We start from the raw sequence: 230171 nt of genomic DNA, 5'->3' as shown, positions 1-230171 counted from the left end.
TCCAGATTGACCATCGCCCAGGAGAGCGAAACGGACAGGATCGTGCCGAGGAGGATCTGTCCCGGCGACACCGACTGATTGACGAGCAGCCAGAATCCCAAAAGCAGGAGCGAGAGAACCGGGTAGGGAAACCAGTAGCGCATCACGATCCTCCGTGCGACACGACCGGCACTGCATCGCGCACGCTGCCGATATAGATCTGCGGCTGCGACAGGGCGGTTGCCGTATCCTGGAGATAGCGGAGCGCCGGACCGGACTGGAGCGTCAGGAAACCGCAGGCGGCGAGAAGCGCGAGCACCGGCGTGATCTCGATCAGCCGGACGCGGGGAACGGTGCCTTCGATCGAATTCCAGAAGGTGCGGATGCCGACCCGGTTGAGCGCGATCAGCGCCGCAAGGCCGGACACGATCAGCAGCGCCACGAAGATCCACTGCGCGCCGGTGACGGCTGAATTTTCGGCAAGGCCTGAAAAGAGCCCGTGAAGGATCGCGAACTTGGCGACGAAGCCCGACAAGGGCGGCAGGCCGGCCATCAGCATGGTGCAGGCGACGAAGCATGCGCCGAGCACGGCCATGGTGCCGGGTACGGCCGCGCCGACCTCCTTGGCGACCTCCTCGTCATCGCCGTCGCCATAGGCTTCCATGGTGACCGCGAGAACGTCGGCGCCCGCATCCCGCGCGCGCTCCACGAGTTCGATGAGCAGGAAGAAGGCACAGATGCCGAGCGTGGACGAGATCAGGTAGAACAGGGTGCCGGGGATGACGCCCGTGATGCCGAGACCGATGGCGGCCATCAGCGATCCCGACGAGATCAGCACATAATAGCTCGCAAGCCGGCCCATGGCCTGCGATGCCATGACGCCGATCGTGCCGAAGAGGACGGTGAGGAGGCCGCCATAGAGCAGAATGCCCTGTCCGAAGCCCGTCGATGGTCCGGCACCGCTGCCGAACAGAAGGAGCGAGAGCCGGAGCAGGATATAGACGCCGACCTTGGTCAGGATGGCAAACATCGCCGCCACGGGCGGCGTCGCTGCGGAATAGGCCTGGGGCAGCCAGAAGCCGAGCGGCCACATGCCCGCCTTGACGAGGAAGGCGATGCCGAGCACGGCCGCGCCGGCCTCCAGCAGCATGCGGTTTTCGGCACTCAGATCCGGGATGCGCAGCGCGAGATCGGCCATGTTGAGCGTCCCGGTCGAGCCATAGATCAGGCTGACGCCGATCAGAAACAGCGATGACGCGGCAAGGTTGATGGCGATGTAGTGCAGACCCGCCTTGACCCGCACCGGCCCCGAACCGTGCAGCATGAGGCCATAGGATGCGGCCAGCATGATCTCGAAGAAAACGAACAGGTTGAACAGGTCGCCGGTCAGGAAGGCGCCGTTGATTCCGACCAGCATGAACTGGAACAGCGTGTGGAAATGCGGGCCGGCCTTGTGCCACCGCGCCATGGAGAACATCTGGGCACAAAGCGCCATCAGCGTCGAGAGCGTGATCATCATCGCCGACAGGCGATCGACCACCAGAACGATGCCGTAGGGGGCAGCCCAGTTGCCGAGCTGGTAGACGAGCGAGGCGTTATCCTGCGCATGCGCGGAGGCGATCATCAGGGCGCCGCCCGTCAGGAGCAGAAGGAGCGTCGCACCGAAGCTCAGGGCGCCCTTGAGCGATCTGCGCCGCTCGTCGAGCGGGATCAGCGCCGCCGCCGTCACGAACGGCAGGAGGATCGGCAGGATGATCAGGTGACCGACCCAGTTCATCGTCCCTCTCTCCCGTCCACATGGTCATTGCCGGTAAAGCCGCGCGAGGCGAGCAGCACCACGAGAAACAGCGCCGTCATGGCGAAACCGATGACGATGGCGGTGAGGACGAGGGCTTGCGGCAACGGATCGGTGTGGGTGAGGAAGCCGCCGGCGACGCCTTTTTCCAGCACCGGCGGCGCATTGAGGCGCAGGCGGCCCATGCCGAAGATGAACAGGTTGACCGCATAGGACAACAGCGCCAGCCCGACGACGACCTGATAGGTGCGCGGCCGGAAAAGGAGCCAGATGCCCGACCCTGCGAACACGCCGATGCCGACGGACAGAACGAGTTCCATCAGTTCTTCTCCTTTGTCGACAGGCGGACGCTGCGCATATGGGCGCGCGGCGAGCGGACGGACTGGTGGGCGAGCGCAATGAGGATCAGCACCGTGGCGCCGGTCACCAGCGAGAAGACGCCGAGATCGAACAGGATGGCGCTTGCAAGCGGTATCTCGCCGATCAGCGGCAGATCGGCATAGCGCGAATGGGTGGTCAGGAAAGGATAACCGAAGATCCAGGAGCCCAATCCGGTGGCGGTGGCGACGAGGATGCCGATGCTCATCCAGCGCAGCGGATGGATGCGCAGGCGCTCCTCGACCCAACGCGTGCCGCTGCTCATATATTGGAGGATGAATGCGATGGAGAGCGCGATGCCCGCTGCAAAGCCGCCGCCCGGCAGGTCATGGCCGCGGAAGAACAGGAAGGCCGCGAACATGCCGATGACGGGGAAAAGCCAGCGCATGATGACCGAGGGAATATGGAGATATTCCGCCACGCTCTCGCCGGACTCGCGCTCGGGATGGCGCGCGTCAAACGCGTTCTGGACGCGCTGCTGCTCCGGTCGCTCCAGGCTCTCGGCCGCCGGACGGAAGCGCAGGAGCAGGGAGAAAACGGTGAGCGCGACGATGGCGAGAACGGCGATTTCGCCGAACGTATCGAAGCCGCGGAAATCGACGAGGATCACGTTGACGACATTGGTGCCGCCGCCTTCGGAATAGGCGCGCTCCAGGAAATAGCTGGAGATCGTCTCCGGCATCGGCCGGGTCATCACCGTGTAGGAGATCAGCATCAGGCCGACGCCGGCGGTGACCGCAATAACAAGGTCGCGGAGACGGCGGATGCGCACGCCGATGGACATGGCTTCGGCATCGGGCTTCTCGAAACGCTTGGGAAGCCAGCGCAGCCCGAGCAGAATGAGAACCGTGGTGACGATCTCGACGAGAAGCTGGGTCAAGGCAAGATCCGGTGCCGACAGCCAGACGAAGGTGATGCAGGTGACGAGGCCGGCACCGCCGAGAAGGACGAGCGCGGCAAGACGGTGGAACTTCGCCTGATAGGCGGCGCCGATCGCGCAGGCCATGCCGATCAGCCACAGGATGGCAAAGACCGGATCGATGCCGCGGAAGACGACGTCGGCCGGCTGGAAGCGACCCCAGAGAAGCGGCGTCGCCGCAGCGGCGATGGCCGCAAAGACGAGCAGGCGCATCTGGGGCTGAAGCCGCCGCGTGCCGGCCTTCATCTCCACCATGCGGGCCCATTTCCAGGAAAGGGTGACGAGAATGCGCTCGAAGATGCGCTGGCCCTGCAGCCGGCGGAAATAGGGCGGCCCCTCGACGCTGGTGGCGAGGTAGGGACGCATGACGACGTAAAGCAGAATGCCGGCGACAAGCGCGAAAAGGCTCATGAAGAAGGGCAGGTTCCACCCATGCCAGACGGCAAGGCTGTAGACCGGCGTCGCATCGCGCAGAACGGAGACCACGGCCGTGTGCAGCAGCGGCCCGATGGTGAGGCTCGGCACGATGCCGATCACCAGGCAGGCCAGCACGAGGAAACCGATCGGCGCGATCATCCAGTGCGGCGGCTCGTGCGGTTCGCTCGGCAGATCGTGCGGCTTCGGGCCGAAGAAGACGGCGTAGATGAAGCGCAAGGAATAGGTGACCGCAAAGAGGCTCGCCAGCGTGGCGACATAGGGCGTCAGCGTGTCGAGCAGGTTGATGCGATGGGTTTCGATGGCCTCCGCAAAGAACATTTCCTTGGAGAGAAAGCCGTTGAGCAAGGGCACGCCCGCCATGGACGCGCTCGCGACCATGGCAAGCGTGGCGGTTATCGGCATGTATTTGAATAGCCCGCTCAAACGCCGCATGTCGCGGGTCCCGGTCTCGTGGTCGATGATGCCGGCGGCCATGAAGAGCGACGCCTTGAAGATCGCGTGGTTCATGGTGTGGAAGATCGCGGCCACGGCGGCCAGCGGACTGCCGAGGCTCAAAAGAACCGTGATGAGGCCGAGATGGCTGATGGTGGAATAGGCCAGCAGACCTTTGAGATCCTGCTGGAAGATGGCGAAATAGGCGCTGAGGAGCAAGGTCGAGAGGCCCGCGAGGCCGACCAGCCAGAACCAGGCATCGGTGCCTGCCATGACCGGCCAGAAGCGGGTGAGGAGGAAGACGCCGGCCTTGACCAGCGTTGCCGAATGCAGAAAGGCCGAAACAGGCGTCGGGGCCGCCATGGCATGCGGCAACCAGAAGTGGAAGGGGAACTGTGCGCTCTTGGTCAGCGCACCCATCAGCACCAGCACGAGGATCGGCAGGTAGAGGGGGTGGTCGCGGATCGTGTCGCCGGAGGCGAGCACCACATCGAGATCGTAACTGCCGACGACATGGCCGACCAGCAGCAGGCCGACGAAGAGGCAGAGACCGCCCGTACCGGTTACGGTCAGGGCCATGCGGGCGCCGTCGCGTGCATTGGCATTGTGATACCAGTAGCCGATCAGCAGGAAGGAGATGATGCTCGTCAATTCCCAGAAGATCGAGAGCAGGATGAGATTGCCCGAGAGCACGAGGCCGAGCATGGCGCCCATGAAGGCCAGGAACAGGGAGAAGAAGCGCGGGACCGGATCTTCTGCCGACATGTAGTAGCGCGCATAGACCACGACCATGAGCGCGATCGCGCTGATCAGGGCCGAGAAGAGCCAGGAGAAACCGTCCATGCGCAGCGTGAAGTTCAGCCCGTATTGCGGGATCCAGGCGACATCGTAGCGCAGCACCCGGCCTTCGATCACGAAGACGTAGAGCGATGTGGTGATCGCCAGGCAGAGGAAGGCGATGGAGCCCGAGAGCCAGGCCGCCAGCGAGCTTCGATCGCTCGGCAGGCTGATGGCGATAAGGCTTCCCACGAACGGTGTGAGCACGAGCAAGAGCAGCAGGTTTTGCGCGATCTCTATGGTCATTTCCCCAGTCTGATCGTTACGGCGTCAGCTTTCCGCGGCAGCCCCTCGCGAGGGCCTGACGACGTCTTCAGGGCCGAGCGGCTTGAAGGGTCTGCGCGGACGAACACTGCGCGACATGCCGAAATTTATGCCGGTATTCCGCCGTGAAGCCAACCCGCGAAAGTGGCAAATAGACCCCGCCTGTCGTTTTTCCAGTTTGTCTTATGAACATCGTCGGTGTTTTCGGCGGATGGTCCGACTGCCCTAACGCCTCATGGACGGGAAGACCAAGAAAACATCCTGTTACCCGTTCGTGATCTCGGCGCATCTGGGCCATGTCGATGGCTTGGACGACGATTCGTCCGGCGGCGATCTCGTTCCGCTCTCCCCGAAACGCAAGACGCACCGGAGAGGGCTCTCCGGTGCGTCTCACCTTGTTCGTTTCGTGTTTGCTTACTTCGTTGCGACTTCGATGCCGGAGCCGCCGCCGAGGGCGACGTTGAGGGCAACGTAGTTGGAAGCGAGGCTGCGGATGGCGGCTGCCAGCTGGATGCGGCTGTCGGACAGCGTCCGTTCGGCGTCGAGCACGTCGAGCAGCGAGGTCGCGCCACCGCGATAGCTTTCACGGGCAAGGCCGAGGGCCTGTTCCGAGGAGGCGACGACCCTGCGAAGCGCCGACACCGTCTCATAGTTCTTGCGCAGCGCGATCATCGCGTTCTCGACTTCTTCGATGCCGTTGAGAACGGTCTGCTTCCAGGCGAGGTACTGTTCCTGCGCGGCGGAGCGCTGCGCCTCGACATTGGCGCGCAGGCGGCCGCCGTTGAAGATCGGAACATCGAGCGTCGGGCCGAAGGACCAGCTCGTCAGGTTGCCGGTCACGGCATTGCCGAACGTGCGGCCGGCATTGATCGAGCCGCTGAGCGACAGGCTCGGATAGAGCTGCGCCTCAGCAACGCCGATATCGGCGGTCGCGGCGGCCAGCTGCCGCTCGGCGACGCGGATGTCGGGACGATTGCGCACGAGATCGGCGGGAACGCCGACCTTGGTGTTGAACTTCGGCCAGGGCTGCGCCTTGCCGCGCGTCAGCTCGGCGGTGACGGAGGTCGCGGGAAGACCGAGAAGCGTGGCGATATGGTTGGCTGCCTGATGGAAGCCGGTCTCGTAGGCCGGGAGCTCGGCGAGCGTGGAATTTACGAGGCCTTCGGCCTGCACGACATCGAGGCTCGATGCGGCGCCGGCGCTGCGGATGTCGTTGGTCAGCTTCAACGTCTCGCGCCGCGAGGACAGGCTCAACCGGGCCAGCGCCAAGGCTTCCTGGTTGTAGCGGGCGTCGATGTAGGACGTCACGAGATCGGAGAGATAAGCGAGACGGGCAACGTTGACGTTGTTGTAGGCGGCGTCGAGCGAAGCGGTGGCGCTTTCGCGCGCCCGGCGATACTGGCCGAAGAGGTCGAGCAGCCAGGACGCGCCGAGACCGCTGTCGAGCGACTTGGTTTCGGTGTGGCTGATGCCAGACGTCCGACGCAGGTAGGAACCGTCCGAGCCCTGCACATTGCCGGATGCGCTGCCGTTCAGCGCGGGAAGCGCATCGGCGCCGGCGATCACGACATTGGCGCGCGCCTGGATGATGCGCTCGATCGACTGCTGGACGTCAAGGTTCTGGTTCATGCCCTGCGCGACGAGGCTGTCCAGCTTCTTATCGCGGAAGCTCTGCCACCAGGGGTTCAGGGTGACGTTCGCTGCAGGGGCATCGGCCTTGGAGAATTTGGCGGGCAGGTTGTCGGCGGGCGTCTTGTAATCCGGACCCACCACGCATCCGGACAGCAGGAGCATGCTCATGGGAAGGAGCGCTTGGGCAATCTTCATAAGGGTCCCCATCCGGCAGGTTATGCGCCGGTAACGAATGATTCACACGTGGTCTTTAGCATGTTCATCACTCTAAGCGAGGAAACAATCCCAAAGCTGAGGGCCTTCCGCATTATTGTGTGAAAGTGTTCCCCGCATGCCACGCTTCTCCAGCTTCGCGCAAGGTAGCACGAGCGGCGCGCTTTTAATGCGCTCTATCTAAGATACTGATTTGTCCAATGATTTTGGACTCGTCCCAATCTGCGACAGAGATCGCCCAATCGTTTTCCGTATTCACGCACTAACCGTTTTGATGATGGTCGTTCCGACCATTTCAAGCGGGTATCGCCCGTAAGTATCGCGTCCTGCTCGATTTCCGTTGTCTTTCGAGACGGCTTATGGGGCGCTGTCCGGCAGGGTGAGATCGCCGGTGCAAGCTGACGCACCAGGGATATCGTTCCGGGCAAACCAGGGTCGATCTCCCGCTGAAAGGGAAGGAGGCGGCAAATATTCTGCACGAGGGGAACAATTTCGCGTCAGGATCTGCACGAAAACGGCGGTTGCATTGCCGCTTCACATCTCGTCGCTCACCGGCGCGCCCGCGTCGATCATCGAGACTAGCGTCTCCAGCCGGTCGGCATCCCGCGGCAGCTTGTCGGTGCGCAGTCGCGAGATGCGGGGAAACCGCATGGCGACGCCCGATTTGTGGCGGGAGGAGAAGGCGATGCCTTCGAAGGCCACTTCGACCACGAACCCCTGGTCGGGTTCGGCCCGAACCGAGCGCACCGGGCCGAACCGCTCGATGGTATTGTTGCGGACATAGCGATCGAGCACTTCGAGTTCGGCATCGGTGAAACCGAAATAGGCCTTCCCCACGGGCACGAGGAAGTCGCCCTTGTCGCCTGGGGTCCAGACGCCGAAGGTGAAGTCGGAATAATAGCTCGATCGTTTGCCGTGACCGCGCTGGGCATACATCAGCACGGCATCGATATTGTAGGGCTCGCGCTTCCACTTGAACCACGGACCCTTCATCCGCCCCGGGGTGTAGGGCGAATCGCGCCGTTTCAGCATGATCCCCTCGATGACGGGATCGGGCGGCGCTGTCCTTAGTTGGTCGAGTTCCTCCCAGGACGAGAAGGGAACGAGCGGGGACAGGTCGAAATGGAGCGGCGGGGTGGTGGCGATCAGCCTTGCCAGCGCTTCGCGCCTGACGTCGAAGGGTTCCGGGCGCATGTCGCGGGGGCCGTCGAACAGGAGATCGTAGCCGCGCAGGAAGGCCGGGTATTCCTCGATGGTCTTGCGCGTGACCGTCTTGCGGTTCAGGCGCTGCTGCAGGTCGGAAAAGCTGCGCGTCGCCTGATTGGAGCGCAGCGTGCCGCCGACCAGCAGCTCGCCATCGATGACGCCCTCGAAATCCACGGCTTCGAGAATGTCGGGAAAGGCGCCGGAGATATCGTCGCCGCTGCGGGAATAGAGCCGGCGCGTGCCCGAGAGGTTGGCGAGCTGGACGCGGATGCCGTCCCATTTCCATTCCGCCACGAAATCGGCGGGGTCGAGATTGTCGAGGTCCTTGTCGCCCACCGGCGTTGCCAGCATGACGGAGTGGAAGACGGCCGGCATGGTCAGTTCGGGACGACCGGAATGGCCGTCGAGCCAGGCGAAAAGCTCGACATAGGGCGGCAGCAGGCCGTGCCAAAGGGTTTCGATCTCGGTGACATCGACCGTGCCCATCTCGCCCAGCGCCTGCTTGACGAGCCGCGACGAGACGCCGATGCGCATGGAGCCGGTGATGAGCTTGAGGAAGGCGAAGCGGCTGGAGCCGTCGAGCCGGTCGAGCAGGCTGCGCACGAGGCTGCGGACATCCGCGCGACCGACCGACTGCAGCTTCTCGACGATCGATCCGAGCGAGAGATCGCCGACCTCGGCCTCATCCGGCTCGGTGCCTTCCCAGACGAGCGAGATGGTCTCGGCGAGGTCTCCCACGTAATCGTAGGAATACTGGAAGAGGATCGGGTCCATCCGCTCCAGCATCAGCTGGCGCAGCACGTTCGGCTTCACCGTCGAGAGCGTCAGCGTGCCTGCCAGGGCCGCCAGCGCATAACCGCGATCGGGATCGGGCGCCGTGCGGAAATAGTCGGTCAGCAGCCGGATCTTCGCGTTGCGCGAGGGGGTGAGAACGAGGCGGTCCAAGAGTTCGGCAAAATCCCGCATCATTCGCCCTCGTCGTCGTAGCCCACCAGATGCAGCGGTCGGGCCTTGATGCCTTCCAGCTCGCACCAGCGGACGAGCGCTTCCTCGCGCCCATGGGTCACCCACACCTGTCCCGGGCGGATTTCGCGAATGGTGTCGGTCAGTTCCGCCCAATCGCAATGGTCCGAGATGATGATCGGCAGTTCGACGCCGCGCTGCTTGGCCCGCTGGCGCACGAGCATCCAGCCGGAGGCGAAGATCGGAATCGGGTCTGGGAAACGGCGGGCCCATTTGTCGGCAAAGGCCGAGGGCGGGCCGATGACGACGGCGCCCGCAAAGGCCGGCTTCTCCTTCGCGGTCACGGTCGCCGGGCGGAGTTCGCCGAGCGGAATGCCCTTGGAGAGATAATAGTCGCAGAGCTTGACGAGCGCGCCATGAATATAGATCGGCTCGTGATAGCCGGCTTCGCGCAGCAGCATGATCACGCGCTGGGCCTTGCCGAGCGCATAGGCGCCGACCAGATGGGCGCGCTCGGGAAACTGGCGCAGGGAGGTGAGCAGTTTGCCGACCTCATCCGCATCCGGCGGATGATGGAAGACGGGCAGGCCGAAGGTCGCCTCCGTGATGAAGACGTCGCAGGGGACCGGCTCGAAAGGGAGGCATGTCGGGTCGCGGCGGCGTTTATAGTCGCCGGAGACGACGATCTTCGTTCCGCCGCGGCTGACCGCGATCTGCGCGGAGCCGAGAACATGGCCGGCCGGATGGAAGCTGACGGTCACATCGCCGATCGTCATCGTCTCGCCGAGTGCTGCCTCCTGCGACTGGCGGCAGAAATCGGCGCCGTAGCGGATCGCCATGATTTCCAGCGTCTCCCGCGTCGCCAGCACCTCGCCATGGCCGGAGCGGGCGTGGTCTGCATGGCCATGGGTGATCAGCGCCTTGTCGACCGGATGTACCGGATCGATGTAAAAGCCGCCCGCTTCGCAAAACAGGCCCTTGGGCGTGGGATAGAGCAGCGTTTCCGGTTTCATCTTTCTCTAGATAGCCGGACCGAAGCCGGCCGCCAGAGAGACGGCCGGGATTCTTTGCTGTCGGCGCGTCAGGCGCGCGACAGCGTTTCCGTGATCAGCGCCATGACGGCGTCGGCATCGATATCCGTGCAGACGGTCTGGCTCGGCAGGCCGTCCCAGGGGCTTGGCGGGAAAGAGCGGCCATCGGCTTTCTGGATGGTCTGGCCATCGGCAATGCCGCCGCAGACGACGCGAATCGCACCGGTTCGCGTGGTGAAGAGCTCGGGCGCGACGACATAGACGCAGGCGCAGCTGTCGTGCACCACCATGCCGTCCTCGACGATATGGGCGTAGAAATCGATGTAGAAATCGGAGATTTCGGCGAGCAGCTTTGCGCGCGGTCCCGAGGCGGCGGCGATTTCGGCCAGGGCCGGACGGGTCATGATCGTCTTCATCGTCACGTCGAGGCCGATGACGGTCACGGGCCAGGCCGCACCCATCACGATGTCGGCGGCTTCCGGGTCGCCATGGATATTGGCCTCGGCGGCCGGCGTGATGTTGCCGGCGACATCGAAGGCACCGCCCATGATGACCACGGCCTTGACCAGAGAGACGATCTCGGGGTCCTCGGCCAGCGCCCGGGCAAGATTGGTCATGCGTCCGACGGCGACCAGCGTGACCTCGCCGGGATGGGCGCGCACCGTGTCGATGATGAAGCGATGCGCGGGACGCGCATCGGGCTCGCCGTCCACTGTGTCGGGCACACCGATATTGCCGAGCCCGTCATGGCCGTGGATCATCACCGGCCAGCCGACATGGGCGCGGGCGGGCTCGATCGTCTCCGCCACGCCCTTGGCGACCGGTGCCGGAATGTCCCATGCGCTTTTCAGGAACAGGGCGTTGCGGGTCGTCGTCTCGATCGAGGCATTGCCGAAGATGGTGGTGATGCCGAGAAGGTCGATGTCGGGGTGCTGGTGCAGGAAGAGCAGCGCCATGGCGTCGTCCACGCCGGGATCGGTATCGAAAATGACTTTGTGCATGATTCTTCCTCAGGTCTTCTGGCCGCGCTGGAAGCGGCGGATGCTGAATGGCGCGAGCGCCGGCTGCTCGCCCTGGTCGAAGAGATTCGCGACGAGCCGGCCGGTGGTGGCCGAAAGCGTCAGGCCGAGATGACCGTGGCCGAAGGCCAGCGCGATACGCGGATCGTCCGGGCTGAGGCCGATCACCGGCAGGCTGTCGGGTGTCGAGGGACGTCGGCCCATCCACTCCGTGCCGCCTGTTTCGGGCAGAGCCGGCACGTAGCGGCGCATCTTCGTGCGCATCGCCTTGGCGCGGGCGAAATTTGCCGGCGCATCCGGCCGTGCCAGTTCCACCGCCCCGCCGACCCGCAGCGCATTGTCGAAGGGCGTGGCGCAGAAGCCGTGCTCGGAGAAGAAGATCGGCATGGGCAGCGTCACCTTGGGATCGGCGAAGGTCGTGTTGTAGCCGCGCTCGGTTTCCAGCGAGACGCGCAGCCCGAGGCCGCGCACGAGGTCGCGCGACCAGACACCGGCGGCGATCACGGCCTTGTCGAAGGTATGGCGCACGCCCGAAGACGTGGTGAGGGTGATGCCGTCCGCGCCCGGTCGCACAGCGGCGACGCCCGCCTCGGTGAAGGTCGCCCGATCGCGCAGCTGCGCCTGGAGCGCGCGCAAAAAGGTCTCGGGATGGCGGAAGGTGTGGTAGCCGGCGGAAAAGATGCCGCCCGCCAGCGAACCTTCGAGGGCGGGAATGCGCGTGCGCACCTCGGCCGGGCTCAGGCGCTCGACGGCAAAGCCGAGGAGTTTTGCCGTTTCGCTTTCATGGCGGAAGGCCGCGTCGAGCGATGTCTGCGCATCGAAGATCGTCATGGCGCCGGTGTGCTGCACGGGGTCCACGAGGCAGGCCATCTCGGCAAGGTGCCTGTGATCGTCGAGCACCGTGCGCATCAGGCCGAGCAGGGCGGTGCGGGTGCGGACGGCCTGTGCCGGGCGGGCCGAGCGCAGGAAGGCGAGCAGCCAGGGGGTGAGGGCAGGGAGGTCGCTCCAGCGCAGTGTCAGCGGACCGAGCGGATCGGCAAGCCAGCGCGGTGCGGACATCAGCATGTCCGGTCGGGCGATCGGGTCGATTTCCGGAATTGCCATGATGCCGGCATTGCCGACGGAGGCGGGAAGGCCGGCCGCATCCTGTTCGAAGACCGTGACGTCATGGCCCCGCGCGATCAGATGGATCGCCGTTGCGCAACCGATGATGCCGCCGCCCACTATCCCGATCCGTGCCATGCCGTCCTGTCCGATGCTCTTGGATTCCGTTCGAAAACCCGGAGGGGCCGCGTTGCCGGTGTGCGGCAGACGTCCCCGTCGCTGCCCAAGGTCATGCGCCATCCGGCCATCGGCAATCAAGGGCAAAGACGCGGCGGCGCGGTTTTTCGCATCGCGTCGCCGGGCACGCGACCGGTTCGGATTAAAGCTTCCTCAACCCCGTTCGTTTACGGTCCGGGCAGGATGTCTGCCGCTGGCAGGCCGTTGGAGCGCGTGATCGGGTATGGAGCGGCTGAGGTGAAAGGCATTTCCCTGAAAGTCCGGCTGTCGAAGAAGCGTCTCATCGGCGCGGCCACCTGTCTCCTCGTGGCGGGCGGTGGTGGCGCCTACGCGCTGCAGAGCGGTCTCCTTTCGGATGCTGTGGCAGAGGTGAAGGCCTCCCAGCCCTCGGGCGTCGCCTGCACCACGACCGATTTCATCAAGCTCAATCGCGGTGGTCAGCGCTGGCTGCGCAAATATGTCCGGACCGATAGCGTCGACGGCATCGAGCGGGTGCGCACCGCGCTTCGCGTCGCCGGCGTGCTGGCAAAGGCGGAGAAGGCGGATCTCTATCAGGTCGTCGTGCTCGACCGCGCGGGGCCCGAGGGACGGGCCAATCTTCGTGGCGCGGCCATTGGCGCCGAGGTGCTGTTTGCGCCGGACCCGACGAAGCTGCCGGACATGGACCAACCCTTTATCGCGCGCTACGCCGACGGCAGGGCCAATCCCGTGGGGCTGTTCTATGGCGAGCGCAAGACGCTCTCACCCGAGGATATCCGCACGGCTTTGACCGAAATGACCGACCGCACCGATTGCGAGACGCTGGTGGCCGATTCGTCCGCCCCCGTCGAGGGCGATACGGGCGGAGCACATGGCAAGCCTGCCAGCGGGCATGGCGAGAGCGCATCCGAAGGGAAGGCTGCGCCCGCCGAAGGCCATGGAGAGGCCGCGGACGCGAAGGGCGAAGCTGCCGAAGGACATGGTGAAGCCGCTGAAGCCGATGCCAAGCCTTCGGAAGGGCATGAACCAGCCGCTGCCGCCGCTGCCTCCGGCCATGAGGCCGCACCGGAAGGGGAAGAGGAGCCTGCGGCAAAGGGTGGATGGTTTGCAACCGTGACCGCGATGATCCCGGGCATGGGTGGCGAGACGCAGAAGGCCGAAGGCGCGCCGCCGGAAGAAGCGGGCGGGGCGCAGACCGGCGTGCTGTCCACCGTGATGCGGCTGATCCCCGGCATGGGCGGGGACACCTCCGCACCGCCTGCGGCAACAACCGAGCATGCACCCGCCGAGCAGGCCGTGACGGTCCCCGAGGCAGGTCACGAGGCAGGCTCGAAGACGGAAAATGCGAAGGCGGAGGCGCATGGTCCGGCTGCCGAAGAGGCGTCACAGGTGACGAAGGCATCTCCGCAAGGCGCCGCCGAACACGCGCCAGAGACTCCCGAGCCTGCCCATGAAGCGGCCGTGCCGCATGAGGTGACGACCGAGGAGACCGGCGCCACGCATTGATGGCGCCGGTGATTGCGAGGTGAAGTCTTCAGTCTGCCTTGCGGCGGGCCGGGAAGAGGATGACGTCGCGGATCGACGGAGCGTTGGTCAGGAGCATCACGAGACGATCGACGCCGATGCCGAGACCGCCTGCGGGCGGCATGCCTTGGTCGATCGCATCGAGAAAATCGTCATCCAGCTGCTTTTCCTTCTCGCCGCGGGCATGGGCCTGCTCCAGCTGTTCCACCATGCGGCGACGCTGTTCTTCCGGATCGTTCAGCTCTGAAAACGCGTTGCCGACTTCCCAGGCGTTGCAATAGGTCTCGAAACGTTCGACCAGACGCGGCTCGCCCGGCACTTCCTTGGCAAAGGGCGAAATGTCCTTCGGGAAATGCGTGACGTGACTCGGCTGCACCAGCGTTCCCTCCACCTTTTCCTCGAAGATGAAGGCGAGGCATTCGCCCCAGGTCCAGTCCTTCTCGACCTCGAAGCCGGCGGCCTTGGCGGCGGCGCGGGCGTCCTCGTCCGTCTTGATGGCGAGGAAATCGATGCCGGTCACCTCTTTCACCGCATCCGGCATGGGGACGCGCTTGAACGGGCCTGCAAACGAGAGGGTCTTGTCGCCGAAGGTCACGTCGGTCGTGCCGTGGATGGCCATGGCGAGCGAGGAGAACAGGCGCTCCACGAGATCCATGATGTCCTCGTAATCGGCATAGGCCCAGTAGCACTCCATCATCGTGAATTCCGGATTGTGCCGGGTGGAGACGCCTTCGTTGCGGAAGTTGCGGTTGACCTCGAAAACCTTGTCGGCAAGACCCGAGACCAGCGTGCGCTTGAGGAACAGCTCCGGCGCGATGCGCAGGTACATGTCGAGCTTGAGCGTGTTGTGGTGTGTCTTGAAGGGCTCGGCGGTCGCCCCGCCATAGACGGAGTGCAGCATGGGGGTTTCGACCTCCATGAAGCCGTCCTCCTCCATGAAGCGGCGGATGCCGGAGATGATGCGGGCGCGCTGCTGGAAGCGGAGCTTCGAATCCTCGTTGGTGAGAATGTCGAGGTGCCGCTTGCGATAGCGCAGCTCGATATCGGAAAGGCCGTGCCACTTCTCCGGCATGGGCAGGAGCGCCTTGGTCAGCATGGTGATCTCTTGGGCGTTGATCGTCAGCTCGCCGCGCTTGGTGCGGCGCACGACGCCGGTGACGCCGATGATGTCGCCGATATCGACCATCGGCAGCAGCGCGCGCGCTGCCTCGGGCGTCGTGTCCTTGTGCGAGAAGATCTGGATCTTAGCCCCGGCATCGCGGATATCCATGAACATGCCGGAATTGCGCGACGAGAAGACGCGACCGGCAACGGTGACCACATCCTCGGTCACGGCATCCGGCTCCAGCCCTTCGTATTTCTCCGCAAGGTCGCCGTTGGTGATGGTCCGGTGGAAATGCGCGGGATAGACATCGCCGATCTGCTCGCGCAGCAGCTTCAGCTTCTGCGCGCGGACTTCGGTGACGTCGGAGGAGAGGGCGGTGTCGAGCTTTTCGGTCATGGTTGCCTGTCCTGTGGCGGCAAGGCCGCGATAATGATGATCGGTAGCGTCGCCCCTCACCCGAGGCCCTCCCCGCTCGCGGGGAGAGGGACGTGCCTCGATTGGGGCCTCATGGGTGCCGCTTGTCCCTTCGCCCTTGCCAAGCGGGGAGAAGGTGCCGGCAGGCGGATGAGGAGGCTGCCTTTCCTTGGGTTACTTCCCGGCGTTGGCCGCCATCGCCGCAACCACCTGACCCGCGACTTTCAGGCGCTGGCGCACGACTGAGCGGCCGAGGATGGCCATGCTGTCGAACAGGGGCAGAGAGCGCGACGAACCGGAGATGGCGATGAAGAGCGGCGCGAGCACCACTTTCAGCTTCTTGCCCATCCGGTCCGAGCTGGCGCGCAATTCGGCTTCCACCGATTCCGCGTTCCACTCGACGATGGTTTCGAGATCCGGCTGCACCGTCTTGAAGATCTCGACCAGTTCCTCCGGCGAGGTCTTCACCTTGGCGAAGGAGGAAGCGTCGAGCCCGAGATCGGCCTTCAGCAGGAAGCCCGCGAGGTCGGGCAGGTCGCCCAGCTTGGAAATGCGGGACTGGGAGAGGCGCAGGCCTTCCTTGATCCGGCCGTTCTCCATGGCCCAGGCCAACACGCGGCCGACGAAGTCTTCTTCCGAAATCCCCTCTCGCAGCCAGCGACCGTTCAGCCAGTCGAGCTTCTGCACGTCGAAGATCGCGCCGGCCTTCGACAGGTTCTCCGGATCGAAATGCTCGGTCAGCTGCGCCATGGTCAGCATCTCCTCGCCTTCGGCGATCTGGATGAAGAACAGGCCGAGGAAGTTCATCAGCGCTTCCGGCAGATAGCCAAGCGCGGAATAGTAGGAGATCGATGTCGGGTTCTTGCGCTTGGAGAGCTTCGACTTGTCGGCATTGCGCATCAGCGAGAGATGCATGAACACGGGCGGCTCAAGGCCGAGATAGCGATAGAGCAGGATGTGCTTGGGGACCGAGGACAGCCATTCCTCGCCGCGCGCCACATGGGTGATGCGCATCAGATGGTCGTCCACCACGTTTGCCATATGGTAGGTCGGCATGCCGTCGGCCTTGAGCAGGACCTGCATGTCGACGGCATCCCACGGAATTTCCACGGGCCCGTAGACGCCATCGACGAAGGAACAGACGCCTTCGGTCGGGATCTTCATGCGCACCACATGGGGCTCGCCGCCGTCCACGCGGCGGGTCACTTCCTCGGCGCTCAGATGCAGGCAGAGGCCGTCATATTTCGGCGGCTTGCCGGCAGCGCGCTGCGCCTCGCGCATTTCCGCAAGACGCTCGGAGGTGCAGAAGCAGCGGAAACCGTGGCCGGCATCGACGATCTTCTCGACATAGGGCTTGTAGATGTCCTTGCGGTCGGACTGGCGGTAGGGGCCGTAGGGGCCGCCGATATCCGGGCCTTCGGACCATTCGAGCCCGCACCATTTCAACGCATCGAGCACCTTGGCTTCGAACTCAGGCGTCGAGCGCGTGGCGTCCGTGTCCTCGATCCGCAGGATGAAGGTGCCGTTGTTCTTCTTGGCGAAGAGATAGTTGAACAGCGCGATATAGGCCGTGCCGACATGCGGTTCGCCGGTGGGGGAGGGAGCGATGCGCACCCGGACTGGTGTGTCTGTCATGATCTCGGCCTGTTGGCGTGCTGCTGGCGTTTCCGGGCAAGCGCCGCCGCACTGGCCCCGGCCTTCGAAGGCTAAGACACGCGACCAAGCGCCTCAAGGGCGAGGCCAGCTGTCTTCAATCGCGGGCGTGAGACCATATTCCCCGCCGCACGTCAAGGCGGAGGCCGTGCGCGGCGTGCCTCAGGACAGGAAAGGGCCCGGCAGATTCTGCCAGGCCCTCTTCGTCAGATCATTCATGCCATCCGAGCGATCAGTGGCGCGTCGGAACCACGCCGGCCTTGGCGGCGCGTTCCCGCTCCCGCTTGCGGCGCGAGAACATGTTCAGTGCCTCGACGCCAGCCGAGAAGGCCATGGCGGCGTAGATGTAGCCCTTGGGCACGTGGACGCCGAAGCCTTCGACGATCAGCGTACCGCCGATCATCAGCAGGAAGGCGAGCGCCAGCATGACGATGGTCGGGTTCTTCTCGATGAAGTTGGCGAGCGGCGTGGCGGCCAGAAGCATGACCGTCACGGCGGTGATGACGGCAATGAACATGATCGGCACGTGCGGCGTCATGCCGACGGCCGTGATGATGCTGTCGATCGAGAAGACGAGGTCGAGGATGAGGATCTGGCCGATCGCGGCACCGAAGGTCATCTGCACGACGTTCTTGCCGGCACCGACGAGATCTTCCTTGTGATCCTCGGCGTCTACCGAATGGTGGATTTCCTTCGTGGCCTTCCAGACGAGGAAGATACCGCCGGCGATGAGGATCAGATCCTTGCCGGAGAAGCCCATGCCGAAGATCGTGAAGAGGTCGGAGTCGAGCTTGACGATCCACGCGATGGCGAAGAGCAGGCCGAGGCGCATGATGAGAGCCAGGCCGATGCCGATCTTGCGGGCCTTGTCGCGGTTCTCGGGCGGCAGCTTGTTCGTCAGAATGGAGATGAAGATCAGGTTGTCGATGCCGAGCACGACTTCCATGACGACAAGCGTGATGAGCGCGATCCAGGCGGCTGGGTCTTGCATGAGCAGCAGGAAATCCTGCATCGGGACGGGTCCTTCCTTGATAGGGGCGGCCTCGTTGAGAGGCTGGTGCGGGGTGCCTGCGCAAGGCGGCAGGCGTCAACGCTACCCATGTAACGGGAAATCGGCACGCGGCAAGTCGCCCGCAGCACGCCGAACCGGTCTCGACATCACGTTACATCACTTTTTCGCGATATAAAATTTCAGGAACATCGCAATTGCCGATCGGACGGTCCGGTCGATCTCTTCCGCATCCGGTGGAACGGGCAGCCAGCCGAACAGCCGGCGCTTGAAGAGGCCGGGCATGCAGAGCTCGATGAACTGGCGTGCGGCGAGATCGGTATCCTCGATATCGAACAGACCCTCGGCGATCTTGCTTTCCAGATAGGTGCGAAGGATCGTATAGCCGTTTTCCGGCGAGGCCGAGAAGAAGCGATGGCTGAGATCCGGCATGCGCTCGCTGACGCTCAGCACCATCTTCATGCCGCGGACGGTCGTGTCCGAGCAGAGATGCGTGACGAACGTGACGCCGAAATCATAGAGAACGGCATCCACAGGCCCGTGATTGCTGTGCATCACATGCTTCATGCTGGCGACCAACTTGGCCCGCTCGCGCTCGATCATGGCCGCGAACAGGTCCTCCTTGCCGCCGAAATAGACGTAGATCGTGCCCTTGGAGACGCCGGCTTCACGGGTAATGTCGTTCATGCTGGCGGCATCGAAGCCGACGGCCATGAAGACGCGCTTGGCGCCATCGATGATCTGGTCGCGCTTCACGGGATCCTCGCCCGCTGCCCGTCGTCCGCCTGTGGCAATCTCGCAAGCGTCGCAACCGTCTGGCGACGTGGAGCCGGCGATGCCGTTCGGGCGCGATATTTCGGCGACCGGAGCCTCGGCTTCGACGGCGGTCGTTCGGGCATCGACTCGCTGCAGAGCAGGCATCGCATTCTCCCTTCATTAACTTTTCGAACCGAGCGGTTCGATTTCACTTGATATGCGGGATCAACTTGCCTATGTCAAATCGAACTGAACGGTTCAGTTTGCTTTTCTTACTATTTTCCGGGGACGTCGACCATGGCAGGTTCCAGCAAGACAGCGGCAGCGCATGTGCGGCCGGTGGGTGAGGATTTCGACACGACGGATGGTGCCGCGACGGCAAAAGCGGCGGATGCGCCGGCCTCTGTCGCGCCCATTGCCGCGCCCGCGCCCGACGCGCCTGAAAAGCAGCCGAAGCGCCGCCGCCTGGTGGTCCCGATCATCGGCCTTGCCGTCCTCGGCGCGGCCGGCTGGTTCGGTTATGAGTGGTGGACCAATGGCCGCTTCATGATCTCGACCGACGATGCCTATATCGAAGGCGATCTGACCTCGATCGCGCCTAAGGTTTCCGGCTATGTGGAGACGGTGAACGTCGTCGCCAACCAGCGGGTCAAGGCGGGCGATCCGCTCGTGACGCTCGACAATGGCGACTACCGGATCGCCGCAGATCAGGCGCAGGCCCAGATCGATACCGAAAAACTGTCTCTCGCGCGGTTCGATGCGCAGATCGCCGGTGCCCAGGCGAGCCTGCAGCAGGCCCGGGCGCAGAAGACCGCGTTGGAAGCGACCGTGCGCGGGGCCGATATCACGCAGAAGCGTGCCAGCGACCTCCAGTCGAAGGCCGTCGGTTCGGTCGCTTCCCTCGACAGCGCCAATGTGGCGCTCGACCAGGCGAAGGCCAACGTTCTCGCCGCGGATGCGACGATCGCAGCGGCCGCCGCCAACGTCTCGGTGCTGGAAGCCCAGCGCGCCGAGGCCGAGAGCACGATCCGCTCGCTGGAACTGTCGCGCGACAAGGCGCAACGCGATCTTGCCTTCACCGTTCTCAAGGCCCCCTATGACGGCGTCGTCGGCAATCTTGCGGTTCAGGATGGCGATCTCGTTTCGGCCGGCCAGCGTCTCGCCGCCCTCGTGCCGGTCAACAAGCTCTACATCGATGCCAACTTCAAGGAGACGCAAATCGCCGGCCTGGTGCCGGGCTCCAAGGTGAAGGTGCATGTGGATGCCTATGACGACAAGCCGATCGAGGCGACCGTCGAATCCATCGCACCGGCTTCCGGCTCGGTCTTCTCGCTGCTGCCGCCTGAAAATGCGACCGGCAACTTCACCAAGGTGATCCAGCGCGTGCCGGTGCGCATCGCTCTGCCGCAGGACGTGCTCGACAGCGGGCGCCTGCAGGCCGGCCTCAGCGTCGTGGTGGATGTCGATACGCGTACTGCGCCGACGACGACGGATACCGCCGCCGCGCGCTGATCCGTCTGCATCTTCTGTCGTCCGGGCGACAGCGGCTCCGCCCCGCCGCCCGGACGGATGTCCTTATGACCATATCGAGCGCTCCGAGGCCCTTTGAGAGGCCTTGGCGCTCGCACGGGAGCAAGCCCATGGCTGCGAGTGCAACTGCAACCGCCGGCGGACGGCCCAGTGCGATGGCGGCGGGTTCAGGCTCCGGATCGGGCGCCAAGACGGGCGCGGACGAGAAGATGGATCCGCGCCGGCTGATCGCCTTCTTCGCGATGGTCGTCGGCATGTTCATGTCGATCCTCGATATCCAGATCGTTTCCGCATCGCTCGCCGAGATCCAGGCCGGCATCTCTGCCGGCTCCGACGAGATCGGCTGGGTGCAGACGGCCTATCTGATCGCCGAAGTCATCATGATCCCGCTTTCGGGCACGCTGGCCCGCATCGTGTCGACGCGCGTGCTGTTTGCCTGCTCGGCCGCCGGCTTCACCGTCGCCAGCGCCCTTGCGGCGACCGCGACCAATATCGACCAGATGATCATCTACCGCGCGCTGCAGGGGTTCATCGGCGGCGGCATGATCCCGTCCGTCTTTGCGGCGGCCTTCACCATCTTTCCGCCCTCCAAGCGCAACATCGTCTCGCCCATCATCGGCCTCATCGCGACTCTGGCGCCGACCATCGGGCCGACGGTCGGCGGCTATCTCAGCCATGCCTTTTCCTGGCACTGGCTGTTCCTCGTCAACATTCCCCCGGGGATCGTGGTGGCCATCGTCACCTGGAACTACATCGATTTCGACAAGCCGGAGCTCAGCCTCGTCAAGAAGTTCGACTGGTGGGGGCTGCTTTCCATGGGCGTCTTCCTCGGTTGCCTCGAATATGTGCTGGAGGAAGGCAATACCAACGACTGGTTCAGCGACGGGCATATCGTGATCGGCGCCGTTGCCTGCGTCGTCGCGGCCGTCGTATTCTTTTACCGGGTGTTCACGGTCGATTTCCCCGTGGTGGATTTGCGCGCCTTCACCAACCGCAACTTCGCCTTCGGCTCGCTTTTCTCGTTCATCATGGGCATCGGGCTTTACGGGCTGACCTATCTCTACCCGCTCTATCTCGGGCAGATCCGCCATTACGACTCGCTGATGATCGGGGAGACCATGTTCGTCTCGGGCATCGCCATGTTCTGCACGGCGCCGATCGCCGGCATTCTTTCGGGCAAGTTCGACCCGCGCGTACTGATGGTGATCGGCTTCGCCTCGTTTTCGGGCGGCACCTACATCATGACGAACATCACCACCGACTGGGATTTCTACGAGCTCCTGGTACCGCAGATCCTGCGCGGCTTCGGCATGATGATGTGCATGGTGCCGATCAACAATGTGGCGCTCGGCACGCTGTCCCCGGACAGGGTCCGGGGCGCATCCGGCGTCTTCAACCTCACCCGAAACCTCGGCGGCGCCGTGGGTCTCGCGGCGATCAACACGATTCTGACGCGGCGGCAGGACGTGCATTACGCCCAGCTTTCCGAGCATGTGACGTGGAGCAACCCGGAAGCCATGGCGCAGCTGAACCAGATCGCCGGCAACTACAACGCCCATGGCATGGACGGCACGACCATCGCCATGAAGCAGCTGGCCGGCATCGTCCAGCGGCAGGCTTCCATCCTGTCATTCGCGGATATTTTCGTGCTGCTGACATTCCTGTTCGGCGCTCTCATCTTCTGCGTCCTCGTCATCCAGAAGCCGAAGCCGGTTGCGCCCAGTGCCGGCGGCGGGCACTGAAAACCGTCCTTTCTCTCTGATCGACGCCGGCCCTCGTGCCGGCGTTTTTCGTTTTCGGAGTCGGGGCTGGAATTTCTGATTTACGTACATCAAGATTTCCTCTAGATCTCGTTTCCGGAGGAAACATGCGACCGACCGTTCACGATATCGCTGCACAAGCGGGCGTCAGCCTCGCGACGGTCGACCGGGTTCTCAACCGGCGGCCGGGCGTCAAGGCGGCGACACGCCTGCGCGTCGAGGCGGCGATCGCGGCGATCGGGTTCGTTCGCGACATGGCGGCGGCGAACCTTGCCAAGAGCCGGGTCTATCCCTTCACCTTCATTCTTCCGGGCGGCGACAACTCGTTCATGCGGGGTCTGGAGCGGCATGTGCGCGAGGCCGTGGTACGGCCCGCGTCCGATCGCGTTGCGATTTCGCTCGTCGTCGTTCCCCCGTTCGACGGTGCCGCCGTTGCCCGGGCGCTCGATGCAGCGATTGCGCAGGAGCCGGCGGGCATCGCCGTGGTGGCGGTGGACGCGCCCGATGTGATGGATGCCGCGCTGCGCGTGCAGGCCTCCGGCATTCCGCTGGTTACGCTGGTGTCCGATCTCGGGCCCGCTTGCCGGGATCATTTTGCCGGCATCGACAACCATGCCGCCGGGCGCACCGCCGGCAGCCTGATGCGGCGCTTCGTCGGCCGAGAGGCCTCCGAGACAGCAAAGGTTGCGGTCCTCGCAGGCTCCATGCTGGTGCGCGATCATCGCGACAGGCTCGACGGCTTTAAGTCCGCCCTGTCCGGAACCTGCACCCTGCTGCCCGTGCTCGAAGGGCAGGACGATCCCGCCGCGACCGAACGGCTGATCGCGGATCTTCTGGCGCAACATTCCGATCTCGCCGGCATCTACAGCCTTGGCGCGGGCAATCGCGGCCTGATCGCGGCCCTGCGGCGGCATTTGGGCCCACGGCCGCGCGCGATCATCGCCCACGAGCTGACGCTGCATACGCGTGCGGCGCTCGAAGCCGATCTGATCGACGCCGTGCTCAACCAGGATGCCGGCCACGAGGTGCGCAGCGCCATCCGGGTTCTCAAGGCCAAGGCGGACGGCATACCCGCGGTCGACGCGCAGGAGCGTATCCGCATCGATATCTTTCTGAAAGACAACCTGCCGTTCGCAGACGAGGCGGACGGCAACGCGCTTCGCCCATTCGGTTTGGCAAGCGGCGAAAACTAGGAGCATTTCATGTATCTCGGCATCGATCTCGGCACATCGGGCGTCAAGGCGCTGCTTATCGACGGCGAACAGCGCATCGTCGGTTCGGCGACCGGCGCCTGCGACGTGCTGCGCCCCCATCCCGGCTGGTCCGAGCAGGACCCCGCCGACTGGATCCGCGCGACGCAGGAAGCGATCGCGGGGCTGAAGGCATCGCATCCGACGGAGCTTGCCGCCGTGCGCGGTATCGGACTTTCCGGTCATATGCATGGCGCAACGCTGCTCGACGACAGCGACAGCGTGCTGCGCCCCTGCATTCTCTGGAACGACACGCGCTCGCATGCCGAGGCCGCGGCGCTCGATGCCGATCCGCAGTTCCGCGCCATCACCGGCAATATCGTCTTCCCCGGCTTCACCGCGCCGAAACTTGCCTGGGTGGCCAAGCACGAGCCGGAGGTGTTTGCCAAGGTCCGCTGGGTGCTGCTGCCGAAGGACTATCTGCGCCTCTGGCTGACCGGAGAGCATATGTCGGACATGTCGGATTCGGCCGGCACGTCCTGGCTCGATACGGGCAAGCGGGCCTGGTCGGAGAGCCTCTTGGCGGCAACCGGCCTGAGCGAGCGACAGATGCCGTCGCTGGTCGAGGGCACGGCGCCCGCGGGCACGCTGAAGTCGGACCTCGCGTCCGGCTGGGGCATGGGCGCCGGTGTCGTCGTCGCGGGCGGTGCGGGCGACAATGCGGCGTCCGCCTGCGGCATGGGCACGATCGGCGAGGGCCAGGCCTTCGTCTCGCTCGGCACCTCGGGCGTGCTGTTTGCGGCCAATGCGCGCTACCTGCCCAATCCGGAAAGTGCGGTCCACGCCTTCTGCCATGCCCTGCCGGACACCTGGCACCAGATGGGCGTGATCCTGTCGGCGACCGATGCGCTCAATTGGCATGCCGGCGTCACCGGCCGCAGCGCCTCGGAGCTGACGCGGGAGCTGGGGGACACGCTCCAGGCCCCGACGGGCGTCACCTTCCTTCCCTATCTCTCGGGCGAGCGCACGCCGCACAACGACGCCACCATCCGCGGCGCCTTCATCGGGCTGGGCCATGAAAGCAGCCGGGCCGTGCTGACGCAGGCGGTTCTGGAAGGCGTGTCCTTCGCCATCCGCGACAGCCTCGAAGCCTTGAGACGTGCGGGCACCCAGCTGCACCGGGTCACGGCGATCGGCGGCGGCTCGCGCTCGACCCTTTGGCTGGCATCGATCGCGACCGCGCTCGACCTGCCGGTCGATGTGCCGGCCGATGGCGATTTCGGCGCGGCCTTCGGTGCTGCCCGTCTCGGCCTGGTCGCGGCCACCGCTGCCGATCCCCTTTCCGTCTTCACGCCGCCGAAGACCGCCCACACGGTCGCGCCGGTCGCTTCGCTGCGCGAGGCTTACGACGATGCCTATCAGCGCTATGGCCGGCTCTACCCCGCCATCCGCGCCGCCTACTGATCCCGAACATCGACCTATTGGAGGAAACATCATGAGCACGGGTTATTTCAAGGATATCCAGAAGATCCGCTTCGAAGGCCCTGACAGCACGAACCCGCTGGCCTTCCGCCATTACGACCCGAACGAAGTGGTCATGGGCAAGCGGATGGAAGAGCATCTGCGCTTTGCCGTTGCCTACTGGCACACCTTCGTCTGGCCGGGCGGCGACCCTTTCGGCGGGCAAACCTTCGAGCGTCCCTGGTTCGAGGACAGCATGAAGGCGGCCAAGCTGAAGGCCGACGTGGCGTTCGAATTCTTCGATCTGCTCGGCGTTCCCTATTACTGCTTCCACGATGCCGACGTGCGTCCCGAGGGCAAGACCTTTGCGGAAAACACCAGGAACCTGAACGAGATCGTCGATTACTTCGCCGGCAAACAGCAGGAAACCGGCGTCAAGCTGCTCTGGGGCACAGCGAACCTCTTCTCCCACCGCCGCTACATGTCGGGTGCGGCGACCAATCCGGATCCGGATGTGTTCGCTTTCGCGGCTGCAACGGTCAAGACCTGCATGGACGCGACCGTGAAGCTCGGCGGCGAAAATTATGTGCTCTGGGGCGGGCGCGAAGGCTACGAGACGCTGCTCAACACCAATCTGAAGCAGGAACTCGACCAGCTCGGCCGCTTCGTCAACATGGTTGTGGAATACAAGCACAAGATCGGCTTCAAGGGCGCGATCCTGATCGAGCCGAAGCCGCAGGAACCGACGAAGCATCAGTACGACTACGACGTCGCGACGGTCTACGGCTTCCTCAAGTCCTACGGGCTCGAAAACGAGGTCAAGCTGAACATCGAGCAGGGCCATGCCATCCTTGCCGGCCACTCCTTCGAGCATGAGCTGTCGCTCGCCAACGCGCTCGGCCTGTTCGGCTCGATCGACATGAACCGCAACGACTATCAGTCCGGCTGGGATACCGACCAATTCCCCAACAATGTGCCGGAAATGGCGCTGGCCTATTATCAGGTTCTGGCCGGCGGCGGCTTCACAACGGGCGGCACCAATTTCGACGCCAAGCTGCGCCGTCAGTCGCTGGATGCCGAAGACCTGCTGATCGGTCATATCGGCGGGATGGATTGCTGCGCACGCGGTCTGAAGGCTGCCGCAAAGATGATCGAGGACAAGGCGCTGTCCGGTCCGCTCGACGAGCGCTATGCGGGCTGGAGCACGGAGGAGGGTCGCAAGCGGCTCACTTCAATGTCGCTCGAAGATCTCGCAGCCCATGTGGAAGCGACCGATCTCAATCCGACCCCACGCTCGGGCCGGCAGGAATACCTGGAGAACGTCGTCAACCGCTACGTCTAAGGCCGGTTTGGCCCCTCTTCTGGCATCGGAAGATCGGCGCGTTCGTGAAAGCGGACGCGCCGATCGCGTTTCCACGTGCCGATACCCTCAGAATTCCGGTAAATCGTAATTTAACAATATCTTAGGGAGGGTGAACACCTCTCCGTGATCGGGCCCACAAAGCTGCTTTACGTACCTCATCAATTGCGCTAGCTTCGATCCCGGAGGAGATTGAGCGTGATTTCGACAGCACCATTGCGCGCTTGCGGGGGAGATCCGTCCGTAAGCCATCCCGTACTCATTGTCTTGTCTGATCGATGCTGCGGTGCCCTGGGCTGCACGGCGCGGAGCGCCGCATGAGCGCTGCTCCCCTGTCGGCTTCGCCGGTGCTGCAGACGAACGGGCTCTCCAAGACGTTCGGGATCGTCGAGGTTTTGAAGGGGATCGATCTCACGATCGAGGCCGGCAAGGTGCATGCGATCATCGGCGAGAACGGGGCCGGCAAATCGACGCTGATGAAGCTGATCGCCGGCAATCTTCCGCCGACGCGGGGAGAGATCCTGATCGATGGCCAACCGGTGGTGCTGTCGGGACCCGTCGATGCGGAAGGCCGCGGCATCGTGCTGGTTCACCAGGAGATTCTGCTCGCGCCCGATCTCACCGTTGCCCAGAACATCTATCTCGGCCGCGAAGTCGTCCGCGGGCTGACGCTCGACGACAAGACGATGAACGAGGGCGCGCGTGCGGCGGTCCGTGCGCTGGGCGCTGACATCGATCCGAAAACGGTCGTTTCCCGGCTGTCGATCGCCCAGCGACAACTCGTGCAGATCGCCCGCGTGCTGCTGGTGCCGCATCGCGTCGTCATCTTCGACGAACCCACCGCGTCGCTGACGCCGCACGAGACGGCAGCACTGCTGCAGGTGATCCGGCACATTCGCGCCCGTGGCATTGCAGTCCTTTATATTTCGCACCGCCTGCCGGAGGTGAAGGATATCGCCGACACGGTCACCGTGCTGCGCGATGGCCGCACCGTCGCGACGCATGCGGCGTCCACGCTTCAGCCCGCCGATATGGCGCGGCTCATGGTCGGCCGCGATGTCGCCAAGCTTTATCCCGACCGCGTGTCTGTCGCATCGCGCGAGACGGTGCTGGAGGTTTCCGGTCTGTCCGTTCCCGGTTACGCAACCAATGCCGCCTTCAGGCTCGGCAAGGGCGAGATCCTCGGGTTCGCCGGTCTCGTCGGGGCAGGGCGTACGGAGCTGATGGAGGGGATGGTCGGCCTTCGCCCGGCGCATGGCACGGTCATGCTGCATGGCCGCCCGGCACAGTTTCGCGACGTCCATGCCAGTCTCAAGGCCGGCATCGTCTATCTCTCGGAAGATCGCAAAGGCAAGGGGCTTCTCCTTGCCAAGGATCTGCGGGTCAATCTGACGCTCGCTTCGCTCGGTCGCTTCGTGCGCGGCCTGCAGGTGGATCGCAGGAAAGAAGAGACGGCGCTCGATACGGCGATCCGGGATTTCGATATCCGCACCGGCCGCAAGGACCTGCTCGCGGGCCAGCTCTCCGGCGGCAACCAGCAGAAGCTGCTGATCGCCAAGATGATGCTGCTCGATCCGCAGATCGTCATCATCGACGAGCCGACGCGCGGCATCGATATCGGCACGAAAGAACAGATCTACGCCTTCATTGCCCGTCTGGCCGAGGAGGGCCGGTCCATCATCGTGGTCTCCTCGGAAATGCCGGAACTGATCGGCATCTGCGACCGGATCGTCGTCATGCGGTCGGGGCACATCGTCGGCGAGGTCGCAGGCGAGCGGATGACGGAAGACGATATCGTCGTGCTGGCGACGGGGGTTTCCGGCGGCGTTTCTGGGGAGGCCGCGTGACGCGGGGGACAATGACCAATATGACGGCAAACGGCGCAAAGCCGGCGCGATCCATTCGCAACATCGATCTGGGGGCCGTCGCGCCGTTCATCGCGCTGGCGCTTCTTCTTGTGCTCGGTGCCTTCGCGCATCCGAACTTTCTCAGCATCGACAACCTGACCAACGTGCTTGCGCGCAGCGCCTTCATCGCGGTCATCGCCGTCGGCGCGACCTTCGTCATCTCGTCGGGCGGGCTCGATCTCTCCGTCGGCGCCATGGTCGCCTTCGTCGCGAGCGTCATGATCCTGTTTCTCAACAGCGGGGCGGGGGGCGATCCCACGATGACGCTGCTCGCGGGCGTCGGTATCGCGGTGCTCGTGGGGGCCGTCTGCGGCCTTGCCAACGGTCTCGTCACCACCGTCGGGCGGATCGAGCCCTTCATCGCGACGCTCGGGGCGATGGGCATCTATCGTGGTCTCACGACATGGCTGTCGCAGGGCGGCGCCATCACGCTTCGCGATCCCGCCGTGCAGTCGCTCTATCGTCCGGCCTATTTCGGCACCATTCTCGGCGTTCCCGTGCCGATCGTCGTCATCTTCGTCACCGCCGCCATCGGTGCCTTCGTGCTCTATCGCACGCGCTACGGCCGGCATGTCGTGGCCGTCGGCTCCAACGAGGATGTCGCGCGCTATTCCGGCATCAAGGTCAACCGCGTCCGCACCATCGCCTATATCATCCAGGGTCTCTGCGTCGCCATCGCGGTCCTCATCTACGTGCCCCGGCTCGGCTCGACCTCTGCCACCACCGGCATTCTCTGGGAACTGCAGGCGATCACCGCGGTCGTGGTCGGCGGCACGGCGCTGCGTGGCGGCGTCGGGCGCATCTGGGGGACGATCTGCGGCGCGTTCATTCTGGAGATCGTCGGCAATATCATGCTCCTGTCGAATGTGGTCAGCGAATACCTGCTGAGCGCGATCCAGGGCGCCATCATCATCATCGCCATGCTGGTCCAGAGGTTCCTGATCCGCCGGCCATAGACAGGATAAGGGTTTGCGGGCGCCCGGGCCAATGCCCAGAAGCCCGCATCATTGGGAGGAGAACACCATGAAGAAACGTATACTGGGACTGGCATTCGCAATGGCGCTGGCAGGCACAGCCTTGTCCGGCGGGGCCTTCGCGCAGGAGACGAAGACGATCGGCGTCTCGATTCCGGCCGCCGACCACGGCTGGACTTCCGGCGTGGTCTTCCATGCCGAGCGCGTCGCGAAGCTCTTGATGGCCGAGCATCCCGGCCTCAACGTCATCGTCAAGACATCGCCGGACGCCGCCAACCAGGCCAATGCCGTGCAGGACCTGAACACGCAGGGCATCGACGCCCTCGTCATCCTGCCGTCCGACCCGGATCCGCTGGTCAACGCCATCAAGGAGGTCAAGGACAAGGGCAAGTTCGTCACCATCGTCGACCGTGCCCCGAGCGTCAATGACGACACGATCCGCGACCTTTACGTCGCCGGCAACAATCCGGCGCTCGGCGAAGTCGCCGGCAAGTACATCGCCGGCAAGACGCCGGACGCGCAGGTCGTGGTCATTCGCGGCCTGCCGATCCCGATCGATCAGCAGCGCCAGGACGGTTTCGACAAGGGTATCGCCGGCTCCAACGTCAAGGTGCTCGACCGCCAGTTCGGCAACTGGAACCGCGACGATGCCTTCAAGGTCATGCAGGACTTCCTGACCAAGTACCAGAAGATCGACGTGGTGTGGTGCCAGGACGACGACATGGCTGTCGGCGTGCTGCAGGCCATCGAGCAGTCCGGCCGCAAGGACATCCAGTATGTCGTCGCCGGTGCCGGTTCCAAGGACATGATCAAGAAAGTCATGGACGGCGACACGATGATCCCGGTCGATGTTCTCTATCCCCCGGCCATGGTCGGCACGGCGATGGAACTGACGGCGTCCGCGCTCTACGATCAGGTGCCCGTCAGCGGCACCTACACGCTCGACGCGACGCTCGTGACCAAGGAAAATGCCGAGAAGTTCTATTTCCCGGATTCCCCGTTCTGATCATCGATCAAAAGCCGCCTGCGGACGTTCGCAGGCGGCTTTTTCATGCCTCTGAACGGACGCCAGGTCGCGATGCGGTGGCCGGAATGGGTTGCGCCGACATGGCAGAGTGATACCGTAGGGCTCGGCTGCAACGTTGCAGCCGAGCGGAATTTGCTCAATAAACGGCAGGCGAAGGTGTCTGCGCGAGAGATCGCTGCGCTGTGGCCGATCGACAGGATGGAGGAATTGCAAGATGAAGACGATCAAGGGGCCGGGTCTGTTCCTGGCACAGTTTGCGGGCGACGAAGCCCCGTTCAATTCCTTCGATGCCATCACGAAATGGGCAGCCGATATCGGCTACAAGGGCGTACAGGTGCCCACTTGGGACGCACGTCTGATCGACCTCAGAAAAGCGGCGGAATCCAAGGGCTATTGCGACGATCTGGCAGGGCAGGCGCGCGACAATGGCGTCGTCATCACCGAGTTGTCGACGCATCTTCAGGGTCAGCTAGTCGCTGTCCACCCGGCCTATGACGAAGGTTTCGACGGGTTTGCGGCACCGGAGGTGCGTGGCAATTCGAAGGCCCGGCAGGAATGGGCCGTCGATCAGGTGAAGCTTGCGCTGACCGCGTCGAAGCATCTCGGTCTGAGCGCGATGGCAAGCTTTTCCGGCGCACTCGCCTGGCCCTATCTCTACCCCTGGCCGCAGCGCCCCGCGGGGCTGGTGGAAACCGCCTTCGATGAACTGGCGAAGCGCTGGACGCCGATCCTCGACCATGCCGAGGACTGCGGCGTCGACATCTGCTACGAGATCCATCCGGGCGAAGACCTGCATGACGGCATCACCTATGAGATGTTTCTGGAGCGCACCGGCAACCACGCGCGCGCCTGCATGCTCTACGATCCCTCGCACTATATCCTGCAGTGCCTGGACTATCTCGACAATATCGACATCTACAAGGACCGGATCCGGATGTTCCACGTCAAGGACGCGGAGTTCAACCCGACGGGTCGGCAGGGCGTTTATGGCGGCTTCCAGAGCTGGGTGAACCGGGCCGGTCGCTTCCGGTCGCTCGGCGACGGACAGGTGGACTTCGGCGCGGTGTTTTCCAAGATGACGGCGAACGATTTCGACGGCTGGGCCGTGGTCGAGTGGGAATGCGCCTTGAAGCATCCGGAGGACGGTGCCCGCGAGGGGGCCGAGTTCGTCAAGCACCACATCATCCGCGTGACGGAAAAGGCGTTCGACGATTTTGCGACCGGCGGCACCGACGAAGCCGCCAACCGGCGCATGCTCGGCATCTGAGACGACACCGCATTCGCGCGACAGGAAGAATGGAGAACAGACATGGCCATCGAAGGTAAGGCAGCGGAGGCGCGCCAGCCGCGCATCCGGCTCGGAATGGTGGGCGGCGGGCAGGGCGCCTTCATCGGCGCGGTGCACCGCATGGCGGCGCGTCTCGACGATCAGTTCACGCTGGTCGCAGGCGCTCTGTCCTCGACGCCGGAAAAGGCGCAGGCCTCGGGCGCCGAGCTCGGTCTCGACCCGGCCCGCACCTATGCCGATTACAGGCAGATGGCGATCCGCGAGGCCAAGCTGAAGGACGGCATCGAGGCCGTGGCGATCGTAACGCCGAACCATGTGCACTACGAAGTCGCGCGCGAATTCCTCAAGCGCGGCATCCACGTCATCTGCGACAAGCCGCTGACCTCGACGCTGGGCGACGCGCGGAAGCTGAAGACGCTCGCCGACGAGAGCGAGGCGCTGTTCATTCTCACCCACAATTACACCGGCTATCCCATGGTGCGGCAGGCGCGCGCGATGGTCGCGCGCGGCGATATCGGCAGCGTGCGGCTGGTGCAGGTGGAGTATCCGCAGGACTGGCTGACGGATGCGGTGGAGAAATCGGGCTCCAAGCAGGCGGAATGGCGTACGGACCCGGCACGCTCCGGCGCGGGCGGATCGACCGGCGATATCGGCACGCATGCCTACAATCTCGGTGCCTTCGTCTCCGGGCTGGAGCTTGAGGAACTTGCGGCCGATCTCGACAGTTTCGTGGAAGGCCGTGCTCTCGACGACAACGCCCATGTCATGCTGCGTTTCAAGGAGAAGGACGGCGTGAGCGCCAAGGGCCTGCTCTGGTGCAGCCAGGTGGCGCCGGGTCACGAAAACGGGCTGCAGGTCCGCGTCTACGGCACGAAGGGCGGGCTCGAATGGACGCAGAAGGACCCGAACTATCTCTGGTACACGCCCTTCGGCCAGCCGAAACAGCTTCTGACGCGCATGGGGGCAGGCGCACTGGACGAGGCCAACCGTGTGTCGCGCATTCCTTCCGGCCACCCGGAAGGCTATCTCGAAGGCTTCGCGACGATCTATGCCGAGGCCGCGCGTGCCATTCAGGCCAAACGTTCCGGCGGTAAGGTCGATCCGGCCGTCACCTATCCCACCATCGATGACGGCATGAAGGGCATGTTCTTCGTGGATGCCTGCGTGCGTTCCTCCAAGCGCAACGGCGCCTGGGTCTCGGTCTGACGTTCCACATCTTGGCCGTTTATCGCCACCGGATGTTCCGCATCCGGTGGCTTTTTCGTGGACGCGTGTCTTTTCGGTCATCCGGCGTTCATGTTCGCGTGGATAGTCTTCCGCGCTTGCCAAGGTCTGCGGCTCTGGTTTTCCCCCACGCGGTGGCGTTATGGCCGTTGCCTAAGACCATGATTGAAGAGGACACGAGTGATGACCGATCCGAAGACGCTCGCCGCGCGCTTTCCCGGCGATTTCCTGTTCGGGGTGGCCACGGCCGCCTTCCAGATCGAGGGTGCGTCGAAGGCGGACGGGCGCAAGCCGTCCATCTGGGATGCGTTCTCCAACATGCCGGGCCGCGTCTTCGGCCGGCACAATGGCGATGTCGCCTGCGATCACTACAATCGCCTCGAGGACGATCTCGACCTGATCGCGAGCCTCGGCGTGCAGGCCTATCGCTTCTCTATCGCCTGGCCGCGCATCATTCCCGATGGCACCGGACCTGTGAACGAGGCGGGCCTCGATTTCTACGACCGGCTCGTGGACGGGTTGAAGGCGCGCGATATCAAGGCTTTCGCGACGCTCTATCATTGGGATCTGCCGCTGACGCTCGCCGGTGACGGCGGCTGGACGGCGCGCTCGACGGCCTTTGCGTTCCAGCGCTATGCCCGCACCGTCATCGCCCGCCTCGGCGACCGGCTCGATGCGGTCGCAACTTTCAACGAGCCCTGGTGCTCGGTGTGGCTGAGCCACCTCTACGGCATTCATGCGCCGGGTGAGACGAACATGGAGGCGGCGCTGCATGCCATGCACGTGACCAACCTCGCCCACGGCCTTGGCGTTGCCGCGGTGCGCGAGGAACGGCCGAACCTGCCGGTCGGCATCGTCATCAATCCCATGCATGTCTATCCCGGCAGCGACAGCGAAGCCGACAAGGCCGCTGCCGAACGGGCGTTCGACTTCCACAATGGCGTGTTCTTCGGCCCGATCTTCAAGGGCGCCTATCCCGACAGCGTGCTCGAAGCGCTGGGGTCGCGCATGCCGGAGGTCGAGGCCGGCGACATGGCCGTGATGAGCCAAAAGCTCGACTGGTGGGGCGTGAATTACTACACGCCGATGCGCGTCAGCGACGATCCGGCCGAAGGTGCCGAGTTTCCGGCCACCAAGCCGGCGCCCTTCGTCAACGAGGCGAAGACCGATATCGGCTGGGAGATCTTCCCGCAGGCGCTCGGCGATCTCATCCGCACCGTCAACGCGCGCTACGACCTTCCGGACTGCTACATTACGGAAAACGGCGCCTGCTACAACATGGGCGTCGAGAACGGCGCAGTGAACGACCAGCCGCGGCTCGACTATATCGCCGAACATCTCGCCGTCACGGCCGATCTGATTTCCGAGGGCTATCCGATGAAGGGCTATTTCGCCTGGAGCCTGATGGACAATTTCGAATGGGCGGAAGGCTACAGGATGCGTTTCGGCATCGTCCATGTCGATTACGAGACACAGGTTCGCACCATCAAGAAGAGCGGCCTCTGGTACAAACAACTCGCGAGTGCCTTCCCGAAGGGCAACCACGCGGAAACGACGGCGGCGTGAGTTTAGCCGGCGAGGCGGCGGCGAAAGATGTTGACGCCGCCGACATCGGTTTCGAGCCTCTCCCAGCCACGGCGCGCGTAAAAAGGCGTATTTTCGGGCGTGCAGTAGAGATGGATCTCGGGGGCCAGGCCAGCGACCTTGGCGAGCGCCCCGTCGATCAGGCGTTCGCCGACGCCTTGGCGGCGCGCGTGGTCCTCGACCCAGAGCGCGGCAAGCCAGGGGCGGTATTGCGGGCGCGCCGGCAGGTCGTCCTCGATGACGGAAACGGTGCCGCAGAAGACATCGCCGCGATGCGCGATCAGGCCGAACGGAATGCCGGAAGAGGTGAGATTGTCCTCGATCTTCCGCGCGAGCTGCTCCCGCGTGATCAGGCCTTCGTCGCGCCACCAGGCGGTCCAGAGGCGCTCCGTCATGATCTCGCGAAAGTGCGGCACCTCGCGCAAATCCGAAACGAGGATGTCGTCCGGCATCGGCTCAGCTTCCGAGATGTTTTGAGCCGCGCATCTTCGCGAGCGCGATCTGGCGCTGCCGCTGGCGGTAGCGCTCACGATCCTCGTCCGTGCGCGTGTCGTGGCAGTGGACGCAGGCGACGCCCTCTTCATGCACGGGTGAGGCGCGTTCTTCCAGCGTCAGCGGCTGGCGGCAGGCATGGCAGAGCGTGTGCTCGCCTTCGCCCAGCCCATGCGTCACCGAGACGCGATCGTCGAATACGAAGCAGGCGCCTTCCCACAGGCTTTCCTGCGGCGGCGTTTCCTCCAGATATTTCAGGATGCCGCCCTTGAGGTGATAGACCTCGTCGAAGCCCTGGCTTTTCATGAAGGCGGTCGCCTTCTCGCAGCGAATGCCGCCGGTGCAGTACATCGCGATCTTCGGCTTGTTGTGCAGGCCGGTCTGGTTCTTCACCCAGTCCGGAAACTCCCGGAAGGTCTTGGTCTGCGGGTCGAGCGCACCGCGGAAGGTGCCGATCGCGGTCTCGTAATCGTTGCGCGTGTCGATCACCAGCGTTTCCGGGTCCGAAATCAGCGCGTTCCAGTCCTTCGGCTCGACATAGGTGCCGACGATCGTCAGGGGGTCGATATCCTCGACGCCCATGGTGACGATCTCCTTCTTGATCCGCACCTTCATGCGCAGGAACGGCATGGCCGCTGCCCGGCTCTCCTTGTGTTCCAGATTCCGGAATTCGGGCTGCGCACGCAGAAAGGCGAGCACGGCGGCGATGCCGCCCTCCGTGCCGGCGATCGTGCCGTTGACGCCTTCCTGCGCGAGAAGCAGCGTGCCCTTCACGCCGTGGTCGTCGCAGACCGCCTGCAACGGATCGCGCAGATCCGCGAACCGGTGGAGCCGGGCGAAGTGGTAAAGGGCCGCGACCAGAAACGAGCCTTGGGCTTCCGGGGGCAGTGTCGTTGCGCTGTTCGTCATGGGCGGTGAAATACCGCGTTCGGCGCGCGCGCGCAATCACCCCGGATGCGTCGGGGAGGGGTCGTCAGCCCCGCTCTGCCGGGTGAAAGGCGCGCAGGCGGTGGCCGTCCGGATCAGCGGCCGTGAAGGTGTAGCCGAAATCCCTCTCGACCGGTGCCTGGAGGATCGGAAGGCCCTGCGCCTTCCATCTGTCATGGCACGCGTCCACGGCTTTGCGGCCTTCCAGCACGAAGGTGACTTCGGTGCTGCCGGCGGCCGCGGAGACGGGCGGCTCGATGGTGTGCTTCGACCAGAGGCCGAGCATGGTCGCAGCGTTCATGCGGAAGAGCGCGAAGGTCGCCTGCGCTTCCACAGGTTGCGCGCCGAGGATCGTTTCGTAGAAGGCGGCGCTTGCGAGCGGATTGTCGACGGCAAGAATGATGTAGGTCGGTTCCATGGGGATCTCCTGATGCGCCGGATCGTCCGGCAGATCGGGTTTAGACCGTGACCCTGTCAGTTTCTGTCAGCATGGGGCGCCGCTGTCAAAGGTCGTGCACGATACCGTTCTCGCGGCGCCATTCCGCCAGAAGGACCTCGCTGCGGCGCGGACAGGTCTCCTGCGTTTGCGTCACCTCGATCATGCGGTCGATCCGGAAATGGCGAAACCCTTCGCGCAGTTCGCACCACGCGACGAGGATGCGCAGGCCCTCGAAATAGCCGAGTGCGACGGGCCAGATGCGGCGCGTCGTCTCCTGAGCCCGCTCGTCGCGATAGGCGATGTCGAGCTTGATGCCGGCCCTGATCGCGTCGCGCAACGCGCCGATGTCCCGTTCAGGATGCTGGCCACGGCGGGTGTTGGGGACGAGGAGAGCGGATGTTTCGAGGTCCCGCCGCAGATCGTCCGGGAGAACCGCGGCGATCTTGGCGAGCGCGTGGGCTGCCGATTGCTGCAGGCGGTCGTCGGTATTGGCGCGGACCCAGCGGGCGCCCAGCACCAGCGCCTCGATCTCCTCGCTCGACAGCATGATCGGCGGCAGGAGGAAGCCGGGATGAAGAATGTAGCCGAGACCCGGCTCGCCGTTGATATCGGCACCCTGCGCCTGCAGCGTCGCGATATCGCGATAGAGCGTGCGCAGGCTGACGCCGGTCGCCTCTGCAAGGGTCGCGCCGCTGACCGGCCGGCGATGGGTGCGCAGGATCTGCACGAGGTCGAGAAGACGGGCGGAGCGGGACATGCCAAAGCAATAGCCGTCCAGCACGTCCAGCTCAACCGGAACGCCGGCTCGACCGGAACGCCAGCTCGACCGGAACGCCAGACGCCCTTGGCCTCAGGCGGCCGCGAGCCAGAGGATGGCGATGCGTTCCGCCTCCTTGCCGGCAACATCGGCGAAAAGGGCGTCGGCCTCGCCGAGGGCCTGCCGTTCTTCGGCGCGCAGTTCGAGGCCGATCGCGTGGCGCAGGATGGCGATGTCCTGCGGTGGCAGGAGTTCGGGCTCGCGGGCGAGCGTATCGGCCAGAACGGCAAGATCGTGGATGAGACCCAGGCGGTCGATCAGCGCCTTGACCTGCCGCTCGCGCGCCAGGATCACGCCGGGCCATGCCGACTGCAGCAGAAGATGGTAGAAGCGATAGTCCTGCGTTCGCTTGCGCAGGGTGTGGAAGTGCTCGGGCGTCGGATGTTCGTGGCTGGAAGCCAGTGCAACCTGCGCCCGCTCCACCGCCTTGCGCCAGGCCGCGGCCAGCATGTAGGCCGTCGGGCGCACGCCGTTGACAAAGGTGCGTTTTCCCACGGCAAGCTTGGCGTCGCGCAGTTCGCCGATCATCGCGTCGATCGTTTCGTCGAGATCGCCTTCGGCAGTCACCACCCAGCCCTTGCGGACCCGCAGCGCTTCGACCGCGCGTTCCGCTGCCGCCCGATCGTCGCCGGCCAGGCGCTCCAGCAGGATCGTCGCCGTGTCGATGAGCGCCGTTGCATCGCGCAGGTCGGCGACGCTGCGGGCCGCGGAGCGCAAGCGCGCGTTTTCGCGCTTGTAGAACTTGCCTGCTTCGGGGGCTGCGAGCCGATAGAGCGCACGCGTCCGCTTCAGGCACCGGCGGGCGACATGGATCGCCCGGGAGGTACCGTCAGGCCGCAGCTCGAGTGCCGCGATGGCCTTGTCGAGCTCCCGACCTGCAACGCGCTGGAAGTCATCGGTGAAGCGTTTTGCAGGTTTCAGTCTGTAGGCCATGATCATTTCCTATGGGGCTTTTCGCGTGCTCGGGCCCGCGGCAGAAGGGGGATGGAGGTCCGGGCGCTGCTTGTCGCTCTGCGTCGCCAGGGCAAAATTCGAATAGCGCCGGTCGTCCGTCACTTCGTCGCCGATCCAATCGGGCATGGCGAGATCGTCGGTTTCCGTGCGCATTTCGACTTCGGCAACGATCAATCCGGCATAGGGTTCCTCAAACACATCGACCTCCCAGACATGTGTCCCGCAGCGAACGCGGTAGCGCGTTTTGGCGATCACGGTGCCGATGGCGGATGCGATCAACTCCTCGCCGTCGGCGAGCGGCACCTCATATTCGAACTCGTCGCGGGTCAGCATGCCGGTGCCGATCTTGATGGTCAGTCGCGCATTCTCGCCGTCGATCAGGCGAATGCGGACGGTGCGGTCGTTCATGGCGGCGAGATAGCCCTGGCGCATGGCCGCGCCCGGTCCCGCCTCGGCCCGCCAGCCTGCATGCTTCACGAGGAATTTCCGCTCGATCTCCTTGGCCATCCCGGTCCTTGTCCAGCTCTCGCAGCGCGCTTCTGCATCGGTCACAACGTAATTCAGAAAATGCGAAAGTCCACCACGTCGCTCTTCACCTTGCTGGCCGAGTTGCTCTCCCAGATACTGGGGCATGCGTGCCGATGTGTCTCGACATTGGCGGATGCGGACGGTATTGCGGAGGAAGATTCAATCGATTGAGGAGTGAAGCCGCATGATCGAGAAAACCGAACGCCTTCTGTCCGTCCTCAAGCTGCAGCCGGTCGTGCCGGTGCTCATCATCGAAGACCTGGCGACGGCCGTGCCGCTCGCCCGCGCGCTGGTGGCCGGCGGCCTGAAGGCGATCGAGATCACGTTGCGCACACCCGTCGCGCTTGAGGCGATCGAGGCCGTTGCCAAGGAAGTGGAGGGTGCCGTGACCGGTGCCGGGACCATCCTCAACCCCGATCATTATGCCGCAGCCGTGAAGGCCGGTGCGCAGTTCATCGTCAGCCCGGGCACCACGCCCGATCTGCTGGATGCCGCCGACGATCACGAGGCATCGTTCCTGCCGGGCGCTTCCACCGCCAGCGAGGCGATGATCCTGCGGGCCGAAGGCTACGAGGTCATGAAGTTCTTTCCCGCCGAGCAGGCCGGCGGCGCCGCCTTCCTCAAGGCGCTGTCCTCGCCGCTCGCCGGCACGCTGTTCTGCCCGACGGGCGGCATCTCGCTGAAAAACGCGAGGGACTACCTGTCCTTGCCCAACGTAATCTGCATCGGCGGCTCCTGGGTTGCGCCCAAGGAACTGGTCGCGGCCGGCGACTGGGCGGGGATCACAAAGCTGGCATCGGAAGCCTTCGCGCTGACCGCCTGATCGGCTCCGCCCAATCCAAGTCACTCGAAAAGCCTCATCCGTTCAAGAGTTTGTCGGGTGGGGCGCGTTTCCGAACTCTCGCGGCTGCACGCTCGGCCGATCCCGAGCCGCATTTGTTTTCCCCATGCGGCTTCCTATGTCTCCTCCGCAGACGACACAATCAGGAGGTTGACGACAGGATGTTCGACGCGAAAAAACTGCTGGATCAGTTTCTCGGTTCCCAGGGTCTTGGTGGCCAGGGCAACCAGGGTACGCAGGATCGTTCGGGATCACAGGGTTCGTCCCAGGGTGGTTTCCTCGGCAATGCCGGGGCGGGGGGCGTCGGCGGTGCGATCGGCGGTTTGCTCGGCGGCGGCTCGATGAAGGACAAGGCCGGCCAGATCGTGCAGATGGCCCGCAACAATCCGCTGAAGACCGGCGGTCTCGCCGCGGTCCTTCTGGGGACCGGAGCCGGTCGCGATATCGCAGGCACGGCCCTGAAGCTCGGCGGTCTTGCCGCCATCGCGGGCCTCGGCTACACCGCCTACAAGAATTACCAGGCCGGCCAGGCGCCGCAGCGGGTCGATGCCCAGACGGCGCCGGAAATCCTTCCGCCGCCGGACAATTCCGGCTTCTCCATCTCGCCCTCCGCCGTCCGCAACGATTTCGTGCTGGTGCTCGTGCGCGCCATGATCGCGGCTGCGCGTGCCGACGGCCACATCGATGACAGCGAGCGCGCCCGCATCATGGAACGCGTCGGTGCTAGCGGCCTCGACAGCGAGGCAGAAGCCTTCCTGCGCGACGAACTGGCGAGCCCGGTCGATATCGACGGTCTGGTGGCCGCCGCCCGCACCGAGGAAGAAAAGGTCGAGCTCTACACGGCGTCTCGCCTGACGATCGAGCCGGACAGCCGCACCGAGCGCGGCTATCTCGATATGCTGGCGGGTCGCCTCGGCCTGCCGGATGCGCTGGTCGATCATATCGAGGCGACGGTCGCCTCCGCCAAGGTTCCCGCCGGCAGCAGCCCGTCCGTGGTCGATCCCTCGATCATCTGACGGTCGGCTTGCCTGTCCATGCGCGGCGGTGATGATCGCATCACCGGATTGCGTTTGCACCGCCGCGCGCCTTCGCCTATGCCGGAACGATAAGGTCTGCCGGCAGATGCTGGCAGACCCTGTCTCGATCTCGGCGAGGATGACATGACGAAACGCGATCTCACCCGTTGGTCCGGCTGCCCGGCGCCGAAGCCCGTGACGCTGGAGGGCGCCTATGTCGTGCTCGAACCCTACGACCGGGCGCGGCATCTCCAGGCGCTCTGGGACGCTTTCGGAGGGCTCGCGATCAACGAGCGCCTGCGCTATTTTCCGCAGGCCGCCTTTGCCGATGCGGACGCGTTCGGAGCATGGCTCGACGCGGCGCAGGCCAACTGGGTGACGCTGGTGTTTCGCGACAGAGCGAGCCGCGACGTGGTGGGCATGGCGAGCTATATGCGGCCGGACCCGACCTACGGCGTCGTCGAGGTGGGCTCGGTCGCGCATGGCGATGCCATGGCGCGCTCGCCGCTCGCCACCGAAGCCCACTATCTCATGGCCCGGCATGTCTTCGAGGATCTCGGCTATCGGCGCTATGAGTGGAAATGCCACAACGACAATACGCCGAGCAAGGTCGCGGCCGTGCGGCTCGGCTTCACCTTCGAAGGCATCTTTCGCCAGCATATGGTCGCCAAGGGCGCCAACCGCGATACGGCTTGGTTCTCGATGATCGATGGCGAATGGCCGGTGCTCGATGCCGCGTTCAAGGCCTGGCTCGCACCGGAGAATTTCGATGCGGACGGGCGCCAGCGCCGGCGCCTCGAAGACCTCAGGGCGGACATCGCCGCCGTCATGGGTGCCGCGTGAAGCCGCTCGATCCGCGGGACCGGTCGGCCGCCATTGCCGCAGCCGTCTTCCTGGTGATCTTCGGTGCGGGTTTCCTGTTGCTGCCGAGGGTCATGCTCTATCTCGGCGCGATTTCGCCCTATCTCGCCGCCGCCGTCGGCACGCTGTTCGTGCTCGCCTTCTTCTTCGTATTCTGGCTTCGGGCCCGCTATCAGCGGCGTCGCTGACGGGCTGTCAGCCCTGCAGCGACGCGCCGAGCAAAGCCAGACCGAGGCCGAGCACGAGAACGGCGCCGAAGATCTCGATACCGTTCGTCACCCGCATGGCCGTTCCGGCGCTTGATGCATAGCGAACGGCGAGATCCTTGGCCGTGACGGCGAGGGTGGCCAGAACCGAGACGGTGATCGCCGTGCCCATCGACATCGCCAGAACCGACAGCACGCCGCCGAGGTAAAGCCCGTTCAGCAGCGCGAAGGACAGCACGATGAGCGCGCCCGAGCAGGGGCGCAGACCGACGGCCAGCACGGCCGACCAGGCCTCGCGCAGCTGGAAGCGATCGCCCTTCAGCATGGACGGATCGGGCGCATGGGCATGGCCGCAACTCGAGCAGACCTCGCCCGGACCATGGGCGTGCGCCGCGTGCGCATGGGCATGGTGGGCATGGGCGTGGTGGGCATGGGCGTGGTGGGCATGGGCATGATGGTCGTCGCCATGCGCGTGCCGGTGGTGATGATCGTCGGCAGACTCTGTCTCATGGCCGAAATCGAGGCCTCCGGCGAGCGCCAGTCTCGGCTCGGATGACGGCGTCGCGCGGGCGAGCGCGCGCATCTTGCGGAACAGCAGCCAGGCGCCGAAGGCGGCGACCAGGGCATAGCTGATGCGTTCGAGGAAGGTGGTGGCCTGCGTCATCGAGATCGAGCTTCCGCGCAGCACGAGATAGGCCGCGCCGACGAGCAGGATGGCGACGCCGCCCTGCAGGAAGGACGACAGGAAGGAGAGGGTGACGCCGCGCTTCAATTCGGTTTCGTTGGCGATCATGTAGGACGAGATGACCGCCTTGCCGTGGCCGGGGCCTGCCGCATGAAAGACGCCATAGGCAAAGGAGAGGCCGACGAGCGACCAGAGATGCCACGGGTCGTCGCGCATGCCTTTCAGGGCGTCGGTCAGGGTTCGGTAGAAGCCCTGCTGCTCCATGTTCACCCAGGAGAGAAAGCCGCCGAGGAAACCGGACGTGTTGAAGGCCGGCTCGGCGGTGCCGATGCCGAGCGGGGACTGGGCATGCGCGCCGGCCGCGGCAAGGACGAGGAGTGCGCCGACGATCAGCGGCAGGCGAAGGGCGCGGGTCAGCATGTGAATTCTATCCTCGTCGCAAAGAGCTTCGACATGTCGGTGCCGGTCGGATCCGTGAAGAAGGCATCCGTGAGCGTCGACTGGTTCTGAGAGATTACCTCGTCCGGGTCCGGTCGCACGACCTTGTGCTGGCAGGCCGAGAGCTTGTCGCCGACGACGGCGAGATCTCCGTCGTTCGGGAAGTCGATCGCCGTATAGAGCGTCGGGTCGTAGATGCCGAAGGACAGGGTCCCCTTCAGCGGAATGGTCTCGGCCGGCTTGACGGCGAAGATCAGCAGGAGCTGGTTGTCCTTGAAATCGGCATGGATCGCGTCCGGCTTGGAGACCTTCACCAGTTTCCCGTTGTCGTAGATCGTCGTGTAATAATTATATTCGGCGAGCGAATCCAGAACGGTCTGCCCGACCTCCGCCAGTTCGTCCGGATCGAGCGTCGCATTGGAGTTCTTGTCGAAATCGAGAAGGACGCTTGCGGAGAAAAGTTCGTCGAAGCGCCAGACGTTCCGCAACTCGCTGATATGACCGGCATCGTCCGAGACGACCTCGAGGCGCGCCTCCGCGAAGATGTGTGGATGGGCAAAGGCCTGCGCCGGAAGCACGGTGGCTGCGGCAAGCCCGGCAAGCAGGCCTCGCGACAATCGTTGACGTGTCATGAAAACAGGGTCCTTGCCTTGTGGGCCATCCGGCGCGCCGGTCTTGCATCCGACGCGCGACGCGGAGCGGGGTGGCCTGTCATCCAGCTGAAAGTAGACGGAATTGGGACAGGACGTCCCGTGCCTCTCTCAGGGTTCTTATGCATCCGCTCTTTTGCGAAACCAGGCGTGCAGGAAGTCAACGAGGGTACGGACCTTCGTCGGCAGATAGCGCCGGTGGGGATAGATGGCGTAGATCCCGCGATCGTGCGGCAGGAAGTCGTCGAGCACAGCCACGAGGCTTCCATTCTCCAGTTTCTGCCGGGCGATGAAATCGGGAACGCCGGCGACGCCAAGGCCGGATTCGGCGGCGCGAAGGCTGGCGAGCGGGCTGTTGACCTCCATCGGCCCGCTGACCGGCACCGAGAAATTCGTCCCGTCGCGATCCACGAACCGCCAGTTGCTGTAGGAGCGACCGTTGGTGTCGATCACGCAGGGCCGGTGGGCCAGATCCGAGGGATGGGTAATCGCCCCGTATTTCTCGAGGAAGGCGGGCGACGCGCACATCTTGATGTGGAAGTCGTCCAGCTTGCGGGCGATCAGGGTCGAGTCTTCCAGCCGGGTGATGCGGATGGCGACGTCGAAGCCTTCCTCCACCAGATCGACGAAGCGATCGTCGGAGACGATTTCCAGAGAAAGCTCGGGATGGGCAAGGCCGAAATCGATCAACGACTGGCCGATATCGGCATCGATGAAGGTCCGCGGTGCGGAAATGCGCAGGCGGCCCTTCAGATCCGAGTTTCCCGCGCGCACGAGATCGGCGAGATTGTCGATCTCCTTCAGGATCTCGGAGGCCGTGCGATAATAGATATGCCCCGCCTCCGTCAGCGAAAACTGCCGGGTGGTGCGGTTGAGAAGGAGGGCGCCGAGCTCGTCCTCCAGTTCACGCACATATTTCGAGAGCAGCGCCTTGGAACGCCCGACGCGGCGGCCGGCGGCGGAAAAACCCTCGGCATCGACGACGTCGATGAAGGCGCGAATACGGGTCAGTGTGTCCATCTCGGCTCCCCTGCGCGGCTCCGGTCTGGAGCTTCAGGCGTCTGGGCCGGGATCGTCTCCGGGAACCATTGTCGCGCGGCGTCATTCAAAACATAGGCTTGGCAATGTCTGCAACCCTCTTGATGATCCGGCGGGACAGGAAAGCCGATCCTGACGGAGCCGCAAGCTGGTGCGAGGCTTGCGGCGCAACGTAAAAAAATCGGGCGTGGGTCAAATAACGCTTGATTACGACAGGGATATTTCTTATTTCCGCTCTGCCCAAAGTCGCACGTGCCTGTGGGTGTCCGCCGATCCCTCGTTTGGTGAGGAAATCGGTAAGGTACCTGGATCTAACCGCTCCAGTCGTTTTTCCGGCCAACCGGAATTGCGAGGACATCTTGAAGCAACGACGGTGCGGGCCTTTTTGTTCTCTGCCGGCTTTCCATCAGCCGGGGTTACTGAAGAGGCACACCTTCATTGCCGGACGTGCGGTAGGTTCCAACCTCCAATCCATGGCAGACAAAGCCGGATGAACGCCTCGGCGGGCTTCATCCACAAATCGCGCTGTACGAGCGCATGTGAGGATTCCGGGGTCTCCACCGGCTGGTATCCGAACGCGCACCCGTACGCCCTTTGTCCTTCATCGCTCGGCGAGGTCTCCTCGCTGATCGGGAAGCCTAACGTATTGGGATTGAAACCATGACGACTGCTCGCATCATCGACTTCCTGAACACCCGTCGCCCGGAAGGCCCGTGCCTTGTCGTGGATCTCGATGTCGTGCAGGACAATTTCAAGGCTTTCCGCCACGCGATGCCGGACAGCTCGATCTATTACGCCGTGAAGGCAAACCCGTCGCCGGAAATCCTTCGCCTGCTCGCCGGTCTCGGCTCCAACTTCGATTGCGCCGGCGTGGCTGAAATCGAAATGGCGCTGGAAGCCGGTGCGACCGCCTCGCGCATTTCCTATGGCAACACGATCAAGAAGGAACGCGACATCGCCCGTGCGCATGCGCTCGGCGTTTCGCTCTTCGCCGTCGACAGCCATGAGGAAGTCGAGAAGGTCTCGCGCGCCGCTCCGGGTGCCCGCGTATTCTGCCGCGTCCTGACGGATGGCGAGGGTGCCGAATGGCCGCTGTCGCGCAAGTTCGGCTGCGTGCCGCAGATGGCCGTCGACGTTCTCGTCTACGCCCACCAGCTCGGTCTCGTCTCCCACGGCGTCTCGTTCCATGTTGGTTCGCAGATGACGAAGGTCGATGCATGGGACGTGGCTCTTGCCGATGCCAAGCGCGTTTTCGTGCAGCTGGCCAAGCAGGGCATCGAGCTGAAGATGGTCAACATGGGCGGTGGTTTTCCGACCAAGTACCTGCGCGACGTGCCCTCGGCCGAAGCCTATGGCAAGGCCATCTATGGTGCGCTGCGAAAGCACTTCGGCAACCAGCTTCCCGAGACGATCATCGAGCCGGGCCGCGGCATGGTCGGCAATGCGGGTGTGATCAAGGCGGAAGTCATCCTGATTTCGAAGAAGTCGGACAATGACAACCATCGCTGGGTCTTCCTCGACATCGGCAAGTTCGGCGGTCTCGCCGAGACGATGGACGAGGCGATCCGTTACCCGATCCGCACCGCGCATGATGCGGACGAGATGGAGCCCTGCGTGCTCGCCGGCCCGACCTGCGATTCGGCCGACGTGCTCTACGAGAAGAACATGTACCCGCTGCCCGTGTCTCTCACGATCGGCGACGAGGTTCTGATCGAAGGCACCGGCGCCTACACGACGACCTACTCGGCCGTCGCCTTCAACGGTTTCGACCCGCTGAAGTCCTACGTCATCTGACGTTTCCGGCTTCCGGTAACGGACGCCAGCGGTTCCCGAACACGGGAACCGCACCTTCACAATGATCCTTCGATACCGTTTGAAACGGTTTTGAGTACGGGAGGCCTCGCCATGGCCGCTGTTCTTGATTCTGTCCGCGCCTTCTTTGCGCAGAATGCCTTCACCATCGACGCCGAAAATCCCGGCGATGTCGTTGCGCGCGAGCGACTGCTCGATCGCGCCATGGGCCCGAACCGCCGGCGCAAGTCGTCGGAGCAGCTGCGGCGTGGCCGCGTGCCGGCCGAAGGGCTGGCGCTCGTTGCCCGTGACGGCGACGGCCATGTGATCGGCACCGTGCGTCTGTGGAATGTCGATGCCGGCGTGGATGCCGAAGGTCGCACCATTCCGGCGCTGCTGCTCGGCCCGCTTGCGGTCGATGCCGCGCAGGAAGGCAAGGGTGTCGGCGGGGCGTTGATGCGTGCGGCGATCGGCGAAGCCACCTTGCGGGGGCACGGCGCGATCCTGCTCGTCGGTGATGCGCCTTACTACGAACGGTTCGGCTTCCAGGCACATCACGCCCAGCACCTCGTCATGCCCGGCCCGTTCGAGCGCCATCGGTTCCTGGGCCTCGAGCTCAAGGATGGCTGGCTGAAGGGGGCTGCGGGCATGCTGACAGCCAGCGGCCGCAAGCTCTCGCAGGCGCTGCCGATGCGGCGGGTCGCCTGACGCGATCTCGATGGCCGGCCGACCCGCGTCGGTCGGCCGCTCAATCGGGCATTTGACTCGGGTGCCGGCCTGCCTTAGTCTTCAAGAAACGGGTGAGAGCCCCGGCCGTTCGCAAGCCCTTAAGCTTTGGTGAAGCCTCTCTTTTCGATGCGTTTCGGTCATCCCTCCCGGCATGTCCCCGATGGCAATGCGAACGCCACGGATATCACGGCATGCCTTTGCTGGAGAGATCCCGATGCGATCATCGACGTCATCATCCCCGTTACCCTGCCTCGACGCGCTCAAGGCGCAAGCGAAGCGACTGCGGTCGTCGCTTGCTGCGCGTGGCACGGAGATGTCCTATTCCCGCGCTCTGGAAGCCATCGCCGAGCAATATGGCTTTCGGGACTGGAACACGCTTCATGCCGCCGTCGGCAACCGGCCGGCACTCGACCCCTATCAACTCGGCGCCCGCGTTCGCGGTTACTATCTCGGTCAACCGTTCGAGGCAAAGCTTCTCGGCGTGCAGGCGCTGACGGCGCGCGAGGGGCACTATCGGTTGACGCTCGATCTCGACGAGCCCGTCGATGTCGTGACCTTCGAGAGCTTCTCGGCCTTTCGCAAGCGTGTCCACTGCACGATCGACGGCTCCGGGCGAACGGCAGCGAAAACGTCGGACGGCAGACCGCATGTCGAATTGCTCTGGTAAAGCGTCACGTTGACGTGAAGGCGGCACGTCGGACGTGCCGCCACCTTGCGACCCCGCCGAAAACACCTACCTCGGCCGGATGACACCGTTTTCTCCGACATCCGTCACAGTCACCGTTCTGGCGCTTGCCTTCTGCGGCTCTCCTGTCCCAACTGCGGTGGCAGCCGAAATCAAGGGCGCCGCTCTCATCCAAAGCCCGGCCGTTCCCGGGACGGATGCGCAGGCTCCGGCACTGAATACGACCGAACTGTCGACTGTCCTGAACGACGCTGCCCGACTGTCCCCGTTGGAAACGGTCATCGTCGCACGCAACGGCCGGATCGTTGCCGAGCGCGGCTACCGGTCGAACAAGACGACCGATAGCACCAATATCAAGTCGGCCTCCAAGACTGTCATTTCCGCCCTGGTGGGGATCGCGATCGAGAAGGGACTGCTGAAAGGTGTCGATCAGCCGATCGCGCCGATTCTTGCGAGCGACCTGCCGGCCAATCCCGATCCACGTCTTGCGAAGATCACCATCGGCAACCTTCTTTCCATGCAGGCAGGGCTCGACCGGATGTCGGGGCCGAACTACGGACGCTGGGTTTCGAGCGGCAACTGGGTCCGGTTCGCGCTTGCGGCGGATTTCGTGGACGAGCCCGGCGGGCAGATGCTCTATTCCACCGGCTCGACGCATCTGCTTTCGGCGATCCTGACGAAAGTCGGCGGCAAATCCACTCTGGCGCTTGCCCGCGACTGGTTTGCACCTGTCGATGGTTTTCGCATCGGCGCCTGGGAGCGCGATCCCCAGGGCATCTATCTCGGTGGCAACCAGATGGCGATGAGCGCCCGTTCGCTGCTGGCATTCGGCGAGCTGTATCGCAATGGCGGCCGAACGCCCGAGGGGCGACAGGTGGTGCCGGAGAATTGGGTTGCCCAATCCTGGGCGGAGCGCACGCAGTCGCGCTTCTCCGGCGACGGCTACGGGTATGGCTGGTTCATGCGCGAGATCGGCGGGCACGACGTGCATTTCGCCTGGGGCTTCGGCGGGCAGATGCTCTATATCGTGCCCGACCTGAAGCTGACCGTCGCCATGACCTCCGACGAAGGCGCTCCCTCCGCCCGCACCGGTTACCGCGACGACCTCCACGATCTCCTTGCCCGGATCATCTCCACGGCGGGCGCGTGATTGCCTCCAGCGCCGCCGATGCCGCCTCACGAAACATCGGTTCGCGACTGTCGTGACCGGAAGCGTCAGCCGCGGCGGATCGAGAGCAGTTTGTAGCGGAAGGGGCCTTTCTTGCCGTCTTTCGGATAGGTCGAGATGCTAACGCGATCGCCCTGGTTGCCACCCAGGCAGGTGACCTCGGTCTCTGTCATCGACTGGAAGAATGCGACGTGCCCGCCTTCTTCTTTCTTTCCGACCCGGCTGAAGACCACGATATCGCCGACCGCGGGTTGCGCGGTGACGTCATGGCCCCAGTGTTCGTCATGCCAGGACCGCGCCCATTTGCTGTCCGTGCCCCGTCGTCCGGCCTGCTCGACGCAGTAGTTGACGAAAGAGGAGCACCAGGCGGTTTCGTCGGATGCCTTTCCGCCCTTGGTGGTGGCATGATACATGACGATCCGGGGGTTATGCTGCGAGCCGGGAAGTTCCTTGACGCCCAGTGCGAGTTCCGCCTTGGCGACGTCGATCGGCTCGATGGCAGCCTTTTCCTGTAAGACTGCGGGCAGGCCTCCGATGGTCGCTTCGAGGTAGGAACGGTGCATGTAACCGTCGGATGCGCCGTCGCCCTGAATATCGACCTGGGTCCAGTCGCCGATCTGCTGCACGCCGTGCACGAGCGTTCCCAAGGGGTATTTCTGGATGACCCCGAAGGTTTCGCCCGGGCCGGCCCGTAGATTGAGGCCGCCACGGGCGGTGACCGTAAACGTGGCGGATGCCCCGACGCTGCGCGGCGTCTCGACGGATCCTTCGGTCGCAAACTGACCGAAATCGGCCTTTGCGGAATTAAAGACGTTGCCGTCATAGTCGAGACCGCCAAAGGGTAGATCCTGCTCCATGTCTTTCTGAAACAGGGTCCAGAGTCCATCCCGCAACGCGCTCCGCGTACCCGACCATCCCAACGAACCAGAGAGCCAGATCAGATCCACGAGGCCGGCATCATGAAGTTTGCGGGCAACCAGACCCGATCCGTAGACACCGAGGACGTAGCTTCCGCCCAGCTCGGCCTTTGCCTTTTTGAAGTAGCTCGCAATCTGGGCAAGATCGTCCGGGGCGACGTAGTCGTGATCGACGGCGAAGTAGATGCCGGAGCCGGTCGGCTGACCAAGCTCCGCGGCCAATTCCGAGGCGCGTTTCGCATCACGGGTGCCCTTGGCATCGGAAAGATCGCTCAGTTTTCCGTTGGCACCGCCGCCGGCCTGAAAGACGACGGCCACGCTGAGGCCGGCCCGATGCAGAGATATGAGCTCCGGCTTCGTCAAGCACTTCGACGGCAGGGTCGTGCTGTTCTGGATGTTGTAATACCGGATCACGGAGACCACCCCGAGATCGACGAGCTTCTGCGCATACGGCCCGACATTGTGGGCGACGTCGATGATCTGTTGCATGTCGATCCTCCGGTTGCCGGAAGGTTAGACATGCGGAATGTTTAATTCAATGAGAAATAGGATATTTCAGAAAATACGCCCTTTGCGTGCGCTGGGTTGCAAGCCTCACGCTGTCAGGTCGATGACCCCGGCTTCGCCCGCCTCGGTGCCGAATGCCAACTGCTGGCCGGATTTCGACCAGGCGAAGGCGGAAATGGCGCCCTTGCCGGGGCGGCGGAGCAGGACTTCCTTGCTGTCGGCAAAGCGGACGGCCAGCACCATGCCGTCGGAGTAGCCGATGGCCGCGACCTCTTCGGCAGGGTGGCAGGCGACCTGCGAGACCATGACGTCGGCGCGCGTGCCGAGTTCGAGCGGCGCTTTGCCCATGGGGCCGTCCTTGGCCTGGAAGGGCCAGACGATGGCGGCCGGTGCGCCGGAAGAGGCAAGCCATTTCCCACGGGCCGACCACGACCAGGACTTGACCTTAGCCGGGTAACCGCTCATGCGCATGTGGCGCGCCTCGGCGCCGGGTTTCGTATCGAGCTTCCAGCCATGCAGCGCATTTTCCTGCATCATGGTCACGACGAAACGTCCGTCGGGGGAGAAGGTCACGCCGGTATGCGCGCCCTTCCAGTCGAGATCGATAGCCGGGCTCGATGTTGCCACCCAGTGGAGGGAAACGCCGTTGTACCGCGCGAGAGCGATGCGAAGACCCTTGGGCGCAAAGGCGATGCCTTCGACGGTTCGCTCTTCGGTGAAGTCGCGCGTCGTGCCGTCCGCCAGACGCACGGTGGCCGTCTTGCCGGTGGTGAACGCGACCGCGCCTTGCGGGCCTGCCGCGATCTTGGAGATCCATTTGCGCGGCTGGTGGGCAAGCTCCGTCACGGCGCCGTCGCGCGTGATGCGCAGCACCCGACCGTCCTCGCCGCCGGTCAGCAGCGTGTCGGTGGCGTCGTCCCGGAGCGCCACGAGCAACCCGTCATGCGCCGGCGTCACGGCGTGGCCGCCGTTCAGGCGATGCACGAAACCGGCGGCATCGGCAAATACGGGGACGTCGCCCAGATAGGCGACGCCGACGACATGGGCTTCGAGATCGAGCGGAGCGACGGTTGGCATCAGTTGGGCTTTGCCGCGCAGGCCTGGAAGGTGCGTTCCAGCTTTTCGCGGTCGAGATCGCGACCGATGAAAACGAGGCGGCTTTCGCGCGGCTCGCCGTCCTTCCACGGGCGCTGGTGATCGCCCTCGATGATCATGTGCACGCCCTGCACCACATAACGATCGGCGTCGCCGGCAAAGGCGATGATGCCCTTGAGGCGCAGGATGTTCGGGCCGTCGGTCTGGGTGATCTTCTGGATCCAGGGGAAGAACCGGTCGGGGTTCATCTCGCCGCCGCGCAGCGACACCGACTGAACGGTCACGTCATGGATGGCGGACGGTGCGTGCGCGTGATCATGACCATGATCGTGGTGATGGTCGTGTCCGTGATGATGGTGATCATGGCCGCAGTCGGGGCCGCAGGCGTGATCATGGTCGTGGTGATGATCGTCCGCCTTCAGGAAGTCCGGCTCGTTTTCCAGGGCGCGTTCCAGGTTGAAGGCGCCCTGATCGAGAACCTTGGCGAGATCGATTTCCGAGCGCTGGGTGCGATGGATGCGGGCCGAGGGGTTGATGACGCGGATCGTCGCTTCGACCTTCGCCAGTTCTTCCGGGGTCACGAGGTCGGTCTTGTTGAGGAGCACGACATCGGCAAAGGCGATCTGGTCTTCGGCCTCGCGGCTGTCCTTCAGGCGCAGTGGCAGATGCTTGGCATCGACCAGCGCAATGACGGCATCGAGTTCGGTCTTGGCGCGAACGTCGTCGTCCATGAAGAAGGTCTGTGCGACCGGGACGGGATCGGCCAGGCCGGTCGTTTCCACGATGATCGCATCGAAGCGGCCGGGACGCTTCATCAGGCCCTCGACCACGCGGATCAGGTCGCCGCGCACCGTGCAGCAGACGCAGCCATTGTTCATCTCGTAGATTTCTTCGTCGGATTCGACGATCAGGTCGTTGTCGATGCCGATCTCGCCGAACTCGTTGACGATGACGGCATACTTGCGACCGTGATTTTCCGAGAGAATGCGGTTCAGCAGCGTCGTCTTGCCGGCACCGAGATAGCCGGTGAGGACGGTCACGGGGATGGGCTTCTGGACGGACGTTTCGGAAACGGGGGCTTCGGACGCAGGGGCTTCGGACATGGGAACCTCGGGGGCTGAGGAGGGATGCCCACCGGCGCGCCGTTGGGCGGTCGATGCGCGGGATCGTCGCGGTGATATAGGAGATGGCGCACGGCAGTGCAAATGCTCTCGCGCAGATAATCCAGTCTTTATAACATTACATCGTTTCGGTCGGTCCGGGGTCGAACTGCGCGAGGTCGAATGCATCCACGTCCGACAGGAGCGCGAGGAGCCCGGAGACGGCGTGCTCAAGCAATTGCTCGCCGCGCTCGGCTGTCGCGGCGGCGGCATTTCCGGCCGCGCCTTTTGGATTGAGGTCGCGCATGCGCCAGCCGAAGGCATGGGGGCCATAGGCGCGCAGATGCGCAAATCGCGCCTGCCAGTCGGTCTGCCGCGAGGCAAATGCCTCGGCCCGTGCCCGATCGACCTTGTCGGGATGAAGGGCGAGCATGACCGAGGTTTCGATGTCGCCGCCGTGGATGTCGATGGATTTTGCCACCGGGTCGATCCATCCGGCGGGTTGTCCGAACCGGGTCCAGCTGGTGACGACCGCCAGCATGTCGTAGCGCACACGCGCTTCGGTCGCGACGATGGTCATGAGCGGAGAATTGCCGCCATGGGCGTTGAGCATGACGAACTTGCGGATGCCCTGCGCATGAAGCCTGGCGGCGATGCCGAGCCAGCGTTCGACGGCTTCCTTGTAGCTCAGCGTCCGCGTCCCCGCCACGTCCATATGCTCGATCGAGTATCCCACGGGCTCGGTCGGGAGAAAGGTCACAGGCAATTCGCCGCGGGCTGCGATCACGCGATCCACCACGCCGTCTGCGATCAGCGTGTCGGTCTCGAACGGCAGATGCGGGCCGTGCTGCTCGTGCGCGCCGAGCGGCAGGACGGCGATCCAGTGGGCGCGGGCGGATGGGGCAAGGGCCGGATCGTTGTCCGCAAATCGGGCAGCGGGTCTCGTCATGCGTATCTTCCTGGGCTTCATCCCGACATCCGGCCGTGCGCAAGCCCTTGCGGCCCGATTGTCATATGAGTCATACAAGCTCGACAAGGCGATGCAAGCCTTCGGCAGGCAGGGGAGCGAGCATGGGCAAGAAAGACAAGTCCGAGAAGAAAGCCAAGCAGAAAAAGCTCAAGATCGACAAGATCGTCGATCCCGCAGCCATTGACGGGGAGGGTGGTCTCGAGGCCGCCGCACCGTTGCTCGCACCCTTGCTGGCACAGGCGGCGCGCTCCATGCGGACCGTGCTGTCGCGCAATCTTCTGGAGAGCGGGCTTTACGCCGGTCAGGACGGCGTGATGCTGGCGCTGGCGGAGACCGACGGCATGACGGCCGGGGCGCTGGCCGGTCATCTCGGCGTCAAGGCGCCGACAATGACCCGGACCATCGGCCGCATGGAGGCGCAGGGCTTTCTGGAGCGCAAGCCGGATGCAGCGGATGCTCGGCTGACCAAGGTCTACCTCACGGCAAACGGTCGCGAGCGACTGCAGGCGATCGAGGCGGCGGCCGACCTGTCCGAGGCAACGGCGCTGAAGGGCATGACCGACAAGCAGATCCGGACGCTGGCCAAGCTTCTGAAGCTGGTCGACGCCAATCTTCAGGCTGTCGAGTAGGCCTCGACACGCGGCCTCGCGCAGGGATTGCAGTCTCGATTTAAACAGTTTAAGAGGATTTAAGGGCGTTTTCAGGCACTGCCGAAGGCGTTGAGGGAGATGGCCGGGCAGACCGGGAGGGCACGTGGCGCAGAAGATCAAGCTGTCGACGATCGCGGAAACACTGGGTGTCTCCACCGCGACCGTTTCCCTCGCTTTGCGGGACAGTCCCCTCGTCGCGTCGGTCACGCGGGACAAGATCAAGGATCAGGCGCGGGCGCTCGGCTATATCTACAATCGTCGCGCCGCCAGCCTGCGAACCTCTCGCTCCGGCATCATCGGCGTCGTCGTGCACGACATCATGAACCCTTTCTATGGCGAGATTCTGAAGGCCATCGAGGCGGAACTCGATCGCGACCGCCAGACCTTCATTCTCTCCAATCACTACGACTCGGTCGAAAAGCAGCGCGTCTTCATCGAAACCCTGCTGCAGCTCGGCGGTGACGGGGTGATCATGTCGCCGGCCATCGGCACGCCGCCGGAGGATATCAAGCTGGCCGAGGACAACGGCATGCCGGCGATCCTCGTGGCGCGGTCGATCGAAGGCGTCGATGTGCCGATTTTCCGGGGTGACGACGCCTATGGCATCTCGCTCGCCACCAACCATCTGATCAGTCTCGGCCACCGCTGCATCGCCATGGTCGGGGGAACCGACCTGACCTCGACCGGCCGCGACCGCTATCTCGGCTATGTCCAGGCATTGCGCAAAGCGAATATCGATGTCGATCCGGACCTGCGCATTCCCGGGCCGCGTTCCATGCAGGGCGGGTTCGAGGCGGCCGTGCATCTCCTGTCGCTGCCGCAGAAGCCAACGGCTGTCGTATGCTGGAACGACCTCGTTGCCATCGGCATGATGAACGGCATCGCGCGCGCGGGCCTTGTGCCCGGCCGGGATGTGTCGGTCACCGGCTACGACGATCTGGAGGAAGCGGCCATCGCCACGCCGGCGCTGACGACGGTCTGGAACGGGCAGTCGGATGTGGGCCGGAGCGCCGCACGCGCCCTGCTCGACCGCCTCAACGGCAGCCACGAGCCGGATGGCATCCACCTGATCAAGCCGGAAATGCGGATCCGCCAGTCGACCGGTCCCTTGCGATTGCAGCAGGGCGAATGAGCGATCGGTCTTGCAGAGCCCGCTTTACGACAAGGCGCGCAGGGAAACGGTAAACTTCAGGTTCAATTGACGCCGCAGATCCTTGCGGTAGTTTCCGCAGCGCTCACCGCGCTGCGACGATCCTCGTTGCGGCCTTTTTCCTCTTCGCCGACGTCTGAAAGGACCAAGCCATGTCGCAAGATCGCCCGATCATTCTCATCCCCGGCAAGATGCACCCGCGCGCTCTGGAGCGCATGACGGCCCTCTTCGATGTGAGACAGGTGGACGGCGCGGATGCAGGCCTGATCACGCCGGACCTTGCTGCCGGCGTTGCGGGCATTGCGACGTTCAACAATGTCCCGGCTTCGCTGATGGATGCGCTGAAGACGCTGGAGATCGTCTCGAACTTCGGCGTCGGTTACGACGGCGTCGATGCGGGGCACGCCGCGCGCTCCGGCATCGTGGTCACGCACACGCCCGACGTCCTGAACGACGAGGTCGCGGATACGGCGATCGGGCTTCTGATCAACACGCTGCGCCGCCTGCCTGCCGCGGAGCAATGGTTGCGCGACGGGCGCTGGGTCAAGGATGGGCCCTTTCCGCTCAGCCCGTTGTCCCTGAGCGGCCGCAAGATCGGCATCTACGGGCTCGGTCGCATCGGACAGGCGATCGCGCGTCGGCTGGAGGGCTTCGACCTCGAGATCGCCTATCACACCCGCTCGCGCCGCGACGATGTGCCCTATGCCTATCACGAGACGCTGCTCGGGCTTGCGCAGGCCGTGGATACGCTGATCGTCATCGTGCCCGGCAGCGCGGAAACCAAGCACACGGTCAATGCGGACATCCTGCAGGCGCTCGGGTCCGACGGGGTCGTCATCAATGTCGGGCGCGGCATCACCGTGGATGAAGCCGCACTGACCGCGGCGCTGGAACAGGGTGTGATCGCCGGTGCGGGGCTCGATGTCTTCGACCGCGAGCCGCACGTGCCCGCGGGCCTGCTGGCGTTGCCGCAGGTGTCGCTGCTGCCCCATGTCGCCTCGGCCTCCGTCGGCACCCGCAACAAGATGGCCGACCTCGTGGTTGACAATCTTGTCTCCTGGTTTGAAAGCGGCAAGGCGCTGACGCCCGTGACCGAGACGCCGTTTACGCGGCGGGCGAAGTAGCCGGCCGGCTGGCTGGCCGCTGGGCCTCGCTGTAGGCGCGCACGGCCGCGCCGAAGGCTGCGAACAGGTCGTTGGAGGTCTTGTCGCGGCCGACCCAGTATTCCGGATGCCACTGTACCCCGACGGCAAAGGCCTTTGCGCCGATGACGGACACGGCTTCGACCGTACCGTCGTCGGCAACCGCTTCCACGGCAAGATTCGGTGCCAGGTCTGAGATGGCCTGCCGGTGCAGGGAATTGACCTGTACCGCGCCGGCGCCGACCACGCCGGCAAGGCAGCTTCCCGGTTCCACCATGACCGTCTGGCGAATGCCATAGGCGATGTCGAGTTCCTGGACGTCCGGCTTGCGATGGTCCTGCCGGCCCGGAAGATCCTGGATTTCGGAGGCGAGGGTGCCGCCGAGCGCAACGTTAAGTTCCTGGATGCCGCGGCAGATGGCAAGCACCGGGATGCCGCGGGCGAGCGCGCGGCGGATCAGCGGCAGGCTGGTGGCGTCGCGACCGGGATCGAACGGGCCATCTGTGTCCAACGCCTCCCGTCCATAGAGCGTCGGGTGGACGTTGGAGCGGGAACCGCTGACCAGAAGCCCGTCCACGCGGTCGAGAATCGCATCCGGCTCGTTGCCGGCTTCGAGCGCCGGAACCAGCAGCGACATGACACCCGAGCCGTTCAAGGCGGCGCGCACATATTGATGCGGGGACGCGTGCCAGACATTGCCCTCGATCTCACGGAAATCTGCGGGTATGGCGATGATCGGCTTCGGCATGAGACTCTCCGTTGGCGTGGGCTTGGCCCACCGACTTGCCGGGAACCGGCCGCGCCGTCAATGCCTCCCGTGCTCTACGGGCCTTGACGTCGCGGAACAGTGCGGGCATGTCTTGAAACCAAGAGGTGCCGCATCTTGCGGCGTGGAAACTTGCGGGGAGAATGACAGTGGCCGAACATCAGATGGGACCTTCCGAAACCGGTGCGCCGATGGATTATCCCGAGCACGAGAAGACCTATCTTCACTTCCTGAGCGCGGCGAAGTTCCTGACCATCTTCTGCGTGGCGCTGTTGATCGCCATGGCTGCGGCCTTCTTCACGAGTGCCGGCTGGTTCACGGGTTTCGTGCTGTTCGTGCTCCTGAATATCGCCGGCGTCGTCCTTCTGCGCTGAGCCTACGGCCACGAAAGTCGTTGTATCTTTGCGTGATTTGCTCTTAGCTGGCCCGGTTGCCATGCAGCGAGAGGGATCAGCATGACGGAAACGACACGGCCGCTCGGCGCCACGATCACCGGCCGGTGGACCCGCTTTGCCGTGCGCTCGCAGACGGCTGACCGAATCGATCTCTGCCTGTTCCACGGCGATGGCGAGACCGAGCTGCGCCGGTTGCAGATGGGCCGCGAGGAGGGCGACGTCTTCGCCCTGACCCTGCCCGATGCGCCGATGGGAACACGCTACGGCTTCCGCGCCCACGGCACCTACGACCCCGATCGCGGTCTCTGGTTCGATCCGGCAAAGCTTCTCGTCGATCCCTACGCGCTGGAGCTCGACCGGCCGTTTCGGCATAATGCCCGCCTGACGCAGTTCGGCGCGGAAACAGCCGATCTGGTGCCAAAGGCGCTTGTGACCAAGGTGCCGAAGGCACGGGTTGCAGCCCCCCTGTTTTCCAGAGACGGGCTGATCTACGAGGTCGCGGTCCGGCCGTTCACCATGCTGCATCCGGACGTGCCGGACGAGCTGAGGGGGACCGTGGCGGCCCTGGCGCACCCGGCCGTCATCGCCCACCTCAAGCGCATCGGCGTCTCCGCCGTCGAACTCATGCCCATCACCGCCTGGATCGACGAGCGCCATCTGCCGCCTCTCGGCCTCACCAATGGCTGGGGCTACAATCCCGTCGCCTTCATGGCGCTCGATCCACGGCTGGTGCCAGGGGGGCTGATCGAGCTCAGGGATACGGTCGCGGCGCTGCATCGCGCCGGCATCGGCGTCATTCTCGATCTCGTCTTCAACCATTCCGGCGAAAGCGATCGGGAGGGCGCGACCCTCTCCATGCGCGGCCTCGACAATGCCGTCTATTACCGGCATGCCCAGCCGGGCGTGCTCGTGAACGATACGGGTTGCGGCAACACCATCGCCTGCGACCATCCGACGGTCCGGTCTCTCATCCTCGACACGCTGCGGCACTTCGTCGAGGCGGCGGGGATCGACGGTTTCCGTTTCGATCTCGGCACCATTCTCGGCCGCGATGCCGGGGGGTTTCGCCGGGATGCGACGCTTTTGACCGAGATGCTGGCCGATCCGCTTCTCAAAGATCGCGTGCTGATCGCCGAGCCATGGGATATCGGACCGGGCGGCTATCAGCTCGGGCATTTCCCGGCCCCTTTCCTCGAATGGAACGACCGCGCGCGCGACGACCTGCGGCGGTTCTGGAAGGGTGACGGCTGGATGACCGGCTCGCTCGCGGGGGCGCTCGCCGGTTCGTCGGATATCTTCTCGCAGCGTGGCGGCACGCAGAGCCGCAGCGTGACCTTCATTGCCGCGCATGACGGCTTCACGCTCAGGGATCTCGTTTCCCACGATCACAAGCACAATGAGGCCAACGGCGAGGACAATCGCGACGGCCACAACGAGAACCACTCCTGGAACAACGGTTCCGAAGGCGAAACGGACGACGGCACGATCGTTGCCGCCCGCAAGCGGGATGTGAAGGCGCTGCTCGCGACGCTCTTTGCCACGCGCGGCGCGATCATGATCACCGCCGGCGACGAGTTCGGTCGGACGCAGCGGGGCAACAACAATGCCTATTGCCAGGACAATCCGATCACCTGGCTCGACTGGGCGGCGGCCGACGCGGACCTGATCGCGCAATGCGCCGCACTTGCCGAGCTCCGTCATCGTTTTGATGTGTTTGCGGGCGACCAATTCTTCACCGGCGCGGGCGATGTCGCCTGGGTCCGGCTCGACGGCCGGCCGATGGAGGTTGCGGACTGGCAGGGCGAGCGCACCGACGGGCTCGCGATGATCCTTTCGACCGGCGATGCGGTGACGGCCAAGACCTGCCGGCTGGCCGTGGTCTTCAACCGCGCGCACGCGGGGGCGGCTCTGACGCTTCCGGGCGACGGCTGGCAGTCGCTGCTGCCGGAGGCGGGCACGCCGACGGAGCTTTCGGCCCGCTCGGTCGGCTGGTACGTGGCGCCCGACGCCGCCTGAAGGCTGCAGATGATGCAACGGGAATGAGCGAGATGGATGCGAACGGTGAGAAGACGACCCGCGTCACGGAGATCGCGCTTGGCGAGGTCAAGGATCTCGTCGGGCGCGAACTCGGAATTTCCGACTGGATAACCGTGTCGCAGGACATGATCGACCGCTTTGCCGATGCGACGGACGATCACCAGTTCATCCACACCGACCCTATCCGGGCCGCGGCCGAGACGCCCTATGGCGGCACGATCGCGCATGGCTTCCTGTCGCTCTCGCTGCTGTCGGCCATGAACTACAATTGCCTGCCGACGGTGCGCGAACAGACGATGGCGATCAATTATGGTTTCGACAAGGTCCGGTTTCTGGCGCCCGTTCGGTCCGGGGGGCGTGTCCGCGGTCACTTCACGCTCACGGAAGCGCGGTTCCGCGGCGCCGGCATGCTCGCCGTCACCTATGAGGTCTCCGTCGAGGTGGAACAGGAGAGCCGGCCGGCCTTGACCGCGACCTGGCTGACGATCATCCAGTTCGACCCGAAGGATCGGCCGGATGATGCTTGACGCGGCAACACGCGACGCCGCCGTCCGCGCGGCCTTCCGCTCGCAGGCAGCGAGCTGCCGTGCGCTGGGCTCACCTTTCGTCGCCACGCTCTGCGACCTTGCCGCCGAGCGCCTGACGGATACGCATCCGGTCGGACGCCGTGTTCTCGGCTGGACGGGAAATCCGGCCTCCTCTGCCGATTCGGTTCCGCTGCGGCTTGCCGGTGCGCTGCATGCGCTGGTTCTTGACGGTGCCGATCCGGATCTCGCAGCCGTCTATCCGCCGCGCACAACGGAACCCGCGACGTTATGGGAGGCGGTCGAGCGCGCCTGTCGCGATCACGCCGAGACGATTCTTGCGCGCCTCGACTCGCCGCCGCAGACGAACGAGGTGCGACGCTCGTCCGCGCTCCTGCCGGGCTTCCTCACCATCGCCAAGCGTTTCGGCAAACCGCTCTGCCTCTCGGAGGTCGGCGCAAGTGCCGGGCTGAACCTTCACTGGGACCGCTTTGCCTATCGTCTCGGAGATGTCGCCTGGGGCGATCCGCAATCGCCGGTGAGGCTGACGCCCGACTGGACAGGCGCTACGCCGCCCGAGGCGGCCCTTCGGGTTCAGGATCGGGCCGGCTGCGATCTCCGGCCTCTCGATCCCGCACGGTCGGAGGACGCGGAACGTCTCCTGTCGTATCTGTGGGCGGATCAGGCCGATCGGATCGCGCGGACGCGCGCCGCGATCGCTGTTGCGGCGTCGTCCGAGCGAAAGGTCGAGGCTGCGGATGCGGTATCGTGGCTGCAGCGCCGTCTGGCGGTCCCGCGCCCCGGCTGCGTGCATGTCGTCTATCACACGATCGCCTGGCAATATCTGTCCGGAGAGGACCGCGAGCGGGGTGAGGCGCTGATCGCGGACGCCGGCCGCGGCGCAACCGAGGCGGCACCGCTCGCGCGTCTATCGCTCGAGAACGACGGAACGGAGCCGGGAGCTGCTTTGACGCTGCAAATGTGGCCGACCGGCGAGCGTCATGAGATCGGCCGCGCAGATTTTCACGGCCGCTGGGTCGATTGGCGCGGCTGGCCCGTCCTGTCCTGACGGGCCCGACGCCGTGTTCAGTGGCCGGCGTCCTGCGCCCCGGCTGCCAGCAGTCCCGAGACGTATGGCGCGAAGGAGCGCCAGCATTCGACGCGAAACGCCGTTTCGCCGGTGCGGTAGAGCACGACTTCCGCCTTGCCGAACACGGTGCGCGAGCAGGCGCCGACGGGGAAGGCCTTGAGCGACAGGTCCTGTGGGCAGCCGGCATTGATGGCGGCGGAGGCACCCTGGCCTTCGACAAGGATGGCCGTGTTGCGGTGGGAGATGTCGGTCGCAGACTGCAGCACGCCGGCGGAGGCCGCGATGCCCACAAGGTCTGTTTCCGTTTCGTCGATGACGAGCCATTCGTCGGGGCCGAGCCAGAGCGCGTGGCGGGTGCCGCTCGTGGCCGAGGTCTTCGGGCGTGTCGGCAACGACAGCTGAAGCGCGGTTGCGAGCGCACCGACGGCATCCGGCTTGGCGCGGAGCGACAGACGGCTCGCGGGGGCGGCCGGCGTCAGGCGAACGGTGGCGGAACCGCCGTGGAAGCCGCGAAGCGGCAGGGTCCGTGTTGCGAGATCAGCCATGGATGCGGCCACCTTCCTTGTCAAAGAACACCATGTCGCTCACCTCGACGGCGATCGTCCGATCGGCCATCGGCACATAGAGGGTCTGGCCGAGCCGCGCCTTGCCACCGGCCACCACCGCCATGGCGATGGAGCGTCCGCAGTTTTCCGACCAATAGGACGAGGTGACATGGCCGAGCATTGTCATGGGCTTCGGCTGGTTGGGATCGGCCACGATCTGCGCGCCTTCCTCCAGCACCATGTTCGGATCCTTCGTCAAAAGGCCGACAAGCTGCTTGCGGCCCTCGCGCACGAGGTCCGGGCGCTTCATGCCGCGAATGCCGACGAAGTCGGTCTTCTTCTTGCCGACCGCCCAGGAGAGGCTGGCATCGTCCGGCGTCAGCGTGCCGTCGGTATCCTGTCCGACGATGATATAGCCCTTTTCGGCGCGCAGGATGTGCATGGTTTCCGTACCGTAGGCGCAGCCATCGACGGCTTCGACCCGTTCGCGGATCGCGTTCCAGACATCCGGGCCGAAATCGGCGGGGACGTTGACCTCGAAGCCGAGTTCGCCGGTGAACGACATGCGGAAGAGCCGCGTCGGCACGCCGCAGATCCGGCCTTCGGCCACGCTCATATGCGGGAAGGCCTCGTTGGAAATGTCGATGCCTTCGACCAGCGGCGCGATGATCTCGCGGGCCTTCGGCCCCTGCAGGGCGATGACGGCCCATTGTTCGGTGGCCGAGGTCAGCCAGACGTTCAGATGCGGGAACTCCGTCTGGAGGTAATCTTCCATGTGATGCATGACGCGGGCGGCACCGCCCGTCGTCGTGGTCACGTGGAAGCGATCCTCCGACATGCGGCCGACGACGCCGTCGTCATAGATGAAGCCGTCTTCGCGCAGCATGATGCCGTAACGGCAGCGGCCCGGCTTCAGCGTGTCCCAGCTGTTGGTGTAGATCAGGTTGAGGAAGGCGGCCGCGTCAGGGCCGACGACCTCGATCTTGCCGAGCGTGGATGCGTCGAACATGCCGACCGTCTCGCGCACGGTGCGGCACTCGCGGTTGACGGCGGCATGCATGTCCTCGCCGGCGCGCGGATAGTACCAGGCGCGCTTCCATTGCCCCACATCCTCGAAGGCAGCGCCCATGGCCTCTTCGGCCTGGTGCATCGCCGTCTTGCGGGTGGGATCGAACAGGTCGCCGCGCGAATGGCCGATCAGCGTGCCGAAGGTCACGGGCGTGTAGGGCGCGCGAAACGTGGTGAGGCCGACTTCGGGGATGCCGCGGCCAAGGGTTTCCGCCGCGATGGCGAGACCATGGATGTTGGACAGCTTGCCCTGGTCGGTGGCCATGCCGTTGGTGGTGAAGCGCTTGATATGCTCGATCGAGTGCATGCCCTCGCGTACGGCCAGCCGGATGTCCTTGGCGCAGACGTCGTTCTGGAAGTCGATGAAGGCCTTGACGTCGTCCTCGGGGCCGGCGCCATAGGCGGCGCCCGCCATGCCGCCTGTCCAGGCGAAGGCCTGCGTGCCGGTCAGGGCCAGGCGCGTGCCGCCCGGGAAGCCGGCTGCCTGTGCGGCGAGTTCGCCGGCGTCGGCGGCTTCGCCAAGGGTTGCGGCGATGTCGGTGGTGCCGTTGCAGGCGCCGACGGAGACGCAGTCCTGCGCGTAGATGCCGGGCAGGAAGCGCTGCGTTTCCGCGTCGAAGGCCACCTTGCCGCGCGACTGCGAGAACATGTGCACCGACGGCGTCCAGCCGGACGAGGTGATGAGCGCATCGACCGAAATCGAGCGGGCGCTGCTGCCGCCGCTGACGCGACGGACGGAGATGGAGGAGACGCGCAGCTTGCCTTTGGTGTCGGTCACCGCATGGCCGGTCAGCACCTCGATGCCGAGAGACTGCGCCTCGGCCAGCACCGCCGCACCCGGCTGCTCGCGGCTATCGACGATCGCCGGAATGGCGATGCCGGCGCGGTGCAGGTCGAAGGCGGCTTCATAGGCACTGTCATGCGCGGTGTAGACGCCGACCTTGCGGCCGATGGCGACGCCGAAATGGTTGAGATAGGTGCGGGCCGCCGAGGCCAGCATGACGCCGGGACGGTCGTTGTTGGCAAACACCATGTGCCGCTCGATGGCACCGGTGGCGATGACGACGCGCTTGGCACGCACCTGCCACAGCCGCTCGCGCGGAGCGGTGCGGGCCGGGCGGGAGACGTGATCCGTGACGCGTTCGGCGAGTGCCACGAAGTTCTGGGCGTAGTAGCCGAAGGCGGTCGTGCGGGTCAGGAGCGTGACATTGTCCATGGCGGCAAGCCGGCGGGCGGCATTCTGCGCCCAGGCATAGCCGCTCTGGCCGTCGATCGTCACCCCGGTATCGTGGTGCAGCGCGCCGCCCACTTCGGGCTGCTCGTCGCAGAGGATGACGCGCGCGCCGGTGGCAGCGGCGGCGAGCGCCGCGGTCAGGCCGGCGACGCCCGCACCCATGACCAGCACGTCGCAATGGGCGTAGCGGCTGGCGTACTCGTCGGTGTCCTCCTCGGTCGGGGAGACGCCGAGGCCGGCTGCGGCACGGATGCGGGGCTCGTAGATATTCTTCCAGGCCTGTTTCGGCCACATGAAGGTCTTGTAGTAGAAGCCGGCGGCAAAGAAGGGCGCGAGGATGTTGTTGATGCCGCCGACGTCGAAGGTGAGCGATGGGTAACGGTTCTGGGAGGCGACGGTCATGCCGTCGAAGACTTCCTGAACGGTCGCGCGCACGTTCGGCTGGCGGCGGGCATTGTCGCGCATCACGTCGATCAGCGCGTTCGGCTCTTCCGGGCCGGCCGAGACGATGCCGCGCGGGCGGTGATACTTGAACGAGCGGCCGACGAGGTGGACGCCGTTGGCGATCAGCGCCGAGGCGACGGTGTCGCCCTGCAGGCCCTGATAGGTGCGGCCGTCGAAGGTGAAGCGCGCGGTTCTCGCGGGCGTCAGGCGGCCCTTGCCGGCAATGCGGTTCGCTCCACCCATGCTGTCGGCTTTTGCAGTCCGATTGGCGCCGCTCATTCCGCGCGTCCTTCCGTGGCTTCATAGGTTTCGACGACGGTCTCGTCGGTCATGGCGGCGATCGGCAGCGACGGCTTCGGCTCGCCCGCCTTGTACGTCTTCAGGAACCGGTCGCTGACGGTGTCGCGCGCCGCATTGAAGAAGCGGCCGCAGCCGGAAATGTGGCGCCAGCGTTCGAAGATCAGGCCCTTCGGGTTATCCCGCAGGAAGAAGTATTCCTCGAATTCCGCATCGGAGATGGCGGCGATGTTCTCGGGCCGGGCGATGTGGGCGTCGCCGACCGCGCGGAACTCGAGTTCGGAGCGCTGTTCCTCGCAGTAGGGGCAGTGGATCAAAAGCATGGGCGTGTTCCTGATGCGGGGAAGGACAGGCTGCGGATAAAGCGGGCCGGGACAGCCATGGTCAGTGCGCCACGGCCGCGGCTGCCGCCTCGTCGATCAGGCGTCCGGTGCGGAAGCGATCGAGCGTCAGACCCGCCGCCAGCCGATGCGGCTCGCCCTTGGCGATCAAATGGGCGAACAGGTTCGCCGAACCCGGCGTCGCCTTGAAGCCGCCTGTGCCCCAGCCGCAATTGACGAAGAGGTTCGGCACGGGCGTCACGCCCTGGATGGCCGAGCGGTCCGGCGTGTTGTCGGTGATGCCGCCCCACTGGCGCATCATCTTGACGCGGCGGAAGATCGGAAACAGTTCGCAGATCGCATCCAGCGTGTGGGTGATGATCTGCAGGCCACCGGTCTGGGAATAGGAATTGTACTGGTCGGTGCCGGCGCCGATGACAAGTTCGCCTTTGTCGGACTGCGAGATATAGGCATGCACCGTGTTCGACATGACGACGCAGGGGAAGATCGGCTTCAGCGGCTCAGACACCAGCGCCTGCAGGGGCACCGAATGCAGCGGCACGCGCACGCCGGCCATCGCCATGATGACGGAGTTGTGGCCCGAGGCCGAGACGCCGATTTTCTTCGCGCCGATGAAGCCGCGATTGGTGTCGACGCCGGTGACGGCGCCGTCCGGCCCGCGGCGGATGCCGGTGACCTCGCAGTTCTGGATGATGTGGACACCGCGGTCGGATGCGGCACGCGCATAGCCCCAGGCAACAGCATCATGGCGGGCAGTGCCGCCGCGGCGCTGCAGGGCGGCACCGTTGATGGGGAAGCGGGCGGCAGCCGAAATGTCGAGCGGGGGACAGAAGTCCTTCGCCTGCTCGGGAGACAGCCACTCATTGTCGATGCCGTAGAGGCGGTTCGCATGAATGTGGCGCTTGAACACCTGCTGGTCGTGAATGCCGTGCGACAGCATCATCACGCCGCGCGGCGAATACATGACGTTGTAGTTCAGATCCTGCGACAGGTTTTCCCAGAGCTTCAGCGAGTGCTCATAGATGTCCATGCTCTCGTCATAGAGATAGTTGGACCGGATGATGGTGGTGTTGCGGCCGGTATTGCCGCCGCCGAGCCAGCCTTTTTCAAGCACTGCGACATTGGTGATGCCGTGCTCCTTGGCAAGATAATAGGCTGCGCCCAGACCGTGCCCGCCGCCGCCGATGATGATCGCGTCATAGGCGGCCCGCGGCTCCGGAGAGACCCACTGCGCTTCCCAGCCCTTGTGCGCCCGCATGGCTTCGCGTGCCACGGCAAAAACCGAATATTTGCGCATTCGCCTGATCTCCTGTCCGGGACGCCCCGTCTCTTCAACACATCGCAAATCGGAGCGCGTCGCAACGTCCATTTTGCGACGTGGCACGCCCTCACTTTCGACACTGCGAAAATGACGGCGCTTCGGTCTGCGTCTCGCCCGGTTCCTCGACCGCAAGCCGGCCGGTAAATGATCCAGGCGCGATTAGGCGCGGGTCGTGGCACGACTGAGGCAGGGTACCCCTTGAGATGTCGATTGCGCGTGCCAGATAGGTTTCATCGGCGTCTGTTTCGGGCGCGGGTGGACTTTAGGGCATTCATCTGCTACTTGCCGCCCATCCTCGCGGGGTTTCGGCCCTTGCGATCAACGAACCGCGCCGTTCGGCTCTGCTTCCAGCACAGCCTGGAGATCGGCCCACAGACAATAGCCTGAGCATGTCTCGGCTCGATATCAAGGAATGGTAAGCACGTGCAGGTACTCGTTCGCGACAACAATGTTGACCAGGCGCTTCGTGCGCTGAAGAAGAAGCTGCAGCGCGAAGGCGTCTTCCGCGAGATGCGCGCCCGCGAAGCCTATGAGAAGCCGTCGCAGCGCCGTGCGCGCGAAAAGGCCGAAGGCATCAGCCGCGTCCGCAAGCTCGCCCGCAAGCAGGCGCAGCGCGAAGGCCTGCTGCCCATGCCCAAGTCCGCTGCCAAGTTTGCGGCCAAGGCACGCTGAACGGCGGCACGCTTTGAGGATTTGGTGACGGCGGAGGCGATGCATGCGCCGCCGCCGTTTCCCTATGGCCGGCATGCCGGCCTCACGATCGCCTGATGGCGACGTGTTTCGCTTTGGCAAAGCTAGACGGCCTGTCTGCGACATGTCATCAAGGTTGGTATCCGCCGGCCGATGGTGTATTCGCGACGGATGACGCACTTGCCTGAACGAACCGCTCGTTGCGGCGTTACAGTGGCAGCCGGGGCCCAAGACCGCGGACATATGACGTGCCTGAGGCATTCTTGATTTGAGGGATCAATCTTGACATCGACTGTGACGACAGAGGGTTTCGCCGGCCGGGATGCGTCCCGCGGCACACGGCGTTCCAGCCGACTGGGCATTCTCGCAGCGCTCGGCGCCGCAGTGCTGTTGTCGGCCTGCCAGACGGATCCTTCCAATGACAGCACGCTCCAGGTCGAGCGCGCGCAGGGCTCCGAGCAGAACATCGCGTCGCTTTCGGGCGTCATCAACAATGATCCGAGCAATCCCGAAGGCTACAACGTTCGTGGCTCCGCCTATGGGCGTGCCGGCGAGTTCCGCCGTGCCGTTGCCGATTTCAACAAGGCGATCGAGCTTAATCCCCGGTTCTATCAGGCCTATGCGAACCGCGCGCTGGTCGAGCGCAACATGGGCGATCTCGCCGAAGCGCTGGCCGACTACAACACGGCCCTGCAGCTCAATCCGCGCTACGACGTCGCCTATATCGGCCGCGGCAATCTCTACCGCCAGAGCGGCCGGCTCGATCAGGCCTTCGCCGACTTCAACAAGGCGATCGAGAACGACACGACCGATCCGCGCGCCTATCACAATCGCGGCCTGATCTATCAGGCGCGCAACCAGCATGGGCAGGCGATCGAGGATTTCTCGACGGCCATCTCGCTGTCGCCGAGTTCGCCGGAGCCGTATAACGGTCGCGGCATCTCCTATGTCGCGCAGAACGACGACGACAACGCCTTTGCCGATTTCAACACGGCCATCAACCTGAACGGCAAGATCGCCGAATCCTGGGCCAACCAGGCGCTGGTCTATGAGCGCCGCGGTGAAAAGGCCAAGGCCCAGCGTTCCTACAGCCATGCCCTGCAGCTCGATCCGAAATACGAGCCCGCCCGGGCCGGCCTCGCCCGCGTGAAGGCGGCGTCCTGAGGCTCGTCCATCTCCCGACATGAACAAAAAACGCCGCTTCGAAGCGGCGTTTTTTGTTTCTGGATTGACGCTGAGGTGTCACCGGGCCTCCGCTCTTTACGGGAGGGAAGCCCGGTGAGGGATCAGGTAATGACGGTCGGCTCGGTGCGGCCGGTCCGTTCCTTGATGCCGGCCAGCGTGTCCGCGGCTTCGATCAGGTCGGCAAGGGCCACCTGCGTATCGACATCGTGCTTGGCGGCGTCGGGCTCGAAGCGTTCGATATAGACGCGCAACGTCGCGCCGGATGTGCCGGTGCCAGACAGGCGGAAGACCACGCGGGAGCCGCCGACGAACAGGATGCGGATGCCCTGGTTGTTGCTGACCGATTGATCGACCGGATCGTGGTAGGAAAAATCGTCCGCCGTCTCGATCACGAGATCGCCGAGCTTGCGGCCGGGAAGCGTGCCGAGCTGCGCGCGCAATGCATCCATCAGGCCGTTCGCGGCCGCCGAATCCACCTCTTCATAGTCATGCCGCGAATAGTAGTTGCGGCCATAGGTGGTCCAGTGCTCGCGGGCGATATCGATGACGCTTTCCTTGCGGACGGCCAGGATGTTGAGCCAGAGCAGGACCGCCCAGAGACCGTCCTTTTCGCGCACGTGGCTGGAGCCCGTGCCGGCGCTCTCCTCGCCGCAGATCGTTGCAAGTCCGGCATCGAGCAGGTTGCCGAAGAATTTCCAGCCGGTCGGCGTCTCGTAGATGCCGATGCCGAGCTTTTCGGCCACGCGGTCGGCAGCACCCGAGGTGGGCATCGAGCGGGCGATGCCGGCGAGGCCCTTGGCATAGCCGGGCGCGAGCGTCGCGTTTGCGGCGAGCATGGCGAGGCTGTCGGACGGCGTGACGAAGATGCCCTTGCCGATGATCAGGTTGCGATCGCCGTCGCCGTCCGAGGCGGCACCGAAATCGGGCGCGTCGTCGCCCATCATTTCCTCGTAGAGCGCACGGGCGTGGACGAGGTTCGGATCCGGGTGATGGCCGCCGAAATCGGGCAGGGGTACGAAGTTGAGCACGGAACCCTTGGCGGCGCCGAGACGGTTTTCGAGGATTTCCTTGGCATAGGGGCCGGTAACGGCGCTCATCGCGTCGAAGACGATGCGGAAGCCGCCAGCGAGGTGCGCGCGGATGGCCGGGAAGTCGAACAGGGTTTCCATCAGCTCGGCGTAGTCGGAAACCGGGTTGATGACCTGCACGGTCATGCCCGCGACGTCCTGCTCGCCTTCCGCGTCGAGATTGACGTCCGCGACATCGGCGATCTTGTAGGTCGTGATGGTCTTGGTGTGGGCGTAGATGGCATCGGTCACCTTTTCGGGTGCCGGGCCGCCATTGCCGATATTGTACTTGATGCCGAAATCTTCCGTCGGGCCACCGGGATTGTGACTCGCCGAGAGCACGATGCCGCCGAAGGCTTCGTATTTGCGGATGACATGGGAGGCGGCGGGTGTCGACAGGATGCCGCCGCGGCCGACGAGAACGCGACCGAAGCCGTTGGCCGCTGCCATCTTGATGGCGATCTGGATGACTTCGCGGTTGTAGAACCGGCCGTCGCCGCCGATGACCAGCGTCTTGCCCGCAAAGCCTTCGAGACTGTCGAAGATCGACTGGATGAAGTTCTCGGCATAGTTCTGCTGCTGGAACACCGGAACCTTCTTGCGAAGCCCGGAGGTTCCGGGCTTCTGGTCGGTATAGGGCGTCGTAGTCACGGTTTTCGTCATGGTTCAACCTTTCGAAAGAAGACCGGCGTAGAGCGCGGCATATCGCGTTGCACTCATATCCCAGGAGACATCGGATTTCATGCCGCGTATCTGCAGGCGCGCCCATAGTTTCGGCTGGCGCCACAGCGAAAAGACCCGGCGCAGCGCGAGCCGCAGGCTTTCCTCGGACACGGGGGAAAACAGGAAGCCGGTCGCGACATTGGCCGCCACGGCCGCCTCGTTGGCATCGATGATCGTATCGGCAAGGCCGCCCGTGCGCGCCACGACAGGCACGCAGCCATAGCGCAGGCCATAAAGCTGCGTCAGGCCGCAGGGCTCGAAACGTGACGGCACGAGAATGGCGTCGGCGCCGGCCTGCATCAGATGCGACAGCGGCTCATCATAGCCGGTGACGAGGCCGACGCGCCCGGGGTGCACGGCGGCGGCGGTCCGGAACGCGGCCTCGAGCGCCGGATCGCCAGAGCCGAGGACGGCGAGCGTGCCGTCATTCTCGACGATCATGTCGATCACGCCGGCAAGCACGTCCATGCCCTTCTGGTCCGTCAGGCGACTGACGACGCAAAAGAGCGGGCCATCCGTCGCCACGAGGCCGAAGCGTTCGCGCAAGGCATCCCGGTTTGTAGCCCGTTTCTTCAGAGTACCGGCGGCATAGAGAGAGGCGATGTGCGGATCGGCCTCGGGGTTCCACACGTCGGTGTCGATGCCGTTGACGATGCCGTGGAGATCGGCGATGCGGGTGGCGAGAACGCCCTGCAGCCCCATTCCGAATTCGGGGGTGAGGATTTCCTGGGCATAGGACGGGCTGACGGTGGTGATGGCCGTAGCCGCCATCAGCCCGCCCTTGAGGAAGGACACGTCGCCGTAATATTCGACGCCCTGAACCGAGAAGGCGTTCCAGGGTAGGGCGAGTTCCGGAAAGGTGCTGGCTGGAAACTGGCCGCGAAAGGCGATGTTGTGGATCGTCAGCACGGTCGGCACATGGGCGGCACCCCCATGCTTCATGTAGACCGGCGCCAGCGCCGCCTGCCAGTCATGGCAGTGGACGAGGTCCGGCGTCCAGTCGGGAAGGAGCCCATGCGCGATTTCGGCGGCGGCCAGCGACAGGGCTGCAAAACGGCGGAAATTGTCGGGATGGTCGATCCCTTGCGGATCGAGATAGGGTCCGCCCGGGCGGTCGAAGAGGGCGGGGGCATCCAGGACCAGAAGATCCAGGCCGTCATGATCGGCGGCCAGGATCGCTGCGGGATGGCCGAACAGCGTGTCGAAACCGCCGATCCGCTTGGTCTGCCCGATCTTCGCCATCACGGCGGGATAGCCGGGCAGCAGCGTGCGCATGCGGATGCCGTGCGGCTTCAACGCCGCGGGCAAAGCGCCCGCGACATCGGCAAGGCCGCCTGTCTTGATCAGCGGAAAGACCTCGGAGGCGACCGAAAGGACGTTCATCGCCCTCACAGTCCCAGCTTGTCGATCATCGGCTGGGTGATCAGGCAGATGCCGTTTTCCGAGCGGCGGAACCGTTTCGCGTCGAGTTCGGGATCCTCGCCCACCACGAGGCCTTCGGGGATCACGACGCGGCTGTCGATGACGACGTTCTTCAGCTGCGCATGACGCCCGATCTTGACGCTTGGCAGGATCACGGCACCGTCGAGGCGGGAGAAGGAATTCACGCGGACGCCGGTGAACAGCATGCTGCGATTGAGCGAGGCACCGGAGATGATGCAATCGCCCGACACCAGCGAGGAGGTCGCCGATCCGCGCCGGTTCTCGTCATCGTGGACGAACTTCGCCGGCGGCTTGATCTCGGCGAAGGTCCAGATCGGCCAGGTGCTGTCGTAGATGTCGAGTTCGGGCGTCACATGGGTCAGGTCGATATTGGCCTGCCAGTAGGCGTCAATCGTGCCGACATCGCGCCAGTAGGCCTCGCGCTCGAAGTCCGAGCGGACGCAGGACTCGTTGAAACGGTGGGCGATCGCCTTCCCGTGGCTCACGATGTAGGGGATGATGTCCTTGCCGAAATCGCGGCTGGAGGTCGGGTCGGCCGCATCGCGGCGCAGGATGTCCATGAGGAATTTCGTGTGGAACACGTAGATGCCCATGGAGGCCAGCGCCATTTCCGGGTTGCCGGGAATGCCCGGCGGGTCGGCGGGCTTCTCGACGAAGGCGATGATGCGGTCCTTTTCATCGACATGCATGACGCCGAAACCGGTCGCTTCCATGCGCGGGACTTCGAGGCAGCCGATGGTGACGTCGGCGCCGCTGTCCACGTGCTGCTGAAGCATCAGCTCGTAGTCCATCTTATAGATATGGTCGCCCGCCAGGATGACCATGTATTCGACGCCGTGGTCCTCGATGATGTCGATATTCTGGTAGACGGCATCCGCCGTGCCTTCGTACCACTGCGTTTCCGACACGCGCTGGGAGGCCGGCAGGATGTCGAAGCTTTCGTTTCGTTCGGGCCGGAAGAAGTTCCAGCCGTTCTGAAGGTGGCGGATCAGCGAATGGGCCTTGTACTGCGTCGCGACGCCGATGCGGCGGATACCGGAGTTCATGGCGTTCGACAGGGCGAAATCGATGATGCGCGCCTTGCCGCCGAAATAGACGGCAGGCTTGGCGCGCCGGTCCGTCAGTTCTTTCAGTCGGCTTCCGCGGCCACCGGCCAGAACGTAGGCCATGGCGTCGCGGGCCAGCGGCTGTATGCGTTTTTCCATTATATCCTCCCGATTTTGCGGTCTCTTAGCCGGTCTGCCCGCCCTCTCAAACGGGCCGACCGGCTTTATGCTTTCGTCCCGGCCGGGTGTCCGGCCCGGTCGGTTTCAGTCCTGCTCCAGCATCAGCGTGGCCAGCGGCGGCAGTGTCAGGTCCGCGCGGATCTCGCCGGACGCGGTGCGCACGGCGTGAACGACGCCGCCATTGCCCTTGCCGCTGCCGCCATAGATCTCGGCATCGGTGTTGACGATTTCGCGCCAGCGGCCCTCGGTCGGCAAGGGGATCGAGTAGACCTCGCGGTAGACCGGCGTGAAGTTCGAGATGACGGCCACGGCCTTCTGGCCCGGCGCCTTGCGCAGCCATGCAAAGACCGAGTTGTCGCTGTCGTCGGCGATCAGCCACTCGAAGCCCTCGCCCTCGCAGTCGCGCGCATGCAGGGCCTGCTTGTTGCGATAGGTGCCGTTGAGATCGCGGATCAGGCGGCGCATGCCCTGATGCAGCGGATATTCGAGCAGGTTCCAGTCCAGTCCGCGCTCCTCCGACCATTCCGCCCATTGGGCGAATTCCTGCCCCATGAACAGCAGCTTCTTGCCGGGATAGCCCCACATGAAGCCGTAATAGGCCCGCAGATTGGCGAACTTCTGCCAGTCGTCGCCCGGCATCTTGGCGACCAGCGAACCCTTTCCGTGCACCACTTCGTCATGGGACAGCGGCAGCACGAAATTCTCGCTGAAGGCGTAGATCAGGCCGAAGGTCAGGTCGTTGTGGTGGTGCTTGCGATGGACCGCGTCACGCGCGAGATATTGCAGCGTGTCATGCATGAAGCCCATGTTCCACTTGAAGCCGAAGCCGAGGCCTCCGACATGGACCGGCGCCGAGACGCCCGGCCAGGAGGTGCTTTCCTCCGCGATCGTCAGGATGCCGGGGTGGCTGCCGTAGACTTCCTTGTTCATCGTCTGCAGGAAGCGCACGGCATCGAGATTCTCGTTGCCGCCATATTCGTTCGGAACCCACTCGCCATGCTTGCGCGAATAGTCGAGGTAGAGCATGGAGGCCACCGCATCGACGCGCAGCCCGTCGAGATGGAACTTCTCCGCCCAGTAGAGGGCGTTGTTGACGAGATAGGCGAACACCTCGGCGCGGCCGAAATTGTAGATCGCCGTGTTCCAGTCGGGGTGGAAACCTTGGCGGGGGTCTTCATGTTCGTAGAGGGCTGTTCCATCGAAGGTGCGCAGGCCGTGGGCGTCGGTCGGAAAGTGCGCCGGAACCCAGTCGAGGATGACGCCGAGGCCGACCTTGTGGGCGCCGTTGACGAAACGGGCAAACCCTTCCGGCTCGCCGAATCGGGCGGTCGGTGCGTAGAGACCCGTGGTCTGGTAACCCCAGGAGGGATCGTAGGGGAACTCGCTGACCGGCAGGAATTCGATATGGGTGAAGCCCATGTCGACGCAATAGGGGATGAGCCGGCTGGCCATCTCGTCCCAGCTGAGGAAGGCACCATTGTCCCCACGCTGCCAAGACCCTGCATGCACCTCGTAGATCGAGATCGGCTGGCGGCGGGCGTCGGCAGACGCCCAATGCGCGCGGTGCGCCTCGTCTTCCCAGACCTGCGCGATTTCCGGCGTGGTGACAGAGGCCGTTTCCGGCCGCAGTTCGGAACGGCGCGCAAACGGGTCGGCCTTCAACGGCTGCAATTGCCCGTCCGGCCCGACGATTTCGAACTTGTAGGGCACGCCGGCGTGGACGTCGGGAATGAAGATTTCCCAGATGCCCGTGTCGAGGCGCAGCCGCATGACATGGCGACGCCCGTCCCAGGCATTGAAGGCTCCGACGACCGAAACGCGGCGCGCGTTCGGAGCCCAGACGGCGAAATGAAACCCGTCGACGCCCTCGTGGCGTACCGGATGGGCGCCCAGCTTGTCGAACAGGCGAAGATGGGAGCCCTCGCGGATATAGTAGTCGTCCATCGGCCCGAGAACGGGACCGAAGCTGTAGGGGTCGGTGACGGTCCAGCGTCCGCCGGCGTTTTCGGCCTTGTAGCGCAGCGGCTGTGCCTTGCGCAGGCTGACGATGCCTTCGAAGAACCCGGCATCGTGGCGAAGCGCCAGAGTGCCGAGGTCCTTGCCGGCCAGCGTTTCGACCGAGACCTGGGTGGCGCCCGGCAGGAAGCAGCGGACCACGACATCCTTGCCGACCGCGTGCGGGCCGAGGCTCGCGAACGGATTGGTATGCGTTCCCTCGATGAATGCTGCTACCTCGTCACCCGACAGATGCGCCGGCGACGAGGCCTCTTTCAGCTCGGAGGTCATCCGGCTCTCCAAATCTCATTGGCATACTGCCGAATCGTCCTGTCGGAAGAGAACCAGCCCATCCGAGCGGTGTTGCGGATGGTTTTGCCGTACCACTGGCTGGTGTCGGTCCAGATCGCGTCGACCTCGCGCTGCGCCTTGGCATAGGCATCGAAGTCGGCGGCGACCATGAACCAGTCGTGCGAGTAGATACCGTCGATCAGGCCGGCGAAGCGGCTGCGGTCGTCGGGCGAGAAGACGCCGGACGCAATCGCCTGGAGCGCCTGCGACAGCTCGCGCGACGCCTCGATGACGGCCCGGGGTTCGTGGCCGTCGCGACGCAGATTGGAAACCTCTTCAGCGGTCATCCCGAAAATCTTGATGTTCTCCTCGCCGACGCAATCGCGCATCTCGACATTGGCGCCATCCAGCGTGCCGATGGTCAGCGCACCATTCAACGCGAACTTCATGTTTCCGGTTCCGGATGCTTCCATGCCGGCAGTCGAAATCTGTTCGGACAGATCGGCGGCCGGCACCATGATTTCGGCCAGCGAGACATTGTAGTTCGGAATGAAGACGACCTTCAGCAGGCCGCGCACGGCAGGGTCGTTGTTGATGACCCGGGCAACGTCGTTCGCCAGCTTGATGATCAGCTTGGCATTGTGATAGCTCGGCGCCGCCTTGCCGGCGAAAAGCTTGACGCGCGGCACCCAGTCCAGTTCGGGATGCGAGCGGATCTGGTCGTAGAGCGAGATCGCCTCGATGATGTTCAGCAGCTGGCGCTTGTACTCATGAATCCGCTTGATCTGGATGTCGAACATCGCCGACGGATCGATGCGAATGCCCATCCGGCTCTGGACGAGCTGGGCGAGACGCACCTTGTTGTCGCGCTTGATCGAAGAAAAGCGCTCCTGAAAGACCGCGTTGTCGGCATGGGCATCCAGAGCCTTCAGGGCTTCGGCATCGTCCATGAAGTCGTCGCCGATCGTCTCGCGGATCAGCGAGAACAGCTCGGGATTACACTGCATCAGCCAGCGACGCGGCGTGATGCCGTTGGTCTTGTTGTTGATGCGCTTGGGGTAAAGCTTGTGCAGGTCGGCAAACACCGTGATCTTCATCAGATCCGTGTGAAGCGCCGAAACGCCGTTGATCGAGTGCGAGCCGACAAAGGCGAGGTTGCCCATGCGCACGCGGCGGTCGCCGCTTTCGTCGATCAGCGAGATGTTGCGCACCTGCTGGTCGCTGTAATCCGTCAGCTTGCGTGCCTCGAGCAGGATCTTCGCGTTGATCGCGTAGATGATCTGCATGTGCCGCGGCAGCAGGCGCTCGAACAGCGGTACCGGCCAGGTTTCCAGCGCTTCCGGCAGCAGCGTGTGGTTGGTGTAGGAGAAGGTGCGGCGCGCGAGATCCCAGGCCGTTTCGAAATCGACGCCGTGGACGTCCGTCAGCAGGCGGACCAGCTCGGCGACGGAGACCGCGGGATGCGTGTCGTTCAGCTGGATGGCGACCTTGTCCGGCAGGGAGGTGAAGTCGGGATATTGCTGGAGATGGCGGCGCAGGATGTCCTGCAGCGAGGCGGAGGAGAAGAAGAACTCCTGGCGCAAGCGCAGTTCCTGGCCGGCCGGCGTCGCGTCTGCCGGATAGAGAACGCGGGCAAGCGCCTCGGCCTTGTTGCTTTCGCGCAGCGCGCCGATGTGGTCGCCGGCATTGAAGGCATCGAGCAGGATCGGATCGATCGGATGGGCGCTCCAGAGGCGCAGCGTATTGGTGCGCTTGCCGCGCCAGCCGACGACCGGCGTGTCGCAGGCCGTGGCGATCACGCGCTCGGCCGGCTTCCAGACATAGCGGGTCAGTTCCTCGTCGATATTGACCGTCTCGACCGAGCCGCCGAAACCGATTTCGTACGAGCTTTCGCGGCGCTCGAACTCCCAGGGGTTGCCGTGCGCCAGCCAGGTTTCCGGCAGCTCCACCTGCCAGCCATCCGCCATCTGCTGGCGGAAAAGGCCGTGAACGTAGCGGATGCCGTAGCCGTAGGCGGGAATATCGACGCTCGCCATGCTTTCCATGAAACAGGCGGCAAGCCGGCCGAGGCCGCCATTGCCCAGCGCGGCATCCGGTTCCAGTTCGGCGATCACGTCGATATCGACACCGAAGGAGGCCAGAGCTTCCTTCAGCTCGTCCATCAAGCCGATATTGGTCACGGCATCGCGCATCAGGCGACCGATCAGGAACTCGAGCGACAGGTAATAGACGCGCTTGGAGTTGTCGGTATAGGCCTTGCGGGTGGATTCCATCCAGTTGTCGGTGATGCGGTCGCGCACGACCAGGATCGCGGCCGTCAGCCAGTCATGCGGCTTGGCAACCTTGGGGTCCTTGCCGATGCGGTAGGTCAGGCGCTCGATGATTTCCTGCGCCAGAATTTCGGCGCTCGACTCGCGGCGTGCGGCGTTCGGAATTTTCTCATTGGAGATACGGCTGACCATGGATTCGGGCTACCCTCTTGAACGTTGTTCCGACACCACCGATGGCGCATGCCGACGGAGAATTTCCGCAATGTATGCACCGATACGAAGCGCTTGCAATAAGTGTTTTCAAGAGGATGTAAAATGAACCCAGGCGGGCGGAGCAGGCATGCCGACCGCCGTCGGGCGCTCCCGGCCGAGATCGCCATGTGGTTTGCCGGTAAGCCTCGACATGCAAAAACCCGCGCGAACGGATCGCGCGGGCTCTGGCCTGTCGATTGGCGGAATTCGGGCTACTGCGTCAGCCGGACCACAAGGCTGCTGGCCTTGTCACCGATGGCCTTGAAGGCTGCGACGAGATCTTCGCTTTTTTCGGCCTGGAAGTAGTAGCTGGCATCCGTCGCGCATCCCTGCAGCAACGTCTGGCCTCGCTTGGGAGCCTTGAAGGCGACGGTGAAGACCTTGATGCCGTCATCGCGGGCCTTGTCGCAATAGAACTTCGTCGAGTCGTCGGATCGCGTCGCCTGTGCGTCGCCGGTCTTGTTCTGGAAATAGTTGTTCTCGCCATCCGTCATGAACACGATGTATTTGGTCGGCACGGCCCCGCTTTTCTGGGCATGGGCCTGTGTCTCGCTGTTCTTCGACAGATCGCGATAGGCCGAGGTGAAGGCGTCGCTCGAGTCGGTGCCGCCCGTGGCGACGAGAGCATTCACATAGGTTTCCGTGCTTGCGGTTCCCCAGGCGAGCGTGCCGGCCGCATCCTGCGCATTGTTATAGGAGACGGCGGAGGTTCTTACATAGTCCCCGTTCGGATCGGCGGTCTTCAATTGCGTGAGGAGGCTTTTGACGGCCTTTTTCAGCGTGTCGATCTTGGAGACGTAGCAGGGCACGTTCCACTTGGCTTTCGGCCAGTAGGACTCTTCGTAGATGTAGCAGCCGCCGGTCGAGGGATCGGTCGTGTCGGTCTTCCAGGCCATCGAACCGGAGCGATCGAGCACCAGCACCATCGACAGAGCATTCTTGGTTTCCGAGACGCCCTCCGACTTGCCGGTGGCGGCGAGGTTGACGACGCCGCCTTCGAAGAGGTGCGTCAGGGCATTGAGTTCGACGGCAAGCGTGGCCCCGACGCTGATGTCGTAGGCCTTGGCGCCGCTTTGGAGCGTTTTGGGATTGATCGAGATCAGCGTGTTGTCGATCAGCGCCTGATCCGCCTTGGCCTGCTTTGCGCTCGCCTCCGCCGCACGGGCCGCACCGGCCGCACTGGTGGCGCCATCCGGAACGGCGCTTGAGGTGGAGGTCCGCATCGCCAGGACCAGATAGTCGCGCGCGGTCTTCTTAGCGTCGTCAATGCTCATGTGCTTGTTGGCAAGCCCGGACGCGGCGGCAAGCGCGCCGCTGTCCACAGCAGCCTGCAGCCGGTTCTTCTGCAGGACGATATTGGTCGTGTCGATCGCGACCCCGGCACCGAAGAGAACGACGGGAAAGATCATGGCCGCCATCAGCGCGATGTTGCCGCCCCTGTCGTGCAGGCTGCGCTCGAACATGCCGAAAATGCCCGTCATCTCACTTCTCCCGCGCTCACGGCCCGTCTGACGATGGGCTCGATGTCCACCGTCGCACAGGCATACCAGCGCTTTGTTGGCAGTGACTTACGAGAGAGATTAAACTTTTACGGGGATCGAGAAAATTGGCCGCCAACCTGTCCCGGATTGCGGACAGCTGGCGCGGAACGGCACAGCCGGGAGGGAAGGACGCTGTCAGTGCACCGGGATAACGTCGACCGCCTGATCCGTCTTGTGGCTGCCATAGCTCTTCAGAACGCCGATGACCGGTGCGACATCGGAATAGTCGCGTCCATGACCGACGACGATGTGATCGGTGCCGGCAGGCACGTTGTTGGTCGGGTCGAGCTCCACCCAGCCCAGCATCTTCCCGCACCAGACGCGCACCCAGGCATGCATGGCGTCGGCGCCTTCCAGGCGCTCCTTGCCCGGTGGCGGCAGCGTGCGCAGGAAGCCACTGACATAGCCTGCGGGAATGCCGAGGGAGCGCAGCGCGACGATCATGATATGCGCGAAGTCCTGGCAGACGCCTTTCTTCAACCGGAAGGCCTCGATCGGGGTGCTGTCGACGGAGGTCGCCTTGGGATCGTATTTGAAGTCCTTGTAGATCCGCTCGCACAGGAGCCCGGCGATCTGCCGGACCGTCATGCCGGGCTTGACGATCCCGCGGGCATAGGCCGCGATCGTCGGGTCCTCGGCAAGCCGCGGGCTCGGTGCGAGGAAATGGTGCGGCGAGCCGGGTTCGAGCGACCAGACGGCGCCGATTTCGGCAGGAAAGGCGGCAAGGTCCGGCGAGAAGTCGGCGGTCGGCATTGCCGTTTCCAGCTGCACCCGCGCCTTCATGTGGATGACCAGCTCGTCATGCAGTTTTCGAAACAGAATGGACGTTGCCGGATTCTGGAAGAAGTCGAACATATCGGTTCGCTCCTCCGGCACGGGGGAGCAGGTGACGGTGCCGGCCACCAGCCGCTGGCGCGCGGGCAGGGAGAGCGGCAGGACGCGCACGATATGGCGACCGCCGGACACCGGGATCTCGTAGCTGTAGGTGATCTTGAGGCTGATATCGTAGAACATGGATCCGCCGCGCCTGTCGTCCCGCTCTTGCCGTGTGGCAGGGCCGTTCACCCACCTCTATGCCCTGTTTGGCCCCCCGGCGCATTAGAAAAGCAGCGACACGGCAGAAGCGTGCGACGCGGGACGGCGCGCCGCTCAGCTCAGATAGGTCTGGGCGAGAATGTCGGAGAAACGCTCCATTTCCTTCTCGAGATGGTCGTAGACCTCGCCGGTCATGCCCTCCGGCGTCATCACCGCCAGACCTGAATGCAGCCGCACCGCCTCGCGGTAGAAAGGCGACATCTGGCCGTTCTGATAGGCGTTCGGCAGTTGTTCGACTTCGGCGCGAATCTCGTTCAGCTGGTAGAGGATCGAGCGCGGATTGAGCGGATCGAGCGCCAGGAGGTCGGTGACCGTCAAGGGCGCCGTATTGACGTTGTAGCGGCGCCGGTGGGTCATGACGCTGTCGCCGATTTCCAGCAGCATGTCGAGCGCGCCATCCGGCGCGTCCCGGCCGGACATGTGGCCGAGCAGGCGGGTCATGTGCATGCCGCGCTCCAGATAGCGCCCGATCGACAGGAAGCGCCAGCCGGTGAAGCGGTACATGTTTTCGTGCACGAGACCGGCAAAACCTGCGAGCTTGCGCAGGAGAATGGTCATGGCATGCGTTGCGTCGTCGCCGGCCTCCACTGTCGCGCGGAACTTGCGCACCGTCTTCGACAGGTCGTTCAGGGCCAGCCAGCCATCGGCGGAGAAGCGGTCGCGGATGTTGCTTGCGGAATAAAGCGCGCTGTCGATGTTGGCGACGAGGCTGTCGGGCACCGGCTGCGCACTGTCGATGTCGAGCACCTTCAGATATTCGGACACGTTCTTCAGCAGCGGCATTTCGCTGTTGGCATTTTCGGCGAAGCGTCCGTGCCAGGCGCGCAGAATGCGGAGGGCGCCTTCCGAGCGCTCGATATAGCGGCCGAGCCAGAAGAGATTGTCCGCCGCCCGGCTCGGCAGGCTGCCGGGCATGGTTCGGATGAAGGTCTCGTCGGAGGTCAACAGCGTTGTGCGCTCGACCGGGCGGTCGCTGACGATCCAGACGTCGGCTGCGGAACCGCCGGCCTGCATGGCGATGGCGGCGGCGTCCGCGCCGCTCGAAATCCGGGCAAAGCCGCCGGGCATGACCTGCCAGCCATTTCGCGTGCGGGCGAGATAGACGCGCAGGCTCATCGGACGCGGTGTAAGCTTGCCATCCACCCAGGCGGGCGTGGTCGAGAGGGTGACGACCTCCTGGCCGACCAGTTTCTGGCCGTCGTTCTCCAGCCAGTCGCGGATGGACAGCTTGGCGTTCTCGCGCATCGAGGAGCCGAGCACCGACAGGCCGTTGTCGTCGAAGAAGGGGCGCGTGGAATAGGCCGGGCCGATGACCATCTTCTCGATGTGGCGGGCCACCTGCTCGCGCTCCGGCTTCTGCCCGCACCACCAGGTGGCGATGCTCGGGAGCAGCAGGTCCTCGCCGAGCAGATGATGACAGATGGTCGGCATGAAGGCGAGGAGGGCGCGTGTTTCGAGGATGCCCGAGCCGAGCGCATTGACGATCGACACGGTGCCGGCACGCAGTGCCGCCAACAGGCCGGGCGTGCCGATATGGGAGCGCTGGTTGAGTTCCAGCGGGTCGGCGAAGGACGAGTCCAGACGGCGCCAGAGAATGCCGATCGGTTTCAGGCCGGCGACGGTGCGCACCATCACGCGCCCGTCCACCACGGTCAGGTCCTCGCCTTCGAGCAGCATGAAGCCGAGATAGCGGGCGATATAGGCGTGTTCGAAATAGGTCTCGTTGGCAAGACCCGGCGTCAGAACGGCGATGCGGTCGTCCGGCGAACGCTTGCGCATCTGCAGGGCGTCGCGGAAGGCGACGAAGAAGCGGGCGAGACGATGGACGTGGGTCTCGGCATAGATGTCGGAAAAGGCGCGTGTCGTCGCCACCCGGTTTTCCAGCGCGAAGCCGGCGCCGGACGGGGCTTCCGTCCGATCGGCGAGCACCCACCAGTTTCCGTCCGGACCACGGCCGATCTCGAAGGACACGAAGTGCAGGAAATTGCCGTCGGCCGGCTGCACGCCGACCATGGGGCGCAGGAACTCGGCATTGCCGGCCACGAGCGCCGGCGGCAGAAAACCTTCGTTGACGAGCGTGTTCGGCCCATAAATGTCGGCCGCGATCCGTTCCAGGAGGTCGGCCCGCTGGATGAGGCCGCGCGACAGCTCTTCCCATTCGCGCTCGGCGATCAGCACCGGGATATGCGACAGGGGCCAGCTTCGCTCGGAATTCTCCTTCGTGCCATAGGCGCGATAGAAGACGCCGGCATCGCGCAGATAGCGATCGGCGCGGGCGAAGCGGTTGGCAAGCTCCGCTGCATCCATGCGGCCGATGGCGGAGACGAGATTCTGCCAGACGGGACGCACCTTGCCGTCGGCATCCACCATCTCGTCGGCGATGCCGGGCAAAGCGCGATACTCCGCGACCGGGTTGCCGGCCCGCTTCGGGTTTCCTGTGCCCGGGCCGGCGCCTGCGCTGCCGCTTGCGCCACCCTCCCTCGCCTTGATGGCCTCTGCCGTCGGCTTCTGTGTCATGTCGCTTTACAGTCCCGCAGGCCGGCGCAGGTCCAGGGTGAAGGGGAATTCCGGCGACGGGGTTTCCGGCGTCAGCGCATAGCCGCCGGCCGTGTGGCCCCAGGGCTCGAACCGCGCAAGGCGCCGCGCCTCCGCCTCGTTGCCGTTGACCGGGAACGTGTCGTAGTTGCGGCCGCCGGGATGGGCGACATGGTAGATGCAGCCGCCGATCGAGCGCCGCGACCAGGTATCGTAGACGTCGAAGGTCAGCGGCGTATTGACCGGCAGCACCGGGTGCAGCCCCGCGGCCGGTTGCCACGCCTTGTAGCGCACGCCGGCCACCGAGACGCCGTTGACGCCCGTCGGGTTGAGCGGCACGGGGCGTCCGTTGCAAGCGACCGTATAGCGGCCGGGATTGGCGGTTTCGAAGCGGACCTGCAGGCGTTCGACCGAGCTGTCGACATAGCGCACGGTGCCGCCGATCGCGCCCTGTTCGCCCATGACGTTCCACGGTTCCAGCGCCTGCCGCAGTTCGAGCTTGGCACCCTCATAGGTCACCTCGCCGCAGAAGGGGAAGCGGAACTCGAGCTGTGCCTCGAACCATTCCGGGCGGAAATCGAAGCCGTTGGCGCGCAGATCTGCGAGCACGTCGAGGAAGTCGGCCCAGACATAGTGCGGCAGCATGAAGCGGTCGTGCAGGGTCGTGCCCCAGCGGACCAGCCGGCCATCGGCCGGGTTCTGCCAGAAGCGGGCGAGAAGCGCGCGCACCAGAAGCTGCTGGGCAAGCGACATGCGGGCATTCGGCGGCATCTCGAAGCCGCGGAACTCGACGAGGCCGAGGCGACCGGTCGGGCCGTCCGGAGAGAACAGCTTGTCGATGCAGATTTCAGAGCGGTGCGTGTTGCCGGTCACGTCCGTCAGAAGGTTGCGGAACAGGCGGTCGGTCAGCCACGGAAGTGGCGGTACACCCTGGCCGGGCAGAGGCACCTGCGCCATGGCGGTCTCGAGCTCATAGAGGCTGTCGTGACGGGCCTCGTCGATGCGCGGCGCCTGGCTGGTCGGGCCGATGAACATGCCCGAGAACAGGTAGGAAAGCGACGGGTGGCGCTGCCAGTGCAGCACGAGGCTCTTCAAAAGGTCCGGGCGGCGCAGGAAGGGGCTGTCGTTCGGATTGCGCCCGCCGACCACCACATGGTTGCCGCCGCCGGTGCCGGTGTGGCGACCGTCGATCATGAACTTGTCGGCCCCCAGCCGCGACTGGCGCGCTTCCTCGTAGATCACCGAGGTGATGTCGACGCATTCCTGCCAGCTCGCCGCGGGGTGCACGTTGACCTCGATGACGCCGGGGTCGGGCGCCACGCGCATGACGTTGATGCGCTCGTCATGCGGCGGCGCATAGCCTTCGATATGAACGGCAAGGCCGAGGTCGCTGGCGGCGGTTTCGGCCGCGGCGATCAGGTCGAGATAGTCCTCGACCCGCTCGACCGGCGGCATGAAGATGCAGAGGCGACCGTTCTGGGGCTCGACCGTGATCGCGGTGCGCACGGCGCCGCCGATTTCGGCGAGCACCTGCTCGTTGCGGTCCTGCTGGGCTTCGGCGGCTTGGAAAGAGGCCTCCGCCATCGCCCGGTCCGGCTTTTTGGCATCGGCAGCACGATCCGGGCCGACGGGAAAGTCCGGCAGAGGGGTGCGCGGAATCGAGGGGTCGGCCTCGTGGATATAGGGAAACTGCGACGGCGGGATGTAGGGCAGGGCGCCGAGCGGGATGCGGTAGCCGACGGGGCTGTCGCCGGGCACGAGGAAGATCTTGCCGCGCCGCGTGCGCCAGCGCTCGCTCATCCAGCGGCGACCGGCCGCCTGCCCGCCGGAGGCCTGCGCGTTCCAGGCCTGCACCGGCAGGACGAAGCCGGTGGGCACCGTCAGGCCGCGCTCGAAGACGCGGGCGATGCGGCTGCGTTCCTCGGCATCCTTCAGCTTGGAATTGGAGGGATCGACGTTCTCGGGCAGGCTGCCTTCCTTGATGATCCATTCCGCCGGATCCTCGTAGGCCGGCAGGACCATGTCGGGCTCGATGCCGAGCGCCACGGCGATGCCCGTCAGGAGCTTTTCGGCCTCGTCCGGTCCGGCCTTGGTATCGACGTCCTCGCGCGCGACGAAATCCGGATTGCGCCAGATGGGCACGCCGTCGCGGCGCCAGTAGAGCGAGAAGGTCCAGCGCGGCAGGCTTTCACCCGGATACCATTTGCCCTGGCCGTAATGGAGGAAGCCACCGGGCGCGAAGCGCTCGCGCAGGCGCCGGATCAGGTCGTCGGCCTTGGCGCGCTTCGTCGGGCCGACGGCATCCGTATTCCATTCGCCGGATTCGAAGTCGTCGATGGATACGAACGTCGGCTCTCCACCCATGGTCAGGCGGACGTCGCTTTCGGTCAGCGCGGCATCCACCTCATGGCCGAGCGCATTCAGCGCATCCCAGCTTTCGTCGGAAAACGGCTTGGTGATGCGCGGATGTTCGGCGACGCGATCGACCCGCATCTCGAAGGCAAATTCGGTCTTCGTATCGGGATCGCCGGAAAAACCGCCGGCGATCGGCGCGGCATTGCGATAGTGCGGCGTGGCCGACAGCGGGATATGGCTCTCACCGGTCAGGAGCCCCGACGTCGGATCGAGACCGACCCAGCCGGCGCCGGGCAGATAGACCTCGCACCAGGCATGCAGGTCGGTGAAATCGACGTCCGTGCCGGAAGGTCCGTCGAGCGCCTTGAGGTCGGGCGCCAGCTGGATGAGATAGCCGGATACGAAGCGCGCGGCGAGGCCGAGATGGCGCATGATCTGGACGAGAAGCCAGCTGGAGTCGCGACAGGAGCCGAGCGCCTGCGTCAGCGTTTCCTCCGGCGTCTGCACGCCGGGTTCCATGCGGATGACGTAGTTGACGGCCTGCTGCAGGCGCATGTTGATGCCGACGACGAAGTCCACCGTGTTCATCGGCGTCCGGTCGAGACCGTCGAGATAGGCCTGAAGCGCAGGGCCGGCCGGCTCGGGCTGGCTGTAGATGGCCAGGTCTTCGCGAATGTCCTCGGGATAGTCGAACGGCCAGGTCTCCGCGCTTTCCTCCACGAAGAAGTCGAACGGGTTGTAGACGGTCATGTCCGCGACGAGATCGACCTCGATCTTGAACTCGGTTACCGGATCGGGAAAGACGTAACGCGCGAGATAGCTGCCATAGGGGTCCTGCTGCAGCGTCACGAAATGATTGGCGGGCGTCACCTTCAGCGCGTGGCTCAGCACCTTTGTCTTGGAATGCGGGGCCGGCTTCAGGCGGATGACCTGCGGACCGAGGCGGACCGGTCGGTCGTAGGTATAATGCGTCAGATGGTAGATGCTGGCTTTGATCGACATGCGGTCCCCTCGATGACGGATGGTGGCCATCACGCCCGGACTGTGTGCAATGCAACGAAATAAAGCAAGGCTGAAAAATCGGCAGGACATCCGCAGGGACGCGACCGGGACCATGCGCGGTCTCGCCTGCCGCGGCGCGCCGTCGGGTCAGACGTAAGTCATAGATTTCGCAATCGCTCGTCACCGATGGCGGCTGGCGCGGGATGTCGGGTGCCGGGCCTGCGGTCGGCTGCAGGCCCGGCCGCGTCCGTTACTCGGGCAGTATGCGGACGGCGCCGCGGTCGGCCGAGGTTGCGAAGGCGGCATAGGCCTTCAGCGCTGTCGTTACCTTACGCTTACGTTCTTCCGTCGGCTTCCAGCCATTGGCGTCCTGTTCCGTGCGGCGCAGCGCCAGTTCGTCCTCGGAAACGCGCAGCGAGATCGTGCGGTTGGGAATGTCGATGTCGATCATGTCGCCTTCGCGCACGAGGCCGATCAGGCCGCCATTGGCCGCTTCCGGCGAGACATGGCCGATGGAGAGGCCGGACGTGCCGCCCGAAAACCGCCCGTCGGTGACGAGCGCGCAGGCCTTGCCCAGGCCCTTCGACTTCAGGTAGCTCGTGGGGTAGAGCATCTCCTGCATGCCCGGGCCGCCCTTCGGGCCTTCGTAGCGGATGACGACGACATCGCCGGCGACGATCTGGTTGGAGAGGATCGCCTTGACGGAGGCATCCTGGCTTTCGAAAACGCGGGCAGGCCCGGAGAATTTCAGGATCGACTCGTCCACGCCGGCCGTCTTCACGATGCAGCCGTCGAGCGCGATATTGCCCTTCAGCACGGCGAGGCCGCCATCCTTGGAGAAGGGGTGCTGCGCGTCGCGGATGACGCCCTTTTCGCGGTCGAAGTCGAGCTCCTTCCAGCGGGCGCTCTGGCTGAAGGCGACCTGCGTCGGCACGCCGCCGGGGGCTGCGGAAAAGAGTTCGAGCGCGGCGGGATTGTCGGTGACGGCGATATCCCACTGCGACAGCGCATCGCCGAGCGTCTTTGCATGCACGGTCGGCAGGTCGGCATTGATGAGGCCGGCGCGGTTCAGCTCGCCGAGGATCGCCATGATGCCGCCGGCGCGGTGCACGTCTTCCATGTGGACGTCGGCCTTGGCCGGGGCGACCTTGGAGAGGCAGGGCACCTTGCGCGAGAGCCGGTCGATGTCGTCGAGGTCGAAGTCGATCTCGCCTTCGTAAGCGGCAGCCAGAATGTGCAGGACGGTATTGGTCGAACCGCCCATGGCGATGTCGAGCGCCATGGCGTTCTCGAAGGCACCCTTGGAAGCGATCGTGCGCGGCAGCGCGGTTTCATCGTCCTGTTCGTAGTAGCGCTTGGTCAGGCCGACGATGCTGCGGCCGGCTTCCAGAAACAGTTTTTCGCGATCCGAATGCGTGGCGAGCGTCGAGCCGTTGCCGGGCAGGGACAGGCCGAGCGCTTCCGTCAGACAGTTCATCGAGTTTGCCGTGAACATGCCGGAGCAGGAGCCGCAGGTCGGGCAGGCCGAGCGCTCGATGGTCTGCACGTCCTCGTCCGACATCTTGTCGTCCGCCGCAGCCACCATGGCGTCCACGAGGTCGAGCGCATGGATCTTGCCGTCGGACAGCAGCACCTTGCCGGCTTCCATCGGCCCGCCGGACACGAAGATGGTGGGGATGTTGAGGCGCAACGAGGCCATCAGCATGCCGGGGGTGATCTTGTCGCAGTTGGAAATGCAGACCATCGCGTCGGCGCAATGGGCGTTCACCATGTACTCGACGCTGTCGGCGATGATCTCGCGCGAGGGCAGCGAGTAAAGCATGCCGTCATGGCCCATGGCGATGCCGTCATCGACCGCGATCGTGTTGAATTCCTTGGCGACGCCGCCGGAGGCCTCGATCTCGCGGGCAACCAGCTGGCCGAGGTCCTTGAGGTGCACGTGGCCCGGCACGAACTGGGTGAAGGAATTGACCACGGCGATGATCGGCTTGCCGAAGTCGCTGTCCTTCATGCCGGTGGCGCGCCACAGGCCGCGGGCGCCGGCCATGTTGCGGCCGTGGGTGGTGGTTCTGGAGCGATAGGCTGGCATGGCGTTTCCTCGAGGCGTTTTGTGAGGATCGGGCGGGGCCTGATATTCGCTTGGGCGCGACGTCCGACGACAGTTTCGGGGCGTCCTAGCGCAAAACCGACGTCTCGTCACGGTCTACCTGCGGCAATCCGGTTCGCCGGCATCAAGTTTTCGCGCAATATTTCCTTCGTACCTGCAAAAGAGTTTGCTCACGCAGCGCGAATGGCGGGAACCAATGGGCGGGGATGCCTGTTGATGCAGCGCCCGCACGAGGCTCCGTCACCTTGGCGCCCTCCTTGGCGCCCACCTTGGCGGCAGGATCTTCGCGCATCCCGTCCGCACCGCTCCAGAAGGCAGGTCCTCCACGATGACAGTTCCGATCGCCACCTATCGGCTCCAGTTCCGCAACGGCATGACCTTCGACAAGGCCATCACGCTGATCGACCACTGGAAGGCGCTCGGCATCAGCCACCTCTATGCCTCGCCGATCTTTTCCGCGACGGATGGGTCGACGCATGGCTATGACGTCACCGACCCCAACGCGTTCGACGCAGCCTTGGGTGGACGCGAGGGCTTCGATCGGCTGGCGGCGGCCCTGAAGGCGGCCGGCATCGGCCTGATCCTCGACATCGTTCCGAACCATATGGCGGCCTCGCTTGAAAACCGCTGGTGGCGGAGTGTGGTCGAGTGGGGCGAGCAGAGCCCCTATGCGCATTACTACGACATCGACTGGTCCCGGCCCTTGACGATCGTCGAACTGGGCAAGAGCTTCAACGAGGCGCTTGACGATGCCGAGATCGAGATCCGTCTGGACGAGGCCGCCGGCAATCTCGCGCTCGGCTATTACGAGAGCAACATCCCGCTCCATCCTTCAGGCTACAGTGCGGTGCTGGACGGAGCTCCGGGAACGCTCGGGGCGAAGATCGTCGCCCTTGCCGCATCCGCCTCGGCACAGGAGGACGATGCCTTTCACCACACGATGCACACATTGATCGCCGGCAGCTCGGAGGCTGACCGGAAGGCGCTTGCATCCTTCCTCGCCGGCCTGCCGGTCGAACGGGTCAAGGCGGCGCATGAGGCGCAGGCCTTCCGGCTCGTGCACTGGAAGACGGCGGCGAGCGATCTCAGCTATCGCCGTTTCTTCGAGGTTGCGGGCCTTGCCGGTCTCCGCGTCGAGGCGCCGGATGTCTTCGAGGCGGCACATCGGCTGGTGCTCGACCTCGTCCGCGACGGCACGGTCGATGGGTTGCGCATCGACCATGTCGATGGACTTGCCGATCCGGAAGGCTATCTGAAGACCCTGCGCGACGCGGTCGGTCCCGATGTCTATCTCGTGGTCGAAAAGATCATCGAGGAGGACGAGCGCGTGCCGGCAAGCTGGCCCATCGCAGGAACGACCGGCTACGAATTTATCGCGGCTCTGGCGCATCTCTTCGTGGATTCGTCGCAGGCAAAAGCCTTGGACGCGGCCTATGCGGATTTTGCCGGGGGTCGGGACTACGCGTCGATCCTGAGGGACGCCAAACAGCTGATGCTCGACCGCAATTTCGAAGGCGAGATAAAGCGGCTCGTGGCTCTGGCGGGGTCTTCCCTAGGCAAGGCATATGAGGCCGAGACGCTGGAAAAGGCGCTGAAAGCGCTCATCACGGCGTTTCCCATTTACAGAACCTATGGCACGCGGGAGGCGCTGGGCGCCGACGATCGCAAGATCCTCGACGGTGCGGCGGAGGAGGCGGCGGGCACGCTGTCCGCCGACAGCCGCAAGGCGCTCGATGCGATCATCGCCGTGCTTTCCGGCGCGACGGAAGGCAATGCGTTCGAGTTCCGCAGCCGGTTCCAGCAGGTAACCGGGCCGATCATGGCAAAAGCCATGGAGGATACGGCGTTCTACCGCTACCACCGGCTGCTCGCGCTCAACGAGGTTGGCGGCAATCCGGCCGAAGAGGAGATGTCGGTGGCGCACTTCCATGCCGCCATGCAGCGCCGGGCAGCCGAGCAGCCGCAGGCGATCACCACCACCTCGACCCATGATACCAAGCGCGGCGAAGATGCGCGCGCCCGGCTTTATGCCCTCAGCGAGGCGCCCGGTGTCTGGGCGCAAGCCGTGGCGCGCTGGCACGACATGAATGCCGGCCTGATCGCGACGCTCGACGATGGCCCGGCACCGGAGCCTGCGGTCGAATGGGCTCTCTACCAGGCGCTGGCCGGTGCCTTTGAAGAGACATCCGCGACACCGGACGCCGGAGCGATCGAGGCTCTCAAGGAGCGCTTTTCCGCCTATGTGGAAAAGATGCTGCGCGAGGCGAAGGAGCGCAGCGACTGGTCCGACGTCAACGAGGACTATGAAGGTGCCGTGCAGGCCTTCGCCGCAGGGCTTCTTTCGCCGGATAACAAGGCATTTCTGGACGATTTCGTTCAGACCCTGCAGCCCTTCGCGCGCGCCGGCTTCGTCAACGGGCTGACCCAGACGCTGGTGAAGATGACGGCACCCGGCGTGCCGGATGTCTATCAGGGATCGGAACGTGCCGATTTCAGCCTGGTCGATCCGGACAACCGTCGCATGCCGGATTATCCGGCAATGGCGGCACGTCTGGAAAAAACAGATGGCTTTCCGTTCGATGCCGAGGCGCGCGCGTCCGGTCAGGCGAAGATGGCCCTCACCGCCCGACTGATTTCGGCGCGCCGCGCTGCGCCGGGTCTGTTCGAGGATGGCGACTATCAGCCGCTGGAGATTTCCGGCGAAGCGTCCGGCAGCGTGGTGGCCTATGCGCGCCGCTCGGGCAACACCGCCGCCATCATCGTTGCGCCGTGCAAAGTGCTCGGGATCCTGGAGAAGGGTGACATCGGTCGCGCTTTCGATGCGATCCGGGTGTCATTGCCGGAGGATCTGGCGGGCCGTTCCTACCGGAATGTTCTGCAGGGCGGGGCGATCGACGTGGGACGAACACTGGATCTGCGGGACGTACAGGGTGCGCCTTATGTGCTCCTGATCACGGAATAGTTGTCGGGCTTGACGACGCCTTCTGGAACTTTTCGGCATTCGTGGCGTTTGGTAACGCCACGAAGTTTGGCCTTGAAGAACCGGTCGGGGGATTTGCACGTGTATCATGTCGGCCAGGAGAATGACGGCGATCCTCGTAACGAGCATTCTTCGGGCGGCAGCGAGACGGCCATCATCCGGATCGGCGAGAATGCCTGGCGTCGTGAGATCGCGGACAAGATCGCCTTCATGATCGACGGCAAGGCCTATTTCCAGACGCTGGACCAGGCTTTGCGGCTTGCCTCCCGGCGGATCTGGATCATCGGCTGGGATTTCAGCCCCGACATTCGCCTGACGCCGGAAGACCCGGAGAGCCCGACGCTCGGCAACCTGCTTCTCTCCCTGGTCGAGGCGAAACCGGAGCTTGAGATCCATATTCTCGTCTGGGCAATGGGGCCGATCTATTCCGGCAAGTCGCTGAAGCTCTTTCGCAAGAAGGGCTGGGCGAGCCATCCGCGCATCCACCTGAATTTCGACACCCATCATCCGCTGCGCGGCTCGCACCATCAGAAGATCGTCTGCATCGACGACACGACGGGCTTCATCGGCGGGATCGACCTCACCGCGCGGCGCTGGGACGATAGCGATCACCGGCCCGGCAACCCGCTGCGCGTGACGCCGGACGGCGAAGCCTACGAGCCGGTGCACGACATGCAGGCTGCCGTTTCCGGACCCGCCGCCCGCATGCTGGGCGATGTCTGCCGCGAGCGCTGGTTCTACGCGATGGACGAAACGATCGCGCCTGTCGAAGGAATGGCGACGGCCTGGCCGGAAGCGCTTGCGCCGGCTTTGACCCAGTGCCCGGTCGCGATTGCCCGGACGACACCGGCAACGATCGGCAACGAGGGCATTCACGAATCCATCCACATGCTGACCGATGCGCTGAAATCGGCGCAGCGGGTCGTCTATATCGAAGCGCAATATCTTGCCGCCTTCGGCATTGCCGATATCCTGATCGAACGGCTGTCGCGGCCCGACGGGCCCGAAGTCCTGATCATCGTGACGAGGATTTCGCATGGCTTCATCGAGAAGGTGATGATGGGCACCAATCGCGACCGCCTGATCCGCCGCCTGAAGCGCAACGACCCGCATGACCGGCTGCGCGTGATGTATGCCGTGGTGCCGAGCGACGATGAGGACGGGCAGCAGGAGGTTCTGGTTCACTCCAAGCTTGTCATCATCGACGATCGCTTTCTTCGGCTCGGTTCGTCGAACCTCAACAATCGCTCCGAAGGCATGGACACCGAAGCCGACATGGCGATCGAGGCCGTCAACGACGAGCAGCGTGCTGCTATCGCCGATGTTCGTTACCGACTGCTCGCCGAGCATCTCGACAGCACGCCGGACGCGGTGCGGGAGGCGATCCAGCGTCTGAACTCTCTGCATGACGGGGTGGAGTCGCTGAACACCGCCCGACGGGGCCTCAGGCATTTCGATATCGATCTGGCGGAGGGCGAGGAAGATCCGCTGCCCGGCACCGATATCGTCGATCCCTCCGGGCCGATCCATCCGATCGATACGCTGCGCCGCGGTGCGAGCGCGATTGCCAGCCGCATTTTCGGCAGCACGACCTGATCGTCCGTTTCCCGGAGCGATCTTCCGGGCACCGCACGTCTCATGCGGTGCGCCTTCAACATCCTATGCAGTGGAGACGTCGTCAGGCAGGCGAACCTGCGTGACGGCCGTCCAGTTCGTCGCTCTCGTCCGCCGTGGCACGGGCGGACTTTTTCTTCGTCACGAGTTCGCTGATCAGCAGGGTCGGCAGTCCGATGGCGAGAGGGATGAAGTAGTAGATCACCCGGAAGGCGATGACGGCCGCGACGGATTCCGCGCCCGGCAGGATATGCGCGACCGTCGCTTCGAGAACGCCGATGCCGCCGGGGACATGGCTGATGATGGCGGCGACGTTTGCGATGATCGAGACGGAGGCGACCTTGAGGTAACCGGCATCGGCGAAGGCCGAGAGCATCTGGTGAAGGCTGGCGGCCACGAAGGCGAAGTTGAGCGTGCCCACCACGACCTGCGCGGCAGCGATCGGCAGCTTCGGCAGGTCGAAGCTCCAGCTCCTGATCGTCAGCGGCTTGCGGACAAAGGCCGACAGCACGAGATAGACGACAGGTGCGATCAGCGAAGCGATGCCGATGGCGAAGACGGCGCTGCGGCTCAGCCCGGTCATGTCGGCCGCATCCTGCGGGCGCAGCAACAGGCTGGCGCCGCCGAGCGTCATGAGGCCGAGCGCAACCGTCACACCGCAGAAGAGCACGATCTTTGCAACATCCTCGGCGGTCAGGCCCCAGCGGGCATAGTAACGATATCGGACCGCACCGCTGCTGAGCGCGGCAACGCCGACATTATGGCCGATCGACAGGCTGACGAAGGAGGCCAAGGCCGTCTTGTAAAAGGGCAGGCGCTTGCCCGTGTAGCGCACGCCGAGCGCATCGAAGCAGGAGAGACAGGCATAGGACGCTGCGGCAAACGCAAGACCGAGCAGAAGATGCGAGATCGGAATGGCCCGCAATGCCGTCAGGATCTCATCCAGCGTATACTGACGCAGCGTCTGGAACAGCAGATAGAAGGCGAAGAGAACGGCCGCGACGGCGACCACGCGGAAGATAAGGCGAAGGCTCATTCGATGGTCGCTCTCTCAAGAACTGTTGGCTGATGCTTGAACGGCAGGGATCGTGACGCTCCTGCACTTTCAACATCAGGACGCCGTCGCGACGACCGCGACGGCACTGTCGCACGGAACGAATTGGCCCCCCATCGGGTTCCCTCGCCATGTCCGAACATCCCGTCCCGTCTTCCACCCACCCTTTCATTCCTAACCCTTCCCCCGGCCCTTATTCGCCGGAACGCGGTGAGGATTCTCTCAGTCTGCCGCCGAGCGTGCTGTCGATCCTGACCTATAATGTTCACAGCTGCATCGGCACGGACCGGCGGATGGATCCGGAACGCATCGCCGAGGTCATCGCGGCGGCGCGGCCGGACGTGATTGCGCTGCAGGAGCTCGATGTCGGCCGCGCCCGCACCGGCGGTATCGATCAGGCGGCGCGGATTGCCGACCTTTTGAAGGTGACGTCGCATTTCCACCCGGCGCTGCATGTGCGCGAAGAGCAGTATGGCGACGCCATCCTGACGGCATTGCCGTCGCGGCTGGTCAAGGCCGGTGCGATCCCGTCCGTGGGCGAGACGCGCGGTGCGCTCTGGGTGGAAGTGGAGGTGGACGGACGCCCCGTGCAGATCTTCAACACGCATTTCGGTCTGAGACGCGGCGAACGCCGCCGCCAGGCCGAGGCCCTTCTGGGCGACGCGTGGATCGGCAACGACGCCTGCCGCGATCAGCCGGTCATCCTCACCGGAGATTTCAACGCTATCCCATCCTCCGTGGCCTACGGGCTTCTGAGGCGTCGGCTTCCGCCTGTCCGGGTGCATGACGATCAAGGGACATCGCCAGGGCAAAACACGCGGATCGGGCCGACCTTTCCCTCGCGCTTCCCGCTTCTGCGGCTCGACCATATCTTCGTCTCACAGGGTATCGAGACCCTGTCAGTGGCGGCCGTGCGCACGCCGCTCTCCCGGATCGCCTCCGACCACCTGCCGCTGCAGGCAAGCCTTCGGATCGGCGGCTCCCGAAACTTCGAAACCAGCAGTCGGAACCATCGCCAAGCCGGGCCGTTTATCCCGTGAACGCAATTGGAAAGGATGAGATCATGCCAAATCGTGACCCGCTTCCGACGCCCGAACCCGATACGCCGCGCGGACCGACCTCGACCCCCGGACTTCCGGATCGCGGCCAGGACAGCTCCCCGGTGCCGCCCGTGATCACACCGGGCGACACGAAGAACCCGAACGATCCCGCCTTGTTTCCCATCGGGGATCCCGCCGGGATCGCGTGAGGCTTCAACGGTCTTAATAAGGGTCGCTCCAGAGATGGAGCGGCCCTTTTTTTTGTGTTGCGTGCCAGACCTTTTTCAGAGGCTGCCATCGCCTTTGAAATAGCCGGGATACTGTACGAATTCCGGATCCGGCTTGCCGGGAGCGTGCGACGCTGGAGTTTCGTCCTCATCCGTCTCCGCGAGAAACCCATGGGTGCGCATCCACTCGCGAACGATGCGCCGGATGGCCTCGTCTCGGGAAATGTTCTGCTGTCGCGCGTGGGCCGAAAGAGCGGCTTCGAGATCGTCGGGAAAATTTGTCATGGCGCACGCCTCGCTGGTCGGGTCGATGGCAGACAACGTCCGCCCGGTGCAAAACGTTCCGGCGGCGGATAGGTCGACCCCTTGAGGCGTGCGCACCGTCGAGGCAGCCTGTCCGGTGATCGTCGCCACCGGACAGGCTCGCGTCGGGCGTTACGGCGTGACCGTCAGCCTGGCCTGCATGCCGGCTTCGTAGTGGCCCTTGATGTTGCAGAACACCAGGTAGGTGCCGGCTTTCAGGCTCGTCTTCAGCTGGCCATCAGAACCCGGTTTCAGGTCTTCCACCTCGCCGAGGCTCTTCAGCTTGGCCTCATCAACGCGGTGCTTGGCCGTGTTCAGCGGAATTTTCTGGTCGGGCGACGTCAGCCGCACGACGATCATTTCGTGCTCCTCCACGGCGGCCGCATTGTGGACGCTGAACACGGCAGTCCCTGCCTTGACGGTCGCAGGCTCCAGGCTCAGCCCCATCTCGCCGCCGCCTTCGCCGCTTTCCACGACCTTGATCGTGTTGGCGGCAAAGGCTGTCGTGCTGAGAAGGGCAAATCCGGCGGCTGTAATGAAGGAAAGCGCCGAGCGGGAATAAGAGGTCATGGAAGTATCCTTTATGACAAACCTCGCGCCGTGCGGGAACGAACATCCGCAGGAGGGCCGCGAGAGGCGATCCTGGCCGACAGAGCCTGTCGATCACCCGTCGGGGGGAGGCGAGGCTCCGGGTGCCTTCCCGACTTTGCATCATCCCGACTTTGCACCGTCCCCGACTTTCCACGGTCCCCGACTTTCCAATGTCATTGAAAATTTGCCCGGCCGGTCAATCTTCCCTGCGAAGAACAGACTGATCGCACGGCCGGGGGTTTTGCATCCTGCTGAACCGACAAGCGTGCGGCTCGTGATCGAGGCGACGATGACCAACAAGTTCGAATTTCTCGCCCGGTGGGGATATGCAGCCCGCGGCGTCGTTTACATCACGCTCGGTCTGATCGCCCTTATCGGTTCGTCTTCGGGAGAGGAGGCGAGCACGCACGGCGCGCTTTCCAATCTGCTCGGGCAGCCTTTCGGGCGCTTTCTCTTGGCAACCGTCGCCATCGGGCTGGTCGGGCATGTTCTCTGGCGCCTGGCGCAGGCACTTCTCAATGCCGACAGTCAGGAAAACAGCCCGAAAGGCTATCTGGCGCGCGCTGGCAATCTCGCAAGCGGCGTCATCAACGCCACGTTGGCGCTGGCGGCCGCGCGGCTGGTCCTCGCGTCAGGAGACGCATCGGGTGGCGGAGGCAGCCCTGCGACCTGGCTGATGCAGCAGCCGTTCGGCCGGTTTCTCGTCGGCGCTCTCGGGCTCATCATCCTTGCGGCCGGCGCCGTTCAGGCCTGGCGCGGCATTTCGGGAAAATATCGCGAGCGTCTCTCGCTGCCGTCTGGCAAGAGCGATCTCCTTGGCGGCATCTCCGTCTTCGGCCTTGCCGCGCGCGGGCTCGTGCTGTCCATCACCGGCGGGTTTTTCGTGTTCGCAGCGATCATGGTCGATTCGGAACAGGCCGGCAGCGTGCCCGAGGCATTGGACTGGGTCCGCAACCTGCCATCGGGCACCGCGCTCTATGCTCTGGCGGCCGCCGGTCTGGTGGCGTTCGGTCTCTACAGCTTCATCGAGGCCCGGTATCGCCGCATCGATGCCCCGGAACAAGGCGACGTCAAGCGCGGCGTCGCCAAAGCCGCCTCCGCCGTCAACCGGCTGTCCTGAAGCGCCTCGCGACCAAACCCAAAAACGCAAAAAGCCCTGTCGAAACAGGGCTTTTGAAAAGGATGGTGGGCGTGACAGGGATTGAACCTGTGACCCCTACGATGTCAACGTAGTGCTCTCCCGCTGAGCTACACGCCCATCCGTGCCGCGCATAGACCACAAACCTTTTTGAGCGTCAACAGGCATCGTGATGCTTTTTTGACAAAAGGGAAGGGCCGGTGCGGGGCCTGACGCCGGCGCCTTGTCAGGCGGCCAGCATCTTGTTCACTTCGTCGACCAGGTCGCGAAGGTGGAAGGGCTTGGAGAGGACCTTGGCGTCCTTCGGGGCCTTGCTGTCGGGGTTCAGCGCCACGGCGGCGAAGCCGGTGATGAACATGACCTTGAGATCGGGATCGAGTTCGGTCGCGCGACGCGCAAGTTCGATCCCGTCCATTTCCGGCATGACGATGTCGGTGAGGAGGAGCGAAAAGGGCTCTTCCCGCAGACGGTCATAGGCACTGGCGCCGTTGTCGAAGGAAAGGACCTTGTAACCGGCTTTTTCCAGCGCCTTCACCAGGAAACGGCGCATGTCGTTGTCGTCTTCTGCGAGGAGAATTTTGGGACTCATGGATTTCCAGCCGTTGCTGTCTAGGTCTTATTCTATGACGGGAAGGTGCGGTCGCCTCATGAAACCGCAATGGGGTAAATATCCCGTGAAGACCGGACGTCAAGACCGATCGACGCGCGTGCCCGCAACCGTCGTGAGGGGCGACTATGGACACAGATGCGGCCAACTGGCAACATGAACGAAGCGGCAAGATGATGACATGGTAAAAAGGATCGCGATGGAGGAGACGGTTCGGGAGCACGATCTGTTTTGCGTTCGCGAGCCGGACCATCAGAAAATCCCCTTTGTTTTCAACTCCCCGCACAGCGGCAGGCTCTATAGCGACGCGTTTCTCGCGCAGTCGCGGCTCGATGCGCGCGCCATCCGCCGCTCCGAGGATCATTATGTGGACGAGCTTTTCGGCCGTGCGGTCGGGCTTGGCGCACCGATGCTGGTGGCGCATTTCCCGCGGGCCTTTCTCGACGTCAATCGCGAACCCTATGAGCTCGATCCGCGCATGTTCGACGGCGCGCTGCCGCCGCATGCCAATATCAGTTCCATGCGGGTTGCCGGCGGGCTGGGCACCATCCCGCGCCTAGTGGCCGAGAATATGGAGATCTACCGCACCCGCATGCCGGTCGAGCATGCGCTGGAACGGGTCGAAACGATCTACAAGCCCTATCATGCGACGCTCCGGCGACTGATCGCGCGCACGCATGTGCTGTTCGGGCGGGCGATCCTGATCGATTGCCATTCCATGCCCGGCAACGTTCGGGTGGCCGGCAGCGGCGTGCGGCCGGATATCATCATCGGCGATCGCTACGGCACCAGTGCCTCGGCCGATCTTTCCCGGATGGCGGTGACGCTGCTCGAAGATCTCGGCTTTACGGTGACGCGCAACAAGCCCTATGCCGGCGGCTTCATCACCGAACATTATGGCCGCCCGACCCGGGGCCTGCATGCCCTGCAGATTGAGATCAATCGTGCGCTCTACGTGGACGAGACGACGCTGGTGAAGAAGCCGGAATTCGATTGGCTGGCGCACCTGCTCGGCACGTTCTTCGCGGAGTTCGCAGCCCACGTCGAGGGCTCGACCGAAAGCCTGCCGCTCGCCGCGGAATAGACGTTTCCTGAGCGACGCCCGACCTGCCGATCCCTTGATCCGCGATGGCAAGCGGCCAAAAAAAACCGCGCTCTTGGCGCGGTTAAGTCTAGGGAGGAAACACCCAAGGAGGGTATTTACAGCCACGAATGACTGTCAGAAGAGTTTGATATTGCGACGCACCATTGTCAAGGCCACATCCGAGCCCATGACGAATCGATGACATGCTAACAGTCGGCATTTGTTTGATAATTTTTGAAATTGCCCAATAATCGTGCGAAAAATCGGGTGAAGCATCGCCGTCTGCATATGGCGTGTGCGGCGCATGGCGAAACTGCTGAAAACTTGTTCTGCATTTTCTTTTGAAAATAAATTCGTCTAAGCATGCGCAACGTCATGTCGGCCCCCGTGCGGGTCGCTTCCAGGAGAGTGCAATGCTGCCGGACCGTTTGTTCTTCAATCGCCTGGCTGATGCAGCCAAGGCCGAGACCCTGCCGCGGTTTCGCACGGGTGTCGGCGTTGCCAACAAACTCGAGACCGGTTTCGATCCGGTGACGGAGGGCGACCAAGCGGCGGAGCGGGCCATCCGTGCGCTGATCGAGGAGACGTTTCCCGATCACGGTATCCTCGGCGAGGAATATGGCACGGTGGGTGCCGACCGCGATTACGTCTGGGTCATCGATCCGATCGACGGCACGCGCGCCTTCATTTCCGGCCTGCCGGTCTGGGGCACGCTGATCGGCCTCTACCACAAGGGCCGCGCCGTGATGGGTCTGATGGACCAGCCGTTCACCGGCGAGCGCTTCTTTGCGGCCGATGGCGTCACGCATTATCGGGGGCCCGAGGGTGCGCGGACGCTTTCCACGCGCGACTGCGGGGCGCTGTCCGAGGCGACGATGTTCACGACGTCGCCCTATCTCTACCACGGCGACATCAAGACGAAATTCGAAGCGGTGCAGGATAAAGTGCGGCTCGCCCGCTACGGCTGCGATTGCTACGCCTTCGCGCTGCTGGCGGCCGGGCATATCGACCTCGTCATCGAAGCCGGTCTGAAGCCCTATGACGTCGGGGGCCTCATTCCGCTGATCGAGCAGGCGGGCGGCATCGTGACCGACTGGAACGGGGGCCGGGCGGAAATGGGCGGCGAGGTGATCGCGGCGGGCAGTGCGGCGCTTCATGCCGAGGCTCTGGCCATCCTGCGGGGCTGACGCGCTTTCGGCGTTCAGAGCACCAGCATATCGTCGCCGCTCAGGCTTTCCGTGACGTCCGGGCCGGTGCTGCCGGGGATGAAGGCATCGATGGCGGCCATGGCCTGTGCGCGGTAGCGGTCGTCCTCCTGGAAAACCTCATGCCGGGCGCCGTCGATGGGGATGAGGGTGGCGGCGCGAAAGTTGCGGGCCAGGGACTCGATGGCCGCATAGGGCACCAGCCGGTCGCGGGTCGGGGCGAGCAGCAGCGTCGGCACGGTGATGCGCGTCAGGTGCTCGCGGCGCGTGACGCGGCGGATGGCGCGAAAGGTTTCGTGCAGCCAGCGTGCGCTGGGGGCTCCCAGCGCCAGTTCCGGATGGGCCTGCGCGATCGCGGCGTTGCGGGCGTAGCGCACGGGGTCCGTGGAAACGAGATTCTGCGGGAAGAGCATGGGCTGCTCCTTCGACAAGGCCAGAGCGCCGAGGCCGAAGAGGCTGACCACGGCCGAGAGCAGGCCGATCTTGCCATGGCTCATGCGCTGGTTGCCGAGCGCCACGAAGGGCGCATTCAGCACCATGCGGTCGATGCGCGTTGCCAGCCGCGGTGCCTGGGCCAGCGCCACGAGGGCTCCCATGGAATGGGCGATCAGGAAAAACGGCAGGCGCGTATCCGGCAGCACGATCTTTTCGAGAAAGATCGACAGATCCTGCTCATAGTCGGAGAAGCGGCGCACATGGCCGCGGCGCAATTGCTTCAGCAGACGCTCCGATCCGGCCTGCCCACGCCAGTCGAAGGTCGCAACCCAGAGGCCGCGGGCCAGGAGGTCGCCGATCATCTCGAAATATTTCTCGATCGATTCGTTGCGCCCGTGAAGGAGGACGACCGTGCCCTTGGCGGCGGTGTCGCCGCTGCGGAACACGGCATAGCGCAGGCGCCGCCCGCCGGTGCCGGTGAAGAAGCCGACGGTATGGCGTCGCGGATCTGCGGCGGCGGGCGGTATCGGATTGTCTGGCGTCGGAAACAGCCGCGGCGTCAACTGCGTCGTATCGTCGGCACGCGGACCGTCGGCCGGTCGCGTTGCGGTCGCGGCGACGGCACCGGTCGGCGTGGCGGGGTCAGGTCGTTGCGTCGCGGAGGTTTTCTGCATCAGGGGTCCGATCGGCGGTCTCGGCATGCGGCGGCAACGTCATCCTAGACTGTCGTCCTTTCACGCAGGTGAACGATGGACGATGCGGCGAGCGGTCGCGTCCGGGACGTCAGAAATATTCCAGGGACGACCGCCGGTCAAAGAGCGAGGCCATCTGGGCGGTCTGGTCTTGCCCGATGTTCCAAAAGAAAAAGGGGCCGGAGCGGCGGGGAGCCGCGTCCGGCCCGGAAGGGCGAAACAGAAGCGCAACGGGGACTGCAACCTTTCAGGGACGATCCGGCTGCGTGTCTTGCTCCTGTTCCGATGTATGCGGTTCTAGCCGAGCGCAGGTGAACCGAAACGGAACCGGCCGTTCATCCCCCGTTTATGTCACGCGAGACTGTCGCCCTTGGTCATCCCAATGCATAAAATCAAGGGTTTGCCAGCAGGCGAGGCGATGCGAAAAAATGTGCCGATGCCGATGATTTTGTCGTTCAGACACCTCTTGACGGCCGAAAAGGCCGTTCCCATCTCAGGGTTACGGGCGCCGAAGAGGGCCCGGCCACCGGTCTTGCCATCGCCGCTTACGGGATGACGGGCCAGATATCGCAACTCGTTGCTCGTTTAGTGAGGACACCATGCGTCACGTTGATTTTTCTCCCCTCTACCGCTCCACCGTCGGCTTCGACCGGCTGTTCACCATGCTCGACAGTCTCGGCCAGCCCGACCAGTCGCAGAGCTATCCGCCCTACAATATCGAGCGGACCGGCGAAAACACCTACCGGATCACCATGGCGGTTGCGGGTTTCGATGAAAGCGAGCTTTCGATCGAAGCCAAGGAACATACGCTGACGGTCAAGGGCGAAAAGAGCGAGGAAGAAACGGCCGAAAACCAGTTCCTGTATCGCGGCATTGCCAAGCGCGCCTTCGAGCGCCGCTTCCAGCTGGCCGAATATGTGGAAATCCGCTCCGCTTCCCTGAAGAACGGCCTGCTGCACATCGATCTCCTGCGCGAGATCCCGGAAGCTGCCAAGCCGCGCCGCATCGAGATCTCGGCCGCCCAGAGCGGACCGAAGCAGATCGAAGCCAATCAGGTCGAAGCCAGCGTCAACTGATCGACGGCCCATCACTCTGAGTGGAAGAGACGGCGTCCCGCGAGGGGCGCCGTTTTTCATTGCCGGGTCTCGATGTCTCAGGCGCTGCGGCAGCCTTCGAGGAAGGCGTCGACATCGCCCGGCTCCGTGGCGAAACTGGTGACCAGGCGATAGAGCCCCTCGTCGGCGGCGAGCGTGCCCGCCAGCGCGTGCGGCACGGGCCAGGGATAGAACAGCGCGCCCTTCTCCTTCAGCGCCTCGGCATTCGACGTTTTCAGAATCACGAACAGCTCGTTGGCATTCGACGGCCAGGCGAGGCGGGCGCTGTTGCTGTCGGCGATGCCGTCGGCCATGCGCTTGGCCATGGCGTTTGCGTGCCGCGCGAGGTCGAGCCAGAGATCCTTGTCGAGATAGGCCTCGAGCTGGGCGGAAACGAAGCGGGTCTTGGAAAAGAGCTGGGCCGAGCGCTTGCGCAGATACGGCATATCGCCGGTCTTCGAGGGGTCGAACAGGATCAGCGCCTCCGCACACCAGCAACCGTTCTTGGTGCCGCCGAAGGAGAGAATGTCGACGCCACGTTTCCACGTCATTTCGGCCGGCGTCGCATCGAGCGCGACCAGCGCATTGGCAAAGCGCGCGCCGTCCATGTGCAGCGGCAGGCTGTAGCGCTGCGCGATCTCGGAAATCGCGGAAATCTCATCCAGCGTGTAGACCGTGCCGGCTTCGGTCGCCTGCGTCAGCGTCACGGCCATCGGCTGTCCGGCATGGACGAAGCCCGGGGGAAACCGCTTGATCTCCGCTTCGAGCCGCTCCGGGTCCATCTTGCCGAAGGCGCCATCGACCGGCGCCATGCGTGCGCCGAGCGAGAAGAACTCCGGTGCACCGCATTCGTCCGAATTCACATGCGCCTCGCGGTGGCAGAACACGTGCCCGCCGGGCCGCGTGACGCTGGCAAAGGCGAGCGAATTTGCCGCCGTGCCTGTTCCGACGAAGAAAACGGCGACCTCCCGCTCGAACACCTCGGCCAGCATCGCCTCGACCCTTCGGTCGAGCGGGCTCGTGCCATAGGCGGGGGCAAAGCCCGGAGCCGCCTTGACCAGGCTTTCCGCGATGAGGGGATGGGCGCCGGCCCAGTTGTCGGAGGAGAAGATCATGCAAGCTTCCGATGGTCGAGAGAAAAGGGCGGGTCCAAAGGCGCATGCGCCGAACCCTCGCGAGACCATAATCCGCCGGAGCCGGCAATCAATCCCGGCCGTCCCGATCAGGACAATGGCAGACCAGTTTGAAACCAAAGGAAAGTCTGCACGCCGGTCGCGCAACATTCTTTCGTCAATCTCGCGATGTCCGACATTTTTGGATCGATGACGCCGATTATTTGAAGGCGATCTCTTGCAGTGACCGGAGCTTTCTGGCATAGAGCCTGTGAAATAGGACAGGCTTGCTGTCCTATTTCGGTCTGGAGACCGAATGGCCCGAAGCGCACATCCAAGCGGCGCGGGGCCGGTGCAGGGAAACACTCTTCGCGCGGCGAGCCATCCGGCTTTTCTCCGCGCGTCCGGCGCGACGCCGGTGCTCCCTGTCAAATGGTCGCGGATCTTCTGACCCGACACCGCCAAGCTTCGTTTGCGAGCGGCACAGGATCATGCAACGATAGACCGGGCGTCACCGCGTGTTTGAAGCCGCGCGTGCGCCCCGACGACGGCAGGCCCGAGAGACGAGGGCCGCAACAGGAGGGAAGACGATGACGCACATCACGCCATCACATGACGCCGCATCCCATCGCGTAGAGGCTGACGCCACCGCGACGACGACGGCCGTTTTCCCGAAAGCGTTCCCTGCGAATACCTACAAGGGTGGCCTGCCGGCCAAGCAGGGTCTCTACGATCCGCGCAACGAGCACGATGCCTGCGGCGTCGGCTTCGTCGCGCATATGAAGGGCGTCAAGTCGCACCAGATCGTGCGCGACGGCCTGTTCATCCTCGAAAACCTGACGCATCGCGGTGCCGTCGGTGCCGATCCGCTGATGGGCGATGGCGCCGGCATTCTGGTGCAGATTCCGGACCGTTTCTTCCGTGAGGAAATGGCCGCGCAGGGCGTGACGTTGCCACGCGCCGGCGATTATGCCGTCGGCTACCTGTTCATGCCGCAGGACGAGGCGCAGATCGCGCATTTCAAGCAGGTCATCGCCGATGTCGTTGCCGAAGAGGGGCAGTCGCTGCTCGGCTTCCGCGACGTCCCGGTCGATAATGCCTCGCTGTCGAAGGCGCCGCATATCGCGGCCACCGAGCCGCGTCACGTGCAGGTGTTCATCGGCGCCGGCCGCGATGCCGCGACCAATGCCGAGTTCGAGCGGCGTCTGTTCACGCTGCGCAAGGTCATCTCCAACCGGATCTACGATGCCTATAAGGGTGCGGAAACCGGTTTCTATCCCGTGTCGCTGTCGTCGAAGACGATCATCTACAAGGGCATGTTCCTCGCCTATCAGGTCGCGGCCTATTTCAAGGATCTGGAAGACCCGCGGTTCGAGAGCGCGGTCGCGCTCGTGCACCAGCGCTTCTCCACCAACACCTTCCCGTCCTGGAAGCTCGCGCATCCCTATCGCATGGTCGCCCATAACGGCGAGATCAACACGCTGCGCTCCAACGTCAACTGGATGGCGGCGCGCCAGGCGTCGGTATCCTCGCCGCTCTTCGGCGACGACATCTCCAAGCTCTGGCCGATCTCCTATGAGGGGCAGTCGGACACCGCCTGCTTCGACAACGCGCTCGAATTCCTCGTGCAGGGCGGCTATTCGCTGTCGCATGCGGTGATGATGCTGATCCCCGAAGCCTGGGCCGGCAACCAGCTGATGGGGGCCGAGCGCAAGGCCTTCTACGAGTACCATGCCGCCCTGATGGAGCCGTGGGACGGTCCGGCTGCCGTCTGTTTCACCGATGGCCGCCAGATCGGCGCGACGCTCGACCGCAACGGCCTGCGTCCGGCCCGCTACCTCGTCACCGACGACGACCGCGTCATCCTGGCATCCGAAGCCGGCACGCTGCCGGTGCCGGAGGAAAGCATCGTCAAGAAGTGGCGCCTTCAGCCGGGCAAGATGCTGCTGATCGACATGGAAGAGGGCCGCATCATTTCCGACGAGGAAGTGAAGTCCTCGCTCGCCGCTCAGCATCCCTATCGCAAGTGGCTCGACAACACACAGTTGATCCTCGAAGAACTGAAGCCGGTGGAGCCGCGCGCGCTGCGCCGCGACGTGTCGCTGCTCGATCGCCAGCAGGCCTTCGGCTACACGCTCGAAGACACCAAGATCCTGATGTCGCCGATGGCGACGACCGGTCAGGAAGCGATTGGCTCGATGGGGACGGATACGCCGATCTCGGCCATGTCGTCGAAGTCGAAGCTGCTCTACACCTATTTCAAGCAGAACTTCGCGCAGGTCACCAACCCGCCGATCGATCCGATCCGCGAAGAGCTGGTGATGAGCCTCGTCTCCTTCATCGGGCCACGGCCGAACATTCTCGACCATGTCGGGGCATCGCATGCCAAGCGGCTGGAAGTGCGCCAGCCGATCCTGACCAATGGCGATCTCGAAAAGATCCGCTCGATCGGCCACACGGAAGACCGTTTCGACACCAAGACGCTCGACTTCACCTATGACGTCGCGCGCGGCGCCGAAGGCATGCCGGAAATTCTCGACCGGCTCTGCGAACGGGCGGAAGCGGCGGTGAAGGGCGGCTACAACATCATCGTGCTGTCCGATCGCCAGGTCGGTCCGGATCGCATCGCCATTCCGGCGCTGCTTGCAACCGCGGCCGTCCACCATCACCTGATCCGCAAGGGGCTTCGCACTTCGGTCGGCCTCGTGGTGGAATCGGGCGAGCCGCGCGAGATCCATCACTTCGCGCTGCTCGCCGGCTACGGCGCCGAGGCGATCAACCCCTATCTCGCCTTCGACACGCTGACCGACATGCACAAGCGCGGCGAGTTCCCCAAGGAAGTCGACGGCAGCGAGATCGTCTATCGCTACATCAAGGCCGTGGGGAAGGGCATCCTCAAGGTCATGTCGAAGATGGGCATCTCGACCTACCAGTCCTATTGCGGCGGGCAGATCTTCGATGCCGTCGGTCTTTCGAGCGCCCTGATCGAGCGCTATTTCTTCGGAACGGCCACGCAGATCGAAGGCATCGGCCTCAAGGAGATCGCCGAGGAGACCTACAACCGTCACCAGGCGGCGTTCGGTCCCGATCCGGTCCTGACCAACACGCTGGATGTCGGCGGCGAATATGCCTACCGCATGCGCGGCGAAGGCCATGCCTGGTCGCCGGACTCGATCGCCTCGCTCCAGCATGCCGTGCGCGGCAATGCGCAGGATCATTACCGCGCGTTCGCCGACATGGTGAACGGCGACGCTCTGCGCATGAACACCATTCGCGGGCTCTTCACCATCAAGGGTGCAGACGGTCTCGGCCGTACGTCGATCTCGATCGACGCGGTCGAGCCGGCTGCCGAAATCGTCAAGCGCTTCTCGACCGGCGCGATGTCGTTCGGCTCCATCTCGCGCGAGGCGCACACGACGCTTGCGATCGCCATGAACCGGATCGGCGGCAAGTCGAACACCGGCGAGGGGGGCGAGGAGAGCGATCGCTACTTCCCGCTTCACGACGGCTCGGCCAACCCGGAACGGTCCGCGATCAAGCAGGTGGCGTCCGGCCGCTTCGGCGTGACGACGGAATATCTCGTCAATGCCGACATGCTGCAGATCAAGGTGGCGCAGGGTGCAAAGCCCGGCGAAGGCGGTCAGCTGCCTGGCCACAAGGTGGACGCGACCGTCGCCAAGACCCGGCATTCGACGCCGGGCGTCGGCCTCATCTCGCCGCCGCCGCACCATGACATCTATTCGATCGAAGATCTGGCCCAGCTGATCTACGACCTGAAGAACGTCAATCCGGAAGCCAACGTCTCCGTCAAGCTCGTCTCGGAAGTCGGCGTCGGCACGGTTGCCGCCGGGGTCGCCAAGGCGCGCGCCGACCATATCACCGTCTCCGGTTACGACGGCGGCACCGGCGCCTCGCCGCTGACATCGCTGAAGCATGCCGGCAGCCCGTGGGAAATCGGCCTCGCCGAGACGCACCAGACGCTGGTTCTGAACGGCCTGCGCTCGCGCATCGCGCTGCAGGTGGATGGCGGCCTGAAGACCGGCCGCGACGTCATCATCGGCGCGCTGCTCGGGGCCGACGAGTTCGGCTTCTCCACCGCGCCGCTGATCGCCGCCGGCTGCATCATGATGCGCAAGTGCCATCTGAACACCTGTCCGGTGGGCGTGGCGACGCAGGACCCGGTCCTGCGCAAGCGCTTCAAGGGTGCGCCCGAGCATGTGGTCAACTACTTCTTCTTCGTCGCTGAAGAGGTCCGGGAAATCCTCGCCTCGCTCGGCGTGTCGAGGTTCGACGACATCATCGGCGCCTCGGAACTGCTGGAGAAGGACACGCTGATCTCGCACTGGAAGGCGAACGGGCTCGATTTCTCCAACATCTTCTACAAGGTGGATGCGCCGAAGGAAGCGACCTACTGGACGGAGAAGCAGAACCATCCGATCCACGACATTCTCGACCGGAAGCTGATCGCGGAAGCGATGCCGGCGCTGGAGTCCAAGACCCCGGTGAAGATCGAGGCGACGATCAAGAACGTCGACCGCTCGGCCGGCGCCATGCTGTCGGGCGAAGTGGCCAAGCGCTGGCGCCACAAGGGGCTGAAGGACGATACGATCTTCGTGACCCTGCGCGGCACGGCGGGTCAGTCGTTCGGCGCATTCCTCGCACGCGGCATCACCTTCGACCTGATTGGCGACGGCAACGACTATGTCGGCAAGGGCCTGTCCGGCGGTCGCATCGTCGTGCGTCCCTCCGAGGCATCGAAGATCAAGGCGGCGGAATCGATCATCGTCGGCAATACGGTGCTCTACGGCGCGATCTCCGGCGAGTGCTACTTCAACGGCGTGGCCGGCGAACGCTTCGCCGTGCGCAACTCGGGCGCCATCGCGGTGGTCGAGGGCGTGGGCGACCATGGCTGCGAATACATGACGGGCGGCGTGGTGGTCGTGCTCGGCGAGACCGGCCGCAACTTCGCGGCCGGCATGTCGGGCGGCGTCGCCTATGTGCTGGACGAGAGCGCCGACTTCCCGCAACGCTGCAACATGGCCATGGTCGAGCTGCAGCCGGTTCCGGAAGAAGACGACATGCTGGAAAAGCTGCATCATCACGGTGGCGACCTCATGCACAAGGGCATGGTGGACGTCTCCGGCGACATGACCCGCCATGACGAGGAGCGGCTGGTGCAGCTGATCTCCAACCATCTCCATTATACGGGCTCGCCCCGCGCCAAGGAGATCCTCGACAACTGGGCGGACTTCCGGCCGAAATTCCGCAAGGTCATGCCGGTCGAGTACCGTCGTGCGCTCGAGGATATGGAGCGGATGAAAATGGCGGAGGCTGCCGAGTAATCGGCGGCCCCACCGCCGGCGAAGGAACAGGCTCCGTCGTCTCCGGGCCGGCGTCTCTCCCGCACGTGTGGCAGCGGCCGAAGCCGGCCTGCTTGGTCCAACTCTAGCGGTTGGCGGACAGCCAGTTGGCGCAGAAGCGCGGGGACAAGAGCTTGCCGGCACGGGACCAGCGACCGTCTCGGCACCGGGACATTCGATGGAGCGTTCGCCGGGTCCGGCGACAACGGGATGAAAAGCTGCCGGTCGCCCGGCGGTCAGAAACAGAAACGGGTGGGCGCGGCGCGGGTGGCATCAGCGCTTCCACGGCGACGATTGAGGGTTACGTCATGGGCAAGGTTACAGGTTTCATGGAGATCGACCGGCAGCTGGCAAAGTATCAGCCGGCCTCCGATCGCATCCGTCATTTCCGGGAATTCACGATCCCGATGTCGGAGCCTGAAGTCCAGAAGCAGGCGGCACGCTGCATGGATTGCGGCATTCCCTTCTGCCACGGCCCGACCGGCTGCCCGGTGCACAACCAGATCCCCGACTGGAACGATCTCGTCTACAGCGGCAACTGGGAAGAGGCGATCCGCAACCTGCACTCGACCAACAACTTCCCCGAATTCACCGGCCGCATCTGCCCCGCGCCCTGCGAGGAAGCCTGTACGCTGAACCTCGAGGACGCGCCGGTCACCATCAAGACCATCGAGCAGGCGATCGCCGACAAGGCCTACGAGATGGGCTATATCGTGCCGAAGCCTGCGGTGACGAAGACCGGCAAGTCGATCGGCATCATCGGTTCGGGTCCGGCCGGCATGGCCGCCGCCCAGCAGCTGGCGCGCGCCGGCCATGCGGTGCATGTCTACGAGCGCGAGACCAAGGCCGGCGGCCTGCTGCGCTACGGCATTCCGGACTTCAAGATGGAGAAGAACTTCATCGATCGCCGCGTCGAGCAGATGACCGGCGAGGGCGTCACCTTCCATTACGGCGTCAATATCGGTGTGGACCGCACGGTGGAGAGCCTGCGCGAGGAGCACGACGCCGTGCTGTATTGCGGCGGCTCCGAGACGCCGCGCGATGCCGGCATTCCCGGCGGCGATTTTGCCGGCGTTCACGATGCCATGCCGTATCTCGTGCAGCAGAACCGCCGCGTCGGCCGCGAGAACATCGACAGCGTCGGCTGGCCTTCGGACCCGATCCTTGCCGGTGGCAAGCACATCGTCGTCGTTGGCGGCGGTGACACGGCGTCCGACTGCGTCGGCACTGCGTTTCGTCAGGGTGCCGTCAAGGTGACGCAGCTCGACATCCGTCCGCAGCCGCCGGAGAAGGAAGACAAGCTTGCCGTCTGGCCGTTCTGGGCCACGAAGATGCGCACCTCCTCGTCGCAGGCCGAAGGCGCCGTGCGCGAATTCCAGGTCGCGACGCTCGAATTCGTCGGCGAAGACGGTGTGCTGACCGGCGTGAAGTGCTGTCAGGTCGACGATCGCCGCAAGCCGGTTCCCGGCACGGAGTTCGTCATCAAGGCCGACCTCGCCTTCATCGCCATCGGCTTCAGCGGCCCCTTGAAGACGGGCGTTCTGGAGGAGCTCGGCGACGCGCTCGCCATCAACACCGACCGTCGCGGCTCCAGCAACGTGATTGCCGACGACAAGGACTATCGGACCTCCGTCGACAAGATCTGGGCTGCCGGCGACGTGCGCCGTGGCCAGTCGCTCGTCGTCTGGGCCATTCGTGAAGGGCGCCAGGCAGCCCGTGCGATCGACGAGGCCCTGATGGGCTCCAGCGTTCTGCCGCGCTGATCCCGCGCGGCCTCCTGTGATGCGCGATGTCCGGTCCGCCGGGCATCGCGCGTGAGGGAAACGGTGCCGCCCTCACGCGGCAAGGCCGCAAGGCCTGCAGCGCATTCAGCCCCGAGGTTCGGTCACGGCGCGCGTTGGCCGATCACGCCTGCCGCTCGTCGTAGGCCAGGCGTGCCCGGTCGATTTGCTCCTGATGCTCGAAGGCCCAATTGCCGAGCGCCTGCACGGGCTCGCGCAGCGACTGGCCGAGATCGGTCAGCGCATATTCCACCTTCGGCGGAATGGTCGGGTAGATCGTCCGCGTCACCAGCCCGTCCCGTTCCAGATTGCGAAGCGTCAGCGTCAGCATACGTTGCGAGATGCTGCCCAGCGCCCGCTTGAGCGCGTTGAAGCGCCTGGGTCCCGGCGTCAGCAGCATCACCACCAGCACCGACCATTTGTCGCCGATCCGGGAGAGGAGGGCGCTCGCCATGCGGCAGTCATGGGTCTCGTGCAGCGTCTCCAGCGTCATGTCCTTATTTGCAGGTGTCATAGATGTGCCTCCTTGCGCACGTTCCGACACATCATTCATAGTACCTCGGTATGGAAAAGTAACTGGAATTCCCAGCGTCTCGCAGGACAAAGCGCGGCGTCGCGTTTCCATGCGCCGTCACCATCGACTGACCATGCACATCGTGCATCAAAGGATAGACATCATGAAACTCCTCCACCTCGACTCCAGCATTCTCGGCGACCATTCCGTCAGCCGGGCCCTGTCCAAGGCTGCCGTCGAACGCCTGACGGCGGGTCATCCCGACATCGAGGTCACCTATCACGATCTCGCCGCCGAACCGGTCGCCCACCTCTCCGGCCGGTATCTGGCCGGACAAAGCGACGATGTTCAGCACGATCAGGCGCTTCAGGAGGATCTGGCGCTGGGCGGCAGGGTTCTCACGGCGTTTCTGGAAGCCGATATCGTTGTCATCGGCGTGGCGCTCTACAATTTCGGCATATCAAGCCAGCTGAAAAGCTGGGTGGACCGCATCTGCATCGCCGGCAAAACCTTCCGCTACACCGAGGCCGGTCCGGAGGGCCTCGTCGGCGACAAGCGCGTCATCCTGACGATCGCACGCGGTGGGTTCTATGGTCCGGGCACGCCGTCGCAGCCCTTCGAGCATGCCGAAACCTACCTGCGGTCGGTTCTCGCCTTCATCGGTGTTACCCATCCGGAGGTCTTCGTGGCCGAGGGCCTGGCGCTCGGCGCAGAGCCGCGGGACGCTGCGACCAAGGCGGCGCTCGCAACGATTGCCACGCTCAAGGCTGCCTGAGACAATAAATGGCGCCCGCTCGGACTCTATCTGAGCGGGACGGCCTGCCAGGGCGGTGCGGTCGTCGATGGCACGGGACCTGCAACGGGCGTTGCCGGTTCGTCGGCCTTTGGCGTTTCCGGCGCCAGAGCCGTTTTCACCATCCGAAAATCGTCGATCCGGCCGAACGGCGCGGGCGGGGCCTCGCCTTTTTCGACCAGCAGATCCCGCGCGCTGCGCCCGGTGCTGGCCGGAAGGCTCGCATCGTCCAGAAGCGTGGATGCGCCGTCGAGCTCCGGATCGACAAGGCTGATCGGCTGGGTCTTGACGATCGTCTCGCTGGTCGGGACTGTGACCACGAGATCCTTCATGCCGCTCGGGTCCGGAATGTCCTGCCCGGGCGCCACGGTTTCGCCGAGGAGACGCCGGATGTCCTTTTCCACATAGAAGGCGAGCTTGCGCTTGCCCGCCGGCGTCAGGTTGATGCCGTCGGCGCCGCGCAGGCGAACCTGCTGGCCGTTGATGTCGGAGCCGGTCGTCACGAACTTGCCCTGCTCATCGACGAAGCCGTCCCAGATATCGATGAACTGCCCGCCGATCTTTTCCGCCTCGGCGCGGAAGATGCCGTTGAGCGTCACCATGTCCGTGGTCATCGCGGGCGACTGGAACGAGGGCATGCCGACCCAGAGCAGCGGCACGTTGCGGCTGCGGGCAAGGGCTGCAAAGGCGGCGACGCGCCGTGTATATTCGGCCGTCCAGGCATCCGTGCGATACTTTTCGCGCACGGAGCCGATCTTCATCTGCTGGCGGTCGTTCGCCCCGAAACTGACGACGATCAGGGCCGGCTTCACGTCGTCGGCGTAGACCGGCAGCATATCGGGCCAGTCGAAATAGTCGTCGCGCACCATGCCCGACGAGCCCTCGCTGCGGTCCTCGACGACGATGCCCGGGCTATCGGCAAACGCGGTCTTCAGGCCGTCGCTGAGGCTGCCGGCGATGAAGTCGCCAACCACGAGCACGGTCTTCGCGTCCGGCTGCTTCTCCACGATCTCCGGCGTATCGGGCGCAACCGGCACGGGACGGGGCTTGGCGCGCTGGGGCTTTGGCTGGCGCCGGGCCCGCGGCGGCGCCTCCCGATAGGTGTTGCCGTCGTCGCCATAGGTCTCGTAGACCCGCTGCTCCTGGCGCGGCCGGCCGAAGAACATGTCGAGGATGGTGCGTCGTTCCTGCGCCTCGGCGCGGCCGGCGGGCGGAAGAAGCGTGACGGCCGGCAGGGCGAGGAGGAGGGCGAGGACGAAAACGGCAAGCCGGCGCAAACGCGGCTGCCGCACCGGTTGCGGCGGGAACCTGTTCTGACGAACGGGAAGGATTGCTGTTCTCGGCATCGACATCGGCATTCCCGCCAGGCATCCTGCCCGGCTCTTCATTGATCCGCAGACCTTATCACGAAGGCGCGCCTCTGCTGAAGCCTGCGAGGCGCATTCGCCGTGCCGTCCCTCAGTCCCTGAGAGCGCGCAGGAGGTTCTGGGTCGGCTGGCCGTCCGGGGTCATGCCGTTGCGGTTCTGGAAGGCCTGGATCGCCGCCTTCGAGCCGGAGCCGAAATTGCCGTCGACCTCGCCATCGTAATAGCCGAGTTCCTTCAGTCGCGACTGAAGCTCGAACTTCTGCTTGACGTCCAGCGTGCCGTCCGGCCGGCTCCAGGCCTGCTGCATGCCGCCAAAGCCGGCAATCTCGTCGGCCAGCAGGCCGACGCCGAGCGCATAGCTGTCCGAGGCGTTGTAGCGCTTGATGACGGAGAAGTTCTTGGTCATCAGGAAGCCGGGGCTGCCGCCACCGCCCGGCATCTTCAGCGTGGCGCGGATGCTGCCGTCACGAAAGCCCTTGCCGTTCGGGCGGGTAAAGCCGAGGGCCGCCCACTGCTTGAGCGTCTTCGTCTGGCCCTGCAGATCGGAGCCGCCGGCCGGAACGGCCGTCTCGTAGCCCCAGGTCATGCCCGGCTGCCAGCCGTTTTTCTTCAGCAGGTTTGCAGCCGTCGCCAAGGCGTCGGGAACCGAGTTCCAGATATCGCGATGGCCGTTGCCGTCGGCATCGATCGCATAAAGCAGGTAGCTCGTGGGAATAAACTGCGTGTGGCCCATGGCGCCGGCCCAGGAGCCGTTCAGTTCGCGCGGGGACACGTCTCCCGACTGGAGGATCTTCAAGGCGGCAATCAGCTGGGTCTTGGCGAATTTCGCGCGCTTCGGATCGGCATAGGCGAGCGTCGCCAGCGCCCGCGGCACGTAATGCAGCCGGTCGTCCTTCTCCAGAACGGCGCCGTAGTTGGATTCCATCGACCAGATGGCCAGAAGCACGGTGCGATCGACGCCGAAATGCTTCTCGATCGCGTCGAGCGTGCGACGGTGCTTGACCGCCATCTCCTGCCCGACCTTCTGCGTGTAGGGGTTCACGCGGCTGTCGATATATTCCCAGATCTTGTGCTTGAATTCCGGCTGGTAATTGGCCTTCTCGATCACGGTCTCGTCCGGCGATTTCACGCCGGCAAAGGCCTTGCGATAGGTGCTCTCGGTGATGCCCGCCTTGGCGGCCGTCGAATAGAAGCCGTTGATCCACTTCTGGAAGCCGGCATCGGCGAAGGCAGGCGTGGTGGCAAGGAAGGTGGCGGCGGCAACAAGGGCGGCGCGGAGGCGGCGGCGAAGGGGCAGACTGTTGCTGTTCATCGGTCTGTCGTTTCCGTAATCTCGGTCAGGCACGTCGGAAGAGACGCGCGAACCATCACAATACCATTCCAGAACCCGTCCCTCTTGCGCAGGCGGAGACGGATCTGACGCGTGCCGGCTTTCGTTTCGGGCCGGTTTGAGGAAGACTATCGAAATGTGGTCAACAAGTTCTTTACCATGTCGAGGGTCTTGCGTCTTGCGCAGCGAAAAAATAGCGTGTCCGCGGTATATACGTTCACGTTCATGTGACGGACCCGTGTCATGTTCACTTGGCATTCACCCCGGGTCGTCCATGGAGACGGGGCAAGCAGGGCCTGCTCGGGCTCATAGTTCAAAACCCGGATCGTGCGGATCTGGAAACAGCGAGTGGGTTGGACATATCAACGTCCGTCAGACGCCGGGTTTTCGGAAGGCGGCAAGGCCATCCGGTGAAAGGGCGCTGCCAGAGTTCAAGAACATCGGGATCGACGTTCATTTAAGGCCGGTTTTCCGGCAAGACGATATCACGCCACGGCGGTCGGGTCCTCCCATCCGTCCTTTTGAAGAATGACTGAGAACTGGAGATATTGATGAGTGAAAAGCGTAAGGTCCGAAAGGCCGTCTTTCCTGTTGCCGGCCTCGGCACGCGTTTTCTGCCCGCCACCAAGGCTGTCCCGAAGGAAATGCTGACGGTCGTCGACAAGCCTGTCATCCAGTACGTCGTCGATGAGGCGATCGAAGCCGGCATCGAGCATCTGATCTTCGTGACGGGCCGCGGCAAGGGCGTGATCGAAGACTATTTCGATATCCAGACGGAACTCGAGCAGACACTGCGCGAGCGCAACAAGAAGGCCGAGCTGACGCTTCTGGCCGATATTCTGCCGGAAGCCGGCATGACCAGCTTCACCCGCCAGCAGGCGCCGCTCGGCCTTGGCCACGCCGTCTGGTGTGCCCGCGATATCGTTGGCGACGAGCCCTTCGCGGTGCTTCTGCCCGACATGATCATGCGCGGCGAAAAGGGCTGCCTCAAGGGTATGGTCGAGCTGTACGAGCAGAGCGGCGGCAACGTTCTCGCCGTCGAGGAATGCGCGCCGGAAGTCGCCCATCGCTACGGCATCGTCGGCGTCGGCGAACCGATCGGCGACGGTTTCGCCATCAATGCCATGGTCGAGAAGCCGGCGGCCGGCACTGCGCCGTCCAACTACTTCATCAATGGCCGCTACATCCTGCAGCCGGAGATCTTCAAGATCCTGGAAACGCAGGAACGCGGCGCCGGTAACGAGATCCAGCTGACAGACGGCATGCTCAAGCTTCTGAAGAGCCAGGGCTTTGCCGGCTACGTGTTCCGCGGCGAAACCTTCGACTGCGGTGCAAAGGATGGCTTCATCCTCGCCAACGTCGCCTTCGCCCTGTCGCGCGACGATATCCGCGAGTCCGTCGAAGGTCCGCTGAAGGCGCTTCTCGCCCGCTGATCCGGTCAATCGTTGAGAAAAAGCCGCGTTGCCCGAAGCAGCGCGGCTTTTTTCGTTTCGCAATGGGCTCAGCGCCGCAGCGTCAGGCCGACGCCGATGCGGGCGACGGAGGTGGATTGCCCGATGTCGGGCGTCGTCCGCTCATAGCTGACGTCGCCGGTCAGCGCGAGGTAGCGGTTGATGTCGTAGGTGAGCCCTGCGCCCGTCAGCCAGACCTTCGTGTCGGAGGAGGTGCTGCCAGAGGGGTAGTTGCGGAAGGTCAGGCTGTTGGAGAGCCGCGCGACGAGGGTCGAGCGCAGCTCGTGCGTGACGCGGCTCGACAGGGTGTAGGCGAGCGCGCCGCTTTCGCCGGAGGTGGTGGAGGGCTCCAGCGTCGTCGAGAGCCCGGTCGAGACATCCGTGCCGCGCTGCGGCGACCAGTTGATGAGCCCATCGATGGTGGCGCCGTTCAGATCCTTCAGCCGCGCGTCGTCGAAACGATAGGTGTTGTAGCCGAAGGCCAGTTCGCCCTTCAGTTTCTCGCCGAGGTCGGTCTCCACGCCGGCGCGGCCGGAATAGGTCTTGTAGGAGCGGCTGTAACCAAGGCTGTCGGCACGCAGTTCGTAGACGCCGCGGCCGATCGAGGCTTCGAGAAACGGGATCAGGGCCGGCGACAGCTCGTAGCCGATGCGCGTCGTCAGCGTGCCGACATCGCGGTTGCGGTCCCTCTGCGACAAAGTCGTGCCGTCGGACAGGTCGACATCGGAATAGGTCAGGCGGTTGACATCGACCTTCGCCGAGCCGCGCAGAATGCCGAAATCATGCTCGATGCCGGCGCCGAGCCTGTACTGGTTGACGCCGGACTGCGTTTCCGCGCCGTTGACGGCGTTCGGGTCGGTCGCATCCTCGCGGTCGAAGCTGTAGCCGGCGCGCAAGGTCGCGATCGTGTCGTGGCTGATGTCGAGGCGGAAGGCGCCGTCGATGTCGGCGCGGGGCTTGGTTTCGCCCGTGCCGGAGAGATTGCGCTGCCAGTAGCCTTCGCCGGTGATGCTCAGCTGATGGCGGGACCAGTCGGAGGTCAGGGTACCCTTGAGGCCGGTCTCGGTATAGGTGCGGCGCTCGCTCGTGTCGCCGCTGCGCGTCGTCTCGGCGTTGATCGTCTGGCCGATCGACGGCTTGAGGGTGAAGGTGCCGAGCGAAATGCCGGGCACGTCGTCATCGTCTGCAAGGGCCGATTTCAGGCCATCGACGCCGGTCTCGCGCAGATTGGAGCGAATCAGGTCCTGATCCCGCAACAGCCCGCCATCGACCACGGCGTCGTCGCCGATCGCGCCGGTGATGTCGCCATCGCCGGTGGCCGGCAGAGTGCCGGTTGCGGGAACAGCGGCCGCCGCCGCTCCGGCCGCCTGCGGGCTGAGGGTACCCGGCGTCTCACGACCGGACGTCCCTGTGGATGTCGGATCCTCCGGTCCTGCAAGGTCCGTCTCGCCGGCATCGTCCTCCACAGCCTGGGCCCAGGCGAAAGACGGCGCGGCAAGGATCGTCACGCAGACGGTGGATAGGAGCAAAGCGGCCATGGCGGCACGAGCGGGCCGAACGGCACACGCATCGGTGTCCAGAGAATGAGAAGGCGCCATATGCCGGGTCCGCAAGCTCGAAGCAATTGTTTCGCAATCGTAAACGCTTGTGGTTAACCAATCCTTAGCTGTCGCACCGTCGGAGGTGCATCCCGCTCAGTCGGCCGGGGCCTCGTCCACGCGGAGCCATTGGCCGTCGGCCGAGACGACGCGAACGCGGGCACCGATCGGCAGGTCCGGCCCGCTCACCGGCCATGTGGTGTCGCCGAGGCGAACGCGGCCGCGGCCCTCCGCGATCGGTTCTTCGAGAATGGCGGTCCGCCCGATCAGGCTGCGGCCGCGCTGGTTCAACAGGGGCGCGTCGGATGGATGGTCGAAACGGGTCAGCAGGCGGCGGCCGACGAGAACGGAGACGAGCGACAGAACCGCAAACAGCGGCAACTGCACATGCCAGCCGAAAAAATCCGCATTCCAGAAGATCAGGGCCAGCGCGCCGGTCAGGATTGCCGCCATGCCGATCCAGACGAGAAAGACGCCGGGAACGAGGATTTCCGCGGCCAGCAGGACCAGTCCGAGCACCCACCAGGCCCAGGGGCCGAGTTCCTCGATGATGCGCGCGACCATCAGGCGCCTGTCCGCGGGGTCGAAAAGGGTGAGGGCGCCGTCGGGATGGTCGGCGGCACGGAGCGTGTCGGGGCACGGGGACGCTCCGGCGGGGTCGGGGCATCGCCGAAGACCTCGCGGGCGATGGCGCCGATGCCACCCAGCGAGCCGATCAGCGCGGAGGCTTCCATCGGCATCAGCACGATCTTGGAGTTGGGCGCCGTGCCGATCGCGGCGACGGCTTCGGTATATTTCTGGGCGACGAAGTAGTTGATCGCCTGCACGTCGCCGGCCGCGATCGCCTCGGAGACCATACGTGTCGCTTTGGCTTCGGCTTCGGCCAGCCGCTCGCGCGCCTCGGCATCCCGGAATGCCGCCTCGCGCTGGCCTTCGGCCTGCAGGATCGCCGATTGCTTGGCGCCTTCGGCCCGCAGGATCTGCGCATTGCGCGAGCCCTCGGCTTCCAGCACCTGCGCGCGCTTCTCGCGCTCGGCCTTCATCTGGCGTGCCATGGCGTCCACCAGGTCCTTCGGCGGCTGGATGTCCTTGATTTCGACGCGGGTGACCTTGATGCCCCAGGGGCCGACCGCCTCGTCCACGACGCGCAACAGGCGGTCGTTGATCGTGTCGCGGTTGGACAGCAGCTCGTCGAGATCCATCGAGCCCATGACGGAGCGAATATTGGTCATCGTCAGGTTGAGGATGGCGCTCTGCAGATTGGCGACCTGATAGGCCGCCTCCGCCGCGTTCAGCACCTGATAGAAGGCGACGGCATCGGCCGAGACGCTGGCATTGTCCTTGGTGATGACCTCCTGGGTCGGCACGTCGAGCACCTGCTCCATCACGTTCATGCGCGCGCCCACGCGATCGATGAAGGGCATGATGAGATTGAGGCCGGGCTCCAGCGTCCGCGTGTAGCGGCCGAAGCGTTCGATCGTGTGGCGATAGCCCTGCGGCACGGTCTTGATCCCGGCGATCAGCACGAGGATGACCAGGACCGCGAAGGCCACAACCACGATATCCAGTCCGCCCAAGTTCATCTCCTCCGTGTATCGACTGGTCCCGGCTTAGCATGCCCGGGCGCGATGCGGAACCACGCCGGTGCCGCTTTGGGGGGCCAGTGGGGATATCAGATGCTCGGCGCACCCAGCGCGCGCTCGAGCGTCACGGCCCGGGGTGCTGCCACATCCACCCAGCCGCCGAGTTCCCGGCGCACCACGTGTTCCAGCACGCGCATGCCGTCGTCGCTGTCGTTGAGGCAGGGGATATGCGTGAATTTTTCGCCGCCCGCATGGTGGAAGGTCTCGGCGGCTTCCACGGCAATTTCCTCCAGCGTTTCCAGACAGTCGGAGACGAAGCCCGGATTCATCACGGCAATCCGCTTGATGCCCTTCTGCCCGAGCGCCTCCACGGTCTTGTCGGTGTAGGGCTGCAGCCATTCCTCCGGGCCGAAGCGGGACTGAAAGGTCACCTGCAACCTATCCTTCGACCAGCCGAGCTTTTCGCGCAGCAGGCGGGCCGTCTTGTAGCACTGGCAGTGATAGGGATCGCCCTTCCTGAAGTAGGACTGGGGGATGCCGTGGAAAGAGGTCAGCACCACTTCCGGCTCCCAGTCGAGCGTCGCCAGATGCGTGTGGATCGAGTTGGCGAGGCTTTCGATATAGACCGGATCGTCGTGATAGGGCGGCACGGTGCGCAGCGCCGGCTGCCAGCGCGATTTCAGCAACAGGCGGAAGGCCTCGTCGTTGACCGTGGCCGTCGTGGCGGCGGCATATTGCGGATAGAGCGGGAAGAGCAGGATCTTTTCGCAGCCTGCCTGCTTCAGCGCCTCCATGCGGTCGGGGATCGAGGGTTGGCCGTAGCGCATGGCCCAGTCGACCACGACATTGTCGTGACCGGCAAGGCTTGCCGCCATCTTCTCGGCCTGGCTGCGGGTATAGGTGCGCAGGTAGCTTTCGTTCAGATCCTTGTTCCAGATCGTCTCATAGGCCTTGCCGACCTTGGCGGGGCGCGTGTTCAGCACGATGCCGTAGAGGATCGGGTACCAGAAGACGCGCGACCATTCGATGACGCGCTTGTCGCTGAGAAACTGCTTGAGGTAGCGCCGCATGGACACCTTGTCCGTGCCATCGGGCGTGCCGAGATTGACCAGGAGAACGCCCACTTTTCCAAAAGCCACCTTCGGGTGGTCGGCGGGGAGAGGCGTGACGGTCATGTTCATGGCGGTGTCCTGCGGCAAGAGATGGAGACGCTACCCGGTACGAATGCTGCCCGCATCGGTTCACTTCGCCCTATGTAAAACAAAAAACGGCCCGGGGAACCCCAGGCCGGTGCAATGCGATGAGGCCGATTGTCTCATCGGCTTTGGGGGCGTCTGTCCAGACGATGTCCGGTCGCGCGACGACCGGACACAGTGCTGCATCCAAGACCGCGTCAGCGTGGCGGCAGGGTCAGTTCCGTCCCGACATGCAGTCTTTCGGGAACCGGGTTGCCGTTTGCCCCGGCGATCGTCTTCCACTTCTCACCGTCGCCATAGACCGACTTGGCGATGTCCCAGAGCGTGTCGCCCTTGACGACGACATGGCGGGTTTCGGCCGGGGCCGCTGCCGCCGGTTCCGGTGTCGTGGGCGTTGCCGGTGCCGGTACGGGTGCCGCAGGCTCGGCCGGTGCGGGCGCAGCCGGTGTCGCGGGCGCGGCAGGGGCTGGCGGTGTCGCCGGCGGTGCAACGGACGGTGTTGCAGGCGCCTGAGCGGTCGTCGTCGGGGTTGCCGCCGGGGTCGTCGTCGGCGGGGCGGCGGGGGCCTGTTTTGCCGGGGGCACGTAGCTTGCCGGTGTGAGATCCGTGATGCGGCCATCGGTATAGGGCTTGTAGGGATTGTGCGCGCCGAGATAGGCGGCCACGGCCTCTTCCAGATTGGGGCCGAAATCATAGGCGTTCTTTGCATTGGTCGCGAAGATCTTGAAGCCGTCGCCGCCGCCGCGCACATAATTGTTGGTGACGACACCATAGGTCTTGGCAGGGTCGATCGGCACGAAGGCGTCGCCTTCCTTCACCTCGACGCCACTGATGCGGCTGCCGACCGGCTTCGACCGGTCGAAGGCGTATTTCAGGCCGGCGACCTGCAGGAAGCGGCCGCCGCCGTCATCCACCTGGCTCACCGCATTTTCGAGCGCCGTCACGAGATCGGCGCCGGCCAGCTGGAAGGTGGCGATGGTGTTCTGGAAGGGCAGCACGGTCAGCACTTCGCCCATGGTCACCGGGCCGGCGTCGATCGGTGCGCGCAGCCCGCCGCCGTTTTGCAGCGCGATGGTGATGCCCTGGTCCTTGACGCGGTCGAGTTGCGCATCGGCCAGCAGGTTGCCCATGCTGCATTCCCTCGCGCGGCAGATCTTCCGGTCGCCCTCGATGGGGGCGGAGGCCTCGCCCACCACCTTCTGCTTCAGTTCCTCGATCGGCGCCTTCAGCGTGTTGATGCGGGCTGTGAGCGTGGGGTCGGGCTGGAATTGGCTGTCGATCAGGATCGGCTCGCCGCTCGCTTCCTTGACCACGCCGGCATCGTCGAAGACGATTTTGAGATCGCCGAGATAGCGCGAATACTGGAAGGCCTGCACGACCGGCACCTTGTGGCCGTCGGGATTGTCGACCCAGGTCGGGTAGGGCCCTTCGGCGCCCTCGGCCGTGTTCGACAGCAGCGTGTGCGAGTGCCCGCCGACCACCACGTCCACATCCGGGATCTTGGCGATGGCCGAGAGATCGCGCGGGTAGCCGACATGGGTGAGCGCGATGATCTTGTTGACCCCTTGCGCCTTCAGGGCCGCGACCGCCTCGGTGATCTTGGCGACGTCGTCCGCAATCGTGATGTTCGGGCCGGGATTGGCGATCTCGGGCGTATCGTTGGTAACGGCGCCGACGATGCCGATCTTCTGGCCGCCCTTGTCGATGACGATGGAGGGCTTGATGCGGTCGCCGATCTTGGCGGCGGCGCTCGGCACGACATTGGCGGTGACGACGGGAAACTGCACCTTGTCGAGGAAGGTCGCGAGCACGTCGTCGCTGTCGTCGAATTCATGATTGCCGACGGTCATGGCGTCGAACTTCATGGCGTTCAGCACCTCGGCTTCCGTCGCGCCCTTGTAGGTCGTGTAGAACAGGGAGCCCTGGAAGTTGTCGCCGGCATTCAGCAGAAGCGTGTTCTTGCCGGCGGCGTCGAGCGCGCCGCGCGTGGTGTTGATGGCGGTGAGCAGGCGGGCGGCGCCGCCGAAGCAGGCGTTCTTGGCTTCCTCCTCTGCAGAGCAGGTCGCATCGGACTTGTTGATCGCCTCGATGCGGGAGTGGAAGTCATTGATATGAAGGATGTTCAGTTCGTAATCGGCAAAAGCGGCACCTGTGGACAGGGCCAGCAGGGACGCAGCCATCAGGCCGGTCTGCAGGGTGCGGATCATCACGATCTCCTCTTTGTCGAACGCAGGCCCGCTGCCGGGGATCCGGCACCGGACAGCGGGATCGTTTCATCCCGCCGTCCCGACTTCAAGGAGAAAGAACGCGGCCCGGCGATTTTTGCCGCCGGGCGTGTAAAGGCGTTAGACGCGGCGCGACAGCGAGAACTGGGCGCCCGTATCCGTCGTGCAGTTCAGCTGCGAGGTCGTGACCATGGCGCAGTTGACCTTCTGCTGGGTCTTGCGAACCATCGAGGTCATGTTGATCTCGACCAGCTTCGGCGTGATGCTGACATAGCTGCCGGAGGCGAGCAGCTGGTTGGTGTCGGTCGTGCGGGTGGAGAAGGTTCCGCTCGCAAATGTCGAGACGATGCCGTTCGGATCGGCCCAGGTTCCCTCGACGCCCACCGGCATGGCCTGGCTTCTCGGCATCTGGCTGACCTCGCGCGGGGCGGACTGGCAGGACGCGAGTGACGCAGCGACGGCGAGGGCGGTCATAATGGCTTTGGCGTTCATTGCAGGGTCTCCGTGATGCTCGGAACGATCGGAAAGTCGAAAAACCATGACGTGATCGAACCATGTTTGCAAGCCGCGCGGGTACAGCACACGCAGCGTTCGGTTACACAAGCGCCGAGGCGCGGCTTTCGGGAGACAGTCAGGGCGAGACGGGCACGAAAAAGCCCGGAACGGTGTCGTTCCGGGCCTTTGCTTGGCATGTGTAGGTTCGGATTACCGAACCAGGATGTTCTTGAACTGCCAGGGATCGCTCTCGTCGATTTCTTCCGGGAAGAGGCCCGGGCGGCCGTCGAGCGGGGTCCAGTCGGTGTAGTGGCCTTCGACCGGGCCGAGATAGGGCGTCTGCACTTCGAGGCAGCGCTTGTAGTCGATCTCGTCGGCTTCCACGATGCCGGCCTTGGGGTTTTCCAGCGCCCAGACCATGCCGGCGAGCACGGCCGAGGTCACCTGCAGGCCGGTCGCGTTCTGGTAGGGCGCGATGCGGCGGGTTTCCTCGAGCGACAGGCGCGAACCGAACCAGTAGGCATTCTTGTCGTGGCCGTAGAGCAGGACGCCGAGTTCATCGACACCGTCCACGAGTTCGTTCTCGTCGAGAACGTGGAGCACCGGCTGCGGCGTGCCGCCATTGCCGAACATCTCGTGCAGCGACAGCACGGCGTCGTTGGCCGGGTGATAGGCGTAGTGGCAGGTCGGGCGGAAGGTGACTTCGTCGTCCTTGCCGCGAACCGTGAAGTAGTCGGCGATCGAGATCGACTCGTTGTGCGTCACGAGAAAGCCGTACTGGGCGCCCGGCGTCGGGCACCAGGTGCGCACGCGGGTGTTGGCGCCGGGCTGTTCCAGGTAGATCGCGGCCTGGCAGCCCTTCTTGTGTTTCTTGGCGTTCTTCGGCATCCAGTTTTCATGGGTGCCCCAGCCAAGCTCGGCCGGCTGCAGGCCTTCCGAGATGAAGCCTTCGACGGACCAAGTGTTCCAGAAGACGTTGAGCGGCTTCGGGTTCTTGGCGCGCTGCGTGTCGCGCTCGGCAATGTGGACGCCCTTGACGCCGACCTTCTTCATCAGCTTGGCCCAGCCTTCGCGGTCGTGCTGGTCCGGCTCGTCGAACTTGATGTCGAGATCGTTGGCGAGGTTCACCAGGGCCTGCTTGACGAACCAGGAAACCATGCCCGGGTTTGCGCCGCAGGTGGAAACGGCCGTCGTGCCGCCCGGGTTCTTCTTCTTCTCGTGACGCATGGTCTCGCGCAGCGCGTAGTTGGTACGCTCCGAGTTCTTCATGCTCTTGTCGAAGTAGAAGCCGAGCCAGGGCTCGACCACCGTGTCGATGTAGAGAACGTCGAGCTTGCGGCAGAGCTTCACGAGATCGACCGAGCCGGTATCAACCGACAGGTTGACGCAGAAGCCCTGGCCGCCGCCTTCCGTCAGGAGCGGCTTCAGCAGTTCCTTGTAGTTTTCCTTGGTGACGGCGGCCTTGATGTGCTTGACGCCGTGCTTCTTCAGGATCTTCAGGTCGGCTGCGTCTTCGCGCGGGTCGATGACGACCATCCGGCTCTTGTCATAGGTGAAATGCCGTTCGATCAGCGGCAGGGTGCCGCGACCGATGGAGCCGAAGCCGATCATGACGATCGGGCCGGTGATTTCGCCGTAAACCGGATGAGAGGCTTCCGCCATTTGGTCTTCTCCTGAACGTGTTCTTTTTCGGGGCAAGCCGATCCGGGTTCGGTCGGCTGCAGGCAATATGCGCGCCCCTAGATCATAAATCGATGTCACAATAAAGGGCAGCGTCTTTCGAAGATCCCTTAAATGAAGGCTTTGCCGGTGCCAAGGGGGCGCGTGCCTGCGGGACGGCTCCGACAGCACGTTCCGCCGATGAACCCTCCGCCAGAGACGTCAGGATTCGATCAGCCGCGCGGGAATGAGGCCGCGCAGCGAATTGCCCATGAACAGCGTGCCCTTGCGGATGCCGTCGAGCGTCAGCCGCTCGACGCGGGCGCGGCGGGCGCAGATCAGCTCGGTGCGCAGGACGCCGGCCAGCAGGCCGCAGGCGATCGGCGGGGTCTTGAGAATGCCGGATCCGTCATCGAGAAACAGCGAGGTGATGGTCCCCTCGCAGGGTTCGCCGCGCTCGTTGAGCAGCAGCACCTCGTCCGCTTCCCCGGCCGGCCATTCCGCGCGCGCGGCGTCATAGGCGGCCCTTCGGCTGGTCTTGTAGCGCAGAAGCGGATCGGTCGAGGCGAGGTGGGTCTTCGCGAGGCGCACGCGCCAGACGGTGCCGGGCGGCTGGACCGCGAACGGCACGACGGCGATGTCGATGCGGCCGTCGCGCGCGAGTTCGAGCCGGACGCGGGCGGGCGCGGTCGCCTTTGCGACGGCGCGTTCGAGGTGTTCGGCGACATCGTCCGGAAGGGTGAAGCCGAGGCGCCGGGCGGAGCGGGACAGGCGGGCGATGTGCAGCCGGAGGCGCAGGAAGCCCGGATCAGGGCTTTCAGGCGGTTCGTAGCGCAGCGTTTCAATCAGGGTGAAACCGGTCATGGCGCAGGCCCCAGCGCCGGCGCCTCGTCTCCGAGCGCGAAGCGGGCCTTCAGCAGGCATTCGGCATATTCGGCCTCGGCCGTGGAATCGTAGACGATGCCGCCGCCGACGTTGAAGATGGCCTCGCCCGTGTCGAAGAGCGACAATGTGCGGATGGCGACGCTGAAGCGCATGTCGCCGCCGGGCGCGATATGGCCGATGGCACCGCAATAGGCATCGCGCGGCCCGGTCTCCAGCCCGCTCAGGATCTCCATCGCCCGGATCTTCGGGGCGCCCGTGACCGAGCCGCAGGGGAAGAGCGCCCGGAAGATATCCGCGATGGCGAGGCCGGGCACGAGGTTCGCCCTGATATGGCTCACCATCTGATGGACGGTCGGATAGGTCTCGATGTCGAACAGACGGGTCACGTCCAGGGTGCCGACCGCGGTGATGCGCGAAATGTCGTTGCGCAGGAGATCGACGATCATGCGGTTTTCGGCCTGGGTCTTGCCGTCGGCCAGCATCGCCGCGACGATCGCCTCGTCTTCGTGCGGCGATGCACCGCGCGGGGCGGTGCCTTTCATTGGATGCGTCTCGATGATGCCCTCCGAAATCTGGAAGAACAGCTCCGGCGAGCGCGACAGAAGCGTCGGGCCGTCTAGATTGACGAGCGCGCCGTAGCGCACGGGCTGACGCTCGATCAGCGACCAGAAGGCGTCGAGCGGATCGCCGTTCCAGCGCGCCGAGATCGGCATGGTGAGGTTCGCCTGGTAACAGTCGCCCTGCCGCAAGTGCCGGTGCAGCCTGTCGAAACGGTCGCGATAGGTGGCGAAATCCCAGGCGGTGCGCGGCCCAGTGAGGAACGGCGTGTTGTCGCGGCGGCGACGAGGTTTAGCGAGGGGGTGGGCGTCCTCCGCCGGGCCGGAAAAGACGCCGAAGGAGAGGAGCGGGGTTTCCCGATCGTCCTGCGCGAGCGGCGCCAGCCGTTCCTCGAACAGATAGCCCGCCTCGTAGGCCATGAACCCGGCCAGCCAGCGGCCGTCGGCCTTCGCCGCCTCCATGCGGGCCAGGGCCGGCATGACCTCGGCGCGGGTGCGGGCGGTGATGATCTCCAGCGGTTCGGCAAAGAGCGTCACGGTCTGCGTCATGTCGTCGCTGAAGAGGATGAACGGCTCAGGGGTCATCATGGGTTGCTTCCTGGTTCGGGTCGCCCCTCATCCGCCTGCCGGCACCTCTCCCCGCACGCGGGTGGAGGGTGAGGGGCGCCGCAGGCTCCTAGACGGGCGTCACGCCGCGTCCAGAGCTTCCAGCTCGTCGATCAGGCCTTCGATCATCGACAAGCCCTTTTCCCAGAAGGCGGGATCGGTGGCGTCGAGGCCGAAGGGCGCGAGAAGTTCGCTGTGATGCTTACTGCCGCCGGCCTTCAGCATCTCGAAATATTTCTGCTGGAAGCCGCCCTCGGCCTTCTCGTAGACGGCATAGAGCGAGTTCACGAGGCAATCGCCGAAGGCATAGGCGTAGACGTAGAAAGGTGAGTGGATGAAGTGAGGGATGTAGGCCCAATAGGTCTCGTAGCCTTCGGAAATCGCGATCGCCGGGCCGAGGCTATCCGCCTGCACGGACAGCCAGAGCTGACCGATCGCCTCGGGCGTCAGTTCGCCATCCTTTCGCGCCGTGTGCAGCTTGCGCTCGAATTCGTAGAAGGCGATCTGGCGCACGACCGTGTTGATCATGTCCTCGACCTTCTGGGCGAGCATCGCCTTGCGTTCGCGCTGGTCCGTCGTGCGCTCCAGCAACGCGCGGAATGTCAGCATCTCTCCGAAGACGGAGGCGGTTTCCGCCAGCGTCAGCGGCGTCGAGGCCATCAGGGCGCCCTGTCCGCCGGCCAGCACCTGGTGCACGCCATGGCCGAGTTCGTGGGCGAGCGTCATCACGTCGCGCGGCTTGCCCATGTAGTTCACGAGCACATAGGGGTGGGCCGATGGCACGGTCGGATGCGCGAAGGCACCCGGCGCCTTGCCCGGGCGCACCGGCGCGTCGATCCAGCCGCCATCGAAGAAACGCTGCGCGATGGCCGCCATTTCGGGATCGAAGGCGCCATAGGCCGAAAGCACGGTCTCGCGCGCCTCGCTCCAGGGGATGACGTGGTTGGGCGCTTCCGGCAGCGGTGCGTTGCGGTCCCAGAAATTCATCCGCTCCATGCCGAGCCACTTCGCCTTCATCGCATAATAGCGGTGCGACAGGCGCGGATAGGCGGCGCGCACCGCCTGCGCCAGGGCGTCGACAACCTCGCGCTCCACCCGATTGGCCAGGTGCCGGCTGTCGGCGATATCGGCAAAGCCGCGCCAGCGGTCGGAGATCTCCTTGTCCTTGGCCAGCGTGTTGGTGATGAGCGCGAAGGTGCGGATATTCGCGCGGAAGGTGGCGGCCAGCGCCTGCGCAGCCTTGCGGCGGGTCTCCGGGTCCGGCTCCTGCAGAAGGCTCAGCGTCCGCTCCAGCGGCAGGTCCACGCCATCCACCGTGAAGGTCAGGGCGGTCATGGTCTCGTCGAACAGCCGGTTGAAGGCGCCGGCGCCGGTCATGGATTTTTCGAGAAACAGCTGCTCCAGCCGGTCGTCCAGCTGGTAGGGCTTGTCCATCCGCAGGTCGACGATCCAGGGGCGGTAATGCGCGGCGAGCGGGTCGGCGACAAGCGCCGCCTCCAGCACCGCGTCGTCGATCCGGTTCATTTCCAGCGCGAAGAACAGAAGGTGGCTCGCATAGTCCGTCAGTTTGGCCTGCACGTCGCCGAAGAACTTGCCGATCTCGGGGTCGGAGGTGTCGGTGTAATAGGTGAGCCCGGCATAGGAACCGATGCGCCCCATGCGCTCTTCCAGGGCCTCGAATTCCTGCACGGCCTGGCCCAGGCCCTCGTCGCCGGTCCTGGCCGCAGCCTCGATCAGTTTGCCCTTCCACTTCGCCTCGAAGGCCAGGCATTCCGCGCCGGCCTTTTCCAGGTCGTCGCGAAAGAGCGGCGATCCGGGTGCGGGATAGAGATCCTCCAGCTTCCATGTGGGCAGGTCGCCGAGCGCCGCATCGACCGCTGCCGCAGAGGCCGCATCGGCGGGGTTCATGAAGCGCTGCAGGGCGATCGAGGTCCGGGGGGAGAGGGTCATTGCGGTCACTCGCTTGCTTCGGCACGCCGGGGGCAGCCGGACATTTCCAGGAGGTCGGCCACAGGCCGGGAGAGGGCGCGTCGAGCCACCGGACCGACCTTGCGCGGGGGCGGACCGTAACGTCCCCATTGGTTAAAATGCAAGCCTTTCGCCAAACACCGTGTTCAATCCTTTGTGCCAGGAATGGACGCTCAAGGTGGCGCGCATGACGGTGCGCCGAAGACGTTGAGGAGGTCCCATGGCAGCGCAGATTCTCGTGATCGAGGACGATCCGGTCCAGCGTCGGATCCTGACGGGCATGATCGAGCGGCTCGGGCATATCGCCCATGTGGCGGAGAACGGGCGCGCGGGGCTTGAGCTGCTGCTGCGCCGCGGCGCGCGCATCGATGTCATCCTGCTCGACCTGATGATGCCGGAAATGGACGGCCACGCGGTGCTGGCGGCACTCGCCGAGCGGCATATCTCGACGCCTGCCATCGTGCAGACCGGGCAGGGCGGCATCGAGACCGTGGTGCTCGCCATGCAGGCCGGCGCGTTCGATTTCGTGGTGAAGCCGGTGTCGCCGGAGCGGCTGGCCGTGGCGCTCGGCAATGCGCTGAAGCAGTCCGGCCGTCCCGCCCGCGGCTCTGCCGGCCGACGCAGCCGGGGCGACGTCGTCCGCTTCGAGGATGTCGTGTCGGCCAGCGAGGCGATGATCCGCGTGCTCGATCTGGCCAAGCGCGCCGCCCAGTCGAGCATTCCCGTCGTGCTCGAAGGCGAATCGGGCGTGGGCAAGGAAATGGTGGCCCGCGCCATCCAGTCCGGCAGCGACCGGGCGGGCAAACCCTTCATCACCGTCAATTGCGGCGCGATCCCGGCCAATCTCGTGGAGAGCATCCTGTTCGGCCATGAGAAGGGCGCCTTCACCGGTGCGACCGAAAAGCATGCCGGCAAGTTCGTCGAGGCGGACGGCGGCACGCTGTTCCTCGACGAGATCGGCGACCTGCCGCTCGCCGTGCAGGTCAAGCTGTTGCGCGCCGTGCAGCAGGGCGAGATCGAGACTGTGGGTGCGCGCATGCCCCAGAAGGTCGATGTGCGGCTGATCTCGGCCACCAACAAGGACCTGATCACCGAAGTGCGCGAGGGCCGGTTCCGGGAGGATCTCTACTACCGGCTCAACGTCTTCCCCATCGCCATTCCCGCGCTGCGCCGCCGCAAGGAGGACATTCCGCTCCTCGTGCGCAATTTCGTGGAGATCTTCTCCGGCGAGCAGAGGCTGGCGAAAACCCTGACCGTCAGCCACGCCGCGATGGCCCTGCTGACGGCCTATGACTGGCCGGGCAATATCCGCGAGCTGGAAAGCGCGATCTATCGCGCCGTGGTCATGGCCGAGCGTCCGGAACTCGACATCGCCGATTTCCCGCAACTCGCCGTCACCCTTCCGGATCTTCATGCCCAGGGTGCCGTGCCGCATCTGACGCCCGAACCGTTTCGCACCGAGCTGCTGGTCGGCACGGCCGCGAACCCCGGTCACACCGCGCATGGCGGCCCGGCGCACGCCGGCTTGAACATCGCGCCATCCGAGCGGCGGGCGATTCGTTCTGGCGAGACGGTGGTTGTCGAGCAGGCCATTCCGAGCGTCGATGCCGGCGGCCATGTGCGCAAGCTGGCCGAGGTCGAGGAAGAGTTGATCCGCTTCGCGCTCAAGTTCTATCGCGGGCAGATGAGCCAGGTGGCGCGCAAGCTCGGCATCGGACGTTCGACGCTGTACCGAAAGCTCAAGGATTACGGCATCGATCCGGATGATCCGTTCTCAGAAGCCGCCTGAATGCCACCTATATTCGGAGCGAAAAGCCGCCTGCCAGGACATCCTTGCCTCAAGCCTTCGTCAAAATCTTTCGCTGTCGTTTAGACCTTGTTAGTGATCCGTTCACTATATTATAAGGATAAGTGACGACTGTGGCATAAATGCCATGCTGTCACCGTATTTGACAGTCAACTGGATGGCCGCAGGGAGCGGCGCGTCCGTCGACGGGGAAGAAGGTTTGCAGGATTTGTCGGGAATGATAACGCCTTTCGGCGCCAAAGTGCGCGACCTTTGCAGCCGTTGGGCCGGGCGTATGCCGCGTCTTCTCGGATCGCTTGTCATCGCCGCATCCATGGTGACGCCGGGCGTCGTGCCGGCCGTCGAGGCTGCCGGCCAGACCCGGACGCTCAAGATCTTGTTCATTCACACCCGCGAGAAGGCCGAAATCACCTTCAAGCGCAACGGCCGCTACGACCCGAAGGGTCTGCAGCAGGTCAACAACATGCTGCGCGACTGGCGCCGCAACGAGCCGACGAAGATGGACCCGCGTCTTCTCGACCTGATCTGGGAAGTCTACCAGAAGAGCGGCTCGCGCGATTACATCCACGTCGTCTCCGCCTATCGCTCGCCCGCCACCAACGGCATGCTGCGCTCGCGCACCAAGGGCGTCGCCAAGAAGAGCCAGCACATGCTCGGCAAGGCGATGGACTTTTATCTTCCCGACGTGAAGCTGAAGACGCTGCGCGAAATCGGCATGAAATTCCAGGTCGGCGGCGTCGGCTATTACCCGACCTCCGGTTCCCCCTTCGTCCATATGGACGTGGGCGGCGTGCGTGCCTGGCCGCGCATGAGCCGCGGCGAACTCGTTCGCCTGTTCCCGGACGGCAAGACCATGCACCTTCCCTCCGACGGCTCGCCGCTTCCCGGCTATGAGCAGGCGGTTGCGGACTACAAGCGCCGTGTCGGCTCCAGCGCCATCGAAGTCGCCGGTGGCGGCACCAAGGGTGCCGGCGATCGCGACACCAAGCGCGGCGGCAAGAATCTCTTCGCCATGCTGTTTGGCAGCGGCGACGAGGACGAGGATGCAACGGCGATCGCCAGCGGTGCCGACAGCGACGATTCGGAAGCCCCCGCCCAGGCCCGGACCACCAAGCCTGCCGCCGCTCCGGTTCAGCAGCCCGTTCTCGCCGGTGTCGAAGGTGCCGAAGACGGTCCCGTCGTTGCCGAGCAGACGCTCAAGGCGCCGGTACCGCTCGTGCGGCCCGCATTCCAGGAAGCCGATACGGTCGTTCAGACGGCGCTCGTCGCGCCGCAGCGGAATGCTGCGCAGGATGCTCTGGCTGCAGCGCTGCCCGATGAGCCGCAGACGGGCGAGTTTGCCGACCTCCGGAGCTACAAGGTGCCCGTGCCCATGGCACGCCAGACCGATCCGCAGGGTAGCGAAGCGATGCTCGCCAGTGCCAATCCGGGTGCGGACCCGAATGCCATGACGGAAGATTCCGAGGCGCTCGGCTTCGTTCCGGTCCCGGCCCTTCGGCCGGCCGGGGAAGCCGCGCTGATGGCGGTCGCCCAGGCCGATGTCGCCGGTGCGCCCGCCGGCATGGCCGCAGAGCCGCTCCCGACACCCACGACGACGGCTCCGGCCGTGGTTGCCACCGCCGAAGTTCCCCTGGAGACGGCGGCAGAAGCCCGCGCCAAGGTCGCGCTCGCCACCCCGACCGTCGGTACCGTGCCGGCCGAACGGCCGCAAAGCGTGGCCTCCGTACCGGCCCGCGTCGCGGCCCCGGCCCAGGACGCCACCCGTATGGCAGCGGCGACACCGCCGCCGGTGCGCCCGTCGCCGCCGGTGGAGCTTGCCTCCTACGCGCCGTCGCCGTCCGCCTCTCCGCGGGATCCGTTCGGCAGTGCGTTCGATGTGCCGGCCGAAGCGCCGACCAAGGCCGCGCGCCCGAAGAAGGTGCAGGCGGATGCCGCGCATCGGTCCTCGGTTCGCACGGAGCCGAAGCTGACGCAGAAGATCATTGCGGAATGGGCGCTCTCGACCAGCCGCATGGCGACGCTGTCGAAGCCGGTCAAGGCGCCGCGTTTCGTGTCCCGTTCGCTGCGCGCATCGCCGACCACCGTCTATTCCGCAGGCTTCACCACCGGCCCGGCGGCATCCGATACCAGCAAGTTCAGCGGCACGGCCGTCAACTTCATGGAAGTCAAGCGGTTCAACTGACGGCTGCGGCGGTCGATCGCCGCGGGTGGTCAGGCGAGGTCCAAGATGCATGAATGCCCCGGAAAACCGGGGCATTTCTGTCTCTATACGGTAAAAACCCCTAGAAATAGATCTTTTGGTTGTGATGCTGTGCGGATTTTGACAATGTCTGCCAAGACTTACTGCAAGTCGGCATTCGGAGTCCCGTCATGGCCAGCAAGACGCCATCGTTGCTTTCGCCGTTGCGCGCGGAATGGCGCGACCTTCGCACCGTTCCGAGCCATCGCTATTTCGCGTCCAATCCGGTGGTCGATCGCCTGCGACGGGCGGTGCCGTTCGACTACATTTCGATCAGCGGACTGGATCTCGAAGGCTATCGGTTCGGTCAGGGCGCATCCGTCGATACCGATCTGCCGCCGGCCTTCATAGAGACCTATGTTCGGGAGCATCTCTACCAGATCGATCCTATCGTCGAGGCGGTCCACACGGGCCAGCTCGTCGTCGAGGCAGAGGTGTTTGCAGGTGTGCCGAGGCCCGAGCTTCTCGATCGGGTCTTGTCCACCTTCCATGTCTACAATCGGACGCTCGTGCCGGTGACGCGGTCCTCCGTCGTCTACGGCGTCGTCATGTTCAGCCGGCAGACACCCTTCGATAGCGAGGAGATCGCGTTTCTCACGCTGATCGCTCCCTCCGTGCATGCCGCCGTGACACGGCCGCTGATGGAGCGCTTCGCGGCCGCGCATCTGCGCCTGTCACGCGGCGAGGTCGCCTGCCTGATGCAGGCCAGCCACGGGCTGACCAGCGAGGGCATCGCGCGGGTGACAGGCTATCAGAACGATACGGTCAACAGCTACATCAAGTCGGCGATCAAGAAGCTTGGTGCCGCCAACCGAACGCACGCCATCGCCGATGCCATCCGGCGCAGCCTCATTCACTGACGTGCCGCCGGCGCCAGGCGTCTCTGTCTCGACCTGAAACGAAAAACGCCGCCCGTCGATCCCGACGCGCGGCGTTGATGGTCGTGGCTGCGGTCGGGGCCGCAGAGCCTGCTATTCCATGCCGAGCGCGGCCATATAGGTCTGGAGGATGGTTTCCTCCTCGATACGCTCGTTCGCATCCTTCTTGCGCAGGCGGATGATCGTGCGAATGGCCTTGGTGTCGTAACCGCGGCCCTTGGCCTCGCCCATGACGTCCTTGATATCGTCGTTTTCAACCATTCTGAAATTAAGCCTACCAAGTATCCGCCGACTAGGCGGATTCCATATGTCTTTAGATAAGCCTGATGAGGCCATGACTACTACTACGGTGTCATCAGGCTTATCTAAACCAAAGTAGTGTCGGGCGTAGCCCGTCAGTTCGGCGCAGCCGTTGGACCCCTGCCGGAAGGCAGGGGCCTACTCGATTGGCATCAAGAAGAAGGTGAGTTGCTGGCTACGCCGACTCATGGGTGGTGGCGCAGGCGCTGACTAACGCAGTGAGGCGAGAGTAGCGGTAACAGCCGCGATTTGAAACGCATGGTTTCGTTAAGAGCGCCGAAAATGGTACCCCTCTCCGGCGCGAATCGATGTTATTTGAAGTTTAGTACGCCCGTATGGTAGTTGCGATCCTTCACGACTGGGCAACGTGCCTTGACCGAGGAGCTCTGCTTCCGTGTTATGGAGAGAAGTATGAGTGCATTGCTCCATGCTTCCTTACATACGTCTGCTATCATTCATCACGCGCCCACGGCGGACAACTGGCAAAGCTGGTGAAGCGATCTGCGATCAAGCGGACAAGCGATTTGGGTATCACAGTCAGGGCTACGGCCCATCAGTCAATCAGTTCGCTCGTCATCATAAGACCCAGTCACAAAATTCGTGCGGATGCCCCAGCCATCTGCTGCACTTGGCGGAAGAAAACCTACGCCACGCTTAGCGTAGTAACGGACGAGTTTTTCCACACTCGCGATGCCGGCCACGCCCTTTTCGATCATATAGACAGTGCGCGGGCTGATGCCGGAATCTTCGGCGACCTCGGCCTGGGTCTGACCAAGGACTAGTCGAGCGACAGCAAGCATTCGTGACGGCGGCCTCATAGAGCTTTGGTGTCATCAAACGCTTCTTTCCGCAAACAAATGTTGACAATTGCGATGAGATCGCAAAAAAAAGCATATCAGCAGCAAAATATTGCGACTGATTCGCCATTCGACTTAATATCGATTTCTGCGAATCAGAATGAAAGAGATTGATGATGTTTCCGTACCTGAAAGCGGACAATGCGCGTAGACTCGCCTGCGTTATGCGCTGGATTGAGGCTGGAGTTCGCCCGTCGCTGACAGTTGTTGCAGCTTCAATCCTAGGCGTCTTCCGGTTGTTTTCATGCAGGACAGCCTGCCGGTCAGGGTACGTATTTGACCCATCCAACTCTGGACGACGATTGTGAAATCATTACCAGTCAGCATATCTACATGGGCACAGAAGTGGGTATCGCTCGAACAGGTAAGCGTTCTTGTCATCTTGGACGTCCGGCCGAGAGCTGAAACGAATGAACCCAACAACTCCTTCGATCCTCAAAGCTACCTGTCCCGCGTTGCTGGTTGATGGCGCCATCCCGATGCGTGGACGTGCCACCGCACCACATGTCCAAGCATCGCTGCGGCTTCTTCGCCGCATTGTCCAATAAATGCTCTCAAGGGATCATCCTGTGATGAACGGATCGCCATCATTGAACCGCCATTTCCAACGTCGCCAGAAGGCTGCAATCGCCGGACTGCACTTGCCGACGATCGAAGAATTGCTAAGAGGGATGGCGTTCTTCCGCGATGACATGGTTGAAGACATCCGCGAATATTCCGGACGACTGTCCGCGAGCGTCAAGAAGCGTAACGGGGCTGGACTCAAGCTTCTTTCTGCCAGCTTGGACATGCTCAATCTCGATCCGAGTGAAGATGGTGTGCTTGCGGTTGAGGTTGCTCTTGATCACAGCGATAAAGCCGAGCGATTGCCCATCGATCAATGCCGCATGCGGTGCCGTTTCTATCGGGCGGTATTTGGGAACGGCCAAGCGACAGCTCTGGTAGCTGGCGAAATCGCGCATCTTGCGTCTGAGGATCTTGGGTCGGGAAGGGGGAATGAACTACTTTCAAGGTCTCTAGGCTGGGCGCTGCAATCCCGTGCTCTCGATCGGCGACAGCGGCTTGGCATTTCCGTTCAAGGATATCCTGATTGGTTCTTGCCAGAGATTAGGACGTACGAAGTCCACTTCAGTAAAGCGATCACAAAAGCTGCGGGCAACGAGTCTGAAGCCCTTGAGTCAGCATTGGATGTCCTTGGGGTAGCCAACTGTGAAAAGAAGTCGTTGGAAGGTCTCGAGCGCCCTTGCGACGGTGTGGTCGTTTTCGGCGGCGTTGGAAATGAGGGGACGGCTGACGGTAAGCGAGTGGCAAGGGAGTTCGCGAAGTTGAGCCAACGTCCGTTGCCGCTGTCAGCCACACCAGAGCTGACCGGAATCCGATCGCGACTGGTTGCGGAGTTCCCGCATGCCGCAGCGGTTACTGACAAATTGCTACAAGACCTGAGCGGTCGGTCGACCGTCCACATGCGGCCGGTCATTTTTCTTGGATCACCCGGAAGTGGAAAGACTCGCTACGCCCGGCGATTGTCTGAGGAGCTGGGTACGCGCTACAACCTCGTTTCCTGCGGGGGATTGAGTGACAGTGCCATTGGCGGAACAGCTCGGCGATGGTCGTCGGGTGAACCTAGCCTGCCGATCATGGCGGTGTGCCAACATGGATGCGCCAACCCGATTGTCATTCTCGATGAGATCGAGAAGATCGGAACCAGTCGACATAATGGCAACGTTCACGATGTACTGATCGGACTTTTGGAGCTAGAGACGTCTGAGCGCTGGCACGACCCCTATCTTCAGGCCAACTGTGATTTGTCCCACGTATCCTGGTTGATGACTGCAAACTCGATCGAGCCAATCCCGAGCGCTCTGCGGGACAGGTGCCGGATCCTGCGTTTCCCAGATCCGGAAGCTGACCAGTTAGCCGTCTTCTCTGCGCGTATCCTCGAGCGGCTGTACATCGAAGCGGGTCACGATCCCCGCTGGGCAACACCGCTTGAACAATTTGAGCTGGATGCGTTAGCGGACGTTTGGACAGGTGGTTCGCTTCGAAGGCTGGAACGTCTTGTGGAGGGATTGCGGGAGGCGCGCGAACGCGCAAGGCAGCAACATTGAGACTCTTCGAAGGCTGCCTACTCTTTTTGGCAACGGTCGATGCCAGCAACGACGATGTGTCGGCGCGCATCCCCAAAACGCTGGCCGCCGCCAAGGGCGAAGGCGGGCTGAAGCCGGGCACTAAAATTCTTGACGAGCAATCGCCGAGCACTCTGCGTGAGCCGCGTCGTCGTGCGCGGAGCCCTAGGAAGAGCTTTTCGTAGGAGTTGAGATTAAAAGAAAAGGCTGGTTAGGAGCCGTGAGCAGACCGACTGGTTCTGGAGCTCAAGGAAGAATTAGCTGCCATAGAGCGTGAGAGACCTTCATGACCGATTCCGACGCCTCGGAGTCGTTTGGCGCCCTTTCAGCTTGCCGCCGTTAGCGGACGTTGCGTCTGAACGCCGAACTGAACCTGCTCGTCTCTAATTTTTAGTCCTTTGGGAATAAGCGCCGTTGCAGAACGTCTTCCGTTGGCCAATCGCGGCCGAACCGAAGGACACCGAGCCATGAAGACCCTTTTCGCAGCCATCACCATTCTTTCCGCCGCGGCTTCGACCGCGCTTGCGGGTCCCGCCGGCGACATGGCGAAGGCGCATATCGAAGCGATCGCCAAGGGCGATAGCGCCGCGGTCACCGCCGCCTATGCCCCGTCGGCAACGCTTCACTGGGTCGGGGGGCCGCTCGATGGCACCTACACGGGCCCCGAGATCGCCGCGACCTGGGCAAAGTTCGCCAAGGCGCAGACGGGCCTCAAGGCCACCATCGTCGAGATGCGCGAGAGCGTGAACTCGAAGGGCGCCACCGTCGTCGCCGATGTCGTCTTCGCCAACGACAACAAGATCCCGGTGCGCTACGTCATGATGTTCCGGGACGGCACGCTCACCGATGAGATCTGGCAGATCGACCCCGCGCTGGAGAAGTAAGGCATGTCCACCGACGAGATCGCGGCGCGGATCGAACCGCTCATTCCGGGCCTGAGGCGCTATGCCTATGCGCTGGTGCGCGACAGCGACGCCGCCGACGATCTCGTCCAGGACTGCCTGGAGCGCGCCGTCGGGCGCTGGCACCTGCGCCGGCCCGACGGCGACCTGCGCGCCTGGCTATTCGCCATCCTGCGCAACCTCCACATCTCAGGCCTGCGCCAGCACAAGCGGCGTGGGCCCCACGTGGCGCTCGACGAGATGGCCTCGCCGCCGGCGGTGGACGGCGACCAGGACGGTCGCGCCGGGCTCCGCGACGTCCTGGCTGGGCTCGATGCGCTCAGCGAAGAGCACCGCACCGTCCTCCTTCTCGTCAGCGTCGAAGACATGAGCTACGACGAGGCGGCACGGGTGATCGGGCTTCCGGTCGGCACGGTCATGTCGCGCCTGTCGCGGGCGCGTGAGAAGCTGCGCGCCATCCTGGAGACCGGGATCCGCGCGCCCTTGAGGAGAGTCAAATGAGCCGCAGGGACACGCCCGTCGGCGAGGACGACCTGCAAGCCTATGTGGACGGACGGCTCGAGGCCGAGCGGCTGTCCGCAGTCGAGGCCTATCTCACGGAGCGACCGGAGATCGCCGCGGCCCTCGATCGCGACCGCGAGATCGCCCGGACACTGCGCGAACGCCTTGCCTTCAAGGCCGGGGAGCCGATCCCGGCGCGGTTACGCATCGCCAACATCCGCGAGGCCCGGCGCGGTCGGTTTGCTGTCACGCGTCTGCGCCTCGCGGCTGTCATGGGCTGGCTGATCCTCGGCAGCTCCGGCGGGTGGCTGGCGAACGACGTCCTGCGCGTGCCGCCGCAGATGCCTCGCGTGGCGGTCATGGCCGACGAGGCAATCGCGGCGCATCGCACCTTCGTGGTAGAGGTGGTCCATCCCGTCGAAGTCCGCGCGGACGAGGAGGCGCATCTCCTGCAATGGCTGTCGAAGCGGCTTGGAACGCGGCTGTCGGCTCCGGACCTGACAGGGCTCGGATATCGGCTGATGGGTGGGCGCCTGCTGCCTGCGGGCGCAGGTCCTGCCGCGATGCTGATGTACGATGACGACCAGGGCACGCGTCTGACGCTCTTCGTGAAGACCGACGAGAAGGCCGAGACGTCGTTCCAGTTCGTCGAGGAGGACGGCATCTCCGCCTTCTTCTGGCGCGACGCCGGCCTTGGCTACGTTGTCTCGGCCGAGGCACCGCGCGAGCGGCTGATGCAGGTGGCGACCGCCGTCTACGACAGCCTGAACCGCTCGGCGCCGAGCCTTTCCGGCGATACGCTGTGACGCTCGACCAGCTTCGCGTATTCGTCGCCGTGGCCGAGCGCGAGCATGTAACGGAGGCGGCGAAGGCGCTGAACCTCACGCAGTCGGCGACGAGCGCCGCTATCGCTGCGCTGGAGGAGCGCCACGATGTCCGGCTGTTCGACCGCGTCGGACGACGGATCGAACTGACCGAAGCGGGGCGCCTGTTCTTGCCCGAGGCCCGCGCGGTGCTTGCGCGGGCCGAGGATGCCGGCCTCATGCTTTCCGAACTTGCCGGACTGAAGCGGGGTCGTCTCTGCATCGTCGCCAGCCAGACGGTGGCGAACCACTGGTTGCCGCCGGTGCTCGCGGGCTTCAAGGCCCGCCATCCCGGCATCGAACTTCGGCTGAGCATCGCCAACACGGCGCGCACGGCCGAGGCGGTGCTGGATGGCACGGCCGATCTCGGCTTCGTGGAGGACGAGCTCGGCGATGTCCGGCTCGGCACGCAACGCGTCGCCGATGATCGGCTGATGCTGGTCGCGGCATCAGGGCACAGAGGCTCTGGGTCTCCCGTCGCGGCCGGGGATCTTGCATCGGCGCGCTGGGTGCTTCGCGAACGAGGCTCGGGCACCCGCGCGATCCTCGAAGGTGCGCTCGAAGCCTTCGGTGTCGATCTCACCGCGCTGTCGGTCGAACTCGAACTGCCCTCGAACGAGGCCGTGCGCGCGGCGATCGAGGCGGGCGCCGGCGTCGGGATCCTCCCCGCCGTGGTAGCGGATGCCGCCCTTCGCACGGGGACACTGGTGGCGCTACCCTTCGACCTGCCGTCGCGCGGGTTCTATTCGGTGTTGGCGAGGGACCGTCACTCGAGCCGCGCGGTCGCCGCCTTTCTCGCCGAGCTGCCGACGATCAAGGTGCCGCCGGCGTGATCGATGGATCGACCACGTCCGGACGACATTCAGTCGACGCGATCGTCGAGCGTCTCGCGGCGCTGCCCGGCAAGGCCAACCTGTTCAACCCCTACGCCGGGTTCGACGCGGAGATTGAGGACGCTGACGCGCCGGTGACTCGCCGTCGCAATCTTCAACGCTATCTCGCCGCGTTGGCGGATCGCGGCGTCCGTGACCTTTGGCTCGGCGAAGCGCCCTCGCGCTTCGGAGCGCGTCGGACGGGCGTGCCGTTCACCGGTGACCGGCGGCTCGCCGACCTGTCGGAGCGGCTCGGCCTCGATCCGCCGCTGGCGCGGGCGACCCGCGAGACCCTGCCGACACCGGAGTCTGGAACCTCCCTGGAGATCTGGAACGCGATACCCGACCCGCTGCCGCTGTTCTGGAACGCGGTGCTCTTCCATCCCCATCGCGGCGTTCTGCCCTTGCGCAACCGGACGCCCACCTGGACCGAGATCGCCGAACATCGGAAGGTGCTGGAGATAATCGTCGCGATCTTCGCGCCGCGCCGAATCCTCTGCATCGGCCGGGTGGCGCAGCGTGCGGCGGACGGGCTCGGTATCCCCGCCACCTACGTGCGCCACCCCGCCCAGGGCGGCGCCGTCCGGTTCCGGGCTGGCGTCGCCGCGTTCCTCAACGACCGACCGCCGGCGGATGCCCCTCCTTCTCTCAGTCGGCCTTGAGGCAGGGCGAGACAAAGAGATCTCCCCTCCAGGCGCCGCGCACCGTCCTCGTGCCGACGATCAGCCAAAGCAGCGCCAGCACCGCGACGAGCAACGTGCCGAAGACGTGGATGGCAGCGATCGGCAAAAGGGTGCCGAGCTTCAGCGTAGTCACGGCATAGACACCAAGCGGGAACGTGTAGCCCCACCAGCCGATGTTGAAGGGAAGGCCATCGCGCAGGTAGCGCAGCGTCACGAGCACAGCCATCGCCAGCCACCAAAGCCCGTAACCCCAAAGGAGCAGACCGCCGAAGAAGCCGAGCCCTTCCGCAAACGCGCCGAAACGCTCCAGCCCGTTGGCGGAAAGGATCGCGGGTGCCGCGCCGCCCAGCGTCATCAGCCCGAGCGCGCCAGTGCCGATGGGTCCGAGCGCCAGCCAGCTCGACGCCGCCATGTTGGCGTGCGGCAGCTTGTGGATGGCCATGCGCAGGAGGAGCACGACAAGGATGCTGAGCGCGATCGGCACCGACAGCGCCCAGAGCGCATAGCAGAGCGTCAACACCACGAGCTGTGAATGCGGGTCGACGAGATGCGGCGCGAGCAAGCCGCCGGAGACGGCGGCGACTTCGGCCGCGACCACCGGCAGGAGCCAGACCGCCGTCATCTGGTCGATCGAGTGGCTCTGCCGGGTGAACATCATGAAGGGGATGGCAACCCCGCAGGCTGCTGCCATCGCAATGTCGATCCACCAGAGCGTCCCTGCGATCCTGACTGCGACCTCACCATAGCGCGGCAGGCCGAAGATCAGGAAGCCGTTGACGATGGTGGCGAGGCCCATCGGGATGCAGCCGAAGAACATCGACACGACGGAATGGCCAAAGATGCGCTTGGCCCCGTCGAAGAAGAAGATCCAGCGGGCGGCGTAGAGACCGGCGAAGAGTGTGAACAACGCGATGTTGAACATCCAGAGGCCCTCGGCCACCGGATGCAGCATCGGCATGTCTGCCTGGAACTGCGAGAGCGCGATTGCCAGGATCCCGGTGCCCATCGTGGCGGCGAACCAGTTCGGGGTGAACTGGCGCACGACCTCGCGCGGGCTGTCGAGGCGCGACAGCGGTTGGAGGCCGAGGGTGACGGCACGCATCTGTTCGAAGGTCATTGGCGGGGTCCTTATCCTGCTGGGGACCATACACAACGGGAATCGTTCGATCCAACGCGTTGTTTTGGTCATTTCGATCGATGGAGGCGATTAATCCTTCAGGCGCTTCGCCCCGAATAAATTTTGCCGCCACGGGAATAAAAGGCTTCCGCAAGCGTCTTTTTGTCGAACCCGTACTTTGAGGACCTTGTGATTCCATGCTGAAGACGCTTTTCCTGACCCTGGCCTTCGCCGGGGTGTCACTCTCCTCGGCAGAGGCGCAGGACGCGCACGCCCATCAGCACTCGCCGATGGTGCCGGCCACGCCCGACGGTCCACACTATGCCGAAGCGACCGCGGAGGCGATGGAGAGGATGCACGCCGGCATGATGTCGGCCCCGGTGACCGGGGATCCCGAGCACGACTTCCTGTCCCAGATGATCCCGCATCACCAAGGCGCGATCGACATGGCCAAGGCCGTCCTCGGCTCGACCTGGGACCCGGCGATCCGCAACCTCGCGCAGTCCATCATCACCGAACAGACCTACGAGATTACGCTGATGCGCTCGATGCTCGCCGCATCTGCCAACAAACCAAAGCCCGTTCCGGAGACAACCCCATGACCCGCACCGCCATTCTCGCCGCCGCGCTCCTCGTCTCGACATCGGCCTTCGCGCTGCCCGCCGCCTCAGACCGCGTCTACACCGCCGACCAGAACTCCAACACGGTCTCGGTCATCGACCCCGTCTCAAACAAGCTTCTGGGCCAGATCCGGCTCGGCAATCCGCGGCCGGACGTTCTGAGCCCCCTCTACAAGGGCGAGGTCAACGTCCACGGCCTAGGATTTTCGCCGGACCACAAGACGCTCGTCGTCGTCTCGACGGTGACGAACTCCGTCACCTTCATCGACACGGCGACCAATGCCGTGAAGGGCACGACCTATGTCGGGCGCAACCCGCACGAGGCCTTCTTCACGCCGGACGGGAGGGAAGTCTGGGCGACGGTGCGCGGCGAGGACTACCTCTCGGTGATCGATGCCACGACCTTCAAGGAGATGGGCCGTATCCCGACGACAAGCGGCCCCGGCATGACCAAGTTCTCGCGAGACGGCAAGCTCGCCTTCGTCGCCAACTCGTTCAACCCGGTGCTCGAGGTCTTCGACGTCGCGAGCCATGCGCTGGTGAAGCGGATCCCGGTCGTCTCGCCCTTCGTGCCCTTCGTACAGGTGAGCCCTGACGGCAGCGACGTCTGGCTGACGCACAAGGACGTCGGCAAGGTCACGCGCGTCGATGCCAGGACGCTCGAGGTGAAGGAGGTCATCGACAGCGGACCGATCTCTAACCATCTCGGCTTCGGCACGGTGGACGGCGAGACGCTGGTTTACGTGACGATCGGCGGCGAGAACGTCGTGAAGGTCTACAAGCCCGGCGAGACAACGCAGCTCGTCGCGACCATCCCCGTCGGCGCATTACCGCACGGCATCTGGGGATCGGAAGACGGCAGCCGCATCTTCGTCGGGCTGGAGAACGGCGACAAGGTCGACGTGATCGACACGGCCGAGCAGAAGGTTGTGGCCGAGATCCCGATCGGTCAGGCCCCGCAGGCCCTTGTCTTCGTGCCGGGCGCGGTGCCTGAGGGCGCGGGCACCGAGAACCTCATGCCGTTGAAGGCGGGTCCAGAGAACCTGACGCTATCGCTTAAGGCGCCTGAGGGCGCGGACGGTTCCGGCATGGTCGTCTCGCGCAATCTCGGGCTCGTCGATGCGATCGACGTCAGCGTCGCCAAGCTGAAGCCGATGACCGAATACGGCATGTTCTTCGAAGGTGAGGACGAGCCCGTCGTGGTGCTGAAGACCAACGACAAGGGCGCCGGCATGGCCTCCAGCATCGGCCCGGTGCGCACGATCGGCGCCCCCAGGGAGCCGACGGCGGGCAAGGAGCCGCGGCTGGTTGTGGTCGAGGGTCTGAAGGGCAAGGCTACCCCGGTCCTCGCCAGCCGCTAGAGACGGCTGGGTCCAAAATCGCCATTTTCGCCGCGAGCAACAGTCCGCGCCGAATTGGCTTGGTGGCATGTTCGCTGCGTATGGCGCTGTCTCTGGGGCCGATGATTGGACTCAAATTTGGGTGTCGCCGAACCCGTCGGGAGCAACTGAATGTCAGCTATCTACGAGTAGCAGCAGTAAGCGGACAGGCGGAAAACCACCCCATTTCGGCAGTAGCACCGACCAAAAAAGAAGATCTGCTTTCGGTATTCGGCCGAGGCCCGGTGGATGGCTGAAATGAGGGCGCGAAGCCGACGCCGCCTCCGGGCAAACCGGAACCTTGTGGTCGTCATAAACGATGGATTCAGCTTCGGTTCGATCAGGCTTGCCGTTGGAAGCGGAACAGAGTTGTAAAGGCGGCAACTGCCAGTAGCGCCAATACAATGATCCCGCCCACCGAAACACGGATGCCGAACCACTCCATCGTGAGGGCAAGTGCGAAGGGCGCAAGTGCCGAAGCCACCAGGCGGGCCGCCATCATCCTACCCTGAAGCTTGCCGTAGCCTTCACTGCCGAACAGCGCCAGCGGCAGGGTGCCGGACACGATGCTCAGCAAGCCATTGCCCATGCCGAAGATGACGGCAAAAACCATGGCACCGGGTATCGAGGGAGCACTCAGGATCAGGATCACCGCGCTGACCGGAATCAAGGCCGACGAGATCAGGGCAAGATGCAGGGCGTTGAGGCGCTTGCCGAACACCATATTGATCAGGCGGCTCGCCACCTGCGACGGACCGAAGAGAGTGCCGACGATGGCGGCGCTTGCGCCGAGCCCTAGTCCGGCCAGCAGCGGCACCATGTGCACCAGCACGGCTGCGCCCGCGAGGTATTGCAGGGCGAAGGCCGTGGTCATGAATAGGAATCCCGAGCGCCTGCGTTCCAGAGGCAGTGTGCCGAGCACCGGCTCGGTCGGGGATGATGCGGCCTGCTTGCGACTGTGAGTCACCCTCGTTGCCAGCCAGGCATGCAGCGGCAGGCAGACCAGCAGGTTGAGGCCTGCAAAGACCAGATAGACGTTCTGCCACGAGAGGTGCGTGTGCAGGCTCGAGGTGAGCGGCCAGAACAGTGTGGAGGCGAAACCCGCGATTAGAGTCAGGTAGGTGATGCTGCGTTGGGCCACGGTCGGCTGAAGCTGAACCAGGAGCGCAAAGGCGGCCCCGTACTGGACGAGGTTTGCGGCAACCTCGATGCCGATCAGGGCGGCGACATAGGTGGTTCTGCCGGGCGCATATGCGCAGGCAACCAAGGCGGCAGCGGCGACAGCCGAGCCGATGGTCATCAGCACACCCGCGCCAGCGCGGTCGATCAGGCTGCCGAGCCATGGCGCGGTGAACCCGCCGATCAGCAGGGCAACCGAAAGCGCGCCGAAGATCCACTCCTTCGACCAGCCGAAGCTGGCGCCCATGTCCGGCGCCAGGATGCTGAAGCTGTAATAGAGGGTGCCGTAACCGATGATCTGGGTGACACCGAGTGCCAAAATGGCCGCAACCGGCAGCCGTGCGGTCATATGGACGCGAGGCTCACGCGCTGCTCCAGCTTCTCGGCGGTTTCCTTGCGCTCGCTGTAACGATCGGTGAGATAGGCGGATGCGTCGCGGGTCAGCCATGTAAACTTGACCAGCTCCTCGCACACGTCGACGACCCGGTCGAAATAGGACGAGGGCTTCATGCGGCCGTCCGCGTCGAACTCTTGGAAGGCCTTGGCAACCGAGGACTGGTTGGGGATGGTGATCATCCGCATCCAGCGGCCGAGCACGCGCAGGTGGTTGACCGTGTTGAACGACTGGGATCCGCCGGACACCTGCATCACCGCGAGCGTCTTGCCCTGCGTCGGGCGGATCGAGCCGACCGCCAGCGGAATCCAGTCGATCTGCGCCTTCATGATGCCCGTCATGGCGCCATGGCGTTCCGGCGAGATCCAGACATGGCCTTCCGACCATTGCGTCAGGTCGCGCAGCTCCTGAACCTTGGGATGAGTGACCGGCGCGGCATCGGGCAGCGGCAGGTCTGTGGGATCGAAGATCCGCACTTCGCAGCCCAGCTCCTCCAGCAGCCTGCCCGCCTCGAACGCCAGCAGACGGCTGTACGATACGGTGCGCAGCGAGCCGTAGAGGATCAGGATACGAGGCTTGTGGGTCGAAAATGGCGGTCGCAGCGCGTCGAGGTCCGGCTGGCGCAGGTGGTCACGGTCGAGGGCAGGCAGATCAGCCAATGCGCTTGCCCTCCGCATCGAGGACCTGCTCGCCGTCTTCCTTGGTGAAGGGACCCTTGTGGGTGTCCGGCAGGATGTCGAGCACCACCTCGGAGGGACGCGACAGGCGTGTGCCAAGGGGTGTAACAACGAAGGGGCGGTTGATCAGGATCGGGTCCTTCAGCATGGCATCGAGCAACTGGTTGTCGGAGAGGTCCGGGTTGTCGAGGCCAAGATCCGCATAGGGCGTACCCTTCTCACGGAGGGCTTCACGCACGGTGAGGCCCGCATCCGCAATCATGGTTGCCAGCGTCGCTTTCGATGGTGGATGCTTCACATATTCGATGACCGTCGGCTCGATGCCGGCATTGCGGATCATCTCCAGCGTGTTGCGCGACGTGCCGCAGGCGGGGTTGTGGTAGATGGTGACGTCCATGGTATCAGGCCTTTCTGATGGCGTTGGTCCGGACGGCGGCGCCGCGCTCGTACCAGTTCTTGCTGCGGTTAACGATCCAGACCACCGACAGCATCACCGGCACCTCGACAAGGACGCCGACGACGGTGGCGAGCGCTGCCCCGGAGGTGAACCCGAACAGGCTGATGGCGGCAGCCACTGCCAGCTCGAAGAAGTTCGAAGCCCCGATCAGCGCCGAGGGACCGGCCACGCAATGCTCCTCACCGCTCACGCGGTTCAGCAGATAGGCAAGTCCGGAATTGAAGTAGACCTGGATCAGGATCGGCACGGCGAGAAGCGCGATGACGGTGGGCTGCGCGATAATCTGCTCGCCCTGAAAGCCGAACAGCAGCACGAGCGTGGACAGCAGGGCCACCAGCGAGACCGGCTGCAGCCGACCGGCCATGCGATCGACATCGGTGCTGCGGCGCAGGAGCTGGGCCACGATCACGGGCAGAACGATATAAAGCACCACCGAGAGGATCAGCGTATCCCACGGTACGGTGATGGCGGAAAGTCCCAGCAGCAATGCAACGATCGGGGCAAACGCGACCACCATGATCGCATCGTTGAGCGCCACCTGGCTCAGCGTGAAGTGCGGCTCGCCCTTAGTGAGGTTCGACCAAACGAACACCATGGCCGTGCAGGGCGCCGCCGCAAGGATAATCAAGCCCGCGATGTAGCTGTCGATCTGGGTTTCCGGCAGGTACGGCCGGAACAGCCAGCCGATGAACAGCCAGCCGAGCAGCGCCATCGAGAACGGCTTGACAGCCCAGTTGATGAACAGCGTGACGCCGATGCCCCGCCAATGGCGGCCGACCTGCGCCAGTGAGGCAAAGTCGATCTTGAGCAACATGGGAATGATCATCAGCCAGATCAGCACCGCTACCGGCAGGTTGACCTTGGCGACTTCGGCCGCACCGATGGCTTGGAACACGCCGGGCATGAGGTGCCCGAGGCCGATGCCAACGATGATGCAGAGGGCGACCCACAGGGTCAGGTAGCGTTCGAACGTAGACATCAGGCGACCTGCCCTTGCGGACGGGTGCTGCCTTCGAGTGCGCCGATCTCGCGCAGGCGGGTTTCCAGCGCCAGCTTGTCGATCGACGTCAGCGGCAGGCTCAGGAACGCCGAGATCCGGTTCTTGAGGAAGCGCGCGGCCTTGGAGAATGCCTGGCCCTTCTCGATCTCGGTGCCTTCCACGGCGGCCGGGTCCTCGACGCCCCAGTGAGCGGTCATCGGGTGGCCGAGCCACACCGGGCAGGCTTCGCCAGCGGCGTTGTCGCAGACGGTGAATATGAAATCCATCTGCGGTGCGCCGGGTTCGGCGAACTCGTCCCAGGTCTTTGAGCGGAAGCCGGTGGACTCGTAGCCGAGGGCGCGCAGTGTATCGAGGGCCAGCGGGTGCACCTGGCCTTTGGGCTGGCTTCCGGCCGAATAGGCCTTGAAGCGCCCTTTCCCTTCGCCGTTGAGGATGGACTCGGCAATGATCGAGCGGGCGGAATTGCCGGTGCACAGGAACAGCACGTTGTAGACGCGGTCGGTGGTCATTGCAGGTTCTCCGGAGCGGACGGGTCGCAGCAGGGGGTGAGAGCGGTGATGATAGGCGCGCATAGTTCAGCGCTGCCGCCGCAGCAGTCCTTGACCAGGTAGAGGGTCAGGTCGCGAAGGGCGTCGATCTCGGCGCGGTAGATTATCGAGCGGCTATGGCGCTCGCCTTTGATCAGCCCAGCGCGCGACAGGATCGCGAGGTGGGCCGACATGGTGTTCTGCGGCACGCCGAGCAGGCGGGCAAGTTCACCGGCGGGTACGCCCTCCGGTTCATGGCGGACCAGCAGCCGGAAGGTGTCGAGGCGGGTGGATTGGGCAAGGGCGGCAAGTGCCGCGATGGCTTTCTCTGATTCCATGTATCTGTATTACTGGATACATGGATTTTGTCAATCGTCGCGATCCGGTTAGCGATATTACCTCATCATCAGTGCGCTTGTGCTTCCAGTGAATGTCTCGCGAATCTAAGGCCGTTGGCGCCACTGCTGTGCTGTCAGCCGTAGTGGCCAGCATCCTTCCCTGATATCGGATGCCTGCTTAGGGCGACATGGCCGCTGTTGGCGGCGCAGAGGCGACGTGAGCCCCCGCCGGCGGGATGACTGCTTTCAGGTAGGCGCCATCACCGCTCTAATGTCGGAGATGATGGCGCATAGCGGAAATCATTTCCGCAAAGGGGCCGTGAGCGGACGGTCTGCTTCCGCGTGCGGCATTACCTTTAACGGCCATCCGTGTTTGGACGCCTACTACCGCTAAATTTCGGAAGGCAGTGCTATTAGGGTTGGTTAGATGGGATTTGTGCGCCATCATCGTTCGCTGCGGCTGAGTATCCCATCAATGCTGCGCGCAGTCAGGCTGACACTCTCGCGATACCTATAGACGGTCAGGCAGCACTTCAGACAACCTCAGTATTGCGGCCTGACAACTCGGATGTTAATCGTGGGTTGAATATTGGGGGGTGAGTATGCAGGACATAATCGGGCACATCATAACGTTCTTAGCGGGACTAGGGGCAGGCGTTGTCATCAAAATTCGCTTCGATTCAAGCAAACGGAAAAACTCCGTGACCTCGGTGGCCCGGAACAGCCAGGGAGCCGTCAATCAAAGCGGTAACAAGGTCGGCGGAAACCTGTCCGGCCGCGATACCCATGTGACGAGAGACTGACGGCCATCGAAGACGATCAGGATGAGCCAAGCATTCTAGCTGGGACTGCGTTGAGCGTTGTTCCGATGCCTTCGAATGGCCTGACCACATCACAGACCAAGAATAAGGTCGGCGGCCACATGGGCGGCAAAGACGTCTATGCGAACGGTGGTGACGTCAATATCTACAACGCCGCGCCTGATATGCAACCTGCCCCGAAGTCCACCAACGTCTTCCGGAAGCTATTCTCCAGGTTGGAGAGGGAAGCTGCTGAAGACAAGGTCTTGAACTCTTACATTCGGCAACTCGAAGTCTACACCCGACAGGTCGAAAACGAGGATGTGATCGGGTTAGAGGCGAAGCTCGTCTTGGCGAACAGGGAGCGACAAGTGCAGTTGGCGAAAGCTCTCAAGGAGAACGTCTATGGGGAAATCAAAGCGAACCAGTTTTCGCCGGCATACCAACTGATTGTGGCGACGCTGATGGCGAGAATCCACGAGCGTTTCGATTCACAGGTGCGCCACCTGATCGATGCAGGTGTGGATGCATCATTGGTGGATCAGACCGTCTCGAAAAATATAACTGTACCCATTGCAAACGAACTCGATGACTGCCCTCAGTTTGAGGATGTCTCGATAGATTACGTCCGCGGCATGATCTATTTCCTGACCGGCAACTGCCACATTAGGTGGGACTGATGTTAGTTTATCATCCCGCTTTCGACGTCTACCATGGTGTCTTCCGTGCTCTCCTGATTCTGGAAAACACACCAGGCAAATCCATGCCGACGGATACCCTAAGGATTGTCGATCTCTATTATGTCTTTCCATACCTGCTCGCCGATCTGGAGTTTCCGAAAGGTGCTGGAGTGAAGGGCAGGAAGCTGGCAGGCACCGCGTCCCGGTTCAACACATTGCCGTCTCCGAAGACGTTTCTGGCGCAGTCCAAAGGTCTGCATAAGCTGATCGTCGCCGCCTTGGCTGGCCGAGAGCTGATCTCAGGCGATGCCCTAAAGGTGGGCATAGTGAAGCGTACGGAGAATCTGGTGCCTGATGAATTGCTGAGGCACGCTACGCCCGAAGACCTGGATTTGGCCGGATATCTGGGAACAAAAATCGCAACCGTCCCACTGCTTGGCAAAGAGGGCCTAAAAGCGCGGTCGAAGTTGATGGAGTTTCGATATGATCCGACGTGACCCATCGCTAAGGCTGATCAGGCTGGTTGTGACCAAGTCCGGAAAAACCGCCTACGACGAGACATTCCATCCTGGCGTCAACATGATCCGAAGCGATGGAAACAGCCGTGGCAAGTCGACGATTGCGGACCTCATCTTCTTCGCGCTAGGCGGCAACCTTCTGGATTGGAAGCGCGAAGCAGGAATGTGCGATCAGACCTTCGCGGAGGTTGCACTCAACGGTTCGCTGGTCACATTGCGTCGCGAGATATCGACGACAGCTTCCCAGTTACCGATGTGGGTGTTTTTTGGCACCTTCGAGGAGGCGAACGCGAGTGCGGTCGAGGGGTGGATGAAGTTGCCCTACTCCCGATACCTCGAGCGAATGGGCTTCAGCCAGGTTCTGTTTACGGCGCTTACAATGCCCGAAGTCCCATCGGACGAAGCCAATATCACGATGCACCAGCTCCTCAGGCTGATGTATGTGGATCAGATGACCCCGGTGAATGCGATATTCCGAATGGAAGATCGAGATGCCGCGAATAGGCGTCAAGCCATCGGCGATCTGCTTTGCGGCGTTCTTGACGATCGCATTTACCCCAGTCAGATCTTGGCTCGACAGCTTGATCGTGAATATTCTGAAGTCACGAGCTCCTTTACCGCCCTACTGAAGGTCCTTCGGCGTGTTGACGAGAAGCTCGACTTCTCGGATCTCATCAATAGAACCGAAGAAGTCGAAGCCAAGCGTGTTTCCATCCTCCAGGAGATCGAAAACCTCCGCGCGTCGAGATATGAACGAGGACAAGCCGAGGACGACAGTTCGTCCGTGATCGAAGCGCTTCGCCGTGATCTGGACAAAGTCAGCCGCGACGTGGTCGCCACACAGCGTAGTCTCGATCGCCTCGCTCTTGCGATCGAAGACGCCGCTCTTTTGATCTCGGACCTTGAAAAGAACCTGAAGCAGATAGACCAATCGCAGGCGACTGGAGAGTCGCTTGCACCTTTCGTTTTTTCCTTCTGCCCCAGTTGCCTTTCTTCGGTCGAGCCGTCTCCGGACGGTCATCAATGCCATCTTTGCAAGACGGGCCTCGATGAGACCTATAATCAGTCTCGGTATGCACGTTTGCGCAACGAGGTGGAAATGCAGCTTAAGGAATCGAGGTCCCTTCAGGTAACGCGAGAAACGGACCGCGCTGCTCTTAAGGCTCAGCTCAGCGGGATGTATCGGGTACGCAATACCCTTTCCGAAGAACTCCTGACACGATCGCGACACTATCTAACCGAAGCCGACGCAAAGATCGAGGAGCTGACCCGATCGGTCGGATATCTCGACAGGGAGCTTGTCGATCTGGAGCGCGAACGCCGTCTGGCAGCCGAGGTGACCGAGCTTGCCCAGCGGAAGGAAAAGCTCAACGACACGCTGACGAACCTGAAGCGGGATATTGCAGGCTGGATAGCGGCCCGAGAGAAGCGGCAGGCGTCTATATATGGTCTGATATCGCGATTGACGGCTAAAATACTTGAGGACGACTTACCGAGTGATATAGAGCCTGTCGATGAATTCGGGGTGAGATTCAACTTCGGTGACAACGATATCGTAGTCAATGACAAGCGCGGCTACTCAGCAAGCTCCGCCACTATCATCAAAAACGCTTTTCACTTGGCACTGGTGTTCGCCTCCTGCCTGGACCAGCGCATGAAGTATCCAAGATTCGCGCTCTTGGACAACATCGAAGATAAAGGGATGACCGAGGCGCGAAGCCACAACTTCCAACGCGTTATATTGAAATGGAGCCAAGAAATGAAGGTTGAACACCAAATTATTTTCACGACGTCAATGCCTGACGGTGCTTTGGAAGACCCAAAATATACAGTCGGTCAAAAATACAGTGAGAAGCAGATGTCCTTGGACATTGGTTAACTTCAACCCGCTACCGTAACCGCGTCCGCTCTCGGGAAGACTGGCTCCTCTGTGAATGGCGGAAAGGGAGGCGCCAAGCGGCCGTAGGTCACCGCCTCAAACATCGATCTAAGCCCTAGAAACTCCCTGTCGGCAAGAGACGGCGCTAATGCGCTCCCGTAACGTCAACCTTCGAAAATGTACACGTCGGTGGTATCCTCGGCATCTCGCAGACCCTTGTAGCTCGCGTGACGAAGTTTCCCGTCGCCCGTCCAGGCACGGTATTCAATCTCGGCTGCGAGTATCGGTTCTACGAACACCAGGGACTTTCCCTTCACGGCGACGGCTGGCCGCTTCGTGCGCATCGCATTTAGTCTGTCCATCAGTTCGCGTGCATCCCTGTCCGTAAAACCCGTCCCTACGGAGCCGACATAAACCAGCGCATCACCCTTGCGAGCACCGAGCAGCAAGCTGGCGATTGCGCCGGGCGACGAGGTCGAGGGTTCATAGCCGACTACGACGAAGGTGTCCGACTGGACGCATTTGATCTTCCTCCACTCGCCACCACGTCCTGACCTGTACGGGGCGTCTAATCGCTTTGCGACAATGCCTTCAAGGCCCAGTTCGCATGCTGTCGCAAACAGGGCCGCTCCGTCGGTAACGAGCATCTCGGAAAGCCTGATAGCGCCGGCTGCCTTTTCGAGAAGCGGATCGAGAAGCATTCGGCGCTCCTCGAGTGAGAGCTTGGATAGGTCGTGGCCGTCGAGGTAGAGCAGGTCGAACGCGTACAGCACCGTGTCCGTCGCGACCTTTTTACCTCCGCGGCCGCCGAGCGACGCGACGAGAGCGTTGAAGTCGCTGCGACCCTGCTCGTCGAGGACGACGACCTCCCCATCGAGGATCATGGTCGCCGGACCAAGTTCAAGCGCGGCTTTTTCGATTGCTGGAAACCGATGTGTCCAGTCATGGCCACCACGGGTCAGTATGCGGATGTTACCTCCGAGCTCGCTGTGGACGTGGACGCGATAGCCGTCCCATTTCACCTCGTAGGCCCAGTCCGGTCCTTTAGGTGGCTTGGCTGTCAATAAGGCAAGGCACGGTTCGATCCGCTCCGGCATGAGGTCGAGCGGCAACTGAGGCTGTGCGGGATCACGAGCGTTTCGCCGTTGGCTGCGAAGCGGTGCTTCGGCCTCAGTCCTGAGGTGCTTTGGTCTTGAACGGTTGAGGGGTTTGCTCGCCATCAGGCGATGACAGCATTAAAAGGTTAAAGAACGACCGACACCATATTGATCTTGATGATCGAGAGTGAAGGAACCTCAGAAATCGCAGCAAGTTACCTATATGTTTCGATATTCGGAGATACAAGATGGCCAAGACCTCTCGCGGAAGAAACCAGGACCGAGCCCGTGTCGCAACAGGCCAGGATCACGAAGTCGCCTACGAGGCCAAAAAAGAGGACGTTTCGAAAGACAGCGTCAAAGATGCGGTAAAGGCCGTAGGCAACAGCCGAAGCAAGGTCGAGGACAAGCTCGAGAAATGAGCGAAGATCGTTCGGGTGGTCCGATTGGGCCCAAAAGGCATGATATTGGCGCGACCTTCGGCGGCCGGGATATCCAGCGGGCCGAGGTGTCGCTAATGGTGAAGAAAGACAGCGGCTTGCGTGCGACGGCCGAAATTACGAACCGCGGACTGCTGTCGGTGGCGGTGCTGGTTTCTTCGATACTGCTATCGACGGCGGCTCTCGTTCATGTCGCCGCGACTGCAAAGGGCCGAAGGCGATAAAGCCAACGCCATCTCTACGATAACGCGTCAGCAGAGCCAAGCTCGCGGTCAACAGAAGGAGGATTGAGGAGAACCAGCCGGTCTTCCGGCAATGGACGCTGCAGCGCCTTCGCCTCTGCCCAAGGCAGCGTCAGCCACGCCTCGACCTCGTCCGATGTCGTCAGGATTACCGGCATCGCCTTCGGGTGGATCGGCCCGACGACCGCATTCGGCGGGCAGGTAAGGAAGGCATGATAGTCCGCGGTGATCAGCCCTTCCTTGACCTTGCGCACGCTCGTCCAGTCCTTGACCCAGATGCCGGCGAAGAACATCAGCGGCTCACTCGCGTTGGCGGCAAACCAGGCATTCGGCGTGCGTCCGCCTTCGACTTTACCGGCCGGGTTCGGCTCGGCAAAGCGGGTGAGCGGCACGACGCAGCGGTTCTCGATGCCCAGCCAGCGCTTCCAGTGGCGACTTGCAGTATTGCGCACGTTTGTCGTGCCACCGTCCGGCTCGTGTTTGAGCAGCGCGTCGAAGTCGACGTCCTTCCCCTTGGCGCGCAGCTTGTCGGCCCGCTTGGTCGCGGCCTCGTACAGCGCCTGGCTTGAACTCGGCATGCCCCAGCGCACGGAGGCAAGCTCGCGCACGCCGTCGGGTGCATTGCGCACGATCGGCGCCATCCGGTCGGGGTAGACATCGAGCGACGGCTCCATGTTGCCGATGATGTCACGGGCAGCATTGGCAAAGGCGCGGATCGCCTCCTGGTTCGTCGTGATGTTGTAGAGGTTGCACATCTGTCTCTTCCCATGGGAATGGCCGGTCGAGAGGCCGGGTCGGGCGATCCTAGCACGCGGACGCGATTTTGCGAGCAACAGCCTCCATGCGAATGAGCGGCGACGCTCCTCCACAGGCCGACGCATTTCCTGTTGATGATCCGGAAGGTGGTCCGCGACTTACCATTCTGAATCAAAAGCGGATTCCTCACAGAACGTCCGCCTCCGACTATTTTCCTATTCATCGCGGACTTGACTCCTATCTCAAAAAGAACAAGTCATGAACATCAGCTTCGTAAGCGGCATGATGCCGCGCTTGTAACCCGCAAATCTCGAAAGGAGTGCGTGATCGATGACGGCTGCCCGCGCACAGGTTCTCACCGAGCTTCGCGACCGGATCGCAACGCTGGAATGCAGCGTTCCGCGTCAGGCCGGCTGGCTGCCCTTCGGCGTGCTGGCGATCGACGCCGTTCTGCCGGGCGGCGGTCTTGCCCGTGGCGCGCTGCACGAGATCGCCGGCGGCGGATCGGGCACAGTCGACGGTGCGGCGGCAGCCTTGTTCGCCGCGGGGATCGCGGCCCGCACGAAAGGCAAGGTCGTCTGGTGCCTCACGCGGCCGGACCTGTTCTTCCCGGCACTTGCCCAGGTGGGCCTCGATGCCAATCGTGTGGTCTTCGTGGAAGTCGATCGTGAGGAGGACGTGCTGGCTTCGATGGAAGAGGGCCTATCGCATGGCGGTCTCGGTGCCGTGGTCGGCGAACTCGTGCGCCTGCCAATGACCGCCTCGCGTCGGCTCCAGCTTGCCGCCGAGAAGTCCGGGACGCTCGGTCTCGTGGTGCGGCGATGGCGACGGCAGACGGAGGCCAATGACTTCGGCCAGCCGACGGCATCCAGCACGCGGTGGCGGGTCAGCGTGCTGCCGTCGGTGGCGCTGCCGGTTCCCGGTGTCGGCCGGCCGCAATGGTTCCTGGAGCTGATGCGGGTCAAATCGGGAGAATGCGCGGAATTTACTGTCGGAGCCTGTGATGCCCAGGGTCGTATCCATCTATCTGCCGACGCTACCGACCGATCGCATCCGTCGCGACGATCCGGATATTCCGCCTGAGCAGCCGGTGGTGGTGATCGCGCGAAGCGGTGCCAAGCGCTGGGTATCGTCAGCGGATGCGGCAGCCGTTGCCGCCGGTGTGCGGGTCGGCATGGCTGCCGCCAAGGCGCAGGCCTTGTTCTCCGGGCTGATGATGGTGGATGCCGATTCGGTGGCGGACGCACGGGCGCTCGAGCGGTTGTCGCTCTGGGCGTTGAAGATCTACTCGCCTGTCGTAGCCGTGGATGGCACCGACGGCATCGTGCTCGACACGGAAGGCGCCGATCATCTCCAGGGCGGCGAGGCGATGATGATCTCCGGGATCGCCAACCGCTTCCGCCCAAAGGGCCTCACGGCACGCGTCGCCATCGCCGATACCTGGGGTGCCGCGCACGCCTGCGCCCGCACCATCGCGCGCGAGACCGTGATCGTGCCCACGGGCCAGACAGCGAGAGCCGTCGAGCGTCTGCCGATCGCGCGGCTGCGGCTGCCCGAGAAGACCGTGTTCGATCTGCGCACGCTCGGCTTCCGCACCATCGGCGAACTTTCCGCCACGCCGCGTGCGCCGCTGGCGCTTCGCTTCGGCCCGGAGATCGGCCGCCGGCTTGATGAGATGTTCGGCCGCGTGTCTGAGCCGATCGATCCTGTCCGCACGCCGGACCTCATCGTCGTCTCGCGCTCCTTTGCCGAGCCCATCGGAGCCGCCGAGACCATCGACAAGTATGTCGGTCGTCTGGTGGTGGCGCTCGTGGAGAAGCTGCAGGAGAGGGGGCTTGGCATCCGGCGTGCCGATCTCCTTGTGGAGAAAGTGGACGGCACGCGCCAGGCAATCCGGGCGGGCACGGCAAAACCTGCGCGCGACATCGCCTGGCTGACAAAGCTCTTCCGCGACCGCACCGAAAAGATCGAGCCGGGTTTTGGGATCGAGAAGCTGTCGCTGGCCGCCGTCATGGCGGAGCCGCTGGAGGAGACGCAGAGCGTATCAACCCTTGTCGATGACACCGATCGCGACATCACTCCGTTGATCGACATCTTCGGCAATCGCGGTCACAGGGTCTACCGCTATGCGGCTGTTGCCAGCGACGTGCCGGAACGTAGCGTGCGCCGGATTGCGGCCGCCGCCGCCGATGTGCTGGAGTCATGGACGCTACACTGGCCGCGCCCGACGCGTCTTCTAGCGCACCCCGACCCGATCGACGTCATCGCGCTCCTGCCCGACCAGCCGCCCGTGTCGTTTACCTGGCGGGGCAAGCGGAGACGCGTCAAGCGGGCGGATGGGCCGGAACGTGTGTTCGGCGAATGGTGGAAGCGCGACAGCGAAAGTGCGGCCGTGCGCGACTACTTCACGCTGGAGGATGAGGCAGGCGAGCGCTTCTGGGTGTTCCGCAGTGGCGACGGTGAGAACTTGGCCACCGGCTCGCAACGCTGGTTCCTGCACGGGATCTTCGCGTGAGGTACGCCGCATGAGGTACGCAGAACTCCAGGTCACCACCCACTTCTCGTTCCTGCGTGGCGCGTCCTCCGCAGAAGAGTTGTTTGCGACCGCCCATGCGCTTGGCATCGAGGCGCTCGGCATCGTTGATCGCAATTCGCTTGCCGGCATCGTGCGGGCGCTCGAGGCCTCGCGCACGACCGGCATTCGTCTGGTGGTCGGCTGCCGCCTTGATCTGGCCGACGGCATGTCGGTGCTTGTTTATCCGACCGACCGCGCCGCTTATTCCCGCCTGACCCGCCTTCTGACGCTCGGCAAGGGCAGGGGCGGCAAGGGCAACTGCATCCTCTCGTTCGAGGATCTCGAACTCTATGCCGAGGGCCTCATTGCCGTGCTCGTGCCGGATCTGCCCGACGAGACCAGCGCGGTGCAGCTCCGCAAGCTGGCCGGTGCCTTCGGGGATCGTGCCTATCTCGCGCTGTCGCTGCGCCGCCGGCCCAACGACCAGATGCGGCTGCATGAGCTGGAGATCCTTGCCCATCGCTACCGGGTGCGCACGGTGGTGACGAATGACGTGCTCTTCCACGAGCCCGGCCGTCGGCAGCTCCAGGACATCGTCACCTGCATCCGCAACAACACGACCATCGACGAGGTCGGCTTCGAGCGGGAACGCCATGCCGACCGCTACCTCAAGCCGCCCGAGGAGATGGAGCGTCTGTTCCCGCGCCACCGCGAGGCGCTCGCCCGAACGATGGAGATCGTGTCCCGCTGCACCTTCAGTCTGGAGGAACTGACCTACCAGTATCCGGAAGAGGCGATCATTCCGGGCAAGACACCGCAAGAGTCCCTCGAGCACTATGTCTGGGAGTGCATACCTGATCGCTATCCCGAAGGTCTGCCCCCGAGCGTGCTGAAGACCGTGCGCCATGAGCTCGATCTCATCCGCACCATGCGCTACGCGCCGTACTTCCTCACCGTCTTCTCGATCGTGCGCTTTGCGCGCTCGCAAGGCATTCTCTGCCAGGGGCGGGGATCGGCCGCCAACTCCGCCGTCTGCTACATCCTCGGCATCACCTCGATCGATCCGGAGACCAACGACCTGCTGTTCGAGCGCTTCGTCAGCCAGGAGCGCGACGAGCCGCCGGATATCGACGTCGACTTTGAGCATGAGCGGCGCGAAGAGGTCATCCAGTGGATCTACCGGACCTACACGCATCAGAAGGCAGCGCTCTGTTCCACCGTCACGCGCTATAGGGCCAAGGGCGCGATCCGCGATGTCGGCAAGGCGCTGGGCCTGCCGGAGGATCTGATCAAGGCGCTGTCGTCCGGCATGTGGTCGTGGTCGGAGGCGGTCAGCGAGAGGAACGTCAAGGAGCTGAACCTCAACCCGGACGATCGGCGGCTGGTGCTCACCCTGTCGCTTGCCCAACAGCTCATGGGCGCCCCGCGTCACCTCGGCCAGCATCCAGGTGGCTTCGTACTGACGCACGATCGCCTGGATGATCTCGTGCCGATCGAGCCAGCGAGCATGGCTGACCGGCAGATCATCGAGTGGGACAAGGACGATGTCGAGGCTTTGCGGATGATGAAGGTCGACGTGCTCGCGCTCGGCATGCTCACCTGCATGTCCAAGGCCTTCGACCTCATCCGCGCGCACAAGCACGAAGATCTCGATCTCGGCAGCCTCCCTCAGGAAGATGCTGCCACCTATGCGATGATCCGCAAGGCCGACACGCTCGGCACCTTCCAGATCGAAAGCCGGGCGCAGATGGCCATGCTGCCACGGCTCAAGCCCCGGACCTTCTATGATCTCGTGGTCCAGGTGGCGATCGTGCGGCCCGGTCCCATCCAGGGCGACATGGTGCATCCCTATCTGCGTCGCCGCGAGGGCAAGGAGAAGGTCGAGTACCCCACGCCCGAGCTCGAGTCCGTGCTCGGCAAGACGCTCGGCGTGCCGCTCTTTCAGGAAAGCGCCATGCGGGTGGCGATGGTCTGCGCGGGCTTTACCGGTGGCGAGGCCGACCAGTTGCGCAAGAGCATGGCGACCTTCAAGTTCACAGGCGGTGTAAGCCGGTTCAAGGACAAGCTGGTCTCGGGCATGGTGAAGAACGGCTACTCGGCCGAGTTTGCTGAGAAGACCTTCAGCCAGCTCGAAGGCTTCGGATCCTACGGCTTTCCGGAAAGCCATGCCGCGTCCTTTGCGCTGATCGCCTATGCCTCCAACTTCGTGAAGTGCCATCATCCCGACGCCTTCTGTGCGGCCCTCCTCAATTCCCAGCCCATGGGCTTCTATGCACCGGCGCAGATCGTCGGGGACGCGCGTGCCCATGGTGTCGAGATCCGGCCGGTCTGCGTCAACCGCTCACGCTGGGACTGCACGCTCGAGAAGGTGCCGGGCACGAAGATGCGGGCCGTGCGTCTCGGCATGCGCATGGTGCGCGGGCTCGCCGCCACCGATGCCGCCCGGATCGTTGCGGCCCGCATGGACGATCCCTTCGAAAGTGTCGATGACATGTGGCGGCGCTCCGGCGTGCCGGCGGCTTCTCTGGTCGAGTTGGCGGAGGCAGATGCGTTCTTGCCGAGCCTGAAGCTCGAGCGGCGTGACGCGCTCTGGGCCATCAAAGCGTTGCGCGACGAGCCGCTCCCGCTGTTTGCTGCCGCGGCCGAGCGCGAGATGCGAGCAATTGCCGAACAGCAGGAGCCTGATGTGGCGCTGCGCCAGATGACCGAGGGGCACAATGTGGTCGAGGACTATGGCCATGTCGGCCTGACGCTGCGCGAGCATCCGGTTGCGTTTCTGAGGAAGGAACTTACCAAGCGCAGCATGGTCACCTGCGAGGAAGCGATGGCGGGCAGGGACGGGCGCTGGGTCTACACGGCCGGCCTCGTGCTGGTCCGCCAGAAGCCGGGATCGGCCAAGGGCGTGATGTTCATCACGATCGAGGACGAGACGGGGGCGGCCAACATCGTGGTCTGGCCGAGCCTGTTTGAAAAGCGCCGGCGCGTGGTGCTAGGGGCGTCGATGATGGCGATCAATGGGCGCATCCAGCGGGAAGGCGACGTCGTTCACCTGGTGGCGCAGCAGCTCTTCGATCTCTCGGGCGACCTCTCCGCTCTGGCCGACATGGATGCGGCGTTCAAGGTCACGTCAGGGCGTGGCGACGAGTTCGCGCACGGCTCCGTGGGTGGTGGCGATGCGCGGGACCGGTCGAAGAAAGTGCCGCAGCCGCGGGACATCTTCGTACCCGATCTGCATATCGATACGCTGAAGGTGAAGGCGCGAAACTTCCAGTAGCAGGAGACTAACCGAATCCTTGAGGGAACGAAGCAACATCCCGGCAGGACACGGCCGCAATCCTTGAAGCACTATGGCCGAGTGCGCATCTCTCACAGATTTGCAAAACACTGCCACGCGATTCCTGAACTCAAAGCTTTTTTTGAATCCTGTAAAGATTAACCGATTTATATAAAATTGAGATTTTTGTTTAAAAAGAAAAGGATTGGCCGGGTTATCCGAAAATAGTGTAAATTGTCAACAATTATGGTTTTTCCATACTGCAATTTCCCTTGTATGTCAAGTATAAATTCAATTATATCCTCATATAAATAATTATTATCGACGTTTACATCATAAGTTATTATCTACATGTTCCATTCGTCACCGATTCGTGGAGGGGAAATGATTAGGGGTTGCAACTTGGAAGCCTCGCTATCGAGTAGTCCGCTGGCAACAGCTGAACAGTGGAGCGTCCATTTCCTGGCTGGGTTTCGAAGTTGCCGTGTCTTGGGTTTGGAGGCCTCTGATGACTACTCGGGTTCCCAGCGACTCTCAGATACCGATCAAGACGATATTGGTGGCGCATGAGAATGCGGCCGGCCACGATAGTTTTCCCTCGTACTAAGCTGGTCCGCCGTGGAGAGCGGCTCATCGTTTATGACAGGCAGGGAAGGATCGTGCTGGCAGCCACAATGTTCCTCTTGCACCTTCTTACATACGGAAGGTCTCCGAAGACGGTGCTTCAATACGGAGGCCAGATTGTGTCTGTGCTCAGAGTTCTTGAAGTTTCGTCCATTGCTTTGTTTGAGGTCAGCGAAGATACCCTGCTGTTGCTTCAAGCTCATGCGCTCACTGTAAGAGGAGCAAAGGTTCGCAGTTGGAAGAATGTACTTTCGGTCTTTCTAAGGATGCTCGTTTTCGCGGAATCGCAAGGGTTATGTCACGGAATGATCGGGACTAACCGCGAAGGATCCAGAGATTTTCGTATTTCCCTGATGTCCGGAGAAGGCGTTAAACACGAACTGCTCAAGCAGCGCGGCGAAAAGAAAGACGTCCCGGATCTTCCGGCGGATGGCGAATTTGCGCTTGTCGAAGCGGAGATGACCTCTGCCAAGTCTTGGGTACTCCGGAAACAGCGACACGCGATGATAGCGCTCTTACATGGAGGACCGCTTCGCAGATCGGAGCTCACGACCTTTGGAAAAGCCGACATACCCTCTGCTGCGGAATTTAGGTGCCTCTTGGAAAAGCTTCAGAAGGAAGGCAAGCCGCCTGTGATGGAGATCACATTCTGGCGCGCTAAAAAGCAACGAGATCGGCGAAGGCGCGCCTATATGTCTGTAAGCCTTGTCCGGCAATTGATAGAGTTTCGTGATGAAATCCGTCCACGGCTGCTTAAGGAAGGCTTGGACCCGCCCGAGCTCTTCGTCTCTTCCAAAAGCGGCGTGGGTTACCTCCCGCAGTCGATCACCAATTTGGTGAAGGCCGCCGCGAAGGTTGCGGCTCTTAAAAATGGAGAGCATTTAAAGAAGATCCGACCTCATTTCTACAGACACAGGTCTGCCACGACGAAAATCAAAGAATACCTGGCTGCAGGCATGGATGTTGTCAAAGCTTGTCTGTTAGTTCAGGCCGAAATGGACGTGACCTTTGATGTTATGTGTCATTATCTGCACATCGCACAGGAGGAAATGAACGTGGAGAGCCCAGAGTTCATGAAGGCATCGACTGCCTTTGACAATCTCGCGAAGCTTCGATGGAGCCTATCTGACGTCTTAGGAGGCGACTTTCGCCAGCGAAGGAGGTAGGTGTCTTGGCAACGCAGTATGTCGACCTTAACAAGCTCAAATTTGTGGCCGGGAAAATCAACCCAACGAGTTACGGCGAGTTGTTCGTCTACTCTTCAGCTCACAGTTCAGAACGAACTCGGGTCTACTTCAACTTTAGAACGTGCTCTGGTCTGGGACCCCTGGCGGCGAAGCTGGCGGCAGAGTTCACAATCTGGACGGCACCAAAAGAGAAAGGCTCTGCTTTAGCCGCTTTGGTCCCCATCCGGGGATGGATGAGATATCTTTCCGACTTAGCCAGGGTTGACGGATCAAATACTACCGATTGGACGGCCCAAAAGTGGGGTTTGCAAACCGGTGAGTGGTTGCTTTCTATCCTGTCAGATCCTGACCTCAGAGATAGAACCAAGAACCAGTACCGTTCGAATGTGCATGCCTTTGTTGCTCGGATGCAGACAGCAGGCGTGCTTCCTGCCTTCAGAATCTTAAACGGCATCAAAAAACCGGAGGGGGGGAAGAAGCTGTCTATCGCACTCGTTAAAAAGGCGCTTCGAGACGGCGAAGACATTCATATCATCGACGTTGCCACTCGCGAAGCCCTTTCGGAACTGGATAACTTAAACGATCTGACCGACTCCGCGCAGGTTCTGCGGCGGATAGACCTTCTTCTAGGTGCGACGAGGAAGGCGATCGAAAACCGAATCCGACATTTCTGGTACGATTGGCAGGAAGCTCGTCAAATCGTTTCAAGCGGTATCTTCGACCCCATCGGCTTCCTTGAGAGACATTGTGTTTCCCGCGAGCCGTTGAAATTGCGACGAGGTTGGAAGTATGAGCTGACGGACGACACGGACATGATCGCCCTCTTACAGCATCTTTACGACGGTATCATTCCAATCGATGAGCCTGGCAACCCGTTAGTTCGTTGGATCTATAATCAATACTCGGTTCGTCACATCCGGAATCTGCTTCACTCAACTCCAGACAACGTGATCCCCTTTCTTGTCACCATGCTCATCGATCGTCCGATCGAAGTGTCGTACGCGGCTGGATTTGCGGTCGATGCGATGAGGAGTACGGCTAATCCCAACAATATGAAGATTACTTACGTCAAGAAGCGAGCAGGACACCGGATGATCACAACAATCTGGGCGTCTGGAGACGATCGTTCCCTAGCTTCAAGTAGCCGACGATCCATCGATCCGGCAACCGCTTTCCGCTGCGTGCAGAGCATGCGAGAGCCTTTGATCAAATTCGCCGAGGCCCAGGATGCGGATAAGCTTTTCCTGGTTCTCGGGAACGGTGGGACGCGCAAAACTGTAAAAGCTGTTTCTCCCAGGGCTTGGCTCGATGCCTGGGACCGGTTCAGGGCTGGTGATCCGATACTTACCCGCTATCGTTTCACATTAGATAAGATCAGACCTACCTTAATCCTGCGAGCGTATATCGTTTCCGGGGGAGACATCTTCGAAGCGTACAGAGTGGCGCAGCACAAGCTGCTAGGCACGACGCAGCGATATCTCAATGAGCAGGTGAGCGAGCAGCTCAGTGCCGAAGATGCGCGGAACGTACAGGGCGCGATAAGTTTAAAGATATTGGAGAAGCGCCCCGAACTAAGGGGCGACCTGCGGATCAACGAGCAGAGCGCCAAGCGGGTTCTGCGTCAAGCCGCGAATCTCGGGTTTCTGGAACATAACAAAGAAGCTGAAAATGTTCGCGAGGAGGTTCAGTCGGAACTCGTGCGGTTCTTTCTTACCGGTGAAATCATCGTGCTCGAGGATCCGGAAGTGGCTGCAGAACTTATTGTATTCAAGGAACATCTCGTGACCGAGCTACCGACCTTGAAGGGACATCCAGACTATGAGACCAGTTGGCTTCCTCTTCTTGTATTCCTGAATGCCGCTATCGAAGCCATGCTTCCACACGTGCGCCAACGTGGCCGGAAAGTGGCTGCGGAAATGGGAATTGAATATCTGGAGCCGCCAATTGTCTGAAAGGCTTTCCGCTCCGCGCACCGTTATCGGCAGCATCGAGGGCGACCCTAATGCAAGGCTGCTGGTGCCTATGGAGCGACCCGCAGGTCTCTTGGGGGGATGGGATGATATCGAGTGGAAATACAGCTTGTTGAGATCTGGGCGGCCGATGATCTTTCGCTGGCGTCGTGTGATGGCGAACGGCAAGTCGATTCGTCACAACGACAACCGGAAATATTGGGAGCTCGCCCGGAGATATCAAACAGTACTTAGGAACGAGCTGCACCCGAACGGCAGAAAGATTGCCCTCTCGACTGTTTTTCAAAAAACATACACCGTACTGGCTATATGCGATTACGCTATAAGGTTGGGACTTTCATCCTTAGAAGAATTTAACAGCCGGCACTACGAAGGCCTTTTGGCCGAGTTCAACGAAGGTAGGACAGGTTTTACTCAAAACACCGTAACGCGGGGACGGCTACAGACTACCTTCAACGTTCTCGATGATCTTCATACGCTTTTCGCTCGCCCCCTCGAAGATGGGCGCTTCTTGTTGAACGACGGCTTCAGGTTTGCTTGCCTTCTTTCTGCAGACGACCGGAGAGCTATGGCACGAAAAGGGAAAGACACTGGTCAGACAGACGATGTCCCAGAGGAGGTCGTCTTCGCGCATGTAGCTGCGGCAGTGGAGTACGTTCAGCTCTATTCGGAAGACATAATGCAGTTGAAGAGGCGAGGGCTGGAGGCACAGCAAAAAGTGCCGGACAGCAAGCGAGCGCGTCCAGGTGAGATAATTGCATATGTTGCTCGAACACTGCTGGATGCTTTACTCAGATCGGATCGAAGAAGAATATTTTCTGGAAATACCGTAAACAAAAGGAAGCTTGGGTCCATTTGCGGCATCGAAGTTCAAACGCTCTATAAAGAGAGGTATTCAGGCATGATATCCTCAGTAGAACGTTGGCTAAATGTTCCAAGTGCCGCAGCATTCTCCTCAGCCCAAGCTTATCTTGTTGCTGAGATCGACAAATTTAACAAGCTCGACGCGCGTACCCCGAAACAGCGGAACACCGCTGCGTGCGTCGGCCTACCGTTCTCTGGAGAAGATGGAGAGTTTGCACCGTGGCCACTAACGGCGCTTGGGTCGAGTGGCGTTTCTGGCAGTAGCGTTGAGGAGGCAGTGACCGACCTTTGGACGTCCTGCTACCTCCTCATCCTTGCATATATAGCAGTTCGGCTAGAAGAAGGCTTGACGATCAAGGTCGACTGCATTGTCGAGCGTATCGACGGCCCTTACATTAGGTATCGCACCTCCAAGGCTGCCAATACGGAAGGGGGCTCACTCGTCGAGCGGCCATGTCCTGACATTGTCGTACGCGCAGTGCAAGTGCTGACGGAGCTAAGTGCTGAGGCTCGAAAGAAGCATAATACCAAAGACCTTTTCTTCGTGGAACACAGGCACGGCGCGTCGAATCTCGAAGACAGTACCGTTCGACAGCGACTTAAATTGTTCGGCAGGCGCACAGGGGCAAGTTCCATAGAAGGTGAAGGGCATCGAGCCGTGGTGCCCAACGAGATGCGAAGATTCTTCGCCACGATGTGGGTTAATTACTACGAATATGCTGGTAAGTACGAGTCGTTGCGCCGGTTCCTGAACCATGCATGGATTACGACCACTGTCCGTTATGGCCTCCGAAGAGACGATGTGCCGCGACTGTCGCAAGCTCAGGCAAAACTGTCGGCAAAGGTTCTGTACCGTAAACTACTGGACGGAGCGGGCGAGCTTTCTAATCTGCCTGGAAGCATCCTTCCTTTTCTCGACAAGCTTCGGGTGCGCGCGCTACCGTTGGAGGAGATGTCAAGGGAGCTGGCAGACTTTGTGGAGGACCAAGGAGTGGAATTGTTTCCAATGGCTTGGGGCTACTGCGCGTGGCATCACTCTGCCGCCTTATATGCAAAATGCTTAGAATTCGAGTTGCGCAAAGCTGGCACAGATAGAATTGATGCGGAGAGATCCTGCATCAACTGCGATGGATGCCAAAATCTCTTACGGGATCACGTTTTTGATCCCTTCTACGAAGCCGGTGCAGAGCGCCACGCACGCATCGCCGCAAACCCTCGCGCATCTCGCGCTCTGCGCGCTGTGGCAAACCGTTTCGTTGAAATGGCCGGCCGTGCTTTGAGTAAGGTATTTTAGGTATGCAGAAATTTAGGTTGAAGCGTAAGGTTGAGGGACACGGCTCTAGCGACAACGAAAACCTAGCGGCGTTCGAAGATATCGATGATCCTCGGCGCCGTATCCAACTCGCACTGGATGAACTTTACCAGCTAAATACGAAAGCCGAGATTGATGCGGCGCTCACTCGCGGTTTGCAGTTTTCACACGAAGGCTTCGCCAAGCGTATCCGCGTTGGTACCGGGACGTTTCGAGTAACGAATAGCGATCTTTTCGAGAAGGTCCGAGACAGGCTGTTGGTCCTTGAGCGGGTGGCTGGACAACGGCTTAGAGGGCAGGCAGCGAAAGGCAAAAGTAGACCTCAAGAATCTAGGACTAAGAGTATTCGTAAGGTCCAGGTCTCTTCGGAGGGAGCCGAACTGCAAAGGTTGAGAGAGGAAAATAGGATCCAAAAGCAGCTACTGATAAATGCACAAGAGGAAATTCTCGACCTAGTCCTCAAGTTAAGCATGGCATTAAAGCTTCCAAATATTTAAAAAGGCCCCATTTGGGGCCTCTGCTGTTCATAAACGGCGATATTACTCCATTCCAAGGGCAGCCATGTAAGTTTGTAGGATGGTCTCTTCTTCAATGCGCTCATTCGCATCTTTTTTCCTAAGCCGGATGATCGTCTTAATAGCCTTCACATCGTAGCCGCGGCCCTTTGATTCTCCAAAAACGTCTTTTATGTCATCCTGTATTGCCTGTTTCTCTTCCTCTAGGCGCTCGATGCGCTCTATGAACTGGCGAAGCTCTGCTGCCGCGACGTTAGTGGAATCTGTTTGAATTTCGTCTGTCATTCATTCGGCCTTTCATTCTTGGGTCAGCACGCAGCATAGGGTGGCATACTACGCGATGTTGAGGTTGATTGACTGCACAACAGCCAGAGCCACGCCGTGTCTTATTGATTGTTATCTAAAATAAGCGCAGCTCATTTGCTATCGATAGGCTACCGCATCGTCAGATGGCGTTAAGCGATTAATTTCATGGCTAAATCAGTCGGGTAGGCAACGTCAGAATGTGTGCAAATCAGAGGCAATCGCAGCCTTTTCCTCTTCCAGGCGCTCGATACGCTCGATGAACTGGCGAAGCTCGGCAGCGGCGACGTTTTCCACGCCCGTTTCCGGGATTGTTCTCTCGTCCATTCCTGTTGTCCTTTTCGTTCAGGCTGTTTGATTGACCATGCATCGTGCCGTCCGGCCGGAAAAGGCAATGACGGGATGCGGAAATTTCGGAGGCGTTCGGGTCTTCTGGGCCTCATGCCCGGCTGGGCCGTCACCTGCCGTGAAGCGGCGTCGAGGTCAAGTTGTTTTGCGCAAAGAATGCGGCACGCGGAAGGGCGTGTGCACCCTTGTTGCCGATCTCATTCCTTCGGGCGGGCGACCTCGAAGGCCGCCTGCTGATCGGCATTCGCCTCGCGCTGGTGCTTCTCGCGCCATTCGTCGTAGGGCATGCCATAGACGATCTCGCGGGATTGCTCCTTGGTCAAGGGCTGGCCGCTGGCCTCGGCCGCGTCGCGGTACCAGTTCGACAGGCAGTTCCGGCAGAAACCCGCAAGAGTCATCAGGTCGATGTTCTGCACGTCGCTGCGCGTGTCGAGATGGGCCAGCAGGCGCCGGAAGGCGGCGGCCTCGAAGGCTGTGCGCTGGTCCGGCGTCAGGTCCGGCATGGCGGAAGCGGGGGTGGCGGTCGTGTCTGGCATGGGGATGTCCTTTCGGTCGGCAGTGCGGGCAGGCGGCGAAGAGGGCAGGGCGCGCGGGCCCCAGGGTGTCACGTGGCGTAGGGTCCCGTGCGGGAGGGGTGTCGTTCGCTCAGGTGCAGGTCGTGCCGGGCGTTCAGCCGCTCGAAGATCGGCGCCAGCCGGTCGACCCAGGCGGCAACGCCTTCCGCTGTCGCGATCTGGTCCTGGCGCACCTCGATCAGCGCATGCGGCATGCCGGTCTCCATGCAATGCCGGTAGAGCGTGTCGCCCCGCAGCGCCCCGTCATAGGGCTCGTTGTCGCCAACCACGACATCGCCGGGTTCGCGCAACGCCGCGAGCAGCGGCAGCACCGCGCGCGCGTCCGTGTCCCAGAGCACGGTGACGTGCCAGGGCCGGGGCACGCCCTTCCAGGCCGGCGTGAACGAATGCAGCGACAGGATCAGCGGCGTTCGTCCGCCGGCTGCCGCGACCTCGGCAAGGGTGTCGGCCACGGCCCGGTGGTAGGGGCGGTGGAACCCGTCCAGCCGCGCTTCGGCTTCCTCCGGAGACAAGGGATGATTGCCCGGGATGATCGCGCCGTCGGAAATCTTCATGATCAGGGTCGGGTCGTCCTCGCCCCGGTTGGGATCGATCAGCAAGCGCGAGAAGCGGCTCATCACCGCGGGCACGTCGAGCCGCGCGGCCAGTTGCCGGATCAGCGGCTCCACGCCGATGTCATAGGCGATGTGCCGTTGGAAGGCACTTTCGGGCAGGCCGAGCATGCCGTAGCAGGGTGGCAGCCGGTTGGTCGCGTGGTCGCCGAGCAGCACGAGCCCGCTGCGCATCTCGCCTCTGATGATCTCGAACGGCGCCTCGTCGGCCATGGGTTCAACCTCTTTGCATGCCTTTAGAATTTGGATGACATGTGGAAAAGGCGATCGCAAGGCGGCGGCGTCGGTCCCCCGTCGCGTCCGCCCGGAAAAAGCCGGAAATGAGCGCTTACACGTCCGTTGACTTTCGCCCCGCACCGTCGCAAGAAAGTGCCTCGACAAAATGCAATGGAGCACCATTGGAAACCGTGTCTCGACATCTTCTCTCCTCGTCGAACATGCGTCGCTTGTCTCTCGGTGGATTGACTGTCTTCGCGCTCGCGCTCGCCTCGCCTCTCCTGGCAACGGAGGCCCGCGCCGAATTTCGCGTCTGCAACGGTACGCAGAACCTGGTTGGGGTCGCCATTGGCTACCGCGCCAAGGAAGGCTGGATCACCGAGGGTTGGTGGCAGGTACCTGCCACCACCTGCGCGACGCTGATCGAGGGCGAATTGCAGTCCCGCTATTATTATCTCTACGCCGAGGATGCGGCGCGCGGGGGTCGCTGGACGGGCAATGTCAACATGTGCGTCGCCGAGAACGAGTTCAAGATCGTCGGCGTGCAGGATTGTTTCGCGCGCGGTTTTCAGCGCATGGGCTTCAAGGAATATGACACGGGACGTCAAGGCAGCTGGATGGTTCAGCTCTCCGACACGCCCGGGACTCAAGAAGGCCAGAATTGATGAGACGGAATAGAAAAGCCAAGATCCTCGCGACGCTGGGACCCGCGTCGAACGAGGAGTCGATGATCCAGAAGCTGCACGAGGCGGGTGCGGATCTTTTCCGCATCAATATGAGCCATGCCAGCCACGACATGATGCGCACGCTGATCCAGCGCATCCGGTCCGTGGAAGAGCGCTGCGGCCGCCCGATCGGCATCCTCGCCGACCTTCAGGGCCCGAAGCTGCGCGTCGGCAAGTTCGTCGACGGCAAGGTCGACCTCGTTCCCGGCCAGTCCTTCACGCTCGACAACAACGAGACGCTGGGCGACAAGACCCGTGTTTTCCTGCCGCACCCGGAGATCCTCGAATCCGTCAAGGCTGGCGACCGGTTGCTGATCGATGACGGCAAGCTGCATCTGCGGGCCGAAAGCGCCGATGGCAAGAGCATCGTCTGTACGGTCGTGTCCGGCACCAAAATTTCCGACCGCAAGGGCGTGAGCCTGCCCGATACGCTGCTTGCCGTCGGCGTTCTCACCGACAAGGACCGCGCCGACCTCGATGCCGTGCTCGCAACGAACGAAGTCGACTGGGTGGCGCTCTCCTTCGTCCAGCGTCCCGAGGATCTGATCGAGGTTCGCAAGATCTCCGGCGGCCGCGTCGGCCTGATGTCGAAGATCGAGAAGCCGCAGGCGATCGAGCGGATCGACGAGATCATCGAGCTCTCGGATGCGCTGATGGTCGCCCGTGGCGACCTCGGGGTCGAGATGCCGCTCGAGGCCGTGCCCGGCCTGCAGAAGCAGCTCATTCGCGCCTGCCGCCGCGCCGGCAAGCCGGTCGTCGTCGCCACGCAGATGCTGGAATCGATGATCTCGGCACCGGTTCCGACCCGCGCCGAAGTCTCCGACGTCGCCACCGCGGTCTTCGAAGGTGCCGACACCGTCATGCTCTCGGCCGAATCCGCCTCCGGCGATTACCCGGTCGAGGCCGTCGCCACCATGTCGTCGATCGCCAGCAAGGTCGAGACGGACCCGCATTACTCCGGCATCATCTACGCCCAGCGCACGCCGCCGGAAGCAACCGGTGCGGATGCGATCTCGCTTGCCGCGCACCAGATCGCCGAAACGCTGAAACTGTCGGCCATCGTCTGCTACACGTCCTCGGGCAATACCGGCCTGCGCACGGCGCGCGAGCGTCCGCAGGTGCCGATCTTGGCGCTTTCGCCGGTCATCCAGACCGCGCGCCGGCTTTCGGTCGTCTGGGGCATGCATTGCGTCGTCACCCATGACGCGACGGACCTTGACGACATGGTCAACCGCGCCTGCCGCATCGTCGCCTCCGAAGGCCTTGCCTCCCCGGGCGATCGCATCATCATCTCGGCCGGCGTACCGCTCGGCACGCCCGGCGCCACCAACATGCTGCGCATCGCCTATATCAGCGAAGACGGCGCCGGCGGCATCTGATCCCGCCGACAAAGCGAACCGAACAGCCAACGCCGCGCCTTGTGACAAGGGCGCGGCGTTTTCGCGTTATGGGCTTTTGTGTCTCGGGCCTGTCGCTCAGTCCGCGTCGTCGCCGGCGATGCGCTTTTCGGCCGCACGGGCAAGACCCTCCAGATCGGGCTTTTCGCCCGCAACGGTCTCGATGGCCGCGATGGCGACGTCGGTGACGATATAGTCGGGCTTGTGGCCGAGATTGTGAATGGTGACCAGCCTGGAGCCCCTGATCGCCTCGTGCAGCTGGCGCGAATGGATGTCCGGAAGCACGACCTTGTCCCTGTCACCGGTGATGATGACGGTCGGCGCCTTGATCTCGACATAGCGCGGCGCGACCGTTTTGACGTAGTCCAGGAGGTTGGCGATATCGATGGCATTGTTGCGGAAGGTCGCCGGGCGTAGCGCCAGATAGGTCTTGCTCTCGGCGATGTAGTCGTCCGGCCGATGGTTGGGCGCAAAGACGCCGCGCGTCGCCTTGTCCACCAGCAGGCGGCCGACGGTGGGCGCGACGAGGGTCGCGAAGAGATCGCCGAGCAGAGGCGTCTTGGCGACGTCATAGTACCAGTCGATGCCGCCCGGCCAGGGATGGGTGGCCGGCGAGAGGAAGATGAGGCCGGCCACCATGTCGCTGTGGTTCAGAGCGAAGGTCGCGGCGATCGCCCCGCCGAAGGAATGCGCGACGATGATCGCCTTGCCGATGCCGCGCTTCTTCATCAGCGCGGCCACGGCATCCGCTTGTCCATCCGGATAGGCGTTGCGCGGGCCGCCGCGCTCGGAATAGCCGAAGCCCGGGCGGTCGAGGAACAGCATCTCGGCCCGGCCCTCGAGCTTTTCGCGAAAGGCTGCCATGGGATCGTTGAGATTGGCGCTGGCGCCGTGGATGAAGACGATGGGCGGCAGGTCGGCACCGGGCGGGCGGGGCACGTGCACGCTGTTCATCCTGTAGCCGCCGACATCGATCAGCTCGCCGCGATTGCCATTGTCGCGCTCGAAGGCCGAAGCCTGATACGTGCCTGCGCCGACCCCCACGGCGATCAGGATGAGGAAGGTCGCAAGCGTCGAAAGCATGATGGTCCTGAAGCGTGGAGTGAAAGGCATGGATCTGTCGTCGTCGCACCGTCTGCAATCCCGCAGCCGAGGGCAACACCTGTCGTCAGGCTTCGGGCGGCATCTGGATTCAGCGGTTCATACGAAGGGGGATGCAGGGCGGTTCACCGCGACGGCCGATGCGCTTGCACCGTCAAGTCCGGTTGCCGGCCAGCTTCTCTTCCAGCTCGCCCACCTGCTCCTGCGCCTTGCGCTCGGCCGGGTAGACGGCGAGGAACTGCTCCCAGGCGCGCAGCGCCAGCTCGTCCTTGCCGGACGCGGTGAGAATCGCCGCCATGCCGGCCAGCGCCCCGAAGTGCCGCGGCTCCAGCGCCAGCACGCGGTTGATGTCGGACATCGATTTGCGGTAGTTGCTCATCTGGTAGTGCAGCGTGGCCCGCTGGTTCCAGCCTTCGACATAGTCGGGCGCAAGCGCGATGACCTGGTCGTAAAGGTCGAGCGCGCTCGGCTGCTTGTTCTCGGCAACGGCCTTTGCCGCCCACTGCATCAGGAGATTGACGGTGGCGCTGCCGGAATCCTGCCATTCCATGCGGATCTGGTCGGCGATGCCGCTTGCCTTTTCGACGTCCCGCTCGCGCTTCAGCGCGGCAAAGAGCGTGTCGAGCTTCTCGGCCCGTGTCGGCAGCTTTTCGGGTACGGCCGGTTTTGCTGCCTGCGCATCGACGGCCGGCACTGTCACGGCAGAGGGCCCGGTATCCGCGGCCTGCGCGGCGCCGGTCGGGGACACGACCAGAAGGGCTGCCACGAAAGGGACGAGGCTGGATGTCGCGGGAATCAGGAGACGGGACATGAAAAAGGCCATGGTGAGAAGGTATCCCGCCATGGCCTCAGATCAAATCAATTTTATGACATGCCCCTCGACCAGAGGTCGAAACGACGGTCACAGCAGTCCCGGTTCGGCAGAGTGCCTCAGCCCTGGCGGGCCTTGAAACGCGGGTTCAGCTTGTTGATGATGTAGACGCGACCCTTGCGGCGAACCAGACGGTTTTCGCGATGACGGGCCTTCAGCGACTTAAGCGAATTTTTGATCTTCATCTTTCTGATCCGCAGGTTGCGGCGAATGCACATTCGCACAGGGTCTAAACAATCAAAAAGCGCGCCTGCGAGCCTGTCAGGGCTGAGCGCGCTCTTTACGGTGGCTGGCAAATACCCCGAGCCCGGGCCGCTGTCAACATCAAGGGCGGGGAATTTGGCCGGAAAGCCGGGTTTTTAGGAGGCTTGCGGCATCCGGCACCACCCTCAGGCCAGCGTCGTGACGTGGCCCATCTTGCGGCCCGGCCGGGCGTCCGCCTTGCCATAGAGATGCACCAGCGTGCGCGGCGCCTGCAGCCAGCGCGGCAGGTCGTCGATGTCGTCGCCGATCAGGTTCTGCATCACCGCATCCGAATGGCGGGCGGTATCGCCGAGCGTCAGGCCGCAGACGGCGCGGATATGCTGCTCGAACTGCGAGACCACGCAGGCGGCCTCGGTCCAGTGGCCGGAATTGTGGACGCGCGGCGCGATCTCGTTGATGACGAGCCCGCCATCCGGCCGCACGAAGAATTCCACGCCGATGACGCCGACATAATCGAGCGTGTTCAGAATCGCTCTCGCGGCGGCGATCGCCGCATCGGTGCCGGCCGGGTCGATCGTCGCAGGAACCGTCGAGGTGTGGAGAATGCCGTTGCGGTGAACGTTTTCGGCCGGATCGAAGGCGGCAAACGCGCCATCGGTGCCGCGCGCGGCGATGATGGAGAGTTCGCGGTCGAAGGCGATGAAGCTTTCGAGGATGAGCGGCACGCCGCCGAGACTCTGATAGACCGCCGCGGCATCGTCGCGGCCATCGCGGAAGACATGCTGGCCCTTGCCGTCATAGCCGAGACGACGGGTCTTCAGCACGCCCTTGCCGCCGAAATCGGCGAGCGCCGCGGCAAGCTCCGCGGCGCTGTCGATCGCGTGGAAGCGGGCCGTCTCCAGGCCGCAGGCGTTCAGAAACCGCTTTTCGGTCACCCGGTCCTGCGAGACTTCCAGAGCTTTCGGCGGCGGGTAGACCGGCAGGCTGCGGGCGAGACGGGCGGCGGCCACCACCGGCACGTTCTCGAATTCATAGGTGACGACGTCGCAGGCGTCCGCCAGCGCGTCGAGGGCGGCTTCGTCGTCGTATGGGGCTGCGATCTGCCGGTTGGCGACCTGGGCTGCCGGACAATCCGCCTGCGGCTCGAGAATGACGGTGCGCACATTGAGGCGCGCAGCGGCCATGGCGAGCATGCGGCCGAGCTGGCCGCCTCCGATGATGCCGAGCGTGATCATGCGGGATCGACCGGGTATTCGGCGACGGCGGCGCTCTGCTCCGCGCGCCAGATGTCCAGCCTGTCGGCGAGATCCGGATCGGACAAAGCAAGGACGGCGGCCGCCAGCAGAGCGGCATTGATGGCGCCGGCCCGGCCGATGGCGAGCGTGCCCACGGGAATGCCGGCCGGCATCTGAACGATCGAGAGGAGGCTGTCCTGCCCGGACATGGTCTTCGACTGCACCGGCACGCCGAAGACGGGCAGGGCGGTCATGGCGGCGGTCATGCCGGGAAGGTGGGCCGCACCGCCGGCACCGGCGATGATGACCTTGAAGCCTTCCTCGCGGGCAGTGGTGGCAAAGCTCACCAGCCGATCGGGCGTGCGATGGGCCGAGATGATGCGCGCTTCATAGGGGATATCGAGCGCATCGAGCATGTCGGCGGCATTCTTCATGGTCTCCCAGTCGGACTGGCTTCCCATGATGATGGCGACGGGGGGCGGGCCGGGGTTCGTCACGTCTCGCACTCCTTCAAAAGATTGGCGAAAAGATTGGCGAAAAGATTGGCCAAAAGATTGGCGGAAGAGGCGGGCGCCGGTTTCGAAGACGCCTGTCGGCATCAGGCCAGTCTCAAGCCAGTCTCAAGCCAGTCTCAGGCCAGCATCAGGCGATGATGTCGGGAATGATCACATCCTCGATCTTCGTGATCTTGTCCTTGATGGCCAGCTTTTTTTTCTTCATCCGCTGGATGCGCAGGGCATCGCAGCCGGTCTGGATCATCGCGTTGATGGCGACATCGTAATCCTCGTGCTCCTGCCGCAGACGCGCGACGCCCAGTCTGAGTTCGGCCTGGTCCTGATCGGGCATGAGGATTTCCCTGTCGGCATCCGGCGGCAGAACTGTCGTCGGGTAAGAAAATGGGTGCGTGGCCGCACGGTCGAAGCAGGCCGGTTCAGATCATCGCGATGCGGTTGGAACCTTCCGGCCCCGTGCGCGATTCATCCAAGGCGCGATCCTCTAGCATAGAACGATCGTTCACGGGAAGTTATCCGTTCTTGCGATTTCGCCTTCGACAAATCGGCAAACGCATGGCACACTTCACCGGTTAGAAACTGAACATCCGGCGCCTGGCGACTGGATGCAAGCAAAAGGAAGGGACTGCCACATGAACATTGAGGCTCATCTTGCAACGCTTGAGAAAAAACATACCGTGCTCGAAGAAGAGCTGCACTCGGCTCTGACAAGACCGTCAGTGGAAGACGAATATATTGCCACGATCAAGCGTCGGAAGTTGCGTTTGAAGGACGAGATCGCCAAGATCCGTTCGACGACTCATTGATTACGTAAAGCAATCTCTCCAGGGAATTTGCAGAACAGGCGGACCGGGCCGATCATGACGGCCTCGGTTCCGCGCATGACAAGCAAGACGCCTCGCAGACCGGCTGACGCCCGCTGCGAGGCGTCGGCTTTTTAAGGGTCCGGGTTTTCGAACCCACCGGCTTCAGGGTGCGCAATTCTCGATGCCGGTCCGGCGTTTCCGGACGTTAATCGACACATCTTCGTGCGACGTCGAGGGCATCGCCTCCAGCCGGCCCGTCGCCGGCGCGCGCTTCCGTCCTCCACGCTCCCGCCGTCCGCAAGACGCGCGCCATCCCGCGAGATGCCGACATCCGCATCATCGCAGAGCATGGTCTCGAATCACTCGACGTCTCGGTCCGATGGTTTGTTGCGTCCAAGGCAGAGGTCGGGACAGTCTGCCGTCGTCGCCCACCGTCCTGCAATCGCGCCCTGCCGGCGGAAAGGATAGCGATCGGAACAACACGGAGAGGTCGTGGCTGGTCTGTCCGCACAGTCTGGCGATTCGCGGGGCCACGGACGACCTGTGCAACGTTGCCCGATCCTTGAATCCCAAGGACCTGCCTCATTCGGATCTTCCCGCGCCTTTCAGCATCGTGCGCGAATCGGGAATCGGGTCTGCGATAACGGTTTGCGCAAAAGCCTGGTCAGCCGAAGCGGCACCGCTTCGGGGTCGGACACTGCGGTAAAACAGAACATGAGACCATGTCCTGTGAGCCGGGGTTCAGGAGAATGTTCGAGCGTGTCGCGATCTTTCAGATTCGCCCGTCGCGCTTTAAACTCATGTTCTTACGTCCGTCGTTCATCGCAAAAAAGCTGCACACTGGAGTGCGACCGGCCTTCTGTATTGCGACAGGCTTTGTCTCTCGACGCTTCTCCCAACAGGCGCCCGTCCTGTCGGATCACGGCATTGGGCATATAACGGCAGCGGGCGGATAACGGCATTCGCCCCCCGGGGCATGGCGGGCACGGATGCAGCCGATCTGGAGCGTGACGCCCAGACGGCAATCGAGGCCCGTCCTTCTCGACGGGAAGCAGGCGTCTTCGCCGATACGCCTCCCAGGCATGAGACCGGCGCCTTTTCAGGCCTTTTGCCTTGCTGCTCGGTTATCTCGATGGCGCAAGCCAAGCCCCCACGGCTGGCTTATCCGCTGATAACCGCGTCCGGCAGCGGCAACTATGCCCAGAACTGGTCCAGCCAGAGATTGACGGCGTCAAATCCCGGCTTGTTGATCTGATAGATGCGCTTTGTCCCGTTGGGCGAAACGGAAACGAGGTTGGAATCAAGCAGAGCCTTGAGGTGCTGTGAAACCGCCGGACGACTGATCGGTAAGCCTTCGGCAAGTTCGTTGACGGTCTTCGGCGCACGCCGAAGTTCCTCCAACAGGTAGCGACGGTTGGGATCTGCGATGGCACTGAAGGGCGAGATATTCGACATATTAGAAGGTTATTGGAAATGCACATTGGCATCAAGTAAATTGTGCGTTGCTACAACCTATTTTTTACAATCTCCTAATTTTCGTCCAATGCGAGCAAGCCCCCAAGCGGCTTTCTCTCAAAAGTAGAAGAACGGCCGATCCCGGCATGGTTGATCCCCGTGGCGCGAGCGGGTATCGCTCAACGCACAGATAAACACGCAGACCACGCACAGATGCACGTCCCCTGCGACCTGCCGGAGCAACCTTCATGAGCCTGACCGACAACCGCTGCCGCCTCGTCCTCATCGTCCCCGATATCGCGGACCCCGCCGAGCGGGCCCGCATCGTCGGCGACGCGCTGAAGGGTGGCGATGTCGCCTCCGTCATCCTGCCGCAATACGGCCTCGACGATCAGGCCTTCCAGAAACATGCCGAAGCGCTGGTGCCGATCATCCAGGAGGCCGGCGCCGCGGCGCTCGTTGCGGGCGATACAAGGGTTGCCGGGCGCGCGCGCGCCGATGGCCTGCATGTCGAGGGCAACCACGAAGCCATGAGCGAGGCGATGGAAAAGTTCTCGCCTAAGCTGATCGTCGGCGGCGGCAATGCGGCCGACCGGCATCATGCGCTGGAGATCGGCGAGGCCAAGCCCGACTATATCTTCTTCGGCAAGCTGAATGGCGACATCAAGCCCGAGGCGCACGGCAAGAATGTCGCGCTTGGCGAATGGTGGTCCTCGATGATCGAGATCCCCTGCATCGTCATGGGCGGCGCGGATCCGGCCTCCGCGCTGGTGGTGGCGGAAAGCGGTGCCGAGTTCGTGGCGCTGCATCGGGCCGTTTTCGAGGTTCCGGAGCGCGCCGCCGCCGTCATTGCCGAGGTGAATGCGCTGCTGGACGAAAAAGCGCCACGGTTTGGCGCTTAAGACCTGCCATGCTGGATCGTTCGCCCCGTCTCTGCCTTTTGTCCCTGGCCCTGCTCGTCGCAGGTCTGGCGGGACTGCCTGCGCGCGCGCAGGAGGCGCTTCCGGGCGTCGAGCCTGACACGGTCACCATCGCTCCGGCAGAGCCACCCACCGACGCGGCACCCGCAGGGGACGGCCAAAGCGCCGGCGCGCCGGATGCGGCGGAGCAGGGCGTGACGGCCAAGCGCGGTCGCATCACGCCGTTCAATGGTGCGGCCCTTCCCGAAAACGAGGTTCCGGCGCTGCGGCGGCCGGGCGGCGAGGCCAAGCCTGCGGACGGCCGGATCGCGCCGTCGGGCGGGGTCAACGTGCTGGAGCGCATGGGGGCTGCGCTTCCGGCGCTGCCGGCCGAAAAGCCGTTCGAGGGCAAGGCCGACGATGCCTATGGCGCGTTCCAGCGCGGTTATTATCTCACGGCCATGGAGCTTGCCCTGCCGCGGGCGCAGCTCGGCGATGCGGCGGCGCAGACGCTGGTGGCGGAAATCTTCTCGCAGGGCCTCGGCGTTCCGCGCAAGCCCAAGGATGCCGCCTTCTGGTACGGGCAGGCTGCAGCCTCCGGCGATCCCACGGCAATGTTCAAATACGCCATCCTCCTGATGGAGGGCCGGGATGTGCCGCGCGACAAGGCGCGTTCCGAAGACTTGATGAAGAAGGCTGCCGAGCGGGGAAATCCGTCGGCGCAGTTCAATTATGCGCAGCTGCTCGTGGCCGACCAGCCGGGGCAGGCCGGCTTGAAGGCGGCACTGCCCTTTTATGAGAAATCCGCCGAGCAGGGCATCGCGGATGCGCAATATGCGCTGTCGCAGATCTATCTCAATGTCGATGGCATCCCCGACGACAAGCGCGAGCGGGCGCGGGAATGGCTGCTGCGGGCGGCCGCGTCCGGGGTCGATACGGCCCAGCTCGATGCCGGCATCTGGCTGATCGACGGCATCGGCGGCGGCCGCAATCTCGAGCAGGGCTTCGGCTGGATGCTGCGCGCCGCCAGTGCCGGCAATGTCGTGGCGCAGAACAAGCTGGCGCATCTCTATATCAATGCCATCGGCACCCGGCCCAATCCGGTGGAAGCCGCCAAGTGGTACGTGCTGTCGCGTCGGGCCGGCCTGAAGGACGACGACCTCGAAGATTTCTATCTCGGGATCGGTGAGGACCAGCAGAAAGCGGCGCGCGAGGCGGCAAACCGGTTTCGCGCCGCGCGCGGCTGAGCCGTCGTCGATCGTTCCCTCGGTCGGCTCCGCGCCTGCTGCCGGCGCGCCGTGTCCGCGCAGGGACTTGAAATCGGCGGGGATCTGTGGTCTTGAAGCGCCGCCCGGTGGATCGTCAGAACGATCCGCCGCGTTGTCGGCTTGATCCCGGTCTGCTCTTGAAAAGCGCCGTCGTCGCCGACCGTTCTGTGACAGCCCCGCGATCTGCCGGTCCTCTCTCCGGCGCTTTTTTCAGAGGAAGCCCGAAATGGCCCGTTCCGCCCTTCTCAACGTCATGGTCCAGGCCGCCTTCAAGGCCGGCAAGTCGTTGTCCCGCGATTTCGGCGAGGTGCAGAACCTGCAGGTGTCCATGAAGGGGCCGGGCGATTACGTGTCGCAGGCCGATCGCAAGGCTGAAAAGATCCTCCGCGAAGAGCTGATGAAGGCCCGCCCGACCTATGGCTATCTCGGCGAAGACGGCGACGAGGTCGAGGGTACGGACGGTGCGCATCGCTGGATCGTCGATACGCTCGACGGCGCCACCAACTTCCTGCACGGCATTCCGCATTTCGCCATCACCATCGCGCTGGAACGTCAGGGCGAAATCGTCACGGCCGTCATCCTCAATCCCGCGACCGACGAACTCTACACCGCCGAGCGCGGCGGCGGGGCGTTTCTCAACGATCGCCGCCTGCGCGTCGCCGCCCGCCGCAGCCTTGCGGATGCCGTCATCTCAACCGGCACGCCCTTTCTCGGCCGCGGCCATCACGGCAATTACCTCATCGAGTTGCGCCATGTGATGGGCGAAGTCGCTGGCGTGCGCAGTCTCGGCACGCCGTCGCTCGCGCTCGCCTATGTCGCGGCCGGCCGGTTCGATGGCTATTGGGAACGCGGGCTGATGCCGTGGGATCTGGCCGCGGGCATGCTGATGGTGCGCGAGGCCGGTGGCTGGATCGCCGATATCGACGGCGGCAACAAGCCGATGGAAGACGGCTCGATCGTCGCCGGCAACGAATATATCCGCAAGGCGCTGCATGAGGTTCTGCACCGTCCGATGCCCGGAAAATAAGGCCGGGCAGAACGCTCGCGCGTCTGCGCGAAAGCGCCCGATCCTGGCCGCGCGAAAGCGCCCGATACTGACCGTGCCGGGCCGGTCGGGGACGTTCCGCACGGGTCTTTCCGCCCGTGCAGAATATGCGGACGAACCGTTCCGGTTTTAAGCATTATGAAGTAGGGTCTGCGCCATATGGCGGACCCGGCCGATCGATGACCGGGCGGCCGGCTGGGAATCGAGAGAAGCGGCATGGCGAAACTGACATTGTCTGGTTGGGATGCGGAGCAGGGCGAGGACTACAATCCGAACAAGCTGACGAGCCCCATGGTGTTCTTCTGGACCATGGTCATCTTCCTCATCATCGTCGGCTTCGTCGGGGCCATCCTGTTCCGGCAGGCGCAGACGGCCTTTCTGAGCAATCCGGGCCTCAACGGGCTCATTCTCGGCGTCTTGCTGATCGGCATCCTCCTCGTCTTCACCCATGTGCTTGCGCTCCGGCCCGAGGTGCGCTGGTTCAACAGCTTCCGTGCCGCGGGCAGTGCCGACAAGGTCGGCCGCGATCCGGTGCTGCTCGCGCCCATGCGCGCGCTGATCGGCAAGCGCCATTCGATGGCGATCTCCACCGCGGCGCTCCGGTCCATCCTCGACAGCATCGCCACCCGGCTGGACGAATCGCGCGATACGTCGCGCTATCTCATCGGGCTGCTCGTCTTTCTCGGCCTGCTCGGCACCTTCTGGGGCCTGCTCGGCACCATCGGCTCGATCAACACCGTCATCCAGTCGCTGGATGCGGGCAGCGGCAGCACGGACGACGTGCTCTCGGCCCTGAAGACCGGCCTGTCCGCGCCTTTGACCGGCATGGGCACGGCGTTCTCCACCTCGCTTTTCGGCCTTTCGAGTTCGCTGGTGCTCGGCTTCCTCGATCTGCAGGCCGGGCGGGCGCAGAGCCGCTTCTATACCGAGCTCGAAAACTGGCTCTCCTCCGTCACCGATGTCAGTTCCGACGTGAACGTGCGCTCCGAGGCCGGCACCGGCAACCGTCCGGAAGACCTGCGGCTTCTGGCCGAGGAACTGAGCCGCATGGCGCAGGAAGGCGGCACCAGCCAGCGCACGACCGCGGCCATGGCGAGCCTTGCCGAAGGCATTCAGGGACTGGTCAAGAACATGCGCGGCGAGCAGCAGATGCTGCGCGACTGGATCGAGGCCCAGCAGGAGGAAGCGCGCTCCATGCGCCGCACGCTCGACAAGCTGGCCGCACGGCTTTCCGACAATGACCGGAAGACCCTGCCGACGCCGCGCCGCGCGAGCGAAGAGACGGGACAGGATTGAGATGGCGCTCGGACGCAGGGGTCGCCACCAGCGCACCGTGGATTACTGGCCGGGCTTCGTCGATGCGCTGTCGACGCTGCTCCTCGCCATCATGTTCCTGCTCTCGGTCTTCGTGCTCGCGCAGTTCCTGCTCAGCCGCGAAATCAGCGGCAAGGACGAGGTACTGACACGGCTGAACAGCCAGATCAACGAGCTGACCCAGCTTCTGGCGCTGGAGAAGAGCGGCAAGCAGGATCTGGAGGATTCGCTCGCCAATCTGCAGGCCTCGCTTGCGACGTCGGAAGGCGAGCGCTCGCGGCTGCAGTCCCTGCTCGATCAGGGCAGCGGCAGCTCGGCGGCTTCCGACCAGCGCATCGGCGACCTCACGGGACGGCTGGAGGCCGAGCAGCAGGCGAGCGGCCGGGCCATGAGCCAGATCGACCTGCTCAACCAGCAGATCGCGGCCCTGCGCAACCAGATCGCCGCCATCGAAAGCGCGCTTCAGGCCTCCGAGGCCCGCGACGCGACCTCCCAGACGAAGATCGCCGATCTCGGCCGCCGCCTCAACGTGGCGCTGGCGCAGCGCGTGCAGGAGCTGAACCGTTACCGGTCGGATTTCTTCGGCCGGCTGCGCGAGATCCTGTCGGATCGCGAAAACATCCGCATCGTCGGCGACCGTTTCGTCTTCCAGTCGGAAGTGCTCTTCCCCTCGGGCGGCAACGAGCTCAATCCGGCGGGGCAGGAGGAGATGGCGAAGCTCGCCATGGCGCTGCTCGATCTCGCCAAGGAGATTCCGGCCGAAATCAACTGGGTGCTGCGCGTCGACGGACATACGGACAATGTGCCGTTGTCGGGCTCGGGCCGTTATGTCGACAACTGGGAGCTTTCCTCCGCCCGCGCCACCTCGGTGGTCAAATTCCTCATCTCGAAGGGCGTCCCCCCCGGCCGCCTGGTCGCCGCCGGCTTCGGCGAGTTCCAGCCGATCGCCGAGGGCGACACCAAGGAAGCCCGCGACCAGAACCGGCGTATCGAGTTGAAGCTGACGGAGAAGTAAAGCGGGCAGTGTGTGTGTGGCCCGATTGCGGCCCTGGGGCTGCCCCTCACCCTCACCCTAACCCTAACCCTCTCCTCGCCTGCGGGGCGAGGGGACGTGGCCCGCGCGGCCGTTCAATGTAGCGCGAAAGCGGTGCCTCAAGTCCTTCTCCCCGCAGGCGGGGAGAAGGTGCCGGCAGGCGGATAGGGGCGAGCCCCACCCACCACGGCTCTCTCCTCAATCCAGCGTGACGTTCGCGTCCTTCACCACCGGCGTCCATTTGACGATCTCGGCCTTCACATGCGCCTTCAGCGCGTCCGGCGTCGAGGCGACGATGGTGGCGCTGAAGTCCTTCATGCGGGCGACGACGGCGGGGTCGGCCATGGCCTTCTTCGCGGCGCCGTTCAGCCGGGCGATGATGGGTTCGGGCGTGCCGGCCGGGGCAAACAGCGCGTTCCAGGTATAGGTCTCGTATCCCGGAACGGTTTCGGCGATCGTCGGCACATCGGGGAAGGAGGCCGCACGCTCGGCGGTTGTCACGCCCAGTGCCCGCAGCGTGCCGGCCTTGATGTGGCCGGAGGAGGAGGGCAGGTTGTCGAACATGATCGGCACCTGGTTGCCGATGACGTCGTTCAGCGCCGGCCCGGAGCCCTTGTAGGGAATGTGCTGCATGCTGACGCCGGCCATCTTCTTGAAAAGCTCGCCCGAGAGATGCAGCGGCGTGCCGTTGCCCGAGGAGGCATAGGCATATTTCTCCGGATCGGCCTTTAGAAGGGCGATCAGCTCGGCCACGGTCTTTGCCGGCAGTTCCGGATTGACGACGAGGACGTTCGGCACCAGCACCAGAAGCGAGATGGGCGCGAAGTCGGTTTCGGGATCGTAGGGCTTGGTCTTCAGGATCAGCGGGTTCAGCGCGTGCGTCGCGACCGTGCCCATCAGGATCGTGTAGCCATCCGGATCGGCGCGCGCGACATTGCTCGCGCCCAGATTGCCGCCGGCACCGGCGACGTTCTGGACGATGACCTGCTGGCCGAGATCGTCCGACATCTTCTGGGCGACGATGCGCGCCACCACGTCGGTCGAGCCGCCCGCCGCAAAGGGTACGACCATCGTCAGGGTACGATCGGGAAATTCCTGCGCATGCGCGCCATGGGTGCCGACCGCCAGCGCCAGCGCCAAAGCCGGCAGCGCTCCGGTCAAAAGGGATTTGAAGACAGACATCGCGTTCCTCCCGTTACTGTCTGAGATTTCGGGCAGCGCAACCTCCGAAGCACCGGCCGAACGGGAGAGTGACATCGCAGGATCGAAACAGACAATCGCCGGCGCCCGCCGGAGCGCCGCTTTTACCGTGCGAACGCGCCGTGATGGGTGGTCTTCCACCCGTCGGCCCCGGATGTGGGTGGAAAACCGCCCAGAGGCGTCAGAGATTGGCGACGTTCAGCGCCTGCGACCCATGATCGAACTGGAGCCTTGCGAGCCGGGCATAGAGCCCGCCCTGGCGCACCAGCGAGGCGTGGGTGCCGTCTTCGACGATGCGCCCCTGGTCCATGACGAGGATCCGGTCCGCCTTAAGCACCGTTGCCAGCCGGTGCGCGATGACGAGCGTCGTGCGGCTGCGCATCAGCCCGTCGAGCGCGGTCTGCACCAGCGTTTCGCTTTCGGCGTCCAGTGCCGAGGTCGCCTCGTCGAGCAGCAGCACCGGCGCGTTCTTCAGGATGGCGCGGGCGATGGCGATGCGCTGGCGCTGGCCGCCCGACAAAGTGATGCCGCGCTCGCCGACCGGCGTGTCGTAGGCCTCCGGCATCGCGCGGATGAAGCCGTCTGCCTGCGCCGCCAGAGCCGCCGCCGCCACCGCGTCTCGCGTCGCGCCCGGCGTGCCGAAGGCGATGTTCTCGTGGATGGTGGCGGCGAAGATGGTGACGTCCTGGGGGACGATCGCCAGCCGGGCGCGCAGGTCGCGGGGCGAGAGCGCGCGGATATCGACGCCGTCGAGACGGATCGCCCCGCTGACGGGATCGTAGAACCGGAGCAGCAGCGAGAACAGCGTGCTCTTGCCCGCGCCGGACGGGCCGACGATGGCGACCGTCTGGCCGGGCTCCACCTCGAGCGTCAGGCCCTTCAGGCTGCGCTCCTGCGGGCGCGTCGGATAGGAAAAATGGACGCCGTCGAAGGCCACACGGCCGGCGGCCGGCTGCGGCAGCGGCTTGGCGTGCAGGGGTTCGGCGATGTCGGGCCGTTCCTGCAGCAGCTCGCGCAATCGCTCGGCGGCGCCCGCGGCCTGGGACAGCTCGCCCCAGACCTCCGACAGCGCGCCGAGGCTGCCCGCCGCAAAGACCGAATAGAGCAGGAACTGGCCGAGCGTGCCGGGCGAGATGGTGCCGGCCAGCACGTCCTGCGCGCCGAACCAGAGCACGGCGACGACGCTGCCGAAGATCATGGTGATGGCGAACGCCGTCAGCGCCGAGCGTGCGGTGATCGCGCCGCGGGCGGCCAGATAGGCGTCTTCCACCGTACGGCCATAGCGCGCCATCGCGGTCGCCTCGCCATTGAAGGCCTGGACGGTGCGGATCGCGCCGATCGCCTCGCTGGCATAGGCCGATGCGCCGGCCAGCCGGTCCTGCGCCTCGCGCGAGCGGCGGCGGACATTGCGGCCGAAGGCGACGAGCGGAAAGACGATGACGGGGATCGCCATCAGCACGAGGCTCGACAGCTTGGGGCTGGTATAGACCATCATGGCGATGGCGCCGAGACAGAGAATGATGTTGCGCAGCGCGACGGAGGCCGTAGCGCCGACGGCGGATTTGATCTGCGTCGTATCCGCCGTCAGCCGCGAGACGATCTCGCCGGATTGATTGACATCGAAGAAGGCGGGGGACAGCCGCGTGATATGGTCGAAGACCTCGCGCCGGATATCGGCCACCACGCGTTCGCCGAGCGTGATGACGAAGAAGTACCGGCCGGCACTCGCAAGAGCCAGCACAATCGCCAGCACCATCAGCATGGCGAAATAGGTGTTGATGAAGGCGCGGTCGGAATTGGAAAATCCGTGGTCGATCATGCGGCGCACCGCGAGCGGCAGCGTGAGGGTGGTCAGCGCCGCTGCGACGAGGCAAACGGCCGCACCGGTCACCAGCCCCCGATAACGCTTCACATAGGGGAGCAGCCCGGCCAGCGGGCGGACGTTTCGCGTGCGTTCTGCCGCCTTGTCATTCTCGATCGCCACACTGTCCTCCACTCGTCCGGTCCCCGGACGATACGCGTCGCCTGTCTTGCCGTCAGATCATATCCTGGTCGGATCATGTCTGGCCATGATGTATGGCCATCATGTTCGGCCATGAGATCATCGGCCGGCCCTGTTGTCGGCCCTTGTTATCTCCGAGGCCTTCCTGTATAGGCACCGCATCCAATTGAAAAGACGTTGGCCGAAACGCGGTCTGCGGCTTCATTATCGTGTTCGGTCCGGTAGCCGCAAGTGGCTGCGACAAATGGACCCGGGAACTGCAGGAAGAGTGTTATGAAGGCTGATATCCATCCCGCTTACCACATGATCAAGGTGGTCATGACCGACGGCACCGAGTACGAGACCCGCTCGACCTGGGGCTCCGAAGGCCAGACCATGAACCTTGAAATCGACCCCAAGTCGCACCCGGCCTGGACCGGCGGCAACCAGCAGCTCATGGACCGCGGCGGCCGCGTTTCCAAGTTCAAGAAGCGTTTCGAAGGCCTCGGCCTGTAAGACCCGCTTCGGCGCCGCGCTCTCGCGCGGGCTGCAGGACTGTATTGCAAGAGCCCGGTTCGCCGGGCTTTTTTGTGTGTTGCGAGATGGGTGCCAACGGCTTTGGGCTGGGCGTGTGACTGCCCCTCATCCGTCTGCCGGCACCTTCTCTCGCGCGCGGGGGGAAGGGCGTACGCCGTACGCCTCACCGGTCTCATGGCAACAGATGCTGCTGGTAAAAGAGTTCAATGTCGTCCGGCACCTGCGCCGCACCTCCCTTCGCCCCGCTTGGCGGGGAGACGGTGCCGGCAGGCGGATGAGGGGCCAGCACGGGCTCGACGCCGAACCGACGAAGCCAACGACCAGACACGAAAAAGCCCGGCATGCCGGGCTCGTTTCATGACGCTGTCGATGCGAAGGCCTCAGTTTGCGCCGAAGGCCGTCTGCAGCAGGTTCAGTTGGGCTTTCACGCCGTTCTGGTTGTCGGGCACGAAGCTGCCGGCTTCCTGGGGGCGGTAGATTTCGCGGTCGAGCAAAGCGACGCGGTTCTGGAGGCGGAGCGAACGGTCGATCAGGTCGCGGAAGCCTTCCGGAAGGTCGGACCAGCCGGGCGCCGTGCGATCGACATTGAAGCTGTCGAGACGGACCTTGTTCTTTTCCGACAGAACCTGATCGCGTGTCATTTCGCCATTGTTGACGGCGCGCTGCAGCAGGAGCCAGGAGGCCATCTGCATCAGGCGGGTGGTCAAACGCATGGATTCGGCCGCGTAGAGAACGGAAGCCATGCGCGGCAGAACCTTCGAGGCCGCGCGGCCATGACCGTCGAGGTAGCTCGCCGTTTCCTCGACCAGTCCCATGCCCTCAGCGTAGAGCGCCTTGAACTGTGCCGATGCTGCGGCGTGGCCTGCAAAACTGACGGTGTTCAATCCGCGTTCGGACATGGTTTATTCCCTGGTTGGACGCATTCACTCAGTCAGGTAACGGGCGGATCGATAAAAAGTTTCTAACGCCGCTCTTCTCGAGACCAAGAATGATCTCATAGCGTAAAACACGCAAGTCTATTCTTAAGAAAGGGTTAACATCCACACTTTGATGAATGCGCTCTCGTGGCGGCAGAATTAAGGCAAAAAAAAGAGCCGCGGAAAGCGGCTCTCAAGGTAAAACAGGGAGAAAATCAGACCATTCGCCGAGGCTGAAACGTCTGAGTCCAGAGCGAACTGGATGCCATGATGTATAAACCGAAATGCTTAACGGACGGTTAATCGGCTATTGTTCCCATGCCGATCTGCAGCAATCGTCATCCTGTTAGGGCTTCGTTCATCCTTGCGCACAGAGAAGGCCGAACCGAGCAGGCGGCGCCTGAGTCGCCGGTCGCCGGCCCGCCTCAGGGGTCGCGCTGCGCGTCCCCAGTGAGTTCGTCTGCGGTCGTTTCCGCCACCAGGTCCGGGACTGGATCCGCGACAGGATCGGCCGTTGCGGCCTGTGACGCGCGGGGCGACATCTGCAGGCTTTCAGGCGTGGCCATCAGCGGACCGTTCGACATGGTCGCGGGGAAGGGGTCCCGCTCCGAGACCGGCACGGCCGCCCGCATGCGGCTGCGGAAGAGGGCATAGCCCGCAACGATGACGTGGGCGCAGGCGGTGATCATGAACAGCGCATAGGGCCCCATCGTCGTCATCACGGGGCCGCCGACCGTCGGGCCGATGATCGTGCCGATGCCGTAGAGCAGCAGCAGGCCGCCCGAGACCTTCACGAAATCCTCCGGTGCGGCGAAGTCGTTCGCGTGGGAGACGGCGATCGGGTAGAGCGCGTTCGACATGGCGCCATAGAGCCCGACCATGATGAGCAGCGACACCTTTCCGGCCGGCTCGAACAGGAAGATCAGGAGCCCCGCCAGTGCGGCGACGGCGGAAATGCCGGCGAGCACATAGCGGCGGTCCATGCGGTCGGACAGGCGCCCGGCCGGAAACTGCATGACGGCGCCGAGGAAGATGACGGTGCTGACCATCACAGCCACATCCGCATCCGGCAGGCCCGCCTGCCGGCCGAACACGGCGGCAAGCGTGCCATAGGCGCCATTGGCGATGCCGATCATCAGGATGCCGAGAAAGGACACCGGCGAATTGCGGTAGAGGCCGGCAAGGTCGAGGCGCACCTGCTTCAGCGGCTGGGGCGACACGGCGGTCGACATCAGGGTGGGCAGCATGGCCACGCAATAGACGATGCCGCAGACCATGAAGAGCACGGTGGTGTTGGTGTCGCCGAAGGGCACGATCATCTGGCCGGCGACCACGCCGAACAGGGTGATGGCGATATAGAGCGAGAAGATCGCGCCGCGGCTCTCGTTGGTGGCGCGCTCGTTCAGCCAGCTCTCGATGATCATCGAGGTGCCGGCGGTGCAGAAGCCGGTGAAGGCGCGCAGCACCACCCACCAGATGGGATCGACATGGATGCCGGTCATCAGCGCGACGATGGCGAGGATGGCGGCGAAGATGCTGAAGGCCCGGATGTGCCCGGCGCGCCGCACGATGGCGGGCGCCGTCAGGCAGCCGAGCACGAAGCCGCTCGCCCAGGACGTGCCGAGCAGGCCGAGCAGCGTGGCCGAATAGCCCTCCGTGGTGCCGCGCATCGGCAGGAGCAAGCTGTGAAGGCCGTTGCCGAGAAACAGGAAAAGCGTTCCAAGGAGAAGGGCCGCGACGGGGAGGAGGTTTCTGGTCATGAGACTCCGCTTGTTCCGGACGTGCGCGCGAACCTACTGCAATTTTTCTGAAACCGGAATCGGTTTGCGCATCAATCTCCCTACGATGTTCAAGCCCGGTCCCGCCATGCCATCCGCGACGCGCCGTGCTCCGGGCAGGACGGGTCTCCAACCCTTTGGTCTCAGGTCACAAATCTCCGGCCACGAAACCCGAAGTTCGGACGAAAGCGCGTCGCATGGCCGCGCAATTTCCTCTAAGGTCGCGGCGATGTCGAAAGCGCTCTCCCTCCTGCTTCTTGCCGTGATGATGGTCCAGCTGGTGAAGCCGCTGGGATGGCCGGGGCTTCGCTATCGCCGCGATTTCTGGAAGGTCGCGGTCGCCGCCATCGCCATGATGATGCTGACGGTGCTGATCAGGCCCTGACGCCGGTCATGTGGCGCGCCACGCAGGAGGCTCACACGGTGAGCACGCCGCGCATCACCTCGACGCAGTCGCCGATGACATGCACGCGGGACGGCCCGCCGTCCGCCGCGGTCACCCGCAGGCGGATATGGCTCGGGCGCCCCATGTCCACGCCCTGGTCGATCGTCATCTCCGTGGTCTCGGCGGGGTCGGTCTCGCGCGAGACGAGATAGGCGGCGAGCGCCGCCGAGGCGCTGCCCGTCGCCGGATCCTCGGGGATCTCGCCGAGCGGCGCGAACATCCGGGCGCGCAACTGCCATGGCGTCGCGGCGGGCCGGACATAGAGGAACACCGACAGTCGGCCGGGAAGGCTCGCATAGTGCTGTGCGGCCTCTGCGAAGCGCGCCGTATCCGGCGTGGCCGTCGCCAGGGTCTCGATATCGCGGATCTCGGCGACGACGAAAGGCACGCCGACGGACAGGAGGAGAGGCGCATGGTTCTGCGTCGCGATGCCTTCCGGCGGCAGGCCAACGATCGACGCCAGCCGTTCGGCGGGCACGCTGTCTGCGACCGAAAGAGGTTCCGGTGCGATGATGGCGGTGCCGGAGACGGCGCCAGTGGCATCGCGGTGCACCGCCACCTCGACGAGGCCGGCCTTTTCCTCGAAACGAAGATTGTCGCCCGGTTTGCGGCCGAACACCTCGTCCTCTCGTGCCAGGACGAAGCCGGTGCCGACATTCGGATGGCCGGCGAAGGGAAGCTCGGCATTGGGGGTGAAGATGCGGACCTCCGCCGTGTTGGCGGGGTCGGCCGGCGGCAGCACGAAGGTGATCTCGGAATATTTGAACTCGCGGGCGATCGCCTGCATGGTCTCGCTTTCGAGCCCGCGCGCATCGGGGAAGACAGCCAGTTGATTGCCGGTGAAGCGCGTGCGCGTGAACACGTCGACGGTGATGAAATGGTACTGCGCCATGGCGAAGGCTTCCCGGTCCGTTGAAGCTAACGAAAACAAAGATCTGGAAACTTTGCTGTGAGCCTCTGCCCACGGGACATATCTAGCGTCGAAGAGGGCGTCTGCGAAACGCCAGACTTGTGACCGTGACAATTCCGGGCGCGGCATCATCGTCTGCGCTCCGATGCCGCCATAAGCACAAAAAAACCCGGCCGCACATGGCGGCCAGGTCCCCTCCCTCCCAGAAGGTGTGTGCCGGCGTCCCGAAGGAAACCGTGCAGAAATGGTCGAACCAGGCGGCGATCAGGCCGCCTTTTCGAGATCCTTTTTCCAGCCGCCGAGGGCCGCCAGGCCGCACATGCGGGCGCGGTGGGTGAAGGCACGCTGGCCGGCCGCGACGTTCTCGGCCTTGCCCTGCCAAGCATTCAGCGCTTCGGTCTGCAGCGCGCGGCCGTAGGAGAAGGTCATGCCCCAGGGCAGGTCGTAGCCGGCGATCATGGCGGAGAGGTGGGCAGTCGCTTCTTCGGTGGACTGGCCGCCGGAGAGGAAGGCGATGCCGGGGACGGCGGAGGGAACGGTGCGCTTGAGCACGGCGACCGTGCGCTCGGCCACCTGTTCGACGCTCGCCTTGCGGGCCTTCTTGCCGTCGATGACCATGCTCGGCTTCAGGATCATGCCTTCGAGCGAGACGCGGGCGTCGGCCAGTTCGGCAAAGACGATGCGCAGCGTTTCCTCGGTCACTTCGGCCGAACGCTCGATCGAGTGGTCGCCGGGGACGCCGTCCATCAGCACTTCCGGCTCGACGATCGGCACGATGCCGGCTTCCTGGCAGAGGGCGGCGTAGCGGGCGAGCGCCTGGGCGTTGGCCTTGACCGATCCGAAGGTCGGCAGTGTGTCGGAGACGGCGATGACGCCGCGCCATTTGGCGAAGCGGGCGCCGGCCTCGTAATAGGTCTTCAGGCGGTCGGCGAGGCCATCGAGGCCTTCGGTGATGGTTTCGCCCGGAAACTTCGCCATCGGCTTGGCGCCGGTATCGACCTTGATGCCGGGAACGGCGCCGGCGGCGCGGATGATATCGACGAAGGGCGTGCCGTCGGCGGCCTTCTGGAAAAGGGTTTCCTCATAGAGGATGACGCCGGAAATGTGGGCTTTCATGGCCTCGTCGGCGCGAAACAGCATCTCGCGATAGTCGCGGCGCGAGGTCTCGCTGGAGGCAAGGCCGATCGTGTCGAAGCGCTTGCCGATGGTCGCGGTGGATTCGTCGGCAGCCAGGAGACCCTGTCCCTTTGCCATCATCGCTGCGGCAATATCTTCCAGTCTCTCGGTCATGATCCATCTCTCCGGCTTGGCTTATCTGCCTCCCGGAATAGCAGATGTCGAAAGGGATGCAAAATAAATTAAAATATTTAAACCGATTGAAAATAATTTAATCGGTTGAATTACTTGCGGTTTCGCAAATCGCCTGTGCCAAATCGAGTGCAAGCGCTTTGGAACGTCTGCACGCTGGAGACGCATGAATGTCACGCGTCTCCTGCAGGCGTCGGGTTCGGTTACTTCTGCTGGTGGAGGACATCGACGCCCGGCAGCGGCTTGCCCTCCATCCATTCGAGGAAGGCGCCGCCGGCGGTGGAGACATAGGTCAGGTCGTCGGCAACGCCGGCATGGTTCATGGCCGAAACCGTATCGCCGCCGCCGGCGACCGAGACGAGCGCGCCGCTCTTGGTGCGCGAGGCCGCATGCTTGGCTACGGCCACCGTCGCCTTGTCGAAGGGGGCGATCTCGAAGGCGCCGAGCGGGCCGTTCCAGACGAGCGTCTCCGCCTTGCTGACCCAGTCGTTGACGGCTGCGATCGACTTCGCACCGACATCGAGAACCATGGCGTCGGCGGGGATCGCCTTGATGTCGACCACCTCGTTGGCGGCCCCCGCCTTGAATTCGCGCGCGATCACGCCGTCCACCGGCAGCACGATGGCGCAGCCCGATGTTTCCGCTTCGGCAAGGATGCTGCGCGCGGTGTCCGCCAGATCATGCTCGCAGAGCGACTTGCCGACATCGATGCCCTGGGCGGCGAGGAAGGTGTTGGCCATGCCGCCGCCGATGACCAGCGCGTCCACCTTCTTCACGAGGTTGGTGAGCAGATCGATCTTCGTGGACACCTTGGCGCCGCCGACGATGGCGACGACGGGACGCTTGGGATTGCCGAGGCCGGCCTCCAGCGCTTCGAGCTCGGCCTGCATGGTCCGGCCGGCGTAAGCCGGCAGCAGGTGCGCGAGACCTTCCGTCGAGGAATGGGCGCGGTGCGCGGCGGAGAAGGCGTCGTTGACATAGATGTCGCCGTTGGCGGCCAGCGCCTTGGTGAATGCGGGGTCGTTCTTTTCCTCGCCCTTGTGGAAGCGGGTGTTCTCGAGCAGCAGGATGTCGCCGTTCTCAAGGCCGGCAACGGCGCTTGCCGCCGTTTCGCCGATGCTGTCGGCGGCGAAATGAACGCGCTGGTCGATGATGTCCTCGACGGCGGCGGCGATCGGCTCCAGCGACATGTCGGCGACCGGTTCGCCCTTGGGACGGCCGAAATGGGCGAGCAGGATGACCTTGGCGCCCTTTTCGGAGAGTTCGCGGATCGTCGGCACGACGCGCTCGATGCGGGTCGCGTCGGTCACCTTGCCGTCCTTGGTCGGCACGTTCAGATCGACGCGCACGAGCACGCGCTTGCCGGCGATGTCGGTCAGGTCATCGAGGGTCTTGAAGGTCATGGGGTCGTCTCCAGTTGCGTCTGATCGGGTCAGGTTCGAATGAAAAGCGTGGGATAGTCCAGCACGAGGCCGTCCGCATCGAGCGGCAGCTCGGCCGTGAAGCTGCGGTCGGCAGCCTCGTAGCGATAGAGCCGGTCCTGCGTCAGGCAGGTGTAGTGCTGGCCGTCACGCAGGGGCTCGAAGGTGTCGAAGGGGATGTAGAGCATATCGAGGCTGCGGGTGCCGTCCTCGGGGCGCAGGGAGAGCCGTCGGATCGGCAGCGTGTTGGTGAAGGGCGTGCCGGCGAGATCGACGTCGATGCAGCCGTCGAATGCCGGCAGGGCCTGTCCGTCGCCGTCCTGCCAGTGGCCGAGGCCATCCGAGACGAGCGAGAGGTGGAGGCCGGTGGTGGTCGAAAGCGTCAGCGCCGTCGTCGTCCAGTGCGGGTCGCAATCGATCGTATAACGGACGCCATAGGGGATGCCGGCGCGTGCGCCGATGACGACGGAGGTGATCCGGATGCCGGGTTGCGGTCCGTTTCGCGGCATCAGCGTCAGATGCTCCAGACCCTCGCCCTCAAGCGGACGCCAGCGCACGGTGGTTGGCTGCAGCGGGCGAAACATCGGGAGATCCTAGCCTTCCTGTGCCGAGGCGTTGCAGGCGGTCGGCGCGCCGGACCGGGAGGTCAGGGCGGCGTTGACGGGGTGCAGGGGGGTGCGCGGGCGACGACGTGCCGCAGATGAAAAAAGCCCCGGGCCGCCTGAGGCGCCCGGGGCTTTCGATCGTCTCAGAGCAGCTTGCCCATGGCGACGGCCGTGTCGCACATGCGGTTGGAGAAGCCCCATTCATTGTCGTACCAGGACAGGATGCGCACGAAATTGCCTTCGAGAACCTTGGTCTGGTCGATGGCGAAGATCGAGGAATGGCTGTCATGGTTGAAGTCGCGGGACACCAGCGGCTCGTCCGTGTAGCCGAGGATGCCCTTCAGCTTGCCGTTCGAGGCTGCCTTGATGGCGTCGTTGATTTCGGCGACGCTCGTGTCGCGCTTGGCGACGAACTTGAAGTCCACGACCGAAACGTTCGGCGTGGGAACGCGGATCGACGTGCCGTCCAGCTTGCCCTTCAGTTCCGGCAGCACCAGGCCGACGGCCTTGGCGGCACCGGTGGAGGTCGGGATCATGGACAGGGCTGCAGCGCGGGCGCGGTACAGGTCCTTGTGCATGGTGTCGAGCGTCGGCTGGTCGCCCGTGTAGGAGTGGATCGTGGTCATGAAGCCGTGATCGATGCCGATCACGTCGTTGAGAACCTTGACCACCGGCACGAGGCAGTTCGTGGTGCACGACGCGTTGGAGATGACCGTGTGTTCCTTGGTCAGCTGGTCGTGGTTGACGCCGTAGACGACGGTCAGGTCGGCACCGTCGGCCGGTGCCGAGATGATGACGCTCTTGGCGCCGGCCTGCAGGTGGGCGGCGGCCTTGTCGCGGGCGGTGAAGATGCCGGTGCACTCGAGCGCGATGTCGACGCCGAGATCCTTGTGCGGCAATTCGGCCGGGTTGCGAACGGCCGTCACCTTGATCGGCTTGCCGCCGTTGACGATGATCGAGTCGCCCTGAACTTCGACGGTCGCGGGGAACTTGCCGTGGATCGAGTCGTAGCGCAGCAGGTGGGCGTTGGTTTCGACCGGGCCGAGATCGTTGATCGCAACGACTTCGATGTCGGTGCGGCCGGATTCGACGATGGCGCGAAGCACGTTGCGGCCGATGCGGCCGAAGCCGTTGATGGCGACTTTCACTGTCATAAAGGCTCTCTCCTTTGAGAAGGCGTGTCGGGTGAGAAGGCGTGTCGGGTATGAAGACGTGTCTGAAGAGACGTCCCGGGTTCATGCGTCGTCATCGGGCATGCGCGAGCGCGCATGCCCCTTCTGGGAGGTGGTTAGGCGAGCTTGGCTTCCGCAGCCGCGACGATCGCGTCCGAGGTGATGCCGAAGTGCTTGAAGAGATCCTTGGCAGGGCCGGACGCACCGAAGGAGTGCATGCCGACGAAGGCGCCGTCATTGCCGATGAAGCGATCCCAGCCCTGGCGGACGGCGGCTTCCGCCGCGATCTTGACGGGCGCGGTGCCGATCACGGCCGCCTGGTAGTCTTCCGACTGGTCTTCGAAGAGTTCGAAGCACGGCACGGATACGACGCGGGCGGCGATGCCCTTGGCCTTGAGGTCGGCCGCCGCCTTGACGGCGATCTCGACTTCCGAGCCGGAGGCGAAGATTGAGACCTTGGCGTTATCGGCGGCGATCAGCTCGTAGGCACCCTTGGCGCAGAGGTTTTCCTGCGAATAGGTGGTGCGGGCCGGCGCCAGGTTCTGGCGGGTCAGCGCCAGGCCCGAGGGCCGCTTGCCGTCTTCCAGCGCCAGCTGCCAGCATTCCGCCGTTTCCACGGCGTCGGCCGGGCGGAACATCAACAGGTTTGGGATCGCCCGAAGTGCGGCCATATGCTCGACCGGCTCGTGCGTCGGGCCGTCTTCGCCCACGCCGATGCTGTCATGCGTCAGCACGTGGATGACGCGGATGCCCATCAGCGCGGCCAGGCGGATCGACGGACGGCAGTAGTCCGAGAAGATCATGAAGCCGCCGGAGTAGGGGATCAGGCCGCCGTGGAGCGCGACGCCGTTCATGGCCGCAGCCATGCCGTGTTCGCGGATGCCCCAGTGCATGTAGCGGCCGCCGAAATCCGTCGGGGTGATCGACGTCATCTGGCTGGTCTTGGTGTTGTTGGACGGCGTCAGGTCGGCAGAGCCGCCCAGCGTTTCCGGCAGGAAGCCGTTGATGACTTCCAGCGCATCTTCCGACGCCTTGCGGGTCGCGATGGTCGGGGGCTTCTCGGCGAGCTTCTTCTTGTAGTCGTCGATGGCCTTGTCGAAACCGGCCGGCAGCGCGCCGGCGAAGCGGCGGGTGAACTCGGCCTTCTTGGCGTCATCCGTGGACGACAGGCGCGATTCCCAGGCCTTGCGGGCCTGAACCGAACGCTCGCCGGCACTGCGCCAGGCATCGAGAACGTCGGCCGGCGTGTCGAAGGCTTCCGATTCCCAGTTCAGCGCCTTGCGGGTCGCGGCGATCTCTTCCGCACCGAGCGGCGAGCCGTGAACCTTGTGGGTGCCGGCCTTGTTCGGTGCGCCGAAGCCGATGACGGTCTTGCAGGCGATGAAGGTCGGGCGGTCGGATGTATGCGCGGCTTCGATGGCGTCGGAGATCGCCTTCTGGTCATGGCCGTCGACTTCGATCGTGTTCCAGTGCACCGCCTTGAAGCGGGCGACCTGGTCGGTCGAGTCCGACAGCGAGACGGCGCCGTCGATGGTGATCGAGTTGTTGTCCCAGAAGAGCACGAGCTTGTTCAGCTTCAGGTGCCCGGCGAGCGCGATCGCCTCGTGGCTGATGCCTTCCATGAGGCAGCCGTCGCCGCAAAGCGCGTAAGTGTAGTGGTCCTGCAGGTCCGAGCCGAACTCCTGTTCGAGCTTACGCTCGGCAATCGCCATGCCCACGGCATTGGCAATGCCCTGGCCGAGCGGGCCGGTCGTCGTCTCGATGCCTGTGGCATGGCCGAATTCCGGGTGGCCGGCGGTCTTGGAGCCGAGCTGGCGGAACTGCTTGATGTCCTCGATGGTCATATCCTGATAACCGGTGAGGTAGAGCAGGGCATAGAGCAGCATCGAGCCATGGCCGGCCGACAGGACGAAACGGTCGCGGTCAGGCCAATGGGGGTTCTTGGGGTCGAATTTCAGGTATTTGGTGAAAAGAACGGTCGCGATATCCGCCGCTCCCATGGGAAGGCCGGGGTGGCCGGAATTAGCCTTCTCCACCGCATCCATGGCCAGAAAACGGATCGCATTCGCCATCCGGTCGTGTTGTTCATTCGAGATCATGACTGTTCCGCTTAAGCTTGATGATCAGGGAACGGTCTCTATCCTCCAAAGACCGCATCGGAAGCGGGTGAGACATAGCACCTCGCCCGGTGGAGTCAACAAAGACGGCAGGCGTCTCATCGCTGTCGAAGCGCGAAAAATCGTGCTTGATCCACAGCTTCCAGCCTGAAGCTGACAGGCCGGCGTTGTATCGTCCGATGGATTGAGTCTAATACTGCGATTGGCTTTGTCGAGGGTGCAGCTTGCCGATTCGGTGCCCCGGCCATGGATTGGAAGCAGACACGATGGCGGCAGGAAAGACAGTCAGGGCGGCAATCGACGCGCTGAAGGGGGCTGTGACCGGTCTGGAAAGCGCGATCGACGGCCGGCTGGACCGCGAACGCGACCGGGTGGAGATCGAGGGCGAGGTTCGCCGGGTCAACACGGACAGGGCGCGGCTCGCCCAGGAACTCGACCAGTCGCAGTTTCGCGCCAACCGTCTCGAAGAGGTCAACCGCGAGGTTTCCCGCCGTCTCGTGACCGCGATGGAAACCATCCGCGCGGTTCTCGACCGATGATGCGCCCGATGATCCCGATATCTTCCGTCAACGGGCCTCGGGCCGGGAGTTAGCCAATGGCGCAAGTCACCGTGACGATCGACGGCAAGGCCTATCGCATGGCCTGCGAGGAAGGGCAGGAGGATCATCTCACCGATCTCGCCGCCCGCTTCGACCAGTATGTCAGCCATCTCAAGGGCCAGTTCGGCGAGATCGGCGATCTCCGCCTGACGGTGATGGCCGCCATCATGGTGACGGACGAACTCTCCGAGGTGGATCGCCGGCTGAAGGCGCTGGAAACCGAGGTGGACGGGCTGAAGCGGGCCCGCGATGCCGCCGTCGCCGAGCAGGCCGATGCCGAGGAGGCGCTGGCGTCTGCGCTGACCGAAGTCACCACCCAGATCCAGGGGCTGGCCGCCCGCATCGTCAATCGCCCGACGCCTCCGGCCCAGCCCGCCCATCCCACGGCGCATTCGCGCTAGGCGTCTTTTTTCGCAAGAGCGCCCCTGCCACGCCGATTTCGCAATCGCCTCTGGCATGCCGCACCGAAGCACTCTATATTCGTGTTGCGGTCTGCGCTTCACGACAGGAACCACAATCCCTGGGGCCATACTCGATCCAACGGGAGCTGTCCCTGTCCAGGCTCGTGGGCCTGGGCATATGGCGCCCACCTACGTTTGTAGGCACCCAGGATCGTAAACATCCATCGGTCGTGTGGATCGCACTTTTCGTCTTCCGTGCATGCCGAACCGGCAAGGGGCCACCGCCTTGCACGCCGTCGTGTGTCTCCTCGCCCTGACATCCCCAGCTTTCGCCCGGCTTGATCTCCGCCTCCGCAGGGTTCAAACCGCGTGGAGATGAGGAGTGGACCATGACGCTGACTTTGCGAGAACGAAAGGCGCTGCTGCGCGCCGAGCGGCTGGCGCTGCGAGACGCCCTGTCCCCGGATGTGCGTGCGGCCGGTGCCGCCGCCATGCTCGACCATGTCTCCGCGCCGGCGTTTCGCGAAGCCTTCGAGATCGATGGCGCTCTGGTCTCCGGCTTCTGGCCGATCCGCTCCGAACCCGATATCCGCCCGCTGATGGAAGAGCTCCGTCGCCAGGGTGCCGGCCTTTGCCTGCCCGTCGTCCTTGATCGCGAAACCATCGTTTTCCGCGACTACCCGGTCGGCGCGCCGATCGTGAAGACCGGCTTCGGCACCGCGGGGCCGGGCGAGACCGCGCCGGTGGTCGATCCGGATGTCATGCTGGTGCCGCTCTCGGCGTTCGATCGCGGCGGCCACCGGATCGGTTATGGCGCCGGTCACTACGACCGCGCGATCGCCCGCCTCGACGCGCTGGGAACGCGACCGCGCTTGATCGGGATTGCATTCGCCTGCCAGGAAGTGGCATCAGTGCCTTTTGAGCCGCACGACATCCCGCTCGATGCCATCCTGACAGAGGAAGGCCTGATCGAGATGCGCGGCGCTCTGTAAGCGAGATCGATCTGACATGAGACTTCTGTTCCTCGGCGACATGGTGGGCAAGACGGGCCGGACGGCCGTCTGGGAGAAGCTTCCGGGCCTCGTCTCCGACCTCAAACTCGACTTCGTCATCGTCAATGGCGAGAATGCGGCCGGCGGCTTCGGCATCACCGAGGATATCTTTCTGGAAACGATCAATGCCGGCGCCGATGTCGTCACCACCGGCAACCATGTCTGGGACCAGAAGGAGGCGGTGACCTTCTGCCAGCGGCACGACCAGTTCCTGCGGCCGGCCAACTATCCCGCCGGCACGCCCGGCCGCGGTTCCGGCCTCTATTTCGCCCGCAACGGCGCGCGCGTCCTCGTCGCCAACATCATGGGCCGCGTGTTCATGCATCCCGAGCTCGACGATCCCTTCAAGTCGGCCGAGGCCATTCTCGCCGCCTGTCCGCTGAAAGAGCAGGCGGATGCGATCGTGTTCGATTTCCATGCCGAGGCGACCAGCGAAAAGCAGTGCTTCGGCCATTTCGTCGATGGCCGTGCCAGCTTCGTCGTCGGCACCCACACCCATGTTCCCACCGCCGACCACCAGATCCTCAACGGCGGCACTGCCTATCTGTCCGACGCCGGCATGTGCGGCGACTACGACTCATCGCTCGGCATGGAAAAGGAAGAGCCGCTCAACCGCTTCATTTCCAAGATGCCCAAGGGCCGCTTCGAAGCGGCCTCCGGCCCCGCCACCCTCTGCGGCGTCGGCGTGGAGATCTCCGACCGCACCGGCCTTGCCGAAGCCATCGCCCCCTTGCGCATCGGCCCGCGCCTTTCGGAGACCGTGCCGTCGTTCTGGGCGTGAGGGTGCGGATCGGTCAGTCGTTATACATTAGGCACGCATCATATTGACATCATCCGCTCCGGCGCGTTTTCTGGTCTCCATCGAGAACGCTTGGCGGGCTGGCGGAGTGTGTTACGATATCCATGCGGATCGTGTTCGACGAGATCAAGCGGCAGAGCAATATCCGGAAGCACGCGCTGGATTTCGGAGATCTAGACGCATCCTATTTTATGCGTGCGATCATCGTTCCGGCGAAACAGGCCCGGATGCTGGCCATCGCGCAACACGAGCATGTCATCACGGCCGTGGTCTTCTCGCCTCTTGGCACGGAGGCGATCTCGATCATCTCCTTCCGTCTGGCGAGCAAGAAGGAAAGGGCAGTTCATGAGCAAAGCTAGGAAAATCCTGTGGCCTGTCAGAGAGGCTGACGAAGCCGAGATTCAGAAGAAGATCGCTTCCGATCCGGATGCTCCAGAAGCCACGGATGAAGAGCTTGCGCAAGCGCGCCCCTTTGCCGAGGTCTTCCCCGATCTCGCCGAGAGCATCCGGCGGGCCGAAGCGGAGCGGGAAGCGTCCAGGGAACGCGTCGATCTCGACGGCGATGTGGTGGCCAAATTCCGAGCAACCGGCGAAGGCTGGGAAGAGCGGATCAATCAGGTGCTGCGCGCCGCCAAGCTCTGACCGCACGCCCTGCAATGACGCGATTGTGACGCAGTGCCCCTTTACCCCACCCTGCCTGCGCATATCCTGATCCGACCGCCGAACACGCGCCGAACCGGGGTCAGGGTGTCCCATGCTGCGATCTGCCGCTTTCGCCTGCTGTTTCTTGACGTCCGTCGCGGTTTTCGCGCTGTCCTCGATTGCCCGGGCGCAAGCGCCGCAGCGGCCGGCCGTCAGCCAGTGCCAGGCCATCGCGCAAACCCTGCCGGATGCCGGTTTCGTCCGCCTGGCGAGCGCCGGTCCCTTCGCACCGCCGCTGCAGCCGGCGGCCCTGCGCGACCAAACGGTCGCGATCACCTTTCTCGGGCACTCCACCTTCCTCATCGAAACGCCGGAGGGGGTGACGATCGCGACCGATTATTCCGGCTTCCACCGCCCGGCGCAGCCGCCTTTGGTGGCGACGATGAACAAGGCGCATTCCACCCATTACACGCTGACGCCGGGGCCCGAGATCGCCCATGTGCTGCACGGCTGGGGCGACAATGGCGCTGCGGCCGACCACGACCTCGTCGTCGGCGACGCCTATATCCGCAATGTGCCGACCGATATCCGCGCCGGCTCTGGCGGCGCGATGGAGCCGGACGGCAATTCGATCTTCATCTTCGAGGTCGCGGGTCTCTGCATCGGGCATCTCGGTCATCTGCATCACGAACTCGCCGAGACGGATTATGCGGAAATCGGCCGTCTGGATGTCGTGATGGTGCCCGTGGATGGCGGTTTGACCATGGGCGCGGAGAGCATGGTGCGCGTCGTCAGCCGGTTGCGCTCGGCGCTGATCCTGCCCATGCACCGGCGCGGCCCGCCCGTCGAGAGCTTCCTCGGTCTCTTCGGCCCCGGCTTCGACCGGGCGACGGCCGACAGCGCCACCGTCACCGTCTCTCTCGCGACCTTGCCGAAGAAGCCTCTGATCATGGTTCTCCAGGGGCTTTGAGGCTGTCTGCCCACGATGAGCCGGACAACAGGCTGGACGAACCGGCCGGATGAAATTATAAGGCGGCCCGATCCCATCATCGGCAGAGTTTATCCAAGAGGGCGCCATGGCCGGCCATTCACAGTTCAAGAACATCATGCACCGCAAGGGCCGACAGGACGCCGTGCGGTCAAAGATGTTTTCCAAGCTTGCGCGCGAAATCACCGTCGCCGCCAAGGCCGGCCTTCCCGACCCCTCGATGAACGCCCGTCTGCGTCTCGCCATCCAGAATGCCAAGGCGCAGTCCATGCCGCGCGACAATATCGAGCGCGCCGTCAAGAAGGCGTCCGGTGCCGATAGCGAGAACTACGACGAAATCCGGTACGAGGGCTACGGCCCGGGCGGCGTCGCCGTGATCGTCGAGGCGCTGACCGACAATCGCAACCGCACCGCCTCCAATGTCCGCTCGACCTTCACCAAGGCCGGCGGGGCGCTGGGGGAAACCGGTTCGGTCTCCTTCTCCTTCGATCGTGTCGGCGAAATCACCTACAAGGCCGACGTCGGAACGGCGGATGCCGTGATGGAAGCGGCCATCGAGGCCGGTGCCGAGGATGTCACCAGCGACGAGGACGGCCACACGATCATCTGCGGCTTCGAGGATATCGGCGAGGTCTCCAAGGCGCTGGAAGCGACGCTCGGCGAAGCCGAGACCGTGAAGGCGATCTGGAAGGCGCAAAACAGCGTTCCGGTCGATGAGGAGCGGGCAGAATCGCTGATGAAGCTCATCGATACGCTGGAAGACGACGACGACGTGCAGAACGTCTACGCCAATTTCGAAGTGTCCGACGAGGTCATGGCCAAGCTGTCGGCCTGATCCGCAGGTTGCACATTGCGGGTTTCGCCGATTGTTTTTGGTGTATGCCTGCGTCTGTGCTAACTTTATCGTAAGACCTGTCCGTCAGCATGCGGCCTGTCCGCTGCTGCCGGCGCCTCGTTATGATCGAGGCCTCTCTCGCATCGGTTGATGGATCGGCGGAAGCGCAGTCGTGCGTCCGGCGCACGGCGTTCGTGCGGGTCCCACCTGAAAGCTGGATTGGAAAGCGGGCCGGGATTGCGCTTCGTTCACCTCAAACTCGTCGGGCCGGCCATTGGCGGCATCGCCCTTTTCATCGCCGCCATGGCGACGGTGCCCTATTATGGTGCAGCCCGGATCGATGGCGAGGCACGGGTTCAGCAGGAGACGCTGGTCAAGCGCAATCTCGCGCTCTGGATCGCCGATATCGAGTTCGCGCTGACCTCCTGGACCATCTGGGACGAGGCGATCGCCAAGCTCGACACGCAGTTCGACTTCGAATGGACGGATCGCAATATCGGCGCGTCCCTCACCGGCACTTCGCGGACGCGCTTTACCGCGGTCCTCAAGCCCGACGACAGCATTCTCTACACTCGGACCGACGAAACGGTCGCGTTGCGGCCATTCTTTTCGAGGGGCGCCGCGCGAATCGTTGCGGATACCGGGTCGCTGGTCGCCGAGGTGCGCAGGCGCGAGACGGCGCCGAAGGCGCCGGGCATTCCCCAGCCCATTTCAACGAGCCGGATCGAGGTTATCGGGCAGGATGCCGTGCTTTTGTCAGCCAGCCTGTTCCAGCCGGATTTCGGCACGACGCGGCTGAAAGGCGATCGGGCGCCTGTGCTCATCACCGCCATGCCGATCGGCAGCAGCCTTCAGGATTTCTTCGGAACGCGGTTCCTGCTCGACGACGCCCGCGTTAGCCGTTTGACCGAGGTCGCGCCCGAGCGGGCCCGCACCGAAATCGCCGTCGGTCCGGATGGCGAGGTGCAGGTCCTCTCCTGGCGGCCGCCGACGCCGGCCCGCGACATGCTCTACCAGGCGATGCCGCTGATCCTGACGATCTTCTTCGTGCTGATGGCCGGCGGCATCCTTCTCCTGCGCATCTCGCAGACGACCGCCCAGATGCTGGTCACGCGCGAGCGCCAGATGGCGCATGCCGCCACGCATGACGTGCTCACGGGCCTTGCCAACCGGGCGCTGCTCGACAGAACCTATGACACGGAGGTGGACAGAGGCACGCTCGTCGTCGCCTGCCTCGATCTCGACGGGTTCAAGGGCGTCAACGACACCTATGGTCATGCGATCGGCGACGATCTGCTGCGCGCGGTCGCATCGCGGCTTCGTGCCACGGCGCGAAAGGAGGACAGGCTTTTCCGTCTCGGCGGCGACGAGTTCGCAATCCTCATGCCGTCCATCACCCTGACCGAGGCTGAGGCCGCGTGTCTGCGTCTGGGAGAGGCGCTGTCGGCACCGATGTATCTGCCGGGCGCCTATCCGCCGGGACACCGGATCGAAATCGCCGCCTCGTTCGGGCTCTGCCAGGTCATGGATGGATCGACCACGTGCGATGCCGCGTTCCGCGCGGCGGACGATGCGCTCTACACGGCGAAATCGCTCGGGCGCGGCCGGGTCGTCATCGGGCAAAGCCCCGACCGGGAAACGCCGGGCGCGGCCACGGGCGATCTGCGCCGCATGGCCGCCAGCCTGCGCGGCTGAGCCGGCATCAGGCTGCGGCGGCAAGCTCCTGCCGCGCTTCCGCAAAACGGCGTACCGATTTCAGACGGGCATCCATGTCGAAGACGGGCATGGAGATGATCAGCTCGTCCGCGCGCGTATCGGCCAGGAACGCCTGCGTCTTGCGGCGCACCGTCTCCGGGCCGCCGACGATCGCATAGCTCATCGCGTGATCGACGAAGCCTTTTTCCGATGCGTTCCAGAGGCCGTCCATGCTGTCGACCGGCGGCGGGAACTGGCCCCGCGCGTTGCGCCGCAGCGCCACGAAGGATTGCTGCATCGAGGTGAAGAGACGGCGCGCCTCTTCGTCCGTATCCGCCGCCACGCCCATGATGCCGACCATGGCATAGGGCTTGTCGAGAATGGCGGAAGGCTCGAAACGCTCGCGATAGATCTCCAGTGCCGAAAACAGCATGTCCGGCGCGAAATGCGACGCGAAAGCAAAGGGCAGGCCGAGCATGCCGGCGAGCTGCGCGCTGTAATGGCTGGAGCCGAGCAGCCAGATCGGAACGTTGGTGCCGGCACCGGGCGTGGCGATCACCTCGCCCTCGCGCGGCATGCCGAGCAGCCCCTGCAATTCCACGACGTCGTTCGGGAAGGAATTGGCGCTGCCTTCCATATGGCGCCTGAGTGCCGCCGCCGTGCGCATGTCCGTGCCCGGCGCGCGGCCGAGGCCGAGGTCGATCCGGCCGGGATAGAGCGCTGCGAGCGTGCCGAACTGTTCGGCGATGACGAGCGGCGCGTGGTTCGGCAGCATGATGCCGCCCGATCCCACGCGGATCGTCTTCGTTCCCGCCGCCACATGCGAGATGACGAGCGCGGTCGCCGCACTGGCAATGCCGCTCATCCCGTGATGTTCCGCCAGCCAGAACCGTTCGTATCCGGCGCGCTCCGCCTCCTGCGCCAGGCGCCGGGAGTTGTCGAGCGCCTGCGAAACGGTGCTGCCCTGCGTGATGGGCGACAGGTCGAGAATGGAAAAGGGGACCATGGCGAGCGGCCTTCAATTGATGAATATCCTTGTCATGTAAGAGGGCTCAGCGGCAAATCCAAGGGCAGGGCGTTGACGGGTCTTGCCGATGTTTTTGTTTTGTTCACATTTTGCTGGCAGCGTCCGGGTGCAAAGGCTAGGATGATTTCATGCAATCCACGATTCGCATTATCGGTATCGATCCCGGGCTCCGGCGCATGGGGTGGGGCGTGATCGACACGCTGGGCAACACGTTGCGCTTCGTGGGTTCCGGCACGATCCTGTCGGATGGCGATGCGGATCTCGCCTCGCGTCTCTGCCAGCTGCATGACGGGCTTGCCGACGTCCTTCATCTCCACAAGCCGGACGAAGCGGCCGTCGAGCAGACCTTCGTCAACAAGGACGCGGTGGCGACGCTGAAGCTCGGACAGGCGCGCGGCATTGCCATGCTTGTGCCCGCCCGCGCCGGTTTGAGGGTCGCGGAATATGCGCCCAATGCGGTCAAGAAATCCGTGATCGGCGTCGGCCATGGCGAAAAACAGCAGATCCACATGATGATCAAGGTTCTGATGCCGAAGGCGACCTTCAAGGGCAACGATGCCGCCGATGCGCTGGCCATTGCCATCTGCCACGCGCACAATCGCCAGAGTTTCGCGGGCAGCCTCGCCCATCGCATCGCGGCGGCCACCGCGTAACGGTTCCGGCGTGAGAGATCGCCTGTAAGTTATCGTTTTTCACTCGGGGACCGACGCGGATGATTGGCAAGTTGAAGGGCACGATCGACGAGATCGGCGACGACCATGTGGTGATCGACGTCCACGGCGTCGGCTATGTCGCCTATTGCTCGGCGCGCACGCTCGGCAAGCTCGGCTCGGCCGGCGAGGCGGCTGTGCTGTTCATCGAGACCTATGTCCGGGAAGACCAGCTGCGCCTGTTCGGCTTTCTTTCCGCGCTGGAGCGCGAATGGTTCCGGCTGCTGCAGAGTGTGCAGGGCGTCGGCGCCAAGGTGGCGCTTGCCGTTCTCTCGGTTCTCACGCCCGGCGAGCTTGCCAATGCCATCGCGCTTCAGGACAAGACGTCGATCTCGCGCGCCCCGGGCGTCGGCCCCAAGGTCGCGGTGCGCATCGTCACCGAGCTGAAGAACAAGGCGCCGGCTTTTGCCGGCGAGGCCGCGGCCGGCATCGGCTTCAAGCAGGAACTCGGCGAAGGCGCCGTGCCCGCGCCGGTGGCCGACGCCGTCTCCGCCCTCACCAATCTCGGCTATTCCCGCGACCAGGCCGCCAACGCCATCGCCGCGGCCCTGCGCAACGGCGGCGAGGGGGCGGATAGTGCCAAGCTGATCCGGCTCGGGCTGCGGGAGTTGTCGCAGTAGTCGTCCACTCTTGGCCAAATTCCTCCTGTTTCCGGTTGGTCTGACAAATGCTATTTTGTCGGAAAGGAGCATCTTATGACGAAAATTCTGACCATGACGGCAAAAGGCCAGATCACGATTCCGAAAGAAACGCGCGAAGCTCTCGGTCTCAGAGCGGGCGACCAACTTGTATGGAGCGTTTTGGGGAACGAAGTCGTGATAACACCCAAGAATATCGACTTTCGCGAGCTTGCTGGTCTCCTGGGTGATCCGCCTGCTGGCAAAGCGTCTCTTCAAGAGCTGGATGAGGCTGTTATGGAGGCCGCCGGTCAGCATGTGTCCGGCATTGGGAACATGAGGGATGATGCCGCATGAGGCGATGCGGTATCGACACGAACGTCATTTTGCGCCTGATCGTCAATGACGACGCCGAACAGCGTCGCCTTGCTCTTCGGTTCAGCGAGCAGATGGGCGATACCTTCGTCGGCCATCTCACCCTCATTACGCTGATCGAATTGGACTGGGCGCTCCGCTCACGCTACGGATATTCCCGGGCAGACGTTGCCGAGGCCATCGGCAAGCTGCTTCGCGTGCGCGGTTTGTCTGTCGAGTCCCATGATCTCGTCGTGTTCGCCTTGAAACTGATGCGTGGAAAGTCGGATTTTGCCGATGTCCTCATTGCTCTCAAGTGTCGCGAAGCTGGATGTGAGAAGACCGTGACCTTTGACCGGACGGCTGCCAGCCTCATCCCCGGAATGGAACTCCTCGCATGATAGACGACGACCGCCTGATCGCTCCCGAAAAACGCGGCGAGGATCTCGATACCGCGCTTCGGCCGCAGTCGCTGGACGAGTTTACCGGCCAGGCGGAGGCGCGGGCCAATCTGAAGGTCTTCATCGAGGCGGCCAAGCACCGCGGCGAGGCGCTGGATCATGTGCTGTTCGTCGGCCCGCCCGGTCTCGGCAAGACGACGCTCGCGCAGATCATGGCGAAGGAACTCGGCGTCAATTTCCGCTCGACCTCGGGCCCCGTCATCGCCAAGGCCGGCGATCTCGCGGCGCTCTTGACCAATCTCGAAGAGCGCGACGTGCTCTTCATCGATGAAATCCACCGCCTCAATCCGGCGGTCGAGGAAATCCTTTATCCCGCCATGGAGGATTTCCAGCTCGATCTCATCATCGGCGAAGGCCCGGCCGCGCGATCGGTCAAGATCGACCTGTCGAAATTCACGCTGGTCGCCGCCACCACGCGGCTCGGGCTGCTCACCACGCCGCTGCGCGACCGGTTCGGCATTCCCGTGCGGCTCAGCTTCTACACCGTCGAGGAACTGGAGCTGATCGTGCGGCGCGGCGCGCGGCTGATGGGACTGGCCATCACCGACGAGGGTGCGCGCGAAATCGCCCGGCGGGCGCGGGGAACGCCGCGCATCGCCGGCCGGCTCTTGCGCCGGGTGCGGGATTTCGCGCAGGTCGCCCGGGCCGAGGCCGTGACGCGGCAGATCGCCGACGAGGCCCTGACGCGGCTGCTCGTGGACAATATGGGCCTCGACCAGCTCGACAAGCGGTACCTCAGCATGATCGCGCTCAATTTCGGCGGCGGTCCCGTCGGTATCGAGACGATCGCGGCGGGCCTGTCGGAGCCGCGCGATGCGATCGAGGATATCATCGAGCCCTATATGATCCAGCAGGGCTTCATCCAGCGCACGCCGCGCGGCCGCGTTCTCACGGTCAATGCCTGGAAGCATCTCGGCCTCGTGCCGCCCAAGGATCTCGAGGCGTCGCAATTCCGCCTGTTCCAGGAGGACGAGTGAGTGCTGTCCCGGCGCGGGTTCATCAAGACCTTCGGCGGGTTCGTTGTTGCGGTCCTGTCCACGGTCGCCTATGGCATCGGCATCGAGCCGCGCGGCCGGCCGCGCGTCGTCAGCCATAGGATCGTGCCGCCCGGCTGGCCCGAGGGGTTGCGGCTGCGGCTCGTGCTGATCAGCGACATCCACGCCTGCGATCCCTATATGCCGGCGTCGCGCGTCGCCGAGATCGCCCATCAGGCAAACGGGATCGGCGGTGACATGATCCTGCTTCTCGGAGACTTTCTCTCCGGCATGGAATTGGGGTCGCTGGTGCCGCCCGAGGCCTGGGGCGAGGCGTTGCGGCCCTTGCAGGCGCCGCTCGGCGTTCACGCCATTCTGGGCAATCACGATTGGCTGGACGATCGCCGGGCCATGCAGACCGGCCGTCCCGGCGTCGTCAAGGACGTTCTCGATCGTCTCGGCGTGCCGCTCTACGAAAACCGGGCCGTGCGTCTCGAAAAGGATGGCCATGCCTTCTGGCTGGCCGGCCTGGCGGATCAGTTGCTGCCGGCGCGGGGCCTCGACGATCTCGCGGGAACGCTGGCGCGCGTCACGGACGAGGCGCCGGTCATCCTCATGGCGCATGAACCCGACGTCTTCCCGACCGTTCCCGCGCGCGTCGCGGTCACCCTGTCGGGCCACACCCATGGCGGACAGATCCGCCTGTTCGGCTATTCCCCCTTCGTTCCCTCCCGTTTCGGCAGCCGCTATGTCTATGGCCACATCGTGGAAGAGGGGCGCCATCTCGTCGTGTCCGGCGGGCTTGGAACATCCGCCATTCCCGTCCGGCTCGGTTCGCCGCCGGAAATAACCGTCGTGGAGCTCGGCTGATGGTGAAGCGCAAGATGGTCCGGCTCGATGCCGGCGACAGACGGTTCAATTTCCGCATCGCCGGGCTCGGCTTTCGCGACGGGCACGTGCTCGTCCATCGGGCTGTGCACGAGACGTTCTGGACCTTTCCGGGCGGTCGCGCCGAAATCGGCGAGACCTCCGAGGCGACGCTGCGGCGCGAGATGCAGGAGGAACTGGGCGTCGATGTCGCGGTGGGGCGGCTTTTGTGGACGGTCGAGAACTTCTTCCGCTACGAGGCGCGCGACTATCACGAGATCGGCTTTTACTATCTGATGACGGTGCCGCCGGTCTTTCCCTTCCACGCGAGCGAGATCGTGCATCGCAACCGCGACGGCAAGAACGATCTCGAATTCAAATGGGTGCCCGCCACCGTCGCCGCGCTCCGCGCGCTCGACATCCCGCCCTATTTCATCGCCGAGGAGATCGAGGCGCTGCCCGAGACCAGCCGGCACGTCGTCTGGCACGATGGCAATCTCGACCGCGACTGACGGAACCGGTTTCCCGCGCGCGCATTTCGTCCAAGCGACCGACCGTCGCGTCAGAGGAGCGAGCGATGAAGAAATTTACGAAGGGCACCACCGTTTCCTGGAAATGGGGGCAGGGCACGGCAGAAGGCAAGGTGGACGAGAGCTTCACCGAGGATGTCGAACGCACGATCAAGGGCCACAAGATCAAGCGCAAGGCCTCGACCGACGAACCGGCCTATCTCATCAGCCAGGAGGATGGCGCGCATGTGCTCAAGAGCCATTCGGAACTGAGTGCGCACTGATGGCCGGCGATCATGTTCCGCCGGTCGCCGTCGCCAGGCAAGCCGAGAAGGGCCTGACGCTGCGCGAAAAATTCAAGCGCGGCGGCACGCAGATCGGCGTCGCCCGCGCCCGCGACCTCAAGAACCGCACCCATCTTTCGCCCGACACGATCAAGCGCATGTCGAGCTACTTTTCCCGCCACAAGGTCGACAAGCGCGCCAAGAATTTCGGCGACGACGACAATCCGTCCGCCGGCTACATCGCCTGGCTGCTCTGGGGCGGCGACGCGGGACGGGATTGGGTGGAGAAGCAGAAGGAAAAGCTTGAGACGTGAGCGGCAAGTTGTGAGTCGTCGGTCGTCAGTTAGCAGTTTGTGAGAGTGCATCTCCGCTGGCGAGGCGATCGGCAAGCGATGCGATGTCGGCGCGCAGGCGCTTCGTGCCGCCGGGGGTCCAGCCGAGAGATCGCAGTCGCATCGTGTCCATCCGGGCGAAGCCGGAGAGGTCGGCCGGGTCGGGCAGCGGGTGGATGCAGGTCGTCGCCTGCTGGAGTTCCGAAAGGATCTCATGGTGGCTCGTCAGCAGGTCCGAGGCGTTGAACGAGCGGCCTGCGACGAGGGAGGCGTCGGCGGTCAGCAGCAGCAGGATGGCGGCGGCGAGGTCGTCGCCATGAATTTCGGTCCCCACGCGATCCGCGATCGGCCGGCCGGAGAGATAGTCGCGCGCGAGAGTTTCCCATTTGTGTGGCAGGCCGGGCAACAGGCCGTAGACGCCCGTGGCGCGGACGCTTGTCGTGACGAAATCCTCCCCGTCCATGGCGGCCAGTGCCTGCTCCGTCTCCCACTTGACGAGGCCGTAGAGGCTTTCGGGCGCCGGCTCCCTCTCCTCCGTCAGCAGCTTGCCGTCCGGCGGGCGGCCATAGACGGCGCGGCTTGACAGGAAGACGCAGCGCCGCACGCCCGCTTTGCGCGCGGCCGCAAACAGAGCCAGCGAGCCCTCGAGATTGGCACGCCGGAAACCCTCGGGGTCGTCGCCCTCTCCGCCGCGATATCTTCCGGGCACATGCTGGAACGCGGCGTGGACGAAGGCGTCGATCCCGCCGAAATCCGGCGCCGCCGCCGCGGGGTCGAGCGACAGCGGAACGGTCTTGACCTGTCGCGAGAATGAGGTCTGTAAGACGGGCGGGGCGCTTGTCACGGCCCGGACGCCCGCCACCACCTCATGGCCGTGGGCCAACAAATGCTCCACCACGAAGCGGCCGACGATCCCGCTCGCGCCCGAGACCAGCACCCGCATCAGCCCGCCTTCGTGTCCCGGTCGGAAAGATCCGGACCGGGAAGGCTTGCGATGTCGGGAATGTCGGTGCCGTCATGGAAAGCCTGCCAGAGGTCGATCAGCGGTCTCAGCGCCTCGGCCTTCGGATGATCCGCCTCCCACGGCTTTTCATACTGGTAGTGCAGCACGCCGATGGACGGCCAGTCCCAGAGCGCGGGCAGCGCGAACCAGACATATTGCAGCATGTTCATCGTCACCGGCAGGCCGTGCCAGTCGGGAAAGAAGGCCTGGAGAAAACTCTGGTCGGTGCGCGGCCAGAAGGCGTGGGGCCCGTCCAGCCGCTGCAGCATGGCTTGAAACGTCTCCTCCGATGGCGTGGCCACGAAGACGCCGGAGTTCATCCGGTGGAAATCGGCCAGGCTCTCATAGACGTTCGGCGCGGCGCAGAATTCGGGATAGGCAAACAGCCGGTCGATGTTTCGCAGCACCAGCGCATCTGCGTCGATGAAGACGCAGCGCTCGTAGTCCGTCAGCTGCCAGAGGCGCAGCTTGCAGAAATTGTCGAGCGGCGAATGAAAGGCCGGCTTGCGCCCCTTGGTGAAGGGTGCCGCGGCATGGACGTTGCGCCGCGCGTGCCGCTCGTCGAAGGCGTCCGACAGCGGCAGAAGCCCGGTTTCGATCAGCCGCACATCGAAGGCGGCAAGCGCTGCCAGCATCCCGGCCGAGACCGCGGGCGTGTGCAGCACCACGATGTCGGCGCGCGTGCCGGTGCGGCGGATCGAGCGGCACAGCGCCTTTGCGCCCATGGCGTAGTCCGCATTGGTCACCAGCGTGACATAGGCGTGGGCAGCCCCCCCGCTCATGAGACGGATTTCAGCCGGCGCCCTTCCGGATCGTGGACGATCTTCGCGGCGATGTCCTTCGTCCAGGCGGAAACGGCGGGCACGCGGCTGCGATCGACCCGGTAGGCGTATTTCTTCGCGACATCGACGATCTCCGACAGAAGCCCGTCCTTCAGCCGGGTCGGGGCGAGGCCGAGATCGAGGAACTTGTCGTTCCTGACGATCAGCTCGTTCTCCGGCGCTTCCTTGCGCGGGTTCGGCAGCCAGGCGATCTCTGCGCCGGTGATGTCGCAGATCATCCGGGCGAGGTCGCGCACCCGGTGCGTCTCGGTCATCTGGTTGAAGATCTCGACGCGCGATCCGCGCTGGGGCGGGTTCCTCAGCGCCAGCTCGATGCAGCGAACCGAGTCCTGGATGTGGATGAAGGCGCGGGTCTGGCCGCCGGTGCCGTGCACGGTCAGGGGATAGCCGATGGCGGACTGGATGAGGAAGCGGTTCAGCACCGTGCCATAGTCGCCGTCATAGTCGAAGCGGTTGACCAGCTGCTCGTGGCGGCGGGTCTCCTGCGTGTGCGTGCCCCAGACGATGCCCTGGTGCAGATCGGTGATCCGCAGGGCGTCGTTCTTGGCGTAGAACTGGAACAGCAGCTGATCGAGGCACTTGGTCATGTGGTAGATCGAGCCGGGGTTCGCCGGGTAAAGAATTTCCTGGCTCACCGTTTCGCCGCTCTCGGTGGTGATGCCGACCGGCAGATAGCCTTCGGGGATCGCGGCGCCGACGGTCGAATAGCCGTAGACGCCCATCGTGCCCAGATGCACCAGATGCGCGTCGAGGTTCAGTTCCACCAGCGCATTCAGAAGGTTGTGCGTCGCCGACACGTTGTTGTTGACGGTGTAGTTCTTGTGCCGGTCGCTCTTCATCGAATAGGGCGCCGCGCGCTGTTCGGCGAAGTGGATGACGGCGTCCGGACGGTGCTCGGCCAGCCAGTTCTTCAAAAGCTCGTAGTCGCGGCCAAGGTCGATCAGGTTGAAATGGATGCGGCGCCCGGTCTCGGCATGCCAGATGCGCGTGCGCTCCTGGATCGAGTCCATCGGGGTGAGGGACTGCACGCCGAGCTCGGTGTCGATCCAGCGGCGCGAGAGATTGTCGAGAATGTGGATGTCATGGCCCGCCTGCGACAGGTGCAGGGCTGTCGGCCAGCCGATGAAACCGTCGCCGCCCATCACTGCAATCTTCATGACGTCGCCTCCTAGAGAGTTTGGTGTCCCGGTTCGTCCGGCCGCCCGCAACCCGCCTCTCGAACGGATTTTGCGTCTCTCCCGCTGTAATTAGAAATTATGACAGTTGTTCAATGCTTGTCGCGATGGCGTCTTTGCGCCACAACGGCCAAACGGAGACGATAACGGCAGCAAGAGGCGACGGCACGGTGGATTTCTCGATTGCGGGTAGGCTGACGGAAGACGGGCATTCGCTCCGCCAGCGGGTCTATTACGAAGACACGGATTTTTCCGGCCTGGTCTATCACGCCCGCTACCTGCATTTCCTCGAGCGCGGCCGCACCGACTATCTGCGCTGCCTCGGCGTCGAGCAGCGGGCGCTGCTGACGGCGGACGCGGAAGGCCTCGTCTTCGTCGTCCACCGCATGGAGATCGACTTCCGCCTTCCGGCCCGCATGGACGACATTCTGGAGATCCGGACCGTGACGGAGAAGGCGGGTGGCGCCAAGATGGTGCTCGTGCAGCAGATCCTCTGCGACGGGCGCCTGTTGATGGACGCCAAGGTCATCATCGCCGTCATCAACGCCGCCGGCCGTCCGCGCCGCCTGCCGGACGCGCTGGCCCGAAAATTCCTCGCCTGAGGCGGTCCTCGACAAAGGTCGGCCCCGCGCCGTCCGCCCTCTCTCGTCAACGCTAACCGAAGCTTCACGTGCCGATGCTAGGGCATGTCCAGCCGCAGCTAGATCGCTCCGCACACGGGGGAGGGCCATGAGGGGATGTCGATGAAGATAGCCGTCAATGCCAGGGTCACGCAATTCGCCATGGGCGGACAGCAGCGCGTCGCCGCCGAAATCGCGTCCCGCCTCGGGCCCATGACCGAACTCGTGCCGGATCGCCCGCTCGGCGGCATGAAGGCGCATGCCTGGGAGCAGGTCGTGCTGCCGGTGCGCGCCCGCGGCCATCTCCTCTGGTCGCCCTCGGCCACTGGGCCGGTGTCGAAGGCGCGCCAGGTCGTCACGCTCCACGATGTCGCCTTTCTGGATGTGCCCGAATTCTTCTCCCGCTCGTTCACCGCGTTCTACAAGGCGCTCCTGCCGGTGCTGGTCAGGCGCGTCGATCGCGTCGTCACGGTCTCGGCTTTCTCCCGCGCGCGGATCGCGGCGACCCTTGGCATCGACGAGAGCCGTATCGACGTCATCCCGAACGGCGTCAGCCGCCATTTCCGCCCGCACGCGCTGCACGAGATCGCCGCCACCCGCGCCGCACTCGACCTGCCGGCGCGCTACCTGCTGCTGCAGGCCACCTCCGACCGGCGCAAGAACCTGGCCGCGACGCTGCGGGCCTGGGCCATCGCGCAGGCGGCGCTGCCCGACGATATCACGCTCGTCGTCTCGGGAAATCTCGGCCGGGCGCATGTCTTCGGCGATGTCGAGGCCCTTCCCGATGTGCCGCGCACGCGGCTGATCGGCTATGTCGCGGAGGCGCATATGGGGCCGCTGATGGCGGGGGCGGAGGCCTTTCTGTTTCCCTCGCTCTATGAAGGCTTCGGCCTGCCGATCGTCGAGGCGATGGCCTGCAACACGCCGGTTCTGACCGCCGCGGCCACCGCCACGGACGAGATCGCAGGCGGCGCGGCCCTGCTCGTCGATCCCGCGTCCGATGCGGCGATCGCCGAGGGCATCGTCGCGTTGATGCGGGACGAGGGCCTGCGGACCCGGCTTGCGGCGGACGGGCTCAGGCGCGCCCGGGATTTCTCCTGGGACGCCGCCGCCGGGCAGTATCGGACGCTGTTCCGCGCGCTCGGCGCGGATATCTGACGTCCGGCCGTCTCTTCCGCCCGTGGCCAGACCCCCGGTAACACTCCCTTAACCATAATGATGTCTTATCGACCCACGGGATTTTGTGCACTGCACGTCATCCTTTGACCAAGATTACGCGGGAAAGGTTTGCCCGAAGCTTGGATTGCACGTGTGCGATCGGCGGCGGGCTGCCGGGGCGAACTTGAAAACAATGACGTTTGAGCGACCTGGCGTCGAGCATGTGATGGCTCTTGCCGGGCGTCCGGATTCGGGGATTTGAAAGCATGGAACAGGCTGGATTGGCCGCTGTGACCACGGACGTGACCTTGTGGTCTCTTTTCATGGAGGCCGGCTTCGTCGTGAAGCTGGTCATGCTCGGGCTCATGGCCGCCTCGGTCTGGACCTGGGCGATCGTGGTCGACAAGACCATCCGCTATGCCCGCGTCCGTCGCCAGCTCGATAGTTTCGAGCAGGTGTTCTGGTCGGGCCAGTCGCTGGAAGAGCTCTATCGCACGCTGTCGGATCGCCAGACCTCCGGCATGGGGGCGATCTTCGTCTCGGCCATGCGCGAGTGGAAGAAGAGTTTCGAGCGCGGCGCGCGCTCGCCGATCGGGTTGCAGATGCGCATCGACCGGGCCATGGACGTGACGCTGTCGCGCGAATCCGAAGCGCTCGAAGCGCGCCTCGGCTCGCTCGCCACCATCGGCTCGGCCGGCCCGTTCGTCGGCCTGTTCGGCACCGTCATCGGCATCATGACGTCGTTCCAGGCCATTGCCGGCTCGAAGTCCACCAATCTGGCCGTCGTGGCGCCGGGGATCGCCGAAGCGCTGCTCGCCACCGCCATCGGCCTTCTCGCCGCCATCCCCGCCGTCATCGCCTACAACAAGTTCACGGCGGATGCCGGCAAGATCAATTCCCGCATGGAAGGCTTTGCCGACGAGTTCTCCGCGATCCTGTCGCGTCAGATCGACGAAAAGCTGCAGCCGCGCCAGGCGGCTCAATAAGACCGGACGGAGACCGCGACGATGGGTATGGCAGTGGGCGGATCCAAGGGCTCGGGCGGCAGACGCCGCGGGCGTGGACGCGGCGGCAAGGCCGTCATGAGCGAAATCAACGTGACGCCCTTCGTGGACGTCATGCTCGTGCTGCTCATCATCTTCATGGTGGCCGCACCGATGATGACCGTCGGCGTGCCGATCGACCTGCCGGAAACCCAGGCCAAGGCGCTGAATTCCGATACGCAGCCGATCACGATCTCGGTCAACCCGGCCGGCGAGATCTTCCTGCAGGAAAGCCCCATCACCCTCGAAGAGGTCGTGCCGAAGCTCGAGGCCATCGCCAAGACCGGCTACGAAGAGCGCATCTATGTGCGCGGCGATACCAATGCGGACTATGGAACGGTCATGAAGGTCATGGCGCGCATCTCCTCGGCCGGCTTCAAGAACCTGGGTCTCGTGACCCTCCAGGAAACGGACAAGTGAGCCTTTGACATGAAGGGCAGCATCGCCACCTCCGCTGTGCTTCACGGACTGGTGCTCACCTGGGCGCTGGTGTCGCTCGGCAGTCCGAAGCCTCTCGAGGTTGCGGCGGTCGAGTCCGTGCCCGTCGAAATCATCAGCGAGATGAGCCAGATCCAGCAGGGCGACCTCAAGGCGCCGATGGCCGAGAAGTCTGCGCCCAAGCCCTCGCAAAAACCCCAGACCAAGCCCGAGGCCGAAAATGTCGGCGACAACGACGTCGACATGAAGACGCCGCCGAAGCCGGTGTCCAAGCCGATCGAAAACCAGGCCTCCGCCGCCCCGCCGAAGTCGGAGGACGCGCCGCCGTCGCCGGACCCGGTGAAGGAAGAGGTCAAGCCGTCCGAAAAGCCGCCGGCCGAACCGGCCACCGAGGTCGCCGCCCTTCCCGAACCCAAGGAAGAGGTGAAGCCGGACCCCAAGCCCGATCCGAAGCCGCAGCCCGAGGCGAAGGCCGAGCCGACGCCCGAACAGACACCGACGCCGGCCGAGCAGACGCCCGCCGAAAGCCCGGATGCCGCCGCCCTGCCGGAAAACGTGCCGGCCCCGACCGCGCGCCCGAAGGTGGAGCAGACCGCCGCGGCCCAGACCGCCAAGACGCCCGACCGCAAGACGGATGCGGCGCCGAAGGAACAGAAGAAGACGTCGTCCCAGAAGGAAAGCGACTTCAACGCCGACGAGGTGGCAGCCCTCCTCAACAAGACGGACTCGTCGGGTGGCGGCGCCAAGCGCTCGCAGGACAAGGCAGCGCTCGGCGGCAAGAAGACGACGACCGGCAACACGCTGTCGCTGAGCGAGATGGACGCGCTGAAGGGCGCGATCCAGAAGAACTGGTCGATCATCCCCGGCATGGCGGATCTCGAGGGCATGGTGATCACCGTCACCATCCAGCTCGATCCCCAGGGCGAGATCGTCGGCCAGCCCGAGGTCGAAGCGACGGGGGGCACGCCCACCTCGCAGCGCGCCATGATCGGCAGCGCCACGCGCGCCGTGCGCCGCTCCGCACCGTTCAAGCTGCCGGCCGACAAATACGACTCCTGGCAGGAAGTCGTCATCCACTTCGATCCGTCGGACATGCTGCTGTGACCGCCGGCTCTGCGAACACCAACGACATCACACCGGCCATCGCTTCGCGGGATGGCCGTCATCATACCGAATGGACTGCTGAGAGGCTCCGTAATCATGCTTAGACGCACCTTTTTCCGGCTCTTCGTCGCGTTGACGGGTCTGGTCGCTGTTGCGACCGGCCCGGCGCATGCGCGCGTCGAGATCAACATCAACCGGGGCAATGTCGAGCCGCTGCCGATCGCCATCACCGACTTCCTGCAAGGGGAGATGGGGCAGAAGATCTCGGACGTCGTGGCGGCCGACCTGAAACGGTCGGGCCTGTTCGCGCCGGTCGATCGCAAGGCCTTCATCGAGAAGGTCACCAATCCGGATGCGCCGCCGCGCTTTGAAGACTGGCGCGTGCTCAACGTGCAGGCGCTCGTCACCGGCCGCGTGACGCAGGAGGGCGATGGCCGCCTGAAGGCCCAGTTCCGCCTGTGGGATGCCACCGCGCAGAACCAGATCACCGGCCAGCAATATTTCACCCAGCCGGAAAACTGGCGCCGTCTCGCCCACATCATCGCGGACGCGATCTACAAGGAAATCACCGGCGAAGAGGGCTATTTCGATACCCGCGTCGTCTATGTCGCCGAAAGCGGCCCGAAGACGGCCCGCAAGCGCCAGCTCGCCATCATGGACCAGGACGGCGCCAATGCGCGCGCCATCACCAATTCCAACGACATCGTGCTGACGCCGCGCTTCTCGCCGAGCCGCCAGGAAATCACCTATATGTCGTTCGAGGGCCAGGAGCCGCGGGTCTACCTGCTGCAGCTGGAAACCGGACAGCGCGAGGTGGTCGGCAACTTCCCCGGCATGACCTTCGCGCCGCGCTTCTCGCCGGATGGCCAGCGCGTCATCATGAGCCTCCAGCAGGAGGGCAACGCCAATATCTACACGATGGACCTGCGATCGCGCACGACGACGCGCCTGACCTCGACGCCGGCCATCGATACCTCGCCGTCCTATTCGCCGGACGGTGCGCGCATCGTGTTCGAAAGCGACCGCGGCGGCCGTCAGCAGCTCTACGTCATGGGGGCGGACGGCTCCGGCCAGACGCGCATCTCGTTCGGCGACGGCTCCTATTCGACGCCGGTCTGGTCGCCCCGCGGCGACCTCATCGCCTTCACCAAGCAGTCGGGCGGCAAGTTCTCGATCGGCGTGATGAAGCCGGACGGCTCGGGCGAGCGTATCCTGACCTCGGGCTTCCACAATGAAGGCCCGACCTGGGCGCCGAACGGCCGCGTGCTGATGTTCTTCCGCCAGGATGCCGGTGCCGGCGGTCCGCAGCTCTATTCCATCGACCTCACGGGCTATAACGAGCAGCGCGTCGCCACGCAGGGCTTTGCTTCCGACCCGGCCTGGTCGCCGCTTCTGGAATAGCCAGATCTCGCGATTGCGGTGGGAAATGGGGCCAAATGCCGCTTTCCCGCCGCAAAAGACGGATTACGACCCACGCGATGGTCGCGTGTTGAGAGAGTTTTAACCATCTCCGTTGCATGAAGGTTAACCGCTTCCGGTTACAGTTCGGCAACCCTAAACTTCACGTCTTCCCGACCTTCGCTTACCAAGGAGACCGGCTCATGAGCCGCATTCACGTCCCGGCCACAGGCCGTCTTCAGTCCCTCGCACGCAATCCCGTCGCGATCGCCCTGTTCCTGTCGCTGGCCATTACAGGCTGCGCCTCCAAGAAGAACAACATGCCGAACGATGCCGCCGGCCTCGGCCTCGGCGCCGGCGGTTCGGCAACGCCGGGCTCCCAGCAGGACTTCACGGTCAATGTCGGCGACCGCATCTTCTTCGACACGGACTCGTCGTCCATCCGCGCCGATGCCCAGGCGACCCTGTCGCGCCAGGCACAGTGGCTGGCCAAGTATCCGAACTACCAGATCACCGTCGAAGGCCATGCCGACGAACGCGGCACGCGCGAATACAACCTGGCGCTCGGCGCCCGTCGCGCCGCCGCCGCCAAGGAGTTCCTCTCGGGCCAGGGCGTTCCGGCCGGCCGCATGCGCACCATCTCCTACGGCAAGGAAAAGCCGGTCGCCGTCTGCGACGACATTTCCTGCTGGTCGCAGAACCGCCGCTCGGTCACCGTTCTCGGCGGCGGCAACATGTAAGTCTCGAACGACCGGTTTCGGCGGGCACACGGCTCGCCGGTCCCGCGCGTCGACACGAGCTTTTGGTTGGGGGAGGCGGTCCGCAAGGGCCGCCTTTCTTTTTCGTCACACTTTGACCGAACTCCGTTGCTTTTTGCAGGCAATTGGAAAACTGTGCGGCGGTTGCAGTGCGGTAGAGGCGGGCTTCCTTCGCCTCGGCCTGCGACATGATCGGTATCGAACGGGACACATGACATGAAGAACATTGTCGTGGCAGCCATGATCGGTCTTGGCGCCTTCGGGTCGCTGAGCCAGCCCGTGACTGCCATGCCGCTTTCCGGCTGGTTGGACAAGACGTTCCACCGCAACGACACGAAGCCCGCGCCACAAGCGCCAGTGCTGAAGGTACAGGCCAGCGAGGCCGGGCGCATCGGGCAACTCGAGGAAACGATCCGCTCCCTCAACGGGCGTATCGAGGAAATGAGCTTCCAGCTCCTGCAGATGCAGGAGCAGATCCGGAAGTTCCAGGAAGACAACGAATTGCGCTTTCAGGATCTCGAAGGCGGCAAGCCTGCGGCTCCGCGCAAGAGCGGGGCGCTCGAAACGCCGCGCACCTCCAACGAGGCCATGGCGACCACCGGTCGCACGGCACCGTCGGCAACCGTTACCGATCCCGGCGCAAGCACGGGATCGGAGACGGCCGCCCGCGGCGTGCCGGGCGTTGCCCCGGGCGCGGCCACCGGCTCTCAGGGCAGCCTGCCGACGACGCTCGGCCAGATCATCCTCGACGATGCCGGCAACCCGATCGGCACCAATGCGGAAAACCTGCCGGATCCCGGTGCTAATCCGGGTGCCGGGCCGGGCACCGACATCGGCTCGGTCGCTTCCACCGATCCGAACACGCGCGCCGCGCCCGGCCTCAATTCCACGCCCGAGACCGAGCAGCAGACCGCGAGCCTCGACAATCCCGGCGATCTCTACCAGTCGGCCTATGGCCATGTGCTCTCGGGCGATTACAGCCAGGCCGAAAACGAGTTCCGCGACTATCTCGAAGCCTTCCCCAAGGGCGAGAAGGCGGCGGATGCCAGCTTCTGGATGGGCGAGGCCCAATATTCCCAGGGCAAGTTCAACGACAGCGCCAAGACGTTCCTCAATGCGCATCAGGCCTTTTCCAAGTCGCCCAAGGCGCCGGAAATGCTCCTGAAGCTCGGCATGTCGCTGGCCGCGCTCGACAACAAGGAAACCGCCTGCGCGACGCTGCGCGAGGTCGGCAAGCGCTATCCCAAGGCCTCGCCTGCGGTGAAGGCCAAGGTCACGAGCGAGCAGAGCCGCCTGTCCTGCTGATGCGGCCGCCCGCGCCGGCCGATGCCGATGCCGAGACGTCCGAGCCCGAGCGTGCGACGCTTGCGACACCCGAGCCCGGCATTGGCCAGCCCCACATCGACCAGCCCCACATCGACCAGCCCCACATCGACCAGCCCCGCATCGACCAGCCCATCGCTGCGGCCCATCATTTCCTCACGCGCCTGCACCCATCGTCCACCATCCTCGTCGCCGTCTCCGGCGGCAGCGATTCGATCGGCCTGCTCCTCGCCCTTCATCACGCGCTGAAGACGTTCGGCGCGCCCCATCGCCTCGTCGCCTGCACCATTGATCACGCCCTGCGCCCCGGGTCCGCGGCCGAGGCTGCGGCCGTCGCCCGGCGCTGCCAGGGGCTCGGCATCCCCCACCATGTCGCCCGCTGGTCGCATTCAGGCGTCACCTCCGGCCTGCAGGCGGAAGCGCGTCTCGCCCGCTACCGCCTCCTCTGCGCAGCGGCCGAGACCTTCGGGGCCGATCTCGTCGTCACCGGCCATTCCGCCGACGACCAGGCGGAGACCATCGCCATGCGCGCCGCCCGGAGCCGGCAGGGCGGGGTGGATCGCGACCGTATCCCCCTCGAAATGCCTCCCATCGGCCTGCCTCCCATAGGCCTGGCCGGCATGGCGGACGCCGTTCTCTTCGGCCGCCGGCTCTGGATCTGCCGACCGTTTCTTGGCATTCGCCGGCAGGCCGTGCGGGAGATGCTGACATCGCGCGGGGAGGGCTGGATCGACGATCCGAGCAATGACGATCCCCGTTTCGAGCGCGTCCGTATCCGCAAGGCCGGACCCCGGCCCTCGGCGGCGGAAGCCGAAACCGCCCCGCCGGATGCCGCAGCAGGGCGCCTCCGCTCCGCAGCTCTCCTGTCGGACCGTCTCACGCGCCATGTCCGCATCCATGAGGCCGTGGCCGCCGAGATCGCGCTTGCCGATCTCGACCTTGCCGATGCCGGTTGGCAGCGTCTGCTCGCGCTTCTCGCCGCCACGCTCGCCGGAAAGCCGCATCCGATCGGGCAGGAGACCGTCGCCCGCCTGGTCTCGTCTCTGGGCGATCCCGCGGCCACCGCCGCCACCGCCGGCAGCTGCGTGTTCGAGCGGCGCGGCGGGCGCCTGTTCGTCTATCGCGAGCGCCGCAATCTCCCGCCGCCCTTAATCGTCGCACCCGGCCAGTCCATCGTCTGGGACGGCCGATTCACGGTCGAGAACACGGGCGCAGTCCCGCTCACGGTAAAGGCCGGCGGAGATCCCGCGCTGACGGCAAGGATCACCTCCCGAGACATCCCCGCCGGCATCGCCGGCCGCGTCGGTCGAGCCTCTCCCCAGATGCTCTCCCCGGATGGCACCCCCGCCGGAAACGAGGCCTTTTGCCTCAGCCCGGTCATCGCGCCCTACGACACCTTTTTGCCGCGTTTCGACCTGATGATCGCGCAAAGCATGGCCGCAAAGATCGGCCGCGCGCCCTATCCGGCCTGTCCGGTTGACGATATCGCGATGAAATGATCAGCCAAAAGGCGGATTGCCTTGGCAAGGCCTCTCGCGAACCCTATGTTAGCGAAGAAATATGAGCCCCGGTCGCGGGGCCAGCACCGGTTCCGGGGAGTTCGATGAACCCTAATTTTCGTAATCTTGCCCTCTGGGCCATTATCGCTCTGTTGCTGATAGCGCTGTTCAGCATGTTTCAGCAGCCGTCCGAGCGAAGCGGCTCGCGGGAAGTTCCGTTCTCGCAGTTCCTGAAGGATGTCGATGGCAGCCGCGTCAAGGACGTTGTTATCACCGGCAACAAGGTGCTCGGCACCTATAACGAGAGCGGCGCGACCTTCCAGACCTATGCGCCCTCCGTGGACACGGCGCTGACCGAGCGGCTCGAAGCCAAGAACGTGACGGTCACCGTCCGTCCGGAAACGGATGGGTCGAACGGCTTCCTGAGCTTCATCGGCACGCTGCTCCCCATGCTGCTGATCCTCGGCGTTTGGCTGTTCTTCATGCGGCAGATGCAGGGCGGCTCGCGCGGCGCCATGGGTTTTGGCAAGTCCAAGGCGAAGCTCCTCACCGAAGCGCATGGCCGCATCACTTTCGATGACGTCGCCGGCGTGGACGAAGCCAAGCAGGATCTCGAGGAAATCGTCGAATTCCTGCGCGATCCGCAAAAATTCCAGCGCCTCGGCGGTCGCATTCCGCGCGGCGTTCTGCTCGTCGGCCCTCCGGGCACCGGCAAGACGCTGCTCGCCCGCTCGGTCGCCGGCGAAGCCAATGTGCCGTTCTTCACGATCTCGGGTTCGGACTTCGTCGAAATGTTCGTCGGTGTCGGCGCCAGCCGCGTCCGCGACATGTTCGAGCAGGCCAAGAAGAATGCGCCCTGCATCATCTTCATCGACGAAATTGATGCCGTCGGTCGTCACCGCGGTGCGGGTCTCGGCGGCGGCAACGACGAACGCGAGCAGACGCTGAACCAGCTCTTGGTCGAAATGGACGGCTTCGAGGCGAACGAGGGCATCATCCTCATCGCCGCGACCAACCGTCCCGACGTTCTCGATCCCGCGCTGCTGCGTCCGGGCCGCTTTGACCGTCAGGTCGTCGTTCCCAACCCGGATATCAACGGCCGCGAGCGTATCCTCAAGGTTCACGTCCGCAACGTGCCGCTCGCACCGAACGTCGATCTGAAGATCCTCGCCCGCGGTACGCCCGGCTTTTCCGGTGCGGACCTGATGAACCTCGTCAACGAATCCGCCCTGATGGCCGCCCGCCGCAACAAGCGCGTCGTCACCATGGCCGAGTTCGAGGATGCCAAGGACAAGATCATGATGGGTGCGGAACGCCGCAACTCCGCCATGACCGAGTCCGAGAAGAAGCTGACGGCCTATCACGAAGCCGGCCATGCCATTGTCGCACTCAAGGTTCCCGCTGCCGATCCGCTGCACAAGGCCACCATCATTCCGCGCGGTCGCGCGCTCGGCATGGTCATGCAGCTGCCCGAGGGCGACCGCTATTCGATGAGCTACAAGTGGATGGTCTCGCGCCTCGCCATCATGATGGGCGGCCGCGTTGCCGAGGAAATCACTTTCGGCAAGGAAAACATCACCTCCGGCGCGTCGTCCGATATCGAGCAGGCGACCAAGCTTGCCCGCGCCATGGTCACGCAGTGGGGCTTCTCCGACCAGCTCGGCCAGGTCTCCTACGGCGAAAACCAGCAGGAAGTCTTCCTCGGCCACTCCGTCTCGCAGTCGAAGAACGTGTCGGAAGCCACGGCGCAGAAGATCGACAACGAGGTGCGCCGGCTGATCGACGAGGCCTATGACGAGGCCCGCCGGATCATCACCGACATGAACTCGCAGTTCGTGGCGGTGGCGGAAGGCCTGTTGGAATACGAAACGCTGACCGGGGAAGAAATCAAGGCGCTGATCCGCGGCGACAAGCCCGCCCGCGACCTCGGCGACGACTCGCCGCCGCATCGCGGCTCGGCCGTCCCCTCGACCGGCACCAAGAAGGACGGCACCACGCCGAAGGGCGAAGCCGAAGGCGGTCTGGAGCCGCAGCCGCAATAAGGCGCGAGCCTGAACCACCCTCAGCACGACCCCCGACATCGACATCCTCCGGCGCAAGCCGGAGGATTTTTTCTGTCGGGCCATCCTTTTTTTCGCGCTTTCTTTTCCCCGCCCGATTTTTCCAGCACCATACTGGCCTCGTCCCGTTATCGGATGCACCGGAAGGCGTTCCGGCGAGGCGGGGCCGGTGCCGATTGTGAGGGGATGACGCACATCCTCATCGTCGGGCTCGTCCCGTTATCGGATGCACCGGAAGGCGTTCCGGCGAGGCGGGGCCGGTGCCGATTGTGAGGGGATGACGCACATCCTCATCGTCGGGCTCGCGAAAAGGCCGTCAGCCGTGGGACCTCAGAAAGGCCTGCGGTGTGGCGATGTCATACAAGAGGCGGCGATCGTTGAAACCGCGATCGTCCTGTGAAACCTGGCAAGGCGGCGGCAAGCCGCGCCGTGACTGCCGGACGCGCTCTCGGGTGAAGCCGAGGGAATCCTCTTCGAGACGGCCGGGCTGCGGGAAAAACCACCGAACGAGGCGCTGGAAGATGTCATCTTCCAACTTCTACTTACCGCGGCAGCTTCCAGCGCCTCGTCCGAACTGTTTCCCCCACGGCGCGTCCCGCGTGCGTGGTTCTCGGCGCGTCTGCCGTCCGCATTTCGGGTCAGCTTTGCGAAGGTAACGACGTGTAATCATTTCTGATGGCCCGGAGGATGCCGTTTTCTGCGTGTCTGTGGCAGAAGGACGACGACGCACCGCGCGTGCGAAGAAGACAGGGGCGTCCGGCCCGGCCTCGCCTTCGGGCAGACGGCCAGCAGAAGACGGCCAGCACAAGACGGTTTGGACGATAGGATGGAGCGATCATGAAGCGCAGATATTTCGGCACCGACGGCATTCGCGGGCAGTCCAACATTTTCCCGATGACGCCGGATCTCGCCATGCGGGTCGGCATCGCCGTCGGCACCATCTTCCGGCGCGGCGCCCACCGCCACCGGGTCGTCATCGGCAAGGATACGCGGCTGTCCGGCTATATGCTGGAGAACGCCATGGTCGCCGGCTTCACCGCGGCGGGTGTCGATGCCTTCGTCCTCGGCCCCATTCCCACGCCCGCCGTCGCCATGCTGACGCGGTCGCTGCGCGCGGATATCGGCGTGATGATCTCCGCCTCGCACAATCCGTTCGAGGACAACGGCATCAAGCTGTTCGGCCCGGACGGCTACAAGCTTTCGGACGATATCGAGAGCCAGATCGAGGAACTGCTCGACCAGGACCTGTCGATGCAGCTCGCCCGCTCCAACGAGATCGGCCGCGCCAAGCGCATCGACGGCGTCCATGACCGCTATATCGAGCATGCCAAGCGCACGCTGCCCCGCGACGTCACGCTCAAGGGCCTGCGCATCGCCATCGATTGCGCCAATGGCGCCGCCTACAAGGTCGCGCCCGCCGCCCTCTGGGAGCTCGGTGCGGACGTGGTGTCGATCGGCACCGAGCCGAACGGTACCAATATCAATCTGGATTGCGGCTCCACCAGCCCGGCGGCGCTGTCGAAGAAGGTGCACGAGGTGCGCGCCGATATCGGCATCGCGCTCGATGGCGATGCCGACCGCGTGCTGATCGTGGACGAGAAGGGCAGCATCGTCGATGGCGACCAGCTGATGGCCGTCATCGCCGATAGCTGGGCGGCCGAAGGCACCCTGCGCGGCGGCGGCATCGTCGCCACCGTCATGTCCAATCTCGGGCTCGAGCGCTATCTGCAGAGCCGCAAGCTGTCGCTCCAGCGCACCAAGGTCGGCGACCGCTATGTGGTCGAGCATATGCGCGAGAAGGGCTTCAACATCGGCGGCGAGCAGTCCGGCCATATCGTCCTGTCGGATTTCGGCACGACGGGCGATGGCCTCGTTGCCGCGTTGCAGGTGCTCTCCAGCGTCAAGCGGCTCGGCAAGCCCGTGAGCGAGATCTGCCACAAGTTCACCCCCGTGCCGCAGGTGCTGAAAAACGTGCGCGTCTCCGCCGGTGCGCCGCTCGAAGACAATGCCGTGCGCCAGGCGATCGCCGATGCCGAGGCCGCGCTGTCGAAGACCGGCCGCCTGCTCATCCGCCCCTCCGGCACCGAGCCTCTGATCCGCGTCATGGCGGAAGGCGACGATCGCGGCCAGGTGGAGCGCATCGTCGACGAGCTCGTCTCCGTCATCGGCTCGGCCCGACACGCGGCTTAAGCGTCCCAACACGGATGATCGACGTTTGAAACCCGGCTTCGGCCGGGTTTTTTTATCTCGAAACAAGGTGAAGATTTGTGGTTAAGCGCAGCTTAACCAATCTCCGTCATGATGCCCGTCAACAGGACGGTCGGGCTGCACGATGAGGTGGGCTGACACAACATTGTAATGGAGTGAGCCATGAAGACTATCGTGCTCGGCGTTGTGGCAGCTATGCTGACCGGCACCGTCGCCTTTGCCGCCGACCTCTATCAGCCCCCGCTCGAACCCGTCGTCGAAGCAGCCCCCGTCGAGGTCAGCGAAGCCAGCGGCTGGTATCTGCGCGGCGATGTCGGCTACGCCTTCACCAAGCTGCGCGGCGCGAAATTCTACCAGGGATCGAATTCCTACGAGCGCGATTTCGACAGCTACGATCTCGACGACACCTGGACCGGCGGCATCGGCGTCGGTTACCAGATCACCAAGCACCTGCGCACGGATCTGACGCTCGATCACCTCGGCAAGACCGATTTCGAAGGCTCCACCAGCGGCAGCTGCGGCGTCGCCACGTTCTGCACCTCGCGCGACATTTCCTCGATGACCGCCTGGAGCCTGATGGCCAACGCCTATGTCGATATCGGCACCTACGGCATCTTCACCCCGTATGTCGGCGCCGGCATCGGCGGCACGCAGGTGCGCTGGGACAAGCTGAAGAACACCAGCTGCGAATCCGGCAACCCCAACAATTGCGACGACACGTTCGAGCATGGCGGCAAGCGCAAGTGGCGCTTCACCTACGGCCTCATGGCCGGTACGGCGATCGACATCACCTGCAACCTGCAGGCCGACGTCGGCTATCGCTTCCGCCAGATCGTCGGCGGCGACATGTTCGGCTATAAGGCGAGCGGCGGCCCCGGCCGCGACAAGGGCATCAATGTCCACGAAGCCCGCGCCGGCCTGCGCTACAACTTCGGCGGTTGCGATCAGGCAGCCTATGTGCCGGACTATCCGGTCGAACAGCCCGTCTACAAGTAAGCATCCCCTGTCCGAAATGCCGCAAAGCCGCCTCGCAAGGGCGGCTTTCGTGCGTTTCCGGCACACGAAGCGGGTGGCCTGTTGACGCCGTCTTAACCAGCATGGCGGGCGGTGCCGTGGGTTGCTTGTGCGCTCCGCCTCGCGGGTTAGGGTCGATCCCGGATGATTCGATGAAAACTTGACGGGACGCGACGATGGAAAGACACTTCTGGCGGATCACCGGCCATAGCGGCATGGACCAGATTTTCGAGCGGATCGTGCCCGTGGACAGCCTGTCGGATGCCGCCGTGTGCCTCCTTCTCCAGTGCCTTGTGGCCCGCGAGGTCGATATCAACGCCTTGATCGACGGTCTCGGCCAGCCGGGCACTGCCGGCGCCGGCCCGCTCGATGTCCGCCGGGATCCCGGACCGCCGGTGCACTACAGGCTTGCCGAGGCGGATGTCGTTTTCGAGGCGAGCGTCATGGCGGAGCGTCCCGCGTCCTTTGCAGATGCCCGCAACGCCGGGCTTGCCGCCTGAGAGGGCGCCCCCGCGTTAACGCGGCATTAACCATACCGGCCCAAAAGTTAACGCCTGTTCCTCCCCCGGTCGCCTGATTCGCGGACCGGCGGGGCACCGGCAATCGAGGGCTCCATGACGCGTCTTTCACATTCGGGCACTGCAGGATCGGTCGTTCCGGGCCGCGCGACCATCGCGGCAGCCTTCCTCGCGGCAGGCCTCGGTCTCTCGCCGGCGGCACAGGCCGAGGATGTGCTCCTGTCGGCGCCAGAGGTCACCATCGCAGCCGAGACCGTCTCGACCGGCCTCTATCTCCGCGCCGATCTCGGCGTGGCCGCCTTCCGCCCCGATACCGGCTCCGACCTCTCGGTCGGCGGCACCCGCAGCCGCTTCGACGACGATCGCTTCGACCGTCCCGTCTCCGGCACGCTCGGCCTCGGCTACCGCTTCACCGACATCCTGCGCGCCGATATCACCGCGGACCTCTTCGAGGGCCGTTTCTCCGGCACCAGCGACGCGACCGGGACCACCGCGCGCTACCGGGCCGATCTGCGCGGCGTCGGCATCATGGCGAACGGCTATGTGGATCTGGCGACCGTCGCCGGCTTCACCCCCTATCTCGGCGCCGGCATCGGTGCCACCTCGCTCGACTGGAACGATGTCACCGCGAAATCCGGCGGCGTCCCCATCTCGGGGAGCGACTACGCGGGCGACAGCAGCTGGCGCTTCACCTATGCCCTCATGGCCGGCGCCTCCTACGATCTCACCGAGCGTCTGAAGCTCGATATCAGCTACCGCTATTCCGACATCGCGGCCGGCGACATGTTCGCCCGAGCCGGCGAGACGGCGCGCGACGACGGCCTGTCCCGCCACGAAGTCCGCGCCGGCCTGCGCTTCCAGCTCTACTAGGGCATTCCAGCCGAAGCGGGATCGCTTCGGCGTCGGACGATGCGGTAAAGACAAAGATCTCGCCTGGTCGGGATGAACGAGGCGGGCGGAACCTTGTTGCGGTCCGGTTGTTCTGGCTCCAACAGAGGAGCCCGCCATGACCGATATCGGAAACCCCATCCCCCGCGGCACGATCGATCCCGACGACACCACCGAGGGCCACACCGACGCCCCGCTGGTCGATGAGGCGCTCGCCGCCAAGGAAGACCAGTCCTCCAGCGACGCCGCCGACACGGTGACCGCGCTGAAGGCGGAGATCGAGACGCTCCGCAGCCGCATTTCGAAGCGCCGCGCCGACGCCGTCGAAACGATCCGCACCACCGTTCATACCACCGTCAACGATCACCCGATGACCAGCCTCGCGGCGGCCCTCCTGGCCGGCTACGCCCTGGCGCTCGCCGTCCATGGCGGCCGGTCGCGCTAGGGTGCGCGCCGCGTCGCCTCGACAATATCCGGGCACGGGATCCCCGGCCTGACAGTCGGCGGCCGGATGGCACCGTCGAATTTTGTCTTGCCTTCCATGAGCGGTTTCTGTATCTGCGAGGGCAGGACACGCCTCCCTAACGAGGTGCTTTCTATCTGGAAGGGTAGCCATCATGAATACGACTGCGACACCGGACCTCCGTCCGGCGAACACCCATTTTTCGTCTGGACCTTGCTCCAAGCGCCCCGGTTGGTCGCTGGATGCACTCTCCGATGCACCGCTCGGCCGGTCGCATCGCGCCAAGGTCGGCAAAGCCAAGCTCAAACAAGCCATCGATCTGACCCGTGAGGTCCTGAACGTGCCGGCGGACTACCGCATCGGCATCGTTCCCGCCTCCGACACGGGCGCCGTGGAAATGGCGATGTGGTCGCTGCTGGGCGAGCGCGGCGTCGACATGGTCGCCTGGGAAAGTTTTGGCTCCGGCTGGGTTTCCGACGTCGTCAAGGAGCTGAAGCTCCCCGA

General features: G+C 64.0%; 204 protein-coding genes, 1 tRNA gene, 1 other RNA gene and 2 pseudogenes (2 of these 208 only partly in view). 110 read left to right on the top strand and 98 right to left on the bottom strand.

The features are described 5' to 3' along the window. The 9 genes from ASG39_RS15925 to ASG39_RS15885 all read right to left on the bottom strand — a co-directional run. On the bottom strand, positions 1 to 143 hold the beginning of the coding sequence (locus tag ASG39_RS15925; protein WP_062595926.1) for a Na+/H+ antiporter subunit E. Its footprint begins 346 nt before the window's first position; only the first 143 of its 489 coding nucleotides appear in the window; it begins with the start codon at positions 141 to 143; its stop codon lies off the left edge, out of view. Then, complete coding sequence (locus ASG39_RS15920; RefSeq protein WP_062595925.1) at positions 143 to 1756, bottom strand: monovalent cation/H+ antiporter subunit D; 1614 nt, start codon at positions 1754 to 1756, stop codon at positions 143 to 145. The genes ASG39_RS15925 and ASG39_RS15920 overlap by 1 nt, the downstream gene beginning before the upstream one ends. After that, positions 1753 to 2094 (bottom strand): Na+/H+ antiporter subunit C, encoded by a 342-nt coding sequence (locus tag ASG39_RS15915; RefSeq protein WP_062595924.1) that lies wholly within the window; start codon positions 2092 to 2094, stop codon positions 1753 to 1755. Before ASG39_RS15915 ends, ASG39_RS15920 begins: the two co-directional genes overlap by 4 nt. Next, positions 2094 to 5024: a monovalent cation/H+ antiporter subunit A gene (locus tag ASG39_RS15910; RefSeq protein ID WP_082477288.1), complete on the bottom strand. Its 2931-nt coding sequence runs from the start codon at positions 5022 to 5024 to the stop codon at positions 2094 to 2096. Before ASG39_RS15910 ends, ASG39_RS15915 begins: the two co-directional genes overlap by 1 nt. 432 nt (positions 5025 to 5456) lie before the next feature. Continuing rightward, positions 5457 to 6869, bottom strand: a complete 1413-nt coding sequence (locus ASG39_RS15905) for an efflux transporter outer membrane subunit (RefSeq protein ID WP_062595923.1) — start codon at positions 6867 to 6869, stop codon at positions 5457 to 5459. Between the two features lie 552 nt (positions 6870 to 7421). Further along, positions 7422 to 9059 carry a cisplatin damage response ATP-dependent DNA ligase gene (locus tag ASG39_RS15900; protein WP_062596023.1) on the bottom strand — a complete coding sequence of 546 codons (1638 nt, stop codon included), beginning with the start codon at positions 9057 to 9059 and terminating at the stop codon, positions 7422 to 7424. Continuing rightward, complete coding sequence (locus tag ASG39_RS15895; RefSeq protein ID WP_062595922.1) at positions 9059 to 10069, bottom strand: ligase-associated DNA damage response exonuclease; 1011 nt, start codon at positions 10067 to 10069, stop codon at positions 9059 to 9061. Before ASG39_RS15895 ends, ASG39_RS15900 begins: the two co-directional genes overlap by 1 nt. Positions 10070 to 10137: 68 nt before the next feature. Continuing rightward, entirely contained in the window at positions 10138 to 11088 is a 951-nt protein-coding gene (locus ASG39_RS15890; protein ID WP_062595921.1) for a nucleoside hydrolase, read from the bottom strand. 9 nt (positions 11089 to 11097) lie between these two features. After that, positions 11098 to 12348, bottom strand: a complete 1251-nt coding sequence (locus ASG39_RS15885) for an FAD-binding oxidoreductase (protein WP_062596022.1) — start codon at positions 12346 to 12348, stop codon at positions 11098 to 11100. Between the two features lie 276 nt (positions 12349 to 12624). On the opposite strand from ASG39_RS15885, the gene ASG39_RS15880 reads away from it, so the two are divergent. Next, positions 12625 to 13872: a hypothetical protein gene (locus ASG39_RS15880; RefSeq protein WP_062595920.1), complete on the top strand. Its 1248-nt coding sequence runs from the start codon at positions 12625 to 12627 to the stop codon at positions 13870 to 13872. A 28-nt stretch (positions 13873 to 13900) separates the two neighbouring features. Here the strand turns inward: ASG39_RS15880 and lysS are convergent, their stop codons facing one another. The 4 genes from lysS to ASG39_RS15860 all read right to left on the bottom strand — a co-directional run bounded on the left by lysS (position 13901) and on the right by ASG39_RS15860 (position 18992). Further along, complete coding sequence (gene lysS, locus ASG39_RS15875) at positions 13901 to 15391, bottom strand: lysine--tRNA ligase (RefSeq protein WP_062595919.1); 1491 nt, start codon at positions 15389 to 15391, stop codon at positions 13901 to 13903. 192 nt (positions 15392 to 15583) lie between these two features. After that, positions 15584 to 17044, bottom strand: coding sequence for a glutamate--tRNA ligase (gene gltX, locus ASG39_RS15870; protein WP_062595918.1), 1461 nt, complete (start codon positions 17042 to 17044; stop codon positions 15584 to 15586). Between the two features lie 250 nt (positions 17045 to 17294). Continuing rightward, positions 17295 to 18074, bottom strand: coding sequence for a TerC family protein (locus tag ASG39_RS15865; RefSeq protein WP_062595917.1), 780 nt, complete (start codon positions 18072 to 18074; stop codon positions 17295 to 17297). Positions 18075 to 18230: 156 nt separating this feature from the next. Then, positions 18231 to 18992 (bottom strand): TetR/AcrR family transcriptional regulator, encoded by a 762-nt coding sequence (locus tag ASG39_RS15860; protein ID WP_082477287.1) that lies wholly within the window; start codon positions 18990 to 18992, stop codon positions 18231 to 18233. 132 nt (positions 18993 to 19124) lie between these two features. On the opposite strand from ASG39_RS15860, the gene ASG39_RS15855 reads away from it, so the two are divergent. From ASG39_RS15855 to ASG39_RS15805, 11 genes are all read left to right on the top strand, one after another. Beyond that, positions 19125 to 20339 carry an HlyD family secretion protein gene (locus ASG39_RS15855; protein WP_062595916.1) on the top strand — a complete coding sequence of 405 codons (1215 nt, stop codon included), beginning with the start codon at positions 19125 to 19127 and terminating at the stop codon, positions 20337 to 20339. A 128-nt stretch (positions 20340 to 20467) separates the two neighbouring features. Then, the gene (locus ASG39_RS15850; protein WP_062595915.1) at positions 20468 to 22099 is read left to right on the top strand and encodes a DHA2 family efflux MFS transporter permease subunit; all 1632 of its coding nucleotides are present in this window, start codon (positions 20468 to 20470) and stop codon (positions 22097 to 22099) included. A gap of 125 nt (positions 22100 to 22224) precedes the next feature. Then, positions 22225 to 23310: a LacI family DNA-binding transcriptional regulator gene (locus ASG39_RS15845; RefSeq protein WP_062595914.1), complete on the top strand. Its 1086-nt coding sequence runs from the start codon at positions 22225 to 22227 to the stop codon at positions 23308 to 23310. 9 nt (positions 23311 to 23319) lie between these two features. After that, positions 23320 to 24771, top strand: a complete 1452-nt coding sequence (gene xylB, locus ASG39_RS15840) for a xylulokinase (protein WP_062595913.1) — start codon at positions 23320 to 23322, stop codon at positions 24769 to 24771. A gap of 31 nt (positions 24772 to 24802) precedes the next feature. Continuing rightward, the gene (gene xylA, locus ASG39_RS15835; protein WP_062595912.1) at positions 24803 to 26110 is read left to right on the top strand and encodes a xylose isomerase; all 1308 of its coding nucleotides are present in this window, start codon (positions 24803 to 24805) and stop codon (positions 26108 to 26110) included. Between the two features lie 335 nt (positions 26111 to 26445). Beyond that, complete coding sequence (locus ASG39_RS15830) at positions 26446 to 27975, top strand: sugar ABC transporter ATP-binding protein (protein ID WP_062595911.1); 1530 nt, start codon at positions 26446 to 26448, stop codon at positions 27973 to 27975. An 11-nt stretch (positions 27976 to 27986) separates the two neighbouring features. After that, a complete protein-coding gene (locus tag ASG39_RS15825; protein WP_062595910.1) occupies positions 27987 to 28991 on the top strand; it encodes an ABC transporter permease in 1005 nt (334 codons plus the stop codon). Between the two features lie 67 nt (positions 28992 to 29058). After that, entirely contained in the window at positions 29059 to 30015 is a 957-nt protein-coding gene (locus ASG39_RS15820) for a substrate-binding domain-containing protein (protein WP_062595909.1), read from the top strand. 235 nt (positions 30016 to 30250) lie between these two features. Further along, complete coding sequence (locus tag ASG39_RS15815) at positions 30251 to 31303, top strand: sugar phosphate isomerase/epimerase (protein ID WP_062595908.1); 1053 nt, start codon at positions 30251 to 30253, stop codon at positions 31301 to 31303. Positions 31304 to 31345: 42 nt separating this feature from the next. Further along, positions 31346 to 32530, top strand: coding sequence for a Gfo/Idh/MocA family oxidoreductase (locus tag ASG39_RS15810; RefSeq protein ID WP_062595907.1), 1185 nt, complete (start codon positions 31346 to 31348; stop codon positions 32528 to 32530). A 201-nt stretch (positions 32531 to 32731) separates the two neighbouring features. Beyond that, on the top strand, positions 32732 to 34114 hold the full coding sequence (locus tag ASG39_RS15805; protein ID WP_062595906.1) for a GH1 family beta-glucosidase: 1383 nt from the start codon (positions 32732 to 32734) through the stop codon (positions 34112 to 34114). Positions 34115 to 34116: 2 nt separating this feature from the next. On the opposite strand, the gene ASG39_RS15800 is transcribed toward ASG39_RS15805, so the two are convergent. From ASG39_RS15800 to ASG39_RS15775, 6 genes are all read right to left on the bottom strand, one after another. Next, on the bottom strand, positions 34117 to 34584 hold the full coding sequence (locus ASG39_RS15800; RefSeq protein WP_062595905.1) for a GNAT family N-acetyltransferase: 468 nt from the start codon (positions 34582 to 34584) through the stop codon (positions 34117 to 34119). Between the two features lie 4 nt (positions 34585 to 34588). Next, positions 34589 to 35533: a rhodanese-related sulfurtransferase gene (locus ASG39_RS15795; protein WP_062595904.1), complete on the bottom strand. Its 945-nt coding sequence runs from the start codon at positions 35531 to 35533 to the stop codon at positions 34589 to 34591. A gap of 64 nt (positions 35534 to 35597) precedes the next feature. Then, positions 35598 to 35969, bottom strand: coding sequence for a VOC family protein (locus ASG39_RS15790; protein ID WP_062595903.1), 372 nt, complete (start codon positions 35967 to 35969; stop codon positions 35598 to 35600). Positions 35970 to 36054: 85 nt separating this feature from the next. Then, the gene (locus ASG39_RS15785; RefSeq protein ID WP_062596020.1) at positions 36055 to 36747 is read right to left on the bottom strand and encodes a YafY family protein; all 693 of its coding nucleotides are present in this window, start codon (positions 36745 to 36747) and stop codon (positions 36055 to 36057) included. Between the two features lie 93 nt (positions 36748 to 36840). Beyond that, positions 36841 to 37740, bottom strand: a complete 900-nt coding sequence (locus tag ASG39_RS15780) for a CHAD domain-containing protein (protein ID WP_062595902.1) — start codon at positions 37738 to 37740, stop codon at positions 36841 to 36843. Positions 37741 to 37749: 9 nt separating this feature from the next. After that, positions 37750 to 38268, bottom strand: a complete 519-nt coding sequence (locus ASG39_RS15775) for a CYTH domain-containing protein (protein WP_082477285.1) — start codon at positions 38266 to 38268, stop codon at positions 37750 to 37752. A gap of 205 nt (positions 38269 to 38473) precedes the next feature. Here ASG39_RS15775 and ASG39_RS15770 point away from each other — a divergent pair, with 205 nt between their 5' ends. The 4 genes from ASG39_RS15770 (at position 38474) to ASG39_RS15755 (ending at position 41195) form a co-directional block, all read left to right on the top strand. Beyond that, positions 38474 to 39112: a 2-dehydro-3-deoxy-phosphogluconate aldolase gene (locus ASG39_RS15770; RefSeq protein ID WP_062595901.1), complete on the top strand. Its 639-nt coding sequence runs from the start codon at positions 38474 to 38476 to the stop codon at positions 39110 to 39112. A 179-nt stretch (positions 39113 to 39291) separates the two neighbouring features. Next, positions 39292 to 40146, top strand: a complete 855-nt coding sequence (locus tag ASG39_RS15765) for a tellurite resistance TerB family protein (RefSeq protein ID WP_082477284.1) — start codon at positions 39292 to 39294, stop codon at positions 40144 to 40146. 144 nt (positions 40147 to 40290) lie between these two features. Further along, positions 40291 to 40989, top strand: coding sequence for a GNAT family protein (locus ASG39_RS15760; RefSeq protein ID WP_062595900.1), 699 nt, complete (start codon positions 40291 to 40293; stop codon positions 40987 to 40989). Further along, a complete protein-coding gene (locus tag ASG39_RS15755) occupies positions 40986 to 41195 on the top strand; it encodes a hypothetical protein (protein ID WP_062595899.1) in 210 nt (69 codons plus the stop codon). The genes ASG39_RS15760 and ASG39_RS15755 overlap by 4 nt, the downstream gene beginning before the upstream one ends. Positions 41196 to 41202: 7 nt before the next feature. Here the strand turns inward: ASG39_RS15755 and ASG39_RS15750 are convergent, their stop codons facing one another. The 3 genes from ASG39_RS15750 to ASG39_RS15740 form a co-directional block, all read right to left on the bottom strand. Next, positions 41203 to 42318: a nickel/cobalt transporter gene (locus ASG39_RS15750; protein WP_062595898.1), complete on the bottom strand. Its 1116-nt coding sequence runs from the start codon at positions 42316 to 42318 to the stop codon at positions 41203 to 41205. After that, complete coding sequence (locus ASG39_RS15745) at positions 42312 to 42968, bottom strand: DUF1007 family protein (RefSeq protein ID WP_062595897.1); 657 nt, start codon at positions 42966 to 42968, stop codon at positions 42312 to 42314. The genes ASG39_RS15750 and ASG39_RS15745 overlap by 7 nt, the downstream gene beginning before the upstream one ends. Positions 42969 to 43106: 138 nt before the next feature. Continuing rightward, the gene (locus tag ASG39_RS15740; RefSeq protein ID WP_062595896.1) at positions 43107 to 44006 is read right to left on the bottom strand and encodes a LysR family transcriptional regulator; all 900 of its coding nucleotides are present in this window, start codon (positions 44004 to 44006) and stop codon (positions 43107 to 43109) included. Positions 44007 to 44684: 678 nt separating this feature from the next. On the opposite strand from ASG39_RS15740, the gene odc2 reads away from it, so the two are divergent. The 4 genes from odc2 (at position 44685) to ASG39_RS15720 (ending at position 48379) form a co-directional block, all read left to right on the top strand. Then, complete coding sequence (gene odc2 / locus ASG39_RS15735) at positions 44685 to 45818, top strand: ornithine/lysine decarboxylase (protein WP_062595895.1); 1134 nt, start codon at positions 44685 to 44687, stop codon at positions 45816 to 45818. A gap of 111 nt (positions 45819 to 45929) precedes the next feature. Beyond that, entirely contained in the window at positions 45930 to 46523 is a 594-nt protein-coding gene (locus ASG39_RS15730) for an N-acetyltransferase (RefSeq protein ID WP_062595894.1), read from the top strand. 235 nt (positions 46524 to 46758) lie between these two features. Next, the gene (locus ASG39_RS15725) at positions 46759 to 47211 is read left to right on the top strand and encodes a glyoxalase superfamily protein (RefSeq protein WP_062595893.1); all 453 of its coding nucleotides are present in this window, start codon (positions 46759 to 46761) and stop codon (positions 47209 to 47211) included. A 34-nt stretch (positions 47212 to 47245) separates the two neighbouring features. Next, the gene (locus ASG39_RS15720) at positions 47246 to 48379 is read left to right on the top strand and encodes a serine hydrolase (RefSeq protein ID WP_244481248.1); all 1134 of its coding nucleotides are present in this window, start codon (positions 47246 to 47248) and stop codon (positions 48377 to 48379) included. Positions 48380 to 48444: 65 nt separating this feature from the next. Here the strand turns inward: ASG39_RS15720 and ASG39_RS15715 are convergent, their stop codons facing one another. The 4 genes from ASG39_RS15715 to ASG39_RS15700 form a co-directional block, all read right to left on the bottom strand. After that, the gene (locus ASG39_RS15715; RefSeq protein ID WP_062595892.1) at positions 48445 to 49803 is read right to left on the bottom strand and encodes a TIGR02594 family protein; all 1359 of its coding nucleotides are present in this window, start codon (positions 49801 to 49803) and stop codon (positions 48445 to 48447) included. Positions 49804 to 49908: 105 nt separating this feature from the next. Further along, positions 49909 to 50898, bottom strand: a complete 990-nt coding sequence (locus ASG39_RS15710) for a WD40 repeat domain-containing protein (protein WP_062595891.1) — start codon at positions 50896 to 50898, stop codon at positions 49909 to 49911. Next, positions 50898 to 52019: a GTP-binding protein gene (locus ASG39_RS15705; RefSeq protein ID WP_062595890.1), complete on the bottom strand. Its 1122-nt coding sequence runs from the start codon at positions 52017 to 52019 to the stop codon at positions 50898 to 50900. Before ASG39_RS15705 ends, ASG39_RS15710 begins: the two co-directional genes overlap by 1 nt. 136 nt (positions 52020 to 52155) lie before the next feature. Next, on the bottom strand, positions 52156 to 52965 hold the full coding sequence (locus tag ASG39_RS15700; protein WP_062595889.1) for a creatininase family protein: 810 nt from the start codon (positions 52963 to 52965) through the stop codon (positions 52156 to 52158). A gap of 122 nt (positions 52966 to 53087) precedes the next feature. Here ASG39_RS15700 and ASG39_RS15695 point away from each other — a divergent pair, with 122 nt between their 5' ends. The 3 genes from ASG39_RS15695 to ASG39_RS15685 all read left to right on the top strand — a co-directional run bounded on the left by ASG39_RS15695 (position 53088) and on the right by ASG39_RS15685 (position 55910). Continuing rightward, positions 53088 to 53615: a MarR family winged helix-turn-helix transcriptional regulator gene (locus ASG39_RS15695; RefSeq protein ID WP_062595888.1), complete on the top strand. Its 528-nt coding sequence runs from the start codon at positions 53088 to 53090 to the stop codon at positions 53613 to 53615. Positions 53616 to 53739: 124 nt separating this feature from the next. Further along, the gene (locus tag ASG39_RS15690) at positions 53740 to 54768 is read left to right on the top strand and encodes a LacI family DNA-binding transcriptional regulator (RefSeq protein ID WP_062595887.1); all 1029 of its coding nucleotides are present in this window, start codon (positions 53740 to 53742) and stop codon (positions 54766 to 54768) included. 170 nt (positions 54769 to 54938) lie between these two features. Continuing rightward, complete coding sequence (locus ASG39_RS15685) at positions 54939 to 55910, top strand: 2-hydroxyacid dehydrogenase (protein WP_062595886.1); 972 nt, start codon at positions 54939 to 54941, stop codon at positions 55908 to 55910. Here ASG39_RS15685 and ASG39_RS15680 read toward each other — a convergent pair. Next, positions 55891 to 56676, bottom strand: coding sequence for a gamma-glutamyl-gamma-aminobutyrate hydrolase family protein (locus ASG39_RS15680; RefSeq protein ID WP_062595885.1), 786 nt, complete (start codon positions 56674 to 56676; stop codon positions 55891 to 55893). The genes ASG39_RS15685 and ASG39_RS15680 overlap by 20 nt on opposite strands. Positions 56677 to 56843: 167 nt before the next feature. On the opposite strand from ASG39_RS15680, the gene ASG39_RS15675 reads away from it, so the two are divergent. The 4 genes from ASG39_RS15675 (at position 56844) to ASG39_RS15660 (ending at position 60719) form a co-directional block, all read left to right on the top strand. Beyond that, on the top strand, positions 56844 to 57068 hold the full coding sequence (locus ASG39_RS15675; protein ID WP_062596017.1) for an aa3-type cytochrome c oxidase subunit IV: 225 nt from the start codon (positions 56844 to 56846) through the stop codon (positions 57066 to 57068). Positions 57069 to 57149: 81 nt separating this feature from the next. Next, positions 57150 to 59105, top strand: coding sequence for a glycogen debranching protein GlgX (glgX, locus tag ASG39_RS15670; RefSeq protein ID WP_062595884.1), 1956 nt, complete (start codon positions 57150 to 57152; stop codon positions 59103 to 59105). Between the two features lie 32 nt (positions 59106 to 59137). After that, positions 59138 to 59653, top strand: a complete 516-nt coding sequence (locus tag ASG39_RS15665) for a MaoC family dehydratase (protein WP_062596015.1) — start codon at positions 59138 to 59140, stop codon at positions 59651 to 59653. Continuing rightward, positions 59646 to 60719 carry a DUF2332 family protein gene (locus ASG39_RS15660; protein ID WP_062596016.1) on the top strand — a complete coding sequence of 358 codons (1074 nt, stop codon included), beginning with the start codon at positions 59646 to 59648 and terminating at the stop codon, positions 60717 to 60719. The genes ASG39_RS15665 and ASG39_RS15660 overlap by 8 nt, the downstream gene beginning before the upstream one ends. A 17-nt stretch (positions 60720 to 60736) precedes the next feature. Here ASG39_RS15660 and ASG39_RS15655 read toward each other — a convergent pair whose 3' ends face one another. From ASG39_RS15655 to ASG39_RS15640, 4 genes are all read right to left on the bottom strand, one after another. Beyond that, positions 60737 to 61285 (bottom strand): sarcosine oxidase subunit gamma, encoded by a 549-nt coding sequence (locus ASG39_RS15655; RefSeq protein ID WP_062595883.1) that lies wholly within the window; start codon positions 61283 to 61285, stop codon positions 60737 to 60739. Continuing rightward, entirely contained in the window at positions 61278 to 64274 is a 2997-nt protein-coding gene (locus tag ASG39_RS15650) for a sarcosine oxidase subunit alpha (protein ID WP_062596014.1), read from the bottom strand. The genes ASG39_RS15655 and ASG39_RS15650 overlap by 8 nt, the downstream gene beginning before the upstream one ends. Positions 64275 to 64306: 32 nt before the next feature. Continuing rightward, entirely contained in the window at positions 64307 to 64651 is a 345-nt protein-coding gene (locus ASG39_RS15645; protein ID WP_062595882.1) for a sarcosine oxidase subunit delta, read from the bottom strand. 61 nt (positions 64652 to 64712) lie between these two features. Then, complete coding sequence (locus tag ASG39_RS15640) at positions 64713 to 65966, bottom strand: sarcosine oxidase subunit beta family protein (RefSeq protein WP_062595881.1); 1254 nt, start codon at positions 65964 to 65966, stop codon at positions 64713 to 64715. Positions 65967 to 66413: 447 nt separating this feature from the next. Between ASG39_RS15640 and rpsU the strand changes: the two genes are divergently transcribed. After that, positions 66414 to 66662 (top strand): 30S ribosomal protein S21, encoded by a 249-nt coding sequence (rpsU, locus tag ASG39_RS15635; RefSeq protein WP_062595880.1) that lies wholly within the window; start codon positions 66414 to 66416, stop codon positions 66660 to 66662. 372 nt (positions 66663 to 67034) lie between these two features. Beyond that, the gene (locus ASG39_RS15630; protein ID WP_244481253.1) at positions 67035 to 67844 is read left to right on the top strand and encodes a tetratricopeptide repeat protein; all 810 of its coding nucleotides are present in this window, start codon (positions 67035 to 67037) and stop codon (positions 67842 to 67844) included. 122 nt (positions 67845 to 67966) lie between these two features. Here the strand turns inward: ASG39_RS15630 and ASG39_RS15625 are convergent, their stop codons facing one another. From ASG39_RS15625 to ilvD, 10 genes are all read right to left on the bottom strand, one after another. After that, entirely contained in the window at positions 67967 to 69595 is a 1629-nt protein-coding gene (locus ASG39_RS15625; protein ID WP_062595878.1) for an alpha-D-glucose phosphate-specific phosphoglucomutase, read from the bottom strand. Positions 69596 to 69598: 3 nt separating this feature from the next. Beyond that, complete coding sequence (gene glgA / locus ASG39_RS15620; protein WP_062595877.1) at positions 69599 to 71038, bottom strand: glycogen synthase GlgA; 1440 nt, start codon at positions 71036 to 71038, stop codon at positions 69599 to 69601. 5 nt (positions 71039 to 71043) lie between these two features. After that, positions 71044 to 72306 carry a glucose-1-phosphate adenylyltransferase gene (gene glgC / locus ASG39_RS15615; protein ID WP_062595876.1) on the bottom strand — a complete coding sequence of 421 codons (1263 nt, stop codon included), beginning with the start codon at positions 72304 to 72306 and terminating at the stop codon, positions 71044 to 71046. Positions 72307 to 72408: 102 nt separating this feature from the next. Then, a complete protein-coding gene (gene glgB, locus ASG39_RS15610; protein ID WP_062595875.1) occupies positions 72409 to 74610 on the bottom strand; it encodes a 1,4-alpha-glucan branching protein GlgB in 2202 nt (733 codons plus the stop codon). After that, entirely contained in the window at positions 74607 to 77072 is a 2466-nt protein-coding gene (locus ASG39_RS15605) for a glycogen/starch/alpha-glucan phosphorylase (RefSeq protein WP_062595874.1), read from the bottom strand. The genes glgB and ASG39_RS15605 overlap by 4 nt, the downstream gene beginning before the upstream one ends. A gap of 272 nt (positions 77073 to 77344) precedes the next feature. Continuing rightward, positions 77345 to 78613, bottom strand: coding sequence for a pilus assembly protein (locus tag ASG39_RS15600; protein WP_062595873.1), 1269 nt, complete (start codon positions 78611 to 78613; stop codon positions 77345 to 77347). A gap of 195 nt (positions 78614 to 78808) precedes the next feature. Then, on the bottom strand, positions 78809 to 79687 hold the full coding sequence (locus tag ASG39_RS15595; protein WP_062595872.1) for a transglutaminase family protein: 879 nt from the start codon (positions 79685 to 79687) through the stop codon (positions 78809 to 78811). 135 nt (positions 79688 to 79822) lie between these two features. Continuing rightward, positions 79823 to 82285, bottom strand: coding sequence for a circularly permuted type 2 ATP-grasp protein (locus tag ASG39_RS15590; RefSeq protein ID WP_082477281.1), 2463 nt, complete (start codon positions 82283 to 82285; stop codon positions 79823 to 79825). Between the two features lie 6 nt (positions 82286 to 82291). Further along, positions 82292 to 85660, bottom strand: coding sequence for a transglutaminase family protein (locus ASG39_RS15585; protein WP_062595871.1), 3369 nt, complete (start codon positions 85658 to 85660; stop codon positions 82292 to 82294). 250 nt (positions 85661 to 85910) lie between these two features. Further along, positions 85911 to 87749, bottom strand: a complete 1839-nt coding sequence (gene ilvD, locus ASG39_RS15580) for a dihydroxy-acid dehydratase (protein WP_062595870.1) — start codon at positions 87747 to 87749, stop codon at positions 85911 to 85913. Positions 87750 to 88095: 346 nt separating this feature from the next. Between ilvD and treY the strand changes: the two genes are divergently transcribed. Then, positions 88096 to 90729: a malto-oligosyltrehalose synthase gene (gene treY, locus ASG39_RS15575; protein ID WP_062595869.1), complete on the top strand. Its 2634-nt coding sequence runs from the start codon at positions 88096 to 88098 to the stop codon at positions 90727 to 90729. Between the two features lie 99 nt (positions 90730 to 90828). Further along, positions 90829 to 92343 (top strand): phospholipase D-like domain-containing protein, encoded by a 1515-nt coding sequence (locus ASG39_RS15570; RefSeq protein WP_156468159.1) that lies wholly within the window; start codon positions 90829 to 90831, stop codon positions 92341 to 92343. Between the two features lie 82 nt (positions 92344 to 92425). Here ASG39_RS15570 and ASG39_RS15565 read toward each other — a convergent pair whose 3' ends face one another. Then, positions 92426 to 93397: a lysylphosphatidylglycerol synthase domain-containing protein gene (locus tag ASG39_RS15565; protein WP_062595868.1), complete on the bottom strand. Its 972-nt coding sequence runs from the start codon at positions 93395 to 93397 to the stop codon at positions 92426 to 92428. Positions 93398 to 93546: 149 nt separating this feature from the next. Between ASG39_RS15565 and ASG39_RS15560 the strand changes: the two genes are divergently transcribed. Both ASG39_RS15560 and ASG39_RS15555 read left to right on the top strand, forming a co-directional pair. Further along, a complete protein-coding gene (locus ASG39_RS15560; protein WP_082477280.1) occupies positions 93547 to 94455 on the top strand; it encodes an endonuclease/exonuclease/phosphatase family protein in 909 nt (302 codons plus the stop codon). A 23-nt stretch (positions 94456 to 94478) separates the two neighbouring features. Next, positions 94479 to 94664 (top strand): hypothetical protein, encoded by a 186-nt coding sequence (locus ASG39_RS15555; RefSeq protein ID WP_062595867.1) that lies wholly within the window; start codon positions 94479 to 94481, stop codon positions 94662 to 94664. Positions 94665 to 94739: 75 nt separating this feature from the next. Here ASG39_RS15555 and ASG39_RS15550 read toward each other — a convergent pair whose 3' ends face one another. Both ASG39_RS15550 and ASG39_RS15545 read right to left on the bottom strand, forming a co-directional pair. Beyond that, entirely contained in the window at positions 94740 to 94967 is a 228-nt protein-coding gene (locus ASG39_RS15550; RefSeq protein WP_062595866.1) for a ribbon-helix-helix domain-containing protein, read from the bottom strand. 150 nt (positions 94968 to 95117) lie between these two features. Beyond that, the gene (locus ASG39_RS15545; RefSeq protein WP_062595865.1) at positions 95118 to 95555 is read right to left on the bottom strand and encodes a plastocyanin/azurin family copper-binding protein; all 438 of its coding nucleotides are present in this window, start codon (positions 95553 to 95555) and stop codon (positions 95118 to 95120) included. A gap of 310 nt (positions 95556 to 95865) precedes the next feature. Here ASG39_RS15545 and ASG39_RS15540 point away from each other — a divergent pair, with 310 nt between their 5' ends. Continuing rightward, positions 95866 to 96696, top strand: coding sequence for a DUF1206 domain-containing protein (locus tag ASG39_RS15540; RefSeq protein ID WP_162242442.1), 831 nt, complete (start codon positions 95866 to 95868; stop codon positions 96694 to 96696). A gap of 63 nt (positions 96697 to 96759) precedes the next feature. Here the strand turns inward: ASG39_RS15540 and ASG39_RS15535 are convergent. Both ASG39_RS15535 and cpdR1 read right to left on the bottom strand, forming a co-directional pair. Then, positions 96760 to 96834, bottom strand: a tRNA-Val gene (locus tag ASG39_RS15535). A gap of 106 nt (positions 96835 to 96940) precedes the next feature. Next, entirely contained in the window at positions 96941 to 97303 is a 363-nt protein-coding gene (gene cpdR1, locus ASG39_RS15530; protein WP_018327941.1) for a response regulator CpdR1, read from the bottom strand. A 217-nt stretch (positions 97304 to 97520) separates the two neighbouring features. Here cpdR1 and ASG39_RS15525 point away from each other — a divergent pair, with 217 nt between their 5' ends. Both ASG39_RS15525 and hisN read left to right on the top strand, forming a co-directional pair. Next, entirely contained in the window at positions 97521 to 98405 is an 885-nt protein-coding gene (locus ASG39_RS15525) for an N-formylglutamate amidohydrolase (protein WP_062595863.1), read from the top strand. A 413-nt stretch (positions 98406 to 98818) separates the two neighbouring features. Then, the gene (gene hisN, locus ASG39_RS15520; protein ID WP_062595862.1) at positions 98819 to 99592 is read left to right on the top strand and encodes a histidinol-phosphatase; all 774 of its coding nucleotides are present in this window, start codon (positions 98819 to 98821) and stop codon (positions 99590 to 99592) included. Positions 99593 to 99606: 14 nt separating this feature from the next. On the opposite strand, the gene ASG39_RS15515 is transcribed toward hisN, so the two are convergent. Beyond that, the gene (locus ASG39_RS15515) at positions 99607 to 100719 is read right to left on the bottom strand and encodes an alpha/beta hydrolase (protein WP_082477305.1); all 1113 of its coding nucleotides are present in this window, start codon (positions 100717 to 100719) and stop codon (positions 99607 to 99609) included. Positions 100720 to 101088: 369 nt separating this feature from the next. Next, positions 101089 to 101310, bottom strand: a complete 222-nt coding sequence (locus ASG39_RS15510; RefSeq protein ID WP_062595861.1) for a hypothetical protein — start codon at positions 101308 to 101310, stop codon at positions 101089 to 101091. 26 nt (positions 101311 to 101336) lie between these two features. On the opposite strand from ASG39_RS15510, the gene ASG39_RS15505 reads away from it, so the two are divergent. Further along, on the top strand, positions 101337 to 101813 hold the full coding sequence (locus ASG39_RS15505) for an Hsp20 family protein (RefSeq protein ID WP_062595860.1): 477 nt from the start codon (positions 101337 to 101339) through the stop codon (positions 101811 to 101813). Positions 101814 to 101890: 77 nt separating this feature from the next. Here ASG39_RS15505 and ASG39_RS15500 read toward each other — a convergent pair whose 3' ends face one another. Beyond that, complete coding sequence (locus ASG39_RS15500) at positions 101891 to 102946, bottom strand: low specificity L-threonine aldolase (RefSeq protein WP_062595859.1); 1056 nt, start codon at positions 102944 to 102946, stop codon at positions 101891 to 101893. Between the two features lie 587 nt (positions 102947 to 103533). Here ASG39_RS15500 and gltB point away from each other — a divergent pair. Then, complete coding sequence (gene gltB / locus ASG39_RS15495) at positions 103534 to 108285, top strand: glutamate synthase large subunit (protein ID WP_062595858.1); 4752 nt, start codon at positions 103534 to 103536, stop codon at positions 108283 to 108285. 326 nt (positions 108286 to 108611) lie between these two features. Then, positions 108612 to 110066 carry a glutamate synthase subunit beta gene (locus ASG39_RS15490; RefSeq protein ID WP_062595857.1) on the top strand — a complete coding sequence of 485 codons (1455 nt, stop codon included), beginning with the start codon at positions 108612 to 108614 and terminating at the stop codon, positions 110064 to 110066. 142 nt (positions 110067 to 110208) lie between these two features. On the opposite strand, the gene ASG39_RS15485 is transcribed toward ASG39_RS15490, so the two are convergent. Continuing rightward, a complete protein-coding gene (locus ASG39_RS15485; protein WP_062595856.1) occupies positions 110209 to 110598 on the bottom strand; it encodes a helix-turn-helix domain-containing protein in 390 nt (129 codons plus the stop codon). Between the two features lie 163 nt (positions 110599 to 110761). Between ASG39_RS15485 and ASG39_RS15480 the strand changes: the two genes are divergently transcribed. Then, entirely contained in the window at positions 110762 to 111373 is a 612-nt protein-coding gene (locus ASG39_RS15480; protein ID WP_062595855.1) for an NAD(P)H-dependent oxidoreductase, read from the top strand. A 26-nt stretch (positions 111374 to 111399) separates the two neighbouring features. Here the strand turns inward: ASG39_RS15480 and ASG39_RS15475 are convergent, their stop codons facing one another. Both ASG39_RS15475 and ASG39_RS15470 read right to left on the bottom strand, forming a co-directional pair. Continuing rightward, a complete protein-coding gene (locus tag ASG39_RS15475) occupies positions 111400 to 112737 on the bottom strand; it encodes a DUF459 domain-containing protein (protein WP_082477304.1) in 1338 nt (445 codons plus the stop codon). Positions 112738 to 112849: 112 nt separating this feature from the next. Beyond that, complete coding sequence (locus tag ASG39_RS15470; protein ID WP_062595854.1) at positions 112850 to 114070, bottom strand: lytic murein transglycosylase; 1221 nt, start codon at positions 114068 to 114070, stop codon at positions 112850 to 112852. A gap of 569 nt (positions 114071 to 114639) precedes the next feature. Here ASG39_RS15470 and galU point away from each other — a divergent pair. Beyond that, positions 114640 to 115521: a UTP--glucose-1-phosphate uridylyltransferase GalU gene (gene galU / locus ASG39_RS15465; protein ID WP_062595853.1), complete on the top strand. Its 882-nt coding sequence runs from the start codon at positions 114640 to 114642 to the stop codon at positions 115519 to 115521. Positions 115522 to 115589: 68 nt separating this feature from the next. Here the strand turns inward: galU and ASG39_RS15460 are convergent, their stop codons facing one another. The 10 genes from ASG39_RS15460 to ASG39_RS15415 all read right to left on the bottom strand — a co-directional run bounded on the left by ASG39_RS15460 (position 115590) and on the right by ASG39_RS15415 (position 128251). After that, on the bottom strand, positions 115590 to 117077 hold the full coding sequence (locus ASG39_RS15460; RefSeq protein ID WP_062595852.1) for an outer membrane beta-barrel protein: 1488 nt from the start codon (positions 117075 to 117077) through the stop codon (positions 115590 to 115592). A 156-nt stretch (positions 117078 to 117233) separates the two neighbouring features. Next, positions 117234 to 117701, bottom strand: a complete 468-nt coding sequence (locus ASG39_RS15455; RefSeq protein ID WP_062595851.1) for an NfeD family protein — start codon at positions 117699 to 117701, stop codon at positions 117234 to 117236. Next, complete coding sequence (locus ASG39_RS15450) at positions 117701 to 118720, bottom strand: SPFH domain-containing protein (RefSeq protein WP_062595850.1); 1020 nt, start codon at positions 118718 to 118720, stop codon at positions 117701 to 117703. The genes ASG39_RS15455 and ASG39_RS15450 overlap by 1 nt, the downstream gene beginning before the upstream one ends. Positions 118721 to 118809: 89 nt before the next feature. Next, positions 118810 to 119895, bottom strand: a complete 1086-nt coding sequence (hemH, locus tag ASG39_RS15445; protein WP_062596009.1) for a ferrochelatase — start codon at positions 119893 to 119895, stop codon at positions 118810 to 118812. Positions 119896 to 120113: 218 nt separating this feature from the next. Then, positions 120114 to 122123 (bottom strand): bifunctional metallophosphatase/5'-nucleotidase, encoded by a 2010-nt coding sequence (locus ASG39_RS15440; protein ID WP_062595849.1) that lies wholly within the window; start codon positions 122121 to 122123, stop codon positions 120114 to 120116. Positions 122124 to 122261: 138 nt separating this feature from the next. Continuing rightward, positions 122262 to 122633 carry an outer membrane lipoprotein Omp10 gene (gene omp10 / locus ASG39_RS15435; protein ID WP_062595848.1) on the bottom strand — a complete coding sequence of 124 codons (372 nt, stop codon included), beginning with the start codon at positions 122631 to 122633 and terminating at the stop codon, positions 122262 to 122264. 213 nt (positions 122634 to 122846) lie between these two features. Then, on the bottom strand, positions 122847 to 124298 hold the full coding sequence (locus ASG39_RS15430) for a homospermidine synthase (protein ID WP_062595847.1): 1452 nt from the start codon (positions 124296 to 124298) through the stop codon (positions 122847 to 122849). A 219-nt stretch (positions 124299 to 124517) separates the two neighbouring features. Then, positions 124518 to 125159: an aminotransferase class IV family protein gene (locus ASG39_RS15425; protein WP_062595846.1), complete on the bottom strand. Its 642-nt coding sequence runs from the start codon at positions 125157 to 125159 to the stop codon at positions 124518 to 124520. Beyond that, complete coding sequence (locus ASG39_RS15420) at positions 125156 to 126325, bottom strand: aminodeoxychorismate synthase component I (protein WP_062595845.1); 1170 nt, start codon at positions 126323 to 126325, stop codon at positions 125156 to 125158. The genes ASG39_RS15425 and ASG39_RS15420 overlap by 4 nt, the downstream gene beginning before the upstream one ends. A 99-nt stretch (positions 126326 to 126424) precedes the next feature. Then, positions 126425 to 128251 (bottom strand): M3 family oligoendopeptidase, encoded by a 1827-nt coding sequence (locus ASG39_RS15415; protein WP_162242444.1) that lies wholly within the window; start codon positions 128249 to 128251, stop codon positions 126425 to 126427. A gap of 280 nt (positions 128252 to 128531) precedes the next feature. Here ASG39_RS15415 and ASG39_RS15410 point away from each other — a divergent pair, with 280 nt between their 5' ends. The 3 genes from ASG39_RS15410 to ASG39_RS15400 all read left to right on the top strand — a co-directional run bounded on the left by ASG39_RS15410 (position 128532) and on the right by ASG39_RS15400 (position 133217). After that, positions 128532 to 130100: a sigma-54 dependent transcriptional regulator gene (locus tag ASG39_RS15410; RefSeq protein ID WP_062595843.1), complete on the top strand. Its 1569-nt coding sequence runs from the start codon at positions 128532 to 128534 to the stop codon at positions 130098 to 130100. Positions 130101 to 130317: 217 nt separating this feature from the next. Then, entirely contained in the window at positions 130318 to 132300 is a 1983-nt protein-coding gene (locus ASG39_RS15405) for a DUF882 domain-containing protein (protein WP_062596008.1), read from the top strand. A gap of 188 nt (positions 132301 to 132488) precedes the next feature. Continuing rightward, positions 132489 to 133217: a LuxR C-terminal-related transcriptional regulator gene (locus ASG39_RS15400; RefSeq protein ID WP_062595842.1), complete on the top strand. Its 729-nt coding sequence runs from the start codon at positions 132489 to 132491 to the stop codon at positions 133215 to 133217. 111 nt (positions 133218 to 133328) lie between these two features. Here ASG39_RS15400 and ASG39_RS15395 read toward each other — a convergent pair whose 3' ends face one another. Both ASG39_RS15395 and ASG39_RS23420 read right to left on the bottom strand, forming a co-directional pair. Further along, entirely contained in the window at positions 133329 to 133571 is a 243-nt protein-coding gene (locus ASG39_RS15395) for a DUF2312 domain-containing protein (protein ID WP_110730163.1), read from the bottom strand. A gap of 521 nt (positions 133572 to 134092) precedes the next feature. Then, positions 134093 to 134335 carry a helix-turn-helix transcriptional regulator gene (locus tag ASG39_RS23420; protein WP_062693292.1) on the bottom strand — a complete coding sequence of 81 codons (243 nt, stop codon included), beginning with the start codon at positions 134333 to 134335 and terminating at the stop codon, positions 134093 to 134095. A 629-nt stretch (positions 134336 to 134964) separates the two neighbouring features. Between ASG39_RS23420 and ASG39_RS23415 the strand changes: the two genes are divergently transcribed. From ASG39_RS23415 to ASG39_RS15355, 7 genes and pseudogenes are all read left to right on the top strand, one after another. Next, positions 134965 to 136500 (top strand): AAA family ATPase, encoded by a 1536-nt coding sequence (locus ASG39_RS23415; protein WP_162241369.1) that lies wholly within the window; start codon positions 134965 to 134967, stop codon positions 136498 to 136500. Then, positions 136497 to 136689: pseudogene (locus ASG39_RS23920) on the top strand (hypothetical protein); the annotation flags it as partial. The gene ASG39_RS23415 and the pseudogene ASG39_RS23920, both read left to right, overlap by 4 nt. Before the next feature lie 296 nt (positions 136690 to 136985). Then, positions 136986 to 137402, top strand: coding sequence for a nuclear transport factor 2 family protein (locus ASG39_RS15375; protein ID WP_062595838.1), 417 nt, complete (start codon positions 136986 to 136988; stop codon positions 137400 to 137402). Between the two features lie 3 nt (positions 137403 to 137405). Beyond that, positions 137406 to 137921 (top strand): sigma-70 family RNA polymerase sigma factor, encoded by a 516-nt coding sequence (locus ASG39_RS15370; RefSeq protein ID WP_062595837.1) that lies wholly within the window; start codon positions 137406 to 137408, stop codon positions 137919 to 137921. Continuing rightward, positions 137918 to 138727: an anti-sigma factor gene (locus ASG39_RS15365; RefSeq protein ID WP_062595836.1), complete on the top strand. Its 810-nt coding sequence runs from the start codon at positions 137918 to 137920 to the stop codon at positions 138725 to 138727. The genes ASG39_RS15370 and ASG39_RS15365 overlap by 4 nt, the downstream gene beginning before the upstream one ends. Further along, positions 138724 to 139617 carry a LysR substrate-binding domain-containing protein gene (locus tag ASG39_RS15360; protein WP_062595835.1) on the top strand — a complete coding sequence of 298 codons (894 nt, stop codon included), beginning with the start codon at positions 138724 to 138726 and terminating at the stop codon, positions 139615 to 139617. Before ASG39_RS15365 ends, ASG39_RS15360 begins: the two co-directional genes overlap by 4 nt. Next, on the top strand, positions 139614 to 140318 hold the full coding sequence (locus ASG39_RS15355; RefSeq protein WP_062595834.1) for a uracil-DNA glycosylase family protein: 705 nt from the start codon (positions 139614 to 139616) through the stop codon (positions 140316 to 140318). The genes ASG39_RS15360 and ASG39_RS15355 overlap by 4 nt, the downstream gene beginning before the upstream one ends. On the opposite strand, the gene ASG39_RS15350 is transcribed toward ASG39_RS15355, so the two are convergent. Further along, complete coding sequence (locus tag ASG39_RS15350; RefSeq protein ID WP_062595833.1) at positions 140305 to 141456, bottom strand: TDT family transporter; 1152 nt, start codon at positions 141454 to 141456, stop codon at positions 140305 to 140307. The two genes, ASG39_RS15355 and ASG39_RS15350, sit on opposite strands and share 14 nt — an antisense overlap. Before the next feature lie 197 nt (positions 141457 to 141653). On the opposite strand from ASG39_RS15350, the gene ASG39_RS15345 reads away from it, so the two are divergent. Continuing rightward, positions 141654 to 142058, top strand: coding sequence for a DUF305 domain-containing protein (locus ASG39_RS15345; protein WP_062595832.1), 405 nt, complete (start codon positions 141654 to 141656; stop codon positions 142056 to 142058). Next, positions 142055 to 143437 carry a hypothetical protein gene (locus ASG39_RS15340; protein WP_062595831.1) on the top strand — a complete coding sequence of 461 codons (1383 nt, stop codon included), beginning with the start codon at positions 142055 to 142057 and terminating at the stop codon, positions 143435 to 143437. Before ASG39_RS15345 ends, ASG39_RS15340 begins: the two co-directional genes overlap by 4 nt. Positions 143438 to 143795: 358 nt before the next feature. On the opposite strand, the gene arsK is transcribed toward ASG39_RS15340, so the two are convergent. From arsK to ASG39_RS15310, 6 genes are read right to left on the bottom strand one after another with little or no spacing between them, the layout of a single operon-like run. Then, the gene (gene arsK / locus ASG39_RS15335; RefSeq protein WP_062595830.1) at positions 143796 to 144983 is read right to left on the bottom strand and encodes an arsenite efflux MFS transporter ArsK; all 1188 of its coding nucleotides are present in this window, start codon (positions 144981 to 144983) and stop codon (positions 143796 to 143798) included. Continuing rightward, positions 144980 to 145705: an arsenical resistance protein ArsH gene (gene arsH, locus ASG39_RS15330; RefSeq protein ID WP_062595829.1), complete on the bottom strand. Its 726-nt coding sequence runs from the start codon at positions 145703 to 145705 to the stop codon at positions 144980 to 144982. Before arsH ends, arsK begins: the two co-directional genes overlap by 4 nt. Beyond that, a complete protein-coding gene (arsC, locus tag ASG39_RS15325; protein ID WP_062595828.1) occupies positions 145680 to 146102 on the bottom strand; it encodes an arsenate reductase (glutaredoxin) in 423 nt (140 codons plus the stop codon). The genes arsH and arsC overlap by 26 nt, the downstream gene beginning before the upstream one ends. A 4-nt stretch (positions 146103 to 146106) precedes the next feature. Then, positions 146107 to 147141: an ACR3 family arsenite efflux transporter gene (arsB, locus tag ASG39_RS15320; RefSeq protein ID WP_062595827.1), complete on the bottom strand. Its 1035-nt coding sequence runs from the start codon at positions 147139 to 147141 to the stop codon at positions 146107 to 146109. After that, entirely contained in the window at positions 147141 to 147671 is a 531-nt protein-coding gene (locus ASG39_RS15315) for an arsenate reductase ArsC (protein ID WP_062595826.1), read from the bottom strand. The genes arsB and ASG39_RS15315 overlap by 1 nt, the downstream gene beginning before the upstream one ends. Further along, positions 147668 to 148027, bottom strand: a complete 360-nt coding sequence (locus ASG39_RS15310; protein ID WP_062595825.1) for a metalloregulator ArsR/SmtB family transcription factor — start codon at positions 148025 to 148027, stop codon at positions 147668 to 147670. Before ASG39_RS15310 ends, ASG39_RS15315 begins: the two co-directional genes overlap by 4 nt. 922 nt (positions 148028 to 148949) lie before the next feature. Here ASG39_RS15310 and ASG39_RS15305 point away from each other — a divergent pair. From ASG39_RS15305 to ASG39_RS15295, 3 genes are read left to right on the top strand one after another with little or no spacing between them, the layout of a single operon-like run. After that, positions 148950 to 149507, top strand: a complete 558-nt coding sequence (locus tag ASG39_RS15305) for an ABC-three component system protein (protein WP_146236608.1) — start codon at positions 148950 to 148952, stop codon at positions 149505 to 149507. Then, positions 149507 to 150004: an ABC-three component system middle component 5 gene (locus ASG39_RS15300; RefSeq protein WP_132665258.1), complete on the top strand. Its 498-nt coding sequence runs from the start codon at positions 149507 to 149509 to the stop codon at positions 150002 to 150004. The genes ASG39_RS15305 and ASG39_RS15300 overlap by 1 nt, the downstream gene beginning before the upstream one ends. Beyond that, positions 149991 to 151904 (top strand): hypothetical protein, encoded by a 1914-nt coding sequence (locus tag ASG39_RS15295; RefSeq protein WP_062595822.1) that lies wholly within the window; start codon positions 149991 to 149993, stop codon positions 151902 to 151904. Before ASG39_RS15300 ends, ASG39_RS15295 begins: the two co-directional genes overlap by 14 nt. A gap of 164 nt (positions 151905 to 152068) precedes the next feature. Here the strand turns inward: ASG39_RS15295 and ligD are convergent, their stop codons facing one another. After that, positions 152069 to 153124, bottom strand: coding sequence for a non-homologous end-joining DNA ligase (gene ligD / locus ASG39_RS15290; protein ID WP_062595821.1), 1056 nt, complete (start codon positions 153122 to 153124; stop codon positions 152069 to 152071). Positions 153125 to 153249: 125 nt separating this feature from the next. Between ligD and ASG39_RS23410 the strand changes: the two genes are divergently transcribed. Next, positions 153250 to 153423, top strand: coding sequence for a DUF3606 domain-containing protein (locus tag ASG39_RS23410; RefSeq protein ID WP_082477278.1), 174 nt, complete (start codon positions 153250 to 153252; stop codon positions 153421 to 153423). Continuing rightward, positions 153420 to 153665 (top strand): hypothetical protein, encoded by a 246-nt coding sequence (locus ASG39_RS15285; protein ID WP_062595820.1) that lies wholly within the window; start codon positions 153420 to 153422, stop codon positions 153663 to 153665. The genes ASG39_RS23410 and ASG39_RS15285 overlap by 4 nt, the downstream gene beginning before the upstream one ends. Before the next feature lie 14 nt (positions 153666 to 153679). Here ASG39_RS15285 and ASG39_RS15280 read toward each other — a convergent pair whose 3' ends face one another. After that, complete coding sequence (locus tag ASG39_RS15280; RefSeq protein ID WP_062595819.1) at positions 153680 to 154438, bottom strand: SOS response-associated peptidase; 759 nt, start codon at positions 154436 to 154438, stop codon at positions 153680 to 153682. A 331-nt stretch (positions 154439 to 154769) separates the two neighbouring features. Here ASG39_RS15280 and ASG39_RS15275 point away from each other — a divergent pair, with 331 nt between their 5' ends. The 7 genes from ASG39_RS15275 (at position 154770) to ASG39_RS15245 (ending at position 166682) form a co-directional block, all read left to right on the top strand. Next, positions 154770 to 155522, top strand: coding sequence for an ImuA family protein (locus ASG39_RS15275; RefSeq protein WP_062595818.1), 753 nt, complete (start codon positions 154770 to 154772; stop codon positions 155520 to 155522). After that, positions 155443 to 156954, top strand: coding sequence for a DNA polymerase Y family protein (locus tag ASG39_RS15270; protein ID WP_082477277.1), 1512 nt, complete (start codon positions 155443 to 155445; stop codon positions 156952 to 156954). Before ASG39_RS15275 ends, ASG39_RS15270 begins: the two co-directional genes overlap by 80 nt. A gap of 10 nt (positions 156955 to 156964) precedes the next feature. After that, entirely contained in the window at positions 156965 to 160228 is a 3264-nt protein-coding gene (locus ASG39_RS15265; RefSeq protein ID WP_062595817.1) for an error-prone DNA polymerase, read from the top strand. Positions 160229 to 160887: 659 nt separating this feature from the next. Further along, positions 160888 to 162018, top strand: coding sequence for a hypothetical protein (locus tag ASG39_RS15260; RefSeq protein WP_132713574.1), 1131 nt, complete (start codon positions 160888 to 160890; stop codon positions 162016 to 162018). A gap of 5 nt (positions 162019 to 162023) precedes the next feature. Continuing rightward, positions 162024 to 163991 carry a hypothetical protein gene (locus ASG39_RS15255; RefSeq protein WP_062595815.1) on the top strand — a complete coding sequence of 656 codons (1968 nt, stop codon included), beginning with the start codon at positions 162024 to 162026 and terminating at the stop codon, positions 163989 to 163991. Next, positions 163963 to 166167: a tyrosine-type recombinase/integrase gene (locus ASG39_RS15250; protein WP_162242440.1), complete on the top strand. Its 2205-nt coding sequence runs from the start codon at positions 163963 to 163965 to the stop codon at positions 166165 to 166167. The genes ASG39_RS15255 and ASG39_RS15250 overlap by 29 nt, the downstream gene beginning before the upstream one ends. 17 nt (positions 166168 to 166184) lie before the next feature. Further along, positions 166185 to 166682, top strand: a complete 498-nt coding sequence (locus ASG39_RS15245; RefSeq protein WP_132665043.1) for a hypothetical protein — start codon at positions 166185 to 166187, stop codon at positions 166680 to 166682. Positions 166683 to 166724: 42 nt separating this feature from the next. Here the strand turns inward: ASG39_RS15245 and ASG39_RS15240 are convergent, their stop codons facing one another. The 4 genes and pseudogenes from ASG39_RS15240 to ASG39_RS15230 all read right to left on the bottom strand — a co-directional run bounded on the left by ASG39_RS15240 (position 166725) and on the right by ASG39_RS15230 (position 168750). After that, on the bottom strand, positions 166725 to 166985 hold the full coding sequence (locus tag ASG39_RS15240) for a DUF2312 domain-containing protein (protein WP_062595812.1): 261 nt from the start codon (positions 166983 to 166985) through the stop codon (positions 166725 to 166727). 237 nt (positions 166986 to 167222) lie between these two features. Continuing rightward, positions 167223 to 167330: pseudogene (locus ASG39_RS23405) on the bottom strand (GapR family DNA-binding domain-containing protein); the annotation flags it as partial. A 218-nt stretch (positions 167331 to 167548) separates the two neighbouring features. After that, entirely contained in the window at positions 167549 to 167854 is a 306-nt protein-coding gene (locus ASG39_RS15235; RefSeq protein ID WP_062596005.1) for a DUF1244 domain-containing protein, read from the bottom strand. A 101-nt stretch (positions 167855 to 167955) separates the two neighbouring features. After that, entirely contained in the window at positions 167956 to 168750 is a 795-nt protein-coding gene (locus tag ASG39_RS15230; protein ID WP_062595811.1) for an N-formylglutamate amidohydrolase, read from the bottom strand. 41 nt (positions 168751 to 168791) lie between these two features. Between ASG39_RS15230 and ASG39_RS15225 the strand changes: the two genes are divergently transcribed. Both ASG39_RS15225 and pyk read left to right on the top strand, forming a co-directional pair. After that, on the top strand, positions 168792 to 169418 hold the full coding sequence (locus tag ASG39_RS15225) for a DUF1036 domain-containing protein (RefSeq protein WP_347360162.1): 627 nt from the start codon (positions 168792 to 168794) through the stop codon (positions 169416 to 169418). Beyond that, complete coding sequence (gene pyk / locus ASG39_RS15220; RefSeq protein WP_062595810.1) at positions 169418 to 170857, top strand: pyruvate kinase; 1440 nt, start codon at positions 169418 to 169420, stop codon at positions 170855 to 170857. Before ASG39_RS15225 ends, pyk begins: the two co-directional genes overlap by 1 nt. A 96-nt stretch (positions 170858 to 170953) precedes the next feature. On the opposite strand, the gene ASG39_RS15215 is transcribed toward pyk, so the two are convergent. From ASG39_RS15215 to ASG39_RS15190, 6 genes are all read right to left on the bottom strand, one after another. Next, complete coding sequence (locus ASG39_RS15215) at positions 170954 to 171988, bottom strand: alpha/beta hydrolase (RefSeq protein WP_244481247.1); 1035 nt, start codon at positions 171986 to 171988, stop codon at positions 170954 to 170956. 142 nt (positions 171989 to 172130) lie between these two features. Next, positions 172131 to 172787, bottom strand: coding sequence for a hypothetical protein (locus ASG39_RS15210; RefSeq protein WP_062596004.1), 657 nt, complete (start codon positions 172785 to 172787; stop codon positions 172131 to 172133). A gap of 119 nt (positions 172788 to 172906) precedes the next feature. After that, entirely contained in the window at positions 172907 to 173032 is a 126-nt protein-coding gene (ykgO, locus tag ASG39_RS15205; RefSeq protein ID WP_034855034.1) for a type B 50S ribosomal protein L36, read from the bottom strand. A gap of 204 nt (positions 173033 to 173236) precedes the next feature. Then, on the bottom strand, positions 173237 to 174286 hold the full coding sequence (locus ASG39_RS15200; RefSeq protein WP_062595808.1) for a 5-(carboxyamino)imidazole ribonucleotide synthase: 1050 nt from the start codon (positions 174284 to 174286) through the stop codon (positions 173237 to 173239). Beyond that, complete coding sequence (gene purE / locus ASG39_RS15195) at positions 174283 to 174747, bottom strand: 5-(carboxyamino)imidazole ribonucleotide mutase (protein ID WP_062596003.1); 465 nt, start codon at positions 174745 to 174747, stop codon at positions 174283 to 174285. Before purE ends, ASG39_RS15200 begins: the two co-directional genes overlap by 4 nt. Before the next feature lie 181 nt (positions 174748 to 174928). Beyond that, entirely contained in the window at positions 174929 to 175132 is a 204-nt protein-coding gene (locus tag ASG39_RS15190) for a YdcH family protein (protein ID WP_062595807.1), read from the bottom strand. Positions 175133 to 175430: 298 nt separating this feature from the next. Between ASG39_RS15190 and ASG39_RS23400 the strand changes: the two genes are divergently transcribed. After that, positions 175431 to 175604 (top strand): DUF465 domain-containing protein, encoded by a 174-nt coding sequence (locus tag ASG39_RS23400; protein WP_082477274.1) that lies wholly within the window; start codon positions 175431 to 175433, stop codon positions 175602 to 175604. A 1194-nt stretch (positions 175605 to 176798) separates the two neighbouring features. On the opposite strand, the gene ASG39_RS15180 is transcribed toward ASG39_RS23400, so the two are convergent. Beyond that, on the bottom strand, positions 176799 to 177059 hold the full coding sequence (locus tag ASG39_RS15180; RefSeq protein ID WP_062595805.1) for a metalloregulator ArsR/SmtB family transcription factor: 261 nt from the start codon (positions 177057 to 177059) through the stop codon (positions 176799 to 176801). A gap of 248 nt (positions 177060 to 177307) precedes the next feature. On the opposite strand from ASG39_RS15180, the gene ASG39_RS15175 reads away from it, so the two are divergent. The 5 genes from ASG39_RS15175 (at position 177308) to ASG39_RS15155 (ending at position 182600) form a co-directional block, all read left to right on the top strand. After that, a complete protein-coding gene (locus tag ASG39_RS15175; RefSeq protein WP_062595804.1) occupies positions 177308 to 177961 on the top strand; it encodes a thiamine phosphate synthase in 654 nt (217 codons plus the stop codon). 8 nt (positions 177962 to 177969) lie between these two features. Further along, positions 177970 to 179205 (top strand): tetratricopeptide repeat protein, encoded by a 1236-nt coding sequence (locus ASG39_RS15170; RefSeq protein WP_082477273.1) that lies wholly within the window; start codon positions 177970 to 177972, stop codon positions 179203 to 179205. Between the two features lie 247 nt (positions 179206 to 179452). After that, the gene (locus tag ASG39_RS15165; protein WP_062595803.1) at positions 179453 to 180253 is read left to right on the top strand and encodes an inositol monophosphatase family protein; all 801 of its coding nucleotides are present in this window, start codon (positions 179453 to 179455) and stop codon (positions 180251 to 180253) included. A gap of 234 nt (positions 180254 to 180487) precedes the next feature. After that, entirely contained in the window at positions 180488 to 181567 is a 1080-nt protein-coding gene (locus ASG39_RS15160) for a MotA/TolQ/ExbB proton channel family protein (RefSeq protein WP_062595802.1), read from the top strand. A 1-nt stretch (position 181568) separates the two neighbouring features. Continuing rightward, positions 181569 to 182600, top strand: a complete 1032-nt coding sequence (locus ASG39_RS15155) for a peptidoglycan -binding protein (RefSeq protein ID WP_062595801.1) — start codon at positions 181569 to 181571, stop codon at positions 182598 to 182600. 216 nt (positions 182601 to 182816) lie between these two features. Here the strand turns inward: ASG39_RS15155 and ASG39_RS15150 are convergent, their stop codons facing one another. Together ASG39_RS15150 and ASG39_RS15145 are read right to left on the bottom strand one after the other, a co-directional pair. Next, a complete protein-coding gene (locus tag ASG39_RS15150) occupies positions 182817 to 183827 on the bottom strand; it encodes a tripartite tricarboxylate transporter substrate binding protein (RefSeq protein WP_062596001.1) in 1011 nt (336 codons plus the stop codon). A 172-nt stretch (positions 183828 to 183999) separates the two neighbouring features. Beyond that, positions 184000 to 185802 carry an ABC transporter transmembrane domain-containing protein gene (locus tag ASG39_RS15145; RefSeq protein ID WP_156468158.1) on the bottom strand — a complete coding sequence of 601 codons (1803 nt, stop codon included), beginning with the start codon at positions 185800 to 185802 and terminating at the stop codon, positions 184000 to 184002. A 291-nt stretch (positions 185803 to 186093) separates the two neighbouring features. Between ASG39_RS15145 and rpmE the strand changes: the two genes are divergently transcribed. Beyond that, a complete protein-coding gene (rpmE, locus tag ASG39_RS15140; protein ID WP_018327882.1) occupies positions 186094 to 186315 on the top strand; it encodes a 50S ribosomal protein L31 in 222 nt (73 codons plus the stop codon). Positions 186316 to 186716: 401 nt separating this feature from the next. On the opposite strand, the gene ASG39_RS15135 is transcribed toward rpmE, so the two are convergent. Next, a complete protein-coding gene (locus tag ASG39_RS15135) occupies positions 186717 to 187235 on the bottom strand; it encodes a DUF1465 family protein (protein WP_062475155.1) in 519 nt (172 codons plus the stop codon). Between the two features lie 443 nt (positions 187236 to 187678). Then, on the bottom strand, positions 187679 to 189013 hold the full coding sequence (locus ASG39_RS15130; protein WP_062595800.1) for an MFS transporter: 1335 nt from the start codon (positions 189011 to 189013) through the stop codon (positions 187679 to 187681). Between the two features lie 247 nt (positions 189014 to 189260). Between ASG39_RS15130 and ASG39_RS24255 the strand changes: the two genes are divergently transcribed. Beyond that, on the top strand, positions 189261 to 189416 hold the full coding sequence (locus tag ASG39_RS24255) for a hypothetical protein (RefSeq protein ID WP_200943894.1): 156 nt from the start codon (positions 189261 to 189263) through the stop codon (positions 189414 to 189416). Positions 189417 to 189447: 31 nt separating this feature from the next. On the opposite strand, the gene ASG39_RS15125 is transcribed toward ASG39_RS24255, so the two are convergent. From ASG39_RS15125 to tkt, 6 genes are all read right to left on the bottom strand, one after another. Continuing rightward, the gene (locus tag ASG39_RS15125; RefSeq protein WP_062595799.1) at positions 189448 to 190368 is read right to left on the bottom strand and encodes a PhzF family phenazine biosynthesis protein; all 921 of its coding nucleotides are present in this window, start codon (positions 190366 to 190368) and stop codon (positions 189448 to 189450) included. A 282-nt stretch (positions 190369 to 190650) separates the two neighbouring features. Beyond that, a complete protein-coding gene (locus tag ASG39_RS15120) occupies positions 190651 to 191676 on the bottom strand; it encodes a class I fructose-bisphosphate aldolase (protein ID WP_062595798.1) in 1026 nt (341 codons plus the stop codon). A 221-nt stretch (positions 191677 to 191897) separates the two neighbouring features. Further along, complete coding sequence (locus ASG39_RS15115) at positions 191898 to 193097, bottom strand: phosphoglycerate kinase (RefSeq protein WP_062595797.1); 1200 nt, start codon at positions 193095 to 193097, stop codon at positions 191898 to 191900. A 29-nt stretch (positions 193098 to 193126) separates the two neighbouring features. Beyond that, a complete protein-coding gene (locus tag ASG39_RS15110) occupies positions 193127 to 193699 on the bottom strand; it encodes a putative glycolipid-binding domain-containing protein (RefSeq protein ID WP_062595796.1) in 573 nt (190 codons plus the stop codon). 164 nt (positions 193700 to 193863) lie between these two features. Next, entirely contained in the window at positions 193864 to 194874 is a 1011-nt protein-coding gene (gene gap / locus ASG39_RS15105; protein WP_062595795.1) for a type I glyceraldehyde-3-phosphate dehydrogenase, read from the bottom strand. A 134-nt stretch (positions 194875 to 195008) separates the two neighbouring features. Beyond that, on the bottom strand, positions 195009 to 196991 hold the full coding sequence (gene tkt / locus ASG39_RS15100) for a transketolase (protein WP_062595794.1): 1983 nt from the start codon (positions 196989 to 196991) through the stop codon (positions 195009 to 195011). Positions 196992 to 197275: 284 nt separating this feature from the next. On the opposite strand from tkt, the gene ASG39_RS15095 reads away from it, so the two are divergent. From ASG39_RS15095 to ASG39_RS15050, 10 genes are all read left to right on the top strand, one after another. Further along, positions 197276 to 197548 (top strand): DUF4164 domain-containing protein, encoded by a 273-nt coding sequence (locus ASG39_RS15095; protein ID WP_062595793.1) that lies wholly within the window; start codon positions 197276 to 197278, stop codon positions 197546 to 197548. Positions 197549 to 197604: 56 nt separating this feature from the next. Further along, positions 197605 to 198009: a cell division protein ZapA gene (locus tag ASG39_RS15090; RefSeq protein WP_062595792.1), complete on the top strand. Its 405-nt coding sequence runs from the start codon at positions 197605 to 197607 to the stop codon at positions 198007 to 198009. 85 nt (positions 198010 to 198094) lie between these two features. Beyond that, a non-coding RNA gene (ssrS, locus tag ASG39_RS15085) (6S RNA) lies at positions 198095 to 198252 on the top strand. 152 nt (positions 198253 to 198404) lie between these two features. Beyond that, the gene (locus ASG39_RS15080) at positions 198405 to 199001 is read left to right on the top strand and encodes a 5-formyltetrahydrofolate cyclo-ligase (RefSeq protein WP_062595999.1); all 597 of its coding nucleotides are present in this window, start codon (positions 198405 to 198407) and stop codon (positions 198999 to 199001) included. A 16-nt stretch (positions 199002 to 199017) separates the two neighbouring features. Then, positions 199018 to 199842, top strand: a complete 825-nt coding sequence (locus ASG39_RS15075; protein ID WP_062595791.1) for a TIGR00282 family metallophosphoesterase — start codon at positions 199018 to 199020, stop codon at positions 199840 to 199842. 122 nt (positions 199843 to 199964) lie between these two features. Next, on the top strand, positions 199965 to 200219 hold the full coding sequence (locus ASG39_RS15070; RefSeq protein ID WP_062595790.1) for a BrnT family toxin: 255 nt from the start codon (positions 199965 to 199967) through the stop codon (positions 200217 to 200219). Then, positions 200206 to 200502, top strand: a complete 297-nt coding sequence (locus ASG39_RS15065; protein ID WP_062595789.1) for a BrnA antitoxin family protein — start codon at positions 200206 to 200208, stop codon at positions 200500 to 200502. Before ASG39_RS15070 ends, ASG39_RS15065 begins: the two co-directional genes overlap by 14 nt. A gap of 112 nt (positions 200503 to 200614) precedes the next feature. Next, positions 200615 to 201472 carry an MBL fold metallo-hydrolase gene (locus tag ASG39_RS15060; protein WP_062595788.1) on the top strand — a complete coding sequence of 286 codons (858 nt, stop codon included), beginning with the start codon at positions 200615 to 200617 and terminating at the stop codon, positions 201470 to 201472. Positions 201473 to 201578: 106 nt separating this feature from the next. Continuing rightward, the gene (locus tag ASG39_RS15055) at positions 201579 to 202325 is read left to right on the top strand and encodes a YebC/PmpR family DNA-binding transcriptional regulator (protein WP_062595787.1); all 747 of its coding nucleotides are present in this window, start codon (positions 201579 to 201581) and stop codon (positions 202323 to 202325) included. A 237-nt stretch (positions 202326 to 202562) separates the two neighbouring features. Next, on the top strand, positions 202563 to 204020 hold the full coding sequence (locus ASG39_RS15050; protein ID WP_062595786.1) for a diguanylate cyclase: 1458 nt from the start codon (positions 202563 to 202565) through the stop codon (positions 204018 to 204020). A gap of 7 nt (positions 204021 to 204027) precedes the next feature. Here ASG39_RS15050 and ASG39_RS15045 read toward each other — a convergent pair whose 3' ends face one another. Next, entirely contained in the window at positions 204028 to 205026 is a 999-nt protein-coding gene (locus ASG39_RS15045; protein WP_062595785.1) for an LLM class flavin-dependent oxidoreductase, read from the bottom strand. Positions 205027 to 205175: 149 nt separating this feature from the next. Between ASG39_RS15045 and ruvC the strand changes: the two genes are divergently transcribed. The 9 genes from ruvC (at position 205176) to ASG39_RS15000 (ending at position 210137) form a co-directional block, all read left to right on the top strand. Then, the gene (gene ruvC / locus ASG39_RS15040) at positions 205176 to 205700 is read left to right on the top strand and encodes a crossover junction endodeoxyribonuclease RuvC (RefSeq protein ID WP_062595784.1); all 525 of its coding nucleotides are present in this window, start codon (positions 205176 to 205178) and stop codon (positions 205698 to 205700) included. 59 nt (positions 205701 to 205759) lie between these two features. Continuing rightward, positions 205760 to 206377 carry a Holliday junction branch migration protein RuvA gene (ruvA, locus tag ASG39_RS15035; protein ID WP_062595783.1) on the top strand — a complete coding sequence of 206 codons (618 nt, stop codon included), beginning with the start codon at positions 205760 to 205762 and terminating at the stop codon, positions 206375 to 206377. 75 nt (positions 206378 to 206452) lie between these two features. Then, positions 206453 to 206731: an AbrB/MazE/SpoVT family DNA-binding domain-containing protein gene (locus ASG39_RS15030; protein ID WP_062595782.1), complete on the top strand. Its 279-nt coding sequence runs from the start codon at positions 206453 to 206455 to the stop codon at positions 206729 to 206731. Next, on the top strand, positions 206728 to 207129 hold the full coding sequence (locus ASG39_RS15025; RefSeq protein ID WP_062595781.1) for a type II toxin-antitoxin system VapC family toxin: 402 nt from the start codon (positions 206728 to 206730) through the stop codon (positions 207127 to 207129). Before ASG39_RS15030 ends, ASG39_RS15025 begins: the two co-directional genes overlap by 4 nt. Continuing rightward, positions 207126 to 208166, top strand: coding sequence for a Holliday junction branch migration DNA helicase RuvB (gene ruvB, locus ASG39_RS15020; protein WP_062595780.1), 1041 nt, complete (start codon positions 207126 to 207128; stop codon positions 208164 to 208166). Before ASG39_RS15025 ends, ruvB begins: the two co-directional genes overlap by 4 nt. Continuing rightward, on the top strand, positions 208167 to 209033 hold the full coding sequence (locus ASG39_RS15015; protein WP_062595779.1) for a metallophosphoesterase: 867 nt from the start codon (positions 208167 to 208169) through the stop codon (positions 209031 to 209033). Further along, positions 209033 to 209542: an NUDIX hydrolase gene (locus ASG39_RS15010; protein ID WP_062595778.1), complete on the top strand. Its 510-nt coding sequence runs from the start codon at positions 209033 to 209035 to the stop codon at positions 209540 to 209542. The genes ASG39_RS15015 and ASG39_RS15010 overlap by 1 nt, the downstream gene beginning before the upstream one ends. A 65-nt stretch (positions 209543 to 209607) precedes the next feature. Continuing rightward, complete coding sequence (locus ASG39_RS15005) at positions 209608 to 209823, top strand: DUF2945 domain-containing protein (protein ID WP_062595777.1); 216 nt, start codon at positions 209608 to 209610, stop codon at positions 209821 to 209823. After that, positions 209823 to 210137 (top strand): hypothetical protein, encoded by a 315-nt coding sequence (locus tag ASG39_RS15000; RefSeq protein WP_062595776.1) that lies wholly within the window; start codon positions 209823 to 209825, stop codon positions 210135 to 210137. The genes ASG39_RS15005 and ASG39_RS15000 overlap by 1 nt, the downstream gene beginning before the upstream one ends. Positions 210138 to 210162: 25 nt before the next feature. Here ASG39_RS15000 and ASG39_RS14995 read toward each other — a convergent pair whose 3' ends face one another. The 3 genes from ASG39_RS14995 to ASG39_RS14985 are packed head-to-tail and all read right to left on the bottom strand — an operon-like array spanning position 210163 to position 213157. Continuing rightward, a complete protein-coding gene (locus ASG39_RS14995) occupies positions 210163 to 211101 on the bottom strand; it encodes an NAD-dependent epimerase/dehydratase family protein (RefSeq protein ID WP_156468157.1) in 939 nt (312 codons plus the stop codon). Next, positions 211098 to 211940 (bottom strand): glycosyltransferase, encoded by an 843-nt coding sequence (locus ASG39_RS14990; RefSeq protein ID WP_062595774.1) that lies wholly within the window; start codon positions 211938 to 211940, stop codon positions 211098 to 211100. Before ASG39_RS14990 ends, ASG39_RS14995 begins: the two co-directional genes overlap by 4 nt. Next, positions 211937 to 213157 (bottom strand): NAD-dependent epimerase/dehydratase family protein, encoded by a 1221-nt coding sequence (locus tag ASG39_RS14985; protein WP_062595773.1) that lies wholly within the window; start codon positions 213155 to 213157, stop codon positions 211937 to 211939. The genes ASG39_RS14990 and ASG39_RS14985 overlap by 4 nt, the downstream gene beginning before the upstream one ends. 188 nt (positions 213158 to 213345) lie before the next feature. Between ASG39_RS14985 and ybgC the strand changes: the two genes are divergently transcribed. The 16 genes from ybgC to ASG39_RS14900 all read left to right on the top strand — a co-directional run. Beyond that, complete coding sequence (gene ybgC / locus ASG39_RS14980; protein WP_062595998.1) at positions 213346 to 213777, top strand: tol-pal system-associated acyl-CoA thioesterase; 432 nt, start codon at positions 213346 to 213348, stop codon at positions 213775 to 213777. 141 nt (positions 213778 to 213918) lie between these two features. Beyond that, a complete protein-coding gene (locus ASG39_RS14975) occupies positions 213919 to 214953 on the top strand; it encodes a glycosyltransferase family 1 protein (RefSeq protein WP_156468156.1) in 1035 nt (344 codons plus the stop codon). A 266-nt stretch (positions 214954 to 215219) separates the two neighbouring features. Continuing rightward, entirely contained in the window at positions 215220 to 215939 is a 720-nt protein-coding gene (tolQ, locus tag ASG39_RS14970; protein ID WP_062475077.1) for a protein TolQ, read from the top strand. Between the two features lie 21 nt (positions 215940 to 215960). Continuing rightward, entirely contained in the window at positions 215961 to 216416 is a 456-nt protein-coding gene (gene tolR, locus ASG39_RS14965; RefSeq protein WP_062595771.1) for a protein TolR, read from the top strand. Positions 216417 to 216425: 9 nt separating this feature from the next. Then, positions 216426 to 217538 carry a cell envelope integrity protein TolA gene (locus tag ASG39_RS14960; protein WP_062595770.1) on the top strand — a complete coding sequence of 371 codons (1113 nt, stop codon included), beginning with the start codon at positions 216426 to 216428 and terminating at the stop codon, positions 217536 to 217538. Between the two features lie 96 nt (positions 217539 to 217634). Further along, complete coding sequence (gene tolB / locus ASG39_RS14955) at positions 217635 to 218939, top strand: Tol-Pal system beta propeller repeat protein TolB (protein WP_062595769.1); 1305 nt, start codon at positions 217635 to 217637, stop codon at positions 218937 to 218939. Positions 218940 to 219139: 200 nt separating this feature from the next. Further along, complete coding sequence (gene pal / locus ASG39_RS14950) at positions 219140 to 219676, top strand: peptidoglycan-associated lipoprotein Pal (RefSeq protein WP_062595768.1); 537 nt, start codon at positions 219140 to 219142, stop codon at positions 219674 to 219676. A 234-nt stretch (positions 219677 to 219910) separates the two neighbouring features. Beyond that, entirely contained in the window at positions 219911 to 220999 is a 1089-nt protein-coding gene (gene ybgF / locus ASG39_RS14945) for a tol-pal system protein YbgF (RefSeq protein ID WP_062595767.1), read from the top strand. Beyond that, positions 220999 to 222516 (top strand): tRNA lysidine(34) synthetase TilS, encoded by a 1518-nt coding sequence (tilS, locus tag ASG39_RS14940; RefSeq protein WP_082477270.1) that lies wholly within the window; start codon positions 220999 to 221001, stop codon positions 222514 to 222516. The genes ybgF and tilS overlap by 1 nt, the downstream gene beginning before the upstream one ends. 104 nt (positions 222517 to 222620) lie before the next feature. Then, the gene (gene ftsH, locus ASG39_RS14935) at positions 222621 to 224558 is read left to right on the top strand and encodes an ATP-dependent zinc metalloprotease FtsH (RefSeq protein WP_062595766.1); all 1938 of its coding nucleotides are present in this window, start codon (positions 222621 to 222623) and stop codon (positions 224556 to 224558) included. Positions 224559 to 225413: 855 nt separating this feature from the next. Then, a complete protein-coding gene (gene glmM / locus ASG39_RS14925) occupies positions 225414 to 226766 on the top strand; it encodes a phosphoglucosamine mutase (RefSeq protein ID WP_062595764.1) in 1353 nt (450 codons plus the stop codon). A 180-nt stretch (positions 226767 to 226946) separates the two neighbouring features. Next, positions 226947 to 227780, top strand: a complete 834-nt coding sequence (locus ASG39_RS14920) for an outer membrane protein (RefSeq protein WP_062595763.1) — start codon at positions 226947 to 226949, stop codon at positions 227778 to 227780. A gap of 194 nt (positions 227781 to 227974) precedes the next feature. Further along, complete coding sequence (locus tag ASG39_RS14915) at positions 227975 to 228298, top strand: hypothetical protein (RefSeq protein WP_062595762.1); 324 nt, start codon at positions 227975 to 227977, stop codon at positions 228296 to 228298. A 114-nt stretch (positions 228299 to 228412) separates the two neighbouring features. Further along, the gene (locus tag ASG39_RS14910; protein ID WP_082477269.1) at positions 228413 to 229186 is read left to right on the top strand and encodes an outer membrane protein; all 774 of its coding nucleotides are present in this window, start codon (positions 228413 to 228415) and stop codon (positions 229184 to 229186) included. A gap of 136 nt (positions 229187 to 229322) precedes the next feature. Further along, positions 229323 to 229649, top strand: coding sequence for a hypothetical protein (locus ASG39_RS14905; RefSeq protein WP_062595761.1), 327 nt, complete (start codon positions 229323 to 229325; stop codon positions 229647 to 229649). Positions 229650 to 229821: 172 nt separating this feature from the next. Continuing rightward, positions 229822 to 230171: the start of a phosphoserine transaminase gene (locus tag ASG39_RS14900; protein WP_062595760.1), read on the top strand. It continues 829 nt past the right edge of the window; only the first 350 of its 1179 coding nucleotides appear in the window; it begins with the start codon at positions 229822 to 229824; the stop codon falls past the right edge of the window.

Origin of the sequence: Rhizobium sp. Leaf371 (genome assembly GCF_001424045.1) — a bacterium.
Lineage (GTDB): Bacteria > Pseudomonadota > Alphaproteobacteria > Rhizobiales > Rhizobiaceae > Ferranicluibacter.
Note: the sequence above shows the minus strand (reverse complement) of the source record. Positions and strands in the feature narration are given on the sequence as shown.

Bases quoted from the DNA above. Each gene is read 5' to 3' on its own strand.
- ASG39_RS15920 (WP_062595925.1), bottom strand. From the start codon at position 1,756: ATGAACTGGGTCGGTCACCTGATCATCCTGCCGATCCTCCTGCCGTTC.
- ASG39_RS15915 (WP_062595924.1), bottom strand. From the start codon at position 2,094: ATGGAACTCGTTCTGTCCGTCGGCATCGGCGTGTTCGCAGGGTCGGGC.
- ASG39_RS15910 (WP_082477288.1), bottom strand. From the start codon at position 5,024: ATGACCATAGAGATCGCGCAAAACCTGCTGCTCTTGCTCGTGCTCACA.
- ASG39_RS15905 (WP_062595923.1), bottom strand. From the start codon at position 6,869: ATGAAGATTGCCCAAGCGCTCCTTCCCATGAGCATGCTCCTGCTGTCC.
- ASG39_RS15900 (WP_062596023.1), bottom strand. From the start codon at position 9,059: ATGCGGGATTTTGCCGAACTCTTGGACCGCCTCGTTCTCACCCCCTCG.
- ASG39_RS15895 (WP_062595922.1), bottom strand. From the start codon at position 10,069: ATGAAACCGGAAACGCTGCTCTATCCCACGCCCAAGGGCCTGTTTTGC.
- ASG39_RS15890 (WP_062595921.1), bottom strand. From the start codon at position 11,088: ATGCACAAAGTCATTTTCGATACCGATCCCGGCGTGGACGACGCCATG.
- ASG39_RS15885 (WP_062596022.1), bottom strand. From the start codon at position 12,348: ATGGCACGGATCGGGATAGTGGGCGGCGGCATCATCGGTTGCGCAACG.
- lysS (WP_062595919.1), bottom strand. From the start codon at position 15,391: ATGACCGAAAAGCTCGACACCGCCCTCTCCTCCGACGTCACCGAAGTC.
- gltX (WP_062595918.1), bottom strand. From the start codon at position 17,044: ATGACAGACACACCAGTCCGGGTGCGCATCGCTCCCTCCCCCACCGGC.
- ASG39_RS15865 (WP_062595917.1), bottom strand. From the start codon at position 18,074: ATGCAGGATTTCCTGCTGCTCATGCAAGACCCAGCCGCCTGGATCGCG.
- ASG39_RS15860 (WP_082477287.1), bottom strand. From the start codon at position 18,992: ATGCCTGCTCTGCAGCGAGTCGATGCCCGAACGACCGCCGTCGAAGCC.
- ASG39_RS15855 (WP_062595916.1), top strand. From the start codon at position 19,125: ATGGCAGGTTCCAGCAAGACAGCGGCAGCGCATGTGCGGCCGGTGGGT.
- ASG39_RS15850 (WP_062595915.1), top strand. From the start codon at position 20,468: ATGGCTGCGAGTGCAACTGCAACCGCCGGCGGACGGCCCAGTGCGATG.
- ASG39_RS15845 (WP_062595914.1), top strand. From the start codon at position 22,225: ATGCGACCGACCGTTCACGATATCGCTGCACAAGCGGGCGTCAGCCTC.
- xylB (WP_062595913.1), top strand. From the start codon at position 23,320: ATGTATCTCGGCATCGATCTCGGCACATCGGGCGTCAAGGCGCTGCTT.
- xylA (WP_062595912.1), top strand. From the start codon at position 24,803: ATGAGCACGGGTTATTTCAAGGATATCCAGAAGATCCGCTTCGAAGGC.
- ASG39_RS15830 (WP_062595911.1), top strand. From the start codon at position 26,446: ATGAGCGCTGCTCCCCTGTCGGCTTCGCCGGTGCTGCAGACGAACGGG.
- ASG39_RS15825 (WP_062595910.1), top strand. From the start codon at position 27,987: ATGACCAATATGACGGCAAACGGCGCAAAGCCGGCGCGATCCATTCGC.
- ASG39_RS15820 (WP_062595909.1), top strand. From the start codon at position 29,059: ATGAAGAAACGTATACTGGGACTGGCATTCGCAATGGCGCTGGCAGGC.
- ASG39_RS15815 (WP_062595908.1), top strand. From the start codon at position 30,251: ATGAAGACGATCAAGGGGCCGGGTCTGTTCCTGGCACAGTTTGCGGGC.
- ASG39_RS15810 (WP_062595907.1), top strand. From the start codon at position 31,346: ATGGCCATCGAAGGTAAGGCAGCGGAGGCGCGCCAGCCGCGCATCCGG.
- ASG39_RS15805 (WP_062595906.1), top strand. From the start codon at position 32,732: ATGACCGATCCGAAGACGCTCGCCGCGCGCTTTCCCGGCGATTTCCTG.
- ASG39_RS15800 (WP_062595905.1), bottom strand. From the start codon at position 34,584: ATGCCGGACGACATCCTCGTTTCGGATTTGCGCGAGGTGCCGCACTTT.
- ASG39_RS15795 (WP_062595904.1), bottom strand. From the start codon at position 35,533: ATGACGAACAGCGCAACGACACTGCCCCCGGAAGCCCAAGGCTCGTTT.
- ASG39_RS15790 (WP_062595903.1), bottom strand. From the start codon at position 35,969: ATGGAACCGACCTACATCATTCTTGCCGTCGACAATCCGCTCGCAAGC.
- ASG39_RS15785 (WP_062596020.1), bottom strand. From the start codon at position 36,747: ATGTCCCGCTCCGCCCGTCTTCTCGACCTCGTGCAGATCCTGCGCACC.
- ASG39_RS15780 (WP_062595902.1), bottom strand. From the start codon at position 37,740: ATGGCCTACAGACTGAAACCTGCAAAACGCTTCACCGATGACTTCCAG.
- ASG39_RS15775 (WP_082477285.1), bottom strand. From the start codon at position 38,268: ATGGCCAAGGAGATCGAGCGGAAATTCCTCGTGAAGCATGCAGGCTGG.
- ASG39_RS15770 (WP_062595901.1), top strand. From the start codon at position 38,474: ATGATCGAGAAAACCGAACGCCTTCTGTCCGTCCTCAAGCTGCAGCCG.
- ASG39_RS15765 (WP_082477284.1), top strand. From the start codon at position 39,292: ATGTTCGACGCGAAAAAACTGCTGGATCAGTTTCTCGGTTCCCAGGGT.
- ASG39_RS15760 (WP_062595900.1), top strand. From the start codon at position 40,291: ATGACGAAACGCGATCTCACCCGTTGGTCCGGCTGCCCGGCGCCGAAG.
- ASG39_RS15750 (WP_062595898.1), bottom strand. From the start codon at position 42,318: ATGCTGACCCGCGCCCTTCGCCTGCCGCTGATCGTCGGCGCACTCCTC.
- ASG39_RS15745 (WP_062595897.1), bottom strand. From the start codon at position 42,968: ATGACACGTCAACGATTGTCGCGAGGCCTGCTTGCCGGGCTTGCCGCA.
- ASG39_RS15740 (WP_062595896.1), bottom strand. From the start codon at position 44,006: ATGGACACACTGACCCGTATTCGCGCCTTCATCGACGTCGTCGATGCC.
- odc2 (WP_062595895.1), top strand. From the start codon at position 44,685: ATGACGACTGCTCGCATCATCGACTTCCTGAACACCCGTCGCCCGGAA.
- ASG39_RS15730 (WP_062595894.1), top strand. From the start codon at position 45,930: ATGGCCGCTGTTCTTGATTCTGTCCGCGCCTTCTTTGCGCAGAATGCC.
- ASG39_RS15725 (WP_062595893.1), top strand. From the start codon at position 46,759: ATGCGATCATCGACGTCATCATCCCCGTTACCCTGCCTCGACGCGCTC.
- ASG39_RS15715 (WP_062595892.1), bottom strand. From the start codon at position 49,803: ATGCAACAGATCATCGACGTCGCCCACAATGTCGGGCCGTATGCGCAG.
- ASG39_RS15710 (WP_062595891.1), bottom strand. From the start codon at position 50,898: ATGCCAACCGTCGCTCCGCTCGATCTCGAAGCCCATGTCGTCGGCGTC.
- ASG39_RS15705 (WP_062595890.1), bottom strand. From the start codon at position 52,019: ATGTCCGAAGCCCCTGCGTCCGAAGCCCCCGTTTCCGAAACGTCCGTC.
- ASG39_RS15700 (WP_062595889.1), bottom strand. From the start codon at position 52,965: ATGACGAGACCCGCTGCCCGATTTGCGGACAACGATCCGGCCCTTGCC.
- ASG39_RS15695 (WP_062595888.1), top strand. From the start codon at position 53,088: ATGGGCAAGAAAGACAAGTCCGAGAAGAAAGCCAAGCAGAAAAAGCTC.
- ASG39_RS15685 (WP_062595886.1), top strand. From the start codon at position 54,939: ATGTCGCAAGATCGCCCGATCATTCTCATCCCCGGCAAGATGCACCCG.
- ASG39_RS15680 (WP_062595885.1), bottom strand. From the start codon at position 56,676: ATGCCGAAGCCGATCATCGCCATACCCGCAGATTTCCGTGAGATCGAG.
- glgX (WP_062595884.1), top strand. From the start codon at position 57,150: ATGACGGAAACGACACGGCCGCTCGGCGCCACGATCACCGGCCGGTGG.
- ASG39_RS15665 (WP_062596015.1), top strand. From the start codon at position 59,138: ATGGATGCGAACGGTGAGAAGACGACCCGCGTCACGGAGATCGCGCTT.
- ASG39_RS15660 (WP_062596016.1), top strand. From the start codon at position 59,646: ATGCTTGACGCGGCAACACGCGACGCCGCCGTCCGCGCGGCCTTCCGC.
- ASG39_RS15655 (WP_062595883.1), bottom strand. From the start codon at position 61,285: ATGGCTGATCTCGCAACACGGACCCTGCCGCTTCGCGGCTTCCACGGC.
- ASG39_RS15650 (WP_062596014.1), bottom strand. From the start codon at position 64,274: ATGGGTGGAGCGAACCGCATTGCCGGCAAGGGCCGCCTGACGCCCGCG.
- ASG39_RS15645 (WP_062595882.1), bottom strand. From the start codon at position 64,651: ATGCTTTTGATCCACTGCCCCTACTGCGAGGAACAGCGCTCCGAACTC.
- ASG39_RS15640 (WP_062595881.1), bottom strand. From the start codon at position 65,966: ATGCGCAAATATTCGGTTTTTGCCGTGGCACGCGAAGCCATGCGGGCG.
- ASG39_RS15625 (WP_062595878.1), bottom strand. From the start codon at position 69,595: ATGACGAAAACCGTGACTACGACGCCCTATACCGACCAGAAGCCCGGA.
- glgA (WP_062595877.1), bottom strand. From the start codon at position 71,038: ATGAACGTCCTTTCGGTCGCCTCCGAGGTCTTTCCGCTGATCAAGACA.
- glgB (WP_062595875.1), bottom strand. From the start codon at position 74,610: ATGACCTCCGAGCTGAAAGAGGCCTCGTCGCCGGCGCATCTGTCGGGT.
- ASG39_RS15605 (WP_062595874.1), bottom strand. From the start codon at position 77,072: ATGGTCAGCCGTATCTCCAATGAGAAAATTCCGAACGCCGCACGCCGC.
- ASG39_RS15600 (WP_062595873.1), bottom strand. From the start codon at position 78,613: ATGACGGGCATTTTCGGCATGTTCGAGCGCAGCCTGCACGACAGGGGC.
- ASG39_RS15595 (WP_062595872.1), bottom strand. From the start codon at position 79,687: ATGTTCTACGATATCAGCCTCAAGATCACCTACAGCTACGAGATCCCG.
- ASG39_RS15590 (WP_082477281.1), bottom strand. From the start codon at position 82,285: ATGACACAGAAGCCGACGGCAGAGGCCATCAAGGCGAGGGAGGGTGGC.
- ASG39_RS15585 (WP_062595871.1), bottom strand. From the start codon at position 85,660: ATGTCGATCAAAGCCAGCATCTACCATCTGACGCATTATACCTACGAC.
- ilvD (WP_062595870.1), bottom strand. From the start codon at position 87,749: ATGCCAGCCTATCGCTCCAGAACCACCACCCACGGCCGCAACATGGCC.
- treY (WP_062595869.1), top strand. From the start codon at position 88,096: ATGACAGTTCCGATCGCCACCTATCGGCTCCAGTTCCGCAACGGCATG.
- ASG39_RS15565 (WP_062595868.1), bottom strand. From the start codon at position 93,397: ATGAGCCTTCGCCTTATCTTCCGCGTGGTCGCCGTCGCGGCCGTTCTC.
- ASG39_RS15560 (WP_082477280.1), top strand. From the start codon at position 93,547: ATGTCCGAACATCCCGTCCCGTCTTCCACCCACCCTTTCATTCCTAAC.
- ASG39_RS15555 (WP_062595867.1), top strand. From the start codon at position 94,479: ATGCCAAATCGTGACCCGCTTCCGACGCCCGAACCCGATACGCCGCGC.
- ASG39_RS15550 (WP_062595866.1), bottom strand. From the start codon at position 94,967: ATGACAAATTTTCCCGACGATCTCGAAGCCGCTCTTTCGGCCCACGCG.
- ASG39_RS15545 (WP_062595865.1), bottom strand. From the start codon at position 95,555: ATGACCTCTTATTCCCGCTCGGCGCTTTCCTTCATTACAGCCGCCGGA.
- ASG39_RS15540 (WP_162242442.1), top strand. From the start codon at position 95,866: ATGACCAACAAGTTCGAATTTCTCGCCCGGTGGGGATATGCAGCCCGC.
- cpdR1 (WP_018327941.1), bottom strand. From the start codon at position 97,303: ATGAGTCCCAAAATTCTCCTCGCAGAAGACGACAACGACATGCGCCGT.
- ASG39_RS15525 (WP_062595863.1), top strand. From the start codon at position 97,521: ATGGAGGAGACGGTTCGGGAGCACGATCTGTTTTGCGTTCGCGAGCCG.
- hisN (WP_062595862.1), top strand. From the start codon at position 98,819: ATGCTGCCGGACCGTTTGTTCTTCAATCGCCTGGCTGATGCAGCCAAG.
- ASG39_RS15515 (WP_082477305.1), bottom strand. From the start codon at position 100,719: ATGCAGAAAACCTCCGCGACGCAACGACCTGACCCCGCCACGCCGACC.
- ASG39_RS15505 (WP_062595860.1), top strand. From the start codon at position 101,337: ATGCGTCACGTTGATTTTTCTCCCCTCTACCGCTCCACCGTCGGCTTC.
- ASG39_RS15500 (WP_062595859.1), bottom strand. From the start codon at position 102,946: ATGATCTTCTCCTCCGACAACTGGGCCGGCGCCCATCCCCTCATCGCG.
- gltB (WP_062595858.1), top strand. From the start codon at position 103,534: ATGACGCACATCACGCCATCACATGACGCCGCATCCCATCGCGTAGAG.
- ASG39_RS15490 (WP_062595857.1), top strand. From the start codon at position 108,612: ATGGGCAAGGTTACAGGTTTCATGGAGATCGACCGGCAGCTGGCAAAG.
- ASG39_RS15485 (WP_062595856.1), bottom strand. From the start codon at position 110,598: ATGACACCTGCAAATAAGGACATGACGCTGGAGACGCTGCACGAGACC.
- ASG39_RS15480 (WP_062595855.1), top strand. From the start codon at position 110,762: ATGAAACTCCTCCACCTCGACTCCAGCATTCTCGGCGACCATTCCGTC.
- ASG39_RS15475 (WP_082477304.1), bottom strand. From the start codon at position 112,737: ATGCCGAGAACAGCAATCCTTCCCGTTCGTCAGAACAGGTTCCCGCCG.
- ASG39_RS15470 (WP_062595854.1), bottom strand. From the start codon at position 114,070: ATGAACAGCAACAGTCTGCCCCTTCGCCGCCGCCTCCGCGCCGCCCTT.
- galU (WP_062595853.1), top strand. From the start codon at position 114,640: ATGAGTGAAAAGCGTAAGGTCCGAAAGGCCGTCTTTCCTGTTGCCGGC.
- ASG39_RS15460 (WP_062595852.1), bottom strand. From the start codon at position 117,077: ATGGCCGCTTTGCTCCTATCCACCGTCTGCGTGACGATCCTTGCCGCG.
- ASG39_RS15455 (WP_062595851.1), bottom strand. From the start codon at position 117,701: ATGGTCGCGCGCATCATCGAGGAACTCGGCCCCTGGGCCTGGTGGGTG.
- ASG39_RS15450 (WP_062595850.1), bottom strand. From the start codon at position 118,720: ATGAACTTGGGCGGACTGGATATCGTGGTTGTGGCCTTCGCGGTCCTG.
- hemH (WP_062596009.1), bottom strand. From the start codon at position 119,895: ATGACCGTCACGCCTCTCCCCGCCGACCACCCGAAGGTGGCTTTTGGA.
- ASG39_RS15440 (WP_062595849.1), bottom strand. From the start codon at position 122,123: ATGATCCGCACCCTGCAGACCGGCCTGATGGCTGCGTCCCTGCTGGCC.
- omp10 (WP_062595848.1), bottom strand. From the start codon at position 122,633: ATGAACGCCAAAGCCATTATGACCGCCCTCGCCGTCGCTGCGTCACTC.
- ASG39_RS15430 (WP_062595847.1), bottom strand. From the start codon at position 124,298: ATGGCGGAAGCCTCTCATCCGGTTTACGGCGAAATCACCGGCCCGATC.
- ASG39_RS15425 (WP_062595846.1), bottom strand. From the start codon at position 125,159: ATGACCGGTTTCACCCTGATTGAAACGCTGCGCTACGAACCGCCTGAA.
- ASG39_RS15420 (WP_062595845.1), bottom strand. From the start codon at position 126,325: ATGATGACCCCTGAGCCGTTCATCCTCTTCAGCGACGACATGACGCAG.
- ASG39_RS15415 (WP_162242444.1), bottom strand. From the start codon at position 128,251: ATGAACCCCGCCGATGCGGCCTCTGCGGCAGCGGTCGATGCGGCGCTC.
- ASG39_RS15410 (WP_062595843.1), top strand. From the start codon at position 128,532: ATGGCAGCGCAGATTCTCGTGATCGAGGACGATCCGGTCCAGCGTCGG.
- ASG39_RS15400 (WP_062595842.1), top strand. From the start codon at position 132,489: ATGGCCAGCAAGACGCCATCGTTGCTTTCGCCGTTGCGCGCGGAATGG.
- ASG39_RS15395 (WP_110730163.1), bottom strand. From the start codon at position 133,571: ATGGCCTCATCAGGCTTATCTAAAGACATATGGAATCCGCCTAGTCGG.
- ASG39_RS23420 (WP_062693292.1), bottom strand. From the start codon at position 134,335: ATGCTTGCTGTCGCTCGACTAGTCCTTGGTCAGACCCAGGCCGAGGTC.
- ASG39_RS23415 (WP_162241369.1), top strand. From the start codon at position 134,965: ATGAACGGATCGCCATCATTGAACCGCCATTTCCAACGTCGCCAGAAG.
- ASG39_RS15375 (WP_062595838.1), top strand. From the start codon at position 136,986: ATGAAGACCCTTTTCGCAGCCATCACCATTCTTTCCGCCGCGGCTTCG.
- ASG39_RS15370 (WP_062595837.1), top strand. From the start codon at position 137,406: ATGTCCACCGACGAGATCGCGGCGCGGATCGAACCGCTCATTCCGGGC.
- ASG39_RS15365 (WP_062595836.1), top strand. From the start codon at position 137,918: ATGAGCCGCAGGGACACGCCCGTCGGCGAGGACGACCTGCAAGCCTAT.
- ASG39_RS15350 (WP_062595833.1), bottom strand. From the start codon at position 141,456: ATGACCTTCGAACAGATGCGTGCCGTCACCCTCGGCCTCCAACCGCTG.
- ASG39_RS15345 (WP_062595832.1), top strand. From the start codon at position 141,654: ATGCTGAAGACGCTTTTCCTGACCCTGGCCTTCGCCGGGGTGTCACTC.
- ASG39_RS15340 (WP_062595831.1), top strand. From the start codon at position 142,055: ATGACCCGCACCGCCATTCTCGCCGCCGCGCTCCTCGTCTCGACATCG.
- arsK (WP_062595830.1), bottom strand. From the start codon at position 144,983: ATGACCGCACGGCTGCCGGTTGCGGCCATTTTGGCACTCGGTGTCACC.
- arsH (WP_062595829.1), bottom strand. From the start codon at position 145,705: ATGCGGAGGGCAAGCGCATTGGCTGATCTGCCTGCCCTCGACCGTGAC.
- arsC (WP_062595828.1), bottom strand. From the start codon at position 146,102: ATGGACGTCACCATCTACCACAACCCCGCCTGCGGCACGTCGCGCAAC.
- arsB (WP_062595827.1), bottom strand. From the start codon at position 147,141: ATGTCTACGTTCGAACGCTACCTGACCCTGTGGGTCGCCCTCTGCATC.
- ASG39_RS15315 (WP_062595826.1), bottom strand. From the start codon at position 147,671: ATGACCACCGACCGCGTCTACAACGTGCTGTTCCTGTGCACCGGCAAT.
- ASG39_RS15310 (WP_062595825.1), bottom strand. From the start codon at position 148,027: ATGGAATCAGAGAAAGCCATCGCGGCACTTGCCGCCCTTGCCCAATCC.
- ASG39_RS15305 (WP_146236608.1), top strand. From the start codon at position 148,950: ATGGGCGGCAAAGACGTCTATGCGAACGGTGGTGACGTCAATATCTAC.
- ASG39_RS15300 (WP_132665258.1), top strand. From the start codon at position 149,507: ATGTTAGTTTATCATCCCGCTTTCGACGTCTACCATGGTGTCTTCCGT.
- ASG39_RS15295 (WP_062595822.1), top strand. From the start codon at position 149,991: ATGATCCGACGTGACCCATCGCTAAGGCTGATCAGGCTGGTTGTGACC.
- ligD (WP_062595821.1), bottom strand. From the start codon at position 153,124: ATGGCGAGCAAACCCCTCAACCGTTCAAGACCAAAGCACCTCAGGACT.
- ASG39_RS23410 (WP_082477278.1), top strand. From the start codon at position 153,250: ATGGCCAAGACCTCTCGCGGAAGAAACCAGGACCGAGCCCGTGTCGCA.
- ASG39_RS15285 (WP_062595820.1), top strand. From the start codon at position 153,420: ATGAGCGAAGATCGTTCGGGTGGTCCGATTGGGCCCAAAAGGCATGAT.
- ASG39_RS15280 (WP_062595819.1), bottom strand. From the start codon at position 154,438: ATGTGCAACCTCTACAACATCACGACGAACCAGGAGGCGATCCGCGCC.
- ASG39_RS15275 (WP_062595818.1), top strand. From the start codon at position 154,770: ATGACGGCTGCCCGCGCACAGGTTCTCACCGAGCTTCGCGACCGGATC.
- ASG39_RS15270 (WP_082477277.1), top strand. From the start codon at position 155,443: ATGCCCAGGGTCGTATCCATCTATCTGCCGACGCTACCGACCGATCGC.
- ASG39_RS15265 (WP_062595817.1), top strand. From the start codon at position 156,965: ATGAGGTACGCAGAACTCCAGGTCACCACCCACTTCTCGTTCCTGCGT.
- ASG39_RS15240 (WP_062595812.1), bottom strand. From the start codon at position 166,985: ATGACAGACGAAATTCAAACAGATTCCACTAACGTCGCGGCAGCAGAG.
- ASG39_RS15235 (WP_062596005.1), bottom strand. From the start codon at position 167,854: ATGCCGGACCTGACGCCGGACCAGCGCACAGCCTTCGAGGCCGCCGCC.
- ASG39_RS15230 (WP_062595811.1), bottom strand. From the start codon at position 168,750: ATGGCCGACGAGGCGCCGTTCGAGATCATCAGAGGCGAGATGCGCAGC.
- pyk (WP_062595810.1), top strand. From the start codon at position 169,418: ATGAGACGGAATAGAAAAGCCAAGATCCTCGCGACGCTGGGACCCGCG.
- ASG39_RS15215 (WP_244481247.1), bottom strand. From the start codon at position 171,988: ATGCCTTTCACTCCACGCTTCAGGACCATCATGCTTTCGACGCTTGCG.
- ASG39_RS15210 (WP_062596004.1), bottom strand. From the start codon at position 172,787: ATGTCCCGTCTCCTGATTCCCGCGACATCCAGCCTCGTCCCTTTCGTG.
- ykgO (WP_034855034.1), bottom strand. From the start codon at position 173,032: ATGAAGATCAAAAATTCGCTTAAGTCGCTGAAGGCCCGTCATCGCGAA.
- ASG39_RS15200 (WP_062595808.1), bottom strand. From the start codon at position 174,286: ATGATCACGCTCGGCATCATCGGAGGCGGCCAGCTCGGCCGCATGCTC.
- purE (WP_062596003.1), bottom strand. From the start codon at position 174,747: ATGGGAAGCCAGTCCGACTGGGAGACCATGAAGAATGCCGCCGACATG.
- ASG39_RS15190 (WP_062595807.1), bottom strand. From the start codon at position 175,132: ATGCCCGATCAGGACCAGGCCGAACTCAGACTGGGCGTCGCGCGTCTG.
- ASG39_RS23400 (WP_082477274.1), top strand. From the start codon at position 175,431: ATGAACATTGAGGCTCATCTTGCAACGCTTGAGAAAAAACATACCGTG.
- ASG39_RS15180 (WP_062595805.1), bottom strand. From the start codon at position 177,059: ATGTCGAATATCTCGCCCTTCAGTGCCATCGCAGATCCCAACCGTCGC.
- ASG39_RS15175 (WP_062595804.1), top strand. From the start codon at position 177,308: ATGAGCCTGACCGACAACCGCTGCCGCCTCGTCCTCATCGTCCCCGAT.
- ASG39_RS15170 (WP_082477273.1), top strand. From the start codon at position 177,970: ATGCTGGATCGTTCGCCCCGTCTCTGCCTTTTGTCCCTGGCCCTGCTC.
- ASG39_RS15165 (WP_062595803.1), top strand. From the start codon at position 179,453: ATGGCCCGTTCCGCCCTTCTCAACGTCATGGTCCAGGCCGCCTTCAAG.
- ASG39_RS15160 (WP_062595802.1), top strand. From the start codon at position 180,488: ATGGCGAAACTGACATTGTCTGGTTGGGATGCGGAGCAGGGCGAGGAC.
- ASG39_RS15155 (WP_062595801.1), top strand. From the start codon at position 181,569: ATGGCGCTCGGACGCAGGGGTCGCCACCAGCGCACCGTGGATTACTGG.
- rpmE (WP_018327882.1), top strand. From the start codon at position 186,094: ATGAAGGCTGATATCCATCCCGCTTACCACATGATCAAGGTGGTCATG.
- ASG39_RS15135 (WP_062475155.1), bottom strand. From the start codon at position 187,235: ATGTCCGAACGCGGATTGAACACCGTCAGTTTTGCAGGCCACGCCGCA.
- ASG39_RS15130 (WP_062595800.1), bottom strand. From the start codon at position 189,013: ATGACCAGAAACCTCCTCCCCGTCGCGGCCCTTCTCCTTGGAACGCTT.
- ASG39_RS24255 (WP_200943894.1), top strand. From the start codon at position 189,261: ATGTCGAAAGCGCTCTCCCTCCTGCTTCTTGCCGTGATGATGGTCCAG.
- ASG39_RS15125 (WP_062595799.1), bottom strand. From the start codon at position 190,368: ATGGCGCAGTACCATTTCATCACCGTCGACGTGTTCACGCGCACGCGC.
- ASG39_RS15120 (WP_062595798.1), bottom strand. From the start codon at position 191,676: ATGACCGAGAGACTGGAAGATATTGCCGCAGCGATGATGGCAAAGGGA.
- ASG39_RS15115 (WP_062595797.1), bottom strand. From the start codon at position 193,097: ATGACCTTCAAGACCCTCGATGACCTGACCGACATCGCCGGCAAGCGC.
- ASG39_RS15110 (WP_062595796.1), bottom strand. From the start codon at position 193,699: ATGTTTCGCCCGCTGCAGCCAACCACCGTGCGCTGGCGTCCGCTTGAG.
- gap (WP_062595795.1), bottom strand. From the start codon at position 194,874: ATGACAGTGAAAGTCGCCATCAACGGCTTCGGCCGCATCGGCCGCAAC.
- tkt (WP_062595794.1), bottom strand. From the start codon at position 196,991: ATGATCTCGAATGAACAACACGACCGGATGGCGAATGCGATCCGTTTT.
- ASG39_RS15095 (WP_062595793.1), top strand. From the start codon at position 197,276: ATGGCGGCAGGAAAGACAGTCAGGGCGGCAATCGACGCGCTGAAGGGG.
- ASG39_RS15090 (WP_062595792.1), top strand. From the start codon at position 197,605: ATGGCGCAAGTCACCGTGACGATCGACGGCAAGGCCTATCGCATGGCC.
- ASG39_RS15075 (WP_062595791.1), top strand. From the start codon at position 199,018: ATGAGACTTCTGTTCCTCGGCGACATGGTGGGCAAGACGGGCCGGACG.
- ASG39_RS15070 (WP_062595790.1), top strand. From the start codon at position 199,965: ATGCGGATCGTGTTCGACGAGATCAAGCGGCAGAGCAATATCCGGAAG.
- ASG39_RS15065 (WP_062595789.1), top strand. From the start codon at position 200,206: ATGAGCAAAGCTAGGAAAATCCTGTGGCCTGTCAGAGAGGCTGACGAA.
- ASG39_RS15060 (WP_062595788.1), top strand. From the start codon at position 200,615: ATGCTGCGATCTGCCGCTTTCGCCTGCTGTTTCTTGACGTCCGTCGCG.
- ASG39_RS15055 (WP_062595787.1), top strand. From the start codon at position 201,579: ATGGCCGGCCATTCACAGTTCAAGAACATCATGCACCGCAAGGGCCGA.
- ASG39_RS15045 (WP_062595785.1), bottom strand. From the start codon at position 205,026: ATGGTCCCCTTTTCCATTCTCGACCTGTCGCCCATCACGCAGGGCAGC.
- ruvC (WP_062595784.1), top strand. From the start codon at position 205,176: ATGCAATCCACGATTCGCATTATCGGTATCGATCCCGGGCTCCGGCGC.
- ruvA (WP_062595783.1), top strand. From the start codon at position 205,760: ATGATTGGCAAGTTGAAGGGCACGATCGACGAGATCGGCGACGACCAT.
- ASG39_RS15030 (WP_062595782.1), top strand. From the start codon at position 206,453: ATGACGAAAATTCTGACCATGACGGCAAAAGGCCAGATCACGATTCCG.
- ASG39_RS15025 (WP_062595781.1), top strand. From the start codon at position 206,728: ATGAGGCGATGCGGTATCGACACGAACGTCATTTTGCGCCTGATCGTC.
- ruvB (WP_062595780.1), top strand. From the start codon at position 207,126: ATGATAGACGACGACCGCCTGATCGCTCCCGAAAAACGCGGCGAGGAT.
- ASG39_RS15010 (WP_062595778.1), top strand. From the start codon at position 209,033: ATGGTGAAGCGCAAGATGGTCCGGCTCGATGCCGGCGACAGACGGTTC.
- ASG39_RS15005 (WP_062595777.1), top strand. From the start codon at position 209,608: ATGAAGAAATTTACGAAGGGCACCACCGTTTCCTGGAAATGGGGGCAG.
- ASG39_RS15000 (WP_062595776.1), top strand. From the start codon at position 209,823: ATGGCCGGCGATCATGTTCCGCCGGTCGCCGTCGCCAGGCAAGCCGAG.
- ASG39_RS14990 (WP_062595774.1), bottom strand. From the start codon at position 211,940: ATGAGCGGGGGGGCTGCCCACGCCTATGTCACGCTGGTGACCAATGCG.
- ASG39_RS14985 (WP_062595773.1), bottom strand. From the start codon at position 213,157: ATGAAGATTGCAGTGATGGGCGGCGACGGTTTCATCGGCTGGCCGACA.
- ASG39_RS14975 (WP_156468156.1), top strand. From the start codon at position 213,919: ATGAAGATAGCCGTCAATGCCAGGGTCACGCAATTCGCCATGGGCGGA.
- tolQ (WP_062475077.1), top strand. From the start codon at position 215,220: ATGGAACAGGCTGGATTGGCCGCTGTGACCACGGACGTGACCTTGTGG.
- tolR (WP_062595771.1), top strand. From the start codon at position 215,961: ATGGGTATGGCAGTGGGCGGATCCAAGGGCTCGGGCGGCAGACGCCGC.
- ASG39_RS14960 (WP_062595770.1), top strand. From the start codon at position 216,426: ATGAAGGGCAGCATCGCCACCTCCGCTGTGCTTCACGGACTGGTGCTC.
- tolB (WP_062595769.1), top strand. From the start codon at position 217,635: ATGCTTAGACGCACCTTTTTCCGGCTCTTCGTCGCGTTGACGGGTCTG.
- pal (WP_062595768.1), top strand. From the start codon at position 219,140: ATGAGCCGCATTCACGTCCCGGCCACAGGCCGTCTTCAGTCCCTCGCA.
- ybgF (WP_062595767.1), top strand. From the start codon at position 219,911: ATGAAGAACATTGTCGTGGCAGCCATGATCGGTCTTGGCGCCTTCGGG.
- tilS (WP_082477270.1), top strand. From the start codon at position 220,999: ATGCGGCCGCCCGCGCCGGCCGATGCCGATGCCGAGACGTCCGAGCCC.
- ftsH (WP_062595766.1), top strand. From the start codon at position 222,621: ATGAACCCTAATTTTCGTAATCTTGCCCTCTGGGCCATTATCGCTCTG.
- glmM (WP_062595764.1), top strand. From the start codon at position 225,414: ATGAAGCGCAGATATTTCGGCACCGACGGCATTCGCGGGCAGTCCAAC.
- ASG39_RS14920 (WP_062595763.1), top strand. From the start codon at position 226,947: ATGAAGACTATCGTGCTCGGCGTTGTGGCAGCTATGCTGACCGGCACC.
- ASG39_RS14915 (WP_062595762.1), top strand. From the start codon at position 227,975: ATGGAAAGACACTTCTGGCGGATCACCGGCCATAGCGGCATGGACCAG.
- ASG39_RS14910 (WP_082477269.1), top strand. From the start codon at position 228,413: ATGACGCGTCTTTCACATTCGGGCACTGCAGGATCGGTCGTTCCGGGC.
- ASG39_RS14905 (WP_062595761.1), top strand. From the start codon at position 229,323: ATGACCGATATCGGAAACCCCATCCCCCGCGGCACGATCGATCCCGAC.